Source organism: Lysobacter yangpyeongensis (genome assembly GCF_042655745.1).
GTDB classification, from domain to species: Bacteria; Pseudomonadota; Gammaproteobacteria; order Xanthomonadales; family Xanthomonadaceae; genus Agrilutibacter; species Agrilutibacter yangpyeongensis.
The window spans coordinates 685591-916276 of the sequence record NZ_JBHSNM010000001.1 but is presented as its reverse complement, the minus strand read 5'-3'; the positions used below and the strand labels follow the sequence as shown (position 1 = coordinate 916276).

167 protein-coding genes and 1 other RNA gene (2 of these 168 running past the window's edge) are annotated in these 230686 nt (G+C 67.0%); 71 read left to right on the top strand and 97 right to left on the bottom strand.

From position 1 onward, the window contains the following. The 3 genes from ACFPN1_RS03810 to ACFPN1_RS03800 all read left to right on the top strand — a co-directional run. A protein-coding gene (locus ACFPN1_RS03810; RefSeq protein ID WP_386753140.1) for an NAD kinase crosses the window boundary here: on the top strand, positions 1-245 show its final stretch. It extends 529 nt beyond the left edge of the window; the window shows 245 of its 774 coding nt (coding positions 530-774); its start codon lies off the left edge, out of view; the stop codon is at positions 243-245. Between the two features lie 656 nt (positions 246-901). Then, positions 902-1810 carry a 5'-nucleotidase gene (locus ACFPN1_RS03805; protein ID WP_386753138.1) on the top strand — a complete coding sequence of 303 codons (909 nt, stop codon included), beginning with the start codon at positions 902-904 and terminating at the stop codon, positions 1808-1810. Positions 1811-1855: 45 nt separating this feature from the next. Then, positions 1856-2386 (top strand): GNAT family N-acetyltransferase, encoded by a 531-nt coding sequence (locus ACFPN1_RS03800; protein WP_386753136.1) that lies wholly within the window; start codon positions 1856-1858, stop codon positions 2384-2386. Positions 2387-2442: 56 nt separating this feature from the next. Here ACFPN1_RS03800 and ACFPN1_RS03795 read toward each other — a convergent pair whose 3' ends face one another. The 21 genes from ACFPN1_RS03795 to asnS all read right to left on the bottom strand — a co-directional run bounded on the left by ACFPN1_RS03795 (position 2443) and on the right by asnS (position 22703). Beyond that, complete coding sequence (locus ACFPN1_RS03795; RefSeq protein ID WP_386753134.1) at positions 2443-4560, bottom strand: amylo-alpha-1,6-glucosidase; 2118 nt, start codon at positions 4558-4560, stop codon at positions 2443-2445. A gap of 2 nt (positions 4561-4562) precedes the next feature. Then, complete coding sequence (locus ACFPN1_RS03790; RefSeq protein WP_386753132.1) at positions 4563-5621, bottom strand: glycosyltransferase family 4 protein; 1059 nt, start codon at positions 5619-5621, stop codon at positions 4563-4565. Between the two features lie 212 nt (positions 5622-5833). Continuing rightward, positions 5834-6391, bottom strand: coding sequence for a DUF2939 domain-containing protein (locus ACFPN1_RS03785; protein ID WP_386753130.1), 558 nt, complete (start codon positions 6389-6391; stop codon positions 5834-5836). Between the two features lie 101 nt (positions 6392-6492). Continuing rightward, on the bottom strand, positions 6493-7668 hold the full coding sequence (locus tag ACFPN1_RS03780; protein ID WP_386753129.1) for a DUF4785 domain-containing protein: 1176 nt from the start codon (positions 7666-7668) through the stop codon (positions 6493-6495). A 10-nt stretch (positions 7669-7678) separates the two neighbouring features. Continuing rightward, on the bottom strand, positions 7679-8542 hold the full coding sequence (locus ACFPN1_RS03775) for a hypothetical protein (protein WP_386753127.1): 864 nt from the start codon (positions 8540-8542) through the stop codon (positions 7679-7681). Between the two features lie 460 nt (positions 8543-9002). Continuing rightward, positions 9003-9494 (bottom strand): Cu(I)-responsive transcriptional regulator, encoded by a 492-nt coding sequence (gene cueR, locus ACFPN1_RS03770; protein ID WP_386753126.1) that lies wholly within the window; start codon positions 9492-9494, stop codon positions 9003-9005. Positions 9495-9680: 186 nt separating this feature from the next. After that, positions 9681-10367, bottom strand: a complete 687-nt coding sequence (locus ACFPN1_RS03765) for a DUF2461 domain-containing protein (protein WP_386753124.1) — start codon at positions 10365-10367, stop codon at positions 9681-9683. After that, entirely contained in the window at positions 10364-11842 is a 1479-nt protein-coding gene (gene sbcB / locus ACFPN1_RS03760; RefSeq protein WP_386753122.1) for an exodeoxyribonuclease I, read from the bottom strand. Before sbcB ends, ACFPN1_RS03765 begins: the two co-directional genes overlap by 4 nt. 94 nt (positions 11843-11936) lie before the next feature. Beyond that, a complete protein-coding gene (locus ACFPN1_RS03755; RefSeq protein ID WP_386753120.1) occupies positions 11937-13298 on the bottom strand; it encodes an FAD-dependent oxidoreductase in 1362 nt (453 codons plus the stop codon). After that, positions 13291-14577 (bottom strand): kynureninase, encoded by a 1287-nt coding sequence (gene kynU, locus ACFPN1_RS03750; protein WP_386753118.1) that lies wholly within the window; start codon positions 14575-14577, stop codon positions 13291-13293. The genes ACFPN1_RS03755 and kynU overlap by 8 nt, the downstream gene beginning before the upstream one ends. A 78-nt stretch (positions 14578-14655) precedes the next feature. After that, the gene (locus ACFPN1_RS03745; protein WP_386753116.1) at positions 14656-15666 is read right to left on the bottom strand and encodes an amidohydrolase family protein; all 1011 of its coding nucleotides are present in this window, start codon (positions 15664-15666) and stop codon (positions 14656-14658) included. 18 nt (positions 15667-15684) lie between these two features. Beyond that, the gene (locus tag ACFPN1_RS03740) at positions 15685-16215 is read right to left on the bottom strand and encodes a 3-hydroxyanthranilate 3,4-dioxygenase (RefSeq protein ID WP_386753115.1); all 531 of its coding nucleotides are present in this window, start codon (positions 16213-16215) and stop codon (positions 15685-15687) included. Between the two features lie 2 nt (positions 16216-16217). Then, positions 16218-16643: a RidA family protein gene (locus tag ACFPN1_RS03735; RefSeq protein ID WP_386753114.1), complete on the bottom strand. Its 426-nt coding sequence runs from the start codon at positions 16641-16643 to the stop codon at positions 16218-16220. Next, entirely contained in the window at positions 16640-17308 is a 669-nt protein-coding gene (can, locus tag ACFPN1_RS03730; protein ID WP_386753112.1) for a carbonate dehydratase, read from the bottom strand. The genes ACFPN1_RS03735 and can overlap by 4 nt, the downstream gene beginning before the upstream one ends. Continuing rightward, positions 17305-18741, bottom strand: coding sequence for an aldehyde dehydrogenase (locus ACFPN1_RS03725; RefSeq protein ID WP_386753110.1), 1437 nt, complete (start codon positions 18739-18741; stop codon positions 17305-17307). Before ACFPN1_RS03725 ends, can begins: the two co-directional genes overlap by 4 nt. Before the next feature lie 36 nt (positions 18742-18777). Next, entirely contained in the window at positions 18778-19089 is a 312-nt protein-coding gene (locus ACFPN1_RS03720) for a PilZ domain-containing protein (protein ID WP_386753108.1), read from the bottom strand. A gap of 37 nt (positions 19090-19126) precedes the next feature. Then, a complete protein-coding gene (locus ACFPN1_RS03715; protein WP_386753106.1) occupies positions 19127-19915 on the bottom strand; it encodes an SDR family oxidoreductase in 789 nt (262 codons plus the stop codon). Between the two features lie 4 nt (positions 19916-19919). Next, positions 19920-20546: an FMN-binding negative transcriptional regulator gene (locus tag ACFPN1_RS03710; protein ID WP_386753104.1), complete on the bottom strand. Its 627-nt coding sequence runs from the start codon at positions 20544-20546 to the stop codon at positions 19920-19922. Between the two features lie 2 nt (positions 20547-20548). Continuing rightward, complete coding sequence (locus ACFPN1_RS03705; RefSeq protein WP_386753102.1) at positions 20549-20863, bottom strand: hypothetical protein; 315 nt, start codon at positions 20861-20863, stop codon at positions 20549-20551. Then, positions 20860-21168: a hypothetical protein gene (locus tag ACFPN1_RS03700; protein WP_386753100.1), complete on the bottom strand. Its 309-nt coding sequence runs from the start codon at positions 21166-21168 to the stop codon at positions 20860-20862. The genes ACFPN1_RS03705 and ACFPN1_RS03700 overlap by 4 nt, the downstream gene beginning before the upstream one ends. A 134-nt stretch (positions 21169-21302) precedes the next feature. Beyond that, positions 21303-22703 carry an asparagine--tRNA ligase gene (gene asnS / locus ACFPN1_RS03695; RefSeq protein WP_386753098.1) on the bottom strand — a complete coding sequence of 467 codons (1401 nt, stop codon included), beginning with the start codon at positions 22701-22703 and terminating at the stop codon, positions 21303-21305. Positions 22704-22867: 164 nt separating this feature from the next. Here asnS and ACFPN1_RS03690 point away from each other — a divergent pair, with 164 nt between their 5' ends. The 6 genes from ACFPN1_RS03690 to ACFPN1_RS03665 all read left to right on the top strand — a co-directional run bounded on the left by ACFPN1_RS03690 (position 22868) and on the right by ACFPN1_RS03665 (position 28181). After that, positions 22868-23209, top strand: a complete 342-nt coding sequence (locus ACFPN1_RS03690) for a HesB/IscA family protein (RefSeq protein WP_386753096.1) — start codon at positions 22868-22870, stop codon at positions 23207-23209. 93 nt (positions 23210-23302) lie between these two features. Beyond that, complete coding sequence (locus ACFPN1_RS03685) at positions 23303-25060, top strand: DUF885 domain-containing protein (RefSeq protein WP_386753094.1); 1758 nt, start codon at positions 23303-23305, stop codon at positions 25058-25060. Between the two features lie 176 nt (positions 25061-25236). Then, entirely contained in the window at positions 25237-25662 is a 426-nt protein-coding gene (gene rpsF, locus ACFPN1_RS03680) for a 30S ribosomal protein S6 (RefSeq protein ID WP_386753092.1), read from the top strand. A gap of 11 nt (positions 25663-25673) precedes the next feature. Next, positions 25674-25904, top strand: a complete 231-nt coding sequence (gene rpsR, locus ACFPN1_RS03675) for a 30S ribosomal protein S18 (RefSeq protein WP_031372470.1) — start codon at positions 25674-25676, stop codon at positions 25902-25904. A gap of 151 nt (positions 25905-26055) precedes the next feature. Continuing rightward, a complete protein-coding gene (gene rplI, locus ACFPN1_RS03670) occupies positions 26056-26508 on the top strand; it encodes a 50S ribosomal protein L9 (protein ID WP_386753090.1) in 453 nt (150 codons plus the stop codon). A 260-nt stretch (positions 26509-26768) separates the two neighbouring features. After that, complete coding sequence (locus ACFPN1_RS03665) at positions 26769-28181, top strand: replicative DNA helicase (RefSeq protein ID WP_386753088.1); 1413 nt, start codon at positions 26769-26771, stop codon at positions 28179-28181. Positions 28182-28252: 71 nt separating this feature from the next. On the opposite strand, the gene ACFPN1_RS03660 is transcribed toward ACFPN1_RS03665, so the two are convergent. Beyond that, on the bottom strand, positions 28253-29092 hold the full coding sequence (locus tag ACFPN1_RS03660; RefSeq protein ID WP_386753086.1) for a hypothetical protein: 840 nt from the start codon (positions 29090-29092) through the stop codon (positions 28253-28255). A gap of 196 nt (positions 29093-29288) precedes the next feature. Between ACFPN1_RS03660 and alr the strand changes: the two genes are divergently transcribed. From alr to ACFPN1_RS03645, 3 genes are all read left to right on the top strand, one after another. Beyond that, the gene (alr, locus tag ACFPN1_RS03655; protein WP_386753084.1) at positions 29289-30416 is read left to right on the top strand and encodes an alanine racemase; all 1128 of its coding nucleotides are present in this window, start codon (positions 29289-29291) and stop codon (positions 30414-30416) included. A 99-nt stretch (positions 30417-30515) separates the two neighbouring features. Next, positions 30516-32060: a WS/DGAT/MGAT family O-acyltransferase gene (locus ACFPN1_RS03650; protein WP_386753082.1), complete on the top strand. Its 1545-nt coding sequence runs from the start codon at positions 30516-30518 to the stop codon at positions 32058-32060. Positions 32061-32206: 146 nt separating this feature from the next. After that, the gene (locus tag ACFPN1_RS03645) at positions 32207-32911 is read left to right on the top strand and encodes a YiaD family glycine zipper/OmpA-like lipoprotein (protein ID WP_386753080.1); all 705 of its coding nucleotides are present in this window, start codon (positions 32207-32209) and stop codon (positions 32909-32911) included. An 84-nt stretch (positions 32912-32995) separates the two neighbouring features. On the opposite strand, the gene ssrA is transcribed toward ACFPN1_RS03645, so the two are convergent. After that, positions 32996-33349, bottom strand: a transfer-messenger RNA (tmRNA) gene (gene ssrA, locus ACFPN1_RS03640). Positions 33350-33476: 127 nt separating this feature from the next. On the opposite strand from ssrA, the gene ACFPN1_RS03635 reads away from it, so the two are divergent. Further along, positions 33477-35666, top strand: coding sequence for a CHASE domain-containing protein (locus tag ACFPN1_RS03635; RefSeq protein ID WP_386753078.1), 2190 nt, complete (start codon positions 33477-33479; stop codon positions 35664-35666). A gap of 18 nt (positions 35667-35684) precedes the next feature. Here the strand turns inward: ACFPN1_RS03635 and smpB are convergent, their stop codons facing one another. Then, positions 35685-36209 carry an SsrA-binding protein SmpB gene (gene smpB, locus ACFPN1_RS03630; protein ID WP_386754023.1) on the bottom strand — a complete coding sequence of 175 codons (525 nt, stop codon included), beginning with the start codon at positions 36207-36209 and terminating at the stop codon, positions 35685-35687. A 49-nt stretch (positions 36210-36258) separates the two neighbouring features. Between smpB and ACFPN1_RS03625 the strand changes: the two genes are divergently transcribed. Beyond that, positions 36259-36699, top strand: a complete 441-nt coding sequence (locus tag ACFPN1_RS03625; protein ID WP_386753076.1) for a type II toxin-antitoxin system RatA family toxin — start codon at positions 36259-36261, stop codon at positions 36697-36699. Then, positions 36696-36968, top strand: a complete 273-nt coding sequence (locus ACFPN1_RS03620; protein WP_386753074.1) for an RnfH family protein — start codon at positions 36696-36698, stop codon at positions 36966-36968. Before ACFPN1_RS03625 ends, ACFPN1_RS03620 begins: the two co-directional genes overlap by 4 nt. 60 nt (positions 36969-37028) lie before the next feature. Here ACFPN1_RS03620 and ACFPN1_RS03615 read toward each other — a convergent pair whose 3' ends face one another. After that, complete coding sequence (locus ACFPN1_RS03615; protein ID WP_386753072.1) at positions 37029-37424, bottom strand: outer membrane protein assembly factor BamE; 396 nt, start codon at positions 37422-37424, stop codon at positions 37029-37031. Positions 37425-37574: 150 nt separating this feature from the next. Between ACFPN1_RS03615 and fur the strand changes: the two genes are divergently transcribed. Next, positions 37575-37979: a ferric iron uptake transcriptional regulator gene (gene fur / locus ACFPN1_RS03610; protein WP_386753070.1), complete on the top strand. Its 405-nt coding sequence runs from the start codon at positions 37575-37577 to the stop codon at positions 37977-37979. Between the two features lie 57 nt (positions 37980-38036). On the opposite strand, the gene recN is transcribed toward fur, so the two are convergent. Beyond that, positions 38037-39725 (bottom strand): DNA repair protein RecN, encoded by a 1689-nt coding sequence (recN, locus tag ACFPN1_RS03605; RefSeq protein ID WP_386753068.1) that lies wholly within the window; start codon positions 39723-39725, stop codon positions 38037-38039. A 127-nt stretch (positions 39726-39852) separates the two neighbouring features. Here recN and hrcA point away from each other — a divergent pair, with 127 nt between their 5' ends. The 12 genes from hrcA (at position 39853) to recJ (ending at position 56443) form a co-directional block, all read left to right on the top strand. Next, a complete protein-coding gene (hrcA, locus tag ACFPN1_RS03600; protein ID WP_386753066.1) occupies positions 39853-40908 on the top strand; it encodes a heat-inducible transcriptional repressor HrcA in 1056 nt (351 codons plus the stop codon). A gap of 100 nt (positions 40909-41008) precedes the next feature. Beyond that, positions 41009-41530 (top strand): nucleotide exchange factor GrpE, encoded by a 522-nt coding sequence (grpE, locus tag ACFPN1_RS03595; RefSeq protein WP_386753064.1) that lies wholly within the window; start codon positions 41009-41011, stop codon positions 41528-41530. 109 nt (positions 41531-41639) lie between these two features. Then, positions 41640-43559: a molecular chaperone DnaK gene (dnaK, locus tag ACFPN1_RS03590; protein WP_386753062.1), complete on the top strand. Its 1920-nt coding sequence runs from the start codon at positions 41640-41642 to the stop codon at positions 43557-43559. Positions 43560-43715: 156 nt separating this feature from the next. Further along, positions 43716-44843 carry a molecular chaperone DnaJ gene (dnaJ, locus tag ACFPN1_RS03585; protein ID WP_386753060.1) on the top strand — a complete coding sequence of 376 codons (1128 nt, stop codon included), beginning with the start codon at positions 43716-43718 and terminating at the stop codon, positions 44841-44843. Positions 44844-45093: 250 nt separating this feature from the next. Next, entirely contained in the window at positions 45094-45804 is a 711-nt protein-coding gene (gene dapB, locus ACFPN1_RS03580) for a 4-hydroxy-tetrahydrodipicolinate reductase (protein ID WP_386753058.1), read from the top strand. A gap of 143 nt (positions 45805-45947) precedes the next feature. Next, on the top strand, positions 45948-48170 hold the full coding sequence (locus ACFPN1_RS03575) for a DUF1631 family protein (protein WP_386753056.1): 2223 nt from the start codon (positions 45948-45950) through the stop codon (positions 48168-48170). A 213-nt stretch (positions 48171-48383) separates the two neighbouring features. Further along, the gene (carA, locus tag ACFPN1_RS03570; RefSeq protein WP_386753054.1) at positions 48384-49508 is read left to right on the top strand and encodes a glutamine-hydrolyzing carbamoyl-phosphate synthase small subunit; all 1125 of its coding nucleotides are present in this window, start codon (positions 48384-48386) and stop codon (positions 49506-49508) included. Positions 49509-49540: 32 nt separating this feature from the next. After that, entirely contained in the window at positions 49541-49948 is a 408-nt protein-coding gene (locus ACFPN1_RS03565) for a DUF6973 domain-containing protein (RefSeq protein ID WP_386754022.1), read from the top strand. A gap of 7 nt (positions 49949-49955) precedes the next feature. Then, positions 49956-53207: a carbamoyl-phosphate synthase large subunit gene (gene carB, locus ACFPN1_RS03560; protein WP_386753052.1), complete on the top strand. Its 3252-nt coding sequence runs from the start codon at positions 49956-49958 to the stop codon at positions 53205-53207. Between the two features lie 107 nt (positions 53208-53314). Next, positions 53315-53791, top strand: a complete 477-nt coding sequence (gene greA, locus ACFPN1_RS03555) for a transcription elongation factor GreA (protein ID WP_386753049.1) — start codon at positions 53315-53317, stop codon at positions 53789-53791. Between the two features lie 7 nt (positions 53792-53798). Next, on the top strand, positions 53799-54728 hold the full coding sequence (locus ACFPN1_RS03550) for a phosphoglycerate mutase (protein WP_386753047.1): 930 nt from the start codon (positions 53799-53801) through the stop codon (positions 54726-54728). Then, entirely contained in the window at positions 54725-56443 is a 1719-nt protein-coding gene (gene recJ, locus ACFPN1_RS03545; protein ID WP_386753045.1) for a single-stranded-DNA-specific exonuclease RecJ, read from the top strand. The genes ACFPN1_RS03550 and recJ overlap by 4 nt, the downstream gene beginning before the upstream one ends. Positions 56444-56447: 4 nt before the next feature. Here the strand turns inward: recJ and ACFPN1_RS03540 are convergent, their stop codons facing one another. Then, positions 56448-56657 (bottom strand): hypervirulence associated TUDOR domain-containing protein, encoded by a 210-nt coding sequence (locus ACFPN1_RS03540; protein ID WP_386753043.1) that lies wholly within the window; start codon positions 56655-56657, stop codon positions 56448-56450. Between the two features lie 140 nt (positions 56658-56797). Here ACFPN1_RS03540 and prfB point away from each other — a divergent pair. The 4 genes from prfB to ACFPN1_RS03520 all read left to right on the top strand — a co-directional run bounded on the left by prfB (position 56798) and on the right by ACFPN1_RS03520 (position 62971). Beyond that, positions 56798-57926, top strand: a protein-coding gene (gene prfB, locus ACFPN1_RS03535; RefSeq protein WP_386753041.1) for a peptide chain release factor 2 whose coding sequence is annotated in 2 segments (ribosomal slippage) — positions 56798-56872 and positions 56874-57926 — 1128 coding nt in all. Because the reading frame shifts where the segments join, the coding sequence is not laid out codon by codon here. 172 nt (positions 57927-58098) lie between these two features. Then, positions 58099-59613 carry a lysine--tRNA ligase gene (gene lysS, locus ACFPN1_RS03530; protein WP_386753039.1) on the top strand — a complete coding sequence of 505 codons (1515 nt, stop codon included), beginning with the start codon at positions 58099-58101 and terminating at the stop codon, positions 59611-59613. Between the two features lie 78 nt (positions 59614-59691). Next, on the top strand, positions 59692-60801 hold the full coding sequence (rpfG, locus tag ACFPN1_RS03525; RefSeq protein ID WP_386754020.1) for a cyclic di-GMP phosphodiesterase response regulator RpfG: 1110 nt from the start codon (positions 59692-59694) through the stop codon (positions 60799-60801). 4 nt (positions 60802-60805) lie between these two features. Continuing rightward, entirely contained in the window at positions 60806-62971 is a 2166-nt protein-coding gene (locus tag ACFPN1_RS03520) for an ATP-binding protein (protein WP_386753037.1), read from the top strand. A 92-nt stretch (positions 62972-63063) separates the two neighbouring features. Here the strand turns inward: ACFPN1_RS03520 and ACFPN1_RS03515 are convergent, their stop codons facing one another. Together ACFPN1_RS03515 and ACFPN1_RS03510 are read right to left on the bottom strand one after the other, a co-directional pair. Then, entirely contained in the window at positions 63064-63936 is an 873-nt protein-coding gene (locus ACFPN1_RS03515; RefSeq protein WP_386753035.1) for a crotonase/enoyl-CoA hydratase family protein, read from the bottom strand. 160 nt (positions 63937-64096) lie between these two features. Further along, positions 64097-65776 carry a long-chain fatty acid--CoA ligase gene (locus ACFPN1_RS03510; RefSeq protein WP_386753033.1) on the bottom strand — a complete coding sequence of 560 codons (1680 nt, stop codon included), beginning with the start codon at positions 65774-65776 and terminating at the stop codon, positions 64097-64099. Between the two features lie 217 nt (positions 65777-65993). Between ACFPN1_RS03510 and ACFPN1_RS03505 the strand changes: the two genes are divergently transcribed. Then, positions 65994-66401: a Cif family virulence factor gene (locus ACFPN1_RS03505; protein WP_386753031.1), complete on the top strand. Its 408-nt coding sequence runs from the start codon at positions 65994-65996 to the stop codon at positions 66399-66401. 371 nt (positions 66402-66772) lie between these two features. Here ACFPN1_RS03505 and acnA read toward each other — a convergent pair whose 3' ends face one another. Then, a complete protein-coding gene (gene acnA / locus ACFPN1_RS03500; protein WP_386753029.1) occupies positions 66773-69538 on the bottom strand; it encodes an aconitate hydratase AcnA in 2766 nt (921 codons plus the stop codon). 643 nt (positions 69539-70181) lie between these two features. On the opposite strand from acnA, the gene ACFPN1_RS03495 reads away from it, so the two are divergent. The 3 genes from ACFPN1_RS03495 to acnB are packed head-to-tail and all read left to right on the top strand — an operon-like array spanning position 70182 to position 73478. Continuing rightward, entirely contained in the window at positions 70182-70427 is a 246-nt protein-coding gene (locus ACFPN1_RS03495; RefSeq protein ID WP_386753027.1) for an AbrB/MazE/SpoVT family DNA-binding domain-containing protein, read from the top strand. After that, positions 70424-70834 carry a type II toxin-antitoxin system VapC family toxin gene (locus ACFPN1_RS03490; protein ID WP_386753025.1) on the top strand — a complete coding sequence of 137 codons (411 nt, stop codon included), beginning with the start codon at positions 70424-70426 and terminating at the stop codon, positions 70832-70834. The genes ACFPN1_RS03495 and ACFPN1_RS03490 overlap by 4 nt, the downstream gene beginning before the upstream one ends. A gap of 40 nt (positions 70835-70874) precedes the next feature. Beyond that, a complete protein-coding gene (gene acnB, locus ACFPN1_RS03485; RefSeq protein WP_386753023.1) occupies positions 70875-73478 on the top strand; it encodes a bifunctional aconitate hydratase 2/2-methylisocitrate dehydratase in 2604 nt (867 codons plus the stop codon). Positions 73479-74111: 633 nt separating this feature from the next. Here the strand turns inward: acnB and hflD are convergent. Genes hflD through ACFPN1_RS03465 form a run of 4 tightly spaced genes read right to left on the bottom strand, consistent with a single transcriptional unit; the run spans position 74112 to position 76866 of the window. Next, a complete protein-coding gene (gene hflD / locus ACFPN1_RS03480) occupies positions 74112-74732 on the bottom strand; it encodes a high frequency lysogenization protein HflD (RefSeq protein ID WP_386753021.1) in 621 nt (206 codons plus the stop codon). Continuing rightward, positions 74729-75847, bottom strand: a complete 1119-nt coding sequence (gene mnmA, locus ACFPN1_RS03475) for a tRNA 2-thiouridine(34) synthase MnmA (protein ID WP_386753020.1) — start codon at positions 75845-75847, stop codon at positions 74729-74731. The genes hflD and mnmA overlap by 4 nt, the downstream gene beginning before the upstream one ends. Further along, positions 75844-76323: an NUDIX hydrolase gene (locus tag ACFPN1_RS03470; RefSeq protein WP_386753019.1), complete on the bottom strand. Its 480-nt coding sequence runs from the start codon at positions 76321-76323 to the stop codon at positions 75844-75846. Before ACFPN1_RS03470 ends, mnmA begins: the two co-directional genes overlap by 4 nt. Before the next feature lie 42 nt (positions 76324-76365). After that, positions 76366-76866: a type III secretion system chaperone family protein gene (locus ACFPN1_RS03465; protein WP_386753017.1), complete on the bottom strand. Its 501-nt coding sequence runs from the start codon at positions 76864-76866 to the stop codon at positions 76366-76368. A 96-nt stretch (positions 76867-76962) separates the two neighbouring features. On the opposite strand from ACFPN1_RS03465, the gene clpS reads away from it, so the two are divergent. Further along, the gene (gene clpS, locus ACFPN1_RS03460; protein WP_056131263.1) at positions 76963-77283 is read left to right on the top strand and encodes an ATP-dependent Clp protease adapter ClpS; all 321 of its coding nucleotides are present in this window, start codon (positions 76963-76965) and stop codon (positions 77281-77283) included. A 161-nt stretch (positions 77284-77444) separates the two neighbouring features. After that, the gene (gene clpA, locus ACFPN1_RS03455) at positions 77445-79727 is read left to right on the top strand and encodes an ATP-dependent Clp protease ATP-binding subunit ClpA (RefSeq protein WP_386753014.1); all 2283 of its coding nucleotides are present in this window, start codon (positions 77445-77447) and stop codon (positions 79725-79727) included. A gap of 182 nt (positions 79728-79909) precedes the next feature. Here the strand turns inward: clpA and infA are convergent, their stop codons facing one another. From infA to trxB, 4 genes are all read right to left on the bottom strand, one after another. Beyond that, entirely contained in the window at positions 79910-80128 is a 219-nt protein-coding gene (gene infA / locus ACFPN1_RS03450) for a translation initiation factor IF-1 (RefSeq protein WP_031372296.1), read from the bottom strand. A gap of 112 nt (positions 80129-80240) precedes the next feature. Continuing rightward, positions 80241-80984 carry a leucyl/phenylalanyl-tRNA--protein transferase gene (gene aat / locus ACFPN1_RS03445; protein ID WP_386754019.1) on the bottom strand — a complete coding sequence of 248 codons (744 nt, stop codon included), beginning with the start codon at positions 80982-80984 and terminating at the stop codon, positions 80241-80243. Positions 80985-81028: 44 nt separating this feature from the next. After that, entirely contained in the window at positions 81029-82150 is a 1122-nt protein-coding gene (locus tag ACFPN1_RS03440; protein ID WP_386753012.1) for a GNAT family N-acetyltransferase, read from the bottom strand. A gap of 128 nt (positions 82151-82278) precedes the next feature. Further along, complete coding sequence (trxB, locus tag ACFPN1_RS03435; protein WP_386753010.1) at positions 82279-83232, bottom strand: thioredoxin-disulfide reductase; 954 nt, start codon at positions 83230-83232, stop codon at positions 82279-82281. 391 nt (positions 83233-83623) lie between these two features. Between trxB and ACFPN1_RS03430 the strand changes: the two genes are divergently transcribed. The 8 genes from ACFPN1_RS03430 to ligD all read left to right on the top strand — a co-directional run bounded on the left by ACFPN1_RS03430 (position 83624) and on the right by ligD (position 92851). Next, the gene (locus ACFPN1_RS03430; protein WP_386753008.1) at positions 83624-85993 is read left to right on the top strand and encodes a DNA translocase FtsK; all 2370 of its coding nucleotides are present in this window, start codon (positions 83624-83626) and stop codon (positions 85991-85993) included. A gap of 15 nt (positions 85994-86008) precedes the next feature. Further along, entirely contained in the window at positions 86009-86161 is a 153-nt protein-coding gene (locus ACFPN1_RS03425) for a hypothetical protein (protein ID WP_386753006.1), read from the top strand. A 92-nt stretch (positions 86162-86253) separates the two neighbouring features. Continuing rightward, a complete protein-coding gene (lolA, locus tag ACFPN1_RS03420; protein WP_386753004.1) occupies positions 86254-86889 on the top strand; it encodes an outer membrane lipoprotein periplasmic chaperone LolA in 636 nt (211 codons plus the stop codon). A gap of 86 nt (positions 86890-86975) precedes the next feature. Then, positions 86976-88331 (top strand): replication-associated recombination protein A, encoded by a 1356-nt coding sequence (locus ACFPN1_RS03415; protein ID WP_386753002.1) that lies wholly within the window; start codon positions 86976-86978, stop codon positions 88329-88331. 57 nt (positions 88332-88388) lie between these two features. Further along, positions 88389-88778: a fluoride efflux transporter CrcB gene (crcB, locus tag ACFPN1_RS03410; protein WP_386753000.1), complete on the top strand. Its 390-nt coding sequence runs from the start codon at positions 88389-88391 to the stop codon at positions 88776-88778. Further along, positions 88778-89107 carry a DUF190 domain-containing protein gene (locus ACFPN1_RS03405; RefSeq protein ID WP_386752998.1) on the top strand — a complete coding sequence of 110 codons (330 nt, stop codon included), beginning with the start codon at positions 88778-88780 and terminating at the stop codon, positions 89105-89107. Before crcB ends, ACFPN1_RS03405 begins: the two co-directional genes overlap by 1 nt. Position 89108: 1 nt before the next feature. Beyond that, entirely contained in the window at positions 89109-90290 is a 1182-nt protein-coding gene (locus tag ACFPN1_RS03400) for an MFS transporter (RefSeq protein ID WP_386752996.1), read from the top strand. A gap of 62 nt (positions 90291-90352) precedes the next feature. Beyond that, positions 90353-92851: a DNA ligase D gene (gene ligD / locus ACFPN1_RS03395; protein ID WP_386752994.1), complete on the top strand. Its 2499-nt coding sequence runs from the start codon at positions 90353-90355 to the stop codon at positions 92849-92851. Between the two features lie 3 nt (positions 92852-92854). Here ligD and ACFPN1_RS03390 read toward each other — a convergent pair whose 3' ends face one another. Next, positions 92855-93127: a KGG domain-containing protein gene (locus tag ACFPN1_RS03390; RefSeq protein WP_386752992.1), complete on the bottom strand. Its 273-nt coding sequence runs from the start codon at positions 93125-93127 to the stop codon at positions 92855-92857. 419 nt (positions 93128-93546) lie between these two features. Between ACFPN1_RS03390 and ACFPN1_RS03385 the strand changes: the two genes are divergently transcribed. Beyond that, entirely contained in the window at positions 93547-94611 is a 1065-nt protein-coding gene (locus ACFPN1_RS03385) for a BON domain-containing protein (RefSeq protein WP_386752990.1), read from the top strand. Positions 94612-95043: 432 nt separating this feature from the next. Then, positions 95044-96228 (top strand): right-handed parallel beta-helix repeat-containing protein, encoded by a 1185-nt coding sequence (locus tag ACFPN1_RS03380; RefSeq protein ID WP_386752988.1) that lies wholly within the window; start codon positions 95044-95046, stop codon positions 96226-96228. A 9-nt stretch (positions 96229-96237) separates the two neighbouring features. Here ACFPN1_RS03380 and ACFPN1_RS03375 read toward each other — a convergent pair whose 3' ends face one another. Then, positions 96238-96537: a hypothetical protein gene (locus ACFPN1_RS03375; RefSeq protein WP_386752986.1), complete on the bottom strand. Its 300-nt coding sequence runs from the start codon at positions 96535-96537 to the stop codon at positions 96238-96240. A 12-nt stretch (positions 96538-96549) separates the two neighbouring features. Here ACFPN1_RS03375 and ACFPN1_RS03370 point away from each other — a divergent pair, with 12 nt between their 5' ends. The 15 genes from ACFPN1_RS03370 to ACFPN1_RS03300 all read left to right on the top strand — a co-directional run bounded on the left by ACFPN1_RS03370 (position 96550) and on the right by ACFPN1_RS03300 (position 116353). Further along, entirely contained in the window at positions 96550-97734 is a 1185-nt protein-coding gene (locus ACFPN1_RS03370; protein ID WP_386752984.1) for a right-handed parallel beta-helix repeat-containing protein, read from the top strand. A gap of 165 nt (positions 97735-97899) precedes the next feature. Further along, the gene (locus ACFPN1_RS03365) at positions 97900-99084 is read left to right on the top strand and encodes a glycosyltransferase family 4 protein (RefSeq protein ID WP_386752982.1); all 1185 of its coding nucleotides are present in this window, start codon (positions 97900-97902) and stop codon (positions 99082-99084) included. Between the two features lie 21 nt (positions 99085-99105). Then, a complete protein-coding gene (locus ACFPN1_RS03360) occupies positions 99106-100395 on the top strand; it encodes a lipopolysaccharide biosynthesis protein (protein WP_386752980.1) in 1290 nt (429 codons plus the stop codon). A 154-nt stretch (positions 100396-100549) separates the two neighbouring features. Further along, positions 100550-101767, top strand: coding sequence for a polysaccharide pyruvyl transferase family protein (locus tag ACFPN1_RS03355; protein ID WP_386752979.1), 1218 nt, complete (start codon positions 100550-100552; stop codon positions 101765-101767). Positions 101768-101776: 9 nt separating this feature from the next. Further along, on the top strand, positions 101777-102685 hold the full coding sequence (locus ACFPN1_RS03350; RefSeq protein WP_386752977.1) for a glycosyltransferase family 2 protein: 909 nt from the start codon (positions 101777-101779) through the stop codon (positions 102683-102685). Positions 102686-102687: 2 nt separating this feature from the next. Beyond that, positions 102688-103737 (top strand): EpsG family protein, encoded by a 1050-nt coding sequence (locus ACFPN1_RS03345; RefSeq protein WP_386752975.1) that lies wholly within the window; start codon positions 102688-102690, stop codon positions 103735-103737. Between the two features lie 34 nt (positions 103738-103771). Then, positions 103772-104776, top strand: coding sequence for a nitroreductase family protein (locus ACFPN1_RS03340; RefSeq protein ID WP_386752973.1), 1005 nt, complete (start codon positions 103772-103774; stop codon positions 104774-104776). A 6-nt stretch (positions 104777-104782) separates the two neighbouring features. After that, the gene (locus ACFPN1_RS03335; RefSeq protein ID WP_386752971.1) at positions 104783-105547 is read left to right on the top strand and encodes a YdcF family protein; all 765 of its coding nucleotides are present in this window, start codon (positions 104783-104785) and stop codon (positions 105545-105547) included. A 117-nt stretch (positions 105548-105664) separates the two neighbouring features. After that, positions 105665-106837 (top strand): polysaccharide biosynthesis/export family protein, encoded by a 1173-nt coding sequence (locus ACFPN1_RS03330; protein ID WP_386752970.1) that lies wholly within the window; start codon positions 105665-105667, stop codon positions 106835-106837. Next, complete coding sequence (locus ACFPN1_RS03325) at positions 106812-107321, top strand: low molecular weight protein-tyrosine-phosphatase (RefSeq protein ID WP_386752969.1); 510 nt, start codon at positions 106812-106814, stop codon at positions 107319-107321. Before ACFPN1_RS03330 ends, ACFPN1_RS03325 begins: the two co-directional genes overlap by 26 nt. A gap of 351 nt (positions 107322-107672) precedes the next feature. Further along, entirely contained in the window at positions 107673-109943 is a 2271-nt protein-coding gene (wecB, locus tag ACFPN1_RS03320; protein WP_386752967.1) for a non-hydrolyzing UDP-N-acetylglucosamine 2-epimerase, read from the top strand. 81 nt (positions 109944-110024) lie between these two features. Beyond that, on the top strand, positions 110025-112265 hold the full coding sequence (locus tag ACFPN1_RS03315; protein ID WP_386752965.1) for a polysaccharide biosynthesis tyrosine autokinase: 2241 nt from the start codon (positions 110025-110027) through the stop codon (positions 112263-112265). Between the two features lie 31 nt (positions 112266-112296). After that, positions 112297-113799 carry an asparagine synthase-related protein gene (locus ACFPN1_RS03310; protein WP_386752963.1) on the top strand — a complete coding sequence of 501 codons (1503 nt, stop codon included), beginning with the start codon at positions 112297-112299 and terminating at the stop codon, positions 113797-113799. Then, complete coding sequence (locus tag ACFPN1_RS03305; RefSeq protein ID WP_386752961.1) at positions 113780-115273, top strand: asparagine synthase-related protein; 1494 nt, start codon at positions 113780-113782, stop codon at positions 115271-115273. The genes ACFPN1_RS03310 and ACFPN1_RS03305 overlap by 20 nt, the downstream gene beginning before the upstream one ends. 3 nt (positions 115274-115276) lie before the next feature. Beyond that, a complete protein-coding gene (locus ACFPN1_RS03300) occupies positions 115277-116353 on the top strand; it encodes a right-handed parallel beta-helix repeat-containing protein (protein WP_386752959.1) in 1077 nt (358 codons plus the stop codon). 31 nt (positions 116354-116384) lie between these two features. Here ACFPN1_RS03300 and ACFPN1_RS03295 read toward each other — a convergent pair whose 3' ends face one another. The 34 genes from ACFPN1_RS03295 to qatD all read right to left on the bottom strand — a co-directional run bounded on the left by ACFPN1_RS03295 (position 116385) and on the right by qatD (position 167512). Beyond that, positions 116385-116756 (bottom strand): response regulator, encoded by a 372-nt coding sequence (locus ACFPN1_RS03295; protein ID WP_386752957.1) that lies wholly within the window; start codon positions 116754-116756, stop codon positions 116385-116387. Positions 116757-116868: 112 nt separating this feature from the next. Beyond that, positions 116869-117228, bottom strand: a complete 360-nt coding sequence (locus ACFPN1_RS03290) for a hypothetical protein (RefSeq protein ID WP_386752955.1) — start codon at positions 117226-117228, stop codon at positions 116869-116871. Between the two features lie 22 nt (positions 117229-117250). After that, positions 117251-120067: a DUF6519 domain-containing protein gene (locus ACFPN1_RS03285; protein ID WP_386752953.1), complete on the bottom strand. Its 2817-nt coding sequence runs from the start codon at positions 120065-120067 to the stop codon at positions 117251-117253. Positions 120068-120136: 69 nt separating this feature from the next. Then, a complete protein-coding gene (locus ACFPN1_RS03280) occupies positions 120137-122230 on the bottom strand; it encodes a hypothetical protein (protein ID WP_386752951.1) in 2094 nt (697 codons plus the stop codon). Continuing rightward, a complete protein-coding gene (locus ACFPN1_RS03275) occupies positions 122227-125013 on the bottom strand; it encodes a putative baseplate assembly protein (protein WP_386752949.1) in 2787 nt (928 codons plus the stop codon). The genes ACFPN1_RS03280 and ACFPN1_RS03275 overlap by 4 nt, the downstream gene beginning before the upstream one ends. A gap of 3 nt (positions 125014-125016) precedes the next feature. Beyond that, complete coding sequence (locus ACFPN1_RS03270) at positions 125017-127545, bottom strand: putative baseplate assembly protein (protein WP_386752947.1); 2529 nt, start codon at positions 127543-127545, stop codon at positions 125017-125019. Then, entirely contained in the window at positions 127542-127904 is a 363-nt protein-coding gene (locus ACFPN1_RS03265) for a GPW/gp25 family protein (protein ID WP_386752945.1), read from the bottom strand. The genes ACFPN1_RS03270 and ACFPN1_RS03265 overlap by 4 nt, the downstream gene beginning before the upstream one ends. A gap of 9 nt (positions 127905-127913) precedes the next feature. Then, the gene (locus tag ACFPN1_RS03260; protein ID WP_386752943.1) at positions 127914-128231 is read right to left on the bottom strand and encodes a hypothetical protein; all 318 of its coding nucleotides are present in this window, start codon (positions 128229-128231) and stop codon (positions 127914-127916) included. Between the two features lies 1 nt (position 128232). Continuing rightward, the gene (locus ACFPN1_RS03255) at positions 128233-128784 is read right to left on the bottom strand and encodes a phage baseplate assembly protein V (protein ID WP_386752941.1); all 552 of its coding nucleotides are present in this window, start codon (positions 128782-128784) and stop codon (positions 128233-128235) included. Then, complete coding sequence (locus ACFPN1_RS03250) at positions 128781-129908, bottom strand: hypothetical protein (protein WP_386752939.1); 1128 nt, start codon at positions 129906-129908, stop codon at positions 128781-128783. Before ACFPN1_RS03250 ends, ACFPN1_RS03255 begins: the two co-directional genes overlap by 4 nt. Continuing rightward, positions 129908-131035 carry an OmpA family protein gene (locus tag ACFPN1_RS03245; RefSeq protein ID WP_386752937.1) on the bottom strand — a complete coding sequence of 376 codons (1128 nt, stop codon included), beginning with the start codon at positions 131033-131035 and terminating at the stop codon, positions 129908-129910. The genes ACFPN1_RS03250 and ACFPN1_RS03245 overlap by 1 nt, the downstream gene beginning before the upstream one ends. After that, positions 131032-131394 (bottom strand): LysM domain-containing protein, encoded by a 363-nt coding sequence (locus ACFPN1_RS03240; RefSeq protein ID WP_386752935.1) that lies wholly within the window; start codon positions 131392-131394, stop codon positions 131032-131034. Before ACFPN1_RS03240 ends, ACFPN1_RS03245 begins: the two co-directional genes overlap by 4 nt. Continuing rightward, positions 131391-132050, bottom strand: coding sequence for a hypothetical protein (locus tag ACFPN1_RS03235; protein WP_386752933.1), 660 nt, complete (start codon positions 132048-132050; stop codon positions 131391-131393). Before ACFPN1_RS03235 ends, ACFPN1_RS03240 begins: the two co-directional genes overlap by 4 nt. Positions 132051-132052: 2 nt before the next feature. After that, positions 132053-134389: an eCIS core domain-containing protein gene (locus tag ACFPN1_RS03230; RefSeq protein WP_386752932.1), complete on the bottom strand. Its 2337-nt coding sequence runs from the start codon at positions 134387-134389 to the stop codon at positions 132053-132055. Then, positions 134386-137478 (bottom strand): eCIS core domain-containing protein, encoded by a 3093-nt coding sequence (locus tag ACFPN1_RS03225; protein ID WP_386752930.1) that lies wholly within the window; start codon positions 137476-137478, stop codon positions 134386-134388. Before ACFPN1_RS03225 ends, ACFPN1_RS03230 begins: the two co-directional genes overlap by 4 nt. Position 137479: 1 nt before the next feature. Next, entirely contained in the window at positions 137480-137737 is a 258-nt protein-coding gene (locus ACFPN1_RS03220; protein ID WP_386752928.1) for a hypothetical protein, read from the bottom strand. Continuing rightward, on the bottom strand, positions 137734-139686 hold the full coding sequence (locus ACFPN1_RS03215; RefSeq protein WP_386752926.1) for an ATP-binding protein: 1953 nt from the start codon (positions 139684-139686) through the stop codon (positions 137734-137736). The genes ACFPN1_RS03220 and ACFPN1_RS03215 overlap by 4 nt, the downstream gene beginning before the upstream one ends. Beyond that, positions 139683-141014: a Pvc16 family protein gene (locus ACFPN1_RS03210; RefSeq protein WP_386752924.1), complete on the bottom strand. Its 1332-nt coding sequence runs from the start codon at positions 141012-141014 to the stop codon at positions 139683-139685. Before ACFPN1_RS03210 ends, ACFPN1_RS03215 begins: the two co-directional genes overlap by 4 nt. Further along, positions 141011-141736, bottom strand: coding sequence for a hypothetical protein (locus tag ACFPN1_RS03205; protein ID WP_386752922.1), 726 nt, complete (start codon positions 141734-141736; stop codon positions 141011-141013). The genes ACFPN1_RS03210 and ACFPN1_RS03205 overlap by 4 nt, the downstream gene beginning before the upstream one ends. Beyond that, on the bottom strand, positions 141736-142425 hold the full coding sequence (locus ACFPN1_RS03200) for a hypothetical protein (protein ID WP_386752920.1): 690 nt from the start codon (positions 142423-142425) through the stop codon (positions 141736-141738). Before ACFPN1_RS03200 ends, ACFPN1_RS03205 begins: the two co-directional genes overlap by 1 nt. 3 nt (positions 142426-142428) lie before the next feature. Beyond that, complete coding sequence (locus tag ACFPN1_RS03195; protein ID WP_386752918.1) at positions 142429-142956, bottom strand: phage tail protein; 528 nt, start codon at positions 142954-142956, stop codon at positions 142429-142431. A 10-nt stretch (positions 142957-142966) separates the two neighbouring features. Beyond that, positions 142967-144583 (bottom strand): phage tail sheath family protein, encoded by a 1617-nt coding sequence (locus ACFPN1_RS03190; protein ID WP_386752917.1) that lies wholly within the window; start codon positions 144581-144583, stop codon positions 142967-142969. A 95-nt stretch (positions 144584-144678) separates the two neighbouring features. Next, positions 144679-144915, bottom strand: a complete 237-nt coding sequence (locus ACFPN1_RS03185; RefSeq protein WP_386752916.1) for a hypothetical protein — start codon at positions 144913-144915, stop codon at positions 144679-144681. A 300-nt stretch (positions 144916-145215) separates the two neighbouring features. Continuing rightward, positions 145216-146235 (bottom strand): sigma-54 interaction domain-containing protein, encoded by a 1020-nt coding sequence (locus ACFPN1_RS03180; RefSeq protein ID WP_386752915.1) that lies wholly within the window; start codon positions 146233-146235, stop codon positions 145216-145218. 298 nt (positions 146236-146533) lie between these two features. Next, entirely contained in the window at positions 146534-147184 is a 651-nt protein-coding gene (locus ACFPN1_RS03175) for a 4'-phosphopantetheinyl transferase family protein (RefSeq protein WP_386752913.1), read from the bottom strand. Between the two features lie 137 nt (positions 147185-147321). Then, positions 147322-154644, bottom strand: a complete 7323-nt coding sequence (locus ACFPN1_RS03170) for an amino acid adenylation domain-containing protein (protein WP_386752912.1) — start codon at positions 154642-154644, stop codon at positions 147322-147324. Between the two features lie 8 nt (positions 154645-154652). Continuing rightward, the gene (locus tag ACFPN1_RS03165) at positions 154653-155795 is read right to left on the bottom strand and encodes an aminoacyl-tRNA deacylase (protein WP_386752910.1); all 1143 of its coding nucleotides are present in this window, start codon (positions 155793-155795) and stop codon (positions 154653-154655) included. Between the two features lie 37 nt (positions 155796-155832). Continuing rightward, entirely contained in the window at positions 155833-162306 is a 6474-nt protein-coding gene (locus tag ACFPN1_RS03160) for an amino acid adenylation domain-containing protein (RefSeq protein ID WP_386752909.1), read from the bottom strand. Next, positions 162303-162521 (bottom strand): MbtH family protein, encoded by a 219-nt coding sequence (locus ACFPN1_RS03155; RefSeq protein ID WP_386752908.1) that lies wholly within the window; start codon positions 162519-162521, stop codon positions 162303-162305. Before ACFPN1_RS03155 ends, ACFPN1_RS03160 begins: the two co-directional genes overlap by 4 nt. A gap of 3 nt (positions 162522-162524) precedes the next feature. Further along, positions 162525-164345, bottom strand: coding sequence for a non-ribosomal peptide synthetase (locus tag ACFPN1_RS03150; RefSeq protein ID WP_386752907.1), 1821 nt, complete (start codon positions 164343-164345; stop codon positions 162525-162527). A 117-nt stretch (positions 164346-164462) separates the two neighbouring features. Then, on the bottom strand, positions 164463-165179 hold the full coding sequence (locus ACFPN1_RS03145; protein ID WP_386754018.1) for a thioesterase II family protein: 717 nt from the start codon (positions 165177-165179) through the stop codon (positions 164463-164465). A 119-nt stretch (positions 165180-165298) separates the two neighbouring features. Further along, on the bottom strand, positions 165299-165841 hold the full coding sequence (locus tag ACFPN1_RS03140) for a VOC family protein (RefSeq protein WP_386752906.1): 543 nt from the start codon (positions 165839-165841) through the stop codon (positions 165299-165301). Positions 165842-166403: 562 nt separating this feature from the next. Continuing rightward, positions 166404-166694 (bottom strand): ATP-binding cassette domain-containing protein, encoded by a 291-nt coding sequence (locus ACFPN1_RS03135; protein ID WP_386752904.1) that lies wholly within the window; start codon positions 166692-166694, stop codon positions 166404-166406. A gap of 65 nt (positions 166695-166759) precedes the next feature. Then, entirely contained in the window at positions 166760-167512 is a 753-nt protein-coding gene (gene qatD / locus ACFPN1_RS03130) for a Qat anti-phage system TatD family nuclease QatD (RefSeq protein ID WP_386752902.1), read from the bottom strand. On the opposite strand from qatD, the gene ACFPN1_RS03125 reads away from it, so the two are divergent. Further along, positions 167498-167788, top strand: coding sequence for a helix-turn-helix domain-containing protein (locus ACFPN1_RS03125; protein WP_386752900.1), 291 nt, complete (start codon positions 167498-167500; stop codon positions 167786-167788). The two genes, qatD and ACFPN1_RS03125, sit on opposite strands and share 15 nt — an antisense overlap. A gap of 1123 nt (positions 167789-168911) precedes the next feature. Here ACFPN1_RS03125 and ACFPN1_RS03120 read toward each other — a convergent pair. Next, positions 168912-169127: a hypothetical protein gene (locus ACFPN1_RS03120; protein WP_386752899.1), complete on the bottom strand. Its 216-nt coding sequence runs from the start codon at positions 169125-169127 to the stop codon at positions 168912-168914. Between the two features lie 491 nt (positions 169128-169618). Between ACFPN1_RS03120 and ACFPN1_RS03115 the strand changes: the two genes are divergently transcribed. Next, the gene (locus ACFPN1_RS03115; protein WP_386752898.1) at positions 169619-170062 is read left to right on the top strand and encodes a fasciclin domain-containing protein; all 444 of its coding nucleotides are present in this window, start codon (positions 169619-169621) and stop codon (positions 170060-170062) included. 1098 nt (positions 170063-171160) lie between these two features. Here the strand turns inward: ACFPN1_RS03115 and ACFPN1_RS03110 are convergent. Then, positions 171161-171544 carry a hypothetical protein gene (locus tag ACFPN1_RS03110; RefSeq protein WP_386752896.1) on the bottom strand — a complete coding sequence of 128 codons (384 nt, stop codon included), beginning with the start codon at positions 171542-171544 and terminating at the stop codon, positions 171161-171163. Between the two features lie 566 nt (positions 171545-172110). Here ACFPN1_RS03110 and ACFPN1_RS03105 point away from each other — a divergent pair. Both ACFPN1_RS03105 and ACFPN1_RS03100 read left to right on the top strand, forming a co-directional pair. Next, complete coding sequence (locus tag ACFPN1_RS03105; RefSeq protein WP_386752894.1) at positions 172111-173814, top strand: putative bifunctional diguanylate cyclase/phosphodiesterase; 1704 nt, start codon at positions 172111-172113, stop codon at positions 173812-173814. 1456 nt (positions 173815-175270) lie between these two features. Next, positions 175271-175474, top strand: coding sequence for a Rossmann-fold NAD(P)-binding domain-containing protein (locus tag ACFPN1_RS03100; RefSeq protein WP_386752893.1), 204 nt, complete (start codon positions 175271-175273; stop codon positions 175472-175474). Positions 175475-175898: 424 nt separating this feature from the next. On the opposite strand, the gene ACFPN1_RS03095 is transcribed toward ACFPN1_RS03100, so the two are convergent. Then, entirely contained in the window at positions 175899-176675 is a 777-nt protein-coding gene (locus tag ACFPN1_RS03095) for an FG-GAP repeat domain-containing protein (RefSeq protein ID WP_386752892.1), read from the bottom strand. On the opposite strand from ACFPN1_RS03095, the gene ACFPN1_RS03090 reads away from it, so the two are divergent. Together ACFPN1_RS03090 and ACFPN1_RS03085 are read left to right on the top strand one after the other, a co-directional pair. After that, the gene (locus tag ACFPN1_RS03090; RefSeq protein ID WP_386752891.1) at positions 176674-179691 is read left to right on the top strand and encodes an ATP-binding protein; all 3018 of its coding nucleotides are present in this window, start codon (positions 176674-176676) and stop codon (positions 179689-179691) included. The genes ACFPN1_RS03095 and ACFPN1_RS03090 overlap by 2 nt on opposite strands. Positions 179692-179777: 86 nt before the next feature. Next, positions 179778-182534 (top strand): PAS domain S-box protein, encoded by a 2757-nt coding sequence (locus ACFPN1_RS03085; RefSeq protein WP_386752889.1) that lies wholly within the window; start codon positions 179778-179780, stop codon positions 182532-182534. 357 nt (positions 182535-182891) lie between these two features. Here ACFPN1_RS03085 and ACFPN1_RS03080 read toward each other — a convergent pair whose 3' ends face one another. The 15 genes from ACFPN1_RS03080 to ACFPN1_RS03010 form a co-directional block, all read right to left on the bottom strand. Continuing rightward, a complete protein-coding gene (locus ACFPN1_RS03080; protein ID WP_386752887.1) occupies positions 182892-190361 on the bottom strand; it encodes a DUF7507 domain-containing protein in 7470 nt (2489 codons plus the stop codon). Between the two features lie 532 nt (positions 190362-190893). Then, positions 190894-198171 (bottom strand): DUF7507 domain-containing protein, encoded by a 7278-nt coding sequence (locus ACFPN1_RS03075; protein WP_386752885.1) that lies wholly within the window; start codon positions 198169-198171, stop codon positions 190894-190896. Positions 198172-198904: 733 nt separating this feature from the next. After that, positions 198905-202630 carry a hypothetical protein gene (locus ACFPN1_RS03070; protein WP_386752884.1) on the bottom strand — a complete coding sequence of 1242 codons (3726 nt, stop codon included), beginning with the start codon at positions 202628-202630 and terminating at the stop codon, positions 198905-198907. A gap of 410 nt (positions 202631-203040) precedes the next feature. Next, positions 203041-203673 carry an SPOR domain-containing protein gene (locus ACFPN1_RS03065; RefSeq protein WP_386752882.1) on the bottom strand — a complete coding sequence of 211 codons (633 nt, stop codon included), beginning with the start codon at positions 203671-203673 and terminating at the stop codon, positions 203041-203043. A 627-nt stretch (positions 203674-204300) separates the two neighbouring features. Then, positions 204301-206262 carry a DUF3604 domain-containing protein gene (locus ACFPN1_RS03060; protein WP_386752880.1) on the bottom strand — a complete coding sequence of 654 codons (1962 nt, stop codon included), beginning with the start codon at positions 206260-206262 and terminating at the stop codon, positions 204301-204303. A 10-nt stretch (positions 206263-206272) separates the two neighbouring features. Continuing rightward, positions 206273-207274: a HupE/UreJ family protein gene (locus ACFPN1_RS03055; protein ID WP_386752878.1), complete on the bottom strand. Its 1002-nt coding sequence runs from the start codon at positions 207272-207274 to the stop codon at positions 206273-206275. After that, positions 207274-208107 (bottom strand): peptidyl-prolyl cis-trans isomerase, encoded by an 834-nt coding sequence (locus ACFPN1_RS03050; protein WP_386752876.1) that lies wholly within the window; start codon positions 208105-208107, stop codon positions 207274-207276. Before ACFPN1_RS03050 ends, ACFPN1_RS03055 begins: the two co-directional genes overlap by 1 nt. Positions 208108-208121: 14 nt before the next feature. Beyond that, positions 208122-209894 (bottom strand): acyl-CoA dehydrogenase C-terminal domain-containing protein, encoded by a 1773-nt coding sequence (locus ACFPN1_RS03045; RefSeq protein WP_386752874.1) that lies wholly within the window; start codon positions 209892-209894, stop codon positions 208122-208124. Positions 209895-209903: 9 nt separating this feature from the next. Next, positions 209904-211529 (bottom strand): 3-(methylthio)propionyl-CoA ligase, encoded by a 1626-nt coding sequence (locus ACFPN1_RS03040; protein WP_386752872.1) that lies wholly within the window; start codon positions 211527-211529, stop codon positions 209904-209906. A 7-nt stretch (positions 211530-211536) separates the two neighbouring features. Continuing rightward, complete coding sequence (locus ACFPN1_RS03035) at positions 211537-214017, bottom strand: efflux RND transporter permease subunit (protein ID WP_386752870.1); 2481 nt, start codon at positions 214015-214017, stop codon at positions 211537-211539. Further along, entirely contained in the window at positions 214014-215105 is a 1092-nt protein-coding gene (locus ACFPN1_RS03030) for a WD40/YVTN/BNR-like repeat-containing protein (protein WP_386752869.1), read from the bottom strand. The genes ACFPN1_RS03035 and ACFPN1_RS03030 overlap by 4 nt, the downstream gene beginning before the upstream one ends. Beyond that, positions 215102-216469, bottom strand: coding sequence for a DUF1329 domain-containing protein (locus ACFPN1_RS03025; RefSeq protein ID WP_386752867.1), 1368 nt, complete (start codon positions 216467-216469; stop codon positions 215102-215104). Before ACFPN1_RS03025 ends, ACFPN1_RS03030 begins: the two co-directional genes overlap by 4 nt. A gap of 19 nt (positions 216470-216488) precedes the next feature. Beyond that, positions 216489-218303, bottom strand: a complete 1815-nt coding sequence (locus ACFPN1_RS03020; protein ID WP_386754017.1) for a DUF1302 domain-containing protein — start codon at positions 218301-218303, stop codon at positions 216489-216491. Between the two features lie 55 nt (positions 218304-218358). Continuing rightward, on the bottom strand, positions 218359-219201 hold the full coding sequence (locus tag ACFPN1_RS03015) for an SDR family NAD(P)-dependent oxidoreductase (protein WP_386752864.1): 843 nt from the start codon (positions 219199-219201) through the stop codon (positions 218359-218361). An 8-nt stretch (positions 219202-219209) separates the two neighbouring features. Further along, positions 219210-219680: a 2,4'-dihydroxyacetophenone dioxygenase family protein gene (locus ACFPN1_RS03010; RefSeq protein ID WP_386752863.1), complete on the bottom strand. Its 471-nt coding sequence runs from the start codon at positions 219678-219680 to the stop codon at positions 219210-219212. Between the two features lie 212 nt (positions 219681-219892). Between ACFPN1_RS03010 and ACFPN1_RS03005 the strand changes: the two genes are divergently transcribed. Next, a complete protein-coding gene (locus ACFPN1_RS03005; RefSeq protein ID WP_386752862.1) occupies positions 219893-220963 on the top strand; it encodes a helix-turn-helix domain-containing protein in 1071 nt (356 codons plus the stop codon). A gap of 47 nt (positions 220964-221010) precedes the next feature. Beyond that, a complete protein-coding gene (locus ACFPN1_RS03000) occupies positions 221011-223677 on the top strand; it encodes a LuxR C-terminal-related transcriptional regulator (RefSeq protein WP_386752861.1) in 2667 nt (888 codons plus the stop codon). 148 nt (positions 223678-223825) lie between these two features. Here ACFPN1_RS03000 and ACFPN1_RS02995 read toward each other — a convergent pair whose 3' ends face one another. The 5 genes from ACFPN1_RS02995 to ACFPN1_RS02975 all read right to left on the bottom strand — a co-directional run. After that, positions 223826-224368 carry a trypsin-like serine protease gene (locus ACFPN1_RS02995; RefSeq protein WP_386752860.1) on the bottom strand — a complete coding sequence of 181 codons (543 nt, stop codon included), beginning with the start codon at positions 224366-224368 and terminating at the stop codon, positions 223826-223828. Between the two features lie 503 nt (positions 224369-224871). Next, complete coding sequence (locus ACFPN1_RS02990) at positions 224872-225426, bottom strand: hypothetical protein (RefSeq protein WP_386752859.1); 555 nt, start codon at positions 225424-225426, stop codon at positions 224872-224874. A gap of 42 nt (positions 225427-225468) precedes the next feature. Then, complete coding sequence (locus ACFPN1_RS02985; RefSeq protein ID WP_386752857.1) at positions 225469-225921, bottom strand: EF-hand domain-containing protein; 453 nt, start codon at positions 225919-225921, stop codon at positions 225469-225471. Continuing rightward, positions 225918-227165, bottom strand: coding sequence for a TIGR03032 family protein (locus ACFPN1_RS02980; RefSeq protein ID WP_386752856.1), 1248 nt, complete (start codon positions 227163-227165; stop codon positions 225918-225920). Before ACFPN1_RS02980 ends, ACFPN1_RS02985 begins: the two co-directional genes overlap by 4 nt. A gap of 142 nt (positions 227166-227307) precedes the next feature. Beyond that, positions 227308-230686: the 3' portion of an autotransporter outer membrane beta-barrel domain-containing protein gene (locus ACFPN1_RS02975; RefSeq protein ID WP_386752854.1), read on the bottom strand. Its footprint extends 1508 nt past the window's final position; the window shows 3379 of its 4887 coding nt (coding positions 1509-4887); its start codon lies beyond the right edge, outside the window — the gene reads right to left on this strand; it ends in the stop codon at positions 227308-227310.

Below are 230686 nucleotides of genomic sequence, written 5' to 3'. Positions count from 1 at the left end.
CGCCGATCGCCGCGTTCCGTCCGCGACGCTGGCGCGGCGCCGTGCTGAAGGCCGATACCGAGGTGTGTTTCCGCGTGCTCGATCCCTTCAAGCGGCCGGTCAGCGCGACCGCGGATTCGCATGAAGTGCGCGACATCGTCGAAGTCACGATTCGCGAATCCCGCGATCGCACGGTGACCCTGCTGTTCGATCCTGAGCACAACCTGGAAGAGCGGATTCTGGCGGAGCAGTTCACCAGCGGGTGAGTTGTTTGCCATGCAGTGCGGGCCCTGATGCAGCGTTGCGCCAGTTGCGGCTTGCTCACGCAACCTGCGACGCGTGGTGCAGCAATAAAGGCAGGACGAAGCAGGAAAAGGCCCCGCAGAAGCCGCATCCTCCACGTTCACTGCGAGCGCTGCCCGTCGGGCTGGGGGTGCGGAGAGCGGACCAGGATGGTCCGCGACCCGACTTAAAGGCATGGATGCCGTCAGGAGGGCGTAGCACCCCCGGCCCGGCGGGCAGCGCGTCCTTCCGAAGCCGGGAATTTGACGGAAGACGTCAAAGTCACTGGATCCCCGCCTGATCGGACATTCGTCCGCTGAAAGCCGCAGGGATGACGAGCGAAGGTGGAGCCGCGCCAGGTTCGACGGGTGGCGTCAAAGTCACTGGATCCCCGCCTTCGCGGGGATGACGAGCGAGGGCGGCGAACCGCGCCTGTTCGAGGGGCGACGTCAAGGTCACTGGATCTCCGCCTACGTGGGGATGACGAGCAAGGCGGCGAGCCGTGCCTGATTCGACAGGCGGCGTCGAAGTCACCGGATCCCCGCCTTCGCGGTGATGACGGGCAAGGGGCAGGATGCACCGTGCATCGCCGGAGCGCCGGATCGCAACCAGCGAGACAACCACGTCGTAACATTCCCCCATGCCCGACCGCGATGCCGACCCCCTGATCGTAGCGATCTCCTCCCGGACCCTGTTCGACATGGAGGACAGCCACGCGCTGTTCGAGCGCGAGGGCATCGATGCCTATGCCGACTTCCAGCGTCTGCACGAGGACGACATCCTCGAACCCGGCATCGCCTTTCCGCTGGTGCGCAAGCTGCTGGCGCTGAACGAAGGCGCGCCCGCAGAGGCGCCGCGCGTCGAGGTGATCCTCATCTCGCGCAATTCCGCCGATACCGGCCTGCGCATCTTCAATTCGATCGCGCACCACGGCCTGTCGATCCGGCGCGCCGCCTTCAGCAACGGCGCCGCTCCGTATCCGTACATCCGCCCGTTCGGCGCGGACCTGTTCCTGTCCACGCATGCCGAAGACGTGCGCAACGCATTGGCTGCGGGCGTCGCGGCCGCCACGCTGCTGCCCGCCAAGGCGCCGCAACAACGCCACGACCAACTGCGCATCGCCTTCGACGGCGACGCGGTGATCTTCGATGACGAGGGCGAACGCGTGTCGCGCGAGGGCGGTTTGGCCGCGTTCGCTGCACACGAGCGCGCGCATGCCGGCGAGCCGCTGTCGGGCGGACCGTTCCGCGGCTTCCTCGACGCGCTGCATCGCCTGCAGGCCGCGTTTCCGGCCGGGCAGGCTTCGCCCATCCGCACGGCACTGGTGACGGCCCGTTCGGTGCCTGCGCATGAGCGCGTCATCCGCACCCTGCGCGAGTGGGGCATCCGCCTCGACGAGGCCCTGTTCCTTGGCGGCCGTGCGAAAGGGCCGTTCCTCGAGGCGTTCGGCGCCGATATCTTCTTCGACGATTCCGAACACAACATCGTGTCGGCGCGCGACCATGTGGCCGCGGGGCATGTGCCGCATGGTGTCGCCAACCGCGGCTGACGCGCTGTTGCGCACCGCGCCTGCACGATCTGACAGGACGCTCGCATGACGGAATTGCGCCTCGCCCGGCATGCCGATGTTCCCGCGCTGCAGTCGCTCATCGCCCGATCGGGCCGCGCATTGAGCGTGGGGCATTACTCGCCCGAGCAGGCCGACGCGATCACCCGGCATGTCTTCGGCGTCGATACGCAGCTCATCGACGACGGGACCTACTTCGTGATCGAGGAGGCAGCGCGGATCGTGGCCTGCGGCGGCTGGAGCCGCCGGCGCACGTTGTTCGGTGGCGACCAGGCCAAGCGCGGCCCCGATCCGTTGCTCGATCCCGCCACCGAACCGGCGCGCATCCGCGCGTTCTTCGTGGATCCGGACCGGGCGCGTCGCGGCTTCGGAAGCCGGATCATGGACGCGTGCCTGGCGGCTGCGCGAGAAGCGGGGTTTTCGGCGCTCGAACTGGTCGCGACGCTGCCCGGCGAGCCGCTGTACCACGCCGCTGGTTTCCAGGTGGAGCAGCGTTTCGAACTCGACCTGCCCGACGGCGTCCGGGTGCCGGTCTCGCGCATGCGCAGGGGGATCTGACGCATCGAACCCGGCATGCAACGACGCGTAGCAACGCTGCGCAGCAGCGCGTGGCTTCAACCGACAAAGCGCAACGGCACCACGGCCGCATCGCGGCCCTCCAGGTGCGTGCTGACCCGATCGCCCTGGCGCTGGAACACGACGTCGACACGCCGGCTGTCCACGACGACGCGCCGGATCGTGACGTGGTCGATGCCCGGCGGCAGCATCGGCCGCTCCACGCGGATCTCACCGCGCCAGCCGTCGATTTCCAGGCCGAGGCAGGCCTGCAGCAGCATGAAGGCCGAGCCGGCGGCCCACGCCTGCGGCAGGCAGGCGACCGGATAGGCCACGGGCGTCGCAGTCTGCACACGCGAGAAGCCGCAGAACAATTCGGGAAGGCGCAGGTCGAAATGCACTGCGGCTTCGAACATGCCCCGCATCAGCCGCGACGCCGCTGCGCGATCGCCGTAGCGCGCCATGCCGGCGGCGCACAACGCGGTGTCGTGCGGCCACACCGAACCGTTGTGGTACGACATCGGGTTGTAACGGACCTGGTCCGACGCCAGCGTGCGCAGGCCCCAACCGGTGTGGAACGCGGGTGTCAGCAGGTTGGCCGCGACCAACGCGGCGCGTTCGGCATCGGGCAGCCCGGCGAAGAGCAGATGGCCGGGATTGCTCGCGCGCACACGACACAACGCGCCGTCGCCATCCACCGCGATGCCGTAGTAGCCGGCTTCACTCATCCAGAAGCGCGCTTCGACCGCTTCGCGCATGCGTTCGGAACGCTCCTGCCAGTGCATCGCGGCATCGACGTCGTTGCGGCGCTTGGACAGCAAGGCCATCGCGCGGAACGCGGCGAAGGCGTAGCCCTGGACTTCGACGAGAGCGATGGGGCCGCGCGGAAAACGTCCGTCGGCGTGGAAGACCGAATCCTCGCTGTCCTTCCAGCCCTGGTTCGCCAGGCCGGTCGACGAGCCGCGCGCGTAGTCGAGGAAACCATCGCGGTTCGCATCGCAGACGCGCTCGATCCATTCGGTGGCCGCGCGCAGTGCGGGCCACAGGCGTTCGACGAAGGCGAGGTCGCCCGTGCGCTCGGCGTAGGCTCCGGCGAGCGTCACGAACAGTGGCGTGGTATCGACACCGCCGTAGTAGCGGCCGAAGGGCAATTCGCGCGTGGCGGCCATCTCGCCCTTGCGCGTCTCGTGCATGATCTTGCCGGGCGCGGCATCGAGGAAAGCCGATTCCTCCTGAGCCTGATGATGCGCGAGGAAGGCGAGCACGCCGCGGGCGATCGCCGGATCGAGCCAGAGCGTCTGCAACGCGGTGATGACCGCATCGCGCCCGAAGGGCGTGGAAAACCACGGGATTCCCGCGTACGGATACGGGCCGGTTTCCAGCTCACTGGTCAGCAGCGCGAGGTCCGCGCGCGACTTGTCCATCCATGCATCGAACAGCGGGCCACCGCTGCGGATCTGCCCGGTGCGTCGCTGCCGGCTGCGCATCGTCGCGCGGGCCTGCACGGCCGCATCGCGAAAGCGCTTCGGCGACGGGGGCTCGGCAGGCGTGGTGCCGCATTCCAGGTACAACTCCTCGTGCACGCCGGGATGCAGGTCGAGCACGAATTCGCCGGTGTCCTCCTCCAGTCCCGAGAACTCGCGCGAGAACGAAAGCACCGACGAGCGCAATGCTTCGTCCAGGCCCTGGTAGCGGAACAGCACGGTGTTGGGTGTGGATTCGACCGCCAGCAGCTCGCCGCGCGTCGCGCGCACGGTGCCGCGCACTTCGAACATGTCGCGGAAGTCCGCCGCGAACGACAGCCGCAGCGGCAGCCGCACGATCTCCTGTCCGTAGTTGCAGCAGGCGATCCGCTCGTACAGGCGATCGCGGTGCAGGAAGCGCTCGCGTTGCAGATGAATCATCCCCTGCGCCGCAGGCGGGCCGCCCAGCGGCGGCAGCGGACGGTTGGTGAGGTGGGCGACGAACATCACGTTGTCGCGGCTCACCGCGGCGCTCAGCAACGCCGGCTGCGAATCGCCGAGGCGCAGGCGGAAGTACGAAAGCAGGCGCGTGTCGTTGTGGAAAAAGCCGTCGCTGCCGCCCTCGATGTCGCCTGCGGCGTCGGCCACGATGAAGCAGTCGCTGTCTTTCAGGACATAGGTGGTCGACAGCGTGTTGCTGGCGATGGGCTCCATCGTCACGCCGTCAGCAGTTGTCCGGAATCCGCTTCCTGCGCCAGCCGGTGGTACATCTCGACGTAGCGGTGGGCCATCACTTCCGCGGAAAAGCGCCGTTCGAACACGCTGCGGATCCGGCGCCGGTCGAATGCGGCGACCTCCGAAACCGCAGCGGCGGCTTCCGCCTCGTTGTCGACGATCCGCCCGGTGAGGCCGTCGTCGAGCACTTCCGGCACCGCCCCGCAAGGCCATGCGATCACCGGCGTGCCGCAGGCCATCGCTTCGATCATCACCAGTCCGAACGGCTCGGGCCAGTCGATCGGGAACAGCAGCGCCAGCGCATTGCCGAGGAAGGTGGCCTTTTCGGCATCGCTGATCTCGCCGACGAATTCGATCAGCGGATCGTCGAGCAGCGGACGGATCTCGTTGGCGAAATAGGCGCGATCGGCCAGGTCAACCTTCGCGGCGATGCGCAGCGGAATGCCGACGCGTCTGGCGATCGCGATAGCGCGATCGGGCCGCTTCTCCGGCGAAATCCGGCCGAGGAAGGCGAGGTATTCGCCCCGCGGGCGTGGCGTGCAGGGAAGCAGGTCCACGGGCAGTCCGTGCTGCACGGTGCCCAGCCAGCGCGCGAAGCGCAACGGCCGGCGCTGGTGGTCGGAAATCGAAACCAGCGGGAAGCGCGGCCAGCGCCAGTACGCCTCGGGCAGATCCTTCAGGTCCAGGCGGCCGTGCAGGGTGGTGACGGTGCGATCGGCGATGTCCTCGAACATCGGGAAGTGCAGCAGATCGACATGGAAATGCAGCACGTCGAATTCGTGCGCACGCCGCCGTACTTCATGGAGCATCGACAGGTGCGCGGCGAGATCGGATGTCAGCGTCGTCGGGTCCAGGCGGATCGCCTGGTCGCGTACCGGCACGAGCGTGGCGTGCGTCACTGCATCTGCGCTGGCGAAAAGGGTCACGTCGTGGCCCAGGTCGACGAGCGCGTCGGCCAGATACGCCACGATGCGCTCGGTGCCCCCATACAGCTTCGGCGGAACGGCTTCGTAGAGGGGGGAAACCAGCGCGATTTTCATGGGACGACCGACTTCGTATGCAATGTTTCCGCAGCGTGCCTGCCATGGCGTGGACGCGGTGTGTCCGGGCACGCCGCGATCGGCGCGCCGCATCGGAGAGTCCGATGCGCACGAGTCAGGATCCGTCCGCGGCGTGCCGGCGCGTATCCGAAAACCGGGACGGCGCGATACCCGCGAAAAATGCACCCGGAACGATTACGCGCGCGTCAAGATCAACCGCCGTCCGGCGGCGCCGACAGGGGCAGGCGCACGTCGGTCACCTTCCATGCCAGGCCCTGTCGGCTGAGCACGAACACCACCGGATCGCCATCGGCATTGCGCACGGTGGCCGTGAAGCGTGACGGCGATTCGTAGCGATAGCGCGCGCCTTCGAGCGGATCGCGCGGCGGTGCGGCAGCGTAGGGATCCTCGCCGGAGCGCCGACCTTCGAGCCGATGCCAGAAGTTGCGGCCTTCCATCAACGCGGCGAGTCCTGCCGGCGTCGCCATCGCATCGACGATGCCACCCGTGGCGCCGCCCGCGACTCGCAGCGCGATCGCACCCAGCAGGCTCGACTGCATGTCGGGACCGGCCCGGCGCGCGACGTAACCGTCCACCTGCTGCTTCAGGCTGGTGCGCAGGGCAGGGAAGTCGATGTATCCGGACAGCCGTGCAGCGTCCTGGTCGCGCACAGCGCCGCGGATGCCGTGGATGGCGATGAATGGGCCCGCGGCGAGCCAGCCCGCGGCCAGAACACAGACGATGACGACGAGGGCGAGCCACTTCTTCATGCGTTCGCTCCGGGTTTGCGGGCCAGCATACGCGCGAGCGGCGGGCCGAGGGTTCCGACCCGCCGCTCGCGACGGTCACCACGAACTGCGGACGCGCGTGTTCAGAAGCGCGCGGCGCGGCTGCGGGTTTCCAGCGGCGCCATGCGGCTCTGGTCGTTCAACTGCAGATCGCGGATCTCGTACGGCGCGCCGTACCCGGACGGAACGTGCGCGCGATCGAACGCGAGGACCAGCGATCCCTTGCCGCGCCCGAACCACGCCGCCGAATGCGCCTGCGACACTGGTGCGAGCGAGCCGTCCGACGCCGTGGCGTACAGCGTGCCGCGGACTTCGTAGCGTCCGGGCGATGCGCTTTCCAGCGGCACCACGGCACGCAGCTGCGCGCCGCTCACCGTGATGTCGCCGCGCAGCCGCGCCGTCGGTGCGGCGACGCCGAACGCGGTGCGCGCGTCGCGGGCGATGCCGTCGGCGGTGGCGAACAGTTGCAGTTCCCACAGTCCCGCAGCCGAGCTCGCCTGCGCGGGCAGCTTCACTTTCGCAGCGAGCCGTCCCGCTGTGTCGCGCGCGACCCGCACCGGCAGGCTGCTGCCGTCCGGTGCCACGAGCAGGGCCTCGGCCTGCGCGGGGATGCTGCGGTCGTCGCGATAAGCCTCGAGCGTCACCGTGACGGTTTCGCCACCGAGCGCATGCTGGCGATCGGCGTGCGCCTTCAGTCGCACGGCGCTTTCCGGCTCGTACACGTGCACGACGTAACGGCCTTTCGCATTGCGCGCGTGCAGGGAATAGGCGCCGGCGCCGTTCTCGCGCGCGAGCTTGACCACCGCGGTGCCGGCCTGGACATCCATGCCGGCGGCCTGCAGCGCGACGGCACTGGCGGCCTGTTCCAGCCGCACGGCCTTGCCGTGGCCGGTGACGCCGACCTGCTTCGCCTCGATGGGCGCGGCACCGCGCCCCGGACTGATGCGGATCACCGCGCCCGGCGCCGAGGTCTGCACGGACACGCCCTTCTGCAGTTCGACGCCGTCCACCGTGCGCCAGTATTCGCGGCTCTCGGCCACGTACGGCGTCGGTGGCGACAGGGCGACCCGCGGGTCGAGTGCCCAGGAGAATGACACGGGAGCCCGTTCGAACTGCCCCGCCGGAGCCGGCAGCGATACCAGGCGCGTCGGCACCTGATCACCGCGCGCAGGCGGAAGCAGGGGCTGAGCGGCGAACGCGTGGAACGGAAGCGAAGCAAGGCAGGCCGCGACCAGCGCGGCATTGAAGTTCATGCGCATGGTTGGCCCCTCAGAGCTTGAGATCGTTGCGGAGGATGGTGTCGAGCGTGAAGCAGGCGCGTCGGCTCTGGTTATGGCTCAGCGGTTCCGCGCCGGCGGTGCGGTTCTTGTCGTAGAACCACACGCTGCCTGCCGCCGACTGGCTGCTGCAGTTGAGGAAGCCGTCCGAGCAGCTGTCCAGCCAGTTCTGCGTGGTTTCCAGACCGACGTTTTCGGCGTAGCCGCCGCAGTAGCTGTCGCCGTCGAACGGCGAGGAATCCACGTCGGTGCCGACGACGCTGCGGAATGTCTTCGGCAGCGCCGGCCGGCCGCCGGTGCCGTAGAGGTAGTGGGCGTTGTAGTAGGCCATCCAGCTGACCTGCTGCTGGCGCACGGCATCGGACTGGTAGCCGAGCAGCCAGCCCAGCGATTGTTCGAACACGTTGCCGTTGATGACGGCATCCGCGAGCGGCGTACCGGCCGAAGACGGTGCGAGTGCATTGACGCGGACGATCCGGCTGATGATGGCCGGATAGCGGCTGTCCCAGGTCGGGTTCGACAGGATCCAGCGCATCACGTTGCCGCCGTTGGAATGCGTGATCACGATCAGCCGCGTGATGCCCCTGGTATTGATGAAGTTCGTCAGCTGGCCCGCCAGGCATCCGGCGGCGCGGCTGTCCCACATGTACTGGGTGAAGTCGCAGTTGATGACGACGTAGTTGCCGGGGTTGGGCAGCCCCTGGCGTACCGAATCGACCATGGCCGGTTGCCAGTAGTCCTGGTACGCGTTGGTCTGGGATCCGGTTCCGTGGACGAAGGCGACACCGGTGACGTCGGCGGCGGACGCGCACGGCGCCGCGGCGGCCAGTGCCAGGCCGCAAAGCAGATTTCGCATGTTCACTCCCTCGAAGTGCAGCGGCTCGGCCCGACGGCTTCGCCGCGGAAAGTCCTGCTCGCTGCGCCGGGCCCAGCGGCGCATCGCGGGCGAGCATACCCATACGTACGGGTATGTCATGCGGCGATGCCGCACGGCAGGCCGGGGTCGCGGTCAGGGGCAGGCGTCTGCGCAAAAGAAGACAGGCCGGATGTCCGTCCGGCCTGTCGGGTCGCCAGCGAGGGCTGGAGCGATGCTCGTCTGCCCGCTCAGGAGCTCGTGCATTCGCAGCTGTCGCAATCGCAGCAGGTGCAGTCCGCGCAGGTGCAGGGGGCACAGGCGCAACAGCCGCACGACGCGGCGGGCAGGGTGGTGGTGGCGGTGGCGTCTTCGATGCGGGTCATGGCTTGATCTCCAGGAGGCGGCGGAATTGCCGCAGCGACAAGGCTGGGCCTTCCCATGCAGGGAAGGTCAACAGGCGTCAATGCGGCGATTTGCGCGCGGAGGTGCGGGGCGTGCGGGTATCGGTGGCCTGGACGGCCAGGTCCTCGAGGATCGGGCACTCCGGACGATCGTCGCCATGGCAGCGGCTGGCCAGGTCCTGCAGCGAACGCTGCATGGCCTGCATCTCGCGGATCTTCGCCGCGAGTTCGTCCGCATGCGCCTGCGCCAGGGCCTTCACCTCCGCGCTGGCGCGCGAGCGGTTGTCCCATAGCCCCAGCAGCGCCTCGATCTGCCTGATCGAAAACCCCAGCGTTCGCGCGCGCCGGATGAACCGGAAGCGGTGCACGTCGGCGTCGGAATACAGCCGATAGCCCGCGAAGGTGCGGCCCGGCTCGGGAACGAGCCCGATGCTTTCGTAGTGGCGGATCATCTTGCTGCTGATGCCGCTGAGCGCGGACGCTTCGCCGATGTTGTGCAGGCCCTGCTGGCGGGCATCGGCCAGTTCGGGACGGGGAAGGGGTCTGGCCATGACGCGGCTCCTGGGTTGATTGCGCGCGCGGAGGATGAACCTTCCCATCATGGGAAGCTCAAGGCAGGCGTCAACCGGATCTTGCCGCGCGCCGGATTCGCCCGGCTGGCGCTGCGCCGGTTGCGCCTCGCGCACGGTCGTGCAGGTTCGCCGAAGGATGATCTGAGTCCGCGCCGGACCGGCGCGTCAGAACTCCAGATCCAGCGCCGCGCAGAGGTAATCGACGAAGGGCGCCAGCCCCGCCAGGTCGCCTTCCAGCACCTTGCGCAGCCGCGGCCCGGTCATGGTGGCGTCGTCGATCGCGCGGAACGCGGCGAAGTTGCGCCGCCGCAGGTCGTCGGCGAATTCGAAGTCCGCGGGGAAGCCACGCGGCATGCGCGTCAGCATTTCGTCGTCGTCGAGATCGAAGCGCTTGCGGAACGCGGTGCCGTGCGCGGCGGCTTTCCAGCTGCCCGGGTTGTCGACGATGAAATGGCGGATGCGCCGCAAGGTCTCCGGCTGCGGATGCCAAACGCCGGCGGCGATGAAGCAGTGGCCCGGCTGCAGGTGCAGATAGAACGCAGGCGCTTCGACCTGCCTGCTGCGGGCGTGGAACAGGCGCGCGCCCTGCCAGTTCTTGTATGGCGTCTTGTCGTTGGAGAAGCGCGTATCGCGGTGGATGCGGAACAGCGAACCGCCGTTGCCCCGGGGCTCGGAGCGGTAGTGCTCGCTAACCGCCATCAGGCCCGGTTGCAGGTCCGTGAGCAGGCGCTGGAACGGCTCGCGCACGTGCGTGTCGTAATCCGCCTTGTGCGCGAGGAACCATTCGCGCTCGTTGTGCCGCGCCAGGCTGCGCAGGAAGCGGAGACTCGCATCGGAAAAGTAGGTGCTCATGCGGCAGTCCAGGGCGTCGCTTCCAGCACATCCTCGCGCAGGGAGGTTTCCAGGTCGTGGCCCCAGGCGTCGAGCTGGTCCAGCAGCACCTGCTTGCCGCCATCCCCCGCATGCGCGAGGCGCAGCGCCGCAATCTCGGCACGGAAGCGATCGAAGCTGTATTCGGACAGCCCGCGCTCGTCGCGCAGGCGCAGGCGGCGGTAGTCGTTCCAGCGCGCCCGCTCGCTCACCGACAGCGTCTCGGGCCAGTTGCGCGCGCGATAGCGGAACAGCAGTTCCGGGAGGCGCGGATCGCGGAAGCCGAAATTCTTCATTCCCAGTGCCACCGGCGGCGTGGCACGCACTTCGGCGAACAGGCGCTTGTCGCCGTCGCCGATGAAACCTTCGTACAGCGAGGCATCGACGTCGGCCGGCTGGCGGTCGCGCTCCGACGAATACACCTGGCGGACCTTTTCGGCGAGCGCGGGACCAGCCTCGCGCAGCACGGCGGCGCGTTCGGCGACCTGCTGCGGGTCGATCCGCAGGCGGGAAAAGTCCGCCGCACGCAGGTGGTCCCAAGCCACCAGCGAGGGGCAGCGGTTGAGATGGATTTCCTTCAGTGCGATGCGTTCCTCGCCTTCGGGCAGGTCGGCGATCGGCGTGTACAGACGATCGGCGATTTCCTCCGGCGACATACGCAGCAGGGCCGCAGGATCCTGGCCGAGGTCGAACGCGATCGCGCGGTTGTCGATGCGCGGATGCCGCGCCAGCGGCAGCACCGGCGCGGCACACAGCCGGCTCGCCGGAAAACGCTGCGAAACGTGCAGCACCGGCGTCATCGCCACGACATCGACCAGGCTCGCCACGAAGCGCTTGTCGCGCAGCTTCAGCGCGTACTCCCACAGCCGCGGCTGCGCCTGCCGCAGCTTGCGCGCGAGGCCGATCAGGGCGCGCACGTCCGACAGGGCTTCGTGCGCATCGCCGATGCGCACATCGTTGGCATGCGCCAGGTGCTCGAGCCGGAACGAGGTGGCACCGTCCTCGCGCTGCGGCCACACCAGTCCGTCGGGACGCAGCGCGTGGGCCAGGCGCAGCACGTCGAGCAGGTCCCAGCGGCAGTTGCCGCCGCGCCACTCGCGCTCGTAGGCATCGTAGAAGTTGCGGAACAGGCCGTGCCGGACGAACTCGTCGTCGAAGCGCAGCGAGTTGTAGCCGAGCGTGCAGGTCTCGGGGCGCGCCATCTCGTCGAAGATCAGCGAGAACGCCTGAGCTTCGTTCATGCCTTCGCGCAGCGCGGCCTGCGGGGCGATGCCGGTGATCAGGGTAGCGGTCGGCGAGGGCAGCAGGTCGTCGGCGGGGCGCACGAAGATGCTGATCGGCTCGTCGATCTGGTTGAGCTCCGCATCCGTGCGGATCGCCGCGAACTGGGCGACTCGGCTCGTGCGCGGATCGGCCCCGAAGGTCTCGAGGTCGTAGAACAGGAAGCTGGCAGCCATGGACGACGGTATAGCGCGAGCCGGTCTCAGCGACTGAGAGCGGCGACGGGAAGGGCGCGGCTGGATGGCCGCGCGGCCGGGCGCCACCGCAGGTTCATGCGTCCGCTTCCAGCGGCGGCAGCTGTTCCCGCACCGCCGCGTCCACGGCGTCCCAGTCCAGCGTATCCAGGGAAACGTGGCCGCGGGTCAGCTCGACCAGCAATCGGCGCTGCAGCTGGCCGCGTTCGAACGCGGTGGCGTAGGGCAGCCGGCGGAAGGTCACCATCGCATAGCGCGGCACGAAGCGGTCCGGATGACGCTGCGCCAGTTCGCGTTCGAGCGCGCGCTGCAGCAGGTAATCGTCGTCGTCGACGCGATCGCGCATCTCCAGGTAGTTCTCCAGCGCCATCTGCTGGATCGCGCGCGCGTTCGGCAGGCGATCCTGCTGGAACGCAGCGAACGCGGCGGCGCGATCGGCATGGCGCTCGAGCTGGTCGGCGAGCGCGACGCAGTCCTCGAACGCGCAGTTCATGCCCTGGCCGTGGAAAGGCACCATCGCATGCGCCGCATCGCCCAGCAGCACGGCGCGATCGTCGATGTGCCAGGTGTCCAGGTACAGCGTCGCCAGCAGCCCGGTGGGGTTCTGCTCGAAGTCGCGCTCCAGGTCCGGGATCAGCGGCACGGCGTCGGCGAAATCCCGTTCGAACAGCGCGCGCGCCTGTGCGCCGTTGGTCACCGTGGCGAAGCTCGGGTCGCCTTCGTTCGGCAGGAACAGGGTGACGGTGAAGGTCTGCTCGTCGTTGGGCAGTGCGATGCACATGTAGCGGCCGCGCGGCCAGATGTGCAGGGCGTTGGCCTCGATGCTGAAGCCGCCGTCGGTGCCCGGCGGGATCTCGAGTTCCTTGTAGGAATGGCCGAGGAATTCGGTGCGCTCGCCCAGGTCGCGTTCGCGCATCATCGCCGCGCGCAGCGCCGAGCCGGCGCCGTCCGCGCCGACCAGCGATCCGAAGGCGACATCGTGCAGGCTGCCGTCGCGATCGTCCCGGAAGACGGCGTTGTGGTGGCCGAAGTCGACGCTGGCCAGGCCACGATGGAAATGCAGGCGCGCGCCGGCCTTCTCGGCGATATCGAGCAGGCTCAGGTTGAGTTCGCCGCGATGCACGGACCAGATGACCTCGCTGTCGTCCTTGCCGTAGCGCTGCAGGTCGGTGCGTCCGTCGAGGAAGTGGACCATGCGCCCGCGCATCATCACCGCGTGCGCCATCACCTCGTCGTCGCCGCCGGCCATGCGCAGGGCATGGCGGCCGCGCTCGGCCAGCGCGAGGTTGATCGAGCGGCCGCCCGCGTAGCCCTGTACGCGCGGATCGCCGCGCTTCTCGTAGACATCCACCGACCAGCCGCGCTGCGCGAGCAGCGTGGCGAGCAGGGCACCGGCCAGGCCGGCGCCGACGATGGTGATGTGGCGCGGCTCAGCCATGCGCGTGGTTCCCCTGGGTCCAGTCCTGCACTGTCTGCGCGAAACGCAGTACGTCGTTGTGGGTGTTGTAGAGCGGGGCGGGCGAGATGCGGATCACGTCGGGCTCGCGCCAGTCGCCAAGCACGCCATTGGCCTGCAGGTATGCGAAAAGCGCGCGGCCGCGTTCGCGCCCGCCCACGACACGGATCGACAGCTGGCAGCCGCGCTGCGTGGGATCGGTCGGCGTGACGACCTGCAGCGTATCGCCGAGGCGTGCGTGGATCAGTTTTTCCAGGTAACCGGTCAGGCGGCGCGAACGTTCGCGCAGGGCCTGCATGCCGACGCGGTCGTACAACGCGAGCGAGGCACGCAACGGCGCGAGCCCGAGGATCGGCGGATTGCTCAACTGCCAGCCGTCCGCGCCGGGCGTGGGAACGAACTCCGCGCCCATGCGGAAGCGCGTCGTCACGTCATGGCCCCACCAGCCCGCAAAGCGCGGGCGGTCGGTGCTGGCATGGCGTTCGTGCACGAAGCAGCCCGCCACCGCGCCCGGGCCCGAGTTCATGTACTTGTAGTGGCACCACACGGCGAAATCGGCGTCGCTGTCGTGCAATTCCAGCTGCAGGTTGCCCACGCCATGGGCGAGGTCGAAGCCGCACATCGCGCTCTGCGCGTGCGCGAGACGCGCGATTTCCTTCAGATCGAACGCCTGGCCGGTGCGGTACTGCACGCCCGGCCACAGAACCAGCGCGAGGCGACGACCGTGCTGCGCTATCGTGCGTTCGATCGCGCCCATCGAGATGGTGCCGTTGGGCTCGTCGGCCTCCAGTTCGATCAGGTCGGTCTCAGGATCGAAGCCGTGGAAGCGCAGCTGCGATGCGACCGCATGGCGATCGGAAGGAAACGCGCCCGCCTCGATCAGGATCGCGGGGCGTTCGCGGGTGGGCCGGTAGAAGCTGACCATCATCAGGTGCAGGTTCACCGTGAGCGTGTTCATCGCCACGACTTCGGACGGCTTGGCACCCACGACGCGCGCGAGGGGTTCGCGCACGAGTTCGTGGTACGGCATCCACTGGGCGGTGCCCGTGAAATGGCCTTCGACGGCTTCCGCGGCCCACTTGTCGAGCACTTCCTCGACGTGGGCGCGCGCGCCGCGCGGCTGCAGGCCGAGCGAATTGCCGACGAAGTACGCCTGCTCATGGTCGCCGTGCCGCGGAATGAGGAATTCATTGCGCAGTGAGGTCAGCGGATCTGCCGCATCGAGCGCATCGGCATGGGCGGGTGAAAACAGATCAGTCACGGCATGCAATTCCTGTAGGAGCGCCCGATGGGCGCGATCCGGAGTAATGATGTGGGTGAGTCGCGCCCGTGGGCGCTCCTACGAGAATCTGGATCTGGACAGACCGAGCCATTCCAGCGCGGTGCCGTGATATAGCCGCGCCTGGTCGGCTTCGCTCATCTGCAGCGCTTCGATGCCGGCGCCCGGCGTCTGTTCGCCGAGCGGGAAGGGATAGTCGGTGCCGAGCATCACCCGCGATACGCCGCAGGTATCGAGCAGGTAGTGCAGCGCGCGCGGATCGGCGACCCACGAATCGAAGTACAGCCGGTCCAGATACTCGCGCGGATTGCGTGGGTTGTCGGTGGCGACCAGGTCCGGACGCATGTTGAAGCCATGCTCGATGCGGCCGATGGTGTACGGGAAGCTGCCGCCGCCGTGCGCGAGGCAGATCTTCAATTTCGGCAGGCGCTCCAGCACGCCGCCGAAGATCAGGCAGCAGGCCGCGCGCGACTGCTCGGCCGGCATGCCGACGAGCCAGGGCAGCCAGTACTTCGGCATCGAAGGCGTGCCCATCATGTCCCACGGATGCACCAGGATCGCGGCGCCCAGTTCGCTGGCGGCCTGGAAGAACTCGAACAGTTCGGGCGCGTCGAGGTTCCAGTCGTTCACGTGCGAGCCGATCTGCACGCCCTGCAGGCCGAGCTGGTCCATGCAGCGCTCCAGCTCCTGCACGGCCAGCCGTGGCGACTGCAGCGGCACCGTGCCGATGCCGGCGTAGTGACGCGGGTAGTCGCGGCAGGTCTGCGCCATGTGGTCGTTGAGCGCCTGGTGCAGCTCCAGCGCGTGCTGCGGCTTGGCCCAGTAGCTGAACATCACCGGCACGGTGCTGATCACCTGCACCTGCACGCCGAAGCGCGCGTAGTCGTCGATGCGCTCCTGCGGATCCCAGGTCTTGGACCAGATCTCGCGGAAAAACTTGCCGTCCTTGTAGATGCGGTGGCGGCCGTCCTCGGTGTGGTGGATGACCGGGAAGCGGTCGTCGCCGTACTTGCGCGCCAGGTCGGGCCAGTCGCGGGGCAGGTAGTGGGCGTGGGTGTCGATCTTCAGCATCGGGGCTCGGCGCGGCAATTACGTATCGGCCATCACATACTTCGCCGGCGCCGGATTCAGATGGCCGCAGTTGCGGCAGGTCCGGTGTTCGCGCGAGGAATAGAAGCGGTCGAAGACGGCGGGGAAATCGGTCTCGATGTTCTGCAGCGGGAAGAACTCTTCGTACAGCTTGTCGTTGCACTGCTCGCAGAACCACAGCAGGCCATCCAGTTCGTGCGGCAGGCGCTTGCGCTCGATCACCAGCCCGATCGAATCGGGCATGCGCTGCGGCGAGTGCGGCACGCGCGGCGGCAGCAGGAAGGTTTCGCCGGCCTTGATCGGGATGTCGCGCACCGCGCCGTCCTCCTGGATGCGCAGCACCATCTCGCCCTCCAACTGGTAGAACCATTCCGGGCCTTCGTCCCAGTGGTAGTCCGTGCGCTGGTTGGGTCCGCCGACGACCATCACGATGAAGTCGCCGTCGTAGATGCACTTGTTGCCGACCGGCGGCTTCAGCAGGTGGCGGTGTTCGTCGATCCAGGCTTGCAGGTTCAGCGGTGCGGGCAGCATGTTCAGTCCCTCACTACGGCGGTGCACTTGAGCTCGATAGCGATCGGCGTCGGCAACGCGGTGATGCCCAGCGTGGTGCGGCATGGTGCGCTGTCGATGTCCGGAAAATGCTCGGCCCAGATCGCGTTGTAGGCCTTGAAGTCGCGCGCCATGTCGGTGAGGTAGACGGTGACGTCCACCAGGTCTTCCCAGTGCGCGCCGCTGGCTTCCAGCACGGCGCGCACGTTGGCGAACACGGAGCGGGCCTGTGTGGCGATGTCGTAGCTGCGCACGCGGCCATCGGCGAAGTAGTCGTTGCCGGCGATCTCGTTGGTGGCCGGATCGCGCGGACCGATGCCGGACAGGAACAGCAGGTTGCCGACGCGGCGCGCGTGCGGATACGTCCCGACCGGTTTCGGTGCGGCGCCGGCCTTGATCACGTCGCTCATGCAGCAGTGTCCTCGGTGCGCGGGCGCAGTCGCGCCAGGGCGTTTTCGTAGGCGGGGGAAAGCTCTTCGAGCGAGTTCACGTCCATGCCCAGTTCGCGCACGCGGCCGTCCAGCAGGCTGTAGACCCAGCCGTGCACCGACAGCGCCTGCCCGCGGGCCCACGCGTCCTGCACGATGGTGGTGAGGCAGACGTTCGCCGCCTGCTCGATCGCGTTGAGCTCGCACAGGCGGGCGTGACGCAGCGATTCCAGTTCGAGGCCGTCGAGCAAGGGCGCGTGCTTGAGTGCGACGTCGCCGACATGGCGGATCCAGTTGTCGGCGAGGCCCACGCGCGTGCCCGTGAGCGCGGCATGCACGCCGCCGCAACCGTAATGGCCGACGATGAGGATGTGCTCGACCTTCAGCACGTCGACGGCGAACTGGATCACCGACAGGCAATTCAGGTCGGTGTGCACCATCACGTTGGCGATGTTGCGGTGGACGAAAACCTCGCCCGGAGCGAGACCGAGGATCTGGTTGGCCGGCACGCGCGAGTCCGAGCAGCCGATCCACAGGTACTTGGGGGCCTGCTGCTGCGACAAGCGCTTGAAGAAGCCGGGATCTTCGCGGCGCACGGCCTCGGCCCAGTCGCGGTTGTTGCGCAGGAGTTCGTCGAGTGTGGTCATCGTGATGCGGCTCCAATGGCGATGCCGACGTTCTTGGGTTCGGTGAAGAACCGCATCGCTTCCATCCCGCCTTCGCGGCCGAGGCCCGAGGCGCCGGTGCCGCCGAAGGGCGTGCGCAGGTCGCGCATCAGCCAGGTGTTGATCCAGACCATGCCAGTGCGCAGCTGCGCGGCGACGCGGTGCGCGCGATCCAGGTCGCGCGTCCACACCGAAGCGGCGAGGCCGTAGTCGCCGGCGTTGGCGAGCGCCACCGCCTCCTCATCGCAATCGAACGCCTGCAGCGTGGCCACCGGGCCGAAGATCTCCTCACGGTTGCTTGCGCAATCCGGTCCGAGACCTTCGATCACGGTTGGCGCGACGAACCAGCCCGGCCGGTCGAGCGCGTTGCCGCCGCACAGCACGCGGCCGCCTTCATCGCGCGCGCGGGCGAGCGCAGCGGTGACCTTGTCGAAATGCGCCTGCGACACCAGCGGACCGAGGTTGTTGTCCTCGTCGATGGGATCGCCGACGCGCAGGGCGAGCGCGCGCTCGACCAGCGCGTCACGGAATTCGCTGTAGATGCGCCGCTCCACGAGGATGCGCGAACCGCACAGGCAGATCTGGCCGCTGTTCTGGAACGCGGAGCGCACGATGGTGTCCAGCTGCGCGCGCCAGTCGCTGTCGGCGAAGACGAGCGTGGGATTCTTGCCGCCCAGTTCCAGCGACACCTTCTTCAGCAGCGGCGCCGCAAGCGTGGCGATGCGCTTGCCCACCGCCGTGCTGCCGGTGAAGGAAACCGCCTTGACCGCGGGATGCGTGACCAGCGGCTCGCCGACTTCGGGGCCGAGTCCGTGGACGATGTTGAGCACGCCCCTGGGGAAGCCGATCCGCGCCGCGAGTTCGCCAAGCATCGTCGCGGTCACCGGCGTCACCTCCGACGGCTTGGCGACCACCGTGTTCCCCGCGGCCAGCGCGGGCGCGATCTTCCACGTGAACAGGTAAAGCGGCAGGTTCCAGGGCGAGATCGTCGCGACTACGCCGAGCGGGGCGCGCAACGTGTAGTTCAGCCCGGCCTGGCCGTGATGCGATTCGCTGGCGAACTGCGTCGCCGCATGGGCGAAGAAACGCAGGTTGGAGACGGCCCGCGGGATCTCGACCTCGCGCGCGAGCCGGATCGGCTTGCCGCCGTCGCGTGACTCGGCATGGACGAAATCGTCCAGGTTCGCTTCGAGCGCGTCGGCGAGCTTCTCCATCCAGCGCGCGCGTTCCGTCGTCGGCAACGAAGACCAGGCGGGCAGGGCGCGTTGCGCGGCAGCGATGGCGGTTTCGACGTCGCCGGCGTCGCCACGCGCGACCTCGGCGAAGGGGCGGGCTGTCGACGGGTCGAAAACCTCGAGCCAGCGGCCGCTGGCCGCTTCGCGGGAGTCACCGTCGATCCAATGAGTCAGACGCATCCGCCAAGCTTAACCGGCGGGGCGTCCATACGGCACTCACTGTTGCTGCGGATGCCGCGGTGGAACCGCCTGCGGTTCGTGGTATTCGAGGCCGACCTGGCTGTCGGTGACGCGCGCGACGCGTGCATCGACCACCGCGACCATGGTCTGGTCGTTCTCGTGGAAGAACAGGCGCACCAGATCGTCGGGCGCCAGCGCGAAGCCCGCCGGACGGAAGATGCCGCAGCCCCACGGGGACAGGTCGATCAGTTGCGCGAACCACGCCGATTCGCGGCCGAGGACCATGACCCGCGATGCGTACGGAACACGATCGGCGCTGCGGCGGTCGTCCTGGACGATGGCATTCATGGCGGAGCGGTCCCTGCTGGCCAGGTTGAAGGAAGATTCAAAGCGAGCGTGTGCGTCCGCCGTCGACCGGCAGGTTCACGCCGGTGATGTAGGACGCCGCCGGCGAGCACAGGAACGCGATGGCCGCGGCAGTTTCCTCGGGGCGTGCGAACCGGCCCATCGGCACTTCGGCGGCCATTTTCGAGTAGACCGTCTCGCGGTCCTGACCGGTCTTGGCCATCGTCGACTGGATGATCTGTTCGATGCGCGGCGTCTCGGTCGAACCGGGCAGCACGTTGTTGACCGTGATGCCCTTCGGTGCGACTTCCGTCGCCAGCGTCTTGGCCCAGCTCGCCACCGCCCAGCGCGTCGTGTTGGAAACGCCCAGGCCGCGCAGCGGCTCCTTCACCGAGGTCGAGATCACGTTGACGATCCGGCCGAAACCCGCGCTTTCCATGCCGGGAAGCACGGCTTCCGCCAGCACGTGGTTGGCCAGCAGGTGCTGCCGGTATGCGGCCTCGAAAGCCGCGATCTCCGCACCGCGCACGGTGCCGGGCGGTGGGCCGCCGCTGTTGTTGACGAGGATGTGCACCGGCTTGCCGGCGCACAGTGCCTCCACCTGCGCGCGCAGGCGGTCGAGATCAGCGGTGTCCGCGGCGATCCACCCGTGGATCTGCGAGGCGCGGGGACGCGGCAGTCGCGACGCCTCCGCTTCCAGCACGTCGGCGCGCCGCGCCAGCAGCGTCACGTCGGCGCCGAGTTCGGCGAGCGCTTTCGCCGTGGCCAAGCCGATGCCCTGACTGGCGCCGCACACCAGTGCGTGTTTGCCGTTGAGGTCGAGATCCATGGTTTCAGCCTTCCGTCGGTGTGCGTTGGCGCATGAGGGCGGCGATCTCCCTGCTGGCGTCGCGCTGCTGTCGTTCGAGTTCGTCGGCGACCGCGAGGCGGTTGGCCGCAGGATGATTCTGGTTGAGCTTGAACTTCATCGTCGTGGTCTCGACGCGGAAGTAGAAACCGACGATGCCGCGCAGCTGCACGCGGTGGTCGTCGCGTCCGGATTCGAATCGCCAGTCGCGGCCGACGCGTGCTTCGTGCTGCCGGCTCAGGTCGTCGACCAACTGCGCGAGCGACGCCTCGTCCTCGAACGTCTCCAGGATGCCGCGCAGGTGGGCGACCGCGTAGTTCCAGGTCGGCACGCGCGCCTCGGCTTCCTTGTCCGGATACCACGACGGCGACACGTAGGCGTGCGGGCCGTGCACCACCAGGGTGGCGGGACCAGCATACGTCGCCTGCGGGTTGGGACGTGCCCAGTGGCCGCGCAGTTCGATGGCGTCGCCCTCGCGCCGGTAGAGCACGGGGAGATGGTTCACCACCGGTTCGCCGTCGCGCACCGTGACGAGGGTGACGAAGTTGTCGCGGGCGATCAGCGCGTCGAGCGCCGCCAGGTCGGTTTCGACGAAGGCCTTGGGCCGGTACATGTTCAGTGGCGCGGCGGCAGTTTCTGGATCATCAGGCCGCGCAGCGTCGCATCGTCGTCGGCGCTCGGCGGCACGAGTTCGTCGAGGGCGAAGCCGCGCTCGGCCGCGTCCTCCGCATCGAGGCCATCGAGCGCGACGAATTCGGCATCCATCAGCGCCGCGCGCGCGGTGTCCTCGCTGTCGTAGGGCAGGGTGGCGCCATCGCTGTCGAAGACCTCGGCGGTGCCGGCATCGCGCACTCGCAGCCGCGCCCAGACCACCGTGCGGCCGAGCGTGGCCAGCCACCATTCGTCGTGTGCGTTGTCGTCGCGATTCATATGGAAACCACCGTGGAAAGCGCCCAGAGCAGGCCGGCCATGATCAGGGCGATGATGATGGTCAGCAGCGAGATGCGCGCCGGCGACGCCAGGCCGGTCAGGTTGCGATCGTTCGCCGCGATGTAGCCGCGACGCAACAGCCAGCCCAGTGCCGTGGGATTGAGGAACGCGCCGGGGCCCAGCTGCGCGCCGATCTGCGGATGGCGATCGCGGATATGCACCAGCGACAGCGGCCAGAAGATCACGAATGCACAGGCGCCGGCGATGGCGGTGGCGACGAAGAGCAGGGCGAAGAACAGGATCATTCAGGGCGTGTGTCCGTCATCCCGGCGAAAGCTGGGATCCATTTGCTGTTGCTTTTGATGTTCCTGCGGGCCCCATCGAAATGGGTGCCAGCTTTCGCCGGGACGACGACGTGTCGTCCCAGCGTGCACCATGATCAGAAATCCGCACTGCCCGGCGCACGCGGATACGGAATCGCATCGCGGATGTTCGCCAGGCCGCACACGTAGACGACCAGTCGCTCGAAGCCGAGCCCGAAGCCCGCGTGCGGCACGGTGCCGTAACGGCGGAAGTCGCGGTACCAGCCGTAATGCGCCGGATCCAGCCCGAACTGCGCCATGCGTGCATCCAGCAGGTCGAGGCGCTCTTCGCGCTGCGAGCCGCCGATGATCTCGCCGATGCCAGGTGCGAGCACGTCCATCGCCGCGACGGTCCGGCCGTCGTCGTTCAGGCGCATGTAGAAGGCCTTGATGTGCTCGGGATAGTTCATCACCACCACCGGGCGGCCGACATGTTCCTCGGTCAGCCAGCGCTCGTGCTCGGTCTGCAGATCCAGGCCCCATTCGACCGGGAATTCGAACTTCTTGCCGGACTTCTGCAACAGCGAGATCGCATCGGTGTAGTCGATGCGTTCGAACGGTGCGTTGACGAATTTCTCCAGGCGCGTGATGGCATCGGGCTGCACGCGTTCGGCAATGAAGGCCATGTCATCCGCGCGTTCATTGAGCACCGCGCGGAACATGTACTTCAGGAAGGCTTCGGCGACGTTCGCGTCCTCGTTGAGGTCGGCGAAGGCGATTTCCGGCTCGATCATCCAGAACTCGGCCAGATGGCGCGAGGTGTTGCTGTTCTCGGCGCGGAAGGTCGGGCCGAAGGTGTAGACCTTGCTCAGCGCGAGGCAGTAGCCCTCCACGTTGAGCTGGCCGGACACGGTGAGGAACGCTTCCTTGCCGAAGAAGTCGCGGCTGAAGTCCACCTCGCCCTTCGCATCGCGCGGCAGGTTGGCCATGTCGAGCGTGGAGACGCGGAACATCTGCCCGGCGCCTTCGGCGTCGGACGTGGTGATGATCGGCGTGGAGATCCAGTAGAAGCCCTGCTCGTGGAAGAAGCGGTGCGCAGCCTTGGCCAGGCAGTCGCGGATGCGCGTCACCGCACCGAACAGGTTGGTGCGCGGGCGCAGGTGGGCGAATTCGCGCAGGTATTCCAGCGAATGCTGCTTGGGCTGCATCGGGTAGGTGAGCGGATCCTCGACCCAGCCGACCACTTCGAGCTTCGAGGCCTGGATTTCGAAGGCCTGGCCCTGGCCCTGCGACTGCACGAGCGTGCCGGTCGCGATGACCGCGCAGCCGGTGGTGAGGTGCTTCACCTCGGATTCGTAGTTGGGCAGCGCCGCGGGTGCGACGACCTGGATCGGCGCGAAACACGAACCGTCGCTCACGTTGACGAAGCTGAGCCCGGCCTTGGAATCGCGCCGGGTGCGCACCCAACCGCGGACCGTGACTTCGCCGCCGGCAGGCAGCTTGCCTGCGAGCGCATGTTCGACGCTGACCACCGTCATGCCTTGAATCCTGGCCGCTGCGGGCCGATATGGGGAAAGGCGGCAGTTTACCCGCCCGCGGACGCCCGCGGAGACAGGAACCCGCAGCTTCGCCGCTGCATCGCGCGCCGCCGGCGTGCGGACTGCACGACCTATAATGCCCAGGCACCACTCCGGAGTTCCGCATGGCCATCACCCTCGCTCCCGCCGCTCTCGCCCGCGTCCAGCGCTATCTCGCCGAGACGCCCGAAGCGATCGGCCTGCGCTTCGGCGTGACCCGCACCGGGTGCTCGGGCTGGCAGCACTTCGCGGACCTGGCCCGCGAGCAGCGCGAGGGCGACAGCGTGTTCGAGCAGGACGGCGTGCGCATCTACGTCGATGCGACCAGCCTGCCGCTGGTCGACGGTACCGAAATCGACCTGGTGAAGCAGCGCCTGGGCGAGCAGTTCGTGTTCCGCAATCCCAACGCCAGCGCCGAATGCGGCTGCGGCGAGAGCTTCACCACCGAAGCCGACCGCGCCGCCTGATCGGCACGCACCTGCGCCAGCCCAACCTTGGGCACGGGGGCGGAGGAAACCACCACGCTAGACTCCCGCGATCCGTGTCCGGGAGTCATGCCCATGTTCCGCAAACTGGCCGCCGTGGCGGTGATGCTGCTGGCATTCGCCGCGCCCGTGCAGGCGCAATCGAACGACGCTACCCGGGCGCTGCACAAGTTGTTCGACGACGAATGGGAGCGCGGCCTGCGCGAGAACCCGGTCAACGCCAGCTATCAGGGCGATGCGCGCTACAACGATCGCTGGGGCGACGCGAGCCTGGCGGCGATCCACGCCAGCGAGGCGGCCGATCGCGCAGCCCTGGCGCGGATACGCGCCATCGATCGCAGCGCGCTGTCGGCGGCGGACCAGCTCAATTACGACACGTTCCTGTGGTTGCAGGAAAAGGCCGTCGAACGGCAGAAGTTCCGCACCTGGCTGCAGCCCATCAGCCACCAGGGCGGCGTACAGACGCTCGATGGCGTCGCTGAAGTGCTGCCCTTCGCCAGCACCAGGGACTATCGCGACTGGCTCAAGCGCATGGATGCGGTGCCGGTGCTCGTCGATCAGACCATCGCCCTCATGCGCGAAGGAATCAGGGCCGGCAGCCTGCCGCCGAAGGTGCTGATGCAGCGTGTGCCGCGCCAGATCGCGGCACAGATCGTGGACGATCCCACGCGGAGCCCCTTCTACCGGCCGTTCGTCCGGTTCGGCGATGGCGTGCCCGCGGCGGATCGCGCCGGGTTGCAGGCGGAGGCGCAACGCATCGTGCGCGAGCGCATCGTGCCGGCCTATCGCAGCCTGCAGGCCTTCTTCAACGACGAGTACCTGCCGAAGGCGCGCAATTCCATCGCCGCCACGGCGCTGCCCGACGGAAAGGCGTACTACGACTACCTGGCGCGCTACTACACCACCACCGATCTGACCGCCGAAGAGATCCACGCGATCGGTCTGAAGGAAGTCGCCCGCATCCGCGCAGCGATGGAGCGGATCAAGGCCGAAGTGGGCTTCCAGGGCGCGCTGGCCGAATTCTTCACTTTCCTGCGGACCGATCCGCGCTTCTTCGAGAAGACGCCCCAGGCGCTGCTGATGCACTACCGCGACATGGCCAAGCGCATCGATCCGGAACTGGTGAAGGCGTTCAAGCTGATTCCGCGGCAGCCGTACGGGGTGCGGCCGATCCCGGACACGATCGCGCCCGACACCACGACCGCGTATTACCAGCCCGGCGCTTCCGACGGCAGCCGTGCCGGCTACTACTACGTCAACCTGTACAAGCCCGAGGTCCGGCCGACCTGGGAAATGCTGCCCCTGTCGCTGCACGAAGCCGTGCCGGGACACCACTTCCAGTTCGCCCGTTCGCTGGAGTTGCCGGACGCGCCCATGTTCCGCCGGACGGCCTACTTCGTCGCCTACAGCGAGGGCTGGGGGCTGTACGCGGAGCAGCTGGGCTTCGACATGGGGCTGTACGACGATCCGTACGACCGCATGGGCCAGCTGGCCTACGAGATGTGGCGGGCGGTGCGGCTGGTGGTCGACACCGGCATGCACGCCAAGGGCTGGAGTCGCGAACAGGCGATTGCCTTCTTCAAGGACAATTCGCCCAAGACCGACCAGGACATCGTCAACGAGATCGACCGCTACATCGGCGATCCCGGCCAGGCCCTGGCCTACAAGATCGGCCAGCTGAAGATCTCCGAGCTGCGCGCCCGGGCGAGGGCCCGGCTGGGCGAGCGGTTCGACCTGCGGGAGTTCAACGACGAGGTGCTGTCGACCGGTTCGGTGCCGCTGCAGGCCCTGGAGCGGCATATCGATGCCTGGATCGCGTTGAAACAGGGGTAGGGCGGGGCCGATCCCGGCCCGTGGCTGCTGCGATTTGCGCGTAAGCCTTTGAACCTGCCATAATTTCCGGCTCCCGCGGCCATGCCGCCGGGAGACCTTGCTCCACCACGGCCAATCCCGGCCGCCGGGGGGCTGTCCGGGATGCGCTGCAGCCCGGCATCCACAAGGAATCCAACATGCGTCATTACGAAGTCGTGTTCCTGGTCCATCCGGACCAGAGCGAGCAGGTGCCGGCCATGATCGAGCGCTACAAGTCGCTCATCGAAGGCGGCAACGGCAAGGTCCACCGTCTCGAAGACTGGGGCCGCCGCCAGCTGGCCTATCCGATCGAGAACCTGGTCAAGGCCCACTACGTCCTGCTCAACATCGAGTGCAACCAGAGCGTGCTGAACGAGCTGGTCGACGGTTTCCGCTTCAACGACGCGGTGCTGCGCCACCTGGTCATGAAGCGCGACGCCGCCGAGACCGAGCAGTCCCTGATCATGAAGTTCAAGGACGAGAAGGGCGACAAGCCCGAGCGTCGTCGCCGTGACGACGAGAGCGACAGCGCAGTCGGTTCCGCCGATTCCGCCTCCGCCGCCGACGAAGCCGAAGCCGCTTAAGGAGCACTGACATGTCCAAGTTTTTCCGTCGCCGCAAGTTCTGCAAGTTCACGGCCGAGGGCGTCAAGGAGATCGACTACAAGGATCTCAACACCCTGCGCCAGTACCTGACCGAGACCGGCAAGATCGTGCCGAGCCGCGTGACCGGCACCAAGTCGAAGTACCAGCGCCAGCTGGCCACGGCCGTCAAGCGCGCCCGCTTCCTGGCCCTGATCCCGTACACCGACAACCACAACGCCTGAGAGCAGTGGAGAGTGGCGGCTCCGCCGCCTTGAAGAAGTGAGAGACAAGGGGGAAGCCTTCCCTCGTTTCTCACTTCTCTTAACTCTCGACTCGTCTTCGGACAGCAATCGCTGCGGCGCACCGCGTCGCTAACGAATACGGAGCAACACCATGCAACTGATCCTCCTGCAGAACGTCACCAACCTCGGCAGGCTCGGCGACAAGGTCAACGTCAAGCCGGGTTACGGCCGCAACTTCCTGGTCCCGCAGGGCAAGGCCGTGCCGGCGACCGAGAAGAACCTGGCCGAGTTCGAAGCGCGCCGCGCCGAATATGAAGCCAAGGCCAAGGCGCAGCTGGAAGGCGCCGAAGCCCGCAAGGCCGCGCTGGAAGGCGTCGAAGTCACGATCACCGCCAACGCCTCGACCGAAGGCAAGCTGTACGGCTCGATCAGCCCGCGCGACATCGCCGAGGCGCTGACCAAGCTGGGCCACAAGGTCGAGAAGTCGGAAGTCGTGCTGGGCGAAGGCCCGCTGCGCCGTACCGGCGAACACGAAGTCACCGTGCACCTGCACGCCGACATCAACGCGACGGTCAAGGTCATCGTGGTCGGCGAAGTCGCCTGATCCACGCATTGCAGTACCCGAACGGGCGCCCATCGGCGCCCGTTCTTTTTTGAGTCGCCGGCAGGCGCCGTTCGTCGGCATGCAATCGCACGCACAGCGGTACGCGGCAAGTCGTCTCACGTTCTGCGATTCCCACCGGTTATCCACAGACTTGTCTGCAACGCACCGCGATCGGGGCGACTAGGATGACCGGCCAGCCGCATCCTCACTTACAAGAACCGGACCGCCAAGACGGCCCGACCAGGGGAGTTACCGCACCGATGAGCGCACGCCAGGGAATGCGCCCCGATCCCGCTTTCCAGACCCGTCGCGATCAGCGCATCGAACAGCTGCGCGTACCGCCGCAGTCGATCGAGGCCGAGCAGGCCGTGCTCGGCGGGCTCATGCTGGCGCCCGACGCCTGGGATCGCGTGGCCGATCGCATCACCGATGCCGACTTCTATCGACGCGATCATCAGCTGATCTACCGCGCCATCCGCGAATTGGCGGAAAAGAACCGTCCCTACGACGCGGTGACCCTCGGCGAGTGGTTCGAGTCGATGGGCCTGAGCGAGCAGGTGGCCGGCGGTGCCTACCTGATCGAACTGGCTTCGACGACACCCTCCGCGGCCAACATCGTCGCGTACGCGGACATCGTGCGCGACAAGGCGATCCTGCGGCAGCTGATCGATGTCGGTACCGACATCGTCAACAGCGGCTTCCAGCCCGAAGGCCGTGACAGCGCCGACATCCTCGAGGAAGCCGAGCGTCAGGTGCTGGCGATCGCCCAGGCCAGCAGCGACGGCAAGAGCGACTTCACTCCCGTCACCAAGGCGCTGGCCGAAGCGTTCGACGTCCTGCAGACGCGCTATGCCAACGGCGACGGCGTCACCGGCCTGCCGACCGGTTATGTCGAATTCGACATGATGACCGCCGGCCTGCAGAAGACCGACCTGATCATCCTTGCCGCGCGCCCGGCGATGGGCAAAACGACGCTGGCGCTGAACATGGCCGAGTACGCGGCATTCCGCAGCAAGCTGCCGGTCGCCGTGTTCTCGATGGAAATGTCGGCCAGCCAGCTGGCGATGCGCCTGATCTCCTCGGTCGGCCGCGTCAATGCGCAGCGCCTGCGCACCGGCCAGCTGGAAGACGAGGATTGGAGCCGCGTTACCAGCGCGATTCGCCAGCTGCGCGAGGCCAAGATCTTCATCGACGACGAACCGGGCCTGTCGCCGGTCAAGCTCGCCGCCAAGGCGCGCCGCCTCAAGCGCGAGCACGGCCTGGGCCTGATCGTGATCGACTACCTGCAGCTGATGTCCGTGCCGGGAAACAGCGAGAACCGCGCGACGGAGATCTCCGAGATCTCGCGCTCGCTCAAGGGCCTGGCCAAGGAACTGCAGGTGCCGGTGATCGCGCTGTCGCAGCTCAACCGCTCGCTGGAAACCCGCACCGACAAGCGTCCCGTGATGGCCGACCTGCGCGAATCGGGCGCCATCGAGCAGGACGCGGACATGATCGTGTTCATCTACCGCGACGAGTACTACAACAAGGAAAACTCGCCGGACAAAGGTTTGGCCGAAGTCATCATCGGCAAGCAGCGTAGCGGCCCGACCGGTTCGCTCAAGCTCAAGTTCTTCGGCGAATACACGCGCTTCGACAACCTCGCGCATGATTCGGTGGGCAGTTTCGAATAGGTTCGGCTTCCCGTCGGTTTCGCGGGAGGCAACCGACGGAATCGTTCACGGGAAGCGGGAGCGCGTGCCCGCTACTCGGTCAGCTTGCCCAGCGCCTTGACCGCGAATCCGCCGCCCGGCACCAGTGTCGTCGCCGCTTCGGCGCCGAGTTCGAACAGCATCTCGCGCGTCATCACTTTTTCGAAGCGGTCGCGGAACCACTCGCCGTTTTCGACGACGTCCCCGGTCAGGCCATCGATCTCGATCACGCCGATCTTGCCTGACGTCGACCACACGTACTCGAAGGCGAAAACCGGGCGGTAGTACAGCTGGATGCGGTCGAAGGTCGCGACGTCGCGATGGATTTCATGCGCGTCGACGGCCTCGGCGGCCAGGCGCGACTGCGCGAGCTGGAGCACGGTAGCGAAGGACATCCGCGGCGGCAGGGTGCCTTCGATGTCGACCTGTTCGCGCGGGTTGGCCTTGTACCTGTCCACGTACGACTGCAGGACCTGCGGCTTCAACGGCCGCTTCAGGCCGTCCTGGTAGACGACGGCGTCGATGCGGCGCTGGCAGTGTTCACGCACCGGCAGGTCGATGCGCGGCTTGGGGCCGGGGACCGGTTCGAAGCGGCGGCCCTCGACCTCGATCGAACGCGCGTGCTCGTTGCCGACGGCAACGGCGTAGGTGACCGCGTTGGTGTAGTCGACTTCACGGTGGGCCACGACGTGCCAGAAGGGTTCGTAGCGCAGTTCCCACTTCGCGAGGTTGACCGTGTCGGCCTTCGGCCGGTTGAGCGGGTTCAGGCGCGCGAGCGTTCCGAACGCATTGAGCTTGCTCTTCTCGGCCTGCTCCTGCGCCGCGCGCACGGGATAGACCTCGTCGAAGAACAGGATCGCGCTGGCGGTCGCGGCTGGGGCGAGAACTTCCATGGCACCGGTCCCGGTATTGCCGGCGTGGGCGCGTCGGCCTGCCTGTTGTCACGGGCAATACGCGCAGAATCGGCCAGGGCCGGCGGCCACCATCAAGGGCTGCGCATCCCGCATCGCGCCGCGCGCCGGGCCTAGAATGCGCACTCGCGGAGTCTTGCCGCGGCCATCCGAGAGCGCAGTGCACGAGTCACCCGGCATGATGCCCCCCGCCGTCGGCGAGCGTCCCACCCGCATCCGCGTCGACCTCGCCAATCTCGCCTTCAACCTGCGCAGCATCCGCGCGCATGTCGGCGTGCCGGTGATGGCGATCGTCAAGGCCAATGCCTACGGCCACGGCCTGGTGCCGGTTGCGTTGCACCTGCAGGCGCAGGGCGTGGAGCAACTCGGCGTGGCATTCGTGGAAGAGGGCATCGCCCTGCGCCAGGCGGGCGTCAACGTTCCCATCCTCGTGCTGGGCGGCATCTTCGGTCCGCAGGTCGCGCAGTTCATCACGCACGACCTGGAGATCACCGTGTCCTCGCTGGACAAGCTGCGCCAGGTCGAGGCGGCCGCCGGGCAACTGGGCCGCAAGGCGGTGATCCATCTCAAGATCGACACCGGGATGGAACGCATCGGCGTGCACAGCTATTCCTCGCGGGCCTTCATCGAGGCGGCGGTGGCCTCGCCCTGGTGCGAACTGAAGGGCATCTATTCGCACCTGGCGTGCGCGGATGATCCGGCGTCGGCGATGACGCAGCAGCAACTGGAGCGCTTTCTCGAGGCCTGCGGCCATATCGAGCGGATCGGCGCTCCGATGCCGCTGCGCCATCTGGCAAATTCGGGTGGCGTGCTGCATTTCCCCGGGACCTGGCTGGACATGGTGCGGCCCGGCATCCTGCTGTACGGCGTGCAGCCGGATCCCGCTTCGCAATGCACGGTCGACGTGCGTCCGGTGATGTCGCTTGCCTCGCAGGTGGTCTACTTCAAGGTGGTCAAGGCCGGAAACCCCGTCAGTTACGGTGCGACGTGGACGCCGGAACGCGACACCCGCGTGGTCACCGTTCCGATCGGTTACGGCGATGGCTACCCTCGCGCCTTGTCCTCGCGCGGCAGCGTGCTGATCCGCGGCCGGCGCTATCCCATCGTGGGTCGCGTATGCATGGACCAGTTCATGGTGGACATCGGCCAGGACAGCGCATGGAACGAGGATGAAGTGGTCCTGATCGGTGCGCAGGGAACGGAACGGATCACCGCCGAAGAACTGGCGCAGCGCGCCGGCACCATTCCTTACGAGATTCTCGTGGGGCTCAACGAACGCATCCCGCGCGAGTACCACGGCCGCTGAGATCCGCGGCATGGGCATGCAGGTGCATGCGATCCTCCAGTCGCGTTGACGCTCTTCGCGCCTGCGTGATTCACTCGCTGCAGGCGACAGGAGAACCCCATGGTGTCACGAGCGCACAAGGGCAGCGTCAGGGAAGGTGCCGTCAAGGAGCGTGCCGTCAGGGAGCGTGCGAAGCGCATCCGCGCCGTGCGTCGCGAGCCGATGGCGAAGGTCGATACGGCGTGGCTGCGGATGGAGCAGCCCACCAACCCGATGATGATCACCGGCGTGCTCATGTTCGCCGACCCCATGTCGGTGACCGAACTGCGGAGCGTGATCCGGCAACGCTGGCTCGCCTATCGGCGCTTCAACCAGAAGGCCGTCGACACCGCAGCGGGCGCGTTCTGGGAAACCGACACCGACCTCGACCTGGACTGGCATGTGCAGCTCACCGCATTGCCGGGCCGCGGCGGCAAGCGCGCGCTCGAGCGCTTCGTGAGCCAGCTGGCCTCCACACCGCTGGATACGGGGCGGCCGCTGTGGCAGTTCCACCTCGTCGAACGTTATGAGGGCGGTTCGGCATTGATCGCCCGCATCCACCACAGCTATGCCGATGGCATCGCCCTGGTGCAGGTGCTGCTGTCGTTGACCGACACCACGCGCGAACCTGCCAAAGGCAGCGACCTGCAACAGGCGTGGCTCAAGCAGGACGGCGCCCGCGTCGCGCGTCGCGTGGGCGCGGCGGAGCGCTACATGAAGCTGGGCAGCAGGGTCGTCGAGAAGGGCATGGAGATGTACCGCGATCCGACTTTGGCCGCCGTGTTGGCCAGGGAAGGGGGCGAGATCGGACGCGAGCTGCTGCATGCCCTCACGCTGTCCGACGATCCGCCGTCGCTGCTGCGCGGAAAGCTGGGCGTGAGCAAGCGGGTCGCCTGGGCGGAGCCGCTCGACCTGGAGGAAGTGAAGGCCGTCGGCCGTGCCTGCGAGTGCACGGTCAACGATGTGCTGATGGCGACGGCCGCCGGAGCGCTGCGGCACTACATGCTCGAGCGCGGCGACCGCGTCGACGGGCTGACGCTGCGGGCGACGGTGCCGGTCAACCTGCGCCCGCTGGAGCACGCCAGGAAACTGGGCAACCACTTCGGGCTGGTGTTCCTCGACCTGCCGGTGGGCGAGGACAACCCGATCCGACGGGTGGAGCGGGTTGTCGAGTGCATGAACGGCCTGAAGAATTCAAGGCAAGCTATTGTTTCCTTTGGATTACTTGCCGCCTTGGGCATGGCCCCCACGGCCGTGCAGGGACTCGCCCTGGATCTCTTCAGCCGCAAGGCGAGCGTCGTCGCCACCAACGTTCCCGGACCGCAGCAGACCCTCTATCTCGCCGGCTGCGCCCTGCGCGACATGATGTTCTGGGTTCCGCAGACGGGCTCGATCGGCGTCGGCATTTCCATCCTCAGCTACAACGGCCGCGTGCATTTCGGGCTGATTGCCGATGCGAAGCTGATTCCCGATCCCGACGGCGTCATCCGGCGTTTCGGCAGCGAGTTCGACAAGTTGCTGTACCTCTCGCTGATGAGCGACTGGGAATCGCGCCTCGATGCGCCCTCCGCCGATGCGCTGTTGCCGGAGGACACCCGTCGCGCGATCGACTTCCTCGTCGGCTAGCGCTCGTTCGTCCCGCATTCATTCACGGCTTCGTCGAAGCCGCGTTTCGTCACCCTCTGGCGACACCTTCGCCATTAGCGTTCGTCCCTGTTCATGTGGGGGCTGCCATCGTGCGCGGCCGCATGATCCCCGCAAGGAGGTAAGGAATGAATACGCAACGCAAGTTGATCGCCGCCGCCGTACTCACCACGTTGCTTGCTGCCTGTGCCACGCAGGGCGGCGGCTATTACGGCAGCCAGCCTTCCCAGCAGCCGCCCCCCGGCGAGCAGACGGGAATGAGCAAGACGAAGAAGGGCGCCCTCATCGGTGCCGCGGTCGGCGCCGTGGCCGGCCTGTTGAGCGGCGACGATGCGACGGAACGTCGCCAGCGTGCGCTCGTCGGCGCCGGCGTGGGTGGGCTCGCCGGCGGTGCGATCGGCAATTACCAGGACCGCCAGGAGCGCGCACTGCGCGAACGCATGGCGGGCACCGGCGTGGGCGTGGTGCGCCAGGGCGACAACATCACCCTGAGCATGCCGGGCAACATCACTTTCGCCTTCAACGACGCCAGCCTGCAGTCGCAGTTCTATCCGGTGCTGGACGACGTGGCTCGCACGCTCACCGAGTACAACCAGACGGTGGTCGAGGTTGCGGGGCATACCGACAGTGTCGGCAGCGATGCCTACAACCAGGAACTGTCGGTGCGCCGGGCCAATTCGGTAGCGGCCTACCTGCAGAGCCACGGCGTGATGCAGCAACGGCTGATCACCGTGGGCGCCGGTGAGTCGCGCCCGATCGCCAGCAACGACACCGAGGAAGGTCGCGCGCAGAACCGGCGCGTCGAGATCACCCTGGTGCCGGTGCGCGGTTGAGCGACACGCGCGGAGGCTCGTTCGTTTGCCGTCACTGTGGTTGACCCACGAAAAAGGCCCGCCGAAGCGGGCCTTTTTCTGAACTGGTGGAGGTGGGGGGAATTGAACCCCCGTCCGAAGGCACTCCATCCCCGGCACTACATGCTTAGCTCACCGTTGGATCTCGTCCCCGGACAGCACGATGCGCGAAGCGCATCCGGGGACCAGCCTGTTAGAGGTTGACCGGAAGCTGACAGGCAGCGGCTTCCAGCGATTCCGTGATAGTGACCCTACGCTGCGAGCACGGACACAAGCAGTTTCGGGGCTTAGGCCTTAGGCGGCCAGAGCGTAGTTGTCGTCGTTGGCAACTAGATTTTTGCAGCTGGATTTACGAGGAAAGCTACCCCCTCGGCATGCGCCAAGCGACTTTGCGACCCCCGTCGAAGCCAGTGCACCCCCGGGGACAGCGAAATTGCTGACCCGCCCAGTATAGGGGCGGTTGCATCGATCACAACCCGGTGGACTCGCGGTCACAGCGCGGGTTCAGTCGCAGCCGCGATGCGAAGCGGACTTGTATGCTTGGGGAATGGGGTCCCCCGAACCCGACATCACCGACATTCGTCGCGCGCGCTTCCTGCCGCGAGGCGGCTACCTGCTGGCACTGCTGGTGCTGTTGGGCGCCCTGGTGCTGGTGTTCGTCAGCTGGTACTACGCCCGCGAGCGGGAGCTTCGCGCCGCGGAGGCGCGTTTCGAAGCGCACACGGCCGAGGTCGTGGACCGCCTCTATCAACATCTCGTGTACTACGAACTGGTCGCCCGTGGCGGCACGGCGCTGTTCGCGTCGATGGAGCGACCGACGCCGCAGCAGTGGGCCGACTACGTCGACAGCATGAACCTGCGCGCGCGCTTCCCGGAGATAAAGGGACTCGGCTACGTCGGCTATGTCAGCAGCAACCGGCTGGACGATCTGCAGATCGAATGGCGCGAATCGGGTTACGGCCAACTGAACGTGCGCCCGCACGGGATGCGTCCCCGCTACGCCCCCATCCTGTATCTCGAACCGCGCACTGCCGAGAACGTCGATGCCATCGGCCTGGATCTGCTGGACGATCCGGAGGACGAAAAGGCGCTGCAGGCGACACTCGACACCGGCGTCGCGCGCCTGGGCGGACCGTCCGGCAGGCGCGATGGCGCACTGGTGATGCTCATTCCGATCTACCGCGGCGCCGACCATCCGCGGACGGCGGCCGCTCGCGAGCAGTTGCTGCAGGGCTGGGTGTATCTGCCTTTCGACATGGCGCGTTACGTCAACTCCTCGCTCGGACGCGAGTACGACACTATCGGCCTGCGCATATACGACGCCCGGAACGACGGACGCGCGATCTTCGCCACCCGCAGCGAGCCCAGGCCGGAATCCCTGTTCCATTACCGGACGACGATGGAGGCCTACGGCCGACGCTGGCGGGTGGAGTTCGATTCCGCGCCGGAAGCCGGCGCCGCGCCGCGTTTGAAGGGACTGGAAAACATGCTCGGGCTCGGGATCGTCGCCAGCCTCCTGCTGTACGGCCTGGCCTGGACGCTCGCGCGCACGGAAGACCGGGCCACGGTGATCGCCAGGCGAATGACCGAGGACTTCCGGCGCAGCGAACAACGCTTCCGCAGTTCGATGGAGTACTCGGCGATCGGCAAGGCGCTGCTGGACAGCGAGGGGCGCATTGTCGAAGCCAATCCCGCCCTGGGTCGCATCGTCGGACGCAGTCTGGAATCACTGGCGGGCGAGCCCTTCGATTCGTTGTTCGAAGACGAGGACGCTTCGCTGCGCTCGGGCGAGGAGGGAGAGACCGACGCCAACGGCATCTATCGCGTGACCCGCCACCTGCGTCGCGAGGGCGACCTGCCACGTCAGGCGCAACTCACCTACGCGCCGGTCCAGGGAGGCGTCGGCCAGGACGTCACCGGACTGGTGCAGGTGGAAGACGTCACCGAGCGCGTGCGTGCACAGGCGCGCGTGCAGGCGCTGAACCGCACGCTGGAAGCGCGCGTGGTCATGCGCACGCGCGAACTCAGCCAGGCGAACCAAGAACTGGAGGCCTTCGCCTACAGCGTGTCGCACGATCTGCGCGCGCCGCTGCGTTCGATCGAGGGCTTCAGTCGCATATTGATCGAACGCTACGAAAGCCAGCTCGACGAGGGCGGGCGCGATTACCTGTGGCGCGTACGCAAGGCGGCCTTGCGCATGGGCGAACTGATCGATGCGATCCTGCAGATCTCGCGTCTGGGTCGAGCGGAACTGCGTCGCGAACAGGTCGACCTCAGTCGCATGGCGCTCGAAGTGGTCGATGAACTGCGCGCGGACGATCCGGGCCGTGATCTTGCGGTCCGGATCATGCCGGGGCTGGCGGCGGTCGGAGATGCCACGCTCCTGCGCAACCTGCTGGGCAACTTGTTGGGCAATGCATGGAAGTTCACGCGCGGGCGCGAAGGTGCGGTCATCGAATTCGGTGCATTCGACGTCCCTGGCGGGGAAACCGAGTTCTACGTGCGCGACAACGGCGCCGGGTTCGCGCAGGCCTACGTCGACAAGCTGTTCCGGCCGTTCCAGCGACTGCATTCGCAGGAAACCTTCAGCGGGCACGGCATCGGTCTGGCTTCGGTGCGACGCATCGTCGAGCGTCATGGCGGACGCATCCGCGCCGAAGGTCGTGAAGGCGAGGGGGCCGTCTTCTATTTCACCTTGCCGGAAGCCGGTGAGCCGGGCACGACGCCCGCCGAATGAGTCACTGAAGCGCGGCTGTCAGGCGTCCTTGTTGTGCCGGCGCAGCAGGCGCTGCTTCTCGCGCGCCCAGTCGCGTTCCTTGCTGGCCTCGCGCTTGTCGTGCGTCTGCTTGCCCTTCGCCAGGGCGATTTCGGCTTTCACCTTGTTGCCCTTCCAGTACAGCGCGGTGAGCACGACGGTATAACCCTCGCGTTGCACGCGGCCGATGAGGCGGTCGATCTCGCGTCGGTGCAGCAGCAGCTTGCGCGTGCGCCGGTCTTCGGCGACCACATGCGTGGACGCTGAAATGAGCGGGGTGATCTGCGAGCCGTAGAGGAACATTTCGCCTTCGCGGATCATCGCGTAGGCGTCGGTGATGTTGGCGCGCCCGGCACGGATGGCCTTGAGCTCCCAGCCCTGCAATGCCAGGCCGGCCTCGAAGCGCTCTTCCAGGTGGTATTCGTGGCGAGACCGCTTGTTCAGCGCGATGGTCTTGACCGCCTCGCCGCCTTTGGCCGCCTTTCCTTTATCCTTCCCGGTCTTGTTGCTGGAATTCTTAGCCATCGCGCCATTGTCACATGCTGGCGATCGCGTTGCGTACCGACCGATACCGATGCCCACGATCCGACGTTCCGCCCTCGTCGAGCACTCCGCCGGACGCATGTTCGCGCTGGTGAACGACGTGGCCGCCTATCCGCGCCGCTTTGACTGGTGCGAGGGCGCCCAGGTGCTCGAGGCCGATGACGAGCACATGGTCGCCCGGCTGGACCTGGGGCTGGGCGCACTACGCACCTGGTTCACCACGCACAATTCGCTCAAGGCGCCGCACCACATCGACCTGAAGTTGGTGGATGGACCGTTCCGCAAGCTCAGCGGGCGCTGGGAGTTTCATGCCCTCGACGAGTCGGCCTGCAAGGTCACGCTGACCCTCGATTTCGAGCCGTCGGTGAAACTGCTCGGACCGGCGCTGGCCGTCGGCTTCCAGAGCCTCGCCGACCGCATGGTGGACGATTTCGTGCGCATCGCCGACGCCGGTCCGGACGAAGCGGCATGAAGGTGGAAGTCGTGCGGGCCTGGCCGCGCCGGCATGAACTGGCGGTCGTCGAGTTGCCCGAGGCGGCGACGGTGGGCGACGCACTTGCCGCGGCCGGATGGACCGACGACCCCGAAGTCGTTGCCGTCGCGGTGTTCGGACAACGCGTCGATGGGGCAACGCGGTTGCATGACGGCGATCGCGTGGAACTGCTCAGGCGCCTGCAGGCCGACCCGAAGGACGCTCGCAGGCAACGCGTCGAGGAACGCAGGCGCCAGCCCAAGGGCTGAGCGTGCGCCCAAAGAAAAAGCGGAGCCAGGCTCCGCTTTTTTCCTGCAAGGCCGCCCGGATCAACGGCGGCGCTTCTTGTCCTTTTCCTTGGCGAGGTTGCGGCCGAACTGCTTCGGCGCGGCCTTGGCGAGTTCCTCGTCCTGCTCGGGGAAATAGTCGCCTTCCCAGCGGGCCAGCGTGTCGCCGTCGAAATACAGCGTGAGGTTCTTCATCTCGGTGCGACCGAGCCGGCCGGTGCGCTGGGTGCTCGTGTAGTCCCAGCGCTCATGGTGGAACGGATCCTCGATCGAGGGCGTCCCCAGCAGCACCAGCACCTGTTGCTTGCTCATGCCGGCCTGCAGCTGGTCGACGTTGGTCTTTTCCAGGAGGTTGCCCTGGTAGATCGGCTGCTTGTAGAGGATGCCGCAACCCGCGGTGGACAGGGCGACGATAAGGACCAGCAGGAGCTTGCGCATCGTGTTGTTCGCACAGGCGGCAGTAGAATCAGGGGGCGATGATACACTGAAGCCATCGATAAGCAGCCCGGATCCCCGCGCGTTCATCCGCCGTTCCGGGCCTGGAAACGCGCCACGCACGAGCCGCGCACGCTACCGCCCGGGAAACCGATGGAATCCGACGATCTTCGCAATGCCGGCCTCAAGGTCACCCATCCGCGGTTGCGGATCCTGGGACTGCTGGAACAGGCCAAGCCGCGGCACATGACCGCCGAGGACATCTACCGCCACCTGCTGGAGCACGGCGAGGACATCGGCCTGGCGACGGTCTATCGCGTGCTGACCCAGTTCGAGGCCGCCGGTCTCGTCCTGAAGCACAACTTCGAGTCCGGCCAGTCCGTTTACGAACTCGACCGCGGCCACCATCACGATCACATGGTCGATGTCGACACGGGCAGGATCACCGAGTTCGAAAGCCCCGAGATCGAAGAACTGCAGCGCAAGATCGCCGCGCAGCACGGCTACGAGATCGAAGAACACTCGCTGGTGCTCTACGTCCGCAAGAAGGCGCGATAACGCGATGCGAATCGCGAAGCGCGCGACGACGCGCTACGCGTAGCGACGCCGAGCGGGTTACTCGACGTCTGCCAGCAGGCGTTTCGCGGCCGCGCGTGCTTCGCGGGTCATCTCCACGCCGCCCAGCATCCGCGCCAGTTCTTCCTCGCGCTGCTTCGCATCGAGGCACTGCACGGCGCTCTGGGTCACGCCTTCGCTGGCGGCCTTGCTGACCCGGTAGTGCGCATGCCCCTGCGCCGCAACCTGCGGCAGGTGGGTGACGCAGAGCACCTGGCGCGTGGCGCCCAGTGCGCGCAGCTTCTGTCCCACGATTTCGGCGACGCCGCCGCCGATACCGGAATCGACTTCGTCGAACACCATGGTGGGCACGGCATCCAGTCCCAGCGCGGCGACTTCGATGGCCAGCGAAATGCGCGAGAGTTCGCCGCCCGAGGCGACCTTGCGCAGCGGACGCGCGGGCTGGCCCAGGTTGGCGGCGACCAGGAACTCGGCGCGTTCGGCGCCCTGTGGATCCGGACGTTCGGATTCGATCGGCTCCAGCGCCACTTCGAAACGGCCGCCGCCCATGCCGAGTTCGGCGATGAGTGCTGTCGTGTCGCGCGAGAGGGCTGCGGCCGCGTCCCGGCGCCGTGCGCCCAGGGCCTCCGCCGCGGACCGCCAGCGCGCGCGTGCTCGGGCGATCTCTTCGTCCAGGGACTGCAGGCGGGCATCGGCGCCGCGCAGGCGATCCAGTTCCTCCGCGATCGCATCGCGCTGCGCCGCAAGCTGCTCGGCCGGTACGCGATGCTTGCGCGAGAGCTCATGGATGCGGCCGAGCCTTCGCTCCAGCGCGCCGAAGGCATCGGGATCGATGTCCAGGTCGCTGCGCACGCGATCGAGCAGAGCGAGGGCTTCGTCGATCTGGATTGCGGCGTTGTCCAGCATCGCATCGACATCGCCGAGTCGCGGTTCGTGCTCGGCGACGCGTTGCAGTTCGCTCCGGACCTGGTGCAGCGCACGCGTCAGCGAGGTGCCTTCATCGCCGCCCAGCTGCGCCAGCGCGCCGTCGCAGGCTGCGATCAGACCGGCGGCATGCGCGTGACGGCGGTGGTCGGCGAGCAGCTTCTCCAGCGACTCCGGATCGAGGGTCTCCCGGTCCAGCTCCGCGAACTGATGTTCGAGCCAGCCGATGCGATCGGAGACGTCGCCCTGCGCGAGCAGCGCGTCGCGTTCGCGCAGCAGTTCGCTCCAGGTGAGGGCGGCTTCGGCCACGGTTTCGAGTTCGCGACGGGTGCGGCCGTAGGCGTCCAGCAAGGCCAGCTGGCTGGTGCGGGCCAGCAGTGCCTGGTGTTCGTGCTGCCCGTGGATTTCCACCAGCAGACCGGCCAGTTCGCCCAGCTGCGCTACCGTCGCCGGCCGACCGTTGATCCAGGCTCGCGAGCCGCCATCGGCGCGGATCACCCGGCGGATCTGGCACGTCGCCGGCTGGTCCGGGTCGCCGTCCACGTCGTCCAGCGCGTTCTCCCGCAGCCAGGCAAGGGCGGGGGAGGCATCGTCCAGGATGAATCCGGCGGTGAGTTCGGCCCGCTCGGCCCCGTGCCGGACCACGCCGCTGTCGGCGCGCAGGCCCGAGAGCAGGCCCAGCGCGTCGACCAGCAGCGACTTGCCGGCGCCGGTTTCGCCGGAAATGACGGTCAGTCCCCGGCCGAAATCCAGTTCCGCGCTGCGGACGACGGCGAAATCCTTGATGGCGAGATGGGAAAGCATGGAGCGATTGTAAGCGGGGCCGAATGACGGAACCTCGCTTCTATCCGCAACGCGTCTCACCCGGCGACACGCCGATGATGGCCTTGGACCGCTTGCGTGCGGCCCGGGCCGGCTTTATATCGCCGACATGAGCCGCCATCCTGCCGACCTCGCCAGCCTCGATCCGCGCGCGCGCCAATTGCTGCGCACGCTGATCGGGCGCTACATCCAGAGCGGCGAACCGGTGGGCTCGCAGACACTGGCGCGTCACGCGGGTCTCGACGTGAGCGCGGCGACCATCCGCAACATCCTGTCGGATCTCGAGGAAATCGGTCTGCTGAGCGCCCCCCACACCTCGGCGGGGCGCATTCCCACGGCGCAGGGTTACCGCCTGTTCGTGGACTCGCTGCTGCAGGTGCGGCCGCTGCCCGAGGGCGAGGTCGCCCGGTTGCGTAGCGAACTGCCGGCCGGGTCGGGGACGCAGGCCCTGCTGGGCAGCGCCTCCGAACTGCTGTCGGCGATGACCCATTTCGTCGGCGTGGTCAGCGTGCCGCGACGCGAGCAGTTCGCGTTCCGGCGCATCGAGTTCGTGCCGCTGGATGCGCAACGCGTGATGGCAATCCTCGTCTTCGCCGACAACGAAGTGCAGAACCGCATCATCCAAACGCGGCGGGCCTACGAGACCGGCGAACTGGAGCGTGTCGCCAATTACCTCAATACCCACTTCGCCGGTCGCACCCTGCCGGACATCCGCGTGTGCCTGCTGCGCGAATTGCGCAACGCGCGCGACGAGATGGAAACGCTGTTGTCGCGATCGGTGGAGCTGGCCGAACAGGTGCTGACCCCGGGCAACGACGACATGGTCCTGGCCGGCCAGACCCGGCTGATGGGCGTGCAGGAACTGAACGACCTGGACCGGTTGCGGGAACTGTTCGAGGCCTTCGCGCGCAAGCGCGAGATCCTGCAGTTGCTCGAGCGCACCGTGCGTGCACCGGGCGTTCGCATCTTCATCGGCGAGGAGACCGGTCTCGCGCCCCTGGAGGGTATGTCGCTGGTGACCGCCCCGTACGCTGCGGGCGGGCATGTGCTCGGGGTCCTGGGGGTGATCGGCCCCAGCCGCATGGCCTACGACCGCGTCATTCCCGTGGTCCAGGCAGCCGCCGAGGCGCTGGGGGCGGCGATCCACCCCGACGCAGGCCTTTAGTCGGCTCCGTCGTCGGCAGGTGAAGGCCGCTTGAATCGTTCGGTCCGAGGCCCCATTGCTGCGGCGTGCGCATTTCGCGCAAGGCAGGCCCACGCCCACGATGACGACCGAACCGATGCAAGAAGCGAACGGCGAGAACACCAACGCCACCCTCAATGACTCCAATTCCCAGGCCGCCGAGCTGGACGCGCTGAAGGCCGAAGTGACGCGCCTGCGCGAAGAATCGCTGCGCGAGCGCGCCGAACTCGACAACCAGCGCAAGCGCCTGGCGCGCGACATCGACATGGCCCGCAAGTTCGCCAACGAGCGCCTGCTCGGTGACCTGCTGCCCGTGATCGACAGCCTCGAAGCCGGTCTTGCAGTGAAGGCGGATACCGCCCAGCACCTGCGCGAAGGCATGGAACTCACCCTGCGACAGCTGCTGAAAGTGGCGACCGACAACGGCCTCGTCGCCGTAGATCCCGTGGGCCAGCCTTTCAATCCCGAACACCACCAGGCCATGAGCATGGTCGATGGCGACGGCCATGCGCCGGGGCATGTGGTGCAGGTCTACCAGAAGGGTTGGCTGCTGAACGACCGGCTCCTGCGCCCGGCCCTGGTGACGGTCAGCAAGCACGATTGACACCCGCCTGCCGCCGAACCCTTGAACGGCGCAAGGCGATCCCCCAGATAGCGCACATCAGCGGTCCGGTACCGCTACAACGAACCAAGATTCGCGAGAGGAAACACCAATGGCAAAGATCATCGGCATCGACCTGGGCACGACCAACTCGTGCGTGGCGATCATGGAAGGCGGCAAGGCCCGCGTCATCGAGAACGCCGAAGGCGATCGCACCACGCCGTCGATCGTCGCGTTCACCAAGGACGGCGAAGTCCTGGTGGGCGCCTCCGCCAAGCGCCAGGCCGTCACCAACCCCAAGAACACCTTCTACGCGGTGAAGCGCCTGATCGGCCGCAAGTTCACCGACGCCGAAGTGCAGAAGGACATCGGCCTGGTCCCGTACAAGATCACCCAGCATGAAAACGGCGATGCGTGGGTCGAGACCGCCGACGGCAAGAAGATGGCGCCGCAGCAGATCTCGGCCGAGGTGCTGGCCAAGATGAAGAAGACGGCGGAAGCCTACCTGGGCGAGACCGTCACCGAAGCCGTCATCACCGTGCCGGCCTACTTCAACGACAGCCAGCGCCAGGCGACCAAGGACGCCGGCAAGATCGCCGGCCTCGACGTCAAGCGCATCATCAACGAGCCCACCGCGGCCGCGCTGGCCTACGGCATGGACAAGAAGGGCGGCGACCGCAAGGTGGCCGTGTACGACCTCGGCGGCGGCACCTTCGACGTGTCGATCATCGAGATCGCGTCGGTCGACGGCGAGATGCAGGTCGAAGTGCTGTCCACGAACGGCGACACCTTCCTCGGCGGCGAAGACTTCGACAAGCGCGTCATCGACTACCTCGTCGACGAATTCAACAAGGACCAGGGCATCGACCTGCGCAAGGATCCACTGGCGCTGCAGCGCCTGAAGGACGCAGCCGAGCGCGCCAAGATCGAGCTGTCCTCGTCGCAGCAGACCGAAGTGAACCTGCCGTACGTGACGGCCGACGCCTCCGGTCCGAAGCACCTCAACATCAAGCTGACCCGCGCCAAGCTCGAAGCGCTGGTCGACGACTTGGTCAAGAAGACCATCGAACCCTGCCGCGTCGCGCTGAACGACGCTGGTCTGCGCGCGTCGGACATCGCCGAGGTCATTCTCGTCGGCGGCCAGACCCGCATGCCGAAGGTGCAGCAGGCGGTGACCGACTTCTTCGGCAAGGAGCCGCGCAAGGACGTCAACCCGGACGAAGCCGTGGCCGTGGGCGCCGCGATCCAGGGCGGTGTGCTGCAGGGCGACGTCAAGGACGTGCTGCTGCTCGACGTGACCCCGCTGTCGCTGGGCATCGAAACCCTGGGCGGCGTGTTCACCAAGATCATCGAGAAGAACACCACGGTGCCGACCAAGGCTTCGCAGGTCTTCTCGACCGCCGAGGACAACCAGTCCGCCGTGACCGTGCATGTGCTTCAGGGCGAGCGCGAACAGGCCCGCTACAACAAGTCGCTGGCCCGCTTCGACCTGGCGGGTATCGAGCCCGCGCCGCGCGGCATGCCGCAGATCGAGGTCTCGTTCGACATCGACGCCAACGGCATCGTCCACGTGACCGCCAAGGACAAGAAGACCGGCAAGGAGCAGAAGGTCGAGATCAAGGCCGGTTCCGGCCTGTCCGAGGACGAGATCGCGAAGATGGTGCAGGACGCCGAAGCGCACCGCGAGGAAGACAAGAAGTTCCATGAGCTGGTGCAGGCACGCAACCACGCCGACGGCCTGATCCATGCAGCGCGCAACGCGATCAAGGAGCATGGCGAGAAGGTGCCGGGCGACGCGATCGGTCGCGCCGAGGGCGCCATCGCCGAACTCGAAACTGCGATGAAGGGCGACGACAAGGCCCAGATCGAGGCCAAGTCGAAGGCGCTGGAGGAAGCTGCGCAGTCCCTGTTCGCCGCCGCTTCGGCGGGCCAGCCGGGTCCGGACGTGGGTGCCGGCTCCGCCGGCGGCGCGTCGCAGGACGACGTCGTCGATGCCGAGTTCACCGAAGTCAAGGACGACAAGAAGCCGTAAGGCCAGGAGTCGGAAATGGGGAATCGGGAATCGGAACAGCGATGCTTCGGCTCGCGCTCCGTAATTTCCGGTTCCCCGTTCTTGTGTCCGCAGTCGAAAGACGATCCCGCTGCTTTCTGACGATTCCCTTTTCCCGATTCCCTATTCCCGGCTCCAATGAGTAAGCGCGACTACTACGAAGTCCTGGGCGTGGCCCGTGACGCCAGCGAGGAAGACCTCAAGAAGGCCTACCGTCGTTGCGCGATGAAGTACCACCCGGACCGCAATCCCGGCGACCACGCGGCCGAAGCGTCGTTCAAGGAATGCAAGGAAGCCTATGAAGTGCTGTCGGATGCGGCCAAGCGCCGCATGTACGACCAGCACGGCCATGCCGCCTTCGAACACGGCATGGGCGGCGGCGCCGGAGCCGGCGCGTACGCCGACATGGGCGATATTTTCGGGGACATCTTCGGCAACATCTTCGGCGGCGGTGCCGGTGCGCGCGGGCCGCGTCGCGGCGCCGACATCGGCTACGTGATGGAGCTGTCGCTGGAGGAAGCCGTCGGCGGGATCGAGAAGCAGATCGAAATCCCCACGCTCGACGAGTGCGACACCTGCAAGGGCACCGGATCGTCGGACGGCAAGCTCGAGAATTGCGGCACCTGCCACGGCCGTGGTCAGGTGCGCTTCCAGCGCGGCATCTTCTCGATGCAGCAGACCTGCCCGCATTGCGGTGGCCGCGGTCGGGTCGTGACCAGTCCCTGCGCGGATTGCCACGGCCAGGGCCGCGTCGAGCGGACCAAGCGCCTGCAGGTCAAGATTCCCGCCGGCGTCGACAACGGCGACCGCATCCGCCTGGCCGGCGAGGGCGAAGCCGGTCCGGCCGGTTCGCCTCCGGGCGACCTCTACGTCGAGGTGCGCGTACGCCCGCACGACATCTTCGAGCGCGACGGCGACGACCTGCACTGCGATGTGCCGATCCGCATCTCGCAGGCGGCGCTGGGTGACATCGTTCGCGTCCCCACGCTGGAAGGTGAAGTCGAATTGCGCATTCCCGCGGAGACCCAGACGGGCAGGCAGTTCCGCCTGCGCGATCGCGGCGTGAAATCCGTGCGCAGCCGCGCTCCGGGTGATCTCTACTGCCGGGTCGTGGTCGAGACCCCGGTGAACCTCACTATCGAACAGCGCGAATTGCTCGAAAAGTTCGAAGCGACCTTCGTCGGCGAAGGCGCCCGCAAGCATTCGCCGCGCTCGTCGACCTTCATCGACGGCGTGAAGGGGTTCTGGGATCGCATGACGTCGTAGGGCGACGACGTCGACGTCGACGCCGACGTCGACGCCGGACCGGTTGCCGGGCGCGGGCAACGGCCCTGCGACTGCGTTTCGATGAAAAGTCGGGGCGGTTGCGGATCCCGGGATCGATCGGAACCGCCGAAGGCGTCGATCGCGTCGATCGAGAGCGGGGCGAAGTTGCGGCATCGGGTGTCGCCAGTCGCATCCGTCATCGCGCCGCTTCCGTCTGGGCAGGGCGCGCGCGAACCGCTAGCCTGCGCACATGAACGCCCCCATTCGCATCCTCATCCACGGCGCCTCCGGTCGCATGGGCCAGGCGCTGTTGCGACTGGCCAGCGAGCGCACCGACCTCGAAGTGATTGCCGCGGTTTCGCGCAAGGTCGAGTCGCGCGTGATCGACGGCGTGCCCCGGTTCGCCGCGAACGAACTCTCCGGCGTGCCGGAGTTCGACGTCGCCATCGACTTCAGCCTGCCCGAAGGGTTCGACGGCATCCTTGCCGCGTGCCTGTCGCGCCGCGCGGGCCTGGTTTCCGGCACGACCGGTCTGTCGGCGGCGCAGCAGGACGCGCTCGCCTCGGCGGCCACGGAGATCCCGGTGGTCTGGTCGGCGAACTACAGCCTCGGCGTCGCCGTTCTCAACGACCTGGTCGAACGGGCGGCATCCGCGCTGGCGGGCTGGGATTGCGACATCGTCGAGTCGCATCATGTCCACAAGAAAGACGCTCCATCGGGCACGGCGCTCGCCCTGGGGGCGTCGGCGGAGCGGGGTGGGGCGCAGCCGCGGTACGCCTCGATCCGCGCCGGCGACATCGTCGGCGAGCACCTGGTCCAGTTTGCCGCCCTGGGCGAGCGGGTCGAGCTCGTCCACCGGGCGACCAGCCGCGATATCTTCGCCCGCGGGGCCCTTCACGCGGCGTCGCGCCTGACGGGGCGGCCCGCGGGGCGCTATCGCCTGCGCGATCTGCTCGACTAGCCGTATCCGTCCGATATGTGACGGATCGCACGTTCCAGAATTCGGATTGCCCGCCGATGAGAGAAGGAGGGCGGCTTCATGAACTGCGTCACCATGCCGTCTGCTCGGGTCGATAGGATGTCGGCTGAACCGGGGGAAGTTGCATGACGATGCAGGGAGATTCATTCCCGGCAGGAAGCCGAGATCCACAGCTGCTGCTTGCGGCGATGCAGCGGATCAGCCAGGAACAGCTGGGGCTCGCGCTCGAGCGCATCCTGCGCCGGGCGGACGACTATCTGTTCGACAGCAGCAGCAATGGCGCGGGCGCGGAACTGACCGCCCTGCGCGACCTGCGCCGGGCGCGCGGACAGATCGCGCAGCGCTTCGACCAGCTGCTCACCGGGGGATTCCGCAAGCTGCAGGAAGCGCCGATGCTGGCGCGTGCAGTCGATGCCGCGTCGCTGAGCCTCGTGACCGACGAGGCGCTGGAAGAGCAACTGGCCACCGAGCAGGTGGTCGACGGTCTCGGCCGCTACCACGCCCCCGCGCTGGAACTGCTCGACAAGCGCCTGGCCGCGCTGACGGAGCGGCCCGTGCTGATGGCGAGCGACAACCCGGTCGGCCCCAAATTCCTTGCCGAATCGCTGGGCAGCGCGCTCATCGCGCTCGATGTCAGCACCAGCGTCCGCATCATCATCTACAAGTACTTCGAGCGCGACCTGTCCACGGCACTTGCGCCGCTCTACGACCGCCTGAATTCGGGCCTGGCCGCGGCGGGCATCCTGCCGCACATCAAGCCGACCAAGCGCGCCGAACCGCTCCCGCACCCCAACCAGCCCTCCGAAGTGCCGGCCGCGGACCCCGACACCGTGGCGGTCGCCAACGCTGTGGCGACGCAGTTCGGCATGACCGGCCCGGGCGATCAGGCGATGTTCTCGAGCCTGCTGGGGCTGTTGCAGAGCTGGCGCCAGGCCATGCATCCGGCGCGCGTGGCCGACGTCGGTCCGAGCATGAGTACGTCGGACATGATGACGGTGCTGTCGCGGCTACAGCGCGAACCGGCCAAGCGTTTCGAACCGGGCAGCGTGGATTCGCGCATTCCGCTCGCGGAACAGCTGCGTAGGGAGCTGTTGTCCAGCGCCCGCCAGCTCGGCATGGGCGGGGAGAACCTCAAGCTGTCGAACGTCGACGAAGATGCCGTGGACCTGGTCGGCATGCTGTTCGACGTCCTGCTGGACGAACGCCATTTCGAAGCGGACGTCCGCAGCAAAATCAATCGCCTGCTGGTCCCGTACATCAAGGTCGCGGTCAAGGACCGTCGGTTGTTCCTGTACAAGGCGCACCCGGCGCGCCGTCTGCTCAACGTCGTGGCCGAAGCCAGCGAGGGCAATCGCGGAGAGAGCCCGCAGGAACGCGAGCTGATGGCGCGCGTCGACGGGACGATCGAACGCCTGGTGGCCGAATTCAACGAAGACATCGCGATCTTCGAGACGCTCGAGCACGAACTGCGCGGTTTCCTCGAGCAACACCGCAAGCGCATCGAAGTCACCGAGCGGCGTGCGGCTGAAGCCCAGCGAGGCAAGGAGCGGCTGGAACAGGCACGCGAAGGCGTGTCGGTCGACCTGGCGATCAGCCGCGATACGCGCGAACTGCCGCCCGCATTCGATGCCTTCATCAACCAGTACACCGCCCACCACCTGACCCAGGTGGTGCTGCGCGAGGGCAAGGATTCGCCCCGTTACTCGGACGCAATCAACGCGGTCACGTCGCTGCTGGTCGGTTTCGACCACGCCGAGCTGGGCGTGCCGTTCGACCGCCTGCCCGAGTTGCCCAAGCCAGTGATGGTGTCGATCCTGGAGAGCTCGGGCATTACCGGCCAGGCGGCCGACGAGGTCCTGGCGACGATCGAGCGCACCCTCCAGCGCGTCTCGGCGGGCGAGGACGTTTCGGCGATTGCCGAACAACTGCCTGTCTCTCCGGTGCCGCCGGCACCGGAACCCGCTCCCGATGCCGCCGGACTCCATGTGGTCGCCGGCAAGGACGGGCTCGAGTTCGATCCGGCACTGGCCGAGCGCATGCGCGCCCTCGAGGTCGGCACCTGGGTGCAGCTCACGAGCGAGAGCGGTCGGGTGGAGCCGGCCAAGGTGTCCTGGATCAGCCCCATTTCCTCGCGCCTGCTCTTCGTGAACCGGCGCGGCATCCGCGTGCTCGTGGCTTCCGCGGAGGAGCTGGCCGCGATGGCGCAACTTGGCCGCCTGCAGTTGCGCGAGGGCGACACGGCTTTCGACGATGCCATGCATCAGGTGATGGGCAAGCTGAAGGCAACGGTTCCGGCGGGCGACGGCGCGACGCCGGCGGGCCCGGCCTCCGAAAGCGCGACGGCCTGAACCCGCAGCGTCGCCCGGCGCGGTGAAATCCGCGCTGGCGCATTCGCGCCTGCGCCGCTACAATTCCCGCTCGCCTGAACCCCGCCCGTCGGACCGGTACTGACCCGAGTCCGCGGTTTGCTGCAACCTGAGTTTTGCGATTTCGCCGAAAGCGACGCCAGGCCGGTTGCCGACCCTGTGGGATCAGTCCCCCCAGCTGCCAAGGCGATCCCCGTGACCCAACCCGCAATCCTTGCGCTCGAAGACGGAACGATCTTCGAGGGCATTTCCGCAGGCGCGCCCGGCCTTTCGGTCGGCGAGGTGGTGTTCAACACCGCCATCACCGGCTACCAGGAAATCCTCACGGACCCGTCCTACGCGCGCCAGATCGTCACGCTGACCTACCCGCACGTCGGCAACACCGGCATGACCGAACAGGATGACGAAGCCCGCCAGGTGTGGGCTTCCGGCCTGATCGTTCGCAACGTGCCGCGCCGCCCGAGCAACTGGCGCAGCCAGGTCTCGATGCCCGAGTGGCTGGCCAGGCGCGGCATCGTCGCGATCGCCGACATCGACACCCGCAAGCTGACGCGCCTGCTGCGCGATACCGGTGCACAGAACGGTGCGCTGATGGCGGGCGAGATCAACATCGACGCCGCGCTCGAAGCCGCGCGCAAGTTCCCCGGCCTCAAGGGCATGGACCTGGCGAAGGTCGTGACCACGCCGACCGCGTATGAATGGAACGACGGGCAGCTCGACCTCGACAACAACGTGTTCGTGCACGCCGATCCGAAGTTCCATGTCGTCGCCTACGATTTCGGCGTGAAGCACAACATCCTGCGCATGCTCGCCGAGCGCGGCTGCCGCGTGAGCGTCGTTCCTGCGCAAACGCCGGCCGAGCAGGTGCTGGCGATGAATCCCGACGGCGTGTTCCTCTCCAACGGTCCCGGCGACCCGGAGCCATGCGACTACGCCATCGACGCGATCAAGGAATTCATCGGCCGCAAGATCCCGACCTTCGGCATCTGCCTCGGCCACCAGCTGCTCGGCCTGGCCAGCGGCGCGAAGACGATGAAGATGAAGTTCGGCCACCACGGCGCGAACCATCCGGTGCAGGACCTGTCCGGCGGCCGGGTGATGATCACCTCGCAGAACCACGGTTTCGCGGTCGACGAATCGACGCTGCCTGCGAACGTGCGTGTGACCCATCGCTCGCTGTTCGACAACAGCAACCAGGGCATCGAACTCACCGATGCGCCGGCTTTCAGCTTCCAGGGACATCCGGAAGCGAGCCCGGGCCCGCACGACGTGGGTCCGCTGTTCGACCGCTTCGTCGCCTCGATGCAACAGGCGAAGTGAAGGACGTCGTCGCCACGCCCCCCCGCAAGCGCCTGTGGCGCCGGTTGTTCGTTGTCGCGGTGTTGCTTGGCGCCTATCCGGCCTTCGTGCTGGGTGCGACGTATGCGCAGTGGTTCAAGGCCGATCTGCCGGGCGGCCGCAACGGCCCGGCCGATGCCTATCGCCACTCGCTCGCCAGCGCGATCGTCTCCTACACCTTGTCGCCGACCTGCGTCGACTGGGTGACGGCGGTGATGGAGCGGGGCGGTGAAGGAAATCCGGCGCGTGCCATGGACGCGCACAACAACCGGCTCGGCGCGCGCATCGGCGCGAACGCCCCAAGCTGGGACGCGATGCAGCAGGCGGTGCTTGCTGCGGTGAAGAACGGTGCGATCGACGCCCGATCGCCCGACCAGATTACCTGGCGTGCGCCCAGCGCATGGCAGGACCGACTTTACTGAGGAAGCCATGCCCAAGCGCACCGACATCAAGACCGTAATGATCATCGGCGCCGGCCCGATCGTGATCGGCCAGGCCTGTGAGTTCGACTACTCCGGCGCCCAGGCATGCAAGGCCCTGCGCGACGAGGGCTATCGCGTGGTGCTGGTGAACAGCAATCCCGCGACGATCATGACCGACCCGGACATGGCCGACGCCGTGTACATCGAGCCGATCAACTGGCAGACGGTCGAGAAGATCATCGCCAAGGAGAAGCCCGACGCACTGCTGCCGACCATGGGCGGGCAGACCGCGCTGAACTGCGCGCTCGATCTCGCCGACAACGGCGTGCTGGAGAAGTACGGCGTCGAACTGATCGGCGCCTCGCGCGAAGCGATCCGCATGGCCGAAGACCGCGAGCTGTTCCGCGTCGCCATGAAGGAGATCGGCCTGGAGTGTCCGAAGGCGGAAGTCGCCAAGACCTTCGAACAGGCCGTCGAGATCCAGGCCAAGGTCGGCTACCCGACCATCATCCGCCCGAGCTTCACGCTTGGCGGCACCGGCGGTGGCATCGCCTACAACAAGGAGGAGTTCGAGGAGATCGCCAAGCGCGGCCTCGAGCTCTCGCCCGTGCACGAGATCCTGGTCGAGGAATCGGTGCTGGGCTGGAAGGAGTTCGAAATGGAAGTGGTCCGCGACAAGGCGGACAACTGCATCATCGTCTGCTCGATCGAGAACTTCGACGCGATGGGCGTGCACACCGGCGACTCGATCACCGTCGCCCCGGCGCAGACCCTGACCGACAAGGAGTACCAGCGCCTGCGCGACGCCTCGATCGCCGTGCTGCGCAAGATCGGCGTGGATACCGGCGGGTCGAACGTGCAGTTCGGCATCAACGCGAAGAACGGCCGCGTGGTCGTGATCGAGATGAACCCGCGCGTGTCGCGCTCCTCGGCGCTGGCGTCCAAGGCCACCGGGTTCCCGATCGCCAAGATCGCCGCGAAGCTGGCCGTGGGCTACACGCTGGACGAACTGCGCAACGAGATCACCGGCGGCAAGACTCCCGCCTCGTTCGAACCGACCATCGACTACGTCGTCACCAAGATCCCGCGCTTCGCCTTCGAGAAGTTCCCGCAGGCCGACGCGCGCCTCACCACGCAGATGAAATCGGTGGGCGAGGTGATGGCCATGGGCCGCACCTTCCAGGAGTCACTGCAGAAGGCCTTGCGCGGTCTCGAAACCGGCAAGGTCGGCCTCGACCCCACCGGCCTCGACCTGGAAAGCGAAGACGGACTGACCACGCTCAAGCGCGAACTGAAGGAGCCCGGCCCGGAACGCATGTTCCATATCGGCGACGCGTTCCGTGCGGGCATGAGCGTGGAGGACGTGCACGCGCTGTCGTTCGTCGACCCGTGGTTCCTCGACCAGATCGAGGAAATCATCGCCTGCGAGAAGGAAGTCGCGACCGGAGGCCTGGCTTCGCTGGACGCGAAGCGCATGCGCGCGCTCAAGCGCATGGGCTTCTCCGATGCCCGCCTGGCGCAGCTGTGCGGCACTGACGAGGCCGCCGTGCGCACGCTGCGCCGCGCGCTCAAGGTGCGCCCGGTCTACAAGCGCGTCGACTCGTGCGCGGCCGAATTCGCCACCAGCACCGCCTACCTGTACTCGACCTACGAGGACGAGTGCGAAGCGCAGCCGACCGATCGCAGGAAGATCGTCGTCCTCGGCGGTGGCCCCAACCGCATCGGCCAGGGCATCGAGTTCGACTACTGTTGCGTGCACGCCGCGCTGGCGCTGCGCGAGGATGGCTATGAAACCATCATGGTCAACTGCAACCCGGAGACCGTGTCGACCGACTACGACACCTCCGACCGCCTGTACTTCGAGCCGCTCACGCTGGAAGACGTGCTGGAGATCTGCGACCTCGAGAAGCCCGAGGGCGTGATCGTCCAGTACGGTGGGCAGACGCCGCTGAAGCTGGCCCGCGCGCTCGAGGCCAACGGCGTGCCGATCGTCGGCACCTCTCCGGATTCGATCGACCTGGCGGAGGACCGCGAGCGCTTCCAGAAGCTGGTGCAGGACCTGGGCCTGGCGCAGCCGCTCAACCGCACCGCGCGCAACCCCGAAGAGGCGCTGCTGCTGGCTTCGCAGATCGGCTATCCGCTGGTCGTGCGCCCCAGCTACGTGCTTGGCGGACGCGCGATGGAGATCGTGCATACCGACGCCGACCTGACGCGTTACATCCGCGATGCGGTAAAGGTTTCCAACGATTCGCCGGTGCTGCTCGACCGCTTCCTCGACAACGCCGTGGAATGCGACGTCGACGTCATCGCCGACAAGGACGGCAACGTGCTGATCGGCGGCGTGATGGAGCACATCGAGGAGGCCGGTGTGCATTCCGGCGACTCCTCTTGCTCGCTACCGCCGTATTCGCTGAGCAAGGAAGTGCAGGACAAGCTGCGCCAGCAGGTGGTCGCACTGGCCAAGGCGCTGAACGTCGTCGGCCTGATGAACACACAGTTCGCCGTCACCTTCGACGAGGAGGGCAAGGACACGGTCTACCTAATCGAGGTGAACCCGCGCGCGTCGCGTACCGTGCCGTTCGTGTCCAAGGCCACCGGCATGCCGCTGGCGAAGATCGCGGCGCGTTGCATGGTTGGCCAGACGCTGGCGGAGCAGGGCGCGACGAAGGAAATCATTCCCGAGTACTACTCGGTGAAGGAAGCGATCTTCCCCTTCGCCAAGTTCCAGGGCGTCGACCCGATCCTCGGCCCGGAAATGCGCTCGACCGGCGAAGTCATGGGCGTCGGTCGCAACTTCGGCGCGGCGATGGCGCGCGCGCAGGAAGCGGGCGGCATCAAGGCGCTGCCGGCGTCGGGCAAGGTGTTCGTCTCGGTGCGCGACCCCGACAAGCAGCGCGTGCTGCCGGTGGCGCAGGACCTCGTCAAGCGCGGGTATTCGCTGGTCGCCACGTCCGGTACCCACCAGTTCCTGGTCGCCAACGGCCTGGAATGCGAGCGCATCAACAAGGTGCTGGAAGGCCGCCCGCACATCGTCGACCTGATCAAGAACGGCGAGATCGTGTACATCATCAACACGACCGAAGGCCGCCAGGCGATCAACGACTCGTTTTCCATCCGCCGCGAAGCACTGCAGCAGCGCGTGACCTATTCCACGACCGTGTCGGGTGCGCGCGCGCTGGTGAACTCGCTGGAGTTCCGTGGCCAGGGGCCGGTGTGGTCCCTGCAGGAACTTCACGCGGAAGTGAACGCCTCCGCCTGATGTTGTCGGCGTCATCCCGGTCCGCGCCGGGATGACGATTCCCGCGATCTGAGACAGAATCCGCTTCAGAAGCGCCGCGACAGGCGGCCGGCACCGGAACAGTACACATGCGAGCTCCCATCACCATGAAAGGTGCGCAACGCCTGCGCGCCGAGCTGGACGAACTCAAGTCGGTCAAGCGGCCGGCGGTGATCCAGGCGATCGCCGAAGCGCGCGCGCACGGCGACCTCAAGGAAAACGCCGAATACGCCGCCGCGCGCGAGCAGCAGGGTTTCATCGAGGGCCGCATCAAGCAGCTCGAAAGCGAACTGTCGCACGCCCAGATCATCGACGTGTCCTCGCTCAACGCGGGTTCGCGCGTGGTATTCGGCGCGACCGTCGAACTCGCCGATGCCGAGACCGATGAGGAAAAGACCTATCAGATCGTCGGTGACCTGGAAGCGGACATCAAGCAGGGGCTGATCGCGATCTCGTCGCCCGTCGCGCGTGCGCTGATCGGCAAGCACGAAGGCGACACCATCACGATCGAAGCGCCCGGCGGTACACGCGAGTACGAAATCATCGGCGTCAGCTACCAGGGCTGATCGGATCGTGCCCTCGGCGACGTTCCTGCTGCCCACGCGCGAACGTTTCGGTGCCCAGCGTTTGGACGCCGAACTGGCGAAAGCGCTGGGCCGCGCGGATCGCAACAGTGCCGACGGCGACCAGCGCGCACGGATTTTCGACATCCTCCCGCGAGGCTGGCCGGCGGCCGCAGTGACGCGGCAGCGCGATGCCGGCGATGCGTCGATCGGCGCGTGGCTTCGCGCCGATCCGGCGTACGTGCGCCCCGACATCAATGGCGCGTGTCTGCTGGCTTGCGGTGATGCACTGGCCCTGACCCGCGAGGAAGCCGCGGACCTGTTGCGTCCGTTGCGTCCGCTGTTCGGCGACGCCGGCATGCCCATCGACGCGCCGACGCCGTCGCGCTGGTACCTGCGCCTGCCGCGCGAAGCACGCCTGCCCAAGTTCAATGGTCCCGACGAGGCGCTGGGATCCGATCTGTTCGAACATCTGCCCGACGGCCCCGAAGGCCGGCGCTGGCGCGCATTGCTCAGCGAGGCGCAGGTGGTCCTGCACAACCATCCGGCCAATGCGCAGCGCATCGCCGCGGGCAAGCCGCCGGTGAACTCGCTGTGGTTCTGGGGCGCCGGCACCTTGCCCGATCATGTCGTGTCGGCGCACACGGCGATTTTCAGCGACGACGACACCGTGCAGGCATTCGCTGCGTCGGCCGGAGCATCCAGCCTGCCGGTGCCGGCGCGCTGGGGAACGGCCGGCGGTGAGCGCCTGTTCGACCTGCGCCACATCCGCGACCTGGCGCTGGTGCAGTCGCACTGGCTCCTGCCAGCGCTGCGCGACCTGCGTGCCGGTGCCGTCAATACGATGACGCTCGATTTTGCCGACGGCGCCGGCTTCGCGCTGCGGTCGGGTCAGCGCTGGCGCTTCTGGCGCGGTCCGCTGCGCTCGCTGGCCGCATGAAGTCCGCACCGCGACTGGTCCGGCGGGCGACGCCCGAACTCAGCGGCTGGCCCGAGGCATTCCCGCCGTTGCTGGCGCGCCTGTATGCCGCGCGCGGTGCGGTCGGGATCGAACAGGCCCAGCCGCGGCTCGCGAACCTGCTGCCGCCCGACCTGCTCGCCGGGATCGACGACGCCGTCGCGCTGCTGGCCGATGCGATGGCGCACGACCGGCACATCCTCGTCGTCGGCGATTTCGATTGCGATGGCGCCACCGCCTGTGCGGTCGGCGTGCGTGGATTGCGCATGCTCGGCGCCACGCGCGTGTCGCATGCCGTGCCCAACCGGATCGTGCATGGCTACGGCCTGTCGCCATCGCTGGTCGAGGAACTGGCGCGTCTCGAGCCGGAACTGCTGGTGACCGTCGACCACGGCATCGCCTGCCATGCGGGCATCGCAGCGGCGAAGCAGCACGGCTGGAAGGTGCTCGTGACCGATCACCATCTGCCGGGCAACACCCTGCCGGCCGCGGACGCGATCGTCGACCCCAACCAGCCGGGCGATCGTTTTCCGAGCAAGGCGCTGGCCGGGGTCGGCGTGATGTTCTACGTGCTGCTCGCGCTGCGTAAGCACCTGCGCGAGGCCGGACGGTTCCCCGCGGGCGTGCCGGATCTGTCGCAGCTGCTGGACCTCGTCGCGGTCGGAACCGTCGCCGATCTCGTTCCGCTGGATGCCAACAACCGTGCCCTCGTCGGTGCCGGGTTGCGGCGGTTGCGCGCGGGGCAGGGATGCGCGGGTCTGCGCGCGTTGATCGAGGTGTCGCAGCGCGATGCCGCGCGCCTGACCGCGGCGGACATCGGCTATGCGATCGGCCCGCGCATCAACGCGGCCGGGCGCCTGGAGGACATGGCGCTGGGCATCGAATGCCTGGTCACCGACGATGCCACCCAGGCGCGCGAGATCGCCGCGCTCCTCAACGAGATCAACGGCGAGCGTCGTGCCGTGCAGCAGCAGATGACCGACGAGGCGGAACGGGCCCTGGCCGCCGTGTCGTTGCACGAAGCGGGTTCGAGCCGCGCGGCGTTCTGCTTCTTCGATGCCGAATGGCATCCCGGGGTCGTGGGACTGGTCGCGTCGAAGATGAAGGAGCGCCTGCACCGCCCGGTCATCGCGTTCGCGCCGGCCGAACCGGGCAGCGACCGGCTGCGCGGCTCCGCGCGCTCGATCGCGGGATTCCACATGCGTGATGCGCTGGCCGAAGTCGCGGCGTCGCATCCGGGACTGATCGAACGGTTCGGTGGACATGCGATGGCGGCCGGCCTGTCGTTGCCGATGGCCGCGCTGCCCGCATTCGAGCAGGCATTCGGCGATTGCGCCGCGCGCTGGCTCACGCCGGAACTGCTGCAGGCGGAAATCGTGAGCGACGGGGAGCTGCGCGCCGGCGAACTCGACCGCCGCAACGCGGAGCTGCTGCGCGATGCGGGCCCGTGGGGGCAGGGGTTCCCGGAGCCGCTGTTCGATGGCGAGTTCGACATCGTGACCACCCGCGTGGTGGGAGAGCGCCATCTCAAGCTGGAACTCGCCCACGCCGGCGTGCGCCTGAACGCCATCCATTTCGGCGGTTGGGAGGGCACGGCTCCCGTCGGCCGCGTCCGCATCGCCTACCGGCTGGAGCCCGACGATTACCGGGGTGGCGACGCGGTCCAGCTGGTCGTGGTCCACCGCGAGCCTGCCTGATCCTTCAGTGGATCTTCGTCAGCACCGACCCGCGGTGCGCGGCGACGTGCTCGGTGCGATCGCTGCGGATCTCGTATTGCGGGTCGTCGTGCGTCGCGTGCCGGGCGTGGCCCTTGTAGTCGAAATCCCGGGTGTGGACGCGGATGATGCGTCCGCTGACGCGGCCGGCCTCCGAGTTCCAGCTGACGTGGTCGCCGACGCTGAAGCGCTTCATGGCTCGATCCCGGGCGGTGCGGGCAGTCCGCCCCGGGGCAGTCTAGGCGGCGACGGGCAGGCGGTCGTGAAGCCCTGTGCATCGCGTGTCGGGCCGGCGCGCTGCTAGAATTCACGGCCTTTGGTTGCAAGCATCCGCACATGATCGAGCTCAATCCCGTCCGCCAGCGCATCGCCGACCTCCGTGGCCGGCTGGATGCGCTGAGGGGGTATCTTTGACTACGACCGCAAGGTCGAACGTCTCGAAGAAGTGAACCGGGAGCTGGAAAGCCCCGACATCTGGAACAACGCCGAATACGCACAGACCCTGGGCCGCGAACGTTCGCAGCTGGAGAAGGTCGTGAACGGCATCCGCGATCTCACCGGCGGCCTGGCCGGAGCGGACGAACTGCTCGAACTGGCGGAAATGGAAGACGACGAGGGCACCGCGCAGGCGGTGGTCGACGACGTCGAGCGCTATGCCAGGGACGTGGAAAAGCTGGAATTCCAACGCATGTTCTCCGGCAAGATGGATTCGGCCAACGCGTTCGTGGATATCCAGGCCGGCGCCGGCGGCACCGAGGCGCAGGACTGGGCGGAGATGCTGCTGCGCATGTACCTGCGCTGGTGCGAATCGCGCGGCTGGAAGACCGAGCTGATGGAAGCCAGCGGCGGCGACGTCGCGGGCATCAAGTCCGCGACGCTGCGCGTCGAGGGCGATTTCGCCTACGGCTGGCTCAAGACCGAAACCGGCGTGCACCGCCTGGTGCGCAAGTCGCCGTTCGATTCCGACAATCGCCGCCACACCAGCTTCACCTCGGTCTTCGTGTCGCCGGAAGTCGACGACAACATCGACATCGAGATCAATCCCGCGGACCTGAAGACGGACGTGTACCGTTCGTCCGGCGCCGGTGGCCAGCACGTCAACAAGACCGAGTCGGCGGTGCGCATCACGCACGTGCCGACCGGCATAGTGGTCGCCTGCCAGACCGGCCGCAGCCAGCACCAGAACCGCGACAACGCGATGAAGATGCTCGCGGCCAAGCTGTACGAGCTCGAGATCCAGAAGCGCAATGCCGAACGCGATGCGGTCGAGGCGACCAAGTCCGACATCGGCTGGGGCAGTCAGATCCGCAACTACGTGCTCGACCAGAGCCGCATCAAGGACCTGCGTACCGGCATCGAGCGCAGCGACACGCAGAAGGTGCTGGATGGCGACCTCGACGAATTCGTCGAAGCGAGCCTGAAGGCGGGCCTGGAAGCGGGCTCGAAACGCAGCGACGCCGCCTGATTCAGGCTCTGAACGCAGCGATGCAGTTGATGGCGCGGTCCATTTGGGCCCGTCATTCCCGCGAAAGAAGGAATCCAGCGACTCTGGTTTTCGGCGGTTGCTGGAGCAAGGCAGAAGACACCGGATTCCTGCTGTCGCAGGAACGACGAGCAACAACAAAGCGAACGAACCCATGACCGACACGCCCGCCACTTCGACGCCCATCGACGAGAACCACCTGATCGCCGAGCGTCGCGCGAAACTCAAGGCGCTGCGCGAGGAGGGCGTGGCCTTCCCCAACGACTTCCGCCGCACCGACTACGCGGGCGACCTGCAGCAGCAGTACGCCGACGCCGGGACGTGGACCGCGGAAGCGCTGGAATCCGGCGCTCCGCGCGTCGTCGTCGCCGGCCGCATCCTGCTCAAGCGCGTGATGGGCAAGGCCAGCTTCGTGCAGATTCAGGACGAGTCCGGGCGCATCCAGCTGTTCCTGCAGGCCAACAACCTGGGCGACACCTACGAGGCGTTCAAGGGCTGGGATGCCGGCGACATCGTCGGCGCCGAGGGCGTGCTCACGCGCACGAAGACCGGCGAACTGTCGGTGAAGGCCGACCGCCTGCGCCTGCTGACCAAGTCGCTGCGCCCGCTGCCGGACAAGTTCCATGGCCTGGCCGATGTCGAACAGCGCTATCGGCAGCGCTATGTCGACCTGATCGTCTCGCCCGAATCGCGTGATGTCTTCGTCAAGCGCTCGCGCATCATCCGCGCCATCCGCGCGTGGCTCGATGCGCGCCGCTTCCTCGAAGTCGAGACGCCGATGATGCATTACATCCCCGGCGGTGCTGCGGCCAAGCCGTTCGTCACGCATCACAACGCGCTGGACCTGCAGCTGTACCTGCGCGTGGCGCCTGAGCTCTACCTCAAGCGTCTCACCGTCGGCGGCCTGGAGCGCGTCTACGAGATCAACCGCAACTTCCGCAACGAAGGCGTGTCGACGCGCCACAACCCGGAATTCACCATGCTCGAACTGTACGAGGCCTACGCCACGTACAACGAGATCATGGATCTCACCGAAAACCTGATCCGCGACGTGGCGCGCGAGGTGCTCGGCACCACGGTGATGGAATGGGACGGCGCGGCCATCGACGTCGGCCCGGCGTTCCGCCGCTGGCGCCTCGACGAGGCGGTGCGCGAGAAGAACCCGGAGATCAGCGTCGCCGACTGCCGCGACCGTGCGGCACTGGCGCGCCATTGCGAACGCCTGCGCATCCCGGTGAAGGACGGCTACGGCTGGGGCAAGCTGCTGCTGGAGATCTTCGAGAAGACCGTCGAGGGCAAGCTGGAGCAGCCCACGTTCATCACCCATTACCCGGTCGAGGTCTCGCCGCTGGCGCGCGAGAGCGACACCGAGAAGGGCATCACCGACCGCTTCGAGCTGTTCATCAACGGCAAGGAGATCGCCAACGGCTTCTCCGAACTGAACGATCCGGAAGACCAGGCCGCGCGTTTCCAGGCCCAGGTCGAGGCGAAGGAGGGCGGCGACGACGAGGCCATGCACTTCGACGCCGACTACATCCGTGCCCTGGAAGTGGGTCTGCCCCCAACGGGTGGGCTCGGCATCGGCATCGATCGTCTGGTGATGCTCATGACCGGCTCGGCGTCGATCCGCGACGTGCTGCTGTTCCCCTACATGCGTCCCGAGGCCTGAGCCGCGGGACCCGCGCACGTATTCCGGCAGGAATCCGGCCACCGCTGAAACGTTGCGCACGGTGCATTGGGCCGCGTTATGCTGCCCGGCAACTGCCAGGAACGGCGCCGGCCACAAGGGGGAAAATGCGTGGATGTCGTAATTGTCGATGACCAGACGTCGGCGCGCACGATGCTGCGCCACATCATCGAGGACATTGCTTCCGAGCTTCGGGTGCACGACTTCGGCGAACCGGCCGCGGCGCTGGACTGGTGCGAGTCGAACCAGCCGGACCTGCTGCTGCTCGACTACCGGATGCCGGGCATCGACGGGCTGGAATTCGCGCGCCGCTTTCGCCGCGCGCCCCTGCATCGCGACATCCCGATCATCCTCGTCACCGTCGTCGGCGATGAACCCATCCGCCAGGCCGCGCTCGATGCGGGCGTGATCGACTTCCTGGTGAAACCGGTGCGCCCGCGCGAACTGCGGGCCCGCTGCCGCAACCTGCTGCAGTTGCGCCAGCAGTCGGAGAACGTGAAGCAGCGGGCGATGTCGCTGGAGCAGCGCCTGCTCGCGAGCATGCACGAGGTGGAGGAGCGCGAACGCGAGACGCTGCACCGTCTCGCGCGCGCCATCGAATACCGCGATGCGGGCACCAGCGCCTGGCTCGAGCGCATGTCGCACGTCGCCGGCGTCATCGCCGAGCACATGGGCCTGTCGGAGGATGAGGCCCGCCTGGTCGAAATGGCCGCCCCGTTGCACGACGTGGGCAAGATCGCGATTCCCGATTCGGTACTGCTCAAGCCGGGCCCGCTGACCGAGGACGAAATCGCGGTAATGCGCCAGCACCCCCGGATCGGCCACGAATTGCTGAGCGGCAGCCAGAACCGGTTCATCCAGATGGGTGCCGTGATCGCCCTCCGTCACCACGAGCGGTACGATGGCAGCGGCTACCCGGATGGGCTGGTGGGAGACGAGATCCCCCTGGAGGCGCGGATCGTGGCGGTTGCCGATGTATTCGATGCGCTGGTGTCGCCCCGTCCCTACAAGCACGCCTGGGAAATGGACGCGGCGCTGGGCTACCTGTTCTCGCAACGCGGGCGCCTCTTCGACCCCCGCTGCGTCGATGCGCTGATGCGCAGCCGCGAACGGCTGGAAGACATCTGCCAGCGCTACTCACGGATACCCCGACGCCCCGGCACGGAGTGAGCCGATGTCGAACCTCCTGCAATCGCTGAAGGCACGCCTGTCCGGCCGCCCGGACAGCGAACACACGCAGGACATCATCCGCATCGTCATCACGGCGCTGTTCATCACCTACCTGGGATGGCGCTACCACCTGCTCGACAACAACGACACGCTGCTGCAAACCTGGCTCATCCTGGTCGGGGAACTCGTGGTGGCGGTGGGCCTGCTCGTGGCGATCGTGATGCGCCCGGCCACGTCCGCCCTGCGGCGCTGGATCGGCATGCTGACCGATTACACCGCCATGGGCTGGATCATGTGCATCCAGGGCGAGCCGACCTCGCCGCTGTACGCCGTGTACCTGTGGGTGACGATCGGCAACGGCATGCGCTACGGCCATCATTACCTGCGCGCCGCGACTGCGCTGGCGACGGTGTCGTTTTTCGCGGTCATCCAGATTTCGCCCTACTGGAGAGCCAATCCCTACCTGTCGTGGGGCCTGCTCCTGGGGCTGGCCGCCGTGCCGCTTTACTTCGATTCGCTGCTGCGCGCGCTGACCAGCGCGGTGGACGAGGCGAAGCGCGCGAACGAGGCCAAGAGCCGCTTCCTGGCCAACATGAGCCACGAATTCCGCACGCCGCTCAACGGCCTGGCGGGCATGTCCGAAGTGCTCGCGGCGACGCGCCTGGACACCGAGCAGCGCGAAGCCGTCAACACCATCCAGGCCTCGACCCGCAGCCTGCTGGCGCTGGTCGAGGACGTGCTCGACATCTCCGCGATCGAGGCCGGCAAGCTCAAGCTCGACCTCACCGAGTTCTCGTTGCGCGACGTGATCGAGAACATCGGCCTGATCCTGCTGCCGCAGGCGCGCGCCAAGCAGCTCGTCTACACCGCGGACGTGGCGGAAGCCGTCCCGGACGCCGTGATCGGCGACGCGGGCCATCTGCGCCAGGTGCTGATCAACCTGATCGGCAACGCGGTGAAGTTCACCGACCAGGGTTCGGTGCGGCTGCAGGTTGAGCCGATCACGCGCACGGCCGAGCAGGTGCGGTTGCGCTTCACCGTCAGCGACACCGGCATCGGCATCCCCGAATCGATGAAGCAGCGGCTGTTCGAAGCCTTCGAGCAGGCTGACGCGGGCCTGGCCCGCCGCTATGGCGGCACCGGTCTAGGCACCACGATCGCCAAGGGCCTCACCGAAGCCATGGGCGGCAGCATCGGCTTCGAAAGCGTCGAGCAGCGCGGTACCCGGTTCTGGGTCGAATTGCCCTTCATGGTGCGCGCGGTCGTCGCTCCGGCGGCCACTCCCTCCGCCGGCGAGGTGGCCGAGCCGGTCACTCAGCCGAAGAACATCATTTCCTTCGGCGACCCCTTCCTCCGGCACCGCGCGCGCGTGCGCAGCCTGGCGATCCTGATCGCCGACGACCATGCCGCCAACCGGACGGTGCTGCAGCGCCTGCTCGAAAAGGCCGGTCACCGGGTCACCAGCGTCGACGGCGGCGAGGCCGTGCTGGAAGCCGTGGCCGCGTGCGACTACGACGCGGTGATCTGCGATCTCCATATGCCGGACGTGAGCGGCCTGGACCTGCTGCGGCAGTTGCGGGTGATGCAGGCGGGCAGCCCGAACCGCACCCCGGTCCTGATCCTCAGCGCCGACGTCACGCCGGAGTCCATCCAGGCCTGCCAGCAGGCCGGGGCCCGCGCGTTCCTGTCCAAGCCGGTGGCCACTTCGCGGCTGCTGGACGCATTGGCGGAAATCGCCGCCAACGGCCGCATCGCCACGCCGCTGATCGCGGTGCGCGAGGAGGCGGTGAACGCCGACGGCATCTTCGACGCCTCGGTGCTCGACGAGCTTGCGTCGCTGGGCATGGGCGAGGGCTTCGAGCGCGAGTTCATCGCGCAATGCCTGCGGGACGCGGATGGGTGCCTGGCCGGTCTCACCAGTGCGGGCGAGGCGAAGGACTGGGAGCGCCAGCGCGAACAGGCGCATGCCCTGAAAGGCGTGGCCAGCAACCTCGGCCTGATCAAGCTGGCCGCGGCGGGTGGCGAAATGATGCGGTTGCCGGACTGGCAGCTCGGCAACGAGTGGCGCAAGCGGCGCGACGACATCGAGGGCCTGCTGCAACAGGGACGCGCAGCACTCGAAGCCCGCCAGCGCGAACGCAAGCAGCGGGACAGTGGACAGGCGGACTGAACCGTCTTTCCCCTACGAGACCTGCCGTTGGCAGGCCCAAGCCCGGCGTCTGCGGCCGGGCCCGATTCCCCTTCGACCCTACGTCAGGCCGATCAGGCCATGGCGACAGTGCTGCGACGTGTCTGCGCGCGCACCAGTCGGTCCATGGTCCTGAGCGACTTCTCGCCGAGCTTCAGCGCGGTGTCCACCCAGATCTCGGTGATCTTCATCATTTCCTCGAGCGTGACCGCCTGTGCGAACGAGCGGACCTTGTGCATGGCGGCGCGCGCATGCGGAATGCGGCGGTTGGCGCGGATGACCTCCTCCACGGCGGCAACGCCTTCGCCGCGCGGCACGAGCACGTCGACCAGTCCCATCCTGAACATCTCCTCGCTGGCGTAGACGTTGCCTTCGAGCATCAGTTTTTCCGCCTGGTGCGGCGGGATCCGCTTGCACAGGAACGAATAGGCGCCCATGCCCGGGAACAGGTCGAACAGCACCTCCGGCAGGCCCATCAGCGCGCCTTCCTCGGCAACGATGGTGTGGCAACTCAGCGCCGCCTCGAAGCCGCCGCCGAGCGCGTCGCCCTGGACCAGGGCAATGCTGTGCGCGCCGGCGCCCAGGCCGTCATGGAACGCATGCACGCCGCGAACGCACTGGCGGGCGTAATCGAGCAGACCCTGGCGGTCGCCGGCGCGGATCAGGCGGCAGAACAGTTCCAGGTCGCCGCCGAGATTGAAGGCATCGCCGTCGGAAGCCAGCACCACGTGCGGCACGGTGTCGGTGTCGCCGCGAGCGCGGAGTCGTCCGCCCAGGCTGCGCTGGTAATCCAGGATGTCGTCGACCAGCTTGCTGGAAAAACACGCGCGCTGTCCCGGGACAGCGTCGGCATGCATGTGGCACCAGTAGACGTCGCGTCCGGTTTCTTCGATCACGCGCAGGGTGTGACCAGTGTCGGGACGAGGGAAGGGGTGAACGGCTGACATAGCGAATCCTCCGAAGGGGTGCCGCCCGGCCGGTCGCGCGATTTTTGGACGGCAATGGGGTGAGGTGAATTGCGTCCGACGGGCGATTCTATGCCCCTAAAACGAAGCGCCCGCAAGGCCTTGGCCGTGCGGGCGCCGGAGCGGGGAGTTTCAGGTTGTTTCAGGCCTTTACAGGTGCGTCGCGCAGCTCTCGGCGGAGGATCTTGCCGACATTGGTCTTTGGCAGTTCGCTGCGGAATTCGACGTACCTGGGCTGCTTGTAGCCCGTCAGGTTCTCGCGCGCGTGCGCCTTCACCTGCTCGGCGGTCAGCGCCGGGTCCTTCTTCACGATCACCACCTTCACCGCTTCGCCGGACTTCTCGTCCGGCACGCCGACCGCGGCGACTTCGAGCACGCCCGGCATCATCGCGATCACGTCCTCGACTTCGTTCGGATACACGTTGAAGCCGGACACGAGGATCATGTCCTTCTTGCGATCGACGATGTAGAAGTAGCCCTTCGCATCCATCTTCGCCATATCGCCGGTGTGCAGCCAGCCGTCGCCGTCGATGACCTTCGCGGTTTCCTCGGCGCGGTTCCAGTAGCCGCGCATCACCTGCGGGCCCTTGATGCACAGCTCGCCGACTTCGCCGACGGACAGCTGGCGGCCTTCCTCGTCCTTCACGCAGGCATCGGTCGAGGGAATCGGCAGACCGATCGCGCCGTTGTAGTCCTTGAGGTCCATCGGGTTGATGCAGGCCGCGGGCGAGGTCTCGGTGAGGCCGTAGGCCTCCACCAGGGTGACGCCCGTGACCTGCTTCCAGCGATCGGCGACGGCGCGCTGCACCGCCATGCCGCCGCCCAGGGTGAGATGCAGCCGGGAGAAATCGACCTGGTCGAAGCCGGGCGTGTTGAGCAGCCCGTTGAACAGCGTGTTGACGCCGGTGATGGCGGTGAACGGAATCTTCTTCAGCTCCTTCACGAACCCGTGCATGTCGCGCGGGTTGGTGATCATGTAGTTCAGGCCGCCAAACTTCATGAAGACCAGGCAGTTCGCCGTCAACGCGAAGATGTGGTACAGCGGCAGCGCGGTGACGATGACTTCCTCGCCGTACTTCACGTTGGTACCGACCCACGCCGCCGCCTGCTGCATGTTGGCGACGAGGTTGCGGTGGGTGAGCATCGCGCCCTTCGACACGCCGGTGGTGCCGCCGGTGTACTGCAGGAAGGCGATGTCTTCGGCATCGATCTGCACTGCCGGCAGCGTCTTGAGCTGGCCGAGCACCAGCGCGTCGCGGAAGCGGATCGCGCCGGCAATGTCGTAGTCCGGCACCATCTTCTTCACGTGCCGCAGCACGAAGTTGACGATCGCGCCCTTGGGGAAGCCGAGCATGTCGCCCAGGCCCGTGGTGATCACCTGGCGGACCGGTGTGTCGGCGACGACTTCCTGCACGGTGTGGCCGAAGTTGTCGAGCACCACGAGCACGGTCGCGCCCGCATCCACCAGCTGGTGGCGCAGTTCGCGCGCCGTGTACATCGGATTGACGTTGACCACCGTCAGCCCCGCACGCAGCGTGCCGAAGATGGCGATCGGATACTGCAGGCAGTTGGGCATCATGATCGCGACGCGATCGCCCTTCTTGAGTCCGAGTTCGCCGAGCAGGTAGGCGGCGAACTGCTTGCTCAGCCGGTCGACTTCGCCGTAGGTGAGGACCTTGCCGAGGTTCGCGAACGCCGGGCGATCGCGGTAGGTGTCGATGGCCTTCTCGAGCACGGAGACGACCGACGGAAATTCGTTGACGTCGATTTCCGCCGGCACGCCCGCCGGATACTCGGCCAGCCACGGACGTTCATTGCTCATCGCGATCCCCCAATTGACTCGACATGTGCGACCTGCAGGCCGGCGCGGGCGGAAATGCGGCGCCGTACGGTCGTTCCGGTCGATTGGAGCATAGGGTCCATAGGCAGGCAAGGCGGCCGACACGCAGATGCACGCGGGCCCCGGCGGGCTTACGCTCGTGCGCGCAAACGCGATGGAGGACGGCATGAAGCGGGTGGATCGAGGGGGCTTCGCTCGGATGTTGCTGGTGCTGGCACTGGCGTTGCCGGGCTGCGCGCGCACGCCGCCGGAGCAGCAGTTGCGCGAGGACGTGCACGACCTGGGCAGCGCGATCGAGCGTCATGACGCGGGGGCGGTGGAGGATGCGCTGGCCGCGGATTTCATCGGTCCCGGCGGCATGGACCGCAAGGCGGCACGGCGCCTCGCGCAGGGCATGTTCCTGCGCTATCGCGACATCGGCGTCACGACCGGCCCGCTGGACATCGACCTGCAGGCCGACACGGCGACGGTGCGCTTCAGCGCGGCAATGACCGGCGGGGCGGGCGCCTTGCCGGGCAGCGGGCAGTTGTACGAAGTGGAGACCGCCTGGCGGCGCGAGGACGACGAGTGGCTGCTGGTCAACGCGCACTGGAAGCCGAAGCTCTGATCGACCCGGGTACCTGCGCCGCCGGGCGCCCTCGCGCCACGCGAGGGCGGGCTTCCGCCCCTTCCGAAGGTTATGCCGCCTTCTTCGCCGCCAGCTGCCGCAGCACGTAATGCAGGATGCCGCCATGGCGGGCGAAGCGGCCGCTTACGCGGCATCGCCGCGTGCGCCGCTGAGCGCCCTCGCGCCATGCGCGAGGGCGGGCTTCCGCCCCTTCCGAAGGTTATGCCGCCTTCTTCGCCGCCAGTTGCCGCAGCACGTAATGCAGGATGCCGCCGTGGTGGGCGAAGCGGCGCGCTTACGCGGCATCGCCGCGTGCGCCGCCGAGCGCCCTCGCGCCATGCGCGAGGGCGGGCTTCCGCCCCTTCCGAGGGTTATGCCGCCTTCTTCGCCGCCAGTTGCCGCAGCACGTAATGCAGGATGCCGCCGTGGCGGAAGTACTCCACTTCCTTCGGCGTCAGCAGCAGCACCTTCACCTCGAAGCGGATCTCGCGGCCGTCCGGCTTGCGTGCCGTCACCGTGGCGGTCTTCGAAGCGCCGTCCTGCAGGCCGGTGATGTCGACGATTTCCGATCCGTCCAGTCCCAGCTTCAGCGCGTTCTGGCCTTCGGCGAACGCCAGCGGCAGCACGCCCATGCCGACCAGGTTGGAGCGATGGATGCGCTCGAAGCTCTCGGCGATCACCGCCTTGATGCCCAGCAGCTTGGTGCCCTTGGCCGCCCAGTCGCGTGAGGAACCGGTGCCGTATTCCTTGCCGGCGAAGACGACCAGCGGCACGCCATCGGCCTTGTAGCGCATGGCGGCATCGTAGATCGACATCTTCTCGGTCGCGCCGTGCGCACCGTGGTAGATCGTGTTGCCGCCTTCCTCGCCGCCGAGCATCAGGTTCTTGATGCGGATGTTGGCGAAGGTGCCGCGCACCATCACGTCGTCGTTGCCGCGGCGCGAGCCGTAGCTGTTGAAGTCGGCCGGCTGCACGCCGCGCTCGATCAGGAAGCGTCCGGCCGGCGAATCCTTCTTGATGTTGCCGGCCGGCGAGATGTGGTCGGTGGTGATCGAGTCGCCGAACACGCCCATCACGCGCGCGCCGTGCACGTCGTCGATGGTGCCGACCTGCATGGTCATGCCGTCGAAGTAGGGCGGGTTCTTGATGTAGGTGGACGAGGCATCCCACTCGAACGATTCGCCTTCCGGCGAGGCGATCTGGTTCCAGCGCGTGTCGCCCTTGAACACGTCGGCATAGTTCTGCGCGAACAGCTCCGGCCCGACCGTCGCCGAGATCATGTCGCCGATTTCCTTGTTCGACGGCCAGATGTCGCGCAAGTACACGGTTTTGCCGTCGGGCGTGTGGCCCAGCGGATCGCGGGTGAGGTCGATGTCGACGGTGCCCGCGATCGCGTAGGCGACGACCAGCGGCGGCGAGGCGAGATAGTTCATCTTCACCTCCGGATGCACGCGTCCCTCGAAGTTGCGGTTGCCCGACAGCACCGAGGCGACCACCAGTTCGTTCTCCGCGATGCCCTTGGAGACTTCGTCCGGCAGCGGACCCGAGTTGCCGATGCAGGTCGTGCAGCCGTAGCCGACGACGTAGAAGCCGAGCTTCTCCAGGTCGGCGAGCACGCCGGCCTTGCGCAGGTAGTCGGTGACCACCCGCGAGCCCGGGCCGAGCGAGGTCTTCACCCACGGCTTCGCCTTCAGACCGAGCTTGGCCGCGTTGCGCGCCAGCAGGCCGGCGCCGAGCATCACCGCCGGGTTGGAGGTGTTGGTGCAGGACGTGATCGCCGCGATCACGACCGAGCCGTCGGTCAGGTCGCAGTCCTGCTCATGCACGCGGATCTTCGACTTCGGTTTCGCTGCCAGGTGTTCCGCCTGCGGCTGCTCGCCGCCTTCGCCGGCCAGGCGCTCGAGGTCTTCCTTCGGCTTGGGCTTGCGGTTGGCGATCAGGCCTTCCAGGTTCTTGTGGAAGTTGTCCTTCACGCCTTCCAGCAGCACGCGGTCCTGCGGGCGCTTGGGCCCGGCGAGCGAGGGCTTCACGTCGCCCAGGTCCAGTTCGAGCGTCGCCGAATAGGTGGCGTGCGGCGAGTCGGGTTCGTGCCACAGCCCCTGGGCGCGGGCGTAGGCCTCGACCAGCGCGATCTGCTCGTTGCCGCGGCCCGACAGGCGCAGGTAGTTCAGCGCTTCGGCGTCGATGGGGAAGATGCCGCAGGTCGCGCCGTACTCGGGCGCCATGTTGGCGATGGTGGCGCGATCGGCCAGCGGCAGGTGCTGCAGGCCGTCGCCGTAGAACTCCACGAACTTGCCGACCACGCCGAGCGCGCGAAGCATCTGCGTCACGGTGAGCACGAGGTCGGTCGCGGTCGTGCCTTCGGGCAGCTTGCCGGTGAGGCGGAACCCGACCACCTGCGGAATCAGCATCGAGGAGGGCTGGCCCAGCATCGCCGCTTCGGCCTCGATGCCGCCCACGCCCCAGCCGAGCACGCCGATGCCGTTGATCATCGTGGTGTGCGAGTCGGTGCCGAACACGGTGTCGGGGAAGGCGTGCAGGACGCCGTCGATGTCGCGCTCCATCACCACGCGGGCGAGGTTCTCCAGGTTCACCTGGTGGACGATGCCGGTGTTGGGCGGGACGACCTTGAAGTTGCCGAAGGCCTTCTGCCCCCAGCGCAGGAAGCTGTAGCGCTCCTTGTTGCGTTCGAATTCGATCTTGCCGTTGAGATCGAGCGCGTCGGGACGTCCGAACACGTCGACCTGCACGGAGTGGTCGATGACCAGCTCGGACGGAATCAGGGGATTGATCTGCTTCGGGCTGCCGCCGAGCTTGGTCACCGCATCGCGCATCGCCGCGAGGTCGACCACGCAGGGCACGCCGGTGAAATCCTGCAGCACCACGCGCGCGGGCATGAAGGCGATCTCGGTGTCCGGTTCCTGCTTCGCATCCCATTGCGCGACGGCTTCGATGTGCTCCTTGCCCACCGTCATGCCGCCGTCCTCGTGGCGCAGCAGGTTCTCGAGCAGGATCTTCATCGAGTAGGGGAGCTTCGACAGATCGAAGCGCTTCCCGAGCGCGGGCAGGCTGAAGTAGGTGTAGGACTTGCCGTTGACCGCGAGCTGGGCGCGGGTGGCGAAGGAGTCGAACGACATGGGGGGCTCCTTGTTCGAGTGCGGGCGGGCGCCTGGGGCGCATGAGCTGGCAGGCCTGCCGCAGGTCGAAGCCGGGCGGCATGACGGACCGATTATGAACGCGTCAGCGTCGAAGGCTGCCGATTCGGGTGTTACGGGGATGGGAAGCAGTGGCTTGCGGTCTGCACCCATTCGCGTGTGCAAGCGCGAGTCGGCAGGGCTCATGCGGCATTCCATCCGCGCCATGCCGGCTTTCGGATTCCGCGACCAGCTTATGGATTCCGATTCCGCGGGGCCGGACCCGGAAGGACCCGGAGACCCTCAGGAAAGACCGGAAGCCCCAAGGTAAGGACTCGGAGCTCCTCTCGAAGGACTCGAAGACCCAACGGAAAGAGTCGGAGACTCGACGCAAGGATCCGGAGACCCGACGGAGAGGCTCTGAGGTTCAACGGAAGGATTCGGAGAGCCAAGGGAGGGACTCGCAGGCTCAACGAAAGGATTCGGAGAGCCAAGGGAGGGACTCGCAGGCTCAATGGAGGGATTCGGGGACCCAAGGAAGGGATCCGGAGGCTCAATGGCAGACTGAGCCCCGCTTCAGGGCGCCGCTCCTTGGGTATGACTCCATCGGTATGTATAATTCGTACATACCGACCGGGAGCCGCCCATGGAAGCCACCGTCGCCGAGCGAGGCCAGATCACCCTGCCCAAGGCCGTGCGTGACGCCCTGGGCCTGACCAAGGGCACGCTGCTCAAGGTCGAGCTGGAGGGCAACCGCATCGTCCTGCGCAAGAGCGTGGACGATGCCGTGTCCCGTGCCCGCGGCCGCTTCCGTCTGGACGGCTTCGCGTCCACCGACGAGGCGATGCGTGCGATCGGTCCGTCCGATGAGACCGGGGCCGACGAAGCGTGAGCGGCACCATCGCCATCGATGCCGCCGTATTGATCGACCTGCTCGCCGACGGCCCGCAGGCCGATGCCGCCGAAGCCTGCCTGCGCCAGTCGCTCGGCAACGGCCCGGTGGTGATCAGCGATGTCGCGCTCGCCCAGGTGTGCAGCGCATTGCACGACGGTGCCGAGGCGCTGGCGGTGCTCGAGGAAATGAGCATCCGCTTCAGCCCGATCGAGTCCAAGTCCGCACTGCGCGCCGGCGAGATGCAACGCCGCCATCGCCAGAAGGGCGGGGCACCAGCGCATGCATTGCCCGATTTCCTCGTCGGCGCGCATGCGCTGCTGCAATGCGATGGCCTGATCACCCGCGACGACGCCTTCTACCGACAGTACTTCAAGGGCCTCAAGCTGATCGTTCCCTCCGCTTGATGCCGCACCTTTTCGACACCCGCCACACATGGAGTTCCTGATGCTTGCTGCCTACCGCCAACACGTCGCCGAGCGCGCCGCCCTGGGCATTCCGCCCCTGCCGCTGACCGCGCAGCAGACCGCCGACGTGATCGAGCTGCTCAAGAACCCGCCGGCGGGCGAGGGCGCGGCTTCCGAAAGTGAATTCCTGCTCGACCTGATCACCCACCGCGTGCCGGCTGGCGTCGACGATGCCGCCAAGGTGAAGGCCTCGTACCTCGCCGCGGTCGCCTTCGGCACCGAGAAGAACGCGCTGATCTCGCGCGAACGCGCCACGCAACTGCTGGGCACCATGCTCGGCGGCTACAACATCCATCCGCTGGTGGAGCTGCTCGACGACGCGCAGGTGGGCACCGTCGCCGCCAACGCGCTCAAGCACACGCTGCTGATGTTTGACGCCTTCCACGACGTGCAGGAGAAGGCGCAGGCCGGCAACGCGAATGCGAAGTCGGTGCTGCAGAGCTGGGCCGATGCCGAATGGTTCACCAGCCGTCCGGAAGTGCCGGAGTCGATGACGATCACCGTGTTCAAGGTGACCGGCGAAACCAACACCGATGACCTGTCGCCGGCGCCCGACGCCACCACGCGTCCGGACATCCCGCTGCACGCGCTGGCGATGCTGAAGAACAAGCGCGACGGCATCGAGCCCGAGGAAGACGGCAAGCGCGGCCCGGTCGCCTTCATCGAATCGCTGAAGCAGAAGGGCCACCTGGTCGCCTACGTCGGCGACGTCGTGGGCACGGGCTCCTCGCGCAAGTCCGCGACCAACTCGGTGTTGTGGTTCACCGGCGAAGACATTCCGTTCATCCCGAACAAGCGCTTCGGCGGCGTGTGTCTGGGCTCGAAGATCGCGCCGATCTTCTACAACACGATGGAAGACGCCGGCGCGCTGCCGATCGAACTCGACGTGTCGCAGATGAACATGGGCGACGTGGTCGAGCTGCGTCCTTACGAGGGCAAGGCGCTGAAGGACGGCAAGGTCATCGCCGAATTCGCGCTGAAGTCCGACGTGCTGCTCGACGAAGTGCGTGCCGGTGGCCGCATCCCGCTGATCGTCGGCCGCGGCCTCACCGCCAAGGCGCGCGAAGCGCTCGGCCTGGCGCCGTCGACGCTGTTCCGCCTGCCGCAGAACCCGGCCGACACCGGCAAGGGTTACTCGCTGGCGCAGAAGATGGTCGGCCGCGCCTGCGGCCTGCCGGAAGGTCAGGGCATCCGTCCGGGCACCTACTGCGAACCGAAGATGACCTCGGTGGGTTCTCAGGACACCACCGGTCCGATGACACGCGACGAGCTGAAGGATCTCGCGTGCCTGGGCTTCTCCGCCGATCTGGTCATGCAGTCGTTCTGCCACACCGCGGCGTATCCGAAGCCGGTCGACGTCAAGACGCACCACGAACTGCCGGCCTTCATCAGCAACCGTGGCGGCATCGCGCTGCGCCCGGGCGACGGCGTGATCCACAGCTGGCTCAATCGCATGCTGCTGCCCGACACCGTCGGCACCGGCGGCGACTCGCACACGCGCTTCCCGGTGGGTATTTCGTTCCCGGCGGGCTCGGGCCTGGTCGCGTTCGCCGCGGCCACCGGCGTGATGCCGCTGGACATGCCGGAATCGGTGCTGGTCCGCTTCAAGGGCGAAATGCAGCCGGGCGTCACGCTGCGCGACCTGGTCAATGCGATCCCGCTGGCCGCCATCAGGCAGGGCCTTCTGACCGTCGCCAAGCAGGGCAAGAAGAACATCTTCTCCGGGCGCATCCTCGAGATCGAAGGCCTGCCGCAGCTGAAGGTCGAGCAGGCGTTCGAGCTGTCCGACGCCTCGGCCGAACGCTCGGCCGCCGGTTGCACGGTGAAGCTCGACAAGGAGCCGATCATCGAATACCTCAACAGCAACATCACGCTGCTGAAGTGGATGATCGCGGAAGGTTATGCGGACGCGCGTTCCCTCCAGCGCCGCATCAAGGCGATGGAGAACTGGCTGGCCAACCCGCAGCTGTTGGAAGGCGATGCGGACGCCGAGTACGCCGCGGTCATCGAGATCGACCTCAACGAGATCGTCGAACCGATCGTCGCGTGCCCGAACGATCCGGACGACGTGAAGACGCTGTCCGACGTCGCGGGCGCGAAGATCGACGAAGTGTTCATCGGCTCGTGCATGACCAACATCGGCCACTTCCGCGCCGCCGCGAAGCTGCTGGAAGGCAAGCGCGACATCCCGACCCGCCTGTGGGTCGCGCCGCCGACCAAGATGGATGCCTCGGAGCTGACCAAGGAAGGCCACTACGGCACCTTCGGCACCGCCGGCGCGCGCATGGAAATGCCGGGCTGCTCGCTGTGCATGGGCAACCAGGCGCAGGCGCGCGAGGGCGCGACGGTGTTCTCGACCTCGACCCGCAACTTCCCCAACCGCCTGGGCCGCAACACCAACGTGTACCTGGGTTCGGCGGAACTCGCCGCGATCTGCTCGCGCCTGGGCCGCATCCCGACCCGCGAGGAGTACATGGCGGACATCGGCGTGATCAACGCGAAGGGCGCCGAGATCTACCGCTACATGAACTTCGACCAGATCGAGGAATACCGCGAAGTGGCGGAGAAGGTCGCCGCGGCCTGATTCCGGTTGCGGTTCGAGTTGACGAAAAAGCCCCGGCATTGCCGGGGCTTTTTCTTGATCGACGTTGGCAAACCTGTCGATCGAAACGGGCCTTTGCCTCATCGCGCGCGCGGGCGTGCTCGTCGATCGCAAGCTGCTTGCCCCGCTCTTGCTCGTTATCCCCGCGAAGGCGGTCCAGTGTCTTGCTTCCGTCCGTCATCCGCGCAAAAGCGGGGATCCAGGGACTTTGCCTCGTCCTCCCCGCGGCCTTCCACGGACGGATGTCCAGTCAAGCGGGGATCCAGTGACTTTGCTTTGCTTGCAGTCGCCCGTTGAAGCACACCCGACTCCGGAGCGACGCACTACCCGCCGGGACGGGGGCGGCTCCGCCCTCCTGACGGCATCCATGCCTTTAAGTCGGGTCGCGGACCATCCTGGTCCGCTCTCCGCCACCCCCGTCCCGGCGGGTAGCGCTAACCGCAAGCGTGGCGATCGCTGCTTCGGGCGGTGCTTGAATCTTCTTCTCCCCGCTCGCGTGGAGATGCCCGCAGGGCAGTTTCACCGGGACTTTTTCTTCTCCCCGCTCGCGGGGAGAGGAGAGGGAAGGGACGAGCGGTGACCGGCTGTTACGAATCGCTCCAGTGAGTGTCGGCGCTAGGCCAGCAACTCCTGCACCGCCTCACCCATCGCCCGCTTGCGCAGCAGGAAATCCCACAGGCTGCCGCCCATCTGCCGCCACAGCACCGCTGAACGCACCGCCGACAGAAGCACCGCGCGTACTTCGGCAACCACCGCCGCCTGTCCCAGGTAGTGCGGATTGCCCTGCACGAGCACGCGCGGGCGCAGATGGCTCAGCGTGTCGGCGTAGAGCGCTCCCAGTGCGGTCAGCACGTCCGGATGCGAGCTGCCCAGTCGCTCCGCGGCCGCATCCAGGGCGCGGATGCCGCCCTGGACCCGCATGACCATTTCCTCATCGCTGACGAACCGGCGCTCGAGCTGGATCACCGCCAGCGCGAGCCGCGGCAGTTGCTCGTCGGGCATCGATCCGCCGAAGTAGTCGCGCAACAGCATCAGCCCGGTCCGCAGCGAACGTGCGCCGCCATAGACCGCTTCGGCGCTGTCGGCATCGATGCGGAAGACCGAGTCCAGCGCGGTGGAAAGCACATCGGCATGGGCCTGTCCGGTGTCGGCGATGCGCCGGACCTGCGCCAGGGCCTGCACCAGGCCGGCGAGGGCGAGGACGCGGTCGGACAGGGGAGCGGAGCGGTCGGTCATGCGGCATGTTCCCGGAGGCGTTGTTCCAGCGCGGCGTCGGTGGCGGAGATCACGGCGCCGCCCAGGCAGACGTCGCCGTCGTACAGCACGACGGATTGCCCCGGCGTGACAGCGCGTTGCGGTTCGGCGAATCGCACTTCCAGCGTGCCGTCGGGGCGCACGACGATCTCGCAGGCCTGGTCGGGCTGGCGATAACGCGTCTGCGCCATGCAGGTGAACCGCGCGGCGGGTGGGGCGCCGGCGATCCAGTGCACGGTCTCCGACCACAGCGTGCGCGAGTGCAGGTACGCGCTGTCGGCGCCCTGGTCGACATACAGCACGTTGCGGGCGACGTCCTTGCCCACCACGTACCACGGCGCGGGTTCGAAGCCGCGCACGCCGCCGATGTTCAGGCCCTCGCGTTGGCCCAGCGTGAAGTAGAAGACGCCCGGATGCTCGCCCAGCACGCGTCCGTCCGGCGTGCGCATCTCGCCCGTACGCGCGGGCAGATAGCGCGCCAGGAACTCGCGGAAATCGCGCTCGCCGATGAAGCAGATGCCGGTGGAATCCTTCTTGGCATGCGTCGACAGGCCGGCCTCGCGCGCGATCTCGCGCACTTCGGTCTTGCGCAGGTCGCCCAGCGGGAATTTCGTCGCCGACAGTTGTTCCTGGCCCAGCTGGTGCAGGAAGTAGCTCTGGTCCTTGCTGCGGTCGGCGGCCTTCAGCAGTTTCGCCTCGCCCCCGTCGACCACGACGCGCGCGTAATGGCCGGTGGCGATGAATTCCGCCCCAAGTTCATGCGCCGCGTCGAGGAAATGCTTGAACTTGATTTCGCGGTTGCACAGCACGTCCGGATTGGGCGTGCGGCCGGCGGCGTATTCGGCGAGGAAATGCGCGAAGACGCCGTCCCAGTACTCGCGGGAGAAATCGCGGAAATGGATCGGGATGCCGAGGCGACCGCAGACCGCCACAGCGTCGCGCCGGTCGTCCTCGGCGCGGCAGTCGCCGCTGCCGTCGTCGGCCCAGTTCTGCATGAAGAGCCCGGCGATGGGTTCGCCGGCATCGCGCAGGCGCAGCGCGGCGACGGACGAATCCACGCCGCCCGACATGCCCACGATGGTGCGTGCCGTGCTCATGCCAGGTGCTGCAGGAGTTCCAGGGGCTGGCGACGGCCGGCGAGGAAATCGGACGCCGCGCGCCAGACCAGCGGACTGCGATGGCGGTGCGCCTGCGCCTGCAGTTCGGCCGGCGACAGCCACAGCGCGCGGACGATGCCTTCGTCGAGCGGGCGCTCGGGGCGATGCACCAGCGGTTCGGCGGCGAAGGCGAAGCGAAGGTAGTGACGCCCGTCGCTCTCGCCGGGGCGGGCAGGGGCCTTCCACTGGTAGGCGCCGACGAAAGCGGTCAGCCGCACTTCCCAGCCGGTTTCTTCCAGGGTCTCGCGCAGGGCGGCTTCGACGAGGCTTTCATCCGGCTCCAGATGGCCGGCGGGCTGGTTGAGGACGAGCTGGCCGCCGACGGCTTCCTCCACCATCAGGAAGCGGCCGTCATCGACCACCACCGTGGCGACGGTCACATCGGGTTGCCAGAAGCGGCCTTGGCGGTAGCTCATTCGGATGTACTCGTTGCAGACGGGGCGTGCGCCAGTGGACGCTCAGAAATCGTCCTTGCCGGGCGTCAGTTCCTGTTCGATCTCGTCGGCGGAACGCAGGGCGGCGTCGACGGCATCGTCGAGCTCCTCGGCGCTGGCGTCGGCGGCGACCTTGACGACGAACACCGCATAGCGGCCCTGCTTGGCCCAGGCCCCCAGCTTGCTCTGCTGCGTGGCCTCCAGCAGGCGGTTGGCGACGTCGGCCGGGAATTCATCGGTCGTCGACACGTAGCCCGGCGACCAGATCTCGCGGACCTTGTGCGAGCCGTAGGTTTCCACCGGCGAGCGCACGTATACCAGCTGGCTGCGGGCGTCCTTGTCGTCGCCCAGGCCGAACGTCAGGCGGTAGTCGCCTTCCTCGTCGATCTCGTACTTGTATTCGAGCTTGTCCAGCAGTTGCCTGACGGCCGGATCGCCGTCCTTCCTGGCCGGGGTGGCCGGCTCGGCCGCGTTGACGAGGACAGGAGCAAGGCACAGCAGCATGGCGATTGCGAAGGTGCGCATCGGGCTCTCGGTGGGATGGTGTGGCGCCATTGTGCGGGCGGCCGTGTCGGGGCGTCCATCGAGCCGCGCTCTGGCGTCATTTCCTATAATTCGTCCATGACCAAGAGGACCGACCAGGAACACAGCCATGGCGTCATGGTGGAAACCGGCAAGCCGGAAGTCGCCCGCCCGCCGCTGTATTCCGTGCTGCTGCTGAACGACGACTACACCCCGATGGACTTCGTGGTGGAGGTGTTGATGCGCTTTTTTTCGTTCAATGCGGAAAAGGCCACCCAGATCATGTTGCACGTCCATACCCGCGGTCGCGGCGTATGCGGCGTCTTCACCCGCGAAGTCGCCGAATCCAAGGTGGCGCAGGTGAACGAATATTCAAGACTCAACCAGCACCCCTTGCTCTGCACGATGGAAAAGGCCTAAAAGCGACGGAAAGGCCGTTGTGTCGGTTGTACCGATTGAGTTGAAGCGTGCCACGCAGCGTTCCGAATGCCTGATGGGGCTGGCATGGAAATGGCCGGTTGCTGTCCCCAGATAGGGTTGCAGCAAGATTTTCGGCAAAGTTTTCCGGAGGCTATCGCCCCATGTTCAGCAAGGATCTCGAATACAGCATCGGCCAGTGCTACAAGCGCGCCCGCGAGGCGCGCCACGAGTTCATGACGGTCGAGCACCTGCTGCTGGCACTGCTCGACAACCCGTCGGCCGAAGCCGTGCTGAAGGCCTGCCACGCGGATTTCGCGCGGCTGCGCACCGACCTCGAACAGGCCATCTCCACTTCGGTGGCCAAGCTGGCCGACGATGACGGCCGCGACACCCAGCCCACACTCGGCTTCCAGCGCGTGCTGCAGCGTGCGGTCTACCACGTGCAGTCCTCGGGCAAGAAGGAAGTCACCGGTGCCAACGTGCTGGTGGCGATTTTTGGCGAGAAGGATTCCCACGCGGTCTATTTCCTGAACCAGCAGGACATCGCGCGCCTGGACGTCGTCAACTATCTCTCGCATGGCATTGCCAAGCACGGCGGCGAGGAATCGTCGCAGCATCAGGACGATGGCGAATCGCGCCAGGGCGAGGGCGGCGAGGGCGACGTCAAGGGCGATGCGCTGGCCGAGTTCGCGGTGAATCTCAACCAGCTCGCCCGCGAAGGCCGGATTGACCCGCTGGTGGGACGCGTGAACGAAGTCGAGCGCACCATCCAGGTCCTGTGCCGCCGCCGCAAGAACAATCCGCTCTACGTCGGTGAAGCCGGCGTGGGCAAGACCGCGATTGCGGAAGGCCTGGCCAAGCGCATCGTCGACGGCGACGTGCCGGAAGTGCTGGCCGACGCGACGATCTACTCGCTCGACCTGGGCGCGCTCGTCGCCGGCACCAAGTACCGCGGCGATTTCGAGAAGCGGCTCAAGGCGGTGCTGGCGCAGCTGAAGAAGCTGCCGGACACCATCCTCTTCATCGACGAGATCCACACGATCATCGGCGCGGGTTCCGCCTCGGGCGGCACCATGGATGCGTCCAACCTGATCAAGCCCGCGCTGGCATCGGGCGAGCTGCGCTGCATCGGCTCGACCACGTTCCAGGAATACCGCGGCATCTTCGAGAAGGACCGCGCGCTGGCCCGCCGCTTCCAGAAGATCGACATCGTCGAGCCGACGGTGGGCGAGACCGTGGAAATCCTCCAGGGCCTCAAGCCCAAGTACGAACAGCACCACGGCGTGACCTACGCCGACGAGGCGCTGCAGGCGGCGGTCGACCTGTCGGTCAAGCACCTGGGCGACCGCCTGCTGCCGGACAAGGCGATCGACGTGATCGACGAGGCCGGCGCGCGCCAGCGCCTGCTGCCGGACGACCAGCGCAAGACCCTGATCGACACCGAGGAAATCGAGACCATCGTCGCCAAGATGGCGCGCATCCCGACCAAGCAGGTCAGTGCGTCGGACAAGGACGTGCTGAAGAACCTCGAGCGCAACCTGAAGATGGTGATCTTCGGCCAGGATCCGGCGATCGAGACGCTGACCTCGGCGATCAAGCTCGCGCGCTCGGGCCTGGGCAATCCGGACAAGCCGATCGGCAATTTCCTGTTCGCCGGTCCGACCGGCGTGGGCAAGACCGAGGTCACCAAGCAGCTCGCGCTGCAGCTGGGCATCGAGCTGGTCCGCTTCGACATGTCCGAGTACATGGAGCCGCACTCGGTGAGCCGCCTGATCGGCGCGCCCCCGGGCTACGTCGGTTTCGACCAGGGCGGCCTGCTGACCGAGAAGATCGTCAAGACGCCGCACTGCGTGCTGCTGCTCGACGAGGTGGAGAAGGCGCATCCGGACATCTTCAACATCCTGTTGCAGGTCATGGACCGCGGCATCCTCACCGACACCAACGGTCGCGAAGCCAACTTCAAGAACGTGGTGCTGGTGATGACCACCAATGCCGGCGCGGCGCAGGCCTCGCGGCGTTCGATCGGCTTCACCAAGCAGGACCACTCGACCGACGCGATGGAAGTGATCCGCCGCGCCTTCAGCCCGGAGTTCCGCAACCGCCTGGACGCGGTGGTGCAGTTCCAGGCGCTGGGCTTCGAGCACATCCTGCGCGTGGTGGACAAGTTCCTGATCGAGCTGGAGACCCAGCTGCACGAGAAGAACGTGACGCTGTCGGCCACGCCGAGCGCGCGCGACTGGCTCGCCCAGCACGGCTTCGATCCGCTGATGGGCGCCCGCCCGATGGCGCGCGTGATCCAGGACAAGATCAAGCGGCCGCTGGCGGACGAACTGCTGTTCGGCAAGCTGGTCGGCGGCGGTCGGGTCACCGTCGACGTCCGCGACGACGAACTGGTGGTCGAAGCGCAGCCCGAGCCGGAGAAGCTGCTGCCCGTCACCGTGTAATCGCCGCGACGCGGGCGAAAAAAAGAGAAGGCGGCCAATGGCCGCCTTCTTCTTGTTCGTGACGGTTTCGCGGTGAAGCGGAGAGTCCGACCTCGGACCGACGACGGGCACCGTGGCGCACAGTTCCAGTGCAGAAACGCCGAAGGCGGCCGTCGGCCGCCTTCGTTCATCCGGATCTCGCGTTACTTCATGCGATAGGTGATGCGACCCTTGGTCAGGTCGTACGGGGTCATTTCGACCTTCACCTTGTCGCCGGTCAGGATGCGGATGTAGTTCTTGCGCATGCGGCCGGAGATGTGGGCGATGATCTCGTGGCCGTTCTCGAGGCGCACGCGGAACATGGTGTTCGGAAGGGTTTCCGCCACCGTGCCCTCGAATTCGATCACATCGTCTTTTGCCATGAAGTTTCCGGTTGTCGCTGTTGGAATGGGCGCCGACGCGCTCGCGAAGCCGCGCATTCTGCCACAAATGCGGGGGCGATGGCGCGACGCCCCCGGTTCATCCGCCCCTTGGTCAGCTGCGGGCCGGGGCGAGCTCGGCCGCGCGCAACGCGCCGAAGCGTCCGCTCCAGCTGCCTGCCGCGTCCGGCTCGGCCGTCAGACGGCTCACCGCCTCCAGGAAACGGGACCGCGGCCACGATTCCGCACCCAGCGACAGCAGGTGGTCGTTCTCGACCTGGGCGTCCAGCAGCGGCCATCCCCATTCGCGCACGCGGTGGGCAAGGGCGGACAGCGCGACCTTCGAGCCGCCCGAGCGCGCGCTGAACATGCTCTCGCCGAAGAACATCCTTCCGATCGAAACGCCGTAGAGCCCGCCTACCAGCCGGCCCGCGTCGAAGACCTCGATGGAATGCGCGTATCCCAGGCGATGCAGTTCCCGATAGGCCTCGATCATCGCCCCGGTGATCCAGGTACCGTGCTGCCCGGCGCGCGGTGTCGTGGCGCAGGCGGCGATCACCTCGTCGAAGGCGGTGTCCGCGCGCACGACCCAGTCGCAACGCCGCAGCCACCGCCGGAAGCGCGATGACAGGCGCACGCCATCGCTGCGGAATACGGTGCGCGGATCCGGACACCACCACAGGATCGGCTGATCGTCCGAGTACCAGGGAAAGATGCCCGCCCGATAGGCATTGAGCAGCCGTTGCGGGGCCAGGTCGCCGCCCATGGCGAGCAGGCCGTCGGGATGACGCAGGGCCGATTGCCCGGGCGGAAACGGGGCGTCCGGGTCCGGCGAAAGCGAGGGCAATCGGATCGACATCGCGTCGATCATGGCCCAGTCCGGCGCCTTCGCGCGAGACCCGATCAGGCGTGGCGGAAAGGCGAGTGCGCGGCCAGGGTCGCGGCATAGCGCTGCACGGACGCCGTTTCCTCCCGGGCCCACAGCCGCAGTGCGTCGCGGAAGACCGGATGGGCGATCCAGTGCCGGCTGTGCACGAAGGTCGGCAGGAACCCGCGCGCGAGCTTGTGTTCGCCCTGGGCGCCCGGTTCGAAATGCGTGAGGCCTTCGCGCAGGCAGTATTCGATGCCCTGGTAGTAGCAGAGTTCGAAGTGGAGCCCGGGCACGTGTTCCCCCGCGCCCCAGTAGCGGCCGTACAAAGTGTCGCGACCGCGCAGGCAGAGCGCGCCGGCGATGGGCCTGTCGTCGCGCTCGGCGAACATCAGCACCAGCGCGCGCGGCATCGTGGCGGCGAGATGGCGCAGGAACGGCAGCGTCAGCGCCGGATGGTTGCCGTATTCGGCGAAGGTCCGCCGGTAGAAGGCATGCATCGCCGCGAGGTCGGCATCGCTCGCCTCGTCGCCATGCACGAGCCGGCAGCGCACGCCCTCGCGCGCGACCCGGGCGCGCTCCTGGCGGATGTTCTTGCGATGCTTGTGGTCGAACGCCGCGAGGAAGGCGTCGAAGTCGCGCCAGTCCCCGGCGTTGCGCCAGTGGTACTGCACGTCGGTCCGCGCGATCCAGTCCGGCCCGAACGTGGCTTCCGGCTCGGAATGGAAATTGATGTGAGCCGAGGAAAAGTGCCGTTCCTCGCAAAGCGCCTTCATCGCCTGCAGCAAGGCCGCGCGGCGCGAGTCGTCCATCGCGAGCAGGCGCGGCCCGGTGACGGGCGAGTAGGGAACCGCGCACAGCCACTTCGGGAAGTACTCCAGGCCGTGGTGCGCGTAGGCATGCGCCCAGGCATGGTCGAACACGAATTCGCCGTGGGAATTGCTCTTGATGTAGCCCGGCGCCGCGGCGACCAGGCGGTCCGCATCCCACAGCGTGAGGTGGTGAGGTGTCCAGCCCCATTCTTCGCGCAGGCAGCCGTGGGCTTCCAGACCCGACAGGAACGCGTGCGTCACGAACGGGTTGGAGCCGTCATGCAGCGCGTCCCACTGCGCTGCAGGAACGTCCGGCAGGGAGCCGACGATGCGCGGAGTCGCCATGCGGGCAGGGTATCAATGGTGCGGGCGAGGGCGCTTGCACGCTTCGCCCGCTGCAGCGGCCATGGCGGCGCTTCCGCCAGCCACCAGACGGAAGGGCGCCGATTCCCGCGGGAATCGGCTGAACGGGCCTACTCGCTCTTGTCGAGGAACTTCTCTGCGTCGAGTGCCGCCATGCACCCGAAACCCGCGGACGTGATCGCCTGGCGATAGACCTGGTCGGCCACGTCGCCCGCGGCGAAGACGCCGGGGATGTTGGTCGCGGTGGCTTCGCCGGCCAGGCCGGTACGGATCGTGATGTAGCCGTTCTTCATGTCCAGCTGGCCCTCGAACAACGTGGTGTTCGGCGTGTGGCCGATGGCGACGAACAGGCCGTGGATCGGCAGTTCGCGCGTCGAGCCGTCCTGGACGGATTTCACCCGCACGCCGGTGACTCCGGCATCGTTGCCCAGCACTTCGTCGACGACGTGGTGCCAGACCGGTTCGATCTTGCCGGCCTGGATCTTCGCCTGCAGCTTGTCCTGCATGATCTTCTCCGCGCGCAGGGTGTCGCGGCGGTGCACCAGGTAGACCTTGCGGGCGATGTTGGACAGGTACAGCGCTTCCTCGACTGCGGTATTGCCGCCGCCGATCACGGCGACATCCTGATCCTTGTAGAAGAAGCCGTCGCAGGTGGCGCAGGCGGACACGCCGCGGCCCTTGAATTCTTCCTCCGACGCCAGCCCCAGGTACTTGGCGGTGGCACCGGTGGCGATGATGAGGGCATCGCAGGTGTACTCGCCGTTGTCGCCCTTGAGCTTGAACGGGCGACGCGAGAGGTCGGCGGTGTGGATGTGGTCGAAGACGACTTCGGTATCGAAGCGCTCGGCATGGGCCTGCATGCGCGCCATCAGGTCCGGCCCCATCAGGCCGTGCGCGTCGCCCGGCCAGTTGTCGACTTCAGTCGTCGTCATCAGCTGGCCGCCCATCTGCAGGCCGGTGATCACCACCGGCCTGAGGTTGGCGCGCGCGGCGTAGACGGCGGCGGTCCAGCCGGCGGGACCGGAGCCGAGGATGATCAGGCGGGAGTGTTTCGATGGGGTCATGGGCATTGAGCGGTTGGGCGCGCGGGCAGGGCGCCGGGCGGCAAGGTAGGGAGTTGGTCGGGACATCGCGACCGACGGTGGGCCCATAGAGTGGCGGCCGCTTCGCGGCATTACAAGGCGAATCCGGTGCACTGCAGCGTTGCGGGTGGACATGCATCAATGGCCTGGCATCAATGCCTTGGGTCGCGGTGCGTCGGCGCGCGGTGCTGTGCGCAATGCGCCGGCGACCGCTGGCGGGACCGGAAGCTGCCGCGCCCGTCCCGCTGCCTCGCGTTTCCTCGCTATGCTCGATGCCGCCCGGGGCCGTCCAAGACCACCTACTTGTTCCATGACCCCGTTTTTTCCCGTATCTTCAACAACTAACAGAATCTAGCTCAGGCAGAACCTCACAGTGGCGCAAGCCCCGGCAGCAACCCGCAAGAAGGCCAAGGCGGAAACCGCCGGCAGAGAGCGCGCAGCGCCGTCGCCGCGCCGGCAGCGGCTCATGCGCGATATCGCCCTGATCCTGATCGCGCCGCTGCTGCTGTACCTGATGGCGAGTCTGTTTACCTATTCGTCCACCGATCCGGGATTCACGCATTCGGGCAACATCACCGCGCCGCTGCACAACGTAGGTGGCCGCGTCGGCGCGATGATTGCCGACGGTCTGCTCCTGCTGACCGGCTACGTGGCGTTCCTGTTGCCGATCATGCTCGGCTTCATTGCCTGGATCGCCCTGTTCGGCATGGATGCGGATGGCGATGGCGACGCCGATCTGGGGCCGGCCTTGCGCCTGGTCGGCATTGTCGGCTTCCTCGTGTCGGCGACCGGCCTGCTATATCTGCGGGTTGCCGCGCCGGACTACTTCCCCGCGGGGTCGGGCGGCATTCTCGGCCGGCTGGTCGGCAATTCGCTGCACAAGGGGTTCGGCCCGATGGGCGCGAACCTCTTCACCTTCGCGTTGCTGCTGGTGTCGGTGACGCTGGCGACCGGGCTGTCGTGGCTGACGGTCATGGACAAGCTGGGCGCCTGGACGCTTGCGACGGGTCCGTTCCTGCGTAACGTGTTCCGGCGCGGCAGCCAGCAGGCGACCGAATGGCAGCAGACGCGCGCGTTCCGCGAGGAGCGCGAGGAAGCCCGCAAGGTCGATACCGAACTTCGCGCCCGCCGTGCGCCGGTGAAGATCGAACCGCCGCCGGCGCCGGTCGTGGAAAAGAGCGACCGCGCCAAGCGCGAGACGCAGATCCCGCTGTTCCACACCGGCGACGGCACGGGCATTCCGCCGTTGGCGTTGCTCGACGATCCCAAGCCGCAGCCCAAGGGCTACGACGAGCAGACGCTGGAAACGCTGTCGCGCCAGATCGAATTCAAGCTCAAGGACTTCCGCATCGATGCGCAGGTCGTCGGAGCCTATCCCGGCCCGGTGATCACGCGCTTCGAACTCGAGCCTGCCCCCGGCGTGAAGGTCAGCCAGATCAGCTCGCTGGACAAGGACATCGCCCGCGGCCTGTCGGTGAAGTCGGTGCGCGTGGTCGACGTGATACCGGGCAAGTCGGTGATCGGCCTGGAAACGCCGAACACCACGCGCGAGATGATCTTCCTCTCCGAGCTGCTGCGTTCGAAGGAATACGACAAGTCCGCGAGCCCGCTCACGCTGGCGCTGGGCAAGGACATCGCCGGCCGCCCGACGGTGGCCGACCTGGCGCGCATGCCGCACCTGCTGGTGGCGGGCACCACCGGTTCGGGCAAGTCCGTCGCGGTCAACGCGATGGTGCTGTCGCTGCTGTACAAGGCCTCCGCGAAGGACGTCCGGATGCTGATGATCGACCCGAAGATGCTGGAGCTCAGCGTCTACCAGGGCATCCCGCACCTGCTGGCGCCGGTCGTCACCGACATGAAGGAAGCCGCCAATGGCCTGCGCTGGTGCGTGGCCGAAATGGAGCGGCGCTACAAGCTGATGTCGGCCGTCGGCGTGCGCAACCTCGCCGGTTTCAACAAGAAGGTGAAGGACGCGATCGACGCAGGCCAGCCGATGCTCGATCCGCTGTTCAAGCCGAACCCGGAACTGGGCGAGGCACCGCGCACGCTGGAAACCTTGCCCTTCATCGTCGTCTTCATCGACGAATTCGCCGACATGATGATGATCGTCGGCAAGAAGGTCGAAGAGCTGATCGCCCGACTCGCGCAGAAGGCGCGCGCCGCCGGCATCCACCTGATCCTGGCCACGCAGCGTCCGTCGGTGGACGTCATCACCGGCCTGATCAAGGCCAATATCCCCACGCGCATCGCGTTCCAGGTGTCGAGCAAGATCGACTCGCGCACCATCCTCGACCAGTCCGGCGCGGAGACGCTGCTCGGCCACGGCGACATGCTGTACCTCCCGCCCGGCACGGCGCTGCCCGAACGCGTGCACGGCGCCTTCGTCAGCGACGAGGAAGTGCATCGCGTCGTCGAACACCTCAAGCAGGTCAGTGGCACGCCGGACTACATCGAGGGCGTGCTCGACGAAGTGCAGACCCTGGGCGAGGGCGTGGTCGTCGGCGCGACCGGTCTGCCGGAAAGCGGCGGCGGTGCGGGCGACGAATCCGACCCGCTCTACGACGAAGCCGTGCGGATCGTGACCGAGACCCGGCGCGCTTCGATTTCCGGCGTGCAGCGTCGCCTGAAGATCGGCTACAACCGCGCCGCGCGCCTGATCGAGGCGATGGAAGCGGCCGGTGTGGTGACGCCGCCGGAACACAACGGCGACCGCAGCGTGCTGGCGCCACCGCCGCCGAAATAACCAGGAGAGGCAGGCATGGATCACGGTTCGCTGCGGCGCTCGGCGCTCCGGTACATCGCGAAGTTGCCGCGCGCCGCGTGGCTGCTGGTCGCACTCGCGGCCACGTGGATGGCCGCACCGCACGTGCGCGAGTTCGTCGCCGGTTTTCTCGACGGTGCCGTCCGATAGCCTGAACCGACGACGCGCCCCCACCCGGCCATCGCAGGCTTGTTCAGTTTTTCGCGGTCAGACTGGCCGCCTCGCATTTCCCGGAGTTCCCCATGACCCGCATCGTCAAATTCGCCTGGGCAGCTGCCCTGGCTGCTTCATTGCTTCCGGCGGCGGCCTTCGCGGGCGCGCGCGATGACCTGGCGGCCTTCACCAAGGGCCTGAAGGGGCTCGATGGCCAGTTCTCGCAGCAGGTGTTCGACCAGAAGGGCAAGTTGAAGGAGAGCTCCAGCGGCAAGGTCGCGCTGTCGGCGCCGCGGTTGTTCCGCTGGGAGTACATGAAGCCGTATCCGCAGCTCATCGTCGCCGACGGCACGACGGTGTGGGTCTACGACCCGGATCTGGAGCAGGTCACCCGGCGCCCCCAGGGCGCGGAAGAACAGAACAGTCCGCTGTCGGCGCTGATCGATCCCGGCAAGCTGGACGCGCAGTTCGTGGTGAAGGAAGAGGGCGCCGCCGAAGGCCTCGAGTGGCTGGTGCTGACGCCCAAGGGTAACGCCGCCGATGCGAACTTCCGCACTGCGCGGCTCGGGTTCGGCACGAACGGACTGGTGAAGATGCAGGTCATCGATGCGCTCGGCCAGCGCACCGAAATCAACTTCAGCGGCTGGCGGCGCAACCCGCCGTTCCCGTCGAGCACGTTCCGCTACACGCCGCCCAAGGGCGTGGATGTCATCGGCGGCGAGTAGCTGGTACCGCTTCGTTTCTGCGGGCCAGTCCGGCGGCGAACGTGACGTGAGGGGCGGCGGGCCGGGGCCCGCCCTACAATGGCTGCATGTCACGCCGCAGTCCTCGCGAAGAACGCACGCCCGATCTCCTGGCTCCCGACCAGGACCACCTGCGCCCGCTCGCCGAGCGGATGCGTCCGCGCACGCTCGACGAGATGGTCGGCCAGCGCCGCCTGCTCGCGCCCAACACCGCGCTGCGCAAGGGCATCGAAGCGGGTCACGTGCATTCGATGGTGCTGTGGGGTCCGCCCGGTTGCGGCAAGACGACGCTCGCGCTGCTGCTGGCCCAATACGCAGAAGCGGAATTCCAGGCGATTTCGGCCGTGTTGTCCGGCCTGCCGCAGGTGCGCGAAGTCCTCGCCGAGGCCGCCCAGCGTTTCGCCGCGGGACGGCGCACCGTGCTGTTCGTCGACGAGGTGCACCGCTTCAACAAGGTGCAGCAGGACGCCTTCCTGCCACACATCGAGCGCGGCACGATCATCTTCGTCGGTGCGACCACCGAGAATCCGTCCTTCGAACTGAATTCGGCACTGCTCTCGCGTTGCCGCGTCCACGTGATGGAAGCCGTCTCGGCCGACGACATCGCCGTCGCCCTCCGGCGCGCGTTGCTCGATACCGAACGCGGCCTGGGCGATCGCCACCTGCAGATCGACGATGACCTGCTGCACCTGATCGCCACCGCAGCGGATGGCGACGTGCGACGTGCGCTGACCTTCCTCGAGATCGCCGCCGACCTGGCGGGCGAGGGCGGTGCGATCACCGAAGCCACGCTCCAGCAGGTGCTCGCCGACCGCACGCGCCGCTTCGACAAGGGCGGCGAGCAGTTCTACGACCAGATCTCCGCGCTGCACAAGTGCGTGCGCAGTTCGAACCCGGATGCCGCGCTGTACTGGCTGGCGCGCATGCTCGACGGCGGCGTCGATCCGAGCTACCTGGCGCGCCGGCTCACGCGAATGGCGGTCGAGGACATCGGCCTCGCCGATCCGCGCGCGTTGCAGATGGCGATCGAAGCCTGGGACACCTACGACCGGCTCGGCAGCCCCGAAGGCGACCTCGCGCTGGCGCAGCTCACCCTCTACCTGGCCACGACCGCGAAGTCGAACGCAGGCTACGCGGCGTTCAACGCGGCGCGCGCGGACGTGGGCGAATACGGAACGCTGGAAGTGCCGATGCACATCCGCAATGCGCCGACGAAACTGATGAAGCAGCTCGGCTACGGCAAGGGCTACCAGTACGACCACGATGTCGAAGGGGGCATCGCCCTGGGCCAGACCGGCTTCCCGGATGCCATGGGCGAACGCGTCTACTACCGCCCCGTCGAGCGGGGACTGGAAATCCGCCTGAAGGAAAAGCTCGACGCCCTGCGCGAGGCACGCGAACGTGCGCGCGAAGGGAACCCGTGAGTTGCTCGCTGCATTGAGCCCTGCGTGCCACAACGTCCGCATGGCATCATCGAACGCATGAACTGGCAGGCATTCATCGCAGTGGGCGTCGGCGCAGTGCTGGGTGCATGGGCGCGCTGGGGTCTGGGCCTGTGGCTGAATCCCCTGTTTCCCGCGGTTCCGATCGGCACGCTCGTGGCCAATATCGGCGGCGGCTACCTCATCGGGCTCGCGCTGGCCTGGTTCGCCGTGAATCCGGGCGTGTCGCCGGAAACCCGTCTGCTGATCGTCACCGGTTTCCTCGGCGCACTCACCACGTTCTCCACGTTTTCAGCCGAGGCCGTGACCCTGCTGCAACGCCAGCAGTTCGGCTGGGTTGCGGCGCACGTGGGCATGCACCTGGCAGGCTCGCTTGCGGCGACGATGCTGGGCATGTGGACAGTGCGCCTGTTCCGCGGAGGTGCGTGATGACCGAATGCGTCTACCTGAAGTTCTTCGTGCTCGAAGCGCAGCGCATCCACGAGCGGCTGGTCTACGACTGGTTGCTCGACGAAGCGAAGGCACTGGGTCTGCATGGCGGGTCAGCGTTCCGCGCCATCGCGGGCTACGGGCGCCATGGCGTGCGCCACGAGGCGCACTTCTTCGAGCTGGCTGGGCAACTGCCGCTGGAGGTCGTCTTTGTCGCCAGCCGCGAGGACGCGCAGCGCCTGATCGACCGCGTGTCGGCCGAGGGCCTGTCGCTCTTCTACTACCTGCTTCCGGCGACCTGCGGCACGACCGGTAGTCGGGAGTCCTGACGTGCGCCGGCCCGGCGCAGCGCTGCGTGCCTTGCCGCGCAGTGTCTGGCTGCTCGGCTTCATCAGCCTGATGAACGACGCGGCCAGCGAGATGGTCTACCCGCTGTTGCCCTTGTTCCTCGCCGGCATGCTCGGTGCCGGACCACGCGTGCTTGGCCTGATCGAAGGGCTCGCCGAAGCCGCCAGCAGCCTGCTCAAGCTCGCTTCCGGCATATGGTCGGACCGCACGCGACGCGCGAAACCCTTCGTCGTCGGCGGCTATGGCATCGCGGGACTCGCGCGTTCGCTGATCGCCGCCGCGACGGGATGGTGGTTCGTGCTGCTGTGCCGGCTTGCGGACCGCGTCGGCAAGGGGTTGCGCAGTTCACCGCGCGACGCGTTGCTGGCGCGCAGCGTCGAACCGGGACAACGCGGCCTCGCCTTCGGATTGCATCGTGCAATGGACAATGCCGGCGCGGTGCTGGGACCCTTGGTTGCCGCCGCGTTGCTGGGGGGCGGGCTGGAGTTGCGCACGGTGTTCTGGTGCGCGGCGATTCCCGCGCTGCTGGTGTTCTTCGCCACGCTGCGATTGCGCGAACCCGACGCGGAGACATCGGTGCAGACGCCGCGCTTCAACTGGCGCCTGGGCGAATTCCCGCCGGCGTTCCGCCGCTACCTGGCGATCCTCGGCCTCTTCATGCTGGGCAATTCGTCGAACCTGTTCCTGCTCATGCGGGCACGCGAGCTCGGCGTGCCGCAGGCGCAGATCCCGCTGCTGTGGGCGACGATGTCGGCCGTCGCCGCCGTCTTCCTCACGCCGCTGTCGGCGTTGTCGGATCGCCTGGGGCGTCGCCGCCTGATCATCGGTGGCTGGATCGCCTATGCCGCGATCTACCTGTTGCTGGGCTGGAGCGGACTGCGCGCCTGGGGCGTGTGGGTTGCGTTCGTCGCCTACGGCCTGTTCATCGCCGCCACCGAAGGCGCGGAGAAGGCGCTCGTCGCCGACCTCGTCCCGCGCGGGCAACTGGGTGCTGCATTCGGCTGGTACCACCTCACGCTGGGCGTGGCCCTGCTGCCCGCGTCGCTGTTCTTCGGCGCGCTGTGGGAGTCCTTCTCGGTGCTCGCCGCGTTCGCCTTCGGCGCCGGCTGCGCGCTGTTCGCGTCCTTCCTGCTGATCGTCTGGTTGCCGCGCGCCAGGGATTGAATTCACCGCCGGCCAACGGCTCGTGGGTGAAGGTGCGCGGGAGTGACCATGCGGGACCGCGGATGAGTCTGCAGGAGTACCAGCGCAAGCGCCGTTTTCGCGAAACCCCGGAGCCGCGCGGAATGGTCGCGCGTCATCGGACCAAGGCGCGCAGTTTCGTCGTGCAGTTGCATCATGCGCGTGCCCGCCATTACGACTTTCGCCTCGAAGTCGATGGCGTGCTGCGCAGCTGGGCGGTGCCGAAAGGGCCGTCGTTCCGGCCGGGCGAGAAGCGGCTGGCGGTGGAAGTGGAGGATCACCCGCTGTCCTACGCGTCCTTCGAAGGCACGATTCCCGAGGGGCATTACGGCGCCGGCCATGTCGCCGTATACGACGAAGGCACGTGGACGACGGACGGCGATCCGGCGGACGCAATCGGGCGCGGCAGCCTCGACTTCGTGTTGAAGGGATCGCGGCTGAAGGGCGCCTGGAAACTGGTGCGCACCGGCGAGCGCGGCGGCAAGCCGCAATGGCTGCTGTTCAAGCGCAGCGACGGGTTTGCCGGCGATTTCGAAGCCGACGACCTGCTCGAAGGCGTGCCGCGGGCAGCGGCGCGCGGACGCAGGCAGAACGACGGCGCCGGCGCGAACGAAGCTGCGCGAGCCCGGCGAACCACAAGCGCCGCGAAGACCAACGCCGCAAAGACCACCCGAACCGCAAAGACTTCCGCGCGCAGCTCCGCGATGCACCGCCGCCTGATCGACGGCGCCAGCGCACTGCCCGGCGCACGCCGCGCGGGCAGGCTCGACTTCATCGCCCCGATGCTCACGACCGCATCGAAGACGGTTCCCGCGGGCGAGGAATGGCTGCACGAGTGGAAGTGGGACGGCTATCGCCTGATCGCCGCAGCCGGTGGGCGCACAGGGCCGCGACTGTGGTCGCGCAACGGCTTGCCCTGGGCAGATCGCGTGCCCGAGATCGTCACTGCGCTGTCGGCGCTGGATTTCGAAGCACAGTTCGACAGCGAACTGATCGCCGTGAACGCGACCGGCTACAGCGATTTCAACGCATTGCAGGCGGCGCTCAAGAGCGGCGAAACCGCCCAGTTGCGCCTGGCCGTCTTCGACCTGTTGCGCCTGGGCGGCATCGATCTCACCAGCGTCGAACTGCAGGCGCGCAAGGCCTTGCTGCGCGAGTTGCTGAAGGGCGCCGACCCGCGGCTGTTCTACAGCGACCATGTCGCCGGTCATGGCGACGAAGTTTTCCGGGTCGCTTGCAGCCGGGGCATGGAAGGCATCATCAGCAAGCGCGCGGATTCGCCGTATCGCAGCGGTCGCGGCAATGCGTGGCTGAAGATCAAGGCGCAGGACACGCGCGAGTTCGTCGTGGTCGGCTACACGCAACCCAAGGGCAGTCGCAAGGGCATCGGGGCGTTGCTGCTGGCGCAGCCGCGCGACGGCAAGCTCGTGTATGCCGGTCGCGTCGGTTCGGGATTGAGCGATGCGATGCTGGCGGAGCTTCCCGGGATACTGCGTGCGCTGGAAACGTCGGAGCCGGTGGTGGCATTGCCGCGGCACACGCCCTTGCCGGCAGGCAAGGTCCACTGGGTCAAACCGGAGCGCGTGGTCGAAGTGATCTTTCGCGGCTGGGGCAAGGAAGGACTCCTGCGGCAGGCATCGTTCTCGCGGCTACGCGAGGATCGCTCGCCGGCGCCGGATCTCGAACAGCCCGAACCCCTGCCTGCGCTCACCAGTCCGTCGCGCATCGTCTATCCCGACATCGGCGCGACCAAGCAACAGGTCTACGACTACTACCTCGAAGTCGGCGAGCGCCTGCTGACGGAGATCGGCGGGCGACTGCTCTCGATCGTGCGGTGTCCGGACGGCATCACCGGCCAGCGATTCTTCCAGAAGCACGCCGGCAGCGGTTTCGGACGTTCGGTGAAGCGAATCAAGGTGCGCGAGGCCGACGGCGACTTCGCCGAGTACTTCTACGTGGAAGACCTGCCCGGATTGATGAACCTGGTACAGATGAACGCCATCGAATTCCATCCGTGGGGTTCGCGCGTGGCGCAGTTGGAACTGCCGGATCGCATGGTGTTCGATCTCGATCCGGATCCGTCCATCGCGTGGAAGGAGATCCGCCGCGCCGCGCGCGACCTGCGCGATCGACTGGCGGAACAGGGACTGCCCTCGTACGCGCGCCTGTCCGGCGGCAAGGGCGTGCATGTGGTCGTGCCGCTCGCGCCCACCGCGGACTGGGAGGCCGTGCGCCGCTTCTGCGACCACTTCGCCACCGGCGTGGCCGAGGCGGAACCCGATCGCTTCGTGGCAACGATGAGCAAGGCGCGACGCCAAGGCCGGATCTTCATCGACTGGCTGCGCAACGCGCGCGGCGCCACCAGCGTCGCGGCGTGGTCGCTGCGTGCGCGTGCCGGCGCACCCGCGGCGATGCTGGTCACCTGGGATGAACTCGCACGCATCCGCCGCCCGGACCATTACGGCATCCGCAACGCCGCCGGGCGCGCGATACCCGAGGAAACCGCAGCGGCGATTGCCAGCGCTCCGCCCCTGCCGGTGTGAGGCTCAGTGGTGCGTTGCCTGCGGCGGCGCGGCGTCCTGAACATGCACGACGCCCTGACCGTCGGCGAGTTGCAGCACCTGCGCGGACTGGCGGCTGGCCGAACGCGCCAGGCCGCCGCGGCGCCCGGCCGCGCGCGCTTCTTCCGAACTGAATTCGTGCGCGTTGCCGCTGCGATGCGCGGCGCGTCCGCCGGCGCTGGCAATGGCGCGCTGCCGTTCCGCATCCATCGATGCGAAACCGCGGCCGCGGTGGGAGGTGGGTTCGCGGTGGGTCATGTCGGTTCTCCCGTCGTGGAGTCCTGAGGCAGGCGCTGCGGGAAGCGTCACGGTGCGGTGCCCGGTTGTTCGGCTGGCACGAGAGTAGGAAGCGCCACGCATAGGAGCGGTGACGACACCGGCCGCGACGCCACTCGCCGCAGGTCGGGAACGTCCGGCAAACGCCGTGCCTTTCCTTCGCCATCGCGTCCGCAGCACGCGCGCATAACGCAGCCGATTCCATGCTTCGCGCGGAATCGGTTGGCCTGCGGTCAGCCGGCTTTCCGCAGGCGATGTCATCCACTGACGCCAAGGGAGGGTTCCGGATGCGTGACTCCAATATCGGGCATGAACTGAAAGAGATGGCGCAGGAAGTAGTGCGCTTCGGCGAGCGATGCGTGCAAGCGGGTCGCGATTGGCTTAACGAGAGGAGAGAGGACATGAACCATCGGAACGACGAAGGCCACCGCGACTACCAGGCGGGCGGCCGGGAATACGGCCAGGAAGGCAGCAACCTGCGCGGCACGACGCACGCCCGCAGCGAGCAGGAATACGGCGGCCGGTATGGACAGGGCCGTTACCCGCAGTCGTCGGGCATCAACCGCAGCCGTGGCGACTACTACGGCGGTACGCAGTTCGGTGAACGCGGCGCGGGCTGGGACGAAGACCGCGGCAACTGGGACTACGAGGGTGGACCGGAACGCTACGGCGCCTACGGACAGGCCGAGCAGGACTACGGCCAGGGTCGCCAGGGCCGGCCATACGGTTCGCAGTACGGCGGACAGCGCGAATACGGCCAGGCGAATACCGGTGACTACTATCGCGGCCGGCAAGGCTACGGGGCGCAAGGTGCGTTCGGAGCCGAATACGGCGGTTACGGGCGCAATCTGGGCTACGGGGAAGGCTCGGGCTACACCCGTCAGCAGTCGCGCATGCAGGAGAACCGCGCGCGTTACGGACAGGGGACTGCCGGCATCCATGGCGGCGAAAGCGCGGGTTCGGGCGGACGCAATTCGCTGTACGGCAACCAGAGCTACCTCGACGAAGGCGAAATGTCCGGCTACGGCGGCCGCGAACTGAGCTCGCAGCAATACGGAAGCAGCAGCAGCGGACGCTACGGCACCGCACCGGGCCAGTACGGTTACGGCGGCTATGGCGCCGGCGCCTACCGCGGTGTAGGCCCGAAGAACTACCGCCGCTCCGACGAGCGCCTGGCCGAAGACATCAACGAACGACTGACCGACGACGATGATCTCGACGCCAGCGATATCACCGTGCGCGTCACCGACGGCCGGGTGACGCTGGAAGGCGCCGTCGGCCAGCGCTGGATGAAGCACCGTGCCGAGGACATCGCGGATGCGTGCATCGGCGTCAAGGAAGTCGACAACCGCATCCAGGTGAACTCGCTCGGCGGCAACCTCGGTCAGGGCACGGAACGTTCCTCGACCACGCGCACCACATCGCCGTCCAGCGCCAGCAGCACCGGCGGCACCACTCCGCATTGACGCGACTTCGACCGGCCTTGCGCGACACTGTCTGCAGCAGGCGATATCGAACGGCGCAAGCCTGATATCGCAAACCCTCTCTCCCGGCACGTGGTCCGGCCGGGAGAGAGGAGGGCAGTGGGACGCGCGCCGGACAACCATCACGACGCAGCAGCGGATGAGCGAGGACTCATCCGTTGCATTTGCGCGACTGAACGGAAGGAAAGCAAAAAACACACTGGAAAGCGCGCCCCGAGCAGGCGTTTTTCCCATTCAATTTCGTGTCGATGAATGGTTCACGGGCCTTTGATTGATTGGCCTCACAGAACCGTAAGGACACCGCTGATTTCCTTCACGGCATCTATACATTCCCTCTGAACCCGGCGCTGTCCGGGCTCGATCCAGCCGTCATGTAAACGGATGCCGCGACGGCCGGCGCCAAGGGGGAATTCCATGAGCTTCCACGAACACGTGCGCAACGCGCGCGCGCCGGGCATGGCGCGTCGCGATTTCCTGAAGAAGTCGTCGATCGCCGCAGCCTCGCTGGCACTGGGCACCACCGCGCTGCCCGCGCTTGCGGCCTACGTCGCGCCGACGCGGGCACGCGGAACCGCCGTGCTGGACGTGCGCAACTACGGCGCCGTCGGCGACGGCGTGCACGACGATACCGCCGCGATCCAGACCGCGATCAATGCGCTGCCGGCGACCGGCGGCACCGTCTTCGTGCCGGCCGGCACCTACATGATCAACGCGGTCAAGAACCTGCGGCTGCGCAGTCTGATGCACCTGCAGCTGGATCCCGCCGCAAAGCTGGTGGCGATTCCCAACGCCGCCGATCGCGCCTACGTGCTCAACGTCTACAAGGTGAGCGATGTCGAGATCTCCGGCGGCCAGATCGTCGGCGAGCGCGACAAGCACATGGCGACGTCGGGCGAATGGGGCCACGCGATCATGGTGCGCGGCTCCAATCGCGTCACGGTGCGCGACATCCGCCTGTCGAACTGCTGGGGCGATGGCCTCTCGATCGGAGGCGCCGCGGCCACCACCGGCACGATTCCGAGCCAGGATGTCGTGGTGACCAATATCGTGTCTACCGGAAACCGTCGCCAGGCCCTCACCATCGGTCGCTCGCGCGGCGTGAAGATCTACGACTCCGAGTTCAGCTACACCAGCGGCATCAAGCCCGGCTGTGGCATCGACATCGAGCCCGATCCGGACAGCACCGCGAGCACCAGCGGCGTGCGCGTGGAGAACTGCTGGATCCACCACAACGACGGCAACGGCATCCAGGTCTACAAGACCGTGCTCAATACGGTCATCAAGGCCTGCACGATCGAGTACAACCATGGTTATGGCGTGCTGCTGCTGAACGCCGACTCCGGCTACGTGGTCAGCAACAAGTTCATGCACAACCGCCTGTACGGCGTGTCGGCACGCAGCGCGACGCACGGCGTGCAGATCAGCGCCAACACGTTCCGCAACAACAAGACGCTCTACTACGGCATCCGGGAGTCGCTGGGTGCGCTGACCACTATTGCCGGCACCGGCACGTCGGGAACGATGAAGAGCTCGTGGCAGCTGGAGGTCACGTCGGATTGCTACGACATGGTGGTCGGCAAGAACTATTACGCGCTGTAGCTGCAGCCACTATTTGAAGTTTCCAGGGAAGGGATGGGGCGCGGCGGCCGGAGGGAAATCTCCGGCCGTCGCTTTATTCGCGCGACGCCGATCGCGCAGATAACAGAAAATTTGCATTTCGCTGCAACCTCGCAAGCGCGCGCTTTCCGCATTCAAGTTTTTTCGTTGTTGATGCGCTTCACAGAAGCGGACATCCGGGCGGAAATCTTTCACGCATCCTCTACATTCCCTGCCGGCCGCGACCGGACGAACGGCCTTTCGAAGAACAACGCCGCCAGGGAACAACCAGACGCCGATGGCGGCCGGCATGAGGGAAACCCGATGCTCGACAACGAACACGTGCACGCCGTGCACGCGAACGACGCGGCGCGCCGCCAGTTCCTGAAGAAGTCTTCCGCTGCGGCTGCTTCGCTCGCCCTGGGCACCACGGCGTTGCCGGCCCTGGCCTCCGTCTACGCTCCGCCGGTGCGCAAGCACGGCAGCACCGTCCGCAACGTCCGCAACTACGGCGCCGTGGGCGACGGCGCGCACGACGACACCACCGGCATACAGCGGGCCATCGACTCGCTTCCGTCCTCGGGCGGTACCGTCTTCGTTCCGGCGGGCACCTACCTGATCGACGTCACCCGCACCATCCGCCTGCGCAGTTACACGCACCTGCAGCTGGACCCCGGCGCGAAGCTGCTCGCCAAGGCGACCTCCGCCAGCCGCTATTACGTGATCAATGCATACAAGGTCCACGACGTGGAGATTTCCGGCGGGCAGATCGTCGGCGAGCGCGACCGTCACCTCGGCACGATGGGCCAGTGGGGCCATTGCATCGGCATCCGTGGTTGCACCCGCGTCACGGTGCGCGACATCCGCCTGTCGAAGGGCTGGGGCGATGGCATTTCCATTGGCGCGGCTAACGGCACCACCACGGTGCTGAGCGAGAACATCGCGGTCGCCAACATCGTCTCGACCGGCAACCGCCGCCAGGGCATGACCATCGGTCGCTGCCGCAACGTCAAGGTCTACGACTCGGAGTTCAGCTACACCTCGGGCATCAAGCCAGGTTGCGGCATCGACATCGAGCCCGATCCCTTCGGCACGTCGTTGACGGACACCGTCCGCATCGAGAACTGCTGGATCCACCACAACGCCGGCAATGGCGTGCAGGTGTACAAGACCGTGCGGGACGTCGTCGTCAAGGCCTGCACCATCGAATACAACAAGGGCTTCGGTGTCCTGATGCTGCGCGCCAACACGGGTTACGTCGTGAACTGCAGGATCTACCACAACCGGCTCTATGGCGTGTCCGCGCGCGATGCCACGCGCTACTACCAGATCAGCTCCAATACCTTCCGCAACAACAAGACGCTGTACTTCGGCGTGAAATCGTCGACCGGGTCGCTGACGACGATCACGGGAACCGGGAGCAGTGGCAGCATGAAGTCGTCCTGGCAGCTAGAAGTCGAGTCCGACTGCTACGGCATCAAGGTGGGCGCCAACTACTACGCGCTCTGAGCGGCGCGGCAGATCGCAAGCCGGACGTGGCCTGAACGGCGGCGTCCGGCTTCCTGCTTGTTGACCAGTACGGTGAACAGAAGCGATCCAGCGTGAGATCGCCTTCACTTGCGCTTCGGATAATGCGTCCATTCGTTCGACACGAAAGGATGACGCAGGATCGACATGAAGTTCATGTTCTTCGCCAATACGGACTGGTACCTCTACAACTTCCGTCTTTCCACTGCGCTTCACCTGAAGGAGCAGGGCGCCGAAGTCGTGATGCTGTCGCCGCCCGGGCCCTTCGGCGAACGGTTTGCTGAACACGGCATCCGTTGGCTCACGTTGCCGATGGAGCGCGCCAGCCTCAATCCGGCGCGCGAGGTCACCACGCTGCGCCACATGGTGCGCGTGCTCAGCGACGAGCGTCCCGATCTGCTGCACAACTTCACCGTGAAGTGCGCGGTCTACGGCGCGATCGCCGCGCGGATCTCGCGGGTGCCGGCGGTGGTCAATGCCGTTGCCGGGCTTGGCTACGTCTTCACGAGCGACGCGCTGCTGGCGCGTGCCCTGCGCCCGGTGGTGAAGGTTCTCATGCGCGGTGCGTTGGGAGGGTCCAACTCGCGGCTGGTGCTGCAGAACCCCGACGACGCCGCGACGTTCGTGAGTTCGCGCCTGGTGCCGCAGAGCCACATCCGGCTCATCCGCAGCTCCGGCGTCGACACCTCGCGTTTCGCGCCACAACCGGGCGAGCGACGTTCGGACCGGCCCCTGCGCATCCTGCTGGCGGCGCGGCTGCTCTGGGAGAAGGGCGTGCAGGAATACGTCGATGCCGCTGCGCTGGTGCGTTCGCGCGGCCGGAACATGGAGTTCCTGCTGGCCGGTGCGCCCGATCCGGGCAATCCGCGTTCCGTCGACGCGCAGCAGGTCGAGCAGTGGGTGCGTGAGGGCCTGGTGACGTGGCTGGGCCATGTCGAGGACATGCCCGAACTGCTGCGCTCGGTCGACGTGATGGCATTGCCGAGCTACTACCGCGAAGGCGTACCGAAGAGCCTGATCGAGGGCGCGGCGTGCGGGCTCGCGCTGGTGACGACCAACCTGCCCGGATGTCGCGAAGTCGTCACCCGGCACGGCATCGACGGCCTGCACGCCGAACCGCGCGATGCCGCGTCGCTGGCCGAACTGCTGCTGCGGCTCGACGATGATCGCGAACTGCTGCGGCGTCTCGGCGAAGAGGCGCGCAATCGCGCGCTCAACGAATTCGACGAGCGGCTGGTGATCCACCGCACGCTCGAGGTCTATCGCGAGTTGCTGGCCGGTTCGGAATGGCGCCTGGGCCAGCGCCAGGAAGCGGCGCGCCGGGCGGCCTGAATGTCGACGCGAGGAGCCGCCGTGGCGGCGCACAGGTTCACCGGCCTGAAGCGCGCGGTTGCGGCGTTGTCGCTGCTGTCGTTTGCGACGGCGTTCGGCGCCGCGCTAGTCCTGCTGACGCAATCGCTGCTGGCGCGCCAGCTCGGGCCGGAAGTCTATGGCCTGTTCGCATCGTCGCTGGCGACCGTCAGCATGATCGCGCCGTTCGCCGGTTTCGGTCTCTCGCAATTCCGGCTTCGCGTCTACGGCGCCGAAGGCTGGAGCGCGGACCGATGGATCCGGCCGTCGCTGCACCTGAGCCTGATCACCGGAGGCGCGGCGTGCCTGGTCGTCGTCGTGTGGGCCTTGCTCGCGCCGGCCGGAACGGGCCGCGTGCTGCTGCCGCTGTTGCCCATCGTTCCTGCGTTGCTCGCGGTGGAACTGGTGGGCTGCAAGTTGCGGCTGGAAGAGCGTTATCGCGTGCTGGCCGGATGGCAGTTGCTGATTCCCGCCGGTCGACTGCTCGTGGCCTTGGTGGCGGTGCTGCTGGCCGCGCGCCACGTCGTGCCGATTGCCGTCGGATATGGCGCGGTCGCGCTGCTCGTCGCCGTGCTCGCTCTGCCGCACGTGCGCGCGATGCTCGACGGTTCCATGGAGCTGCATGGACACGGCCCGCGGCCGGAGCGTCTGCCGGCGTCGCGCGTGCCTGCGACGGCGGAGGTATGGGCGCAAGCCTGGCCTTACGGCGTCGCGGCCGCGCTCTATCCGATCTTCTTCCAGGTCAGCACGGTGATGCTCAAATACCTCGGCGGCGACGCGCACGCCGGGCGTTTCGGCATCTCGATGGCGGTGATGTCCGCCATCTACCTGATCCCGACCACGATCTACCAGAAATTCCTGCTCTCGAAGCTGCATCGCTGGGCCACGCACGACCGCCCGCGCTTCTGGCTGGTGTATCGCCGCGGCATCGCCGCGATGCTCGCGCTCGGTCTCGCCATCGGTGCGTTGCTGCTCGTGGCGATGCCCTGGGTGGTGCCGCTGGCGTTCGGCCCGGCGTACCTCGGCGTGGTGCCGATTCTCACGGTGCTGGCGCTATGCCCGCCGATCCGCTTCCTCTGCACCGCGGTGGGCTCGGTGTTGCTGACCGGCACGCACATGCACTACCGCGTGCTGATGATGGGCCTGGCTGCGGCCGTGACGATCAGCCTGGATGTGCTGCTGATTCCCGCCTACCACGAGATGGGCGCAGCCTGGGCCATCGTCGCCGGGGAATGCGTGCTGCTCGCGACCACGTGGATCGGTGCGCGCCGGTTCGGCGGGGAATTCCGATGATCACGGGCACCTCTTCGGGCTCTCCGCGCCGTCAGTTCATGCGCCAGCCATGGCATTGGCGCATTCAGTTCACGGATGCATCACCGCGAACATCGATCATGTGGCGTTGAGCCGCGCGGATGAATGCGCGCAGGCCGACACGACAGGAGCACGCTTGAAGACTTTCTATCTCTCCGGACAGCGCACCTTCGGCAACCGCGGCTGCGAGGCGATCGTGCGCAGCACGGTCGGCCTGCTGCGCGCGCAGTTCGGCGACGTGCAGGTGCTGGTGCCGTCCGTCGACATCGAGCGCGATCGCGCGCAATGGCCGGATGCGGATGCGCAGGGCGTGCGGTTCGTGCGCGCCTATCTCCCGCGCGCCGCCGGCTACTGGGTGCACCTGCAGCGCCTGCCGCTGCCGTTCCTGAAGCGCGCCGGCTGGCCGTTCCCGATGCCCGAATGGCTGCGGCGCCAGCTCGAAGACGTCGACGCGGTGCTCGCCGTCGGCGGCGACAACTACTCGCTCGATTACCGTATTCCGTCGCCCATCATGGGCCTGGACCGCTGGGCGATGGACCTGGGCAAGCCCGTGATCCTGTGGGGCGCATCGGTTGGTCCGTTCGATCGCGAACCGGGTTTCGTCCCCGCCGTGAAGCGGCACCTGGCGCGGATGAATTTCATCGCCGTGCGCGAGTCGGCCAGCTATCGCTACCTCACCGAGCAACTGGGCCTGGGCAATGTCGTGCAGATGGCGGACCCGGCCTTCATGCTCGGGCGCGAGACCGTCGACTACGCGCGATTCTGGCCGCAATGCCCCAACGGCGTGCTCGGGCTCAACGTCAGCGCGCTGATCGAGCGCTACAAGCGTCCCGACCAGGACCTGCGCGCGGAAGTGGCGGAATTCATCCGCCGCGCCGTGCAGCAGCACGACCTGGGCGTGCTGCTGGTGCCGCACGTGAATCCCTTGCAGGGCGAGCATTCCGGCGGCGATGCCGGTTACATGGCCGACCTGCTCGAACGCACGCGCGACCTCGGGCCGCGCGTGTCGATGATGCCGCATGAGCTCAATGCCGCGCAGATCAAGTACGTGATCAGCCAGCTGCGCTTCTTCATCGGCGCACGCACGCACGCGACCATCGCGGCGCTGTCCAGCGGCGTGCCCACCGTCTCGATCGCCTACAGCGTGAAGGCGCGCGGCATCAACCGCGACCTGTTCGGCAACGAGGACGCCGTATTGCCGACGACCGAACTGTCCGCGGACAGCCTGCAGCAGCGGCTCGAATGGCTGCTGCGCGAGGAATCGGCGCTGCAGCAGACGCTGGCCCGGCGCATCCCGCAACTGCAGGACCAGGCGAAGACGGCGACGGCCCGTGTCTCGCGGCTGGTGGCGTGAGCTGAAGCGATGGACACCGCCGTGCCGCCGCCGATTCCACAGGGCCTGTCCTCGCAGGGCAGGGCCACATGGCGTGCGCCGGTGAGCGTGGTCGTGCCGTGCTACCGCTGTGCGGACACGATCGCGGCGTCGGTTGCCTCCATCGCCGCGCAGACGATGCCGCCCGAGGAGGTCCTGCTGGTCGACGACTGCAGCGGCGACGGCACGCTGGAGGCGCTGCACCGCCTCGCCGCGCAATATCCGCCCGGCTGGATCCAGGTGATCGCCTCGCCGCGCAACGGCGGCCCGTCGCAGGCGCGCAACCTCGGCTGGGCCCGCGCCAGCCAGGAATACGTCGCCTTCCTCGATGCCGACGACACGTGGGCGCCGACCAAGCTCGAACTGCAGGTGGCGGCCCTGCGCAACGATCCGGAGATCGCACTGATAGCGCATCGCATGGATGTACGTGACCGCGCGTCCGGGGCGCCACCGTTGCGTCCTCCCGTGCGCGTGCGCGTGCTCGGCCGTCGTCGACTGCTGCTGAACAATCCGTTCCCGACCGCCTCGGTGGTGCTGCGTCGCGATCTGCCGTTCCGCTTCAACGAGAAGTTCCGCCGCGTCGAAGATTTTCTGCTCTGGGCGCAGATCGCCTTTTCGGGCTATCGCTGCGCCAAGATCAACCAGACGCTGGCGTCCTGGCACAAGGCCAACTACGGCGCGGGAGGACTCAGCGGCGATCTCGCCGCGATGCATCGCGCGGGTCGCGAAGTGCGCCAGGAACTGCTGCGCCAGGGTCTGGTGACTCCCACCGAGCATTTCGTCGCACGCGCGATCGGCATGGTGCGCCGGCTCCGGCGCAACGCGATGATGCTGTTGCGGTCCTTCATTGGCTGGTTGCGCGGTGCGGGCGGGCGACGCACGGCAGGTGGCGAGGGCTGAGCATGGCGACGTATGCCGCACTGCCGATGCCCGAATCCAACCGCGCCGACGTCGCGGCCGCCGGCCTGAGCTTCCTGCTGGTGGTGCTGGCTGGCGCCTTCGGGTGCTGGATGGTGGGCGGTCGCCCGCTCGACATCGGTACTGACACGAGCGTCTATGCGGGCTTTTACGAAACCCTGGGTCACACGGCGATCCGCACGCGCCTCGAGCCCGGCTTCGTGTTCTTCAGCTGGCTGGTGAGCCGGCTGGGCCTCGGCGTGATCGGCTACCAGACCGCGCTGTTCGCCCTGCAGTTGCTGATCGCGTTCGTGGCCTGCCGCAAGTATTTCCACTACATCGGCGGCGGCCGCGGCTTCATGCTGCTCGCGACCGCGTCGCTGATGCTGTTGTACGTGTCGCCGATGTTCATGAACGGCGCGATCAATGCGGTGCGGCAGGGGCTGGCGGCATTGCTGGTATTCACCGCACTGCTGTCCTTCCATCGGCGGCAGTGGCTGCAGTTCCTGCTGTTCGGCGGACTGGCGACGAGCTTCCACCTGTCGTCGCTGATGTACCTGGCCTGCGCGCCAGCGCTGCTGCTGCGTCCGCGAATCCTGCGCTGGATCGCGGCGCTCGCCTTCGTGCTGTACGTGTCGGGACTGTCGATGAAGCTGGTGCAGGCGTTCCTGCCGTTCCTCTACACCTTCGTGCGCGAATACGCGGCGAACCCGGACTACCGGTCCGGCGTGCGGGTGGATTTCGCCGTGTTCTCCATCTTCTGGTACCTGCTGCCGCATATGGCGGCGCCGCTGCTGCGCGAGAGCCATCGCGAAGCGATCATGCACAGCGCCGCCATCTACCTGGTGATGGTGCTGCCGTTCTTCGCGGTGGGGTGGGGCTCGTATTCCAACCGCTTCCTGCTGCCCGCCTGGCTGTCCGCGTCGCTCATCGTCGCGGCCCTGCTGTGCTACAGCCGGGTGACGCTGCTGCGGAACCCGCTGCTGATCCAGATCGGTCTGGTGGGCGCGTGCCTCGCTCTCTACTTCTACGTCAGCCATGGAATCGTCGTATGACCCGAACATCGAATCGACCGTGCGGAGGCCAGCGATGGTCGTGATGCGCGACCGGATAAAGGCGATCGTGCCGGCCGAGCGCCGCGTCGCGATCCGGCGCCTGCTCGCACGCGTGAAGGTGTTCTCCAACTATGCGTACGACGCACGCCGCTACCTGCGCGCGTCCACCGCCGGTCGCATGGCCGACGATGCCGAACGCCTGGCGGCGCATATCTGCATGGACTACCACCGTCTGGAGAAGGGGATGGCGCTGCCGTCGCCACGACACGGTTTCGGCCGCGACGTGGTGATGCGCCTGATGCGGACGGTCGGCCGCTACGAAGACCGCTACGGTCCCGCCGACGTCACCGCGTTCGCGCGCGGGGCGCTTGCCGGCTATCGGCGCTTCAATGCGGGGCAACTCGCGCCCGAGGTGGAAGGCGCGCTGGACGCCTTCCTCTCCGCTCCGATGCAGGACGGCGGGGCAGGGGGCGTGGAAGCACTCACGTCTGAAACGCTGTTTCCGTTCGACAGCGACGCGGCCCGGCGCTTCCTCCGCAGCCGGCGCAGCGTGCGGCAGTTCGACGGGCGACCGGTACCGGAGGCGATCCTGCAGGATGCGGCGCGGATCGCGCAGCAGGCACCCTCGGTCTGCAACCGGCAGAGCGCGCGCATCTTCGCCAGCAACCGGCGCGAAAAGATGGACGAGCTGCTGAGCCTGCAGAACGGCAACCGCGGTTTCGGCGATCGGCTCGGCGCGGTCATCGTTATCGCCTCCGACATGCGCGCATTCACCTCGATGGGCGAGCGGAACCAGTGCTGGGTGGACGGCGGCATCTTCGCGATGTCGATGGCGCTGGCCCTGCATTCGTTGCATGTCGGCGCGTGCATGCTCAACTGGAGCGTGGAACCCGGGCGCGATCGCGCCCTGCGCCGCTGCCTCGGCATCGAGGACCACTACGCGGTGATCACGATGATGGGCGCGGGTTTTCCGCCCGATGCCCTGATGGTCGCGGCATCGCCGCGGCGCAGGACGGACGACATCATCCGGTTCGTCTGAGGCGACATGCTGTCCGGACTGTCCGCCGCGGGCTCGTGGCTGAGCTATCCGCCCTGCGCCTCGGTCGTGCTCGTCGTAGCCGGGTTCGTGGTTTCGCTGCGCTTCCGCCGCACCGGCCGGCTGATCGCGATCGCGGCGCTGGCCTGGTCGCTGCTGTGGTCGGTGCCGGTCGCTTCGGATTGGCTGCGCGGCACGCTGGAATCGCGCCATCCGGTCGTCGCCGCGCAGGAACTGCCGCGAGCCGATGCCATCGTCGTACTGGGCGGCGCCACCTCGTATCGCTGGATGCAGCGCGAACGCGTCGATCCCTGGCAGATGGAAAGCAGCCGCCTGGCCGCCGCGGCGCGCGCGTGGCTGTCGGGACGCGCCCCGGTCGTGATCCTGTCCGGCGGCAATGGCGGCCGCGAGGGCAGCGAGGCCGCGCGAATGCGGACGGCAATCCTGCGCCTGGGCGTTCCGGAGCACGTGATCGTGCTTGAGGAGCACAGTCGCAATACTGAAGACAATGCGCGCAACAGTGCGCGCGTGGCGCGAAGCATCGGTTTGCAGCGCGTCCTGCTGGTGACCTCGTCTCTGCACATGCCCCGGGCATTGCGATTGTTCCGAAACACCGGGCTCGATGTGATCCCCGTTCCGGTCCCTGAACGCGCGTTGCGACGCACATGGCGCGACCGTTGGCTGCCATCGCCTTCCGCGTTGTGGCGCAGCGGTCGCGCGATAAAGGAATACACGGCGCTGCTGATGCTGGCGTTGCAGGACCATGCGAAATGAACGCGCGTCCACACGATCGTGATGCGAAGAACGCGGCTTTTCCCCAGCAAGCTTCACGTGGCGTGGGCAATCGGCCGCTTACGCTGCCTGCTGTCGTGATGTTCACAGGAGCGGACGATGCAACTCAACCATGACATGGCAAGGCCAACAGGTTCGCGCACCGGAATCTTCTCCGCACCGCACGCCACCACAGGCGCGACGCGCATCGCCGGATTGGCGGTCGTGCTCGCGTCGAGCCTGCTGCTCGGCGGATGCCTCACCGGTCAACAGATGTCGCGCGGCGACACCGTCGAAGGTGCCGACATGCGGATGGTGGAAATCACCCCGCAACTCGTCACCAGTGGAGAAAGCGCGATGGCTGCCACGCCGCTGCCCGCGGAACTCACCAGCTACCGTCCGCAGAGCTACCAGATCCAGCCTGGCGACACGTTGCTAGTGACGGTCTGGGATCACCCCGAGCTGACGGCGCCCGCCGGCACGCAGCAGTCCGCGGCCAGCAACGGCCGCCTGGTATATCCGGACGGCACGATGTTCTACCCGTACGTCGGCAACCTGAAAGTCGCGGGCATGACGATCGAGGAGCTGCGTTCGACGCTCAGCAGTCGCCTCGCCAAATACCTGCGCAATCCGCAGGTCGACGTCAGCGTCACCGGCAACGGCGGCCAGGTGGTGCTGGAAGGCGCGTTCACCAACACCGCGCCGCAGAACCTGGGCACCGTGCCGTTGACCGTATCGAAGGCGGTGGGCGCGGGCGGCATCAACGTCGAGGAAGCCGACCTGTCCGGGCTCACGCTGATCCGTGATGGCCGCAGCTACAACATCGACATGGACAGCCTGCATCGCCGCGGCGACGTCAGCGACATCTACCTGAAGCCCGGCGACCGGCTGTACCTGCCGTTCAACGACCGCAAGCAGGTGTACGTCCTCGGCGAAGTGACGCGCCCGCAGGCGCTCACCTTCAAGACCGCGGACATGTCGCTCACGCAGGCTTTGGGTCGCACCGGTGGCCTGAACCAGGTGACTTCCAACGGCGACGCGGTCTACGTCATCCGCGGCATCGACGCGTCCAACCTGACGCCGCAGGCGCCCGCCAGCGCAACGGTCTACCACCTGCGCGCGAAATCGGCAGCGGCATTCGCGGTCGCCAGTGCCTTCCCGTTGCGGGCGGGCGACGTCGTGTTCGTCGGTCCGGCCGGCATCACGCGCTGGAACCGCTTCTTCAGCCAGTTGCTGCCGCTGTCGGCAATCGTGAATAGCGCGGCCAATGCTCAGAGCAACTTCAACGATTGAGGCGGAGGACGCCGCAACGTCGCACCGGATGCGTGGCGAATCGCGCTTCGCGATCCGCCGGATCCTGGTGGTGTGCCTGGGCAATATCTGCCGCAGTCCCATCGCGGAATACGTCCTGCGCAAGCGCCTGACCGGCCGCGACGTCGTGGTGGAGTCGGCCGGCCTCGGCGCCGTGGACGGAGCACCGATCGATCCGTATGCGCTGGCCGTGCTTGCCGCGCACGGGATCGATGCGCGCGGGCACCGGGCGCGGCTGCTCGACAAGGAACTGATCGACCGCGCCGATCTCGTGCTGGTGATGGAGACGGCGCAGCTGCGTTACCTGCGCTGGCAGATTCCGTCCGCGGCGGGAAAAACCTTCCTGCTCGGAAAGTGGCAGGACGGAGCGGACCTTATCGACCCCTTCGGGCAGTCGCGCGAGGCGTTCGAAGATGTCTACCGCACAGTCGAGCTTGCGGCGGAGCGCTGGTGCGAGCTCATCTGAGTGGTGATCCGCAGAAGCCGGAAGGCCCTACGCCGGGTGCCGTTAATGCCGCGTCGGTCGCCATGCGCGCCTGAATCCGTCCGCGCATGTTCTCCAGGAATCACAACGGGATGAATGCGCGACACGAGCGCGTTCATGTTTCCGTGAGATCAACTTCTTGTATCGACGATGTACGCGGAAAGTCGATTTCATTCGTTCGTCAACTCGCGATCCCTAACCTACGCGCACATATGGAAGCGCTTCGCCCGACGAAATACACGCCGTTGCGGCGATGCATGCAGAACAGTGGTTGCGTGGACGCATGGATGCCGACTCCGATGTGCGTAAAACGATACATAGCCAGGAGCATTCATGCCGGACGCAAGACTGGTGGCCGCGGGTTCGGTCGCTCTCACGGTTACATTGGTGGCGATTTTTTCGCTCAGACCACTGGCGCCACGGGTCGGCCTGGTCGATCGCCCGGACATGCGCAAGCGCCATCGTGGGCGCGTGCCGCTGATCGGCGGGCTGTGCTTTTTCACCGGACTTGTGGCGGGGCTGAGTTATCTCGGCTTCCTTGACCGGTTCACCGTTTCCCTGCTGGTAGCAGGCGCGGTGATCATGCTCACCGGCCTGCTGGACGATCTGTTCGATCTCAGCGTGCGGGCGCGACTGGCGATCCAGTTCTGCGCGGCCATCGGCGTGATTGCCGTGACCGGCGTGTATCTCGATAGCCTCGGTCACCTGGGCAGTCATGAATTGCGGCTGCATCTGGTGGGCATCCCGCTGACGGTGTTCGCCGTCGTCGGGCTCATGAATGCGTTCAACATGCTCGACGGCATCGACGGCCTTGCCGGCGGCTTGACGATGGTCAGTATCCTGGCGGTGCTGGCCTTCACCACCGGCACCGGATGGCAGGCGCTGGGGGTGTTGCTGCTGCTGCAGGTGCTGCTCGCGGCGATGATTCCGTATCTCGGCGTCAATCTCGGCTGGCCCGACGGCCGCAAGATCTTCATGGGCGACGCCGGCAGCACCGTGATCGGGTTTCTGCTCGCCTGGAGCCTGATCTACCTGAGCCAGCGTCACGTGGGACGCATGGAGCCGGCAGACGTGCTGTGGTGCGTCGCGATTCCGATCATGGATACGCTGGCGGTGATCGTGCGAAGGCTGCGCGCTGGCCGTTCGCCGTTCCGCCCCGATCGCCAGCATCTGCATCACCTGCTGCTGGATGCGGGCTATTCGCCGCGCCTCGCGCTCGTCGTCATCGTCGGCGCGGGCGGATTGCTCGCGGGCATCGGCTATGCCTTGCGCGAGGTGCCCGATCTGCTCGACATGGCGGTATTCGCGGGCCTGCTCGCGCTGTACGTGCTGAAGCTGCCCGATGCGCTGCGTTGGCTCGGCGATGCGGGACGAGGCGAGTCCGCGGTCGGCGAAGCCGTGGCCGCAGCGCTGGATGGCGAGGCCGCGCGCGCGCTCGACGCGATCGAAGGCCTGCCCGCCACCGGCGCGCATCCCGGCAAGGTCAGGACGCTGTGCGTGCTGGGCGAATCGCAGGACGCGATCCGCATCGCACCGGTGGCCAGCAAGCTGTGCCACGACACCCGCTTCGCCACGCACGTGTGCGTGACGGATCTCGCCTCGGAGAAGCAGCGCCGCATCCTCGAGCTGTTCGACCTCAAGGCCGACTTCGACCTCGGCATTGCGTCGCCGCAGGCGGATCCGAGCGAGATCACCTCCGCCACGCTGGACGGCATCAAACGCGTGCTGCTCGAGTTGCGGCCCGATGTGGTGCTGGTGCATGGCGACACGCCGGCAACGCTGGCGGCGACCCTGGCGGCGTGCTACCAGCAGATTCCCGTTGCGCGGCTGGAATCCGCTGCCGAGGCGATGCACCTGCCGTCGCGAACTGCCGGCGGCGAGGTCAACCGGCGCGTGGCCAGCGCGCTGGCCTCGTTCCATTTCACCTCCTGCGAATCCGACAGCGACGAGCTCGTTGCCGCGGGAATTCCGCGCGACCGCATCCAGGTGACCGGCGACACCGCGATCGACACGCTTCGCACGGCCATTGAACGCATCGGCAATGACCGCGAGACCGAACGGGCATTGCGCGAGCGCTTCGCCTTCCTGCGCCCGGACAGCCCGCTGCTGCTGGTGACGCACCGCGAACAGATCGACGGCTTCGCCCAGCTGGGCCGGGCCCTGCGCAAGGTCGCGCGCATGCGGCCCGACGTGGACATCGTGTATCCGATCGCGCTGACGCCCGACGCGCAGCGCGACACGCAGAAGCTGGGTTGGCGCCCGCCCAACGTGCATCTGGTCGAGCCGCTGGATTACCTCGCTTTCGCGTGGCTGATGCAACGCGCGCATGTCGTCCTGACCGGATCGGCCGAAGTCGAAAGCGAGGCTGCATTGCTCAGCAAGCCGATCCTGGTCCTGCGCGACGCCGGCGTGGACGCGAACGACCCGCGCCAGCTCGCCGTGGACGATGCGGCGATTTCGGCGGGCGTCATGGCGCTGTTCAGCGATCGCGATGCCTACGAAGCGCTGCGCGTCGCCTACAACGAAGGCGATGCCGCGCCGAGTTACCGCATCGTCGACGCGCTGGCCTCGGTGCCGCCGCGCAGTTCGGCACTGGCGGCGTGACATGCACCAGACATTGAAATCGGAATATTCGCAGCAACCGTCCGCGTCCGCGCGGATCCGTGGCAATACCGGAGGTCCTGAGTGAACGACATCATGCTTGCATCCGATCGCACCACGCAGATTCCCCTTGCGCGTGGCGGTGGGGATGACGTGGACATGCCGGCCGTGTTCGGTCTGTTGTCCGATCACAAGTGGCCGATCCTGATCGGCACGGCCCTGTTCGCGCTGGTCAGCGTGATCTACGTGCTGTTCACGACGCCGGTCTACCAGGCCACGGCGGTGATCCAGATCGAAGGCCCGCAGGCCACCCTGCCGGGACAGGAGCAGCCGGCGCAACCGGCCGCGACCGGCGCGCCGCACGCGGCGACGGAAGTGCCGCTGATGACCTCGCGTCGCGTGCTGGGCGAAGCGGTGAAGGATCTGCACCTGGACATCCAGGCCGCGCCGCGCCGCTTCCCGGTGCTCGGCAAGCTGGTGGCCGGCAGCTATCGCGGTGCCGACGGAAATCGTGCGGCCACGCCCTGGTTCGGCCTCTCTCGCTACGGCTGGGGCGGCGAGCAGTTGAAGATCGCGCAGTTCGACCTGCCCGATGAACTGCTCGATGTTCCCTTGCTGCTGGTCGCCGGCAGCGGACAGCGCTACACACTGTTCGACGGCGCCGGCCGCCGGCTGCTGGAGGGCAGGGTGGGCGAGACCGCGCGTGGCGAAGGTGTGTCGATGCGCCTGACGCAGCTGGTTGCCAACCCCGGTACCTACTTCGACGTGCAGAAGAGCAGCCCGCTGACCGCGGTCAACAATCTCTACGCCCAGCTGGAAGCGGTGGAGCGCGGCAAGGACTCCGGCATCATCGGGTTGAGCTACAACAACACCGACCCGGTGGTCGCCGAGAAGGTGCTGGAGAAGATCACCCAGGCCTACGTGCAGCAGAATGTCGATCGCACCTCGGCCGAGGCGAAGAACCGCCTGCAGTTCGTCAACGAGCAGCTGCCGAAGGTGCGCGCCGACCTCGAACGCGCGCAGGCCGCGCTGCAGGAATTCCAGAGCCGCAACCAGGCCGTCGACGTCGGGCAGCAGACCGGTGCGATCCTCGCGCAGAGCACGGCGCTGGCCAACAGCATCGCGCAGCTGAAGGTGCAGCAGGCCGACATCAACAGCAAGTTCACCTCGGCGCACCCGGCCGCGCAGGCGCTGATGCGCCAGATCGGCGAGCTGGAACACGAGAAGGCCAAGCTGCGCGGACAGCTCAGCGCGATGCCCGACGTGCAGCGCGGACTGTTCCGACTGACCCGCGACGTGGAGGTCACCAACCAGACCTACACCAACCTGATGAACGAGGCACAGCAGCTCGACATCGCGCGGGCGAGCGCGATCGGCAATGCCTTCGTCATCGACGCGCCGGCCGTGGATCGCCTGAATCCGGTCTGGCCGAAGAAGGTGCCGCTGGTGCTCGGCGCGACCGCGGCGGGCGCGCTGCTGATGATCGGCTGGGTGTTCGTGCGGCAGATGTTCAATCGCGGCGTGCAGGATCCGGCGGAGATCGAGCGCCTGGGCCTGCCGGTCTACGCGTCCATCATGCTCAGCCCGAAGGAACGCGCCGACGCGCCGCGCCTGCAGTCCGCACGCGCGAGCACGCGACCGCGCCTGCTGGCCTTGCGTGCGCCATCGGACATGGCGATGGAGGCACTGCGCAGCCTGCGCACCAGCCTGCATTTCGCGCGCATGGAGACCCGCAACAACCTGCTGATGATCGCTGGCCCGAGCCCCGGCGTTGGCAAGTCGTTCGTGTGTTCGAACCTGGCGGTGACGATCGCCCAGGCCGGGCAGCGCGTGCTGCTGATCGACGCGGACATGCGCCGCGGCACGCTGCATCGCGTGCTCGGCGTGCGCGCCGAGGACGGTCTGTCGGAGCTGATCTCGGGCCAGATTCCGCTCGACGATGCGATCCGTCGCGTCGCCGGGACCGAGAACCTGTCCTTCATCTCGCGCGGTCGCATCCCGCCGAATCCGTCGGAGCTGCTGATGCACGCGAACTTCGGCTCGCTGCTGCGCCAGCTGGAGTCGCGCTACGACCTGGTGATCATCGATACGCCGCCGGTGCTGGCGGTGACCGACGCGGCCGTGATCGGGCAGCACGCCGGCACCAGCCTGCTGGTGGTGCGCTACGGCGAGAACCAGTCGCGCGAGATCGCGATGGCCAAGCAGCGCCTGGAACAGAACGGCGTCGAGGTGAAGGGCGCGATCGTCAACGGCGTGCAGAAGGGCAGCGCGCGCAGCGCCGGCCACTACGTCTACAGCTACGAGGAGCCGCTGCGCGCCGCCTGAGCGCGCAGCCGGTCCGGGAGGAATGCAGGGAATGCCGAGACAGACCGCCCGCATGGTCGATGGAACGTCCCACGCCGACGTCCTCGAACAGCCCGGCGCGGCGCGGCTGGAGCGCCAGGACGGCGCGCGCCATGCGCAGATCGAGACCTCGCCGTATGCGGGCACGCCGGATCTGTCGTCGTTGTCGAACCGCCGTGCCGGCCGCATCGACGCGGTATCGGTCGCCGACCTGCTGCGCAACAGCTTCGTCTATCCGCCGCATTCGATCCTGGAGGAAGTGAAGCTGGTGACGCCCGGCTTCGACGCGCGCACCGACATGCGCAGCGCGCCGCGCTTCCATTTCCTGTTCCGCGAGCGCGACCGCGGGCGCAGCGACGCAGGCGAGTCGCGCGACTGGGTCGGCACCTACCATCGCCTGCTGTGCGATGCGGTGACCGAAGCCTGCGCCGGCATGCGCGCACCGTGGCTGCTCCAGAGCGGCGGCAAGGATTCGACGACGCTGGCGATCGCCGCCGCGGAAGCGAAGCCGGAAACGGTGTGCATCACGTACCTCGGCGGCCGCGAGGAGGACGAAGTCGCGTCGGCGCGGACGATTGCGCGGACGCTGGGGCTGCGTCATGAATCGCTGGTGTGCGATCCGGGGCGCGCCTGGGACCGCTACGTGGCGATAGCACCGCGCATGCCGTTGCTGACAGCCGATTTCGCGCTGCTTTCGTACGTGGACCTGGCCACGGAAGTCGCTGCCGGCGGCGGCGATGGCGTCATGGACGGGCTGGGGTCGGACTGGTATTTCGGCATGGCGATGCAGCACCAGCAGCGTCTGCTGACGGCGCTGGCGCGCGGGCTGCGGCTTCCGTTCGCGCTGTCCGAGCTGCCGCTGATCGATCGCAGCTTCGTGCTGTGCTTCGTGCTGTCGAGCCTGGAGATGACGCGCGTCGAACGCCTGTTCCCCGGTTCGCGCTTCAGCGACGCCGAAGTGGACGAGCTGTTCGGGCGCGAAGTCTCGTCGCACTCCCGTGCGCGCCTGGCGACGTTCCAGGCCGAACTGGAATCCGCCGAGACGCCCAACGAATGGCGCGCGATGGTGGCGTCCATTTCCGGTGGTGCGGCGGCCTTCGCGAAGGGCCTGTACACGCTCGAGGCGATGTCGCTGCGGCCCGCCTATCCGTTCTGCAACAGTCGCCTGCGCGAATGGGTGCACCGCGAGGTGCCACCCGAACTGCTGCTGGACCCGGCGACGAACGACAACAAGGTGCTGGTCCGCCAGCACATCGCGACGCGCTTCCACGATCTTCCGTACGTGTCGCGCAAAGGCAGCTTCCGCTTCGATCTGCGCGGGCTCGCCCGGGCGCGCTTCGACCAGGTGCACGCGCTCGCGCGCCAGGCGGACTCGCTGCTGCCGGGCGCGGCGCGCTGGCTGGAGCGCAATCGCCGCCGCCTGGACAACAAGTACCACGCGTCGAAGTTCTACCTGCTGGCCGTCGTCCTGCCATGGATCACCGCGCGAGGAGAAGATGCACGCCAACTTCCATGATCCTGCGGCAACGGCCTTCCCGGGCGATGCGGCGGCTTCGGCAGTGCCGTCGGCCACGGAGCCTGCGCGATCCTCGCGGGGACGCCTGCAGATCCTGATGTCGCCGTATTACGGCGGTTCGGATTTCTCGATGCTGGAACACGGGCCGGCGCGGCGTATCGACCGGACTTCGATCGCCGACCTGCTTCGCAACGCCTTCGTCTATCCGCCGCATTCGGTGTACGAGGACGTGAAGGTGGTGACGTACGGCTTCAGTCCGGCGCAGGACATGCACGGGCGGCCGGAGTTCCACTACCGCTTCCGCGACGCGGACAAGAACCGCCGCGCGCGTCGCGACGGCCTCGACTGGGTAGGGCAGTACCACCGGCTGCTGTGCGCGGCGCTGGCGCGCTCGTGCCACGAGATCCGCATGCCCTGGCTGCTGCAGAGCGGTGGCAAGGACTCCACGCCGCTGGCGATCGCCGCGTCGGAGGTGCGTCCCGAGACAACGTGCATCACCTATCTCGGAGGTACGGAGGAGAACGAAGTCGCCTCGGCCAGCTTCGTCGCGCGCAAGCTCGGGTTGCGCCACGAGACCCTGGTCTGCGATCCGGCGCGGGCATACGACCGCTACCTGGCGATCGTGCCGCGCATGCCGCTGCTCACCGCCGACTTCGCGCTGCTGTCGTACGTCGACCTGGTCACCCAGATCGCGCGGGCAGGGGGCGACGGCGTCATCGACGGCATGGGCTCGGACTCCTACTTCGGCCTCTCCGTCGACAGGACCCACCGCATGCTGTCGACGCTCGCCCGCGGCTGGCGCCTGCCGGCCTTCCTCGGAACGTTGCCTTTGGTGGAGCGCAATTTCGCCCTGTGCTACGTGCTGGCGACGTTGCAGATGGAGCGGATCGAGCGCGCGTTCCCCGGTTCGCGCTTCACCGATGCGGAGGTCGACGAGTTGTTCGGCAGCGACATCTCGGCGCGCTCGCGGCAGCGGCTGGACCTGTACCAGGAAGAACTCGCCTCGGCACACACCGTGGACGAATGGTTCGCCATCGCGATGTCGCTGGCGGGTTCTGCCGGCGGCTTCGCCAAGGGCCTGCTGAGCAGCAGTGCGTTGTCGATGCGCCCGGCCTATCCGTTCTGCGACAACGAGCTGCGCGATTGGGTCTATCGCGAAGTGCCGCGCGAGCTTCTCGTCGATCCGATCACCAAGGCCAACAAGGTGCTGGTGCGCGAGCACATCGCCACCCGCTTCGATGAGCTGCCGTACGTAGCGCGCAAGGGCAGCTTCCGTTTCGATCTGTGCGGACTGGCGCGGACGCGTTTCGAACTCGTGCACGACTTGTCCACGCACGTGCGGCACATCCTGCCGGGCGCGACGCAGTGGCTGGAGCGCAACCGCGGCCGGCTCGACAACAAGTACCATGCATCTAAGTTCTACCTGCTGGCGGTGGTCATGCCGTGGCTGGAGCACCACGGCAGCGGAGGCTGACGCATGCGGAGCAGGGAAGAGGGCAGGCGGCGTTGTCTGCGCGCCTCGCTGGCGCTGCTGGTGCTGGCGCCGCTGCGCTGGCCGGCCCTGGCGTCGGCAGTGCGCGAAGGTGTCGACGTGCGTGCGCTCGGGGCGCGCGGCGACGGCATCGGCGACGATACGGCCGCATTCCAGCGCGCGATCGATCGTGCCGCACGCGGCACGGGTCTGGTCGAGGTTCCCGCGGGCCGCTATCTGATCGATCCCCAGCGCAGCCTGCGCCTGCGCAACGGCATCGACCTGCGCCTGGCGCCCGATGCCGTGCTCATGGCCAAGCCCAATGCCGCGCCGCGCGCCTACGTGCTGCTGGTCGAAGGCGTCAGCGACGTGACGATCTCCGGCGGTGCCATCGTCGGCGAACGCGATGCGCATCTGGGCAAGACCGGCGAATGGGGCCATGGGATCATGATCCGCGGTGCCTCGCGGGTGAGCGTGCGCGACATGACCATTTCGCGATGCTGGGGCGACGGAATTTCCGTCGGTGGCCTCGCGAAGGTCGGCGCGGAGGGGCGCCCGTCCACCGACATCCTGATCGCGAACGTGCGCTGCCGCGGCAATCGCCGGCAGGGACTCACCATCGGCCGGTCGCGTCGTGTGCGCGTGCGGGATTCCGAATTCAGCGACACGCACGGCACCAAGCCCGAGTACGGCATCGACATCGAGCCGGACAAGCCCGGCACTGCCGACGACATCACGATCGAGCGCTGCATCGTGAAAGGCAATCGCGGTGGCGGCATCCAGGCGTACCACCGCGCCTCGCGCGTGACGATCCGCAACTGCACCATCGAGGGCAACGGCTTCGGCATCTTCACGGTGTCCGCCAACGGCGGCGTCGTGTCGGGCAACACCATCCGTGGCAATCGCCGCGCTGGCGTGGCCTTGCGCGGTAAGACGCGCGGCTTCCGGGTCGAGGACAATCGCTTTGCGCGCAACAACACGACGCTGCGGTTGTCCCGCGCCGCCACGCGTTCCTCGCGCGGTCATGTGCAGCTTGCGAAGGATGCGCTCGGCAATTCGGTGGCGGCGAACCAGTACGAATGAGCGTGGCGTCGTCCGTGACGCCGCTACGGACTCACACCCGTGCGGCCAGCATCCGGTCCAGGGACTGCTGCACCTGGTCGATGGTGTAGGGCTTGGCGATCAGTGGCTCGCGGCGGAACTCCGGGCCTATCTGCTTCACGTCGGTGGCCGAGGCGAACACGAAAGGCGTTTGCAGTTCGCGCAGGCGTGCGGCCACCGGAAAGACGTCCTGTCCCCCGATATTGATATCCAGGATCGCCGCGTCGAAGCGCTGGTGTTCGACCAGCGACAGCGCCTCGCCGAGCGAACCGGCGTGCACGACGCGGTGGCCGGTTTCCATCAACAGATCCTCCAGCATCATGGCGAGCAGCTTTTCGTCCTCGACGATCAGGACGTTGTTGCCGGTATGTGCCAGATGATCCATGCAGTCCACCTCGTTTCAGGGATGGACGCAGTGTGCATGGCGGCATGTCACGGTCGCGTGTGACGACGGCGTCAGGCTGAATCACGGCCCACCGGGCAATCGGGGTGAAGGCTCAGCCGTCGAGCATGTTCCGGAACTGATCGGCCAGATGCTTCAGGGCCTTGTCGATATCCGGTGCCTCACCGGTGTCTGCACGCGTCGCGCGCAACGCGGCCCCCGACGCGCGCAACCGATGACGCAGCCGGACGATGCCGTCCTGGACCAGGCCGGCGCGCGTCGCGTGATGCGCGCCCGCATCGTCCATGCGCGCCCACTCCAGTGGCGCGACGGGCTCGCGCGTCGCGGTCGCCTTTGCGACAGCGGGTGGCGCCGGGCGCTTGCGCGCGGAGGCCTTCTTCGCGGGCTTCGCGGTGGGTGTCTTTGCGGGTTTTGCCTTCCTGGCGGCGCGGCGCGCCGTTTTCTTCGTGGCCATACATGCTCCTGGCGCAACGCGCTCATACGTTCATCAGGTTCAGGGGATGCCATGGGAGGGGCAGGGCGGTGCCGACGGTGCCGACGTGGATCTCTCCCGAAGTGATGTTGCCCACGACGGTGCAGCACGGTACGCGGCCCATGCGCGGCTGCAGGAGGATCGACGCCTTGTTCTGCGCCGTGAGCCGGTTCGACGCAGCGACGATCGTGTCCGCCATCACGAAGATGCAGGGATCGTCCTTGGCGCCGGCCTGCAGGCACTGGTTGTCGCTGAACACGACGTCGCCGTCGCGACAGACGAGCTGCACGCCGGTGCGCGGGCTCTGCACCTCGATCTGGTTGGCGTTGACCGCCAGGCGTGCGCCGATGTCGTCCATCGGGAAGCTCTGCACGCGCATGGCCTCCCCCGTGATGCGGAGGAACTGGTTACCCAGGATGCTGAGCTCGCGGATGCGGACGCCGTCGCGGGTGTAGAGGCCGAGCTCGCTGCCCGAGATCTCGTTGCGCCGGATCATCGCGTTGGCCAGCGGCACGTCGAGCTCGATGCCGCCGAAGAAGTCGGCGATCCGGTTGCCCACCAGCTGGCAGCCGTTCATGCCGTTGTCGCCGGTGAGCCCCGGCACCAGGCGGATACCGACGTTCTCGTCGCCGGTCTGCTTGATGACGGCCACGTTGTTGTCGGCGACCCGCGGGCCGTCCATGCCGACATGCATCCCGTCGCCCATCACCTGCAGGGAATTGCCGGCGATGTCGACACCCGAGCCATCGGTACTCGCGCCCGTCAGGATGAAACCGGCCTTGCGGCAACCGCGCACGGCGTTGTTGGCGATGCGCGATACGGCGTGGTGCACGGTCACGTCGGCCAGGGAGATCGCGCATTCCTCGCAGTTGAACAGGTTGTCCTCGATGCGGAGGTCCATCAGCCCGGTCGCGACACCCGCCGCATTGACGCCGCCACTGCCGATGCCCACGAATGCCTTGATCTGGTTGTCGCGGATCGAAAGGTCGGACAGGGCACCTTCCAGCAGGATGCCGGTGCCCGTCTTCTCCGCACCGATGCGCAGGTGCTCCAGCTGCGCGCTTTCCACCTCGCGCAACAGCATCACGCCCGCGATGTCGCCGCCTCCACGCGAGAGCGCGGTGAAATGCGCAAGGCCGATGTCGTGGCATTTCTCGATTGGCCAGAACACCTGGGTGTCGGAGACCAGCTCGGTGTTCCAGCCCTTGCCGACGATCCGCAGGGAACTTGCACCAACGATCTTCAGGGGTTCGCGCAGCTCGTAATGCCCCACCTGCAGGCAGACGGTGCCGCCACCGGCGGCGATGACCTTGTCGATGGCGTCCTGGATCGAGGGGTTGTTGGCTTCGTGCTGCGCCGGAGTGACGCACACGGTACAGGCGCAGTGGTCGACCTTGTCGCCACCGCCGCCGCCATTGCCGGCCGGCGGCGGCCAGAAGATGCGGCAGTCGGTCAGTCCGGTCGGAAAGGTGACGAAGCCGAGCTTGGCGTAGTGGTGATGGATCGCCAGCGGCGGCGCGGCGTCGAGTTCTTCGATGGTCGCGTCGGTGCTGCGCGCGGCGAACACCCAGGCATCGCCGCTCTTCATCGCGCCGCCCGCGGGATCCAGGCTGAAGCTGGCGATGACGTTGTGCTCCAGCAGCACGCTTACCGCGCCGCTGGCGGGCACGGTGATCTCGCCGGTCGCCGTGGCGAGATCCAGGTCCTGCAGCAATGCGCCATTCTGGTCGAGGACCTTGCCGCGCTGGTCCCAGCGCTTGATGCGCGTATGCCGCGCAGGCTGGGTGCGGTTCTGCGCATCGGTGGGGAACAGGCCCGCCGGCAGCGGCTGTTCGAGAACGATGGTGCGCGTCGCATCGTCGACGCCGTTGCCGATCCTGATCCGGCGCAGTTCGCCCGGTTCGTTGTGGAGTTCGCGCCAGTCGTCGGTGATCTCGATCCAGTCGCCGTCGGAGAAGCGCAACACTGAATCCTTGCCGATGCTTTCGACCACCAGCTGGTTGAGCGCCGGAATGTGCGTCACGCGCGTCTCGACGCTGGCGTTGTCGCGCGACCATTTGAACGTCGCGGTGCCCAGGCCGCCGCCCTTGTGGATCTCGATGCGATAGAGCTGGTTTTCCAGGCCTTTGTAGCCGCCGCCCGGCGGAATGAGGCAGGGATCGGGTTCGCCCGGCACCGGCGCGGTGGTGGTGGTCAGGCGCGCGGCCGAAGGCGCGTGCTCCGGCAGCCAGCCCGGGATGGAATCCAGCGGCGTGGCGCAGTTGGCGGTGGATCCGACGTTGGGCAGCAGCTTCACCTGCCACACCGTCTGCAGTCGCGTGGTGCTGTCGACGCCGACGGCCTTCTCGATCAGATCGGGGCGGACGAGGTGGCTGACCTCTCGCGTCCACACGTCCAGGTAGACGAGATGCCGCCCGCTGGTGGGCAAGGCCGGCGGGTTCGGATAGTACGGCTGTCCGGCATCCGGATCGGAGGCGGGCGGCGCGTAGAACACCGGCTGCGTGCCGACTTCCTCTTCCAGCTGCGGATCCCAGGTCCTGGTGCCGCTGCCGTGGTTCTGCGCCAGCAGCCCGTCCACGTACATGCGGCCGACGCCGATGCTCAGGTTGCCGCCGGAGAAGCCGAGCTTGAAGGCATCGGGCGTCTGCAACGGCACCACGGCCGGGCCGATCGTGTCGAGCGTGTCCACCTGCATGCGGCGTCGCAGTTGCAATGCGAGCGCGTTCCATTCGGCATCGCTGAGCGGCCGTCCCTGTTGCAGCAGCACGCCGAGATCGTCGTCCCAGGGGTCGAAGGTGATCCGGCTGAAGTCTCCGCTCATGACACGCTCCTCATTGAATCCAGTCACTGGTCGGCGCGGCGGCCAGGTTTCGAAATCCGCCGGGCAAACTCAGGTCTCGTAGAACACGCCGGCCTCCAGGCCGACCCGCAGGTATTCGTCCAGACGCAGGCGCAGGTTGGCTTCGCGCTGCGGTCCGTGCACGTGGTGATAGGCGCCCATTTCGCCCTCGTCGTCGGCGCCCATGCGCACCTGCCGGCTGGCCGCCTGGCCGAGTTGCGCATAGATCGCCGTGCCGTAGCGGAGCGAACCGAAGCGCAATACCGGTGAGTCCGTGGTGTCCTCGCCCGGTACGCAACGGAACCGCCGCGGCGTACGCGCCGTGGCCGGCACATAGCTGTAGCGCACGCAGCCCAGTTGCCGGCGCTCGGCCACGACCGGTGCCGCCCAGGTATCGCCGGTCGCCGGTTCCGCCAGCAGGATCGAGTTGGAAACCAGCACGAAGCGCAGCACGTGCAGCTTGCCGATGCAGGTGCAGGCCTCCAGGGTCAATGGTCCGCCCGCGGCATCGCCATCGAGCGCGGCATAGGCCACGCGTTCCTGCGCCGTGGCATCGACGATGCAGTCCAGCAGTTGCGATTCGGAGCCTTCGACCACGCGCAGCGCGCCGACGATGCAACGCTCCAGTCGCGTCTGCACGTCCGGGATTTCCACCCGCAGCGACACATCGCCCGGCGACACCGGCGAGCCGTCGGCATTGAGTTCGTGTCCCGGCACCAGGGTGCAATGGCGCAGCGTGAGTTTGCGCAGACGATTGCTGCCGTCGTCGACGACGTTGAGCCGGTCGCCGCAGATCAGCAGTCCGTTCAGCACGATCTCGCCGTCCTGGCCGCCGGTCAGGGGCATTTCGCCGCCCAGCACCAGCGTGGGGCGATGGCCGTTGCGCGCGCGCAGTTCGATGCGCTGGCTCGCGGCCACGTCGATGGCCAGCGTTTCCTCGTAGCGGCCGCTGTCGGTGATCTCCACGACGCCCTGTCCGCCCAGCGCGGTGATCGCAGCCTGGATGGTCGCGTGATCCTGCGGAACGCGCACCGGCGTGGTCGATGCGGGCTCCGCGAAGGTCGCCGCGCGTTCGTATTCGCCGCCTCCGAGCGCCGCGCCGAAGCCGTAGTGCCAGTCGACGCGCACGCGGGTGCCCGCAGGCAGCCCGGGAGGCAGCGCAATGCGGCCGAGCACCGGATCGATCGCGTACTTCCCCGCAGGCGGGAGATGCGCCCAGCTGCCGGCGTCGTCGGCGAGATTGCAGACGCACACGTCCTTGTAGTCGACCGCGGGCAGTGGCTCGGTGGTGCCGACGTACAGGCGCAGGCTGCGGCGCAGGGCACCGTCGCTGTAGTACTGCACGGGTCGCTGCGGATCGGCCGCGGCCGCCTTGCGCTGGTCTTCGTGCAGCACGCGGCGACCGATCGGGCGCGGCACGTTCAGCGGTGTCGCGAGATGGGTGATGTCATCCTCGGTTTCGGGCCGCGTCACCAGCGGCTGGTCGTGGTTGAGCGGGCTGAAGCGCCAGCGCCGGTCATCGACCCGCGCGGCGGGCGAGTAGCTCAGCGGCCAGGCGTCGAGCGGCCACAGGAACAGGCCGATGTTGGGAATGTTGTGCCTGCCGCGTCCGCTCTCGATCCGGCGCACGTCGATCGTGCGCGGCATTGCGTCGAAGGCGCTGCCGACGCGGTCCAGCGCCTGCCAGTTGCGCAGATCCGGCGCCGCGTGCACCCAGACGCGGCGGTGGTTCATGTACTGGGTGGTGATGAGACGCTGGAAGAATTCGACCGCGCAGGCATTCCAGTCGGTGACATCGCGGGCGAGCTGTTCCAGGACGGTCGCGGTGCCCTTGCGCCGGCGATAGGCAATCGTGTGCGCCACTTCCGCGCGGGCATTGGCGACGCGCGATGCCACGCCGTACAGCGCGCGGTAGCCGATCAGGTCGCCGATGTACGGGACCGCCCATTCGGCGCAGGTTTCGATGAAGGCATCGTCCTGCAGCTGCTCCAGGTCTTCCTCGATGACAGCGATCTGCTCGGCCATCAGCGCCAGCAGTTCCTGCAGCGGACCGGCCGCCAGCCCGAGTTCCTGCGCGATCTGGCCATCGCGCAGACGCTGGAACGCCGGCAACAGCGACATCAGCTTGTGCTGGTCGAAGTTCATGGCATCACCTCCAGCGCCAGCTGGTCGGAATCGAGCGTCACCAGTTCGGCCGGCGCGACGCTGCCGTCGGGTTGCAGTTGCGGCGGTTTGGCGAACAGACGCGCGACGAGGTCGGGAGTCGCGCCCGGATCGAGCCGGTAGAGTTCGTCCACGTCGACGGCTTCCACGCCCGACACGTTCTGGATGACCGCCATCACTTCGTCTATCGCCACCTGCTGCAGGAAGTCGCGCTGGTCGAAGGCGAAGTGGCTGTGCAGGCGCTGGCGCGCCGCCTTGAGCACGTCCTCGACGACGAAGGCCGCATCGACCTTGATCCGGGCCCTGATCCGGAACCGCACCGGCGCATAGCTGGTGATGCGCAGCGGAATCAGCGGATCGCCGTATCTGCGCAACGCCTCGGTCAGGTGCTGGTGCGTGGCGCTGCCGGCAACGATGGCGTCGCCGTTGGGGCCGGCAATGGTCAGATGGATGCCGCGGGCCGGCCCGGACTTCAGCCAGATCGCGCAGGCCTTCGCCACGCCGGCGAAGCTGCGCGCGAAGTCGGTGTAATCCTGCACGGAGACCGCGCGACCCAGCGTCAGCATGGTCAGCGGTGCGTTGCGGCGCGCCTCGTCGCGGGATTCGGGATCCTGCCCGCCGGTGGCGGCGACCGGGTTGCAGGCGGCCTTCACGCCCAGCGGCCGTCCGAGCAGGGTCGTGAGCTGTCCGCTGCGGACATTGCCCTCGACGCCGAGCCCCTTGCGGTAGCTCAGGCGCACGTTGTCCTGGCCACTGCTCAGGCGCGCACCTTCCTGGTTGTCGCCGAACTGCACGATGGTGCGCTGTTCGTCGTCCTGCCGCAGCGCATAGACGTGTTCCCTGGGGCCGCGCCCGAACAAGGACGGCACCTCGTTCCACAGTTGTCCGTCGACGCGCACCTCCAGCGTGGATGCGCGTCCGGCCGGCGTGGCGGCGCTGACATAGGTCAGCGGCGACTGCTTGAGGACGAAGCGCTGTCCCGGCAGCGCGGCGTCGCCGCTGCCGGCGATCTCGCCCACGCGTTCGCCGTGCGTGGCGGGCGCGAGGTTGGCGCAGACGGTGAGCGTGGTGCGGTCGTAGACATGCGCCATCGCGGCATCGAGCTGCAGCACGGTGCGATCGCGGGTATGCGCGACGGCATTCGCCGGCTTGGCGACGTGGCGCAATTCGCTGACGACCGGGTCGTCCTTGCGCGCGGGTTCCAGCGCGACCGAGAACGGCGAACCGTCGAGCACGCCTTCGGCACCGCTGCGATCGGCGAGGCGCCAGCGCAGGGTGAGGCCGGGCTTGAAGCGCAGGAACACCTCGAGCAGCCACGGCGGCAGCGCGAGCTCCCACGGCGACAGCAGCCACACCGGCGGCGCGAGCACGACGAAACTGTCGCCCGGACGTGTCGCGACCGCGGTGCCACCATCGGGCACGAACTTCAGCGCGGGATCGTCGGCCACGATGCGCAGGCGCTGGCGTTTGCCGCTCAATGCGAGCGGCTGGCGCGGTTCGAGATCCGCGACGCGTCGGTCGAGCGCGAGTTCGGCGCCGTAGGCCGGGTAGGGCAGGTAGCGCGGCGCCAGCCGGAGTTCCTCGCTTTGCGCCAGCACCAGCGTGTCGGGCAGCGCGAAGTGGGCCGGATCGGGATTCACGTCGCCCTTGAGGCGGGTGAGGCGTTGCGACAGGCCGTAGGCGCTGCGCGACAGTTGCCGGACGCTGTTGATCCGCACGAGCAGTTCCTCGCCCGGCAACGAGGCATCGCCCTCACTGCCCGATCCGCCCGCGAGCACCACCCATCCGCCGGCGACGATCTTCGGATACGTGCCGTCGAGGTCGATGTTGCCGCCCTGGATCTGGTAGTTCGCCCAGTTGTTTCCCCACGGCCACGTGGTGATGCCGGAGATGTAGCCCAGCTTGAGCATGCGCGGGTCGGGCGCGTTGTTGCCGAACAGGCCGGCACGCGCACGCAACGCGAACACGCGCACCGCCTTGTCGGAGTTCCACTGCAGGTTGTTGGCGCCCAGGGCTTCGTCCCAGGTGACGCGGGTTATCCTGCGATCGTTGTCGGCTTCGACGGTGAGCAGAGGGCGCACCGCCCAGCGCTTGCTGGCGCTGGAGTCGAAGCGTTCGGTGCCCACCAGCAGCAGCATGTCGCCGGGCTGCAGCTGCGTGTCGACGCCGGCGAGGAACAGCTCGCGCGTGCCGGCGGGCAAGGTCTGCGCTTCGCTCTGCTGAGCGGGAATCGCGTTCCATCCCACGCGCGCCAGTACCGGTTCGACCGTTTCGAAAGTCTGCGGCTGTTCGTCGGGTCCGGGGATCGACTGCACGCGCGTGCCCACCGGCACGGTCACCGGGCCGGCGGCAAGCGAAGGCATGCCCGGCGCGTCTTCCAGCGTGAAGGCCAGATGCGTCGAAGCGGCGACGCCGGGCGAAGGCCGGTAGCCGATCAGTCGCGCGAGTTCGACGATCGAGCGCCGTTCCACCGACGTGCGCAGATAGGCCTCGTTGGCCATGCGCTCCTGGTAGAAGCTCAACACATCGAGCATCACCGCGCCGGCATCGCACCAGGCGATGGTGAAGTCGTCGTTCTCGCGCGTGCGCAGTCCCGCCAGCGCGGGGAATCGCGAACTCGACACGCGCGCGAGCAGGGCGGCCTTGAACTCGCCATGGCGGCCGATGCGATAGTCGATCGCCGGCAATCCCGGCGCATTGAAACGTACCCCCGGCGGCCGGGCGGAGCCGGCGCAGCAACCGCAGTCGTTGGCTTGTTCGCTCATGGCCTATTTGCCTCCGTGCAGTTCCATGCTCAGCACACCGCGTTCGGGGAAATTCGGATCGTTGTCCAGGCGCGCGATTTCCAGACGGCCCAGTGCGATGCGTCCTTCCTGTAGCGCGAGCTCGTCCTTCGAACCCTGCCGGCGGAACGCGGTGACCTTGACCGACAGCACGCCCGGCACGGCATGCGCGGCCGCGTACAGGCGGCTGAGATAGACCGGGTCGCCGAAGCTGAAGTTGTCGGGATGGAACAACCCGCGCCGTCCGTCGCGCAGCACACGACTGCTGAAGAGTTCCTCCAGTGCGCGCTTGACGTCGCTGCGGAAGTGGTCGGCCTTCACGCACACGTGCAGCGCGAGCTCCAGTGGCACGAAGATCGGCTCGTTGAGCTCCAGGTCGTGCCCCGCCATGCGGTAGCGGTCGATGTGGCGCGTCAGCGAATCGGCGAACGGCGCGGTCAGCGTGTCGCCGCCTTCGCGGTCCACGGTGACGAAGACCGTGTGCCAGCTGCCGGTCCAGCGCAGCGTCGCGGCCGCGTTCTGCACGTCGTCGTGGCGTTCGCTGACTTCCGCGTAGTCCTCCGGTGTCACCGCGCGTTCCTGGCGGCGATAGGCCTCCGGCGCGCGGCGGCGGGCGGACTCGGAAGTCTCCGGGTCCGTGCCGCCCCGTGCGGCCAAGGGATTGCGTACCGCGACGATCCCGTCTTCGCTGGTGACGATGTGGACGATGGATTCGGCGCCGACGTTGCCGGCCGCGCCGTTGCCGACGCGATAGCTCGCCACGAAGGCGGTGCCGCTTTCCGGAAAATGTCCGTTGCGGTCGTCGCCGAAGCGCAACGCGCAACGCTGCAGTTCGTCGACTTCGGCGACGAACTCGTCCGCGTCCGCGCGGCTGTTGAGCAGGTCGCGTTTCGGTCGCCACTCGCGCACGTCGCTGCCGAGCGTGCCTTCGAGGGCGATGCACGGCTTCACCGTCTGCAACGGCCAGCGCATCGCCAGGGCGGCCGGCGCCGCGGGATCGAAATCGGCCGCCTGGGTGAGCGGCGCCAGCGCCAGTTGCGGGTTGAAGCGGGGGCGCACCGAGACCAGTGGCAAGGGGTCGCAGCGGTCGCTGGCGCCACGCGGCGCGTACAGCAGGGCGGGTTCGGGCACCGTGCCGAGAGACTCGTTGCCGATGCTCAGGCCATGGTCGACCAGGACCAGATTGCCGCGGGCGACGCTGACCTTGCCAATGAAGCTGCTGCCGTGATCCTCGTCGGTGACCGACGACACGCACAGGGCGAACGGCAGCGCGTCGTCCCCGCTCCACGCGATCTCCGTGATCTCGGTGTCGTCGAGCGGATCCACCAGCGGATTGCCCGCATCGGTGTGGATCACTTCGGTCAGGCGCACCACATGCCGGTGCTCCGGATCGGCATCGTCTGGCAATCCCGTCGTCGGTCCGACGATTTCCTCGAACAGCAGCGCGTCGCCGACGGCGAGATCGGGAAAATGCCCGCGCAGCGTCGCGCGCGTCGCGCCCCTGGGCAGGCAGCAGCGTTCGTCGCCCCAGGTGTAGAGCGGCAGCTCGTTGTGCAGTTGTCGCAGCACGGCCTTGTGCATGGGTTCGAAGACTTCCGGATGCAGCTGCATCGCGCGGTCGTAGTCCGGCGACGTGGGCTTGATCGTCACCGGCAGTCCCTGGCACCGGGTGAGGAAGCGCGTGCCGTCCGTGCCCAGGTCGATCTTCGCGGCATCGACCCCGATCTGCATCCAGGTGCGCGCATTGCAGCCGTCGTGCATGGCGTAATCGACCAGCAGTGCGTGGCGCCGCAGCGAGACGCGCTTGCGTGCGGTACCGAGATAGGCTTCGGTCGCGGCGGCGTCCTGCCGGTAGCTCAGGTGGTCGCCGACGTAGGCCAGCAGCTCGGTCAGCATCACGCCGGTGTCGGCGGCGGGACGGTTGCGCTGATCGGGGATCAGCTGGGCGATGCGATCGAGCAGCAGGCGACGGAAGCTGGCGTAGTCCTTCGCCAGGTAATTGATCTCCGGCTCGGGCAGTTCCTGCGGCGGGCAGCGGTGTTCGACGCGGCAGTCGAAGTCGCTGTCGCATTCCACCTTGAACGAGAAGTCGATCTGCGCCAGTTGCGGATCGAAGCCGTCGGGCACGCGATCGTCCAGCGGCGAAGTCACCAGCTGCATGCGATAGGTGGAGCGATCGCCGGTCGAGTCCGTGCGCACCACCAGCACGCGGTCCGGATGGGGCAGGGCCGCGAGCAGCGCGGCTTCTTCCGCCGTCAGTGCAGCGGGGGTTGGCACACCGGGTTGCGCCCACTCGATGGCGACGTTGCGGATGCGGTCGCCGCCCGTCAGTCGCAGGTTGTCGCGGCCCAGGCCGGCGATCGGCTTGAGGAAATGCAGGAACAGCGTGCGCTGACGGAATGCGTGCGTCTCCGGCAGATCGCGGTCGAGGACTTCGAGATAGTCCAGCCCGTTGAGCGTCGGATGCGCGGCGACGGCGTTGCGGCGGTAGCGATCGCAGCAGTGGTATTTCATGGCCCGCCTCCGCGCACGAAGTCGGCGATCTGCACCTGGTCGCTGCCGATCACTGAATAGGCGACTTTCACGCTGAGCACGGCGTCGCTGGCTTCGACGCGGATGTCGCGCACGGTGATCCAGTCGCCGAGGAACTGGTTGAGCGCGCCCTGCACCAGCATCTGGGTGGCGCCGGCGAGTTCGGGCGAGTTGGGCGCGAACACCAGCTGGGCGACGCCGCTGCCGAAGTCCGGGCGCATCACGCGTTCGCCGGGCGCGGTGAACAGCACCGCTTCGATCAGATCGCGCACGTAGCGTTCCAGATCGCGTTCGGCTGTGCGTCCGCGGTGGTCGAAGCGATAGGGGCTGGCGAGGTTCATGCGGTCACCTCACGACGCAATCACGCGCGGTTGCACGACGGTGGGCATCAGGGGCGTTCCGGTCGGTACGCAAAGCGCGACACCGGACTGGATCGCCAGCGGCTGCCCCATCGCCAGCACGCGCAACGCTCCCACGATCCATTGCGCGGTAACGCAGGGACCTCCGGAGGCGGATGGGAAAGGACAGCCCGCGACGGCATAGGGCGCGACGATGGTCGCCACCGGTTGTCCGCTCACCGTCACGCGCGGGACCGGCGCGGTCGGCGTGGCCTGCCCGCCGTGCGCGCAGAGCACGACCGCACCGGCATGGAGGACGGGACCGGGCATCTCACATCACCGTGAGGGCCGCGCCGTTCATGTCGATCGGCGCGCCCACCATCTGGATGGCCGGGCCGACGAGGCTGATCATCGCGCCCTTGCCGTTGGAAATGACGATGCCGACGTCGCTGACCGAAATCATCGCGCCCAGCGTCGTCTGGATCATGATGCCGCCGGTGGGGCCGGGCACGTCGCTGATGACGATGCCGTTCTTGAGCGTCGTCTGCAGCGTGATGCCCGGCACGGCCGGCGGCACGATGCGCGACAGCACCGGCACTTCCGCGCCCATGCCCCAGTAGCAGCCCACCCAGATCGGCTTGCTCGGATCGCCACGCTCGAATTCGATCCACACGCCCGAGCCGATCAGCGGCGGCGAGAACATGCCCATGTTGATGCCCGCCACCGGCACGCAGGGCATCACCCAGGTGCTCGGCACCAGGAAGGCGGCGTCGGGGACGATCACCTGGATCCGCCCGATGAACAGCGGATCGACGTTGTTGGTGACGATCGCCCGGTACTTGCCGTAGTACTTCTTCGTGCTGACGGGAGCTTGCGCGCTCATGGTGGCACCACCGGTGTGTTGGAGATCAGGCCATCGCGGGACAGGTTGAAGCTCTGCTTGAACTGCCCGCGCTTGATGTCGTGCGAGACGCTGTTGACGTAGTAGAGGCCGTCGTAGGCCAGGCCCGCGCCGCGCACGCCGACCATCATTCGCGAGCGCAGCACGTGGCCGTAGCGCAGCACGTCGAGCGTGCCGGTGCCGCTGATGGCGTCCTGCGCGCCCAGCACGATGCCCAGCGCCATGTTCGCGGCGTCGGAGGGATTGAGGTGCGCGACATAACCGGGAAACTCCACGCGCGCGGGTGGTGTCGGACGCACACCCATCGGTGGACGCAGCACGCTGATGTTCGGGACCGGAATCGGTATGGGCGTGCGCCGCGTGATCGGATCCATCACCGTCATCACCACGATCTTCTTCGCGGTGCCGTCGAGGCTGAAGCTCAGCGACTCGACATTGGTGTGCGCATCCATGTTGACGTTGAGCGCCGGTTGCGGCGCCGGAATGCGCACGTCGGGACCGAAGTAGGCGATGTTGGCGCCGGGCGTGGGACCGGGTTCGACGTAGAAGGTGTAGCCGCAGCTGCTCGCCAGCTGCTGCAGGTATTCGCGGTCGGTGCCGTTCTGGTGCGGCATCTCCTCGAGCGGGTTGGGGATGTCGGGAACGATCGGCGGAATCGCGATCGGCGCGATGCCGAACGCGGCGTACTTGGCGAGGATCGCGTACACGCGCGCGATCACCGGCATGGCGGGAAAACGCATGAACGGCATCTCGACGAGGTCCATGAGCAGGCTCAGGTCCTCGCCGGTGATCGTCAGCGTCGACTTGCCCGGGTCGTTGCTGGGCGACAGTTCCTGCCGGGTGACGACGCCATCGGCCAGCACGTTGGGAATGCCGCGCACCGTCGCAATGACTATCACGCGCGTGACGATCGGATCGAAGTAGCCCGCCGGCAGCAGCGTGGTCTGCAGCACCGAACGCTTGCCGACCTGGAAGCTGAGCTGGAAGCCGCTGCGATCGCCGCCGCTGTTGATCTGCACACCCTCGAGCGCGTCGAGGACTTCCGTCGGCGCGGGCACCGGCACGGCGGGGCCGATCAGCAATGTGAGGTGCAGGCCGTCGAGCATCACGGCTTTCCTCCCGGCTTCGTCTGCAGTGCGGCATGGCAGGCGGCCTTGATCGCCTCGGCCTGCTCGCCGTTCACGCCGCTGGCGTCGATCGCCGCGTCGCAGCCGGCTTCCGTGCCTTTTTCGATACCCGCGCGGATGCCCTCGCGCGCCTTGTTGCGCAGCGATCGGGGCAAGCGGGCGATTACCGGCTCGAGCGCGCGGGTGACGCCGTCGACGAGCACGTCGTTGATGCTCTTCGGCTTGCGCGGATGCTGGCGGTCGAACCGTTCGATCCTGCGCTGGTTTTCTTCCGCGCGTTGCCACCAGTTGTCGTCGCGGCGCCGCGGACCCGGCGGTGTCGGGTCGTAGTCCGGCGGCAGGGTCAGCACCGGCGGACGCGGCTGCACCCTCGCGACGGGTTTCGGCGTGGGTGAGGGGGCAGGGCCTTCGATGGTCACGGTGATTTCGACGCGGCGGTTGCCCGCATCCTTCACGCCATCGCCGGCGGCGTTGACCGGCTGCGATTCGCCCATCGATTCGGCGAGGATCGGCGTCAGTTGATTGGCCCCCAGCCTGTACTTGCTCAACGCCAGCGACAGCGCGGAACGCGCGGCTTCGGCGCGTTGCATGCCGAGCGCGAGATTGCGTGCTTCATCGCCGGACGTATCGGTGTGCCCCTTTATGCTCACCCGCGCACGGCTGCCTGTCGCGAGCGTCAGGCGCGTCGAAATCGCGGCGGCGAGCGCTTCGATCCGGCGACGATGCGCGGGCGTGAGGTCGGAGCGGTTGTGCGCGAAACGGTCGCAGGTTTCCGACCACGCGTCCGCGCCCGTCTTGCGCACGTCCTGCCTGCCTGTAGCGGTTGTATCGGCGTTCGCTGCATCTGCGGAAGGGGCGGCAACCGGAGCAGCAGGTCCGCCGGGTGCGCCCTGGGCTGGTTTCGTCTGCTGACCGGTTGCCGCAGTGGGTGCGCCTTCCTCGCCGGCGCGCATGCGCAAGGTGGAGAAGTCGGGCCGGCGCGCCGCCTGGTCCGGCCCGGCCTGCGCCTTCTCGCGCGGCTTGTCGGACTGCGTCGCGTCCGGGCGACGCGTCGGCGTCGACGACGTCGGCACGGGCGGCTTCTGGTCGAGATCGAATCCGTTCACGGCGATCCCAACCCCTCCGGCAGGGTGATGCGCAGGCTGCGGCCGATGGCTTCCACCAGTTCGTCCGGCCGCAGTGCGCCGTTGCCGTCGCACAGCTTCCAGTACTGTTCCGGATCGCCGAGATAACGCGCCGCGAGATTGTCGAGCCGATCGCCTTCGACGACGCGATGCGTGCCCATCGTGCTGAAGCGCTCCGGCGGCGGTACGAAACGACGCGCGAGATAGGCCACCGGGCGCCCGTCGGCGAAGGTGTGCGTCAGCAGCGGCAAGCCGTTGTAGCGGCTGTTCGGCGGAAACGGCTTCGGGCCGGCTGCGGCGTTCTGCAGCAGGTTTTCCAGTTGCTTGAGGGCTTCGTTCACGGGATGCCTCCGATGCCGAGCGCGCCCAGCGCCGCGCCCGGCGCCTTGCCGGCCAGGCGTTCCTTGTTCTGCAGGTAGCCCATGAACAGGTTGCCGGCCTTGTGCGAGAAGCCGACGTCGTTCACCGACAGCACGCGCAGGCCAAGGCTCACCTTGGCGCGCAGCGGATTGAGGGCGGGATCGAAGGCTTCCTCGGTGATCGAGAACTCGGTGATGCGCACGGGCAGGATGCGCTGCTTGCTCCACACGAAGAGCGTGAGCGGCGCCTGCGTGGGGGCGATCTCGATCGTGCCGGCGCCGGCGATGCCGTTGCCCGACAGCAGATCCGCGGAGGCGGGGTTGATCAGTCCTTCCAGCGCGGCCAGTTGCGGCTGGATGCCGAACTCGACGACGGCGGCGTTCTGTTCCGGAAACTCGAGCTGGTCGGCGGCATCGATCTCCGCTTCCAGCTTGATGGTTTCCACGGCCGGCCCTTTCAGTCGCAACACTTCCGAACGTTCGCCGCCTTCGCCCGCGGCCATCACCTGCAGGGTGCGATTGAGCGAATCCGGGTTGTACTGCAGCGCGATGACGCGCCGCACCTGGCCCGAGTCCGGGTCGACCAGGACGAGTCCGCCGCGCAGCAACCGGGGGGAATTGGGAAAGGAGGAGGGCATGTTCAGGGCCGCCTGATGATGTGGCTGTCGTAGCGCCGGTCCTCCGGGAAGATCGGATCGACCGCGTTCGGATAGCCACGGGTGAGGAACTGCACGTAGGTGCCGGCCCGGCCAGCCTCGAACTGTGCCGCGTTCTTGCCGAAACGCTTGCTCAGCTCGGCGGCAGTGCGGCCCTTGGGATCGAACTTCTGGGTGGCCAGCCACTTGCCCAGCGCTTCGTTGCGCCTGGCGTCGTCGATGTGCAGCACCGGGCGTGGATGAGCGAACGTCTGCTCGGTCGTGACCACGCCACGTCGGGTGCGTTGCTTGACATCGATGGCGCTCGCCAGCCCCGCGACTGCTTCGCCGCCGCGCACGGCTGCGACGAAATCGTTCTTGCCCGTGCCTACCGCGGCGAACGGCTTGCCCAGCAGATCCCTGGGAACGGTGATCCTGTCGCCGGGACCCAGCAGCTTGGGGTCGCCGATACCGGGATTCACGGCCAGGACCTTCGGCCACAGATACTTGTTTCCCAGGTACTGCTGGCAGAAGTCATCCAGCGATTTGTAACGGCCCAATGGCACGACTTCGCGTTGCACCAGCCAGAGCAGGTCGCCTTCCCTGAGCTCATCGAACTTCTCGATTTCCGGCGTGAACCGCCGTGCCTTGGAAGCGTCGAACCCGTACTTCTTCGCCAGGTCGTCGAGCTTTCCGCCGACGTGCAGGCGGATCACTTCGCCGGCCTTCATGCGACGCAGGTCCTCGAACGCAGTCTGGATGCCCAGGCGGCTGTCGCCGTAAGCGGCCTCCAGATCGGCTTCCTCGTCCTTGTGGTAGCTCTTGACGTTGAGCTGGAAGAAGAACTGGAACAGATCGGGCGCGGACAGGGCCGGCAGCGCGTCGGGGTTGCCGAAGAAGGCGCGCAGGCCATCCATGGTCTTGATGTCCTTGCCGACGTTGCAGCCGCGGATCTCGATTTGCGTCTTGCCGTTGATCTTGCTGCGCACGCTCCTGAGCCGCTTCAGGAACGGGCCGCCGGCGCCTTCCCGTATCGATCTGGTGAAGCTCTTCTTCAACCCGCTGCGCTTGCCGGGTGTTTCCACGAAATCATCCGCAAATGTCTTGGCTTCGTCTTTGTCGATCTTGCCGAAGCTGATCCTGGCGGCAGCCATCACGGCCGGCAGCTTTTTGCCGAGGTCGGCGATCGCCTTTTTGGCGTCTGCCTGTTCGTCTTTCGGTTTGGCCTCGACCAGCAGCTTCCCGTAGGTATCGCGGCGCAGTTTGATGAAGGCCTGCAGCGCGGCCTTGTTGGGAATGTCGGGTTTGCCTCCATCGGCGAGCTCGACGTCGGCGAGGAATCGCTCATCGGCGATGGCGCGGAGCACGATGCCGAGGTTGCTTTCCTCGTTCGGCGGATCCTTGGCGCCGCCCAGCGTGGTCAGCAAGGCCTGTGTTGCCGCGTCCTTCCACAGCGCGTTGTAGATCTCGACGAACTTGCTTTCGACCAGGATGCGTTTGTTGGCGAACTCCTTGCGGAATCCGCTCTCGGTCGTGTACCGCGTGGCCGCGGGCGTGTCGCCGACGGGCTGGGCCCAGAAGTAGTCGCTGGCGATTTCCGGCAACAGGCCCAGTTCCAGTCCCAGGGATGAGCCGTGCGAGACGATGCGGAAGGATTCGATCGGGTTCGTGGCCGTATCCAGGTCGTCCAGTACCTGGCCCATGTGGGCGACGCGCTTGACGTTGGGATGGCCCCAGGTGCGATAGAACTGCTCGCCGGCATCGAGATACGGACTGGAGCCGATGGTGGACACGTAGGTCCCGTGCTCCGCTCGCTGCAGGCGCTGGACGCCGGTGTCCGCTGCGTGCGACACGTGAACGCGATCGCCGCACGGCGCGGCATCCGCGGCGCGATGGGCTTCGCGTTCGAGTGCGGAATCGCCGGATTCGAGCTGCAGCGGGCGATCCGCACGATAGTCGAGCGGCCCCTGTTGCACGACATGCGCCAGTTCGTGGGCGAGCAGGCGTTGGCCCTCCGGCGCAGCGGGCCGGTATTCGTTGCGATCGAACACGAGATGCCGGCCGACCGCGTACGCACGCGCACCCAGTGCATGCGCCGACTCGTGCGCGGCGCTGTCGCAATGCACGCGCACGGCACCGAAGTCGTGTCCGAAGGCGCGCTCCATGTGTGCGCGCAGGTTCGGCTCCAGCGGCTGGCCGCCGCCCTGCAGGACTGCTTCGGCTGCGGCGAAGGCCGGTGCGGCGAATGTGCGCTTCGCAGGTTGCGGTTTCGCACGCGCGGCCCGGGCCGGTGCTTTCGCCGGCGCGCGTCCCCGGTTTGCAGTGGCCGTCGGTTTGCTCATGGCTTCTGCACCCGGTACCAGGCGGGGCGCCTGGGCCTGATCAGGAAGGGCGCCTGGCCTTCGGGCGCGATATCGATCAGCTCGGTGTTGGTCGACTCCAGCGTGAAGTAGAGCCAGGTCACGTTGGGTTTCTTGTCGTCCTTCTTCTCCGTCGGTGCTTCGGTGACTTCGTAGGTGAGCTTGTAGTAGTAGGCCTTCTTGTCATCGCCGATCCACTGCAGCGTCATCAGCGGCTTCGCACCTTTGCCGGTGGACGCGGTGATCTGCTTGTCGACCACGAACTGGTAGTCGCGTTCGTGCACATCCTTCAGATCGCCCTTGAAGGGCCGCGCGACCGTGAACTTGCCGCTGTCCGGGCCGCTCTTGCTGCCTTCGCCCGGTGGTGCGGAGCCTTCGTCCTTCCTGCTCGACGCGCCTGCGCCCTTGCCGACGCCGCTACCCGCGCCCTGGCCCTTGCCCTGGCCGGCTTCGCCGGTGGGCGGTTGCTTGCCGGTGGACTTGGCGTCGCCCTTGCTTTCGCTCGGTGGCTTTTTCTTGTCTTCCAGTGCCTTGAGGACGCGCTTGCGCAGTTCTTCGGCAGTGACGTGTCCGGGTGTCCAGTTGAGCGTGGCCAGGAACTTGAGGTCGTCCTCGGTGATGCCCTTGGTGGCCTGCAGGATCTTGTCGACCCAGTCCGATGCCGGCACGCGGTATTCGTTGCCGTTGTGCTGCGCCAGTTGCGCGAGCAGGGCCTTCTGCGCGGCAGAGGCCGTCTTGAGCATTTCGTTGATCTTGACAGCTTCTTCCGCGGCCTTCTGCCGGTCCTCCGGTTTGGAGTTCGGGTCGAGCACGCCAAGGATGTCGGCGAGTTCGCTCTTGAGGTCGCCGGTACTCTTGGGACCGGTTCCCTGGCCTTGCTGACCGGCGCTGCTCGCGCCCGTACCCGGTTGCGTCGTTGCATCTCCCGCAGCCTGGCCGGTGCCGGGCTGGCCGGTGTCGGTCTTCTGCCCGCTGCCTGTGCCCGTGCCCGGAGTTGCAGTCTTGCCAGTGCCAGTGCCGGTGCCGGTGCCGGTTCCCGATCCCTTTTTGTCCCCGGGCTTTGCCGATGACGAGGTCGTGCCGCCCGTGCCTGTACCCGTGCCGGGCTTGCCCGCCGGTGAGGGCTGGGCTTTTCCCGTGCCACTGCCCTTGTCGCCGTGCAGGTCCTTCGCGTCGACGGACTTGTCGCCGGAGCCTGCGCCCTGGTCGCCCTGCGTGTTGCCGGATGTCGTGCTGCCGGCCTCCGCCTTGATGCTGCCTTCGGCGTCGCCCGAACCCGCAACGCCTGCGGCGGCCTGCACATTCTCCTTGCCATTGCTCTGGGTGGCGGTCGCGGCCGCTGCGGTCGTGCTGCCGTCATCGGTACCCGCGGTGGCCGTGGCGCCACCGATACTGGTGCTGCCCTTGCTCGCCGTCGCTCCCACGGAGAGACCCGTCGCGCTCGAACTGTCGGCGCTCGCGCTCACCGCCGCAGCGCCGCCGGCAATGGAGTCGGAGAAGAGCGAAACGCTTGCGCCCGCCGTACCGAACGACGTGCTGGTGGAAAACACGGAGATGCCAACACCGGCGTTTCCCGCGCCGCCACTGACGCTGAAAATCGACAGCCCGAAGCCCACGTTGGCGGCACCGCCCGCCGACTTGGGTTTGGGTTGGTTCGATGGCTTCTTCGACGCCGGCTTCTTGGGTGCCTTTTTCTTCGGTGCCTTGGGCTTCTTCGGCTTCGCGGGCTTCTTCGGCTTGGTCGCCTTGGGCTTTTTCGCCTTCGGCTTTGCCTTCTGCTTCGTCGGCGTCTTCTTTTTCTGCTGCCTGGTTTTCTTTTTCTGCTGCTTCTTCTTGCTCTTCTTTTTCTTTTTCTTCTTCTGCTTCCTGCATTTGCAGGCCGGTGTCGCCTCGAGCGTGGTGGCGTGAGGGGTGCACTCGTACAGATACACGCCCGGCTGGGGATTGGTGATGGTGACGGTCTGCACGGGGCATGCGGGCAGGCGTGGGTTCTTCAGCGCCAGCGGCCGCGGTGTGAAGTGCTCCCTCTTCATCAGGCGGGCGAAGTAGTTGCTCCACTGCGGGTGCGATGCGATCAGGGCGAAATAGAACGCCAGGTCCGCACGGGCCGAAGTGGCGCCGCCGGCGCTGTTCGGCTTGAGTTCGCCTATGTAGATGGTCTGCTCGCGCGGCCGGACCACGGCCATGTCGAGGCGTCCACCACGTGCACCGGGGACGGGTGCACTGATGCGGAATTCGGCTTCCGCACCCCCTCCCTCCTCATGGAAGATTCCCATGATTCCGGTCTTTCGCCCCACCAGGCTGTGGACCAGCGTTCCGGCCAGCATCGGGTTCATGCACACACCGCAGCCGCCCGGCGAATTGGGCGCGCGATTGAGCATCGGCGTGCCCGTGTAGCGGACGGTGACGTTGAGTCGGCCGGCCTGGTCGATGCGCGCCGCGTTGCGTTCGGCTTCGCGCTCGGCGGGGGCGTGGTGATCGCCGCGGGGCGAATAACGCAGCACGCCGCCGGGGTTCGCGTGGCCCTGCTGCACCACGTGCGTCAGTTCGTGCGCGAGCAGGCGCCTGCCTTCCGGCTGCTCCGGGTTGAAGCGTCCGCTGGCGAAGACCACGTGCCGGCCCACGGTATACGCCTGCGCATCGACATCGCGTGCGGAACGATCGGCGCTGGCGCCGGTGTGCACGCGCACGCTGGAAAAGTCGTGGCCGAAGCGGTGTTCCATGTCGCGCCGCACGCGCGGTTGCAGGGGGCGCCCGGATTCCGCGAGCGTGCGATGGACGCTATTGGGAACTTGCGGCGTGGGCGATGCGGCGCGGTTGGCGCGGCGCTGGATCGAAGTTGGCGCCGCGCCGGTGCTTGCGGCATTCGCGCCCTTGAGCACCTGGTCCGCGACGCGATCGGCTTCGTGTTCCAGCGCATCCTGCGTCCCCGACGCGGCGTTCGCCGCCTGTTGTTTGCACTTGGGGCATTCGGCTTTCGCATGCGAAGTGCCGCAGGTCGAACACTTGCGCTGCAAGGGTCCATGCGCCCAGGACACGGCGGCCGACGGCTTGGCCACGAGCGCGCGCATGTCAGCCCTTCAGTCCCAGGGCAAGGGCACGTGCCGCTTGCAAGCCCAGCTGTTTCGGGCCGCTGCTGCCCGGCAGCTGCAGTCTGCCGGCCTCGAGGGTCGGCGCATGGCGCGCACGGAGCGCGCCATGCGGCTGCGCCTGCGCGAATTGCCTCGACAACTCCTTCTCGAAGGCGGCGACGAACGCATCGCGCTGCTCGCGTGGAATCCCGCGCAGCACGAGTCGATCGATATGCACGCGGACGCGGCCGGGCTTCATATCCACCCCCGCGTCTCGACATCGGCGAGCGGGCGTTCGAGCTTGGCGCTTTCGCTCTGCGCGGCGCGCAGCAGGTGGGCCATGCCGAGCGGCTCACCTGCATCCGCCGCCAGGAAGGCCGAATTCAGCGCGATATTGCGGATGTTGCCGCCGGGCAGGTTGAGCTTGGCGAGCTTGCGGTAGTCGATGCCGGACAAGGGCACCTGCGAAGGGAAGACGCGGCGCCAGATCGCTTCGCGCAGCTCGCTGTCCGGGAACGGGAAATTCAGGATGAAGCGCAAGCGTCGCTGGAACGCGCGATCCAGTGCCGCCTTCATGTTGGTCGTCAGCACCGCCAGCCCGCGGTAGGCCTCCATGCGCTGCAGCAGGTAGCTGATCTCGATGTTCGCGTAGCGGTCGTGGCTGTCCTTGACCTCGCTGCGTTTGCCGAACAGGGCATCGGCTTCGTCGAACAGGAGAATGGCGCCGCTGTCCTCGGCCGCATCGAACACGCGACGCAGGTTCTTCTCGGTCTCGCCGATGTACTTGCTCACCACCGAGGACAGGTCGATGCGGTACAGATCCAGCGACAGTTCGTTGGCGAGCACTTCGGCGGCGAGCGTCTTGCCGGTGCCGCTCTCGCCGCAGAACAGCGCGCTCACGCCCAGTCCGCGCGTGCTGCTACGGGCGAAACCCCAGTCTTCGTAGACGCGCATGCGCTGGCGCAGGTGCGCGGCGATCTGGCGCAGCGTGCCGGTCTGCGCCGCGGGCAGTATCAGGTCGTCCCACTGCGCCACAGGGTTGATGCGTTCGGCCAGGTCCTCCAGCCGCTCGCGGCCGATGCGGCGCGCGGCGTGCCAGACCGCATGATGGCCGTCGATGTCGAGGTCGCTTTCCGATTCGGCAATCGTGGCGATGGTCTGCGCGCTGAGGCGGAACTGTCCGGACAGGGCGTCGAGCGCCCCGTTGAGCCGGCCGGCGCGCGCGCCGAGTGCCTGCCGCCACAGCGTCTTCTGCTCGACGGCGTCGGGCTTGTCGACGGTGAAGGTCCAGGAAGCGCGTTGCACGCGCAGCGGCTCGCGGGAGGACACGAACAGCGGCGCCCGCAGGTTCTCGACGAACGAGGCCATGACGTTCGTCGCCGTGCTGTCGCTCACCTGCAGCAGCAGCACGGCGGGAAGCAGGCGCGATTCGCGTTCCCACAGCACCTGCAGCTGGTCGAGCTCGTTGCTCGCGCCGGGCAGGTCCTCGCCGCGCAGGGTGTACAGGCGCGAGCCCAGAGTCGCCGCGACGCTCGCTGCCAGGTCCTGCTGCCCGTAGAGATCGTCGCCGTCGAAGTGCACCAGGCCGGCGGCGTGCGGAGAATTCAGCAGGCGCGCGACGATGTCCTTCGACAGGTCTTCGTGGCTGGCCGCGATCAGGCGCGGCGGTTCGCGCAGCGTCAGCAACGGGCGCAGGCGCGCATCGAGTGCGTTGATCCCGGCGATGAAGTGCAACACGCGTTCGTCGACCCGGAGCGGACTGTCGACGAGTCGCAGTCCGGCATCGACTTCCACCAGACGCCAGTGCCGCAACGGACGCGACGGCGTAAGCGCGCTCCAGTGCGCTTCCGGCAGGTTCGCCAGCGCCAGGCCGAAACTGGCATTGCGCGCCGCGGCGTTGCCATGCAGGCGCGCGCAGGCATCGGCGATGTGCGCATCGAGTTCGGCGCCGCAGCACAGCAGCAGCACCAGACGCTCGAAATCCGACAGACCGAACAGTTCGGCGACGATGTCGATCGCTGCCGGTGCAGGCATGGCATTGCGCGCGTCGTCCACCGCCCGCGCGAGGGCAGGGCCGCGCTCGCTGACGGAACCGCCGCCTTCCTGGCCGTCGTCGATCTGCTGTTCCAGTCCGTGACGCAGCCAGGCCAGTTCCGCGGCGAGCAGGGCCTGGTTGGCGGTGCTCCAGTCGAGGACGGATTCGTTCATGCGATTTCGATCCGCTGGTCGAGGAACTCCGGTGGCGACTTGCTGCGATCGACGAGCTGGCTGTCGACACCGTCGATGCGCAGGCGCACGTGGTGCTTGCCGATCGGCGCATCGGGAACCGTGAAGCTGAGATTGGCCGTCGTCGCGGGATGGTCGTCGGCCACCACTTCGCGGCTGCCGATCAGCAGCGACACGCGCTGGTTGGGACGCACCTGCGGCGAGCAGGAGATCGTCACGACGGCGGTACCGTCCGGATCGGCGTTGAACACCTGCGGCGGCGTGGTAAGGCTGGTCATGCGCGGCGCGATCTTCAGCAGCATCTGTTCGGACACGCGCGGCGCCGTCTCACCCGGACGCTGCACCTGCAGCGCCATCAGGTAATTGCCCGCGGGATAGTTGGCCGGCTGGTTGGGGATGACGAAGCTGATCTCGTCGGCGGCCACGGCGCCCGGTGCGAGCGTGCGTTCGATGTGCAGGCGCGGCAGCTCCAGCAGCAGGGCCTGGTTGCTGCCGTCGAACAGCGCGCCTTTCAGCGTGACCGTGTCGCCCAGGTGCGCGGCGAGTTGCCTGTTCGGCAGTTCGACCTCGTCCACCTGCGGATAGGTCGCACGCAGGTTGGCGGCGACGGCGACACCGCGCTCGCGCTGTTTCGTCGGATCGACCTGCGAGGTTTCGGTGGGCCCGCGACTGAGCACCGGCAGCGCCGAGCGCGCGGGTTGCGTGGCTTCGATCAGCACGACGGTGACCTGGTAGGCCGCGGTGGGCCGGTAGTGCGCCTGGATCGCCGACCACAGCTTCGACATCTCCTCCGTGTTCATCGGTGCCGGGGTGATCTTGATCTGCTCGTATTGCTCGGCCAGATCCGAAGCGCGCAACGCCTCGTACACGGCCGGGAGCAGCGAACCGCTGACGGGCGCGTTGGGCGGGTTCAGCGCGGTGCGCACGGCGTCGCGCGACAGCATCGGCGTCTCGTGCAGCAGCTGCATCGCATAGCCGAGCAGGACCTCCGCCTGCAGGTCGGTGATGCCGTATGCCGTGACCAGGTAGTGCAGGTCGAGCGCCAGCGGCGGATTGCTCAGGCGTTGGCCGTTGCGATCGCGCGAAGGCAGGCCGACGTTGCGCAGTGCGGCGTTGGGTGTCGCCTGGTGGAGGAAGATGTTGAGCTGCGGCTTGGCCTCGGAGCCCTCGACACGGATGGTGTCGGGCGCGACGGCGGTCACGCTGACGCCCTGGCCCATCGCGTCGGTGATTTCGTGGTCGATCAGGCCGCTGTCCAGCAGGTCGCGCAGCACGGCGGTGACGCCGGCGATGGCCAGTGCATTGCTCATGGCGACCCCGTGCGGCCGGCGCGCCGCTGCCTGAGGTAATCGTCGAGGGACATCGGCCGGCGTTCGGCCGGCGATTCGCGCCTGGGCGCGGCGGGCGCGGTGCTGCCTGCGGTGAGTTCGACGCGACCGATATGGATGTGGACGTCGGGAGCGGCCGGCGGCATCTGCCGACGGGGCGCCACGATGCTCTTCGTCCTCGTTGCGGAAGCCGCGCGTGCCGATGTGCCCATCGGCGCCTTGTGTCTGCGCCGTGTTGCCGGCACTGACGGCTGCGCTGCGCCCGGTGGCGCGGTGGACGCGGCTGCCGGTCGCGCCGCTGCGATGCTGGGCGCGACCGGCGGCCGCGGTGCGAGTGCCGGCATGAGCGCTACGACCTGCTCGACGATGCTGCGTGGCGTCCGGCGCTCGCGCTCGGCTGGTCGCGGCGATGGCTTGCTCCTCGCACGCACGGGATTGGTGGTGGCGCGGCTGCGCTTCGTGCCATCGCGCCGGGACGAAGGCGACTTCGCGGGCGTGTTGCCTGCCGGACGCGCGGGCGCGATGTGATTGGACACGTCCACCCGCAGCGAGCGCGATGTGTCGGGCAGCGCGGCCGGCCAGGTATCGGCATCGGCATCGCCCGGTGTGTCGCGCGCGCCGGAGTAGGGCAGGGCCGCCGACGAATGCAGCCGGGCCGCCGGTGCGTGGACGCGCTGCGCGAGCTGGCGGAAGAAGCCGGCCATCATCCGACCCGCTCGAGATAGCAGTGCCGGCGCGCATCGGACATGGCCAGGATGGCGCGTTCGCTCCAGCCATAGGCGCTGGCCAGCTGGTGCACCTCGTCCAGCAGCTCCAGTGCACGCGCGCGGATTTCCTCCCACAGGAAGGCACCCGGGTCGAAGTCGTGCAGCCAGTGTTCGTTGCAGGCGGCGCAGCTCAGTTCCAACCGGAAGCCGCGTTCGCCGGCGAGCTGCGCCAGTGCGGCTTCGGTCTCCGGCGACGGCATCGCCGCGGGTGCGTCCAGGGCGCAGCGTTCGACGAGCGCCTGTGTTGCCGCTTCGACGTCATCGAGATTCTCTATCGCGATGAGGTCGCGAGTGGACGGCAGGCGGAAGCGGCGACCGTCCTCGCCGCGGAATTCCGGCGCCGGCGCGGGTTCGACATCGTCCTGCAACTGCCGGGCATCGAGTTCGATCTCCAGCCGTTCACCGCATGCCGGACATTCGGTGTAGCCGTCGAGTTGCGTGCCGAACAACCGCCGCCGCAGTCGCAGCAGATGCCAGTCGCGCGAGCCCAGATCCCAGTCCGCCAGCGCATCGACACTGTGATCGGGCAGCGCCCACGCCAGCAGCACCAGTGCGCGCTGTGAGGCGCTGCAAGGTTCGCAACGCTCCCACAGTTCCAGCAGGCTCGCGGCGCCGCCCGATCGCATGGGTCAGATCGCCGGTTCGCTGAAGCTGGGCTCGGCCGGCTCGACCACGTCGTAGTCGCGCTCCCAGCCTTCGTTTTCCAGCTTCAGGGTCTGGATCGCCACGGCGTTGGCATTGGCGTCGAGGTCGGGAATCGACTGGAATTCGGACACCCAGCAGCGATAGACCTTGTAGGCGAGCACCGGCTGCCCGGCCTCGTTGTAGACCTCGATGATCAGGTCCTTGCGGAAATCCTTGAGCGAGACTTCCGCGCCCAGGCCCGAGCCGAAGTTCCAGACCTTGTTCGCCCACTTCTCGAATTCGGTGTCGTGGGTGACGCCCCGCTCGAGGGTGATCGGCTCGTACTTGCTGCGGCCGGGCGACTTGCGCGACGTGGACGGATCGCCGCCGTTGCGATGCTCCACGACTTCGGTGCTGCGCTTGAGCGCGCTGACCTTGGACACGCCGGCAACGTACTTGCCGTCCCACTTCACCCGGAACTTGAAGTTCTTGTAGGGATCGAGCCGCCGGGCGTTGACGCTGAACTGTGCCATGTCGTTCTCCTTAGACCTGCGCCTGCTGCGTCATCTGCTGGAACTTGATCACGACGAATTCGGCGGGCTTGAGCGGCGCGAAGCCGACTTCGATGTTGACCACGCCCTTGTCGATGTCGGCCTGCGTCGTCGTCTCGCGGCTGCAGCGCACGTAGTAGGCCTCGCGCGGCGTCGCGCCCTGGAACGCGCCCTCGATGAACAGCGAGTGCATGAACGCGCCGACATTCAGGCGGATCTGCGCCCACAGGGGTTCGTCGTTGGGCTCGAACACCACCCATTGCGTGCCACGGAACAGCGTCTCTTCCAGGAACATCGCCAGGCGGCGCACCGGCACGTACTTCCACTCGGAAGCGAGCGCGTCGTTGCCTTCCAGCGTGCGGGCACCCCAGACCACATGCCCGATGTTGGGCAGGTTGCGCAGGCAGTTGATGCCGAGCGGATTGAGCGTGCCGTTCTCCTGGTCGGTCAGCGATCCGGGAGCGGCGTTGATCGAGAGGCCGAGGACGCCGGCGAGGTTCGCCTCGATGCCGGCCGGCGCCTTCCACACGCCGCGACCGGCGTCGGTGCGCGCCATGATGCCGGCGACCGCGCCGCAGGGCGCGAAGTCTTCCAGCTGGTTGTCGCGCAACGGATCGGGCACGCGGATGCGCGGGAAGTACAGCGCGGCATTTTTCCGTGTGACGGCGCTGAACGTGGCGACGCCGGCTGGTGCGTTGGCGACGGTCCAGGCCGCGGGCGCATCGACCAGCAGCAACGCGCGTTCTTCGTTGCAGAACGTGGCCGCGGCGGTCCACACGTTCATCGGCACGTCCGTTTCGAGGCGCTCGAACGCCGGCGCCGTGGTTTCGCGCGCGTACACCAGCGGCGGGATGCACAGGAGGTTGAACAGGTCGGCCTTGAGCAGCGCGTACATGCCGCTCTTGCCGCTCGGCGAGCCGAGGATCTCGTTGGCGGCCGCCGTGGCCGCGGCGGCGGGCGCGCCCTGCAGGATGCCGTCGCTGCCGGTGCTCGCGGTCGCCGCGACATTGGCCTGGACGGTCGGGCGCGCGGCGCCCAGCGTCTGCATCCGCGCCAGCGTCGATTGCTCGGCCAGGATCTTGGTCACGAAGCGCGGGCTGTTCGGATCGATGGAAACGTTGCGGAACGTCTCGCGCAGACCGGAGCCGCCGCGGCCGGCGCTGTCCACCTTGAGCGTCGGGTCGTCGTAGATCTCGAGGTTGAACAGATTGGTATCGGCGGTGTTGCTGGTCGTGTGGTCGACCGACGCGCGCAGGTTGCGTCCCCAGGTGCCCGGATTGGCGGCGACCAGTGTCGTTCCTGCGTTCAGCGTGATGGTCGCGGGCGCGGCCTGGATGCCGGTGGTCGCGGCCACGCGGACGATGAGCGCCTGGCTGCCGCCATTGAGGAAGTACTGCTGCACGGCGTAGCTCATGCTGCTGTTGCGCCACAGGCCGCCGAACTCGCGTTCGTAGTCTGCGTAGCTGAAGACGGCCACGGGCTCGTTGGTCTGGCCGCGCCATGCGCGGCCGACGAAGGCGGTGATCGACGTGGCGACGCCGGTGATCGTGCGGACGCCGCTCGGGATTTCCTCGATGTACACGCCGGGATGGCGGAGTAGGGCAGGCATACGAATGGGCTCCTAGGCTGTTCTTGGATCGTTCCGGTGAACCGGCCGATGCGCTCGCGAGCGGAGCGGAACGCGGAGGAGGGCGCCGACGCGGGTCATGGCGTGCCGGCGTCCTGCGCGCGTGGCAACGCATACAGATGCGATCCGTCGCCCAGGGTTTCGCGGCGGAGTTCTCCGCTCGCCACCATTTGCGCCAGCGCCAGCCTGATCATCTCGATCGACGTGCTCCTCAGCGATTCCGGCAGCCACCATTGGCGGATGCCGACCAGCGTGTCGGCCGCGAGCGGGTGCGATCGCAAATACCCGCGGACGGCTTCCTGCAACTCGCGCACTGCATGCACCGCACCCGCCGGCATGGCGTACTTCCTCGAACCGGATTGGGCGCAACCGTCACTGGAGCAAACCTCGTGCCAGCACATCGATGCGCCGTAGCGCGGGTTGCGGCGCCCTGTGCAGGGCGATGCGGGTCGCCGGTGATGCGCTGCCCGCCCGATGAGCGCAGCCGTGCCGCGACTATCGCGGTGAAGGGGTGGGTGGATTCGGACCCGCCGCGCGCACGTGCGGGACCCAGGCAGGCACGGTCGTCTCTGCCGGCGCATGGCCGGAAGGCGCTGCGTTCGATCGGTCGGGCCTCAGGCCCGGTAGACGTCCTTGTCGATGCCGTGCTTCTTCAGCAGCTTGCCCAGCGCACGCCGCTCCTTGCACGCCATGCGTGCCGCGGCGCTGATGTTGCCGTTGGTTTCGCGCATCAGGCGTGTGAGGTAGGTGCGCTCGAAGGAAGCGATCGCCGCGGCCTTGGCGCGCCGGAAATCAGGGCAGGTCCGGTCTGCGGGTTCGTCGTCGGGATCGCCGGCGTAGTACAGGACATCCCCATCGCAGAACAGCACGAGGCGATGGACGAGGTTTTCCAGTTCGCGAACGTTGCCGGGCCAGTCGTACTGCTGCATCCACAGTCCGGTGCCGTGGTCCAGTCGCTTGGCGCCGAGTCCGTAGCGCTCGCAGAACAGGGCAACGAAGTGCGTCGCCAGCGGGACGATGTCCTCGACGCGTTCGCGCAGGGGCGGGACGCGCAGGTTGAGCACGTTCAACCGGTACAGCAGGTCGGACCGGAATTGCCCCTCGGCCACGATGCGCGGCATCGGCTTGTTGGTCGCCGCGACGACGCGCACGTCCGCGAGCTGCTCGCGGCTGTGGCCGACCGGTCGATAACGGCGGTCCTGCAGGAAGCGCAGCAGGGCGACCTGGCCCTTGGGCGAGAGCGTCTCGATCTCGTCGAGGAACAGCGTGCCGCCCTGGGCATGCGCGATGACGCCTTCGCGGTTGTGCTTGGCATCGGTGAACGAACCGCGGACATGGCCGAACAGCTCGGCTTCGACCAGGGATTCGGGAATCGCCCCGCAGTTCAGCGGCACGAACGGCCGTTCACGCCGTCGGCTCAGGTAATGCACGGCGCGTGCCGCCAGTTCCTTGCCGGCGCCGGTCTCGCCCTCGATCAGAACGGAGGCGTCGTTGCCCGCCATCTTGCGGATCTGCGCCACGAGGCGCAGGTACGCCGGCGACTGTCCGATGATTTCGCTCAGCGGCGATATCGCGGAGCCGTCCGCAACGGCATCTCCCGCAACCGCCCCGATGCCGCTTCGCAGCGCTTCCATGGCGACGCCTCCTTACGCTCCCTGGCGCTGTGCCGCCTCTGCCCCACCGCAAACGATGCGGCTCCATGAACTATCACGGCGCGCCTGCCGCAGGGCGGCCAGATTAAAGCAACCGGCGTCGACGTTGCTGCCGTTTGTCGATTCGCTGGGCGGCCGGTGCTTCGTCCGGGCGGGAAATGTCTTCACGGGATGCCTGGCGCGTGAGTGGCGCTGCCGGAGCGGGCGTGCGGGCGGGCACTAACGGTAGCGAACCTCGGAGGCCCGTTGATCGCAGGAGCGATCGCCGCCAGCCGTGAATTCAGGCGCAGCAGCAGGTCCAGGCGTGCGTGCCCATCCATCCGTACACCACGTCGTAGCATCGACCGCGGACGTGCTGCGGCGAGAGCGTGGTGTTGAGGCGAAGGGTGAGTCGTGCGTCGTGGACGGCGCAAAGCGTTGCGTCGAGAAACTCGAAGTACGTCCCGACCTGCGGGAACAGGGCCTTGAAGAGACTTTCCTTCGCGGAAAAGACCAGCGTGAGCCACGCGTCATCCATGGCCGGAGCACACAGCGCCAGTTCCTCGGGTGTGGCGATCCGGCCGCGGATTTCCGCGGCGACGCCCGGCTCGATGCGTGTCTGCACGTCGACGCCAAGCCGACCCGCACGCGATTCCCGCGCCACGATCGCAATCGCCAGGCCGTCGCCGTGCGAAATGGACCCCCGGAATCCCGGCGGCCACAACGGTTCGCCATGCGACCCGGTGCCGATCGCGGCCGGCATCGCCAGACCCGCGCGGTGCAGTGCCCGTTCCGCACAGGTCCGACCGGCGAGGAAATCGATCTGGCGAACCAGGCTCGCATTGCGTCGCGGATACCGATGGCGATTGTCGGCAGACAGCTGCGCCAGCGCTTCGGGCGTACAGGCGTAACGCAGCGTGGCGGCACAGACGCCGTCCACGCCCAGGGCCATGTCCTCGGCCTGCAGGCCTGCCGGCGCGTCCGGTTCGCCGGTGACGGCTCCCGCCGCCGGCGATATAAGCGGAGTGGGAGCCCGATCGGGTTCCCCGCCGTTTAGCCTGCAATCCGCAAGCCGTGGCGCGTGCGTCGTCATGACAGTCCCAGGCTCGCTGCAAGCGCCGGGCCGAGTTCGGTCACATGCGGCTCTTCCATGATCGAGAAGTGCGTCGCGTCGAATTCGCGGCAGACGATGGGACCTCGCACGAGCGCCTGGATTTCTTCGACGCGCTGCACGACAGTCTTGAAATTGCGGTTCTGGCTGCATCCGAAGTAGGACACGGGCGCGTCCAGCACGAAACGCGGCTTGTGGAACTCCAGTCCGATCTGGTTGGCGGCGACCAGGTAGTTGAAGTAGTCGCTCGCGGGAACGTCCAGGATCTCGCCGCCGGGTCGCGCCATCGGCAATGTCGGATCGAACTCGCGCATCAGTTCGCAGGCTTCGTCGGGCGACAGTTGTTGCAGGGCATCCAGCCCGAGCGTGTGGAATCGCTCCGGAATGCCGGTTCCCGTCGCCAGCATCGTGTCGATGAGCGCGACCCCGGCCACGTTCCGGCCCATCGATTCGAGCCGGGACGCGACCTCCAGCGCCAACAGTCCGCCGCTGGACCAGCCCGCGAGCCGATACGGACCCTCCGGCTGTTGTCGCAGCAGGCGCGCGAGATAGACCTCGGCGAGCTCTTCCACCGACTTGAACATCGGCACCCGCTGGTTCGGCAACTCGCTGCGATGGAATCCGCAGACCGGGACGCCCGGAGTCAGGTGGCGCAGCAGCGGGTGGTAGCAGACGACGTCCCCGCCGGCAGCGTGGAAGAGGAACAGCGGGGGCATCGTGTTCCCTTCGCGCAGGACGATGAACGACTCACCGGCCGACGGCTGGTAACCGATGACCTGCGCCGCCAGGGCGCGGATGGTCGGCGCCTGGAAAAGAATGGAAATAGGCAGCGATTTCCCGGTGCATTCGCGGATCGAGGACATCAACCGCACCGCGTTGAGCGAATGCCCGCCCAGGTCGAAGAAGTTCGCGGTGACGCTGATCCGCTCGTGGCCCAGCAGTCCCTGCCAGATCGCGGCGATCTGCCGCTCCAGCGGCGTTTCCGGCGGCGTGTATTCCGAAGCCGCGTAGGCACCGAGGTCCGGCTCGGGCAGGGCCCTGGCGTCGAGCTTGCCGCTCACGGTCAGCGGCCATGCGTCGAGCAGGACGAAGGCGGACGGAATCATGTACGCCGGCAGGTGCTGCGCCAGGTGCTCCCGCAGCGCGCCCGGTTCCGGGCGGTCTTCGCGGCAGAGCAGGTAGGCCACCAGGCGGCGGTCGCGGTCCGGTCCCGTTTCCCGCGCCAGCACCGCGGCTTCGTTCACGCCGGGATGCGAGCACAATGCCGTCTCGATCTCGCGAGGTTCGATGCGAACACCGTTCACCTTGACCTGCTGGTCGCGGCGTCCGTGGAACTCCAGCTGACCTTCTGCCGACCAGCGTGCGAGATCGCCGGTGCGATACAGGCGGCGGCCGGAGGGGTGTTCGATGAAGCTTTCCCGCGTCAGGTCCGGCCGGTTGAGATAGCCGCGCGCGACGCCCAGGCCGGATACATGGATCTCGCCCACCACGCCCGGGGGCACCGGTTGCAGTGACGCATCCAGAAGATGGATCTGCGTATTGGCGATGGGGCGCCCGATCGGCGCATTGCGCGCGCGGTCGCGGATGTCGGCGTAGCTCGTGCAGTAGACGGTGGTTTCGGTAGGGCCGTAGCCGTTGACGACCGACAGGCCGGGGAGCAGACGCATCAGCCGGTGCAGGTCGGCTTCCACGAGCGGTTCGACGCCGACCAGCAGGCGACGCAGCGACAGCGCGGCGATCCGCTCGTCCGCGATTTCACGCCAGCGGCGTACCACGAATGGCGGGAGATAGGCCTGCGTGATTCCTTGCGCGGCGAACCACTGCAGCAGCGCGTCGGGATCGGCGCGGATCTCTTCGGGCACGAGGTGCACCGTTGCGCCCAGCGCGAGCGCCACGAACACCTCGAACACCGACACGTCGAAGCCGAGGCTGGTCCACAGCGAGGCTTCGACCGGGCCGTTGTCCGCGAACTCGGTGCAGGCGTGATGGACGAGGTTGAGCAGGTTGCCGTGTTCGACCATGACGCCCTTCGGTGCGCCTGTCGAGCCTGATGTGTAGAGCACGTAGGCAAGATTCGAGCGTTGCAGCGTCATCGTTCGCCGCCCCTCTGCCAACGGTGCAGCGGACGGAAGGTCTTCCACGCACAACACCCGCGTGCCATCCGCAGGCAGCGCTTGGCGCAAAGCGGACTGGGTCAGCAGGACTGTCGCCCCGCTGTCGCGCAGGATCGCGGCCAGGCGTTCGCGGGGATGGGCGGGATCGAGCGGCACATAGGCGCCACCGGCTTTCAGGATCCCGAGCATGCCGGCGAGCATGTCGATGCCGCGTTCCATGTGCAGCGCTACGCACCGGTCCGCGCCCACGCCGGCGGCCTGCAGTGCGTCGGCGATCCGGGCGGCGCTGGCGTCGAGATCGCAATAGCGGATCTCGCGCGATCCGTCGCGGGCGGCAATGCGCTCCGGCACCCGCCGGGCATTGGCTTCGAACAGCTCGTGCACGCCCGTCACGTTCGGCAGGGCGCACGCCGTTTCCGCTTCATCGGCGAGCGCGCCCTCCATCAGGGGCAACTCGCCCACGCGCCGGTCGGGATCGCGCACGATGCCCTGCAGCAGGGTTTCGAAGGTCGCGCCCATGCGGGCGATGGTGTCGGGCCGGAAGAGGTCGCGGTTGTAATCCCAGCAGGCCTCGAGCCCTTCGGCGGTTTCGCGCAGGTTGAGCGTGAGGTCGAACTTGGCATGGTGCGAGTCGCCCGCCGCATCCGAGACGTCCAGTCCTTCCAGCGGGACGATCGCGCTGCCGTTGTTGTCGAACGCCAGCATGACCTGGAAGAGCGGACTGTGTGCCAGCGAGCGTGCGGGCCGCAGGCGGTCCACCAGCATCTCGAAGGGAAGGTCCTGGTGCTGGTATGCGTCCAGGGCGACCGAACGCGTGTGTCGCAACGCCTCGACGAAGGACGCTTGCGGATCCAGTCCGGTCCGCAGCACCAGCGTGTTGACGAAGAAGCCGACCAGTGGTGCGAGCGCCTCGTGCCTGCGGTTGGCGATCGGGGTGCCGATCACGATGTCGGCATCGCCGCTCCATCGCGACAACAGCACCGCGAAGGCCGCATGGAGCACCATGAAGGACGTGGCATCGTGCTTGCGCGCCAGTTGCTGGAGGCCGGCGAGCAATTCGGCCGGCATGCGCTGCCAGTGCATGGCGCCGCGATAGCGCTGCGTTTCGGGGCGGGGGAAGTCGAGCGGGAGGTTGTGCACCACCGGCAGTCCGGCCAGCTGGTCTTCCCAGTAGCGCAGCTGCGCGTCGAGCCGCTCGCCCTGCAGCCATTCCTGCTGCCAGTGCGCGTAGTCGGCGTATTGCAGCGGCAATGGTGCCAGCGCGGCTTCCCGTCCTTGCTCGCGCGCGTTGTAGGACTCGGCGATTTCATGCAACAGCACGCCCATCGACCAGCCGTCGGCCGCGATGTGGTGCACCGTCATCAGCAGCACATGCTCGTTTGCGGACAGGCGCAGCAGTTGCGCGCGCAGGAAGAGGTCGCTGGCAAGGTCGAAGGGACGTGCGGCCTCTTCGTCGATCCGTCGGCGCAGTTCGTCGTCGCGATCCGGCTGCGATTCCAGATCGTGGGTATCCAACCGCACATCGAAGCTATCGCGCAGTTGCGGCACGGCCTCGCCCGACTCCGCGACCAGCGGCGTGCGCAGCACTTCGTGACGCTGCACCACGGTGTAAAGCGCCGCATGCAAAGCTTCCACGTCGAGCGTTCCCCGCAGGCGCAGTGCACACGGAATGTTGTAGACCGCGCCGGCTTCGCCCATCTGGTCGATGAACCACAGCCTGCGCTGCGCGAACGACAGCACCGGCGGCGCATCCTTGGGCCGGGGCTTGGGCGCGACGCCCGTCGCTTCGCGAGCAGAAGGCTCCCGGGATTCGATGAGCCTGGCCTGCTCACGCACCGTCTGCGCGGCAAACAACTGCTTCAGCGGCAACTCGATCGCGCAATGCGCGAGGATCTGGTTGCTCAGACGGGTCAGCAACAGCGAATGTCCGCCCAGTTCGAAGAAATTGTCGGTGACGCCCACGCGTTCGCGTTGCAGCAGTTCGCGCCACATGTCCGCCAGGCGCGCTTCGAGGGGCGAACGCGGTGGCTCATGCAGCGTGGGGGACGCGTCGTCGCCGTCCGGAGCGGGCAGGGCATTGAGGTCCAGTTTGCCGTTCGCCGTCACCGGCATCGCCGGCACCAGCACGAACATCGACGGCACCATGTGCGCGGGCAACACCGCCTGCAATTGCCGCCGCCATTGACCAGTACGAACGGAGGTGTCCGCATCGTCCGCGGCGACGACGTAGGCGACCAGGGCGGGGCCGCCGTCGCCGACGTCGCGCACGACCACGGCCGCCTGGCCAACGCCCGCCAGGTTGCGCAGCTGCGCCTCGATTTCGCCGAGTTCCACGCGCTGGCCACGGATCTTGACCTGGAAGTCGTTGCGTCCGAGGTATTCGATGTTGCCGTCGGCCCACTGGCGGCCGAGATCGCCGGTGCGGTACATGCGGGCGTCGTCGCCGGGATGGAACGGATCGTCGAGGAAGCGCTCCGCGGTGAGTTCGGGGCGATTGAGGTAGCCGCGCGCGACCTGGCAGCCGGCGATGTGGATTTCTCCGCGAACGCCGCGCGGAACAGGCGCGCCACGCTCGTCGAGGATGTAGATGCGCGTGTTGGCGCCGGGCCTGCCGATGGGAATGATGTCCGGGATCCCCTCTCTGGGGCAGTCCCAGGCCGTAACGCTCACGGCCGCTTCCGTGGGGCCATAGAGATTGTGCAGCTGCGCATCCGGGAACTCGGCGCGACAGCGGCGCGCCAGTGCGCCCGGGAGTGTTTCGCCGCCGCAGAAGATGCGCTGGATGCCGGTGCAGGTGCGTGCGCGCGGATGGTCGAGGAACGCCTGCAACATCGACGGCACGAAGCCGACGACGTTAACCCGCTCGCGCGCGATCAGATCGATGAGGTAGCCGGGATCGCGATGTCCGTCGGTCCGCGCCTGCACCATGCGGGCGCCAGCGATCAGGGTGTGGAAGATTTCGCGCACCGAGACGTCGAAGCCGATCGGTGTCTTCTGCAGCACCCGATCCTGCGGAGCGAGCGGATAGGCCTGCTGCATCCACAGCATGCGGTTGGCGACACCGCGATGCTCGTTCATCACGCCCTTGGGCTGTCCGGTGGAGCCCGAGGTGTAGATGACGTAGACGAGGTTCCGCGGCGTGAGCCCGACGTCTTCGGGCCGCGGATTGTCGAGCGGTCGATCCGACCAGGCCGCTGCGTCCGCCACGATGTCAAGCACCGCCGATGGTTGTTTCCCCGTTGCGGAGAGCAGGGAGCGCACGCGGTCCGTGCTGTCGCCCAGAGTCAGCACGACCGCGGGTGCGCAGTCGTCGAGCATGTAGGCAAGCCGTTGATCGGGGTGATCGGGCTCGATCGGAACATAGGCGCCGCCGGCCTTCATCACCGCCAGCACCGCGACCATCAGGCGCGGACAGCGCGGCATGACGATGCCGACGCGCATCTCCGGGCGCACGCCGAGCGCGCGCAGGTGGTGGGCGAGGCGGTTGGCTTCCTCGTTGAGTTCGCCGTAGGTCAGCGCTTCATCGCCCTGGGTGACGGCGACGGCATCCGGGCTGCGCGCGACCTGTGCTTCGACCAGTTCGTGCAGGCAGCGATGCAGCGGGTAGTCGGCGGCTTCGCCGACACCCAGGGCCAGCACCTGGCCTTGCGCTGCGTCGTCGAGCAGCGGCAGATCGCCGATCCGCTGCGCCGGATCGGCGACGATACCTCGCAGCAGCGCTTCGAACGAGGCGCCGAGCCGCGCGATGGTGTCGTTCCGGAACAACTCGGTGCTGTAGTCCCAGCACGCCTCGAGCCCGCCCGCGTTTTCGAAGAGGGTCAGGCCCAGGTCGAATTTCGCGTTGCTGCAGTCCGGAAGGATCGCTTCGGCCGTGATTCCCGGCAGGTCGATCGCCGACGCCTCGTCGATGTCCAGCAGCGAGAACATCAGCTGGAACAATGGCGCATGGTTGAGGCTGCGCGGGGGGTTGAGATCCTCCACGAGGACTTCGAACGGCAGGTGCTGGTACTTGTAGGCGTCCAGCGCCGTCGAACGCGCCTCGCGGACCGCCTCGGCGAATGGCATGTCCGGCGGCAGCGAGCTGCGCAATGCCAGCGTGTTCGCGAAGAAGCCGATCAGCGGCGCGAGCTCGTCGCGCGGACGATTGGCCACCGGCGTGCCTACCACAACGTCGGACTCGCCGCTCCACCGCGCGATCAGCACGGCGAAGGCCGTCTGCAGGGTCATGAAGAGCGTCGCACCCAGGTGGCGGCTGAGTTCGCCCAGCGCACGGTGCAGCGCTGCAGGCAGTTGCTGGCGCCAGGTCGCGCCGACGTGGACCGCATGCGACGGGCGCGGAAAGTCCAGCGGAAGCCCGTGCACGGCGGGCGCGCCAGCCAGGCGGTCGCGCCAGTACGCCAGTTCGCGATGGAGCCGTTCGCCCTGCAGCCATTGCAGCTGCCAGGCCGCGTAGTCGGCGTAATGCAGCGCCAGGGGCGGCAGCGGATCGGACCGCGCTTCGATGAAGGCGGCATACAGCACCGACAACTCGCGCAGCAGGTTTTCGACGGACCAGCCGTCGGAAGCGATGTGGTGCAGGGTCAGCAGCAGGACATGCTCGCGTTCGGCCAACTGGAACAGGCAGGCCCGCAGCGGTAGGTCGCGGGCCAGATCGAAGGACTGCGTTATGGCCGCCTGCAGGCGATTGCGGACGTGCGATTCGCGGGCGTCGCGATCCAGCGCCCGGATGTCCTCGCACTCGAACTCGAATCCTTCCGCGTCGCGGATGAGGGCAATCGGTTCGCCGTCGTTTTCACCGACGACCGTTCGCAGGCTTTCGTGCCGTTCGACGATGCGGTGCAGCGCCCGGGCCAGCGCATGCGCGTCCAGAGGTCCGGTCAGCCGATACGTCACCGGAATGATGTAGTTGGCGCCGGTCAGCCGATCGATGAACCAGAGTCGCTTCTGCGCGGGCGACAGCATGGCGTCGCCGGCACCGCGAGGCGCGAGCACCGGTTCGCTGTCGCCCGGCATCGCCACGTCGCCCGCGTCGAGGAAGGCGAGGAAATCCGTCTTCCGGTCGCTGATGAATTGCCGGCGCTCGGGTGTCAGCGCGCCCGGGGCGGCCTTGCAGATGAGCTTTCCGTCCTGGACAGCGAGGTAGACGCCGGCCTCCGCCAGCGCTTCGATGGCCTGGTCGATGCGCATGGAGGCATTCATGCCATGGCCACCACGCGTGCGTCGCACAGGGACCGCAGGTCGGCAGGCGCGATCTCGATTTCCACCCGCGGCACGCCGCTACCGGTGAGCACGGTCGAGTGTTCCATCAGCGATTCGTCGATGAAGACCGGAATGCCTTCCACCGCAATCGGCGTGACCGACGTGGGCGGATATCCGATGTGCTTCTGCAGGTCCGTCAGCGGCGCCATTTCGAGTCGTCCCGCGTCGAGCCGGCTCGAGATCCCGCGCAGGTCCACGCGCTTGTCCATGCCGCAGACGACCAGGCAATGACGGCCGGAGTCGCGACAGCGCAGGAACAGCGTCTTGGTGATCCGCCCCAGCGCGTAGCCGAGTGCTTCGGCAAAATCCCCCGGGTTGCGGATGGGCTGGGGGAAGTCGTCGTGGCGGTGCACGCGATAGGTCAGCTCCGCGGTTTCCAAGGCCTCGATGATGCGGGGCGCGCCTTGCGGCGCATCGTTGCCCGGCGACAGGACGACGCCGAACCGCGCCGATGCTTCCTCGAACTGCGCGCGGAAGCGCTCCGGCACGGCGTTGCCGTAGATCTTCGTGTATTCGGCGAAAAGCCGCGCGTCGTCCTTCAGGAAAAGCACGTCCGTCGGCACCATGTGGCGGATCACCAGCATCGGGACTGGGCTGTAGAGGGGCTTGAACTCCGGATTCCACAAGCCCGACTTGCGCGGCGGACCGGCGTGGAATTCGCCGACCATCAGGCCGTTCGGAACGAAGCACTGCTGCAATTCCGCCTGCGCCGGCTCGATGAGCGCCCGCGCATCGTCGAGCGACAAGGCCGGGAAGAGCACCATCAGGGATTTGAACTGCGCCTCGTTGCCGGAGGTCGGCGGCAGTGCGATGAAGCGCTCCATTTCGGCCAGCAGGATCGCCTTGATCGCCGCCACGTCGAGGTCGTCCCGATCGTAGGTGGCGACGAACAGCAGCTCCTTCTGCAAGGCGCCAGGGACAAAGGGACACATGGGCCCGTTGCGGCCCAGTTCGGGATGGGGGCGGCAAAGGTACTCCTTCACCCACGTCGTCACGGCGGCGATCGCCGGTTGTTCGCTCGCGACCATGAGCGCATCGGTGAGCGGCAGCAGCGCCGGCATGTCGCGATGGAGAGTCAAGCTGGAAAGTTCCTGTCCCATATCGTCCCTGCTCAGATCAGAATTCGGTGATTTCGTCGAGGTCGCTCTGCCGGAAGCGCTCGGCAGCCCTGCGTGCGATCCGTTGCCGGTGAATGCCTTCGGCAATGGCGCGGATGGTGGGTGCCGTGAAGAACGCCTTCAGTTCGAGCTCGTGCGCCAGCACCTCGCGGATCCTGTTGACCACGCGCAAGGCCAGCAGCGAATGTCCGCCGACGGCGAAGAAGTCGCAGTCGACGCCGAAGCGGTCGTGCTTCAGCAGTTCCACCCAGATGCCGTGCAACTGTCTTTGCACGTCGTCCTCCGGCGGTTGCAGCCCGCTGGTGCCCGCGATGACGCCGGGAACGGGCAGGGCTTCGCGATCGAGCTTGCCGTTCGCATTGAGTGGGAGCCGCGGCAGCACGCAGTACGCCGCGGGCACCATGTGCGCGGGCAACTGCGCCTTCAGGTGGCGACGCAGGTCTTCCAGCAACGCTTCTTCCGGGGACGGCATTTCGTCGGGCACGACGTAGGCAGCCAGGCTCATGCCGTCTCCCCGGTCGCGCGCGACGACCACGGCCTGGCGTATGCCCGGCGCCGCGATCATCTGCGCTTCGATGTCGCCCAGTTCCACGCGCTGTCCGCGGATCTTCACCTGGAAGTCGTTGCGGCCCAGGTGCTCGATGCTTCCGTCCGGCAAGTGACGGGCGAGATCGCCCGTGCGGTACATGCGCGCGCCATCGGAATGGAACGGGTCCGTGCTGAAACGTTCCGCGTCGAGTTCCGGACGATGCAGGTAGCCACGGGCGACCTGGCGGCCGGCGACATGTATCTCGCCACGTACGCCGCGCGGAACCGGCTCGCCGCATGCGTCGAGGATATAGATGCGGGTATTGGCGCCCGGCGTTCCGATCGGCACGTTGTCCGGAATGGGGACGCGGGTGCAGTCCCAACCCGTGGACAGGACGGCGGTTTCGCTTGAGCCGTAGAGGTGGTGCAGTGCGGCCTGCGGCAAGCGCTCCCGACAGCGACGGGCCAGCGAGCCATGCAGCGCCTCGCCGCCGCACAGGATCCGCGCAAGGCTGCGGCAGTCGCCGGCCTGCGGATGGTCCAGGAAGGCCTGCAGCATCGAAGGCACGAAGTGGAGGGCACCAATCCGCTCGCGCTGGATCACCCGGACGAGGTAGTCGGGATCCTTGTGCCCGTCGCCACTGGTGAGCACCAGCTGCGCGCCGGCGGTCAGTGGCCAGAAGATCTCCACCACCGACGCGCCGAATCCGAGCGGCGCCGTCTGCAGGAAGCGATCGTCCGTCGCCAGCGGATGGGCTTCCTGCAACCACAGCAATCGGTTGACGATGCCCTGGTGTTCGTTGCCAACCCCCTTGGGCCGACCGGTCGAGCCCGATGTGTAGATCACATACGCCAGATGCGACGCATCGACAGGCTCCGGCAGGTTGGCATCGCTTTCAGCGGCCCACGCGGTGGCATCCGTGTGCAGATCGAGCACACGCGGCGCGCTCGCCAGCGCAGCGGCGTCCAGTGCGGATTCCAGCGCGGGCAGCGTTGCCGGATCGGTGAGAACGACGCGCGGTGCGCAGTCGTCCAGCATCGCGGCGAGCCGTGCCTGCGGGTACCCGGCATCGAGGGGAACGTAGGCGCCACCGGCCTTGAGGATCGCAAGCAGGCCCACGATGAGCCCGGCACCGCGTTCCATGGCGATGGCCACCGGCACGTCACGACCGACACCCGATGCGATCAGGTGGCGCGCGAGCCGGTTGGCCTCCGCATTGAGCGCCGCGTAGGAAGTGCGGGATTCCTCGTGGATGACGGCGATCGCGTCGGGCCGGCTGGCCGCCTGTCGTTCGAACAGCGTGTGCACGCAGAGCGTCTGCGGATAGGGCCGCGCGGTCGCATTGCCGAGTTCGAGCACCTCGCGCCGTTCGGCATCGGACAGCAGCGGCAATCGCTGTATCGGCGAATGCGGCGATGCGACGACCGCCTCCAGCAGCGTGGCGTAGCAGCGGGCCATCTGCCCGATTGTCCCGGCATCGAACAGGTCCGGGTTGTATTCCCATTCCGCCCGCAGGACGTCGCCCTCCACCTGCAGGTTGAGCGCGAGGTCGAATTTCGCGAACCGCTCGGCGAGGGGAATCGGCTCGCATTCCGTGCCGTCGAGCCGCAGGTGTTCCATCTCGTTGTTCTGCAGCGCGAACAAAACCTGGAAGAGCGGCGTGTACGCGGAACTCCGCGCGGGGTTGAGTCGCTCGACCAGCAGCTCGAAGGGCAGGTCCTGGTGCTCGTAGGCGTCCAGGGCGTAGTCGCGACAGTGCTGCAGCAGGTCGATGAAGGTCGGCGTCGCGGAAAGATCGGTTCGCAGGACCAGCGTGTTGATGAAGAGGCCGACCAGCGACGCCAGGGCCTCGTCGCGGCGGTTGGCGACGGGTGTCCCCACCACGATGTCGGTCTCGCCGCTGTAACGCGAGAGCAGCAGTGCGAAGGCCGCATGCAGCACCATGAACAACGTCGCATCGTGGCGCTTGCCAAGGTGCTGCAGGGCGTCCACCAGCGACCGGGGAAGGCTCTGCACATGCAACGCGCCGCGATACGTCTGGAGCTGTGGTCGCGGACGGTCGAGCGGCAGGTTGTGCAGCAGCGGGAGCCCCTCCAGCCGCTGCTGCCAGAACGTGTATTGCGGCTCGAGAGCGGTCTCGTCCAGCCAGCGGCGCTGCCAATACGCGTAATCCCGGTACTGCACAGGCAACGGAGGCAATGACGCGGTTTCGCCGCGGCGTGCTGCCGCGTACAGGACCCCCAGTTCCTGCTGCAGGATGCCCATGGCCCAGCCATCGGCGGCGATGTGGTGCACCGTCAGCGCCAGCCAGTGCTCGTCCGTCGCGAGTCGCACCAGGCGCGCACGCAACGGGGGTTCGTTGGTCAGGTCGAAGGGACGCGTGGCCTCGCGCGCCAGCAGCAACTGCGCGATGGCGATGCACTCTTCCGGCGGCTCCGCCGAAACATCGTCGACGGGCAGCTCGAGCGAGTTGAACGATTTCTGCCGCTGCCTCGGCTCGCTGCCCTCGTTGCAGAACACGGTCGCCAGGACGGAATGCCGTTCGATCAACGCATGCAGCGCAGTGCGCAGCGCATCGATGTCGAGTCCCCCACGCAGCTGCAGGCGATAGGGGATGTGGTACTGCGCGCTGTCGCTCTCGAACTGGTGGATGAACCACAGCCGCTGCTGCGCATACGACAGCGGCGCGTCATCGGCATGCGCAGCCACGGTTACGGGCGGCAACACGGCCCGGGAAGGCTCGTTCTCCTGGCTTTCCAGGTACGCAGCGAACCGCCGGATCGTCGGTTCCTGGAACAATGCGCGCAATGGCACGTCGACGCCGAGTTCGGCACGCACGCGGTTGTGCAGCCGCGTCGCCAGCAGCGAGTGGCCGCCGATGTCGAAGAAATCGTCCTCGACGCTGATCCGGTCGATGCGCAGCAACGATTGCCAGATCGACAGCAGGCGCGCCTCCAGCGCCGTGGCGGGCGGCACCACCGGAAGCACGACGTGGTCGTCGCGTTCCGGCGCGGGCAGGGCTTGCAGATCGGCCTTGCCGTTCTGGGTCAGGGGCCACGCGGCGAGCCGCACGAAAGCGGCCGGCACCATGTAGCCGGGCAAGGCCTCCTGCAGTTGTGCGCGCCATTCGATGCGGTCGTGGCAACCGTCGTCGATGACGTACGCCACGATCTGCCGGTCGCCGCCCGCACCACGACGCACCAGCACCCTGGCGTCCTGCACGCCGGGGCAGGCGCGCAGCCGCGCTTCGATTTCTCCCAGTTCGATGCGGAATCCGCGGATCTTGACCTGCTGGTCGCTGCGTCCCATGAAGGCGAGCAGCGCATCGTCGCCGTCCCCGGCTCGCTGCCACCGCACCAGGTCGCCGGTACGGTAGGCGCGGACGGTTTCCCCTTCGATTTCCAGAGTCACGAACCGCTCCGCCGTCTGCTCGGGACGGTCCAGATAGCCCTGCGCCAATCCCTGTCCGGTGACGAACAGTTCGCCCACCGCTCCGGTAGGTTGCAGTTGCCCGGCCTCGTTCAGCACCAGCAATCCGGTGCCCGGGACCGGATGACCGATGGGAATCGGCGACGGGCATCCGCGCGGAATCGGGTAATAGCTCGTGAGGATCCCGTTCTCGGTGGGGCCGTAGTGGTTGACGACCGTGACCTCCGCATCGAGTCCGTACAGACGCCCGACGGTCGTGGCCGAAAGCGCTTCGCCGCCTGCAACGATCCGCCGCAGCCCCGTGGGTCCCGACAGTTGTTCCACCCACATGTCCAGCAACGCAGCCGGCAACGTCAGCGTATTCACGCCATTGGCGGTGATGAGGTCGCGCAGCATCGAGACATCGGGCGATTGCCCGGGATACAGCACCAGGCGGCCGCCGCAGCACAGCGGCGCCCAGGTTTCCAGCACCGAGGCATCGAATGCCGCGTTCACGCTCTGCAGCATCACGGTATCGGCGCCGTACCCGAGTGGCCCGGGATCGGCGAACAGCCGCGCGACCGCACGATGCGGTACCAGTACGCCCTTGGGTTCGCCGGTGGACCCCGACGTGTAGATCACGTAGGCGATCCGGTTGCCATCGTCGATGGCCGCTTGCTGGCGTCGCGGGCTTTCGCCGATCCGCGTCAGCGTCGCGGCATCGTCCACGCAGGTCACGTGCAGGCCGGAAAACCGCTCCGCCAGCGCCGACGTGGTCACGACATGAGCAACGCCGGCATCCCCGGCCATGTAGCGGTGCCGCGCTTCGGGCAACTCGGGGTCGAGCGGCACATAGGCGGCACCGACCTTCCAGCACGCCAGTACTGCCGCGAGGAAATGCGGAATCCGCGGCAGGCACAGCGCGATCCGCGCACCTGGAACCACGCCGATCGCATGGAAATAGTCCGCGATCCGTTCCGCCTGCTGATCGAGTTCGCGATAGGTGAGCTGTGCAGCACCGTGCGACACCGCGACCGCATCCGGCTGTCGGCGCGCCACGCGTTCGAAGAGGGCATGCACGCCGCCGTCCGGCACCTGCGCTGGATGAGATGCCCAACGCAGCAGCTGTGTCCGTTCCGTTGCGGTGGTCAGCGGCAGACGGTCGACGCAGCAGTCGGGATCGGCCAGGGCCGCGTCCAGGAGCACGCAGAAACGGTCGAGGAGTCCCTGCGCATTCGCGGAGTCGAACAGGTCGCGGTTGTACTCGAGCGACAGCGCCGCGCCGTCGGGAAGGAAATCGAGCACCAGCGCGACGTCGAATCGCGCCCGCTCCATGGCGAGTTCGCCCAGGTAAGCCATGCGCAGGCCATCGCCGAGGGTGACTTCGCGACGACGGCCCTGGACGACGAGCATGGCCTGGAAGACCGGCGAGTGCGACGGATCGCGATCCGCCTGCAATGCGGCCACGACCTCGCCGAACGGACAGTCGGCGTGCCGGAACGCCTCCAGGCAAGTGCGCCGGGCCGAATGCAGCAATTCGCGGAAAGTGGGCGACCCGGCGATCTTCAGGCGCAGGGCCACGGTGTTGACGAAGAAGCCGATGAGCCCCTGCGTGTCCTTGTCGCCACGCAGCGCGAACGGGCTGCCGATGACGACGTCCTGCTGGTTCGCGTGACGGCACAGCGTCACGGCGTACGCGGCCAGCATCGTCATGAAGGGCGTGACGCGCTCGCGGCGGCAGAAGGCATCGAGGTTGCGCCCGGTGTCCACGGAAAGGCGACGGCTCACGCTGGCGCCGTTGTAGGTCTGCCGCGGCGGGCGGGTCCGGTCCGAAGGCAGCGTGAGCAGCGGCAGGTCGTCGCCGAGTTGTTCGCTCCAGTACGACAGCGACTGCCGGAAGCCATCGGCGTCGGCGCGTTCGCGTTCGCGGCGAGCGAGGTCGCCGGGTTGCAACGCGAGTGGCGGCAACGACGGGGCCCGACCAACGAGGAAGGCGGGATACAGGCTTTCCAGTTCCTGCATCAGCACGTCGGCGGACGCGCCGTCGAACACGATGTGATGCACCGCGATCAGCAGTTCGCGGCGCTCGTCCGCAAGGCGGTAGAGCGCAGCGCGGAGCAGGGGAGGGTGCCGGAGATCAAAGGGGCGAGCCGCCGTCTCACGCTGGTGCCGACGCAAGGCTTCGTCCGGATCGGTGCAGTCGCGCAGATCCTCGACTGTGAACGGAAGCGTCACTTCGGCCGAGACGTCGGGGCGGCCGTCCGCTGCGGAGAAGCCGGTGCGCAAGGCCTCGTGCCGGGCGACGATTTCGGACAAGGCCCGCTGAAGCGCCTCCACATCGAGCGAACCCGTCAGTGCGAACCGCACTGCGGTGTTATAGAGCGCCTTGTCGTCGACCAGCTTGTCGATCAGCCACAGGCGCTCCTGCGCGTACGACGGCATGGGAGAAAGTGCCATGCGTTCCGTCTGCGCGGCGTCGCCTGCGGTCGGGCCGGCCGGGAATGAGATGTGGTCCATGCGGGTGTCCGTGGTCATTCGCTTGCCTGCGTTGGAGCCGATCCGACGTGCTGTCGCACGCTCAGCGGTCGCATGTCGGTCCAGCGGTTGCCGATCGCCGCGAGGCACTGCGCGCGCGACCCTACGAAGCCGTCGCTGCGCCATCCACCCGGGAGTTCACGGCCGGCGGGCCAGATCGAATACTGGAGTTCGTCGTTCACCACGACGACATACAGGTCTGGTGTGTCTTGCATGTCTCAGGCAGGGGTCTGTGGAGTGGGAATGCGGGCGGATGCAGCGGGCGATTTCAGTTGCCGGACGCGTGCGATGACCGCCCCCAGCGAATCGGCCTCGAACAACATCGAAAGCGGCAGTTCGATGCCGTGCCGTTCGTCGAGGTGCGCGCAGAAGCGCATAGCCGTCAGCGAATCGCCACCGGCATCGAAGAAGTTGTCGTCGACGTCGAGCTGCTGGTTGCCCAGCAGGCGCCGGAACTGCGTCAGCAACTGGCCTTCCAGTCCGTCCGACGCATCCTCGGTTTCGATCGCGGCGACCGGGGCGATTCGCGCCCGTGCCGCCGCGGCGAGCTGCGCGCGGTCGACCTTGCCGTTGATGGTCAATGGCAGTTCCGGCAGGAACACCACATGCCGCGGCAGCATGTAATCCGGAAGACGCTGACGCAGGTTCTGCAGGAGTGTCGCTTCGTTAATTTCCGTCGCCGCGCGGGCGACGCAGTACGCGACCAGCATCGATGCATCGGCATTGCGGACATGGACGACGCACGCAGCGAGCAGGTCGCCTGCGGCGCACAGACCGGCTTCCACCTCCGACAGCTCCACGCGGAATCCGCGGATCTTCACCTGTGTGTCGATCCTGCCGATGTATTCGAGCCATCCCTGTGGCGACTGCCGGACCAGGTCGCCCGTGCGGTACATGCGCGCACCGTCGGCTACGAAGGGATCGGGCAGGAAGCGTTCGGCCGTCAGACCCGGATTGTCGAGGTATCCCTGCGCCAGTCCGGTGCCGGCGAGGTACAGCTCGCCTTCCTCGCCGATCGGCACCGGGCGCAAGTCCGCATCCAGCACGTACGCGGAAGTGCCGGGTACCGGCAGACCGATCGGAATGCTTTCCGTTTCGTTCTGCGTTGCCGCCATCACATGGCAATGGGAAAACGTGGTGATTTCCGTCGGGCCGTAGACATTGGCGAGGGTGCCGCCCGCCATCAGAAAGTCATGAGCGGTCTGCGACGACATGACGTCGCCGCCTGCAAACAGCATGCGCAGACCGCTCAGTCGCCGGAGCGCGTCGCGCGGCAGCGAGTTGAACAGCCCCGTGCTGAGCAGCAGGATCGTTACCCCGCGTTCTTCGACAAACGCACAAAGCCCGTTCGCCGACACGTTCGGCGGCGCCATGGCCAGGCACGCGCCGTTGAGCAGCGATCCCCAGATCTCGAACGTCGCGCCATCGAACGCGATCGACATCACCTGGCCGACAGCGTCGTGCGGACCGATATCCGCGCAGTTCGCCCGCATGGCCAGATCCACGACACCGCGATGCGTCACACAGACGCCCTTGGGTTCGCCGCTCGAGCCCGACGTGTACATGACGTAGGCGAGTTCGAGTTCGTGGACATCGGGCAGCGGCACGCGCTCCGGCACGTCTGGCGTCGCGGTGCCGATCGCATGGGGGATGCGTTGCGCGGCCCAGATCGGCACCGACTGGCCTTCCGCGATGACCACCACACGTACCCGGGCTGCGTCGGCCTGCGCGGCAAGGCGCTGGTCCGGCGCGGCAGGATCGAAGGGGAGATAGACCGCGCCGAGCTTTGCGATTGCCAGCATCGCGATGACCGCTTCGGCGCAACGGGACATGTGGATGCCAACGACTTCGCCGCGGACCACGCCCAGACGGGCGAGGGCGGCTGCATGCGCATCGCTCGCCAGGTCGAGCTCGGCGTACGTCCATGTGCGCACGCCGTCGACCATGGCCGTACGGGAGCTATGCGTGCGCGCGGCGTTCGCGAATGCCGCGCGTAGTGATGCGGCCGATGCGGGCGCCGCATCGCGGTTCACCGCCATGCTTGCCATTGTGGGAAATGGCGAAAACGAGTCCTGCGTGCCGCGATCCAATGCCTTCCCTCCAGCAAAAATCACCGTAATGGCGCGGATCGTCCGCGCCGACGCATGTCGTTCGGATTACGTCGTCTCCGGCAACGCGCAGGCCTCCAGGTCCGCTGTCACCGCATGCGCCAGTTCCGCTTCGGCGCCGTGCAGGAACATGTGCCCACCGACAAAGCCGCGGGTACGGAACGAAGCGCTCGTTTCTCCTTGCCATGCCTGGTAGCGGTCGCCGACGCTCGCGTCGTCGATGCCGTGGCAGGCGACTATGGGCACAGGGAAGGGCGCGCGATCGGGGCGTCGGTAGCTTTCGAAAAGCCGCAGGTCCGCGCGCACCACCGGCGCCATGAGCGCGAGCAGTTCCGGCGAATCCATCATCTCGTCCGGGATTCCGCCCAGGTGGCGCAATCCTTCGAACATCCGTCGATCATCACGAAGATGCAGATCGCTTCGATTCATGGCGGCCGGACCGGGTGCGGCGCATGCGATGAGCGCAAGGGGCGAACGCGGGGAATGCTGCCTGAAGAGTTCGGCCATCACTTCGAGCGCGACGACGGCGCCGAGGCTGTAACCCAGCAATGCATACGGACGATCGATTTGCCGCTTCACGTCCGATGCGAGCAGGCGCACCAGGACCGACCAGTCGTCCACGAGCGGTTCTGCATGCCGCCTGCCGCGACCTGGCAGGTCGACGGCGACAACGTCGAAGCGTCCCGCCAGCCGCTGCGCCAGGCCGCGGAAGATCCACGCAGCAGCGCCCGCGTATGGAAAGCAGAAGAGCCGGATGGGTGCCACCAACTTCGCTCCTTCCTTGCGCTCGCGGCGCAGCCGGCTTCGGCTCCTGCCGCATGCGATGCGTAGTTCACACACGTTCGGCCGTGATCGGCACGGCACGTGTCACAGACGCGACCGCCCTAGAATTTTCCCGACTGCTCCAGCTGCTGGAACAGATCCTGGATATTCGCGTCGACGAATCCGTCCTCTCCGTGGCGGCTGATGAACTCGAAACTCAGCCCGGTATTGCTGCAGCGGGAGGAAAAAGCCTGGGTCAGTCCCGGACCGCGAATGACGTTCGTGTCGAAATCGAGGCCTTTCCTGCGCAGCTCGCCGACGGTTTCGTCCACGTCTTCGACTTCCAGTGCGACGTGCGCCAATCCGACGCCGAAGTTCTCGACGAGCCGGGAAACCTGCGACTCCGGCTCGGTGCCCTGGCACACGACGAATTTCACGCCGTTCGCCTCGAATTCCGCCGACAGCATGCCAGTCGTTGCGCCGCGAACATGCAGGCGCCGCTTCAGGTCGAAGCCGAGTACGTTCTGGAACAAGGCGATCGCCTGTTCGATATCCGCCACCGCGAGTGCGATGTGATCGATCCTGCGATACGGAGGCGGCGTGGCGTTTGTTGTACGGACCACTCCCTGGTCGTGCAGCTCCGTATCCCGCGAATCAATCTCCATTGACATCCCCTAACCACAATCCATGCGGATGAAGCAGGCGGAACATACATGGCCTTGCTAGCTTCTGTAAACCTGCGGGCAGGTCGACGCGTGATGCGATGCAAAATCGCATGCCGTTTCGTGGAGGCGAAAATTGGAGCTCCGCAATGCGAAGCAAGGACTGCATCAGACCAACCGTCGATTGCCTTTGCATCTGCGGTTGGCTGGGCTCGAACGTCGTGATCCGTGTTTGATTGGCCAGCGTTGGACGCACTCTTGCCCAGTTGCACACACGATCGAGAACAAGACCGGTTTTGGCGGATTCGGCGAGCGATAGCCGATCACAGACCACTTGCATGCGATCGGCGGCCCATCCGGATGCCGCATCCGTGCCTGTGGCAATCGTCGGCGAAGGCATCACGATGTCAACGCGTGGGCCGTCGAATGCTTCGGGGCAGGAGTGAGCGCTTCCAATCGAGAGCTACATCGGGGCGTATCGCCGGGGGCGTTACCTGTACTTCGCATAATGTATATTATGTAATTAAATCGAAGCGATGCGCCGTCGCTGCTGTCGGCGGCATCCTTACCCTTGCATATGTGCCCTATCTAGCCCCCCAATAGTGACGCGCCCCGTAGTTGGATTTGCAGAGCCAGCCAGAATGTTGACTAGCGTGCTTTTCCCACTTCCAGAGCGCCCAACGATGGCGACCGAATCGCCGGGAGAGATTGCAAATGTGCAGTTTCTGAGCACTAGCGGATATTGCTCGCCATACCGGAATGAAACAGCCTCGCAACCAAGTTCTGGCGAATCTGCCACAGAGCCGCCAGCGCCATGCAGGTACGGCTCTATAGGGTGCAAAACGATGTCGGCCATCCGGAACGCCGTGCAGGCAACTGTCCATCCGAGACCGTTGCGACGGTTTGAGATCCGGAGCGCATTCAACTTTTGAAAAGGCGCAGTTGCGGCCGAGGTTTCGGCTCGGGACGCTCGATCGTTAGCCGACGAAGGTTCTCAAGTATCTGATCCCCGAGCAGGGTGCTTTCTGTCGCCCTCAGTTCCGCTAAGCGCTGCACGGTCGCGGGCATATCTGTTGGGCGAATCGGTCTCTCATCATGCGTCACAAACGGCCCATCACTCTCGGTCAACAAGCGATCCGTTGGCAACGTCCTCAGCAAGGCATGCATCTTTGGAGTTCGCAACATCTCAATGTTGATGGAGAAATAGCAGCCCAACTCGATAGCTCGCGCCGCCTCGGATCGAGTGCCCGTGAACCAGTGCAGCACTGGTACGCAGGTGCGATTCTGCAAGTTGGCCTCTAGCTCGCGTAAAACCTTGGAGACCGATCGCACGCTGTGGATGCTCAGTACCTTGCCGCCTTGCTCGTTGCAGGCCCCGAGTATCCTTTCAAAAATACGCCGTTGTTCCTGGAAGCTAGCGTAGAACCTAGGACCGGCGTCGAGGCCGATTTCTCCTACGTAGCGAGTTCGGGCAAGCAATTTCTCAAATAGCGGGAGCTCGCCTGCCCGCTCCGCAACCAACTGCGGATGTAACCCAAGCCCCACTATCGCGAATGGAAAGCCGATCGCCATTTCCGCATTGCGTTCGAATGCCTTCGGCGTAGTCGTTACTCCAAAGGTAACGATCTTCTCTTCATCACACTGACGGATGAGACGCTTATGGTCGCGATACAAATCCAGATGGCAATGGAAGCCACATCCCAGGTCCGAAGCCTGGCGCTAGAAAGCGTGTTCGTGCGTACAGTGGGCGCGATCAATGAGCTGGCGGTGACTCGCGAGGGTCTGCGCTTTCTGCCGACGACCGTCACTCAGCAGCAGGTCGCCAGTCGCATTGGCGCTACCCGAGAGATGGTCAATCACGTGTTCCGCGATTTGGTGCGCGGTGGATTCTTGGTACGCGATGATCAGGTCGGTTTCGTGATTCCCAAGGCCCTACCTAAGCAGTGGTAGTTTCTAGAACCGCTGTCCACCGGTTAGGGCCTAATCTTCAGTGGATCCGGTCTTTCACGAACTCGCGGATGCTGCTATCAGCGCCCTACTCGCGCACGTACCTCATGTAGTCCGCTTCAATTTCCGCCGAATAGCACGTAGCCGTTCTCCGTCGTCCACTAATCCATCCGTGGTCAGCGCGTGATGAAAGCAGCAAGAATGAGCGTGCAATAGATGCCGACAACCAACTTTGGCTCGACGAAGCCGCCGTGCACCAGAACGATCGAAACCAATGCTTCTTTGAGAGTTGCCATACATTCCTCCAAATGGTGTGAGCTAACGCGTAGGAATGCTCGCCCGGACGGCTGCGGAAATCGCGAACGATCAGGACACAGGTTGAACGATTCGGACGTCGCCTAACGTGCCGCAACGGGCGCCCCCTCTTCGGGTCACTGTCCGTCACTTGGCCGATGTCCGCTTCCGGCCAGCAGTGGACAGCGGCCACGTGAGACCGCGCCGCTCGAGACCGAGACCAGCTCAGTCCCGATCAACGCGTCGGGCTCTCTTGTCACTCGCGAGGGTTGCCTCTCGAACTTGCGTCGGAAATCTCGCGCTATCACGTTCGTTGTATTCGCCGCGCGGCAATACCCTTTGTCCAGGTTGATCCGAGTAGTCCCCGGGCTTACGAAGCTGGCCTCGTCCCAACTTTGACTCGACTTCGCCATGAAGCTTACTCATGAGTCTTGCCTCCGTTTGCGACCGTATAGGATTCGGTATACGGCGGTGTAATAGTTCCAGAATGAACAAGGCCCGTTTCCAGCAACACGAGCCCCAAATCTTCGGACACGCTGGCGAAGGAATTCCGCTCCCAGTCAGACCAAATGCGCGACCAGATATCCGAGGACATCAGATGAGAATGGATCGTGCCCTCAAAGATAAGGGGGCCATGGATGGCGGCGGCATTAGTAGGTTTCACACGCAGGGGTACAACCACCCAACACGTAAAACCAGAATAGAGCGAGATAAGCATGAGAGGGCCTTGACTTGCAGCGAGCTGCACGGAGGCCCGTAGGAGCACGACGAAGGTGGCAATCGTCGAGTGCATCAGTTAAGTGTTCACCTGCGCGCACTACCCGGTAAATCCCTACTCCTTTGGCGTAGTGCTTTGCTCCTTAGCCGGATTCGTCAATGAGTCCAGCACGAACCGGTAGATCTCCACTGCTTGAGCGGCGGCTACGGTCATGTTCTCCGCCCCGGGCATATTCGCGCCTCGGATAATCAGCGCGGCGGCCAAGGTCGCGGCCGCTTGCTTATCGGCATCCTCGATTTCACTTTCCCGACCCGTCCATTCGTGTGACATGACGACCTCCTCTGCCAAGACGACATATCTCCGGATCTCAGGCGGGGCATTCTCGGCTAGCTCTTCGCAAGGCGCGCCGGGCACCCCAGGGTATGCAGCCTCACTTTCTACCGACTTGATCGCTGTCGCCACGAAGGCTGGCCTGCCAACGCTCGAGGGTTCTATCCAACCTAACACTATTGAGCGCACGGTGACGTGGTCTCGGACCGGCGGTGACCTGCTGTAAACCGTAGCACCGTCAAATCAGCAGCAATACACAACACGCGGTGACCGCGCTCGGATGTAGCACGCGCCAGATAACATCCAAATAACAACACGAAGCGCACTCTCACTTGGCACTACGACGCAACGTCGTAACGGCCACTCAGCCGCGCTGCACTTCCCCTCCTCCTCCGCACTGAGCCTCGCGTTCTGCCATCGGCAGGGCCACCGGCTTCGGCCGCTCTCGAATCCGCAATCTGTGGATCGCACTTCCAAAGGCTCTCATTCTTATGAACACCATGACCACCCCTCCTAGCACCAAGAACCTGCTCGATACTGCCGCCGCCAATGGGTCGTTCAAGACCTTCGGTAAGGCCGTTGAACGCGCCGGCATCAGTGACACCCTGCGCAGCGCGGGCCCATTCACCATCTTTGCTCCGACTGACGCCGCGTTCGACAAGCTGCCCGCCGGCAAGCTAGAATATCTGTTCAAGCCCGAGAACAAGGAAGAGCTTGTCTCGCTGCTGAACTATCACGTTGTAAGCGGCCGCGAGCTTGTGGCCGATATCGCAACGTGGAAGACGGCCCCGACGATCCACGGCCAATCGGCCGCGGTCAAACTGATTGACGACAAGGTCAGCATCGACGGCGCGCTCGTCACGTCAGCCGACATCGGCTCGAGCAACGGTGTCATCCATGGCATCGACAAGGTCAATATCCCAACCAAGCTGTAAATGTCGTTGCATTGGTTACGGAACGGCGAGGCGAAAGCCTCGCCGTTCTTGTTCGTCGCATCTCGACACACACATTCTTCGAGCGAGCGCAGCGAGTTTGGACATGAGAATCATGCCGAGACGCACGGGTGTGCGACATTCCAGCGCCTCAACGGCGACTAGATCACCTGCGTTGGAAATGCGAGTGTCCGCTCTTGTCTGACAGCAATCAGCTGTGGCGCCGATGATCGACCAGGCTAGGCGGGTTACCATTGAATGACGGTCGTTACTTCGGGCCGGCCTACGCCCCCCAGCCGCTGACTGCCAGCGTGACGACTAAGGCCGTTCCGGCTACGACCGTCAACCAGTAGGCGCAAAGCATCAGGATGCGATTGCGATTGCAAAACCGCATGCCGCCTTCATCTCGGCTAGCGAGGTAGGTTTGGTCTCGGAAGTAGATCATCGTGCGGCGAGCGTTGACCAGGGTTCGATCGGCGTGCCGCCATTGGAGGGGATGTCGGGACTTTAGTCGATACAAGCACGTCGCCCAGACCGCGCTTTCCAGCACAACGGCCAAGCTGAAACTTCCTAAAGCTATGGCCGTCGGGGTCATGAGCAGGTTTCGCGCGTTTCAAAGATTGCACGCGCAAGGCTGCCCGCCAATCTAGGGTGTGCAGGCCGTGGCAGGAGCGCCGACTGACTCCGCGGCGGCCACCCCTCGTTCTCTGCCGCTTCGATAGCAGCGTCCGAGCGAGCAACGATCGTTGATCGCTCTGTTATGTCGCGGACTACCCGATGGCTCTTCATGGACATAGCTCCTATCCCTTCGATTGGTCGCGCAGAAGGCCGAGCTCATTGCACAATTAGTCAACTGCGCCAAGCCGTGCAGGTGCTGAGCGCACTGCTGCGTGGTCTCCGATACTGCGTCGCCGGTGCGGTGCTCCACTATGGCCCTCTTTTGTGCGTTGCGCCCACGCGCATTATTCGCGTTTAACCCAGGTTCGCTATACGAGCGCCGTACCGACAAGGTCCACTCCCGATGGCGGCATTAGCATCGCCCAGCCACGTTTGCCTTCTACGCCAGTTCGCCAGCCGTGGTGGTCTCGGATGGAAGCAGTGCTAGTACGTCCCCATCGCGTTAGCTGACTTGCTTTCCCGCTCAGTCTCTAGTCGAGCGTAGTTCAATGCGTCATCCAGCTTGTCGTACAGGTAGGTACGGTATCGATACTTCGCCCCGTCCCTAGTGATCTCGAGCATCTGCATGGCTGCGGAATCACCACTCGGATCCAATGATTCCTCATCCTTGCGGCGCTCCACAGAATTCAACGCCGCAAGCACGCAGCGGTAAAGATTCACGGCTTGTGCAGCCTCGCTCATCGCGGTGGTTGCCCCTGGACGCGCAGATCCGTTTGCGCTGTTAAGCAGGGCCGACGTCAGTAGTGCCGCCACATGACTATTGGGCCCGCGCACACGTTCCACGCCATTTGACCATTCGTTTCTCATTTCAGAGGTCTCTCGTATTGCCCCGTACACTGGGCTGTAACCAAACCTAGGCGCTGATGCTATTCAGGGAACGTCGCGACGGCCGCGTGCGGAGAACCCGCGCGTTCTGGGCGGAGTTTTGGAGTCTTCACGATGGGATCCAGCGTGCGAGCTGAACGGAACTCGCAACGACGGCGCTGCTATTGCGGCTCCGGTTCACAGAACAATCTACGCCCTCGGAAGTGAGCTTTGTGTGGGCAGAGCGTACCCTCTATCGGTAGAGCTCTTGCTTTGCAGCCTCCACGCTAAACCCACGCCTCAGTCCGAATCCTTCTGCTAGCGGCAACTGCGTCATAAAGGCGGCGTGCCAACCTAGCGAGCTGCTCATGTCTCCAGGCACTCGACGGCCTGGCCATGCGTGGGCTGTCGAAGAGCGCCCTCTCGGGCTTGGCGTGCCGGCTCGGGGCGGGCGAACGTCATCCCGACGACATGCGATCACGCTCCCTATGCGGCTTGCGCGCGAGGGTTATCACATACGCTCACATTAACGGCGACTCAACGCTTCAGGTGGTCTTCGGAGCTGAACAATGGAGCTGACGCGGGGCGCTCCTGGGCTCCTGGACGCCATTCTTGACAGCCTGTCCGACTACGCCGTCATCGTGCTCGACCACCTTGGGGTGATCTGCATATGGAACGTGGGAGCCCAGCGTATGTTCCAGTTCACCGAAGCCGAGATGGTCGGCAAGTCCATTGACGCGCTCTATACGTCTCAGGACCTAATCGTCGCCGCGCCTCAGCAGGAGCGAGATGGAGCAGGGAAAGCGGGCCGCATTCTTGATCTGCAATGCCTCAGACGAAAAGATAGCTCGACGCTCTGGACAGAGGGGACGCTGACGCCGATCCATGGTCCTGGGGGCGACTTGCTTGGCTACCTCAAGATCATACGCGACGCAACTAATCGCAAGCGGGATCGCGATGAAATGCAACAGCTCGCCCGCGTCGATCCGCTGACTGGACTCAGCAATCGCATCGCCCTCAGCGAGCGCCTTCATCAGATGACGGAGATGGCCGCGAGACAAGGCAAATCGGTGGTGGTGCAAATGCTCGACTTGGACCACTACAAGAGTATCAACGACCAGTTGGGCCACGCTGCGGGTGACGAGCTGCTGCAGCAGGTTGCCAGGCGAATCACTGCGGCCGTCCGAGAAGTGGATCTCATCGCCCGTGTGGGTGGAGATGAATTCGTCATAGTGCTTCCGGATGTTCGGGATCCGGCTGTTGGCGGGCGCGTAGCTGAGCAGATTGTTGCTTCACTTTCCGAGCCCTTTCTGATCGCTGGAAGCGAGGTTCAGATTGGTGCCAGCATCGGCATCAGCGTGTACCCGCGCGATGCAAGGGGACCCGCGGAGCTATTGCGCATGGCAGACGTTGCCCTGTACAAAGTCAAGGCCGAGTCGCGTGGCGGCTATCACTACTTCGCGAAGCAGTTGGACGATCGGGCGCACCAGCATGGCCGGGAGCAACGTTTGCTGCGGCGCGCGGTTGATGAACGCGCCTTTCTGCTGTACTACCAGCCGCAAGTCGATTCCACTAGCGAGCAGGTCGTCGCTATGGAAGCCCTGCTTCGCTGTAATGCTCCCGGACTCGCGCATCTTTCGATCGAAGAAGTTCTCTCGCTGGCGGTGAGCTCGGGGTTGATGCGAGAGATTGGCGCGTGGACGGTAGGTGAAGCCTGCGCACAGACACGACGATGGCGGGATATGGATATCCATCCATTGAGGATATGCATCAACATGTGTGCCGCAGAGCTAAGCGATCCAAGAATCATTCGCCATGTCGCTGACGCGCTAAGTGCAGCGCGGCTCGCCCCGAGTGATTTTGAGATCGAAGTGACGGAGCGGCAGTTGTTGGAAGACAGCCGTGAAACGGGCTCCATTCTCGACGCATTCCGATCGCTGGGTACCTCCATTGCGATCGATGACTTCGGCACTGGTTACTCCTCACTTAGCTACCTAACGACGCTTCCGGTCGACCGAATCAAGCTTGATCGATCGTTCGTGCAGCACATTCCGGCGGTCTCTCGAGGCTGCGCTATTGCGCGCGCGATTGTCGCGCTGGCGCACACATTGGACTTGGAGGTGGTTGCGGAAGGTGTCGAGTCGGCCGAGCAAGCACGGTTCCTGGAAGAATCTGGCTGCGAGATGCTGCAGGGATACCATTACTGCCGTCCGCTATCGGCTGGCGCCATGACACAATGGCTAGAGCGCCGCCGCTCGCTAGCCCCGCACTGAGCGCCGAAGCCGCTTTGCAAACAGAATCGACAGGGACGTTCGCGAACCGAAAGGCGCGCCAAATATCCGTAAAGCGGACAGGACTGCGCACAATCGCCGGTGCTGTGGTCGTAGAGAGACCGAAAGAGACATTTGGGCTATTGGCTGCCTAGGTCAGGAGGCCCATCACCGGGCGGGGGAACCTATCCGGCATGCCGCATGAACGACAATTCGCCGTGAGGGCACGGCTCAGAAAAGAGCGGATAGTAGCTAAGCCGCGGGCCGTGCGACGGAGCCACGGCCGGCTCCGTAGGCGGTGCTCCCGCCGGCGAGCACCCAATTCGCAGTCAACAGGACATCGCAATGAGCGCACTCATACATCTGGCCCGACAACTGGTCGCAGGCAATCGCCGCCCCGATGGAGGCAAAACGACTACACCCACATTTCCGATCACACGCACCGGTTGGCCGGCATTGCCAACGCAGCCACAGGTGCGACGACGATCGACGGATGCGCGGGCATGGGCACCCCATGGACCTCATGATGAATGGGATCGCGCAATGCTTGCGAGAATGGCGACCGATCCCCGACGCGGGTTTGGATCAACGCAATGATCCAGATCCAAGAATATCTGCTAAATCCGCTTCACGTGGCTGCGATATCGCCGGCGGTCGAAGCTTCGACTCAGCATACGTCATCGGCTTCAAGCTTCAAGATCATTCTGTCAGGCGGGAACGAGATCATTTTCCGGTTCGATAGCGAACGGGCGGCACAACATGAATTAGCGCGTATCCGAGAACTAGTAGACCAGGCTAGCAGACGTCGCTAGTCGAGACGGCCCTCGTACTCGGTAAAAGAGAAGGTAGCTAGTGACACGCGCATCACGCACTGCACCACACTGGGACAATGCACTACTACCGCACTGACCGTAACGGCACTCGGCCGCGCCCCATCTGAGCCACGTGTTCACTCTACGGGCGGTATATCAGCTTCGCCGACCGAGCCATTACCGGGAAGGCCATGCGCCGATACCCCGGTCGTTGGCGAGGTCAACGTACTCAGACCAGATCGACAAGAGCGGAAGCGCAGGCGAAAGCGCGCCATCGACCAATAGACCGGCCTAGTCTTAGCATCGATTCGCTTCAATCGTGGCAGCAGAATGGCGGAGTGAGAGCTCCGCCATTCCTTTCGTTGCTAGGCAAGCTTTGAATGGGCCCGCAGATGCGCGGCGGCTTCCAGCGATAACGTATCGCAGAATCTGGTGTCTGCAAAGGGTCGGAAGCGGACATCGTTCCCGAGGGGACGGCGCGCTGCAAACTATGCCGCAAAGCTCACCACACTAAGCTTAGAGACGCCCACATGGATCGCCATATGGCTTTGTAGCGTCAGCTCAACACACGCCGCTCAACTGAGTGCGTGTTGCTTGCCGTGGGCCCGAGAACACATCGGGCCCGGCGAACCCCACTGAGAAAGAACATGAAAGTGACACTTCTGGGCGCAACCGGAAAAACCGGTCCCTATCTGATCAATGAAGGGCTTAAACGGGGCATTGAGCTCACGGTCTACGGCCACACCAAGCACTCGCCTACGCTCAGTCGCGAGAACCTGGCAAAGGTCATGTTCGATCAGATTGAAAGCCCCAAATACGTCAAGCAGGCGCCGGGGGTCAGCGGGCGGTGATGGATCCAGGTCATGACTGACAGTGACATTTGATCGATTTTTGCGTGACCGCCTCTTACTTCGACGCCCACTCGCGCCGGGAGCCACAGCTAGTACATAAGCCACGGAATCTCATCCAAGGCGCTGCCTTCGCCGGTGCCCTCTCCATGATCAGCAAGTACGGGGACCGCGGCGCTTCCCGTCGGCTGGATATCCCGGTATGCCGGCATCAGACATTCCAGCAATGAAATGAAAGGATGACAGTGCTTTGTCGATGGACGCCGTGTCACTGACGGTGCGCGGCCCCAAGTGCTCGGCAAGGCGTAGCCTGCCCGCATTGATGGCGCTGAGCTAGCCTCATCGCGCCGCACAGGCGATGGTATATCCGGGCAGATCGACCATACCCTGGCTGACGTCATTGTTCTCAGCGAGGACCGCCGCACGGTCATCGGCCGTCCCTGGGTAACGCTCGCGATCGACGTGTGCAGTCGTTGCGTGCTGGGCATGTATATCGGGATGGCCTGCCCGTCTTCGGCACGCGTGGTCGTGGTGACCGTCTGCAGCAACGGATTGGTGACCGTGCGCGGGAAGTAGCCGTCGGCGCTGTAGGTAGTGCTGGTGATGCGCGCCCATTGGGATCGCCCGAAGCGTTCATCGCCATCGATGTCGGCGGTAGTGATCTGCGCGGCATGCCAGGGGCATAGCCGCTCTTTTCGCAGTAGGTGCGGCCGAACTCGTCCTCGGTCGGGTCGTTTTCGCCGGTGCAGTGTTCGATGCCGAGGTTGGTGGCGAAGGTGATGCGGTTGCCCAGCCCCTTGCCGTTGTTGAAGCGCACGGTCCAGGCACCGGAGCCGCCTGCCTTCGCCCACAGCAGATCGTCCAAGCCATCGCCATTGAGGTCGACCCACATCGAGTAGGTTTGGCCGCTGGCTTCCGCCGACTGGATCGGATCGCCGCTCGGAAACAGATCGGCGTAGGCCCGCTGTCCCCGCAACGTGTACGAGGTTGCGTGCCAGGTAACCTGATGTTGCGCGTATTTGCCATGCATGACATTCAGCATGTCATGTCCGTGAAAGCTGCCGAATGAGTGGCTAAGGCAATGGGTCTGACGTCGTTCTTTGAGGGCGGATCCTGACTTGGCACGAAAATGCAGGCAGTGGTGCGATTCCGAGCCGACAGTGATTATGATCGGGCGGTCCAAGTCTTGGGGCTTGCGTTCCATGATCACGTCCCGCAGCAGTAGCCAGGCGCAGCTGTCGCTGCCCGACGCTTTGTACGGGCGCGACGCCGCCTACGAACGGTTGATGGCCGCCTGGCACGAGGCCCGCGGCGGCAAGCGGGCCCTGGCGCTGGTGTGCGGCTACTCCGGCATAGGCAAGACCGCGATCGTCCGACAACTGCGGGAGCAGATCGGCGGCGAGGCGGTCTTCGTCGGCGGGAAATACGACCAGGTGCAGCGCAGCACGCCGTACATGGCCATTGCCGAAGCGCTGACCGAATTCGCCCAGTACCTGGCCAGCCTGCCCTCCGCCCTTTTCGAGACACGCTGCGCCACCATCCGCGAAGCGATGGGCGGGCTGGCGCGCGTCATCGCCGACCTGGCGCCCGCGCTCGCCCGGGCGCTCGGAAATCCGCCGCCGGTGCCAGTACTGTCTGGCATCGAGGCCCGCCACCGCTGCGCCGCGGCCTTCGGCCGCCTGATCCACGCGGTCAGCGATCCGGCGCAACCGCTGTGCCTGTTCCTGGACGACCTGCAGTGGGCCGACGGCGCGTCGGTGGAACTGTTGCGCGCCGTGCTCTGCGACGAGGCGCAGATGTCCCGTGGGGGCCTGCTGGTGATCGGCACCTATCGCGAGAACGAGGTCGATGCATCGCACCCCTTCGCGCGGGTCGTGGCGGATGCCGAAGCGGTAGGCCTGCCGATACGGCGTATCGCATTGAGCGGACTGTCCCGGAGCGACGTGCGTTCGCTGCTGGTGGACACGCTGCACGATGGAACCGAGGCGCAGCGAAGCCGCCTGCTGACCTTGGCCGACACGTTGCATGGCAAAACCGCGGGCAACCCGTTCTTCCTGCGCATGCTGCTGTCGCACCTTCACGCTACCCGCGTGCTGAGTTGCGAACACGGCCGGTGGGAATGGCAGGAGGAGGCCGTCGTCCACCTCGGCGTGGCGGACAACGTCGCCGAGCTGATGTCCGCACGCCTGCACCGGCTGGCGGCATCCGTGCGCGACACGCTCGCCACCGGCGCCATGCTCGGCCGCTCGTTTTCGCTGACGCTGCTGGCCGAGGCCGCGGGCATGGACGCGGCCGAACTCGTCGAGCGGCAGCAGGGGCCGCTGACGATCGCCCAGCGCGAAGGCCTGATCGACGTGCGCGGCGGACCGGATGGCCCGGTGACATTCGTCCACGACCGGATCCAACAGGCGGCGCTGTCGCTGATCCCGGCTGACCAGCAGGCCGGGATGCGCCTCACCGTCGGACGCCGCTTGCTGCGGGGTCGCGATCCGGAGTCGCTGGGCGATCAGCTGTTTATCGTGGCGGCGCTGTTCGAAGCGGGCGCGCCGCTCGATGACCCCTCCGAGCGCCTACAGATCGCGCAACTGCACCTGTGCGCCGGCCGCCGCGCCCGCGCCGGCGCGGCGTTTTCGGTGGCTTGCGAATTCCTCGAGGCGGGAATTGCGCTACTCCCTGATGATGCCTGGAAGCAACATCCCGCGCTGGCCTTGGCCCTGCATCGCGATGCGATGCTCTCGGCGGTCACCGATGCGCGTCACGAGCGTGCCGCGGAGTTGTTCGACATCCTGCTGGCGCACGTCGACGACCCGGTGGAACTGGCGGAATGCGCCAGTTTCCGGACCATGCAACTGGCCATCCTGGGCCAGTACCAGGAAGCGCTGCAGCTCGGGCTGGAGTTTTTCGGACGCCTGGGATTTCCGATCGATCTCGATCGCATCGACAGCGAGATCGATGGGCTTCTGGACGAGGCGCACCACTTCCTGCAAGCGCCCGGTGCGCTGGAAGCGATCGCGGACCACCCCATGGCGTCGGACCCGCGGCTCGTTTCCGCGGTGAAGCTGGGCATCTTTCTCACGCCGACGGCGTTCTTCGTCGACATGCGCGTCCACGATCTGATCGTGCTGCGCGGCTTTTCATGGGCGTTGCGTCACGGCCCCTGCGCCGCGACACCGGCCTACATGGTGCGTCTCAACCTGATCTTCATCACGAACCGGCAGGACTACTCGCTGGCCGATCGCGTGGGCAAGGCGGCCATCGCGGCGGCCCGCCGGTTCGGCGATCCGCAGTGGCTCGGGGACGCCTTGTTCATCCATGCCCTGTTCGGCTCGCACTGGAAGCGGCCGCTGCGCGAGGCGCTCCCATTTGGCGAAGAAGGCCTGGCGAGGTTGCGCGAAACCGGCGACCTGCAGATGTCGCGCTTCTACATCACGCTGCCGCTCGCAATCGAATGCGGCGACTCGCTGGAACTGGCTTTGGCCGAAGCCGACGCCGGCATCGCCGATGCGTGCCGCAACCGCAAACGTCACCTCGAATTGCTGTTCATGCCGCAGCGGCAGTTCGTGCTGGCGCTCCGCGGCGACACCCAAGGGCCCTGCTCCTTCACCGATTCGGCGTACACCGACGAGCGGCTCTGGGATGAAGTCGCGTCCTATCCCATGGCGCGCACGTACTACGCCGTGTGCCGCCTGCAACTGGCGGTAATGGCGGGGCGCTGGGAGGAAGCCGTGAAATTCGCGGCCGAGGCGCAATCGACCCTGTGGAGCGTTACAGGTTTCCTTGCCACCGCCACGCATCGCCTCCACGCCGGCATCGCTCGCTGTGCGGTGGCCGCATCCACGACCGGGGTGGAGCGCGAATCGCTGCTGGCCCAGGCCGCCGACGACCTTGCGCAGATGCAGGCATGGGCGCGCCTGAACGCGCACGATTTCGAACACCGCGCGATGCTGATGGAAGCGCAATGGCACAGGGCCCACGGCGAGAGCGCGCGGGCGATCAAACGACTCGAGCAGGCGGCGGTGCTGTCCCGGGCGGCCGGCTTTACCCAGGACGAAGCCCTCGCCCATGAATTGATCGGCCGTCACCATGCCGCCTGCGGCGCAACCGGGCTGGCCGCCCACTCCCTGGCCGCCGCTCGGGACGCCTTCGCCCGATGGGGAGCGACGGTCCACGTGCGCCGCCTGGACGCCGAAATCTCCCGCCTGGCCGCCGAGGTGCCATGAGCGCCACCCGGCCTTGGACGTCGCGGGACGATGGGAGCCTGTGGCGAGCCATCGAGAGCTGCGGTCACTGTCTTTGGGACTGGGACATGCTGACCGGCGACTGTCATTACTCGCCGGCCTGGAAGGCCCTGCTCGGTTACGAGGAAGACGAGCTCGCCGACCGCATCGACGAGTGGGAGCAGCGAGTCGAGCGCGAGGACCTCGCCACGCACTACGAAGCCGTGCGCGCGCACGAGGAAACCGGCACGGCCTACCAGCAGGAAATGCGCGTTCGCTGCAAGGATGGCAGCGTCAAATGCTTGCTGGTGCGCGGCGCCATCGTCGAGCGCACGCCCAACGGCCAGGGCCGGCGCATGCTCGGCACGGTCACCGACATCACCCTCTGGAAACGCGCCGAACAGGCCTCGCGCGAATCCGAGCGACGCATGCTGCTGGCGATGGACAGCGTCGGCGACGGCGTGTGGGACTGGGATCTGACCAACGACCGGGTCTATTACTCGCCGCGCTGGAAAGCCCTGCTCGGATACGCAGACGAGGAGATCGGCGACACGCTCGATGAGTGGCGCCGCCTGACTGTGCCCGAGGATGTCGAACGCACCATGGCCGCCGTGCAGCGCCACCTGAGCACGGGCGAGCCGTTCGAGACCGCGTTCCGCGCCCGCTGCAAGGACGGCAGCATCAAGTGGCTGCTCGGCCGCGGCAAGGTCACGGCCCGCGACCGGGACGGCCGGCCGCTGCGCATCATCGGCACCAACACCGACATCAACGAGCGCAAGAACGCCGAAGAACAGCTGCGCCATCACCGCGACAACCTCGAAGAGCTGGTCGTCGCGCGCACGGCCGAGATATACGAAGCCAACACCGCGCTCGAAAAGACCGTGCAGGCGCTTGGTCTTTACCGCTACATGCTCGACCGCGCCACCGTCAGCATCCAGCTCATCGATCGCGATGGCCAGATCGTCTATGCCAACGAATGCGCAGCGCAGTATTCGGGCTATGCCCTCGACGAGCTGCTCGCACTGCACGTGGACGACATCTACCCGGGCCACGACAGCGCGCAATGGACCCGGCAGTGGAGCGAACTGGAGGACCTGCCGGCCGGCGAGCTGCGCGCCAACCGGATGATCCAGCTGCGCAGGGACGGCTCGGCCTTCCCTGTCGAAGTGTTTGCCCATCACATCCGGCACGAGGAACGGGTCTACCAGCTTTCGATCGCGATCGACATCACCGAGAGGCAGGCCGCCGAAGAAGCGCTCGAGGAAGCGCGCAAGACGTCGGAAAAGGCCAATCGGATGAAATCGGAATTCCTGGCGAACATGAGCCACGAGATCCGCACGCCCATGAACGCAATCCTGGGCATGTCGCATCTGGCGCTCAAGGGGAGCGCCGACCCGCAGCAGCGCGATTATCTCGGCAAGATCCAGCGAGCGGGACAACACCTGCTCAGCATCATCAATGACATCCTCGACATCTCGAAGATCGAGGCCGGCAAGCTGACGATCGAGCATTCCCCGTTCGAGTTGCGCGGACTCCTCGACGATGTCGCCAATGTCATCAGCGACCCGGCGGCCGCGAAGGGACTCCGGCTGGTCTTCGAAGTGGCTCCCGATTTGCCCGGAGAACTGGTCGGCGACCGCATCCGCCTGGGGCAGGTCCTGATCAATTACGCGACTAATGCGGTCAAGTTCACCGAGCACGGAGAGATTCGCGTGACGGTGCTGCCGCTGGAACACACTCCGCGCGGGCTGCTGCTGCGCTTCGCCGTACAGGACACCGGCATCGGCCTCCGCGCCGAACAACTGGGCCGGGTCTTCGAAGCCTTCCAGCAGGCGGACAGCTCCATCACCCGCCGTTACGGCGGAACGGGGCTGGGGTTGGCCATCTGCCGGAACCTCGCCCACATGATGGGCGGCGAGGTAGGGGTTGATAGCACTCCCGGACAGGGCAGTACGTTCTGGTTTACGGCGTTGGTCGGAATCGCTCCGGACGCCCGGAGCGAACTGGAGACCCGCATCAAGGGACGGCACATATTGCTGGTGGAATGCGACGCCGGACATGCCTCAGGGTTGCGCGCGTCCCTTGTCGAACTTGGCCTCCTTGTAACTTCCGTCACTGACGCCGACTCCGCCCTGGCGGCCTGGACGGATGCTGCAGGAAGTGAAAGGCCCTTCGATCTCGCGCTTTTCGCGCCGGACTCTTTCGGACTCGGCGACGCTGCCGTGGCCGCACAGCTCGCTGAGCTTGCATGCCTCGGCGGAAACCTGATTGTCGCAACGGAACGTTCCGGGACGATTGCACGAGCTCGCGAGTCGGGAATGATCGTGGTCAAGCCCGTCGATATCGCGGCCCTGCTCGGCACATTGGTCGCGACCACCTCCGCGTGCGAAGGCGCGGACGCGCCGGGCATGCAGGACTCAGAGCGGGTGCACGCCCTGCTGCAGGGGAAGAAGGCGCTGCTTGCCGAAGACAACGAGTTCAATCAGGAAGTCGCCCGCGAGCTGCTCGGGGACCTGGGTCTTGTGGTCGATGTCGCCAGCGATGGCGCCACCGCGTTGCAGATGGCATTGTCCGGCCGATACGACATCATTCTCATGGACATGCAGATGCCCGTGATGGATGGAGTGACTGCCACGCGTGAGATCCGGCGACTGGGCTCGCGGCCGGCTGTGCCCATCGTGGCGATGACCGCCAACGTGATGCAGGAAGACCGCCAAAGCTGCCTGGAAGCGGGCATGAATGATGTCCTTACCAAGCCCATTGACCCGGAACGCTTGTCATATATGTTGCTCAAGTGGATTCGGAGCCCCACCCTCCCCATCGCTTCGATCCTGGATCGACCATAACTCGGTCAGCCTGGGCGGAAGAGTCGCCTGTGGCGCCATCACCACCAGTGGTGCTTGGGCCATTTCAAGGCGATGGTTTCACGCGAGCGCAAGCCAAACGTTCGTCTTGCTCCGCAATGCTCGCGGCGTAGCTATCCGGTGAGTGGCAATCCAACCGGGGCCGCAGTGTCGGCAATGCCTCGCCAGCAATAGGCTTCCAAAGCGCCTGGCGTCGTTTCGATCTACGACGGCGCCAGCGGCAACGCCGCCAGCGCCAGCATGGCCAGGCCGGGATGCCGGACCCCTTCCCGTTCCGTTGTCGCCTCGCGCACACGCAGACGGGAGCCGATCAGTCTCATCATCCTCAACGTTCCTGTATCAATCTTGCTCGCGTTCCGCATGGTCGACCGGCGCATCCGGATCCTCGCTGGCCTCGACCCGCACCATGTCGCGCATTTCCGCAGGTAGCCGCTGCATGAGCGCCTCCTGCACCGCCTGCGCCCGCTGCAGCCCCAGCGCCGTGTTGTAGGCATGCGCCCCGCGCACGTCGGTGTGGCCCACGATCGTCACCACGCCGCCCTGGTGTTGTTGCAGCAGCGTCGCGATCTGGTCGAGCAAGCCGTTGAACTCCGGCCGGATCGCCGCTTCGCCGGTGTCGAACAACACCGTGCCCAGCACCCACCCGCCCTCGCCCACGCCCGTCACCAGCGTCTGCGGTGCGTTGACGTCGGTGCGCACGCTCACGCTCAGTTGCGTGGCCACGTTGGGTTCCAGCTGCGCCACCAACGCGTCGCGCACCGCGTTCGCACGCGCCAGGGCCAGCGCCTCGCCCTCGCCGTCGGCTGCGATCACCACCTCGCCGCCGCCGTGCGCGTTCACCGTCGCGGCCATCTGCTCGACTACGGGCAGGTGCTGCTCGCGGATCTGCGCACTGCCCGGCGCGAACAACACCGTGCCCAGCTGCAGTTCCTGGATCTCCTTCACGCACCGCTTCACGCCCCAGTCGAACCGCACCGGCACGCCCGGCGTGATCCGCTTCAGCAACGGGTTGTCTGTCGTGAACTCCGCATTGGCCGGCAACGTCGCCGGGTCCACCTTCAGGATGAAGTTGCGCCCCCGCTCCCATGGACCGCCGGGGATGCCCGCCAGGTGGTAGCGGCCATAGCGATCCGTCTCCGCCACCAGCCCCTCCACGGACACGATCCGCACGCCGGGGATGCCGCGCTCGTCCGGCGGCGTCTGCGTGCCATCGCCATTGCAGTCGTTGAACACCGTGCCGAACACCAGGCTGTCGTCCACCAGCGGATCGGCCACGATCTCCACCCGCGCCGTGGCGATATTGGAGATCGGCTCGCCCGTCGTCGGCGAGAACGCCTGCGCGCTGTTCTCGTGCACGCCCGGCCGTACGCCCGCGCCCACCCGCACCAGGTACACCAGCGTGGCCGTGCCATGGCCGGCGATGTCCAGGCCGCCGAACCGCACCGGACCGGCCCCTTCGGCCGTGCCCGCGTCGTCCTCGTCGTCCACCACCAGCGAGCCGGCCACGTAGGTGAACCCCGCCGGCGGCGTGTCCACGATCGTCCCGTTGCGCAGCCGCCCGTTGCCCAGGTTCTGCACCGTCAGCGTGTAGCGCACCAGGTCGCCCACGTGCGCCTGCCGCACCGCCGCCACCTTGGCGATGCGCAGGTCGGAGGCCGCCACCACGTGCTGGGTCGCGCAGCTCGCGCACGTCACCACGATCAGGTTGCCGTTGCTGGTGGCCGTCACCGCATTGCCCACCGTCGCGCCGGCCTGGTCGTTGATCGTCGCCGGGTAGGTGAAGGTGTACGTGCCCGGTGCCGTGCCCGCCGGCAAGGTGCAGGTGATCACCCCACCGCCCTGGACGCAGCCCGCCGGCAGCGTGCCGATCGTCAGGCCCGCATCGGGCGTATCGGTCAGCACTACGTCGCCATTGAGTGCCGCCCCGCTGACCGTCGCCGTCAACGTGTAGGTCAGCCCCTGCCCCACTTCCAGCTCCGTGCCCGGGGCCGGGTCGGACGTCTTGACCACGTCGACTTCTGCCGCGATCACCGTCACCTGCACCGTGCAGGTCCCCTCGCACGTGGGCGGGTTGGACGGATCGGCGCTGCGGCCGGTCACCGCGTTGTCGACCGTGCCGCCGCCTGGTGCCTGGTTGGTCACCGTCGCCGTGTACACCACCGGGTAGGTTCCCGGCACCGTGCCCGCCGGCAGCGTGCAGGTCAGCACCGTCGCCGTGGCGCTGCAGGTGTACACCCCGGCGTCGGTCACCGCGCCGAACGCCAGGCCCGTGCCCAGCGTGTCGGTCAGCGTCGTCACCGCCGTGGTCTGCGACTGGCTCACCGTCGCGGTCAGCGTGTAGGTGATCACATCGCCCACCCGCACCGGGCCGGCCGTGTCGGCGACCTTGGCGTAGCGCACCGCCGGCGGCGCCACCGGCGTGGCCGTCGTGCAGGTGCCGCCGCAGGTCGGCGCCGGATCCTGCGGATCGCCGCTGGCCCCGGTCACCGCGTTGTCGACCGTGCCCGTCGCGGTGGCATCCACCGTCGCGCTGTAACCCACCGTGTACGTGCCCGGCGCCTGCCCGGCCGGCAATGTGCAGGTCAGCACGTTGCCGGTGGCCGTGCACGTGAACGCGCCCGGCGTGGTCACCGCGTTGAACGTCAGCCCCGGGCCCAGCGTGTCGGTCAGGATCACCGCGCTCGTGGTGGGCGCGTAGGCCACCGTCACCGTCAGGGCAAAGCCGATCGTGTCGCCCACCGCCACCGGGCCGGGCGTGTTCGCCGTCTTCGCGTATTGCACCAACGCCCGCGCCCCGACGGTGACGCTGTCGGTGGCCGGGGCCAGCGTGCCGCTGGCCGGCGTGCCCGTCGCGCTGGCGTTGTTGGTCACCGACCCTGCATCCAGGTCGGCCTGGGTGATGGTGTAGGCCGCCGTGCAGGTCGTGCTTGCGCCCGGCGCCAGCGTCGTCACCGGGCACGTCACGGTCGCGATCCGGTCGTCGCTGACCGCCAGCGCGCTGATCGTCACGTTGCCGGTGTTGGTCACGACATAGTCGTACGTGACCACGTCACCCACCGCCGTGTACGGCACGCCACTGACCGCCGACTTGTCCAGCGTCAGCGCCGGCGTCGTGGTCGCATTGACGGTCACGCTGTCCGTCGCCGGGCTCAAGCTCCCGCTGGCCGGTGTGCCGGTGGCACTGGCGTTGTTGGTCACCGAGCCCGCATCCAGGTCGGCCTGCGCGATCGTGTAGCTCGCCGTGCAGGTCGTGCTCGCCCCTGGCGCCAGCGTCGTCACCGGACAGGTCACCGTCGCGATCCGGTCGTCGCTCACCACCAGCGCGCTGATGGTGATGTTGCCGGTGTTGGTCACGAGGTAGTCGTACGTGACCACGTCCCCCACCGCGTCGTACGGGGTGCCGCTCGCCGCCGACTTGTCCAGCGTCAGCGCCGGCGTCGTGGTGGCCACCACCGTCTCGGCATCGGTCGCCGGCGTCAGCACGCCCTGCGCCGGCGTGCCCGTCGCACTGGCGTTGTTGGTCACCGACCCGGCATCCAGGTCGGCCTGCGTGACGGTGTAGGTCGCCGTGCAGGTCGTGCCCGCGCCCGGCGCCAGCGTCGTCACCGGGCACGTCACCGCCGCGATCTTGTCGTCGCTCACCCCCAAGGCATCGATCGTTACGTTGCCGGTGTTGGTCACCACGTAGGTGTAGGCGACGACGTCGCCCACCGCGTCGTACGGCACGCCGCTCACCGCCGTCTTGTCCAGCGTCAACGACGGTGATGCATCCGCATCGACGGTCTCCACCGCCGTGGGCGGGGTCAGGGCCGGCGGCGAACCCGTCGCCGTCGCCCGGTTGGTCACCGAGCCGGCGTCCAGGTCCGCCTGCGTCACCGTGTAGCTCGCCGTGCACGTCGTGCTTGCCCCCGGCGCCAGGCTGGTCACCGGACAGCTCACCGCCAGGATGCGGTCGTCGTCCACCACCAGGTCGTTGATCGTGATGTTGCCGGTGTTGGTCACCACGTAGGTGTAGCCGATGACATCGCCCACGCTGTCGTAGGGCACGCCGCTCACCGCCGTCTTCACCAGGGTCAATGCCGGCGAGGCCGTCGCCGCGACCGTCTCGACGTCACGGCCTGGGACCAGCGTGCCGCTGGCCGGCGTGCCGTTGGCGATGGCGGTGTTGGTCACCGACCCTGCATCCAGATCGGCCTGCGTGATCGTGTAGCTGCCCGTGCACGTCGTGCTCGCGCCCGGCGCCAGCGTCGTCACCGGACAGCTCACCATGGCGATCTTGTCGTCGCTCACCGTGAGCGCGGTGATCGTGATTGCGCTGGGGTTGGTCACCAGATACGTGTAGTCGACGACGTCGCCGACCGCGTCGTACGGATCGCCCGCCACCGCGGTCTTCACCAGCGTCAGCGACGGCGTCGCGCTGGACGTGGCCACCGCGCTATCCGTCGCCGGGCTCAAGCTCCCGCTCGCCGGTGTGCCATTGGCAGTTGCCGTGTTGGTCACCGAGCCGGCATCCAGGTCGGCCTGCACGATCGTGTAACTCGCCGTGCAGGTCGTGCGCGCGCCCGGCGCCAGGCTCGTCACCGGACAGCTCACCGTCGCGATCTTGTCGTCCGTCACCACCAGCGCCGTGATCGTCACGTTGCCCGTATTGGTCACCTCGTACGTGTAGCCGACCGGGTCGCCCACCGCCGCGTAGGGATTGCCCGAGGCCACCCGCTTCACCAGGGTCAGCGATGGATTGGCCGTCGCCGTCGCCACCGCGCTGTCCGTCGCCGGGACCAGGCTGCCCTGCCGCGGCGTGCCGGTCGCACTGGCGTTGTTGGTCACCGAACCGGCATCCAGATCCGCCTGTGTCACCGTGTAGGTGCCCGCGCACGTCGTGCTCGCGCCCGGCGCCAGCGTCGTGGCCGGACAGGTCACCGTCGCGATCTTGTCGTCCGTCACCGTCAGCGCATTGATCGTGATGCGGCCGGTGTTGGTCACTACGTAGCGGTAGCTGATCAGATCGCCCACTTCGTTGTACGGGCTACCCAGCGCGATGCTCTTGTCCAGCGTCAGCGCCGGCGTTGCCACGCTGTTGACCGTTGCGCTGTCGGTGGCCGGCGCCAGCGTGCCGCGGGCCGGCGACCCGGTCGCCGTCGCGGTGTTGGTCACCGACCCGGCGTCCAGGTCCGCCTGCGCCACCGTGTAGCTCGCCGTGCAGGTCGTGCTCGCCCCGGGCGCCAGCGTCGTCACCGGGCACGCCACCGTCGCGATCTTGTCGTCGCCCACGGCCAGCGCGCTGATCGTCACGTTGCCGGTGTTGGTCACCACGTACTGGTAGCCGACCACATCGCCGACGTTGCCATACGGCGCGCCCGCCACCGCGGTCTTCACCAGACTCAACGATGGCTGTGCCGTCGCCGTCGCTACGGCGCTGTCCGTCGCCGGCGTCAGCGTGCCCTGCGCCGGCGTGCCCGTCGCGCTGGCATTGTTCGTCACCGAGCCCGCGTCCAGATCGGCCTGGGTGACGGTGTAGCTGCCCGTGCAGCTCGTGCTCGCCCCCGGCGCCAGCGTCGTCACGGGACACGTCACCGTGGCGATCTTGTCGTCCGTCACCACCAGCGCGTTGATCGTCACGTTGCCGGTGTTGGTCACCGCGTACCGGTACGACACCACCGCGCCCACCGCCGCGTACGGACTGCCCGATTTGATCGTCTTGTCCAGCGCCAGCGACGGCAGCCCCGTCCCGGTCGCCACCGCGCTGGCCGTGGCCGGCGTCAGCGTCCCGCGCGCCGGCGTGCCGGTCGCCGTCGCGTTGTTGGTCACCGATCCGGCGTTGAGGTTGGCCTGCGTCACCGTGTACGTCGCCGTACACGTCGTGCTCGCGCCCGGTGCAAGGCTCGTCACCGGACAGGTCACCGTCGCGATCCGGTCGTCCGTCACCGACAGTGCGCTGATCGTCACGTTGCCCGTGTTCGTCACCACGTAGCGGTAGTCCACCGTGTCGCCTACCGCGTCGTACGGGCTGCCGCTGGTCACCGTCTTGGACAGCGTCAGCGCCGGCGCCGCCGCCGGGCCCGTCACTGTCGCCTGATCACGCAATGTGGATAGCGTGCCGCCGGTCGGCGACCCCGTCGCCGTCGCGACGTTGGTCACCGAGCCTGCGTCCACGTCCGCCTGCGTCACCATGTAGCTCGCCGTACAGGTCGTGCTCGCGCCGGCCGCCAGCGTCGTCACCGGGCACGTCACCGTCGCGATCTTGTCGTCCGCGATCGCGATCGCGTTGATCGCCACGTTGCCCGTGTTGGTCAGCACGTACTCGTAGTCGACCGTGTCCCCCACCGCCGCGTAGGTCGGGCTCAAGGCCCGCTTGTCCAGCGTCCAGGTCGGTACCGCCAGCGAGATCACCGCATCGTCCGTCGCCGTCAGCGTCTGGTTGCTCGGGTTGCGCGCCGTCGCCCGCACGATGTTGGTCACGATCGTCGCGTCCACGTCGGCCTGCGTCACCGTGTACGTCCCGGTGCAGGTCACGCTCGCCCCCGCCGCCAGCGCGGTCACCCCGCCGCAGTTGACCGTGGCGATCTTGTTGTCGGTCACCGCCAGCGTGCTCAAGGCAGTGCTGCCGGTGTTGGTCACCACATAGCTGTAGGTGGCCGTGTCCCCCACGCTGTCGTAGAACGACCCGCTGGTCACGCTCTTGACCACGCGCAGCCCCGACGGCGCCGTCGTCGCCCGGTTGGTGAGCGTGCAGCTGATGTTGTCCCCGGCCGCGATGGTCAGGTCGAAGCTGCTGCCCGCGCCGCTGGGCAGCACCGTCGTCGACTGCGGCGTGGTGTTGGTGCAGCTGATCGACGGCGCGTACGCCGTCAGCGCCGAGGTGCTCCCCGTCGCCATGATCTCCCGCACGGTATACGTGGTCCCCACCGCCGCCGGCGCCACCTGGATGCTGCCGTTGCCGACCGTGCTGCCCGTGCCCGTCGTGGTCGTCTGTACGCCATTGGTGCCAACGATGCGCAGCGTGAACTGATCGCTCACCGCCACCCGGGCGGACGCCAGCGCCTTGTTCAGCTGCAGCCGCGGCAGCACCGGCTCGGCCTCGTTGATCGTCGTGGTCGCCGCCCGCTGCGGCGTCCCCCCGCAGGTCCGCAGCGAGGCCACGTTGTAGGGATCGGCCGTATCCGTCGGTTCCAGTTCGAAGGTGATGGTCTCCCCGGGATCGCCCAGGCCGTCGTCGACCAGCGTCACCGGCAGGTCGAACAGGGTGTCGTCGTACGTCCCCGCCGGAATGAACACGTCGAAGCTGGCGGCGTTGCCGGGCGTCAGGTAATCCGCCCCCAACGTCGCCGTGCCGCCGGTGATCGTCACCCGCACGTTCATGCCGCCCGCCGGTACCGTACCGGCCAGCCGCAGCTGCGGCACGTTCACCGCCGGCTTGTCCTCGGTTTGCAGGTACGTGGTCTGTGCGAACTCCACGAAGGGACGCAACGTCACCTGGATGCTATCTATGTAGTTCCCCAGGTTCGCATTACCGCCGGCCGCGCTGATGGCCTCGAATCCCAGATCTACCGTGCCGCTAGTGCCGTTATAGGCAAAGGTTCCGCTGTAGTCCACCCAACCGTTGCCGGACGTGCCATCACCGGCCAGTACCGGGGTATTGGCAGTACCTAATGAGGGGACAATCGTGCGCACACTGCCGTTGCTGGATGTCGTCATCCGCGCAATGGCCTGCGTACCGATGCGAAACTCCATCGCGTCGCCGACGGTGTTGGACTGGCGCCCCAGATGGCTGACGGACCAGTTGACCGTCTCGCCGTTGAGCAAACACATGTCTTGGCGTAGGCGGGATGCTGAATAAGCATTGAGCTCGGCGAACTGGTTTCCGGCGCGTGCAAGCAGATGGGTATTGCCGCCAGGCCCGTACGGATCACGACCACCACTGGCCGTAACTTCAATGGGACGGCCACTGCTCGGAGCACTGGCGATCGTCGTCCCTTGGCAAGTAGTAGTGTGGGTGGCCGCCACCGGGTGGGTGGTAATCCAGCCCGGGACCGCGGTGTCAGCAATGTATCGATAGCAATAGGCTTCTAGAGTGCCCGGTGTCGAGTCTATGCTCGGCTCCTCGAACCCGGTATTGATCATGGTGCGCTGCACCTGCGCCACGACCGGTGCCGCCAGCGTCAACCACGCCAGCCCCACGACCACCACGCACAGGCGTCGTGTCAACGCCGCCATGGAAGCCTTCTTGGACGCAACCCGCATACGATTCTCCCCGCTCATGTTCCGTTTCCATCCCCGCACCTGAAGACCTCGGGGGTCAGGCGCCTACCCTGCGGCGCAGCGCCCTCCCTTTAGCTGGTTCTCAGCGTCCGCTCTCGCCCGGCAGGGCCGGTGCGCCCTCACTCTCTTGCACCCGCACCCGCACCTTCGCCTGCAGCGCCGGGCTCAGCCGCTGGACCAGCGCCTCCTGTACCGCCTGCGCCCGCCGCAGCCCCAGCGCCGCGTTGTAAGTGTGGCTTCCACGCACGTCGGTATGACCCACGATCGTCACCACCCCGCCCTGCGTCCGCTCCAGCACCGCCGCCACCTGGTCCAGCAAGGCATCGAACTCCGGCCGGATCGTCGCCGCATCCGTGTCGAACAGCACCGTGCCCAGCACCAGACCGCCCTCGCCCACGCCCGTCACCAAGGTGTCGGGCGCGTTGACGTCGGCACGCACGCTCACGCTCAGTTGCGCCGCGACTGCCGCCTCCAACTGGGCCACCAGCGCCTCGCGCACCGCGGTCGCACGCGCCAGGGCCAGCCCCTCGCCTTCGCCGTCGGCCGCGATCACCACCTCGCCGCCACCGTGCGCGTTCACCGTCGCGGCCATCTGCGCGATCACCGGCCCGTGCTGCTCGCGGATCTGCGCACTGCCCGGCGCGAACAGCACCGTGCCCAGCTGCAGCTCCTGGATCTCCTTCACGCACCGCTTCACGCCCCAGTCGAACCGCACCGGCACGCCCGGCGTGATCCGCTTCAGCAACGGGTTGTCTGTCGTGAACTCCGCATTGGCCGGCAACGTCGCCGGGTCCACCTTCAGGATGAAGTTGCGCCCCCGCTCCCATGGACCGCCGGGGATGCCCGCCAGGTGGTAGCGGCCATAGCGATCCGTCTCCGCCACCAGCCCCTCCACGGACACGATCCGCACGCCGGGGATGCCGCGCTCGTCCGGCGGCGTCTGCGTGCCATCGCCATTGCAGTCGTTGAACACCGTGCCGAACACCAGGCTGTCGTCCACCAGCGGATCGGCCACGATCTCCACCCGCGCCGTGGCGATATTGGAGATCGGCTCGCCCGTCGTCGGCGAGAACGCCTGCGCGCTGTTCTCGTGCACGCCCGGCCGTACGCCCGCGCCCACCCGCACCAGGTACACCAGCGTGGCCGTGCCATGGCCGGCGATGTCCAGGCCGCCGAACCGCACCGGACCGGCCCCTTCGGCCGTGCCCGCGTCGTCCTCGTCGTCCACCACCAGCGAGCCGGCCACGTAGGTGAACCCCGCCGGCGGCGTGTCCACGATCGTCCCGTTGCGCAGCCGCCCGTTGCCCAGGTTCTGCACCGTCAGCGTGTAGCGCACCAGGTCGCCCACGTGCGCCTGCCGCACCGCCGCCACCTTGGCGATGCGCAGGTCGGAGGCCGCCACCACGTGCTGGGTCGCGCAGCTCGCGCACGTCACCACGATCAGGTTGCCGTTGCTGGTGGCCGTCACCGCATTGCCCACCGTCGCGCCGGCCTGGTCGTTGATCGTCGCCGGGTAGGTGAAGGTGTACGTGCCCGGTGCCGTGCCCGCCGGCAAGGTGCAGGTGATCACCCCACCGCCCTGGACGCAGCCCGCCGGCAGCGTGCCGATCGTCAGGCCCGCATCGGGCGTATCGGTCAGCACTACGTCGCCATTGAGTGCCGCCCCGCTGACCGTCGCCGTCAACGTGTAGGTCAGCCCCTGCCCCACTTCCAGCTCCGTGCCCGGGGCCGGGTCGGACGTCTTGACCACGTCGACTTCTGCCGCGATCACCGTCACCTGCACCGTGCAGGTCCCCTCGCACGTGGGCGGGTTGGACGGATCGGCGCTGCGGCCGGTCACCGCGTTGTCGACCGTGCCGCCGCCTGGTGCCTGGTTGGTCACCGTCGCCGTGTACACCACCGGGTAGGTTCCCGGCACCGTGCCCGCCGGCAGCGTGCAGGTCAGCACCGTCGCCGTGGCGCTGCAGGTGTACACCCCGGCGTCGGTCACCGCGCCGAACGCCAGGCCCGTGCCCAGCGTGTCGGTCAGCGTCGTCACCGCCGTGGTCTGCGACTGGCTCACCGTCGCGGTCAGCGTGTAGGTGATCACATCGCCCACCCGCACCGGGCCGGCCGTGTCGGCGACCTTGGCGTAGCGCACCGCCGGCGGCGCCACCGGCGTGGCCGTCGTGCAGGTGCCGCCGCAGGTCGGCGCCGGATCCTGCGGATCGCCGCTGGCCCCGGTCACCGCGTTGTCGACCGTGCCCGTCGCGGTGGCATCCACCGTCGCGCTGTAACCCACCGTGTACGTGCCCGGCGCCTGCCCGGCCGGCAATGTGCAGGTCAGCACGTTGCCGGTGGCCGTGCACGTGAACGCGCCCGGCGTGGTCACCGCGTTGAACGTCAGCCCCGGGCCCAGCGTGTCGGTCAGGATCACCGCGCTCGTGGTGGGCGCGTAGGCCACCGTCACCGTCAGGGCAAAGCCGATCGTGTCGCCCACCGCCACCGGGCCGGGCGTGTTCGCCGTCTTCGCGTATTGCACCAACGCCCGCGCCCCGACGGTGACGCTGTCGGTGGCCGGGGCCAGCGTGCCGCTGGCCGGCGTGCCCGTCGCGCTGGCGTTGTTGGTCACCGACCCTGCATCCAGGTCGGCCTGGGTGATGGTGTAGGCCGCCGTGCAGGTCGTGCTTGCGCCCGGCGCCAGCGTCGTCACCGGGCACGTCACGGTCGCGATCCGGTCGTCGCTGACCGCCAGCGCGCTGATCGTCACGTTGCCGGTGTTGGTCACGACATAGTCGTACGTGACCACGTCACCCACCGCCGTGTACGGCACGCCACTGACCGCCGACTTGTCCAGCGTCAGCGCCGGCGTCGTGGTCGCATTGACGGTCACGCTGTCCGTCGCCGGGCTCAAGCTCCCGCTGGCCGGTGTGCCGGTGGCACTGGCGTTGTTGGTCACCGAGCCCGCATCCAGGTCGGCCTGCGCGATCGTGTAGCTCGCCGTGCAGGTCGTGCTCGCCCCTGGCGCCAGCGTCGTCACCGGACAGGTCACCGTCGCGATCCGGTCGTCGCTCACCACCAGCGCGCTGATGGTGATGTTGCCGGTGTTGGTCACGAGGTAGTCGTACGTGACCACGTCCCCCACCGCGTCGTACGGGGTGCCGCTCGCCGCCGACTTGTCCAGCGTCAGCGCCGGCGTCGTGGTGGCCACCACCGTCTCGGCATCGGTCGCCGGCGTCAGCACGCCCTGCGCCGGCGTGCCCGTCGCACTGGCGTTGTTGGTCACCGACCCGGCATCCAGGTCGGCCTGCGTGACGGTGTAGGTCGCCGTGCAGGTCGTGCCCGCGCCCGGCGCCAGCGTCGTCACCGGGCACGTCACCGCCGCGATCTTGTCGTCGCTCACCCCCAAGGCATCGATCGTTACGTTGCCGGTGTTGGTCACCACGTAGGTGTAGGCGACGACGTCGCCCACCGCGTCGTACGGCACGCCGCTCACCGCCGTCTTGTCCAGCGTCAACGACGGTGATGCATCCGCATCGACGGTCTCCACCGCCGTGGGCGGGGTCAGGGCCGGCGGCGAACCCGTCGCCGTCGCCCGGTTGGTCACCGAGCCGGCGTCCAGGTCCGCCTGCGTCACCGTGTAGCTCGCCGTGCACGTCGTGCTTGCCCCCGGCGCCAGGCTGGTCACCGGACAGCTCACCGCCAGGATGCGGTCGTCGTCCACCACCAGGTCGTTGATCGTGATGTTGCCGGTGTTGGTCACCACGTAGGTGTAGCCGATGACATCGCCCACGCTGTCGTAGGGCACGCCGCTCACCGCCGTCTTCACCAGGGTCAATGCCGGCGAGGCCGTCGCCGCGACCGTCTCCACGTCACGGCCCGGGACCAGCGTGCCGCTGGCCGGTACCCCGTTCGCTGTCGCGACGTTCGTCACCGTGCCTGCATCCAGGTCGGCCTGCGTGATCGTGTAGCTGCCCGTGCACGTCGTGCTCGCGCCCGGCGCCAGCGTCGTCACCGGACAGCTCACCGTCGCGATCTTGTCGTCGCTCACGGTGAGCGCGTTGATCGTGATCGCACTGGGGTTGGTCACCACGTAGGTGTAGTCGACCCCATCGCCGACCGCGTCGTACGGATCGCCCGCCACCGCGGTCTTCACCAGCGTCAGCGACGGGGTCGCGGCCGAGGTCGCCACCGCATCGTCCGTCGCCGGCGCCAGCGCACCGCTGGCCGGCGTGCCGGTCGCACTGGCGTGGTTGGTCACCGAGCCCGCATCCACGTCCGCCTGCACGATCGTGTACGTGCCCGTGCACGTCGTGCGCGCGCCCGGCGCCAGTGTCGTCACCGGACAGCTCACCGTCGCAATCTTGTCGTCCGTCACCGCCAGCGCATCGATCGTCACGTTGCCGGTGTTGGTCACCTCGTAGGTGTAGCCGACCGTGTCGCCGATCGCGTCGTACGGGTTGCCCGACACGACGCGCTTCACCAACGACAACGACGGGGTGGCGATGCCCGTCGCCACCGCGCTGTCCGTCGCCGGGACCAGACTGCCCTGCCGCGGCGTGCCGGTCGCACTGGCGTTGTTGGTCACCGAACCCGCGTCCAGATCCGCCTGTGTCACCGTGTAGGCACCCGCGCACGTCGTGCTCGCGCCCGGCGCCAGCGTCGTGGCCGGACAGGTCACCGTGGCGATCTTGTCATCGCTCACCGTCAGCGCATTGATCGTGATGCGGCCGGTGTTGGTCACTACGTAGCGGTAGCTGATCAGGTCGCCCACTTCGTTGTAGGGGCTGCCCAGCGCGATGCTCTTGTCCAGCGTCAGCGCCGGCGTTGCCACGCTGTTGACTGTTGCGCTGTCGGTGGCCGGCGCCAGCGTGCCGCGGGCCGGCGAGCCGGTCGCCGTCGCGGTGTTGGTCACCGAGCCGGCGTCCAGGTCCGCCTGCGTCACCGTGTAGCTCGCCGTGCAGGTCGTGCTCGCCCCGGGCGCCAGCGTCGTCACCGGACACGTCACCGTCGCGATCTTGTCGTCGCCCACGGCCAGCGCACTGACCGTCACGTTGCCCGTGTTGGTGACCGCGTACTGGTAGTCGACGACGTCGCCCACCGCGTCGTACGGCGCGCCCGCCACCGCCGTCTTCACCAGCGTCAGCGCCGGCTGCGCCGTCGCCGTCGCCACCGCGCTATCCGTCGCCGGTGTCAGCGTGCCCTGCGTCGGCGTACCGGTCGCCGTCGCGATGTTGGTTACCGAACCGGCATCCAGGTCCGCCTGCGTGATCGCGTAGCTCGCCGTGCACGTCGTGCTCGCGCCCGGCGCGAGTGTCGTCACCGGGCACGTCACCGTCGCGATCTTGTCGTCGCTCACAGCAAGCGCGTTGACCCTCACGTTGCCAGTGTTGGTCACCACGTAGCGGTAACTCACCACGTCGCCCACGCTGTCGTATGGGCTGCCGCTGTTCACCGTCTTGTCCATCGTCAGCGACGGCAGACCCGTCGCCGTCGCTACGGCACTGTCCGCCGCCGGCACCAGCGTCCCGCGCACCGGCGTGCCGTCCGCCGTCGCGTTGTTCGTCACCGAGCCCGCGTCCAGGTCCGCTTGCGTGGTGGTATAGCTCGCCGTGCACGTCGTGCTCGCCCCCGGCGCGAGTGTCGTCACCGGGCACGTCACCGTCGCGATCTTGTCGTCCGTCACCACCAGGCTGTTGATGGTCACGTTGCCCGTGTTCGTCACGACGTAGCGATAGTCGACGACGTCGCCCACGCTGTCGTACGGACTGCCCGACGTCACCGTCTTGGCCAGCGTCAGTGCCGGCGCCGCCGCCGGCCCCGTGATCGTCGCCTGGTCACGCAACGTGGACAGCGTTCCGCCAGTCGGCGTGCCGGTCGCGGTCGCGATGTTGGTGACCGACCCCGCGTCCAGGTCTACCTGCGTCACCGTGTAGCTCGCCGTGCACGTCATGCGCGCACCCGCGGCCAGCGTGCTCGCCGGGCAGCTCACCGTCGCGATCCGGTCGTCGGTCACCGCGATCGCATTGATCGTCACGTTGCCGGTGTTGGTCACCACGTACTCGTAGTCGACCGTGTCCCCCACCGCCGCATAGGTCGGGCTCAACGCCCGCTTGTCCAGCGTCCACGTCGGCACCGCCAGCGAGATCACCGCATCGTCCGTCGCCGTCAGCGTCTGGTTGCTCAGGTTGCGCGCCGTCGCCCGCACGATGTTGGTCACGATCGTCGCGTCCACGTCGGCCTGCGTCACCGTGTAACTGCCGGTGCAGGTCACGCTCGCTCCGACCGCCAGTGCGGTAATGCCGCCGCAGTTGACCGACGCAATCTTGTTGTCGCTCACCACCAGGTTGCTCAACGCCGTGCTGCCGGTGTTGGTCACCACATAGCTGTAGGTCGCGACATCACCGGCGTTGTCGTAGAACGACCCGCTGGTCACGCTCTTGACCACGCGCAGCCCCGCCGGCGCCGTCGTCGACCGGTTGGTGAGCGTGCAGCTGATGTTGTCGCCGGCCGCGATGGTCAGGCTGAAGTCGCTGCCGGCGCCGCTGGGCAGCACCGTCGTCGACTGCGGCGTCGTATTGGTACAACTGATCGACGGCGCATACGCGGTCAGCGCCGAGGTGCTCCCCGTCGCCATGATCTCCCGCAGGGTATAGCTGGTGCCCGCCGCTGCCGGCGCCACCTGGATGCTGCCGCTGCCGATCGTGCTGCCCGTGCCCGTCGTGGTCGTCTGCACGCCGTTGGTGCCGACGATGCGCAGGGTGAACTGGTCGCCTGTCGCAATGCGGTTCGAAGCCAGCGCCTTGTTCAACTGCAGCCGCGGCAGCACCGGCTCGGCCTCGTTGATCGTCGTGGTCGCCGCCGTCTGCGGTGCGCCGCCGCAGCTGCGCAGCGAGGCCACGTTGTAGGGATCGGCGGTGGTCGTCGGTTCCAACGCGAACGTGATCGTCTCCCCGGGATCGCCCAGGCCGTCGTCCACCAGCGTCACCGGCAGGTTGAACAGGGTGTCGTCGTAGACCCCCGCCGGAATGAACACGTCGAAGCTGGTGGCGTTGCCTGGCGTGAGGTAATCCACCCCCAGCGTCGCCGTGCCACCGGTGATCGTCACCCGCACGTTCATGCCGCCCGCCGGCACCGTGCCGGCCACGCGCAGCTGCGGCACGTTCAGCGCCGGCTTGTCCTCGGTTTGCAGGTACGTCGTCTGCGCGAACTCGACGAACGGGCGCAGAGTGATCTGGATCCTGTCGAGGAAGTTGCCTGCCGCAATACCACCCGGCGCACTGATCGCTTCAAATCCCAGATCGACCACGCCCGAAGTGCCGGTGTAGGAAAAGATGCCGCCGTAGTCCACCCAGTCGTCGTTGCGAATGGGCGTATCCACCGTCCCCAGAAAACCCGTAATCGTTCCAGGATCACCATCGTTTGCGGTGGCCATGCGGGCAATGGGCGTTGACCCGATCCGGAACTCCATGACGTCGGCCACTGTTGCACTCGCGCGGCCGCGATGACTGGCTTGCCAGCCCACCGTCTCTCCGTTCAACAGGCAGATGTTCTGACGCAGGCGGGATGCGGTAAATGCATTGAGCTCAACGAACTGGTTCCCTTCTCGTGACAAAACCACTCCGCCGGAATCAGCCCTGTTAACCCCTGTAAACCACATTTCTATAGGGCGGCCCGAACCACTGGTGCCGGGGATAGCCACTCCTTGGCACGTTGTTGTATGCAGCCCTCCTCGACTCGGATCGGTCGTAGTCCAGCCAGGCACAGCGACGTCAGTAATAAACCGGATACAGTTTGAACTCGGCCCTGATGAAATAACGGGTTGCTCGAAACCGGTATTGATCATCGTGCGCTGCACCTGCGCTGCGACCGGCGCCGCCAGCGTCAGCGACGCCAGTCCGACGACCACCACGCACAGGCCTCGCGCCCACGCCACGGGCCGCGTCAACGCCGCCATGCAACCTTTCGTGGACGCAACCCGCATACGATTCTCCCTGCTCATGTTCCGTTGCACTCACCGCACCTCAGCGTTCGTTCTCGACCGGCGCTTCCACATCGCCGGCCTGCACCCGCACGACACCGGCCATTCGCGCGGCGCCGCTTCCGCTCGCGCGTCAATAGCGGCCCGTGAGATTCAGGAACCAACCGCGCTGCCTGTAATCGAAGTCCGTCAGGTCATCGCTGAAGTCGGTGAAGTTGTAGCCAACGCCAATGCGGAAGTTGCGGCCGATGTCGCGATCCAGTCCGATCAGGAAACCGCGCTTGGTGCCGCCGTCGTCCACTGCGAGCCATCGGTACTCGGCCAGCGCGTGCCATTGCGTGCGCAATTCGTAGCGCGCCTGCAGCGCCGCGAAAGTCGTGGCGGAATCAAACCATTGACCTTCGCCGCGCCCCATCCGCACTTCGCCTTCGCGACGCGCCAGCTTGGCGGCGTATTCCCAATGCTGTCCCGGCTTGAAGACGCCTTCGAACGAAAGCACGTGCGAGCGCTGGTCGACCTGTGCGCCGCCGTCCTGCCCCAGGGTCGCCAGGTCGTACAGGTACGTGTAGCGGCCGAACAGGCCCCAGCGCGTGCTGTCCCACGGCCGGTACGCGAAGCCGAAGTTGCCTTCGATGAACTTCGCCCCTGCCAGCGGATCGAGCCGATCATCGGTCTCCGAGTAGTTCAGGCGCGCTGCGATGCGCCAGCTCTCGTTGATCTTGTGCGTCAGGCGGTTGGTGCTGACCCACTGCTCGCGCTGCTCGGCGCCGGTATCGCGGCGCCATTCCAGCTGGCTGCGCCATTCGGTATCGGGTGAAGTACGGCCGCCGCTGATGCTGGCAGCGCGCCGATCGACGACTCCGGTGGCCGATTCGAGTTCGCCCGAGTTGAGGGTGAAACCAAGGTTCCAGCCCAGCCCCGGATAGAAGTCCATCCCGAAGGTGTGGGCGATGCCGCTCTGCGAGGGCTCCTTGAGGAACTGGCTCTCGTTGTACATCGTCACCTGGTTGGACAGGCGCCAGCGCTGGCCCAGCGTCCAGCCGCCCTGCGGGTCGGGATCGAACAGCGAGCGCTGCGTGCTGTCGGTCGAATACGTGTAGGCGCCGTAGAGCGTGTAGTCGGGACTGAACCAGTATTCGGCGTTGAGTTGCGCCGAATCGCCGCGATCGCCCGTGGTCGCTTCGACGCCCACCGAAGACTGGCTGCCGAACAGGTACTTGCCGCCCACCGTCAGCGCATCGTTGTCGTCGTAGCGGCCGTGATCGTCGTCGAGCGTGACCTGGGCCTGTCCGTACACGTCGAACGACGTGCCGAGGCGCTGCGAGTAGCGGATCGCGCCGAGCGTGCCGGCCGCATCGGCGATGCTGCTGTCTTCCACGCGGCGCACTTCGCCGCTCAATGTGCGCTTCTCGTCGATGTGCCATTCGAGCGTGGCCTGCGCCTGGGTGAGCGCATCGCTGCCGCTCTCGGCGCGGGTGTAGCGTGCGTAGAGGCCGAACTGCGGCGTGAAGCGGCCCAGCACTTCGGCGCCGTATTCGGTGACCGCACGTCCGTGCGAGTAGCGGCTCTGCGAATAGCCCTCGCCGATGTCGCGCCACCAGGCGCCAGCGGACCATTCCTGGTCGGTCCAGCCGATCTCCCGGAAGTTGGCGCGCGCTTCGACCAGCTTGGCCTCGCCTTCGCGCGGCCCCTGCGCGTCCAGGCGCGTGAAGCTGAAGCCGCCGTTGTCCGAGTAGAACACCGGCGAGGTGGATGACTGGGTCTGCACGTACTCGGCCTTGAGGTAGGTGCCCTTCCCCGCCTGCAAGGTCACGTCGCCGCCGAAGATGGAGTAGTCCTCGCCGGCGCGGTTTTCGTCCACATAGGTCACGCCGACGCCGACGTGATCGCCGAACCAGTGCCGGGCCCGGCCGCCGGCCGTGATCTGGTCGCTGTCGAAGTCGGACGGCACCCATTCGTAATCGACCACGAGACGCTGTTCGAGGCCATCCAGCGGGGCGTCGCGGGTGAGCGTCGGGGAGTTGTCGCGGGTGATCTGCGCAAGCGGGCGCGTCAGCAGGATGCGGCCCTGCAGTTCGTCGATCTCGTAATCGGCACCGCGTTGCAGTGGGATGCGCCGCTCGACGCGCCCGGTGGTCGGGTCGCGGACTTCCGCCACCACGACGTCCGAGCCCGGCAGCAGGTCGGTGTGCCGCAGGTAGTAGAGGCTGCCGCCGGTACCGAGGAATTCGACATGGCCCGGCGCCGTCTGCGCTTCGGAGCCGAACAGGCGCAGTTCCTGCTTCGGATCGCCCCAGGGATTCGTGTCGGGCGAGCGCCAGTTCAGCGCCGCGCCGTACAGCGAGCGGACGTACTGCGCGTATTCGGTGCCGGTCAGGCCGGTGGCGTAGTTGCCCCACAGCGCCTGGTTCTTGTCCCAGTCCACGCGCAGGTAGAAGCGCCCCATCGTGTCCACGTCGCGGTACGTCGTGGAGTCGTCGCCGTACACGGGGTAGTACAGGTCGGGATCGAGGCGCCGGAAGACGTCCTGCGGATCGGCCTGGGTGAAATCGTCGAACAGGTGTTCGAGATCGCGCTCGGTCGTGTCCGCCTGCGCGGTCACCAGGTACTTTCCGCGCAGCTTGGCCTTGCCGTAGAACGCCAGCCGGCCGTCGCTGAGGATGTCGTCGCCGTAGCGGCTGTCGTTGGCGAACGCCGCATCCGAGCCGCTGACGCGGTTCCGGGTCAGCGTCACGTCGGCGAGCGCGACCGCGAAGAAATAGCGGCCGGTGACGTCGACTTCCGCTTCGTGGCGTTCTTCTTCCGTGCCCTCGCCGCCTTTGGCGACGATCTCGAACACGTGCCTGCCGACCGGAACGAGGTACTCGGCCGCGAACTTGCGCTCCAGATCGACCGGGTAGTCGTCGCCGTTGATGGTAAGCGACATGCCTTCGGGCACATCCCGTCCCTGGATGCGGATGCGCGAGCCGTAGATGGGGATGTTCTGCAGGCGCAGGCCGTTGCCGGCGAATGCACTGTCGACCAGGCTGCGCTGCAGCGCTTCGTCGACGCTCAGGCGGGCGCCGTCAGGCGTCTTCGTGCGCAGCAGCTGGCCGGTGCGTTCGGCCTCCTGCGGCGTGACCAGCTGCAGTTTACGCGGCTGGGTTTCGTCGTAACGCCCGGCCTTGTCGTAGGCGCGCAGGACATACACGAGCTCGTCGCCGGCCCGCAGCCCGGGCGTCTTGGACAGCACGCCGTCCCACTGCGCACGGGACACCCCGGTCACGGCGACGGGCACGGAGGCCAAGGGTTCAATCAGATCGCCATCGCTGGCGCGATAGAGGCTGATTTCGTAGCGGTCGATGAAGGCCGGATAGTTGCCGCGTACGTAGAAGTCGACGGGTTCGATGACGCGACCGTCTTCGAACGGCACCACGGACGGCGCCGATACGGCCAGTTCGGGCTGGCCGAGCACGGGGTCTTCCGTCGCCCAGATCGCCGCGCCGCACGCGAGCGTCACCGAGAACCTGCCGGTGACCACGGCCTGTCCCGGTTGCTCCATCGCAACGGTGACGCGCCGGTCGGGTTGCAGGGCTTCGGAGGAAGAGTTGGCATTGGTGCCCTGCGTCACGGGCACGTCGTAACTGCGGGTACGCAGCTGGAACAGCAGCCCGTCGCTATCGGAGCAGCCTTGCTGCGTGCAATCGAGCGACGGCGATGCCGCGGCGGCGTTGTTGTCGTCGGCGGCCGCCGCCACGGTCGACATGCCGGCGAGCAGTCCCGCAAGCGCGCAGTCGAGCGCCTTCACCTTCAGCGTGCCGCGTGCAGCGCTGCTGCCGCGCGTCATGCGCGCGTGACGCGGGATTCCAGTCGATTCCATTGCGTGCTCCCCCTGAACTGTGCAGCCCTGCGATCAGGCCGATGGTGCGATCGGCTCGCCTGCTACGAAGATCGAATGCATCCCGCCGGCAAAAGCATCGAATCCGGTGCGCTGGTGTTCGCGCGAAGCGTCGTGGAAGGTGCGGCCTGCCCAAAGGCGGTGCGCCTCCCCGCACGGATGACCAGCGCAAGACCCCACAGTTGTTTCCCCTGCATGCCGGAAGCTCCCCGCATGACAGTCCGGGTTATAGCACCGGAGCGAAAGCTGCACTACGAGGGATACCACCCATGCCATCCGGCCTTGCGCGCCCACCCGTACCGCACGCGCGAATGCACCGGAGCGATTGGATCGGCGTGATACCACGCATGCCATGGCAATACCCGTCCAGGATCGCACCATCCGGTGGTCTTTCATGGCGACACCCCGCCGGTCACCGGGACCGCCGCAATGCCGCCATGCGCCAGCCGCACGCGCCAGGCATGGACCTCCGATGCTTCGCTGAAAGGTCCCAGCCGCACCCGGTACATCGGAAGTCCGCCGACCATCGCCGGCTCCATGTGGCTGCGTGCGCCCAGCAGGGCAATGCGTGCGCGGTGGGCTTCGGCGGCCTGCGTCGTCTGGAAGGCACCCGCCTGCAGGAAGTATCCGTACATCGCGGGCGCGGGTCGGGATGGGACGATCCGTTCGCGGGATTCGACCGATGCGGCGTGCCCATGCGCGGTCGGCAGGGGAAGCACGGGGCGCGTCGCCGTCGCAGCGTGGCGGTCCTTCGCCAGCGATGTACGTGGAATGCTGCGACCGGAGGCATGACCTGTTGCAGCCGCCCGCGACGGCGATTGCGCGGCCACGGGCGGTGCGGCGCCTGCGACCTCGTTGAGGACGGCGGCCGGCCGCGCGTGCATGCGGTGCGCGGCGCCCTCGCTGCGCACCAGATGCGCGAGGCTCTCGTCCGGAATGGCGGTCTCGCCCGGCGACAACGAACGCGGCAAGGGCACGGCCGGCAGGTCCTGCTCAAGCGAGGGCAGAGCAAGAGGGACGGTCACGTAAGCATCGCGGTCCTTTTCGTTGCGGCGCGCCTGCAGGGCAATGACGCAGGCAACGACGACGAGGCATGCAGACCAGCTCCACGCGGCGATCTTGCCACTGTCTGCCTGAGGGGCCGTTCGTTGTGCAACGGGTGCGTGTTCTCGCATCTGCTCTTCCGTTCTGCCAGGGGACTGGGCCGTACGGCGTCGACTGTGCGAGCGGAAGGCGGAAGCTCCGAAGCCTGTCTGCCAGATCCCCCCGAAGTCCTTCCCGGTGGCCCGGGACCGTTTCGGCTGGAACCAGCCTAGGCATCCTTCCCGATGAGGAAAATTGGGAAAAGTCCTAGGCGCCGGCCAAAGGGCACTGCCGCCACCCGTCATGGACGGTGCGCGTGCGCCCGTTCGTGCGAATTGCCGCACGCCAACGGGGCGTGGTGCGCTGCCCTGCTCGCCCGAAATCGCACCCCCGCGAGCACGGGGCGAAGCCAGCCCATCGCGCGGCGACAGCTGCGGCCATTTCGATGCGGGAAACCTTGCATCGATGCCGGCGTCGCGGCCGCTGGCGCCTTCGCTCGCGGCCGTGCCGGATTCATCACGCTGTTGACGAATCGGCCGCACGTTGCGGCATCGATCAGGCCGTAGTCCCTACTGCGCCAGCGTCTGCGGGTAGTACCAGACGGGCGAGGTCCAGGCGCGTTCCTGCACGGTCTGCGAGAAGCCCGCCGGATGCGGCAGTCCGCTCGCCAGAGCATCGCGCTGGCTGTAGCGGCACACGGGATTCTCCAGCACGCGGATGTAGTAGAACGCCGCGCGTGACGGATCGAAGTCCGGATCGGTCCACGTCGTCGCCAGTTCCGCGGCGCCACGATCGGCGCTGATGCTGCAGTCGCGCAGATCCACGCGCGCGCCGTTGTCCGGGCAACGGTGCGTGGCGGCATCCGGTTGCAGGCCATCGGAACAGGCGACGTCGTAGACCTCCTCGAACGTCTCGCCGCCGACCGACCAGCCCTTGACGACCTGCAGCTTCTGCAGCGGCGCCGAATGCGGATCGCGCATGGCGCGGATCAGCAGGCGCGGCGCCTCTCCCGGCGCGGCGGGCGGAAGTTCTCCGCCCATCGGGATGCCTTCCGCATTCGCCTGTTCCAGCCAGTCCGTCGATGCATGCAGGTCGGGCGCGAAGTCGTAGCCCGCGAACATGCGCACGCGGATCCGGCTGCCGCTGGTGCCCCAGGTCTCGCGCCGGTACAGCGCATCCCAGATCGCTTCGCGCGTGTTCTCGGTGGCCCACACGCCAGTGAGGCCGCCCGGGTTCATCTCCGAACCGGTGAAGCCGAGCGTTTTCATCGCCAGCGAACGGTCTAGCCCCAGGCGCGCCTGCGGCGTGTCGTCGTTGGAACCGGCGTGGCCCTTGTAGCGGTCCTCGCTGGTATCGCCCGGCGCGCCGTTGTGGTTGTCCGTGCCGGACACGATGCCCAGCTGGAACGGATTGAAGCCCAGCCGCTCGCGTTCCAGCAGGCCGCGACGCAGGACGCCGCGCACCATGTCGTTGGGACCGACGCAGTGGGTGGCGTGCTGGCCCGTCGCGGGATCGATCGCCTGCTGTTCGGCCGTGCATGCCGGCCACAGGTTCTCGAAGCCGCATTGCTCGTCGTTGTTGCCCACGCCGCGCGCGCATTCCGAGCTGCCCTTGATCTGGAAGATCTCGACCAGCCGCTCGTAGCGTGCACGCAGCGCCAGGGTCTCGCGCGACACGGGCGACGCATCGCTGTTGCGTTCGCCGAACATCAGTCCCCAGGAAAAGTTGGGGTTGTGCGGGATCGACAGCGCGCGGCATTCGTCCTTGCACTGCACGTCGAGCCATCGCATCAGGTCTTCGGCGAAGCCATCGGCAGCGGAGAACACTTCGTCCGGCACCTTGTCGTTCCGGAAGATCACGTTCCGATGCAGCATCCCGCCGTCGACCAGGGTCGGGCTGTACTCGAAGCCGATCAGCGTGGTGAAGCGACCCGGGCGATAGAACTCGTTGGCTGCGCTGCGGATGTCGTTCCAGACCGAACCGGCGGCCTCGATGCACAGGCGGCCGTCTTCGCCGCAGGCACCGACCGGGTAATGGCCGTGCTCGTCGCCGCTCTGCACCAGTGCCTTGAACAGGCGCGGATAGAACAGCAGCAGGCGCAGGCGCATGCCGGCGCAGTCCGCGCTCCAGAACGACTCCCGCCGCTTCTCGGTGCATTGCGCATACAGGCCCAGACCCTCGGCATGGTCGGTGACGGCGGCGAAGTCCAGCGGCTCGACTATACGTTGGCGCAGCCCGTGCGCTGGCAACTCGATCTCCTGTCCCTGCGCGAAGCGGTACGCGGTGCGCGGATCGTTGCTGGTGCCGAACAGATGCGCATCCATCGAGTAGCTGCTGTGCATGTGCAGCTCGCCGAAGTAGGCGTTGCGCAGCGGGTTGGGTGCGGGCCGGTCAGCGGCGGGGACGGGTGCCGGAACGATCGCCCGGGCGGGCACCGGTCGGGCGGCGCGATAGCTGGCGAACAGCGCCAGCGCGGCCAGCGCCAGCAGCAATCCGGCGAGCAACACCAGCCAACGGAGAACCTTCTTCATCTCACTCCCCCTACTGGAATATCGAAATGGCGCGCTGCCACCACCAGCACGCCGCTACCCCGCCGATCGCGTACACCGGCATGGCGGCCAGCCACCGCGGCCACGCGGAACGCAGCCGGCGCAGCAGGGCGATCGCAGCGAGCAGCAAGGCCACGAACAACAACTGTCCTATTTCCACGCCCACGTTGAACATCAGCAGCGCGGCGGGAATGTCGTCCTGCGGCAAACCGATCTGCGCGAGCGCACCCGCGAACCCGAAGCCGTGCAACAGGCCGAAGACAAAGGCCATGCGCCATGCCGGCCCGCTGCGTGCGCCGGCCTGCATGCCGTTCCGCGCCAGCGTCGCCGCGCAATACAGGATGGACAGCGCGATGGAGGCTTCCACCGCGCGCGTGGGCAGTTGCACCACGCCCAGCGTCGAAAGCGCGAGCGTCAGGCTGTGGGCCAGCGTGAAGGCGGTGATCGTCCGCAGCAGTGGCCACCACCCTGGCACCAGCAACACCAGGCAGGCGACGAACAGGAGGTGGTCGACGCCCCCGAGGATGTGCTCGACGCCCAGCCGCGCGTACGCCGGCACGCCCGGCGCCGATTGTGAGGGCGGCGCCGGTGTCACCATCGGCTGCTGCGGATGGGTGATCGCCGTGTAATGCGTGCCGTCCGCATAGGCGATGCGTACGAGCACATCGATCAGCGTGAGCTCCTGCCCTTCGAATGCGATGACCGCGCCGTCGCGCAGCGCCCGATTGCAGGACAGGGTCCATTCCGCGAGCCGCGCTCCCGGCAGGAACTCGATGTGTGGCGCGGCCAGCGCCGTGCAATCGTCGGGAAACCGCGGCTGTATGCGCGGAGCGACGCCCTGCTGCGCGGGAATACGCCACCGGACCGCAAAGGTACCGGTCGTGGTTTCGTTGACCTCGAGCGAGGCCGGCATGACCTCGTGCGCGCGGGCCGCGCCACCGGCGAGACACGCCAGCAGCATCAGCCCCGCCCCGAGCCACGGCCGCAAGTTCATCACGGCGCCACCGGCGGTTGCATGCGCCCGTCCACGCGCACCTGGTATTGCGCGCGCAGTTCGGCGTAGGCGCGATCGCGGGCGGCGTCCATCCGTTCGCGCGATACGTCGTTGCGCAGCCGGTCGCGCAGCTCGTCGAAGTCCGGAACTTTGCGCTGCGTCGCGGTGACGCGCAGCAGATGGAACCCGATGGCCGATTCGACCGGCCCGGTCCACTGCATCTGCTTCGCAGTGCTCACCGCCTCCGCAAATGCATTCCCGTATCGCTGCGCGAGTTGTTCGCCATCCACACCCGGCTGCAGGCGCGGCAGCATCGACGCCGCGCCGGCCACGTCCCGCCCGTCAAGCAGGGCCGGCAGCGCGTTCGCCGCGCGGGCGCGCCCCTGCTCGCCTTCCCCGAAATACACCTGCTCGATGTCATAGGTCGCCGGTTCGCTGTAGCGGTCCCGATGCGCGCGCAGCCACGCGCGCAATTCGTCATCGGTCGGCGCCGCGATGTCCTGCTGCGCCAGGTAGTCCATCTTCTGCGCCAGCCGGCGCCGCACGATCACGTCGTCCTGATCCAGCCCACGTGCCACCGCTTCGCGATAGAGGATTTCCTCGCGCACGCGCGCCTCGATCAGCGCCTGCAGCTGTTGCGCATCGGGTTCGCGCTGCCATTGCTGCAGATAGATCTGCTTCAGCTGCCCGATGTCGCTGCTGCCAAGTACGATGCGCCGCGCCGACGACGCACCCGTGCCGAACGCATGGTCGGCGACGAACAGCAGCGCGCCGATGAGCAGGAACTGGATCAGGGGATCGCGCCAGCCACGCGCGCGTTCGGAGTGGGTCATGGGCGCGATCTCCCTCAGAACCAGGCTTCGTCCACTTTCAGGCTGCCGCTGCCGCTGCGGATCGAGGCGATCAGCGAAGCCGTGCGCGGCAGCAAACGCGCGAAGTAGAACCGTGCGGTGGCCAGCTTGGCGCTGGCGAATTCATCCTGTCCCTGAAGGTCGAGCGCGGTGCGCGCCATGCGCGCCCACATGTACGCATACGCGGTGTAGCCGAAGACATGCAGGTACTCGACCGACGCCGCCCCCAGCGCATCCGGATCGGTCCGTGCCTGCTCCAGCAGCCAGGTGGTGAGTTCTTCCAGTTGCTGCACGGCTTCGATCAGGGGATCGGCGAACTCCGCCAGACCATCGGCATCGGCATCGACGAAGCCGCGGATCTCGGCGGTGAACAACGAGCACAACGCACCCGCACTGCCGCCCACCTTGCGTGCGAGCAGATCGAGCGCCTGGATGCCGTTGGTGCCTTCGTAGATCTGGGTGATGCGGCAGTCGCGGACCAGCTGCTCCTGTCCCCATTCGCGGACGTAGCCGTGTCCGCCGAGCACCTGCTGCCCGTGCACCGTGGTTTCCAGCCCCATGTCGGTCAGGAACGCCTTGACCACCGGTGTCAGCAGCGCGACCAGCGATTCGGCGCGTTCGCGCAGCGCCGCATCGCTGCCGTAACGCGCGATGTCCAGTTGCGTGGCGACATAGGTGGAGAATGCGCGGCCGCCTTCGTTCAGCGCCTTCATCGTGAGCAGCATCCGGCGCACGTCCGGATGCACGAGGATCGGATCGGCGCCCTTCCCCGCCGTCGCGCCGCCCGGGCCCTTGCCCTGCACGCGTTCGCGCGCGTACGCCAGCGCGGTCTGGTAGGAGCGTTCGCCCAGCGCCAGTCCCTGTATGCCGACACCGAGGCGCTCGTAATTCATCATGGTGAACATCGCCGCGAGGCCGCGGTGCGGCTCGCCGACGAGATAGCCGGTCGCGCCGTCGAAGTTCATCACACAGGTGCTGGAGGCCTTGATGCCCATCTTGTGTTCGATGGACCCGCACGACACGGCATTGCGTTCGCCCACGCGTCCGTCCGCGTCGACGAGGAACTTGGGCACGAGGAAAAGCGAGATGCCCTTCGGGCCCGGCGGCGCATCGGGCAGTCGCGCGAGCACCAGATGGACGATGTTCTCGGTGAGGTCGTGCTCGCCGCCGGTGATGAAGATCTTGGTGCCGTATAGCCTGAATGCAGCATCTGCGCCGGGTTCGGCGCGGGTCTTGATGAGACCCAGCTCGGTGCCTGCCTGTGGCTCGGTCAGGCACATCGAACCGCTCCAGCGCCCTTCGTGCATCGGCGGCAGGTAGGCCTGTTTCAGTGCTTCGCTGCCGTGCATGTGGATCGCCAGGCAGGCGCCAGCGGTCAACATCGGGTACAGGCCGAACGACAGGTTGGCGGCGTTGACCATCTCCTCGATCTGCGCGGCGATGACCTTGGGCATGCCCATGCCGCCGAATGCCGGATCGCCGCCGACGCCTGGCCATCCCCCCTGCGCATAGGCGCGATATGCCTCTGGAAAGCCGGCGGGAGTGGTGACCTTGCCGTCCTGCCAACTGCAACCCTCTTCGTCGCCGCTACGGTTCAACGGCGCTACGACGGCAGCCGTGATCCGGCCGGCTTCTTCCAGGATGGCATCAGCTATGCCGTCATCCAGGATTCCCGCGAGTTTGGGAAGCTCCGCGTAACGGGACGGAATCCGGAAAACGTCGTTGAGCAGGAAGCGCATGTCGCACAACGGCGCGCAATAATCCGCCACGGGAATACCTCAGGCAGTGGGAATCAGGTGTTTGCGGAACTGCTCGCGGAGACGGTTCTTCTGCATCTTTCCAGTCGCGCCCAGCGGGATCGCGTCGACGAACACCACGTCGTCGGGTATCCACCAGCGAGCGACCTTGCCGTCGAAGTGGCGCAGCAGTTCCTCGCGCCCGAGCGTCTCACCCGGGCGCGGCACGACCACCAGCAGCGGCCGCTCGTCCCATTTCGGATGGGGAACGCCGATGCACGCGGCCATCGCCACCTTCGGATGCGCCATGGCAATGTTCTCCAGGTCGATCGACCCGATCCACTCGCCACCAGACTTGATCACGTCCTTCGCGCGGTCGGTGATCTGCATGTACCCGTGCGCGTCGATCGTGCTCACGTCGCCGGTGGGGAACCAGCCATCCACGCAGGGATCGGCGCCGCTCTGGTACTGCGCCACTACCCAGTGCCCGCGCACCATCAACTCGCCGGCCGCCTTGCCGTCCCACGCGAGCTCGTCGCCGTCGGCATCGACGATCTTCATGTCCACGCCGAACAGCGCGCGCCCCTGTTTGGCCTGCACGGCGAGGCGCTGCTCACTGCCGAGCGCCGCCAGTTCCGGCTTGAGCGAACAAGCGGTGCCGATCGGGCTGAGCTCGGTCATGCCCCAGGCGTGCAGCACTTCCACGCCATGGCGACTCTGGAACGCATCGATCATCGAAGGCGGGCACGCTGCCCCGCCGATGATGGTGCGACACAAAGTCGAGAAGCGCAGGCCATTGCTTTCGACATGCGCCAGCAGCGCCTGCCAGACAGTCGGCACGCCGGCCGCCAGCGTCACCGCTTCGGCCTCGAAGAGGTCATACAGAGACTTTCCGTCCAGCGCCGGGCCGGGGAACACCAGCTTCGCCCCGACCATGCATGCCATGTACGGGATGCCCCACGCGTTGACGTGGAACATCGGTACTACCGGCAGCACCGCCTCCCGCGCGGACATGCACAGGACATCCGGTAGCGCGCCCGCCATGGTGTGCAGGACGGTCGAGCGGTGGCTGTAAAGCACGCCCTTGGGATTGCCCGTCGTGCCGGAGGTGTAGCAAAGCGATGACGCGCGGTTCTCGTCGAACTCGGGCCACTCGTAGCCATCGTCCTGGGCGATGCACAGGTCTTCATAGCAAAGCAGTCCGGGGATGCGCGTTTCATCGGGCATGTGCGCGCGATCGCTCATCAGCACGAAATGGCGGACGCTGCCGAGCCGCCCGGCCACCGCTTCGACCAGCGGCAGGAAGGTGAGATCGAAACACAGCACCTGGTCCTGCGCGTTGTCCACGATCCAGGCCAGCTGGTCGGGATGGAGCCGCGGGTTGAGTGTGTGCAGGACCGCGCCCATGCCGGACACGGCGTAGTACAGCTCCATGTGGCGGTAGCCGTTCCACGCCAGAGTGCCGACGCGGTCGCCGTCGCCGATCCCGAGCGCGGCCATTGCCTTGGCCATGCGTCGCGCGCGTGCGGCAAGATCACGGTAGGTGTACCGGTGGATGTCGCCTTCGACGCGACGCGAGACGATCTCGCCTTCGCCGTGGTGACGTTCAGCATGGCGCAGCAGAGACGAGATCAGCAGGGGCTGCTGCATCATCAGGCCATGGATCATTGGCACCTCATGTCGCTTCGGGGAAGGCTGCCGCGAGACCGCCCGGCGGGCGTTCGGCTTCGGACGCCGACCGGAACCGTTCGTCGAGCAGAAAATGGGACAGCGCCGGGATGAGCACCAGCGCACCGACCATGTTGAGCAGGAACATGAAGGTGAGTAGCACGCCCATGTCCGCCTGGAACTTGATCGGCGAGAAGGCCCAGGTCACCACGCCAGCGGCCAGCGTCACGCCGACCAGCGCGACCACGCGGCCGGTGAAGCGCAGCGCTTCGCGACAGGCCTGCGCCAGGTCGAGGCCGCGACGCTGCCCCGCGAGCTGCACCGACAGCAGATAGAGCGCGTAATCGACCCCGATGCCTACACCCGTCGCGATCACCGGCAGCGTCGCCACCTTGACGCCGATGCCAAGCCACACCATCAGCGCTTCGCACAGGATCGAGGTCAGCGCGAGCGGCACGACGGCGACAATCACCGCACGCCACGAGCGGAACGTCACCAGGCACAGGACGATCACCGTGGCGTACACGTAGAACAGGATGCTGCGGTTGGCCTTGTGCACGACGATGTTCGTGATCGCTTCGATGCCCGCCGATCCCGCGACCGGCAGCACCTGCAGTTTCGCCGCGTCCGTCGGATTCTCCTTGATGAAGCGCTCGACGGTGCCCAGCGTGTCCTGCAGCGTCGTGGCCTTGTGGTCCGACAGGAAGGCGATCAGCGGCATTACCGAGCAATCGGTGTTGAACAGCTCGGGGTTGTTCACCGAGGCCTGTTGCGCGCCGTAATTGAGGATGTCCTGGTTGCGGCTGATGGTCAGCCACTTCGGATTGCCTTCGAACGAACCCGCGGTGATTTGCCGAACGACGTCGGTCAGCCCTAGCGTGGCCTGCACCTGCGGCACCTGCTTCAGTTCCCACGCGAGGCGATCGACGTGGACGAGCGTGTCGTACCTGAGGCAGCCTTCCGGCGGCGTCTTCACGATTACCGCGAACACGTCGCTGGTCAGCCCGTAGTGGCGTGTGATGTAGTCGTTGTCGCGGTTGTAGCGCGAATCGGCGCGCAGTTCCGGAGCGCCCGGATCGAGATCGCCCGTCTGCAGCCGCAGGCTCACCAGGTAGCCGCCCGCGCCCAGCACGGCCGCCACGGCGAGTGCCGCAGCCGCCCAGCGCCGGCGTTCGGCGAAATAGCCCAGCCAGCGCCAGATGCGGCCCGTTTCGCCGAGCGCGTCGCGCCCTTCCACTTCCAGGCTGCGTTGCGCGGCCTTGGCGCCGACGCCGACATGGCTGAGCAGCACCGGCAGCAGCAACAGGTTGGTGAACACCAGCGCCGCGAAGCCCAGGCTGGCGGTCAACGCGAGTTCGCGGATGACCGGGATCGGGATCAGTACCAGCAGCGCGAAACCCGCCGCGTCGCTGAGCAGCGCGGTCACGCCGGGCAGGAACAGGCGCCGGAACGTGTAGCGTGCGGCCACCAGGCGATGGGTGCCGCGACCGATGTCCTGCATGATGCCGTTCATCTTCTGCGCGCCATGGCTCACGCCGATGGCGAAGATCAGGAACGGCACCAGCATCGAGTACGGATCGATTTCCAGACCGGCCAGCGCGACCAGCCCGCACTGCCACAGCACCGCGAGCAGCGAGCACGCCAGCACCAGCACCGTGCTGCGCACGCAACGCGTGTACCAGTACAGCAGCGTCGCCGCGATCAGGATCGCCGCGAGGAAGTACGCCATCACGTTGAGCAGGCCGGCGATCAGGTCGCCGACGATCTTGGCGAAGCCGACGATGTGGATGCGGACCGCACGCGACTTGCCGTCCTGCGCGCCGCCCTCGTAGCGGCTGCGGATCTTCTCGACCGCCGTCGACAGCGCGCGATAGTCCAGCCGGCGCCCTTCCGCATCCTGCTCCAGCAGCGGCAGCACGATGGCACTGGACTTAAGGTCGCCCGCGACCAGGTTGCCCACCAGCCCCCCGCGGGTGATGTTCAGGCGCAGCTGCTCGATGCTTTCCGACGAACCGTCGTAGGTGTCGGGCATCACCGGGCCGCCCTGGAATCCTTCCTCGGTGACCTCGGTCCAGCGCACCGCGGGCGACCACAGCGACTTCACCCACGCGCGGTCGACGCCCTGGGTCAGAAACAGCTCCTCGTTGATCTGCCGCAGCGTCTCGAGGTAGCGCGCATCGAAGATGTCGCCATCCGGGTTCTCCACCACGATGCGCAGCGTGTTGCCCATGCCGCGCAGTTCGTCGCGGTTGGAGAGGAAGTTCTGGATGTACGGATGATCGACGGGGATCATCTTCACAAAACTGGCGTTGAGCTTGACTCCTGTCGCCATGAAGCCGAGTGCGATCGTCAGCAGCGCGGTGAACACCAGCAACGCGAGGCGATGGTTGAACACCAGCCGTTCGAGCAGGTTGCCGGAGTTGCGCGGGAAGTCTTCCAGCGAGCGCACCACGGGCATGGTGTCGTGTTCGTTTGGCTTGATGCTCATCGGGCCCCTTCGCTGTCGAAACGCTGCAGGCCGCGCGGGCCGCCCAGCACGATTGCCGGGCCTTGCAGCGCCAGCGCTGCGGCCGGCAGCGCCGCTGCCAGCGGCTGCGCGTGGAGGCTGTATCCGCCATCCGTGCTGGAGGCGACCGCTCCGCTCTGGTCGGCAAGCCAGATCTGGCCGTCACCGGTGCGCACGCCGGCCGTGATGCTGGCGCGCAGGCCGGAATCGACCTGCTGCCACGTGTCGCCGCGATCGGCGCTCAGCCAGACGTTGCCGCGCATGCCGAATGCGAGCAGGTTGTCCTGCGTGGCGACGAGGCCGAACCAGCTGCCCTCGTACGGCGATGGCAGCGCGATGAAACGTTGCTGTTCCGCATCGAGTCGCAGCAGCAGGCCGCCCTCGCCCGCGATGACCAGCGTGCCGCCGACCGGCCGGATCGCATACAGGTTGAACAGGCGCGGGTTGTCGGTGCGATCGAACCACGGCTGCCAGCTGCGCCCGCCGTCGGCCGTGTGGAAGATCAGGTTGTAGGCGCCGACGACGAAGCCTTCGTCGGCGCTGTCGAACCACACATCGAGAAAGGGTTTGTCCGGGCCGAGCCCGGCATTGCGCCTGGCTTCGTCCAGCAGCGCCTGGTTGGCGTCGGACGGATCGGCCGCAACTCGCTGCTGCATGTGGTCCACCAGCAGGCGGTTCGCCTGCCGGCCGTCGAGCACTCGCTTCCAGGAGCGTCCGCCGTCCTCGCTGCGCAACACCACGCCGTCGTGTCCGACGGCGTGGCCGACTCGCGCGTCGACGAACTGCACGGCGGTGAGGTCGGACGAGACCGGCACCTTCGATTGCACCCATGTTGTGCCGGCATCTTCGGACACCAGGACGTGGCCACGCTGGCCCACGGCCACCAGCCGGTCGCCCGCCGACGCCAGACCGGTCACCAGCGCTCGGGGGGCGAGCGGACTGATGCGGGCCGGGCGGTCGAGCGGATCCGATCCGGTGGTGGTCGCGGGCGACGCGGCAAACAGCAACCCGGCGGCCGCCACGGCCGCAACGGCCGCAACGGCAATCTGAAGGCGCGGAATCGGGATCACCGGATGCCTGCTCCCGCCAGGCCGTCCGGCGTCCAGGCCGAATTCGACAGCGGCTTGATGAACTTCAGGCCGACGTCGTAGGCGCCCAGCAGGCCGGTGATGTTGTAGCCGCCGCCGACGAAGTCGTGGAACGACTGCGCCGAAGCCGACGGTGCCGGCAGGTCATACGATGGATTGGTGTAGACGAAGCCGGAGCGGAACAGCTGCCCGCGCGCGTCGTACTGGTCGGAAGCCACGGCGATCCACGAATCCTCGTCGATGTAGAACACGCGCTTGGCGTAGATGTGGCGCTTGCCCGGCTTCAGCGTGGCTTCCACCACCCACACGCGATGCAGTTCCCAGCGCACGTTGTCGGGATTGACGTGACCCGGCGTGGTCGCCGCGTACGGATCCTTGGCGTAGACCAGCCTGAAGCTGTTGTACGGGATCAGCATTTCGCGCTTGCCCAGCAGCTTCCAGTCGTAGCGGTCCATGGCGCCGTTGAACACCCACGCCTCGTCGTAGGTCGAGCGGCCCATCGCGCCCGGATTGGGCGTGTCGTAGGCGATTTCCGGCGCGAGCTTGACCCGGCGCTGGCCCGGCAGGTACTGCCACGCCTTGCGACCGAACTTCGTCGGGTTGATGTAGTCCTGCGCCAGCAGCGCTTCGCCCGCGCGACGTGCCGGCGCCGTGTAGGCGATCTTGGTACGGAAGTAGATGTCGTTCGGCGCGGACTGCCCCTTCCGTTCCGGTGCGTAGTACGGATAGTCGACGTAGATCTCGCCGGTCGTCGCCAGTACCGCCTTGCCCGCCGCATTCACGTTGATCGAGTCGTACTTGGTGAAGTACGTCGATCCGTTGAAGCGCAGCAGATGGTTCCACATCACTTCCTGGCCGGTTTTGGGAATGGGGAACGGGAAGCCGGCGTACGTGCCCTGCAGGCCCATGCCGCCGTCGGTGGTACTTACCGATTCGGCATTCCTGCGGGTGTTGGCCAGCACGAAGTCCGGGAACGCCATCGAGCGATGCGTCGGATAGACATCCACGCGCATGGTCTTGGGATAGCGACGCAGCATTTCCTGCGCGCCGGCGGTCAGGAATTTCGCGGACTTGGCCATGTCGACCGCGCGGATCGAATACAGCGGCTTCTCGCCGGCCCAGGGATCGGGGCGCACGCCGGAGCCGGCCTTGTAACCCGCCGGTGGGCGCGTGAGTCCGCCCGTGTAGGCGGGAATGCTGCCATCGGCGTTGCCCGCCTTCTCCGCGCCAACGGCGGTCAGCGTGGTGCCCAGCTGCTGGGCTTCGCTGGCGTTCACGCCGGCCAGGGCACTGCCGGAGGCCAGCGCCGCAACGAGGCCGGCGCACAGATATCGGAATTGGGTCATTTCGTGTCTCCGGGTTCGATCAGAACGTGGTCTTGTAGGTCAGCAGCACGTGGTCGCGATCCGACAGCACCGCGTTGGTGCCGTTGGGCACGTTCATCGCGCCGGACGCCGTATGGGTGTAGTCGCCGTAGAAGCCGACATAGCGCAGCGCCACGTTGTGGCGGGCCTGGATGTCGGCGGCGATGCCGACCGAGAAGGAACCCGCCTGCTCGTTGCCGCCCGACAGCACGGCCGAATTGCCCGACAGACCCGCCGACCACGCGATCGGCATGGACAGGTCCACGCCCGACATCGCCTGGTACCAGGTGGGCGTAAACGTCAGGTTGATGCCGAAGTAGTCCTTGCTGACCGCATCGATGTTCGCCGGATTGCTGCGATACGCATCCGAACCCTTGAAGGCGCCCGGGTTGTGCGTGACTTTTTCCCAGCGGTTCCACACCAGTTCGGCGCCCCACGACGCGGAGTCGAACAGCGCTGTTTCGGACACGAGGCCGAGCAGGTTCACCACGCCGTGCAGCGTGTTGCCGCGCGCCCCGGGCGCGTTGCCGTCGAGGTCGTCGATGGCGATCTGGCCGGCGGCGCGATTGACCAGCGGCGCGGGAAGCACGGTCACCGGCACGCTCTGCAGCGGCATGTTGCGGCGATAGCTCAACTCGGCGCCCAGGCTCAGCGAACCGACCTGCTTGCTCAGGCTCCAGCCGTAGATGTCGATGTCCTGGCCGAAGTGGACGTCGTAGCGGCCGAGCTGCCCGGCGAGGATCTGCGGCACGCTGGCCGCGCCGGGATTGATGTAGCAGGTATTGGCTGCCAGCGGCGTCAGGCCGACCGCGCTGCACACTGCGGCGGGCACGGTCGCCACGGCCGGCGTCACCGTCAGCTGTGGCTGGATGTCCGCGGTGCGACGCACGTACAGGCCGGTGGTGCCGCCCCCCAGCCAGTCCGGACTCCAGCGCGCCATCAGGCCCCAGTCGCCGTGCTTTTCCGGCTCGTGCACTTCACCCGCCAGCAGGCGCTGGCCGGGGCCGGTGATCAGTGAGTCGCCGCCGCGCAGCAGCGCGTCATTGACCGTCAGGTAGCTGCCCGATTCCGGATAGCGCGCCTCCTCCCAGTCGAAGAATGCCTGCATGCCGATGGTGAGCTGCTGCGTCGGCTGCACCTGCAGCGTCAGCGACGTGCGCGGGCGGAACAGCTCCTTCGCCTCGATGCCAGGCGTGGCGAGTGCCTTCCACAGGTCGAGCGAATACTGGCCATAGGAAATGCCATGGATCGCGCCGCCGCCGAACAGGCTCTCGCCCCAGTACGCGGTGTGGCGACCGGCGCGCACGCTAACCGGCACGCCGCCGATATCGCCATGCGCGAACACGAACGCATCCAGCAGCTCGCCCGAGGCGCCGCGCGCATAGCGGTCGGCATAGGACGACAGCTTGCCGGCGACCGGAGTGCCGTTCGCGTCCAGCGTGTTGGCGGTGGCGGCATTGCGGTTGTCCAGAGAGTGGTAGGCGTGGTCGTACCAGGCGGTGCCACTGACGCGGAAGCCGAAGCTGTCGCGGACTGTCACATCGAATTCGCTGAGCAGGTCCAGGCGATTGGCGACCAGGCTGTTGCGATCGAAATTGCGGTCGCCGTCGTCGTAGTTCGGATTGGCCAGGATCGCGTCGTCCTGCCCTTCGGTACGCACGCCGAGGTTGTAGCGGATGGTGTTGTCCCAGCGCACCACGACATCCGGGTTGCCGGTGTCGATCTGTGCTGCATGCGCGCCCGATACGGCGGCCAGCGCGAGCGCCGCTCCAAGCGACAGGCGATGGATTCTTGGAAGACGCGGCAGACCTTGCATGTGGATCACGGAAACTCCTGTGGTTTGTGTTAGCGGAGCCTTGCGTGGGGAGAGATCAGACGTAGCCGGCGCTTCGCGCGTCCTGCAGCACCAGCCGCTGCGCCAGCCTCCGGGAGAAGCAGCGCAGGTAATAAAGGGGTTTGGCGAACGGACCGACCAGCACCAGTTCGCGTCCGCTGCGCACGGCGCGCACGATGGCGTCGGCGACCACTTCGGGATTGGCTCCCTGGCGGGTGTAGTACTCGGTCAGGCGTTCGTACTGCGCGTCGTCGATGGTCGTCGCGACATTCGCGCGCACCTTCGCGATCTGCGTGTTGATGATGCCGGGGCAGACCGTAGTGATACCCACCTGCGCGCCCTTCAGCCGGAGTTCGAGACTGAGGCTTTCGCTCAGGCCGACGACGGCGTGCTTGGTCGCTGCATAAGCGCTGATGTTGGGCGCGGCAACCAGACCCGCCAGCGATGCGACATTGACGATGCGCCGCTTCCCGCCTGCGCGGATCATGTCCGGCAGGAAGGCGCGGCAACCGTTCACCACGCCCAGCAGGTTGACCTGCAACACCCGCTGCCAGGCTTCCGGCGGCGTATCCAGGAAAGAGCCGAGGTAGCCGATGCCCGCATTGTTGACGAGCACGTCCAGTGCCGGAGCCGAAATCTCGGCACGCACCCAGGCGGCGAGCTCGCGCATCTCCCTGTCACTGGAAACATCTGCGGGGCGCGCAACGCAGTCGCTCCCGCGCCCCTGCACTTCCGCGAACACTTCCTGCAGTGCCGCGGCATTGATGTCCGTCAGCACCAGGTTGGCGCCCGCATCCGCGAACGCCAGCGCGGTGGCGCGGCCGATGCCCGAGGCTGCGCCTGTTACCAGAACCCACCCCGGACGTACGCTGGAGAACATGCCCGCCGTCAGCCGAAAGCGGTCAGGTCGCGCGGCGTGATACCTGCCTGCTCGCAGTAGGCGAGGTAACGCTGCAGGCCGGTCTTCCAGTTCTCGATCGCCATCACCTGGCCGTTGGCATCGAGGAAGATCAGGTCGCCCACCACGATGTTCAGCACGACGACGTGGCCTTCGCTGCCCACCGCCTCCGGCGTATGGCTGGACGCGGCGGTTTCGAACACCACGCTGCCGGGACCGGCGATCCAGTCGTGCTCCTTGTACTTCCAGCGCCCCTCGATGGTGTAGACGATGACGGTGCCGGAATGATGGTGGCGCGGCAGTTCCATGCCGGCCGGGGCCTTCATCAGCACGATCATTTCGCCGCGGATCGGATCGAGCTTGAAATACTTGAGTTGGACGTCGTTGGTGTAGGGCGCGAAGGGCACCCAGGGCAAGGACTCGTCGTCGATGACCGCGGTCTGGACGTGCTCGTGGTACATGAAATCCCTCCAGTGGCACTAGTGGTGACCGCTGGCTAGAATTTCGCCGGCGGCTGCATCTCCAGCTGATCCCCCGGCACGACCATCGCAGGGATAGGCAAGAAGCCTGATAGTCAACGGGGGAATTGAAGCCTGGCGATGTTCCGTACCGACACCCGCCTGTCACTTCTCGACAAGTGCGGGTACAGATCAACCGGCAAAGGGGGGCGACCATGAATGCAGCGCGGAGGGTTCCCGCTCGCTACCTGGTGCTCCTGCGCGACTGGCTGAATTCGCAGGCTGTCGATACCGCCGCCATCCTGCGCATGGCAGGAATCGACGCCGCGAAATTCGACCGGCGCGACGCGACGCTCGACCCCCCGGAGATGGAGGCCTTCATCGCCAACGCGCGCCGCCTCACCGGCCGCAGCGACCTGGGCTTCGAGCTCGGTCGCCTGATCAAGATGACGTCCCACGACCTGCTGGGCTACGGCATGCTCAGCTGCCGCAACATCGACGAAGTCATGCGGATGGTGACGCGCCACTATCACCTCATGACCGAGACGTTCACGATGCGCTACCACCGCGATCCCGGCGGGCGGGGCGAAACCGTGTACACGCCGACGATCGCGATGCCGCTGGAAACGCTGCGCTTCTACCTGGAGACGATCGCGGTCGCTCACGACAACCAGGTGCGCCTGATGCTGGGCAACGCCGGCGGCAGCTACGACGTGTACGTCACGATGCCCGCTCCCGCGCACGTGGCGCGTTACCACGCCCTCGCCCCGACACGCTTCCATTTCGAGGACCGCTCGCCGCCCGGCGTGCGCGTGGTGATGGGCCCCGCGGTCCTCGAGCACCTGCTTCCGTTCGCCGACGTCCATCTGGCGCGCGACATCGACCGGCGTTGCGGCTCGCTGGGCCAGCGACCGCCGGCCACGAGCCGGGAATGGGTGGACTACATCCGCATGACGATCCGGCAGGCGGAAGGCGAAGCGCCCACGCTGGAATGCATCGCTTCGCAGAACCGCGTGTCGAGCCGCACCATCGATCGTCATCTTCGTCGCGAGAACTTTAGCTTTCGCGAGATCGTCAATCAGGTACGCTTCGAGCGCGCCTGCGAGTTGCTCCAGGACTCGGGCGCCACGGTTGCACAGATCGCGCTGCGCCTGGGCTTCAGCGACTCGGCGAATTTCAGCCGGGCGTTCCGGCGCGCAGTCGGTGTACCACCCTCCGCCTATCGCCAGAAGACGACACGGAAGCGCAACGCGTCGTCCCAGGACCCCTTCCCCCCCAGAGGTTGAGCAGTGCTTGCCGAGACTGGACGCCGGCATGAATTGCAGACAAGCAGATGTTCGATTTCGAATCCGCATTAAAGACCGTCCCGCCCCGGCTGCCCCAGTCCTCCCTCAAGCGTGAGCACCTCACCCAGCGGTGGAAAGAACTGCGGGAATGCACCGCCATAGCGGTGACCGCGCCCGCCGGGTTCGGCAAGACCACGCTGCTTCTGCAGTGGCGGCATCTGTGGTTGAACCGTGATGCGACCGTAGTCTGGCTTACGGCGGATGCGCAGGACACGCCTGCAAAATTCACCACCGCATTGCTTCGGGCATTCAGGAGTCCCGGCGCCTTCCAGTACCCCTCTTTCGACACGCTGGCGATGCTCAATTCCAGTGCTGCCGGGCGCGAGCTGGAGGTACTGACCGGCTTGCTGGCAGAGGTCGCGCACGCGGGCACGGAGACCGTGCTGATGATCGACGAAGCCGAACGACTGCCCGCCGCGACGCAGGACCTGGTCGGCTATCTCTTCATCAATGCGCCCGCCAACTTCCGGCTGGTGGTTGGCTCCCGAAACGCTCTTCCAATCAGGAACACCGAACTGGCGGCCAAAGGCCAGCTCGCCCTGGTTTCCGACGACGATCTGCGGTTCCGTCTGGACGAGTCGCTCGAAATCATGCGGCGACGCCTTGGGCGATCGGCCGACCTCAGCGACCACGCCCGCCTCCACGAATCGACGCAAGGCTGGCCCATCGGCCTGCAACTGGCCATGATCACCGTCGAGCAGGAATCCAACATCGGCAAGGCGATCCGCTCCCTTTCCTCGCGTCCCGCGAATCTGCACGACTACCTCGTGGGTTCGCTTCTGATACGCCTGCCGGAGGCGTTCGTATCATCGCTCACGCGGCTGTCCATCCTCGACTATGTCAGTGACGAACTGTGCCAGACCCTCCTGGGGCCGGACGGCGGCGATGTGATGGCCAAAATCGCCGAAGAGATGCCGACCATGACAGTGGGCGACCGCGGCGCGCTGGTGCTCCACCCGCTGGTTCGCGACCATTTCAGGGAGCGCTTCGAGCAACTTCCCCACGACGAGCGGATTGCGCTGCACGCACGGGCTTCGCTCTGGTTCGCCGAGCACGGGCAACTGCATACCGCAGCGCGCCATGCGTACGCTTCCGGCGACGATGCGAGGGCGCACGACCTCGCCTTGAGTTCGCTGTGGTTACTGGGCGCCGAAGGGCGATTGGCCGAAGCGCGGGAACTGCTGACCGGCATCCCGCCGCAAGTTCTCGCGCGCGACCCGACGACCCGGCTGAAGGCAGCGTGGATCGAGGCCTTGGGCACACGTAACGATCAGGCGCTCGCTACCGCGCGCGCCGTCGCAGAGGACCCGCGCTCCACGCCGGTCATGCGCATGACCGCCTTGCGTATCGCCGGTGGCGCTGCGTCGTACTCCGACCGGTTGGGCCTGCTTCCTGGTTTTGTCGACGCATGGCCGACGGAAACGCCAGAGGTCGTGGACCCCCTCTACCTGGTGGCCCCTCTGAACGGCAGGGCGCTTGTCGCGCTGCAACTGGGCCGTACCGGCGAGGTTCGTGAACTGACGGAGAAAGTGCGGTCCTTCGGGACAGCCGGTTCACTTCGATTGGCTGCCGCCTTTTCGAGCGTCATCTCGGCGCTGGGCCATCTTTGGGAGGGCAATGCCTTCCTCGCAGAGGAAGGACTGGAGGAAGCCCTCGCACAAGCAGAACGGGAGGAAGGCCGCCGGGGTATGGTGTCGTGTCTCTACGCCGCCGTACTTGCAGCGGCCTGGGCCGAGCGGGATCGGGCGCAGGCCGTGGTCACGTTGATGGCGGATCGACTGGACGTCATCGAACAATCCGGTTTTCCCGACACGATTCTTGCGGCTTATCGCGCCCTCGCCCGGGCCTCCTTCCGCCAGGGCAACGAGCGCAAGGCGCTGACTATCCTTTCGAGCCTCGGTGCAATCGGAGAGCGCCGGAACATGCCCCGCCTGAGCCTGTACAGCCTGGCGGAACAAATCCGTATCCATGCGATGCGGGCTCGCGTCGAAACGGCTGAGAAGCTCGTACGGGCGCTCGAGAAACTCACGGACGCTTTCGCTGCGCCGGAATTCCGCGTTTTCGCCCGCCAGCACGAGCTCGCACTGCACATCGCGTACGCCTATATCGCATTGGCGCGCGCGGACAGCGATAAGGCCCAGCAGGCACTGCGGGCAGCCATGCTCTCGGCCGAGGAACTGGGACACAAGCGCGAGGCAATGACCATTCAGGCATTGCGGGCCATCGCTTCGCGACTCGAAGGAAATCCGGACGCCCTGCCCTTGCTGTCCGAGGCCCTGGGCCTGGCGCACCTGGGCGGCGTGGACGGACTGGCGGAATCGACGCATCCCATCGCCGTTCGCATGGCGGGAGAACTTCGCCGACACCTCGATTCCAGAACCATCGATGCATCCCCGGTGACCAGGGAACAAGCGCGCGTCGCCCCGCCCGTGCTTCAAGCCATCGCCGCGGAGCAAGGTCTGCTGACCGCGAAGGAAGCAGACATTCTTCAGTTGCTGGCGCGTGGCATGCCCAACAAGCTGATTGCAAAGCACCTGAGCATCGGCGACGAGACGGTCAAGTGGCACCTCAAGAACATCTTCGGAAAGCTCTCGGCCGCCAACCGAAGGCATGCGATCGATCGGGCGCGCATGCTGGGGCTGGTGCACTACTGATCGCTGCGTGCTGCGACGCAAACCGGAGCCATGGGTGCACGTCGTGACGGGCTCACGTGCGCCTTGATCCAAATGAAAGGCCCGCCTTAGCAGGCGGGCCTTGTGCTTCCGGTGACGGCTCGATGCGGCCGCTTCCCGTCCTGTCGTGTTACTGCGCGTTGATCCAGGAGGCGTAATCCGACAGCTTCGTATAGACCTGATACGTGCTCTGGGTGTAGCTGATCATTCCGTACAGCGTGGTATCGGTGGTCGCGGTCACGAAGGCACCCGGCGTAAAGGTGTAGCCCGGCATGGTGACCAGCGTCCATGGCGCGGTCGCCGTCGTCTGCAGCCCGTTGTGGTTGGTGCCGCCGTTCTCATAGCCGATCTGGGTGAACTGGGTGCCTACGGCATTGGAGAACGAGGCCGCGATCGTCGAGCCGAACACGTTGGCGTTGTAGGTGAGCGCGGGCACGCGGATGATTGCGACGTCGTTGGTCGCCGGAACGTTGTAGTTCGGGTGAATCGTGTAAGACGAAACGTTCCGCACCTCACAGGTTCCGCAGGTGGTCACCGTGCGGCTGTTCGATCCCGCAAGGATGCTCAGGCTGGCCGGAGACTTGCCTGCTACCACGTGCGCCGGGACCAGAATCTTCGTCGGACTGAGGATGGCGCCGTAGGCCACGTGGCTACCCCCGATTCGAACGGACACGAAGTTTCCGGCCGGTGGCAGCGACTGGGCCTTGGCCACTGGGGCTGCAACGGCCAGCAGGAGAGCGATAACCGCACAACAAAAAGACGACTTGATGTTGAACACGAGCACCTCGCTGAGAAAGCCGCACGGGATGTGCGGGTTGGGAACTCCAATGCAACTACCGTTTCGTTTGTAACGGCCGCAGGAAAATTCGCAACAACTAAAACGGGGGGGGCTACCCCCCCCCATTCCCAACGAAGCCAGGCACGTCGACGCCAACCCGGCGTCGTCACGACCGCCAGGAAAACACGTCGTCATCGCAAGGCGCGATACATCGTCGCTGTCATCGGCATTAGCGTGGAAGCAAGGACGTCGCTGGCGTCCGGGCAACACGCGTGGTCACCGGCGCAACGCCACACGAATGTCTCCGTGGCTTCGCGCATGCCCCGCATGCCGCGCATCCGACACGATCGCGCGCAGCGACGCCAGCGGCGGACTGCCCCGCCGCCATGCAGCGTTTGCTATGCGTGCCCGGCGCGTCCCGCCACGGCCGAGGTGCGGCGCTGCAGCTGCACCGGCGGCAGCAGCCGCGCGCCCTCGAAGTAGGACACCCGCAACTGCAGGCCCTTGGGCGAATAGCCGATGAAGGCCGAATCGCCCGCCGGTTCGTACGCCCGCGTGTAGTGCCTGGCGAGCATCGGATTCTCCAGCTCCAGCAACACACCCAGGCTTTCCGGCGTCGCCAGCGCTGCGTTGTAGTCCTGCAGTATTCGACGCGCACGGTTGAAGAACGGCACCGTCTGCTTCTGGCCGCGGAATTCCGGCGCAAAGAACTGGCGGTAGAAGTACAGCGGCTGGCGCAGGCGCGGCAGCACCCGGACGATCGCCGTGCCGACGCCGCAGATCGCACCGCTTCCGTCGCGGGTGATGCACACCGCCTGGCTTGCGCGGGCTCTTGCGCGGACGGGGTCGTCGATCGCCTTGTTCCGGCTCCACAGCCCGATGAGCTCTTCGGAGAGTTCGGGAGTGACGCTTTTCCAGACCGGGGTGATTTCGAATGATGTCTCGGTATTCAATCGGATGTCCTCCGGCAACCGCGCGCTGCGGTTGCCCGGCAATTACTTCTTCGCCGCCGGAGCAGCCGGCTGCGCCGCCGACAACCGGCGCAAGGCGGCCAGGTATTCGGCGAAGTTGAGTCCTTGGCTCTTGTCCGCGTCGAAGGCGCCGAACGACGGTGCCGCTTTGCCCGCGCGCTTCACGAATTCGAGGTTGCCGTACTCGGCCTGCTCGATCGCGCCGCTGCGGTTGGTGTCGAGCGCCTGGAACTGGTCGCGCAGGCGCATTTCGAGCACGACGGCCCGCGCCATTCCCGGATAGCCCGCCTGGAATTCCTGCAACGACAAGGTCCTGTTCCGGTCGGTATCGAGCGCGTTGAAGATCGTTTCGATGCCGCGGTTCGCAGCCTGCGCCGAGGCGGCCGCGCGCGGAGCGGGCGTTTGCGCAGCGGCCGGCAGCGTGGCGGCGACGAACAGGCTCGCAGCGGCCACGGAGATGCATTTTCTGGTGTTCATGCGGTGGCTACCTCGTTCTGCATTTCGGATTCGAACGTGATGAGTTCACGGATTTCCGGGGTTCGCAGACCGACCACCATCGGATTGCGCACGTTGGACAGGAAGCAGAGATCGAAGATCTCGCTGATATCGCCCTCGAAGCGGATCCAGTTGGTCACGTCGCCATTGATCAGCGAGATGATCTGCACGCCGCACCACGGTTCGGCGTCGCGCTTGCGCAGTTCTTCGTCAAGCTGCAGCCCCTCGAAGCGCTGGTTGCGCGGCTTCGACAGGCCCACCGCGGCAACGTTCCCGATGATCGACAGGCCACGCGCGAAACCCGGCACGAAGGCCAGCGGGACGAACTTCTTCGTGGCGAAGTCGACCCAGCCGATATGCCCGGTGCCGGCGTTGAGCAACCAAAGTTTGCCGTTGGCCCAGCGTGGCGAGTGCGGCATCGACAGGCCTTCGCACACGATCTCGTTGGTGGTGATGTCGATCACCACACCGCCGTCGTGGCGCCGGTCACGCCAGCCGTCGACGGTGTCGCTCCTGCAGACCGCGGTGACGTAGCGCGGCTCGCCGTCGACCATCGCCAGGCCGTTGAGATGGCAGCGGTCCTCGGGTGCCAGCTTGCTGATGAAGTCCGGCTTCCAGATCGCCTTGAAGCTGTGCGTCTGGCTCAGTTCGGCCAGGCACGAGTACTTGGTGTTGACGAACACCACCTTGCCGTTCCTGCGAATGCCGAGCTCGTGGATGTCGAGGTCGCCGATGGTCTGGGCGTTGCGCGGTACGTAGCACTTGTCGAACTGCTTGTGGATCACCTCGTTCGAACGCAGCACGTTCTCGAAGCGCCACAGCTGGTAGAGCCCGCCCAGGTACAGGCGCTGCGCATTGCCGACGATGCCCATCGCACGCTCGAAGATGCGCTCGAAGAACGACACGCGGCCGTGCGGATCGCTGCCGACCAGGTACAGGCGCCCGGTCTGGTACGAGGAGATCGCCAGGGAGAGCCGGTTGGCTGAGAGCCAGGCGGACAGGCCGCGCGAGCAGCTCTTCCCTACCTTGAGGTTCATGAGGTTCTGCGGCGGCTTGGCCGGCTGTCCCTGCGCTGCCGCCGGCGCCGCGGGCGGCGGCTCGACGGTCTGCAGGATCGGTTCGGCCGTTTCCTGCGACGACCCCGTTGCGGTGTCCTGCGCGACTTGTTCCACGATCGCGTCGCGGGCTTCTCCGGCATTCGTGCCGGGCGTTTTCTTTCTTGCCACTTGTCGTACTCCTCGACCCGGATCGACCGGGCACTCCGAAATCTCAGGCAACCGCGCGGAGGCTACGCTTCCGCAAACGGATGCCGGCGTACCGTTGATCGGCCCGCGGACGATTCCGCGGGCCGGCAACGGCCCTACTTGCTTACCAGTTGTAACGCACGGTCAACTGGGCACCGGCGACGCTGTCCACCGCGCCGCCATCCGTCCAGTTCGCGCCGCCGCTGACCGACAGCCCGCCCTTGCGGACGCCCATGCCCAGCTCGACCATGCGGCTGCTGCCGCTGGTGGTGGTCGTGCCTTCGATGCCGCCGTTGATCGCATGGTCGAAGTCGCCGTCGAACTCGCGCACGACGTTGAACGAACCATATGGCGTCAGCGTGAAACCGCCGCTCTGGAACGACTGGTCGAACGCCACGCCCAACCGGCCGCGCGACGACACGCCGCCGTCGTTGGCGAACTCCGAATCGCTCGAGTGCAGCGTGCGGATGTCGCCGATGCGGGTATGGGTGTACTGCAGCTGCGGCACGACGTTGAACCCGCCGGCCGAGGTCCAGGCGGTGAAGCCGCCTTCCACGTTGAGCGACTGCGCCGACGCCTTGGTCGTCTGCGTGCCAAGGCCCGAACCCAGGCGTGCATCGACGCCGGTCCAGCGGTGCGATACGTCGACATAGGCGCCGTGGCCACCGAACCAGGTTCCGTACAGACCGAAGGTGCTGCCGTCCAGGCGATTGCTGCCGGCGCCGTTCACGCGCTGGCTGCCGTCGGACTTGCCGATGAACGCGCCGAAGGCGAGGTGCTCGGAGGGACGCGTGTCGAGGCCGACTTCCCAGCCGTGGTTGGACTGGTGGAAACCGAGTCCGCCCGCGCCGAAGTTGCCGCTGTATCGCGCGTCCACGTTGCCGCTGTCGGTGAACATGCGCATCCACGGCCCGAGCCCCGCGCTGCCCGCTTCCGGCAGCACGCCCATGCGCTGGCGATAGGTCCCGACCTGCGCATTGACCAGGCTCTGCACGCCCGGCGCGATATCCGCGGCGAGCTGGCCCGTGGCGTTCAGGCCCGTGACGTCCACGCCGAGCGACACCGCGTCGTCGGCTACCTTCAGGTCGAAGTCCATCGCGACGAAGCCGTCCAGCGCGAAGTGCACGTCGCCCAGCACGAAGTCGCCGGCGAGCGTGCCGCTGGTGCCGATCAGCGGAACCTCGATGCTGGGCGTGGTCGGCGCGTCGACCAGGTTCACGTTGAGCGTCTGCGTCGTCGACTCGATGATGTTGCCGTCGACGTACAGCTGGTCGCTGGCCTGGTTCAGGCCGCTGACATCGAGGTTGATCGCGCCGTCGCCGGAGAAGTCGCCGGTAATGGTCAGCACGTCGTCGGGGCTGCCGTCGACGAAGCTGACGACGCCGTCGTTGACGAACGCACCGGCAACGATCGCGTTGTCCGCGCCGGAGACGAGCATCGTGGCGTTGTTGCCGAACGTGCTGCCGCCAGCGGCGGCCGGCTGGACCGCCAGGAGCGTCGCGGCAGCGCCACCGTCGAGATTGATCGTGGCGTCGTCCATCACGATCGTGCCGGCGTTGGCCAACTGGTTGTTGCCCGCGCCGAAGTCGCTCTCGCCCACCGCGATCCAGGTGCCTCCCGCCGCATTCTCGAAGCTGTCGTCGAGGTTGCCCGTGACGATCGCGCCAGTGATCGAGCCTTGGTTGACGATGGCGGCCGTCGCGTCCGCGTTCGAGGAGATGGCGATCCGCGTGCCGTCGCCCAAAGCGGCGATGGTGCCGGTGTTGGTCAGCACGTTGCTGCCGTAGGACTGCATCGATACCGCGGTGGCCGTTGCATCGGCGCCGTAGGCGGCCGCGACGATCGTGCCGCTGTTGTCGGCCTGGACCCCGGTATCCGCGAGGAGGTTCGCACCAGTGGCGTTGGCAACCGGGCCGGTGGCGACGGCGAGGAGGTCGCCGCTGTTCACGAGGCTGGCGTTGCCATAGAAGCTGTTCGCCAGCGCGGCGACGGCGACCGCATCGTCGGCTTCCGCGACCACGGTGATATGACTGGCATTGGTGATGCCGGCCTCGAGCGCACCGAGCACCACGGCGCCGTAGCTGTGCGCCACGCCACCATCAGCACTCGACGCGACGCGGATGTCGCCTCCGTTGTAGAGGGTGGTAGAGCCACCATCCGTCACCCGGTTCGGATGTGCCCAGTCGCAGTAGTTGTACTGCCCGTAGGGACCCTCCCTGTACTCGCAGTTGTAGGTGGTCGTCTGGTGCAGCGCATACGCGAAGCTGCCGACGGCCCATGCGTCGCCGCCGATCGCGGTGGCGCTGGCGCGAATTTCGCCTGTGTTGTCGGTATAGGCGCTCCACAAGGCGCGAACGTAGGTGCCCTGGGCCGTCGCATAGCCGAAATCGGCGCTGGCGACCGCTTCGACATCGCCTACGTTGACGATCTCACTGGTTCCGCTGTTGCTGTAGAAACCGATGGAGGCGCCCGTCGCGTTCGCGATGCTGCGCTGGCCATAGTCCGCACTGTCGGCGGTGACCGTAGCGTGCGCAAGCACCGTACCTGCGTTGTAGACCGTGGCGTAGCTGGCCCCGCGATTCTTCAAACCCTGGACATTGGCGACGCCGGCATTGAGGTCACCTGCCATGCTGCCGACCGAGGCCTGCGCAGCGATGGTCGTGCCTGCGTCATTGACAATGCTGCCGTACTGACCCGCCTTGATGTCGACGGCGTAAGCCAGGGTCAGCCCCAGATCCGCGATGGCCGAGGCCGTGATATCGCCCGAATTGGCGATCGCTACATCGCCTCGCGAGTAAACCCGAATGCCGACTGCCCCTGCGGAGCCACTGATCGAATTCGGGGCGTCGTCGGCAATCGCAATTGCGTCGATATCCCCGTTGTTGGCGATCGATATGGTGCTTCCGAAGTCCGCCGCAGCATAGATGCCCAAGGCCGCGGCAGAACTGATGAAGCTATGCGGCGGATCCGCCAACCCGTGGGTATGCGCATAGGCGGTGATCTGCCCGTCGTTGGTGATGTCCATGCCGTACAACGCGGCACCGACGACGCCCGTCGCATATCCACCGCCGTAAACCGATGTCTCGGCAATGGCACTGATGCTCGCATCGGCGGCATTGGTGACGGTCAGGTACTTGCCGCCGCCCTGGACGCCCGTGGCCCCCACAATGCCGCGATCGGCAGACGCATGGGCCCGGATGTTGCCGTGATTGTCGATGGTTGCGTTGCCGTACCCGACCGGGCTCAAAGCCACAACGCCAGTCGAATAGGCATAGGTATCGGCCGGCCACTCCGGCTTGCCGCTCACCGTGCGCGCATCGGCCTCGATGTCGCCATAGTTGGTCACGCCCACCGAGCCAAGCAGGTTGTAGGCGTAGACGCCCGTGGAGCTTGCCGAGCCGAAGTCGGCTTCGGCATAACTCCGGATCGTGCCGGTGTTGTCGATCGAAATCGCACCGGCGTACTTCCCGCCGACCCGCGCCGCCACGCCCCAGGCTGCCGCA

Excerpts from the sequence above, each read along its gene's own strand:
- ACFPN1_RS03805 (WP_386753138.1), top strand. The coding sequence starts at position 902 with ATGCCCGACCGCGATGCCGACCCCCTGATCGTAGCGATCTCCTCCCGG.
- ACFPN1_RS03800 (WP_386753136.1), top strand. The coding sequence starts at position 1,856 with ATGACGGAATTGCGCCTCGCCCGGCATGCCGATGTTCCCGCGCTGCAG.
- ACFPN1_RS03795 (WP_386753134.1), bottom strand. The coding sequence starts at position 4,560 with ATGGAGCCCATCGCCAGCAACACGCTGTCGACCACCTATGTCCTGAAA.
- ACFPN1_RS03790 (WP_386753132.1), bottom strand. The coding sequence starts at position 5,621 with ATGAAAATCGCGCTGGTTTCCCCCCTCTACGAAGCCGTTCCGCCGAAG.
- ACFPN1_RS03785 (WP_386753130.1), bottom strand. The coding sequence starts at position 6,391 with ATGAAGAAGTGGCTCGCCCTCGTCGTCATCGTCTGTGTTCTGGCCGCG.
- ACFPN1_RS03780 (WP_386753129.1), bottom strand. The coding sequence starts at position 7,668 with ATGCGCATGAACTTCAATGCCGCGCTGGTCGCGGCCTGCCTTGCTTCG.
- ACFPN1_RS03775 (WP_386753127.1), bottom strand. The coding sequence starts at position 8,542 with ATGCGAAATCTGCTTTGCGGCCTGGCACTGGCCGCCGCGGCGCCGTGC.
- cueR (WP_386753126.1), bottom strand. The coding sequence starts at position 9,494 with ATGGCCAGACCCCTTCCCCGTCCCGAACTGGCCGATGCCCGCCAGCAG.
- ACFPN1_RS03765 (WP_386753124.1), bottom strand. The coding sequence starts at position 10,367 with ATGAGCACCTACTTTTCCGATGCGAGTCTCCGCTTCCTGCGCAGCCTG.
- sbcB (WP_386753122.1), bottom strand. The coding sequence starts at position 11,842 with ATGGCTGCCAGCTTCCTGTTCTACGACCTCGAGACCTTCGGGGCCGAT.
- ACFPN1_RS03755 (WP_386753120.1), bottom strand. The coding sequence starts at position 13,298 with ATGGCTGAGCCGCGCCACATCACCATCGTCGGCGCCGGCCTGGCCGGT.
- ACFPN1_RS03745 (WP_386753116.1), bottom strand. The coding sequence starts at position 15,666 with ATGCTGAAGATCGACACCCACGCCCACTACCTGCCCCGCGACTGGCCC.
- ACFPN1_RS03740 (WP_386753115.1), bottom strand. The coding sequence starts at position 16,215 with ATGCTGCCCGCACCGCTGAACCTGCAAGCCTGGATCGACGAACACCGC.
- ACFPN1_RS03735 (WP_386753114.1), bottom strand. The coding sequence starts at position 16,643 with ATGAGCGACGTGATCAAGGCCGGCGCCGCACCGAAACCGGTCGGGACG.
- can (WP_386753112.1), bottom strand. The coding sequence starts at position 17,308 with ATGACCACACTCGACGAACTCCTGCGCAACAACCGCGACTGGGCCGAG.
- ACFPN1_RS03725 (WP_386753110.1), bottom strand. The coding sequence starts at position 18,741 with ATGCGTCTGACTCATTGGATCGACGGTGACTCCCGCGAAGCGGCCAGC.
- ACFPN1_RS03720 (WP_386753108.1), bottom strand. The coding sequence starts at position 19,089 with ATGAATGCCATCGTCCAGGACGACCGCCGCAGCGCCGATCGTGTTCCG.
- ACFPN1_RS03715 (WP_386753106.1), bottom strand. The coding sequence starts at position 19,915 with ATGGATCTCGACCTCAACGGCAAACACGCACTGGTGTGCGGCGCCAGT.
- ACFPN1_RS03710 (WP_386753104.1), bottom strand. The coding sequence starts at position 20,546 with ATGTACCGGCCCAAGGCCTTCGTCGAAACCGACCTGGCGGCGCTCGAC.
- ACFPN1_RS03705 (WP_386753102.1), bottom strand. The coding sequence starts at position 20,863 with ATGAATCGCGACGACAACGCACACGACGAATGGTGGCTGGCCACGCTC.
- ACFPN1_RS03700 (WP_386753100.1), bottom strand. The coding sequence starts at position 21,168 with ATGATCCTGTTCTTCGCCCTGCTCTTCGTCGCCACCGCCATCGCCGGC.
- asnS (WP_386753098.1), bottom strand. The coding sequence starts at position 22,703 with ATGACGGTGGTCAGCGTCGAACATGCGCTCGCAGGCAAGCTGCCTGCC.
- ACFPN1_RS03690 (WP_386753096.1), top strand. The coding sequence starts at position 22,868 with ATGGCCATCACCCTCGCTCCCGCCGCTCTCGCCCGCGTCCAGCGCTAT.
- ACFPN1_RS03685 (WP_386753094.1), top strand. The coding sequence starts at position 23,303 with ATGTTCCGCAAACTGGCCGCCGTGGCGGTGATGCTGCTGGCATTCGCC.
- rpsF (WP_386753092.1), top strand. The coding sequence starts at position 25,237 with ATGCGTCATTACGAAGTCGTGTTCCTGGTCCATCCGGACCAGAGCGAG.
- rpsR (WP_031372470.1), top strand. The coding sequence starts at position 25,674 with ATGTCCAAGTTTTTCCGTCGCCGCAAGTTCTGCAAGTTCACGGCCGAG.
- rplI (WP_386753090.1), top strand. The coding sequence starts at position 26,056 with ATGCAACTGATCCTCCTGCAGAACGTCACCAACCTCGGCAGGCTCGGC.
- ACFPN1_RS03665 (WP_386753088.1), top strand. The coding sequence starts at position 26,769 with ATGAGCGCACGCCAGGGAATGCGCCCCGATCCCGCTTTCCAGACCCGT.
- ACFPN1_RS03660 (WP_386753086.1), bottom strand. The coding sequence starts at position 29,092 with ATGGAAGTTCTCGCCCCAGCCGCGACCGCCAGCGCGATCCTGTTCTTC.
- alr (WP_386753084.1), top strand. The coding sequence starts at position 29,289 with ATGATGCCCCCCGCCGTCGGCGAGCGTCCCACCCGCATCCGCGTCGAC.
- ACFPN1_RS03650 (WP_386753082.1), top strand. The coding sequence starts at position 30,516 with ATGGTGTCACGAGCGCACAAGGGCAGCGTCAGGGAAGGTGCCGTCAAG.
- ACFPN1_RS03645 (WP_386753080.1), top strand. The coding sequence starts at position 32,207 with ATGAATACGCAACGCAAGTTGATCGCCGCCGCCGTACTCACCACGTTG.
- ACFPN1_RS03635 (WP_386753078.1), top strand. The coding sequence starts at position 33,477 with ATGGGGTCCCCCGAACCCGACATCACCGACATTCGTCGCGCGCGCTTC.
- smpB (WP_386754023.1), bottom strand. The coding sequence starts at position 36,209 with ATGGCTAAGAATTCCAGCAACAAGACCGGGAAGGATAAAGGAAAGGCG.
- ACFPN1_RS03625 (WP_386753076.1), top strand. The coding sequence starts at position 36,259 with ATGCCCACGATCCGACGTTCCGCCCTCGTCGAGCACTCCGCCGGACGC.
- ACFPN1_RS03620 (WP_386753074.1), top strand. The coding sequence starts at position 36,696 with ATGAAGGTGGAAGTCGTGCGGGCCTGGCCGCGCCGGCATGAACTGGCG.
- ACFPN1_RS03615 (WP_386753072.1), bottom strand. The coding sequence starts at position 37,424 with ATGCGCAAGCTCCTGCTGGTCCTTATCGTCGCCCTGTCCACCGCGGGT.
- fur (WP_386753070.1), top strand. The coding sequence starts at position 37,575 with ATGGAATCCGACGATCTTCGCAATGCCGGCCTCAAGGTCACCCATCCG.
- recN (WP_386753068.1), bottom strand. The coding sequence starts at position 39,725 with ATGCTTTCCCATCTCGCCATCAAGGATTTCGCCGTCGTCCGCAGCGCG.
- hrcA (WP_386753066.1), top strand. The coding sequence starts at position 39,853 with ATGAGCCGCCATCCTGCCGACCTCGCCAGCCTCGATCCGCGCGCGCGC.
- grpE (WP_386753064.1), top strand. The coding sequence starts at position 41,009 with ATGACGACCGAACCGATGCAAGAAGCGAACGGCGAGAACACCAACGCC.
- dnaK (WP_386753062.1), top strand. The coding sequence starts at position 41,640 with ATGGCAAAGATCATCGGCATCGACCTGGGCACGACCAACTCGTGCGTG.
- dnaJ (WP_386753060.1), top strand. The coding sequence starts at position 43,716 with ATGAGTAAGCGCGACTACTACGAAGTCCTGGGCGTGGCCCGTGACGCC.
- dapB (WP_386753058.1), top strand. The coding sequence starts at position 45,094 with ATGAACGCCCCCATTCGCATCCTCATCCACGGCGCCTCCGGTCGCATG.
- ACFPN1_RS03575 (WP_386753056.1), top strand. The coding sequence starts at position 45,948 with ATGACGATGCAGGGAGATTCATTCCCGGCAGGAAGCCGAGATCCACAG.
- carB (WP_386753052.1), top strand. The coding sequence starts at position 49,956 with ATGCCCAAGCGCACCGACATCAAGACCGTAATGATCATCGGCGCCGGC.
- greA (WP_386753049.1), top strand. The coding sequence starts at position 53,315 with ATGCGAGCTCCCATCACCATGAAAGGTGCGCAACGCCTGCGCGCCGAG.
- recJ (WP_386753045.1), top strand. The coding sequence starts at position 54,725 with ATGAAGTCCGCACCGCGACTGGTCCGGCGGGCGACGCCCGAACTCAGC.
- ACFPN1_RS03540 (WP_386753043.1), bottom strand. The coding sequence starts at position 56,657 with ATGAAGCGCTTCAGCGTCGGCGACCACGTCAGCTGGAACTCGGAGGCC.
- lysS (WP_386753039.1), top strand. The coding sequence starts at position 58,099 with ATGACCGACACGCCCGCCACTTCGACGCCCATCGACGAGAACCACCTG.
- rpfG (WP_386754020.1), top strand. The coding sequence starts at position 59,692 with ATGCTGCCCGGCAACTGCCAGGAACGGCGCCGGCCACAAGGGGGAAAA.
- ACFPN1_RS03520 (WP_386753037.1), top strand. The coding sequence starts at position 60,806 with ATGTCGAACCTCCTGCAATCGCTGAAGGCACGCCTGTCCGGCCGCCCG.
- ACFPN1_RS03515 (WP_386753035.1), bottom strand. The coding sequence starts at position 63,936 with ATGTCAGCCGTTCACCCCTTCCCTCGTCCCGACACTGGTCACACCCTG.
- ACFPN1_RS03510 (WP_386753033.1), bottom strand. The coding sequence starts at position 65,776 with ATGAGCAATGAACGTCCGTGGCTGGCCGAGTATCCGGCGGGCGTGCCG.
- ACFPN1_RS03505 (WP_386753031.1), top strand. The coding sequence starts at position 65,994 with ATGTTGCTGGTGCTGGCACTGGCGTTGCCGGGCTGCGCGCGCACGCCG.
- acnA (WP_386753029.1), bottom strand. The coding sequence starts at position 69,538 with ATGTCGTTCGACTCCTTCGCCACCCGCGCCCAGCTCGCGGTCAACGGC.
- ACFPN1_RS03495 (WP_386753027.1), top strand. The coding sequence starts at position 70,182 with ATGGAAGCCACCGTCGCCGAGCGAGGCCAGATCACCCTGCCCAAGGCC.
- acnB (WP_386753023.1), top strand. The coding sequence starts at position 70,875 with ATGCTTGCTGCCTACCGCCAACACGTCGCCGAGCGCGCCGCCCTGGGC.
- hflD (WP_386753021.1), bottom strand. The coding sequence starts at position 74,732 with ATGACCGACCGCTCCGCTCCCCTGTCCGACCGCGTCCTCGCCCTCGCC.
- mnmA (WP_386753020.1), bottom strand. The coding sequence starts at position 75,847 with ATGAGCACGGCACGCACCATCGTGGGCATGTCGGGCGGCGTGGATTCG.
- ACFPN1_RS03470 (WP_386753019.1), bottom strand. The coding sequence starts at position 76,323 with ATGAGCTACCGCCAAGGCCGCTTCTGGCAACCCGATGTGACCGTCGCC.
- ACFPN1_RS03465 (WP_386753017.1), bottom strand. The coding sequence starts at position 76,866 with ATGCGCACCTTCGCAATCGCCATGCTGCTGTGCCTTGCTCCTGTCCTC.
- clpS (WP_056131263.1), top strand. The coding sequence starts at position 76,963 with ATGACCAAGAGGACCGACCAGGAACACAGCCATGGCGTCATGGTGGAA.
- clpA (WP_386753014.1), top strand. The coding sequence starts at position 77,445 with ATGTTCAGCAAGGATCTCGAATACAGCATCGGCCAGTGCTACAAGCGC.
- infA (WP_031372296.1), bottom strand. The coding sequence starts at position 80,128 with ATGGCAAAAGACGATGTGATCGAATTCGAGGGCACGGTGGCGGAAACC.
- aat (WP_386754019.1), bottom strand. The coding sequence starts at position 80,984 with ATGTCGATCCGATTGCCCTCGCTTTCGCCGGACCCGGACGCCCCGTTT.
- ACFPN1_RS03440 (WP_386753012.1), bottom strand. The coding sequence starts at position 82,150 with ATGGCGACTCCGCGCATCGTCGGCTCCCTGCCGGACGTTCCTGCAGCG.
- trxB (WP_386753010.1), bottom strand. The coding sequence starts at position 83,232 with ATGACCCCATCGAAACACTCCCGCCTGATCATCCTCGGCTCCGGTCCC.
- ACFPN1_RS03425 (WP_386753006.1), top strand. The coding sequence starts at position 86,009 with ATGGATCACGGTTCGCTGCGGCGCTCGGCGCTCCGGTACATCGCGAAG.
- lolA (WP_386753004.1), top strand. The coding sequence starts at position 86,254 with ATGACCCGCATCGTCAAATTCGCCTGGGCAGCTGCCCTGGCTGCTTCA.
- ACFPN1_RS03415 (WP_386753002.1), top strand. The coding sequence starts at position 86,976 with ATGTCACGCCGCAGTCCTCGCGAAGAACGCACGCCCGATCTCCTGGCT.
- crcB (WP_386753000.1), top strand. The coding sequence starts at position 88,389 with ATGAACTGGCAGGCATTCATCGCAGTGGGCGTCGGCGCAGTGCTGGGT.
- ACFPN1_RS03405 (WP_386752998.1), top strand. The coding sequence starts at position 88,778 with ATGACCGAATGCGTCTACCTGAAGTTCTTCGTGCTCGAAGCGCAGCGC.
- ligD (WP_386752994.1), top strand. The coding sequence starts at position 90,353 with ATGAGTCTGCAGGAGTACCAGCGCAAGCGCCGTTTTCGCGAAACCCCG.
- ACFPN1_RS03390 (WP_386752992.1), bottom strand. The coding sequence starts at position 93,127 with ATGACCCACCGCGAACCCACCTCCCACCGCGGCCGCGGTTTCGCATCG.
- ACFPN1_RS03385 (WP_386752990.1), top strand. The coding sequence starts at position 93,547 with ATGAACCATCGGAACGACGAAGGCCACCGCGACTACCAGGCGGGCGGC.
- ACFPN1_RS03380 (WP_386752988.1), top strand. The coding sequence starts at position 95,044 with ATGAGCTTCCACGAACACGTGCGCAACGCGCGCGCGCCGGGCATGGCG.
- ACFPN1_RS03375 (WP_386752986.1), bottom strand. The coding sequence starts at position 96,537 with ATGCCGGCCGCCATCGGCGTCTGGTTGTTCCCTGGCGGCGTTGTTCTT.
- ACFPN1_RS03370 (WP_386752984.1), top strand. The coding sequence starts at position 96,550 with ATGCTCGACAACGAACACGTGCACGCCGTGCACGCGAACGACGCGGCG.
- ACFPN1_RS03365 (WP_386752982.1), top strand. The coding sequence starts at position 97,900 with ATGAAGTTCATGTTCTTCGCCAATACGGACTGGTACCTCTACAACTTC.
- ACFPN1_RS03350 (WP_386752977.1), top strand. The coding sequence starts at position 101,777 with ATGGACACCGCCGTGCCGCCGCCGATTCCACAGGGCCTGTCCTCGCAG.
- ACFPN1_RS03345 (WP_386752975.1), top strand. The coding sequence starts at position 102,688 with ATGGCGACGTATGCCGCACTGCCGATGCCCGAATCCAACCGCGCCGAC.
- ACFPN1_RS03340 (WP_386752973.1), top strand. The coding sequence starts at position 103,772 with ATGGTCGTGATGCGCGACCGGATAAAGGCGATCGTGCCGGCCGAGCGC.
- ACFPN1_RS03335 (WP_386752971.1), top strand. The coding sequence starts at position 104,783 with ATGCTGTCCGGACTGTCCGCCGCGGGCTCGTGGCTGAGCTATCCGCCC.
- ACFPN1_RS03330 (WP_386752970.1), top strand. The coding sequence starts at position 105,665 with ATGCAACTCAACCATGACATGGCAAGGCCAACAGGTTCGCGCACCGGA.
- ACFPN1_RS03325 (WP_386752969.1), top strand. The coding sequence starts at position 106,812 with ATGCTCAGAGCAACTTCAACGATTGAGGCGGAGGACGCCGCAACGTCG.
- wecB (WP_386752967.1), top strand. The coding sequence starts at position 107,673 with ATGCCGGACGCAAGACTGGTGGCCGCGGGTTCGGTCGCTCTCACGGTT.
- ACFPN1_RS03310 (WP_386752963.1), top strand. The coding sequence starts at position 112,297 with ATGCCGAGACAGACCGCCCGCATGGTCGATGGAACGTCCCACGCCGAC.
- ACFPN1_RS03305 (WP_386752961.1), top strand. The coding sequence starts at position 113,780 with ATGCACGCCAACTTCCATGATCCTGCGGCAACGGCCTTCCCGGGCGAT.
- ACFPN1_RS03300 (WP_386752959.1), top strand. The coding sequence starts at position 115,277 with ATGCGGAGCAGGGAAGAGGGCAGGCGGCGTTGTCTGCGCGCCTCGCTG.
- ACFPN1_RS03295 (WP_386752957.1), bottom strand. The coding sequence starts at position 116,756 with ATGGATCATCTGGCACATACCGGCAACAACGTCCTGATCGTCGAGGAC.
- ACFPN1_RS03290 (WP_386752955.1), bottom strand. The coding sequence starts at position 117,228 with ATGGCCACGAAGAAAACGGCGCGCCGCGCCGCCAGGAAGGCAAAACCC.
- ACFPN1_RS03285 (WP_386752953.1), bottom strand. The coding sequence starts at position 120,067 with ATGAGCGGAGACTTCAGCCGGATCACCTTCGACCCCTGGGACGACGAT.
- ACFPN1_RS03280 (WP_386752951.1), bottom strand. The coding sequence starts at position 122,230 with ATGAACTTCGACCAGCACAAGCTGATGTCGCTGTTGCCGGCGTTCCAG.
- ACFPN1_RS03275 (WP_386752949.1), bottom strand. The coding sequence starts at position 125,013 with ATGAGCGAACAAGCCAACGACTGCGGTTGCTGCGCCGGCTCCGCCCGG.
- ACFPN1_RS03270 (WP_386752947.1), bottom strand. The coding sequence starts at position 127,545 with ATGAAATACCACTGCTGCGATCGCTACCGCCGCAACGCCGTCGCCGCG.
- ACFPN1_RS03265 (WP_386752945.1), bottom strand. The coding sequence starts at position 127,904 with ATGAACCTCGCCAGCCCCTATCGCTTCGACCACCGCGGACGCACAGCC.
- ACFPN1_RS03260 (WP_386752943.1), bottom strand. The coding sequence starts at position 128,231 with ATGCCCGGTCCCGTCCTCCATGCCGGTGCGGTCGTGCTCTGCGCGCAC.
- ACFPN1_RS03255 (WP_386752941.1), bottom strand. The coding sequence starts at position 128,784 with ATGAGCGCGCAAGCTCCCGTCAGCACGAAGAAGTACTACGGCAAGTAC.
- ACFPN1_RS03250 (WP_386752939.1), bottom strand. The coding sequence starts at position 129,908 with ATGCTCGACGGCCTGCACCTCACATTGCTGATCGGCCCCGCCGTGCCG.
- ACFPN1_RS03235 (WP_386752933.1), bottom strand. The coding sequence starts at position 132,050 with ATGCCCTCCTCCTTTCCCAATTCCCCCCGGTTGCTGCGCGGCGGACTC.
- ACFPN1_RS03230 (WP_386752932.1), bottom strand. The coding sequence starts at position 134,389 with ATGAGCAAACCGACGGCCACTGCAAACCGGGGACGCGCGCCGGCGAAA.
- ACFPN1_RS03225 (WP_386752930.1), bottom strand. The coding sequence starts at position 137,478 with ATGCGCGCGCTCGTGGCCAAGCCGTCGGCCGCCGTGTCCTGGGCGCAT.
- ACFPN1_RS03220 (WP_386752928.1), bottom strand. The coding sequence starts at position 137,737 with ATGAAGCCCGGCCGCGTCCGCGTGCATATCGATCGACTCGTGCTGCGC.
- ACFPN1_RS03215 (WP_386752926.1), bottom strand. The coding sequence starts at position 139,686 with ATGAACGAATCCGTCCTCGACTGGAGCACCGCCAACCAGGCCCTGCTC.
- ACFPN1_RS03210 (WP_386752924.1), bottom strand. The coding sequence starts at position 141,014 with ATGAGCAATGCACTGGCCATCGCCGGCGTCACCGCCGTGCTGCGCGAC.
- ACFPN1_RS03205 (WP_386752922.1), bottom strand. The coding sequence starts at position 141,736 with ATGGCCGGCTTCTTCCGCCAGCTCGCGCAGCGCGTCCACGCACCGGCG.
- ACFPN1_RS03200 (WP_386752920.1), bottom strand. The coding sequence starts at position 142,425 with ATGCGATCGGGCGGCGCCGCGAGCCTGCTGGAACTGTGGGAGCGTTGC.
- ACFPN1_RS03195 (WP_386752918.1), bottom strand. The coding sequence starts at position 142,956 with ATGGCACAGTTCAGCGTCAACGCCCGGCGGCTCGATCCCTACAAGAAC.
- ACFPN1_RS03190 (WP_386752917.1), bottom strand. The coding sequence starts at position 144,583 with ATGCCTGCCCTACTCCGCCATCCCGGCGTGTACATCGAGGAAATCCCG.
- ACFPN1_RS03180 (WP_386752915.1), bottom strand. The coding sequence starts at position 146,235 with ATGGAAGCGCTGCGAAGCGGCATCGGGGCGGTTGCGGGAGATGCCGTT.
- ACFPN1_RS03175 (WP_386752913.1), bottom strand. The coding sequence starts at position 147,184 with ATGGCCCTGGGCGTGGACGGCGTCTGTGCCGCCACGCTGCGTTACGCC.
- ACFPN1_RS03170 (WP_386752912.1), bottom strand. The coding sequence starts at position 154,644 with ATGCGCATCGACCAGGCCATCGAAGCGCTGGCGGAGGCCGGCGTCTAC.
- ACFPN1_RS03160 (WP_386752909.1), bottom strand. The coding sequence starts at position 162,306 with ATGACCACGGACACCCGCATGGACCACATCTCATTCCCGGCCGGCCCG.
- ACFPN1_RS03155 (WP_386752908.1), bottom strand. The coding sequence starts at position 162,521 with ATGCAAGACACACCAGACCTGTATGTCGTCGTGGTGAACGACGAACTC.
- ACFPN1_RS03150 (WP_386752907.1), bottom strand. The coding sequence starts at position 164,345 with ATGGCGGTGAACCGCGATGCGGCGCCCGCATCGGCCGCATCACTACGC.
- ACFPN1_RS03140 (WP_386752906.1), bottom strand. The coding sequence starts at position 165,841 with ATGGAGATTGATTCGCGGGATACGGAGCTGCACGACCAGGGAGTGGTC.
- ACFPN1_RS03135 (WP_386752904.1), bottom strand. The coding sequence starts at position 166,694 with ATGGCCGACATCGTTTTGCACCCTATAGAGCCGTACCTGCATGGCGCT.
- ACFPN1_RS03125 (WP_386752900.1), top strand. The coding sequence starts at position 167,498 with ATGGTCGCGATACAAATCCAGATGGCAATGGAAGCCACATCCCAGGTC.
- ACFPN1_RS03120 (WP_386752899.1), bottom strand. The coding sequence starts at position 169,127 with ATGTCACACGAATGGACGGGTCGGGAAAGTGAAATCGAGGATGCCGAT.
- ACFPN1_RS03115 (WP_386752898.1), top strand. The coding sequence starts at position 169,619 with ATGAACACCATGACCACCCCTCCTAGCACCAAGAACCTGCTCGATACT.
- ACFPN1_RS03110 (WP_386752896.1), bottom strand. The coding sequence starts at position 171,544 with ATGAGAAACGAATGGTCAAATGGCGTGGAACGTGTGCGCGGGCCCAAT.
- ACFPN1_RS03105 (WP_386752894.1), top strand. The coding sequence starts at position 172,111 with ATGGAGCTGACGCGGGGCGCTCCTGGGCTCCTGGACGCCATTCTTGAC.
- ACFPN1_RS03100 (WP_386752893.1), top strand. The coding sequence starts at position 175,271 with ATGAAAGTGACACTTCTGGGCGCAACCGGAAAAACCGGTCCCTATCTG.
- ACFPN1_RS03090 (WP_386752891.1), top strand. The coding sequence starts at position 176,674 with ATGATCACGTCCCGCAGCAGTAGCCAGGCGCAGCTGTCGCTGCCCGAC.
- ACFPN1_RS03095 (WP_386752892.1), bottom strand. The coding sequence starts at position 176,675 with ATGGAACGCAAGCCCCAAGACTTGGACCGCCCGATCATAATCACTGTC.
- ACFPN1_RS03085 (WP_386752889.1), top strand. The coding sequence starts at position 179,778 with ATGCTGACCGGCGACTGTCATTACTCGCCGGCCTGGAAGGCCCTGCTC.
- ACFPN1_RS03080 (WP_386752887.1), bottom strand. The coding sequence starts at position 190,361 with ATGTGTTTGCTCAACGGCGAGACGGTCAACTGGTCCGTCAGCCATCTG.
- ACFPN1_RS03070 (WP_386752884.1), bottom strand. The coding sequence starts at position 202,630 with ATGGAATCGACTGGAATCCCGCGTCACGCGCGCATGACGCGCGGCAGC.
- ACFPN1_RS03060 (WP_386752880.1), bottom strand. The coding sequence starts at position 206,262 with ATGAAGAAGGTTCTCCGTTGGCTGGTGTTGCTCGCCGGATTGCTGCTG.
- ACFPN1_RS03055 (WP_386752878.1), bottom strand. The coding sequence starts at position 207,274 with ATGAACTTGCGGCCGTGGCTCGGGGCGGGGCTGATGCTGCTGGCGTGT.
- ACFPN1_RS03050 (WP_386752876.1), bottom strand. The coding sequence starts at position 208,107 with ATGACCCACTCCGAACGCGCGCGTGGCTGGCGCGATCCCCTGATCCAG.
- ACFPN1_RS03040 (WP_386752872.1), bottom strand. The coding sequence starts at position 211,529 with ATGATCCATGGCCTGATGATGCAGCAGCCCCTGCTGATCTCGTCTCTG.
- ACFPN1_RS03035 (WP_386752870.1), bottom strand. The coding sequence starts at position 214,017 with ATGAGCATCAAGCCAAACGAACACGACACCATGCCCGTGGTGCGCTCG.
- ACFPN1_RS03025 (WP_386752867.1), bottom strand. The coding sequence starts at position 216,469 with ATGACCCAATTCCGATATCTGTGCGCCGGCCTCGTTGCGGCGCTGGCC.
- ACFPN1_RS03020 (WP_386754017.1), bottom strand. The coding sequence starts at position 218,303 with ATGCAAGGTCTGCCGCGTCTTCCAAGAATCCATCGCCTGTCGCTTGGA.
- ACFPN1_RS03015 (WP_386752864.1), bottom strand. The coding sequence starts at position 219,201 with ATGTTCTCCAGCGTACGTCCGGGGTGGGTTCTGGTAACAGGCGCAGCC.
- ACFPN1_RS03010 (WP_386752863.1), bottom strand. The coding sequence starts at position 219,680 with ATGTACCACGAGCACGTCCAGACCGCGGTCATCGACGACGAGTCCTTG.
- ACFPN1_RS03005 (WP_386752862.1), top strand. The coding sequence starts at position 219,893 with ATGAATGCAGCGCGGAGGGTTCCCGCTCGCTACCTGGTGCTCCTGCGC.
- ACFPN1_RS03000 (WP_386752861.1), top strand. The coding sequence starts at position 221,011 with ATGTTCGATTTCGAATCCGCATTAAAGACCGTCCCGCCCCGGCTGCCC.
- ACFPN1_RS02985 (WP_386752857.1), bottom strand. The coding sequence starts at position 225,921 with ATGAACACCAGAAAATGCATCTCCGTGGCCGCTGCGAGCCTGTTCGTC.